This window comes from Rhizobium sp. PL01 (genome assembly GCF_033447125.1).
In the GTDB taxonomy this organism is placed as follows: domain Bacteria; phylum Pseudomonadota; class Alphaproteobacteria; order Rhizobiales; family Rhizobiaceae; genus Pararhizobium.
On record NZ_JAWQUM010000003.1, the window covers coordinates 169,092 to 393,981 of the forward strand.

General features: G+C 59.9%; 225 protein-coding genes, 2 tRNA genes, 2 pseudogenes and 1 riboswitch (2 of these 230 only partly in view). Of the genes and pseudogenes, 122 read left to right on the top strand and 107 right to left on the bottom strand.

Features of this window, described 5'->3' with window-relative positions; translation table 11 throughout:
- Together R6X40_RS08550 and R6X40_RS08555 are read left to right on the top strand one after the other, a co-directional pair.
- A protein-coding gene (locus tag R6X40_RS08550) for a response regulator (protein ID WP_318412650.1) crosses the window boundary here: on the top strand, nt 1–528 show its final stretch. It extends 1,209 nt beyond the left edge of the window; 528 of the gene's 1,737 nt are visible here — the last part of the coding sequence; the start codon falls outside the window, past its left edge; it ends in the stop codon at nt 526–528.
- Nucleotides 529–726: 198 nt separating this feature from the next.
- Nucleotides 727–2,088, top strand: a complete 1,362-nt coding sequence (locus tag R6X40_RS08555; protein ID WP_318412651.1) for a putative bifunctional diguanylate cyclase/phosphodiesterase — start codon at nt 727–729, stop codon at nt 2,086–2,088.
- A 14-nt stretch (nt 2,089–2,102) separates the two neighbouring features.
- Here R6X40_RS08555 and R6X40_RS08560 read toward each other — a convergent pair whose 3' ends face one another.
- Nucleotides 2,103–3,032 carry a LysR substrate-binding domain-containing protein gene (locus tag R6X40_RS08560; RefSeq protein WP_318412653.1) on the bottom strand — a complete coding sequence of 310 codons (930 nt, stop codon included), beginning with the start codon at nt 3,030–3,032 and terminating at the stop codon, nt 2,103–2,105.
- A gap of 90 nt (nt 3,033–3,122) precedes the next feature.
- On the opposite strand from R6X40_RS08560, the gene R6X40_RS08565 reads away from it, so the two are divergent.
- On the top strand, nt 3,123–4,676 hold the full coding sequence (locus tag R6X40_RS08565) for a trimethylamine methyltransferase family protein (RefSeq protein WP_318412655.1): 1,554 nt from the start codon (nt 3,123–3,125) through the stop codon (nt 4,674–4,676).
- A gap of 31 nt (nt 4,677–4,707) precedes the next feature.
- Nucleotides 4,708–6,756 (top strand): NADH:flavin oxidoreductase, encoded by a 2,049-nt coding sequence (locus R6X40_RS08570; protein WP_318412656.1) that lies wholly within the window; start codon nt 4,708–4,710, stop codon nt 6,754–6,756.
- A 52-nt stretch (nt 6,757–6,808) separates the two neighbouring features.
- On the opposite strand, the gene R6X40_RS08575 is transcribed toward R6X40_RS08570, so the two are convergent.
- The 5 genes from R6X40_RS08575 to R6X40_RS08595 all read right to left on the bottom strand — a co-directional run bounded on the left by R6X40_RS08575 (nt 6,809) and on the right by R6X40_RS08595 (nt 10,988).
- A complete protein-coding gene (locus R6X40_RS08575) occupies nt 6,809–7,432 on the bottom strand; it encodes a PRC-barrel domain-containing protein (RefSeq protein ID WP_318412658.1) in 624 nt (207 codons plus the stop codon).
- A gap of 316 nt (nt 7,433–7,748) precedes the next feature.
- Nucleotides 7,749–8,639, bottom strand: coding sequence for an SMP-30/gluconolactonase/LRE family protein (locus tag R6X40_RS08580; protein WP_412178349.1), 891 nt, complete (start codon nt 8,637–8,639; stop codon nt 7,749–7,751).
- The gene (locus tag R6X40_RS08585; protein WP_318412660.1) at nt 8,636–9,268 is read right to left on the bottom strand and encodes a 2-dehydro-3-deoxy-6-phosphogalactonate aldolase; all 633 of its coding nucleotides are present in this window, start codon (nt 9,266–9,268) and stop codon (nt 8,636–8,638) included. The genes R6X40_RS08580 and R6X40_RS08585 overlap by 4 nt, the downstream gene beginning before the upstream one ends.
- Nucleotides 9,269–9,300: 32 nt before the next feature.
- Nucleotides 9,301–10,218, bottom strand: a complete 918-nt coding sequence (locus tag R6X40_RS08590; RefSeq protein WP_318412662.1) for a 2-dehydro-3-deoxygalactonokinase — start codon at nt 10,216–10,218, stop codon at nt 9,301–9,303.
- Nucleotides 10,218–10,988, bottom strand: a complete 771-nt coding sequence (locus R6X40_RS08595; RefSeq protein WP_318412664.1) for an SDR family oxidoreductase — start codon at nt 10,986–10,988, stop codon at nt 10,218–10,220. The genes R6X40_RS08590 and R6X40_RS08595 overlap by 1 nt, the downstream gene beginning before the upstream one ends.
- Before the next feature lie 161 nt (nt 10,989–11,149).
- On the opposite strand from R6X40_RS08595, the gene R6X40_RS08600 reads away from it, so the two are divergent.
- The 14 genes from R6X40_RS08600 (at nt 11,150) to R6X40_RS08665 (ending at nt 26,461) form a co-directional block, all read left to right on the top strand.
- Nucleotides 11,150–11,962, top strand: coding sequence for an IclR family transcriptional regulator (locus tag R6X40_RS08600; RefSeq protein WP_318413230.1), 813 nt, complete (start codon nt 11,150–11,152; stop codon nt 11,960–11,962).
- Nucleotides 11,963–12,182: 220 nt separating this feature from the next.
- A complete protein-coding gene (locus R6X40_RS08605; protein WP_318412665.1) occupies nt 12,183–12,923 on the top strand; it encodes a LuxR family transcriptional regulator in 741 nt (246 codons plus the stop codon).
- A 112-nt stretch (nt 12,924–13,035) separates the two neighbouring features.
- Complete coding sequence (locus R6X40_RS08610) at nt 13,036–13,791, top strand: LuxR family transcriptional regulator (RefSeq protein ID WP_318412667.1); 756 nt, start codon at nt 13,036–13,038, stop codon at nt 13,789–13,791.
- A 324-nt stretch (nt 13,792–14,115) separates the two neighbouring features.
- Nucleotides 14,116–16,512 carry a methyl-accepting chemotaxis protein gene (locus R6X40_RS08615; RefSeq protein ID WP_318412669.1) on the top strand — a complete coding sequence of 799 codons (2,397 nt, stop codon included), beginning with the start codon at nt 14,116–14,118 and terminating at the stop codon, nt 16,510–16,512.
- Between the two features lie 426 nt (nt 16,513–16,938).
- On the top strand, nt 16,939–18,141 hold the full coding sequence (apbC, locus tag R6X40_RS08620) for an iron-sulfur cluster carrier protein ApbC (protein ID WP_318412671.1): 1,203 nt from the start codon (nt 16,939–16,941) through the stop codon (nt 18,139–18,141).
- Nucleotides 18,142–18,560: 419 nt separating this feature from the next.
- Nucleotides 18,561–19,538: a magnesium transporter CorA family protein gene (locus R6X40_RS08625; RefSeq protein WP_318412673.1), complete on the top strand. Its 978-nt coding sequence runs from the start codon at nt 18,561–18,563 to the stop codon at nt 19,536–19,538.
- A 17-nt stretch (nt 19,539–19,555) separates the two neighbouring features.
- The gene (locus R6X40_RS08630) at nt 19,556–21,457 is read left to right on the top strand and encodes a potassium transporter Kup (protein ID WP_318412675.1); all 1,902 of its coding nucleotides are present in this window, start codon (nt 19,556–19,558) and stop codon (nt 21,455–21,457) included.
- 251 nt (nt 21,458–21,708) lie between these two features.
- Complete coding sequence (locus tag R6X40_RS08635; protein WP_412178350.1) at nt 21,709–22,887, top strand: cell wall hydrolase; 1,179 nt, start codon at nt 21,709–21,711, stop codon at nt 22,885–22,887.
- Between the two features lie 293 nt (nt 22,888–23,180).
- Entirely contained in the window at nt 23,181–23,546 is a 366-nt protein-coding gene (locus tag R6X40_RS08640; RefSeq protein ID WP_318413233.1) for an AtpZ/AtpI family protein, read from the top strand.
- A gap of 63 nt (nt 23,547–23,609) precedes the next feature.
- The gene (locus R6X40_RS08645) at nt 23,610–24,371 is read left to right on the top strand and encodes a F0F1 ATP synthase subunit A (RefSeq protein WP_318412677.1); all 762 of its coding nucleotides are present in this window, start codon (nt 23,610–23,612) and stop codon (nt 24,369–24,371) included.
- A gap of 82 nt (nt 24,372–24,453) precedes the next feature.
- The gene (locus tag R6X40_RS08650) at nt 24,454–24,681 is read left to right on the top strand and encodes a F0F1 ATP synthase subunit C (RefSeq protein WP_037106138.1); all 228 of its coding nucleotides are present in this window, start codon (nt 24,454–24,456) and stop codon (nt 24,679–24,681) included.
- A gap of 71 nt (nt 24,682–24,752) precedes the next feature.
- Nucleotides 24,753–25,361, top strand: a complete 609-nt coding sequence (locus R6X40_RS08655; RefSeq protein WP_318412681.1) for a F0F1 ATP synthase subunit B — start codon at nt 24,753–24,755, stop codon at nt 25,359–25,361.
- A 10-nt stretch (nt 25,362–25,371) separates the two neighbouring features.
- Entirely contained in the window at nt 25,372–25,863 is a 492-nt protein-coding gene (locus R6X40_RS08660) for a F0F1 ATP synthase subunit B (protein ID WP_412178351.1), read from the top strand.
- Between the two features lie 97 nt (nt 25,864–25,960).
- Nucleotides 25,961–26,461 carry an NUDIX hydrolase gene (locus R6X40_RS08665; RefSeq protein WP_318412683.1) on the top strand — a complete coding sequence of 167 codons (501 nt, stop codon included), beginning with the start codon at nt 25,961–25,963 and terminating at the stop codon, nt 26,459–26,461.
- Between the two features lie 36 nt (nt 26,462–26,497).
- Here the strand turns inward: R6X40_RS08665 and R6X40_RS08670 are convergent, their stop codons facing one another.
- The 3 genes from R6X40_RS08670 to R6X40_RS08680 form a co-directional block, all read right to left on the bottom strand.
- Nucleotides 26,498–26,809 carry a hypothetical protein gene (locus R6X40_RS08670; protein WP_318412684.1) on the bottom strand — a complete coding sequence of 104 codons (312 nt, stop codon included), beginning with the start codon at nt 26,807–26,809 and terminating at the stop codon, nt 26,498–26,500.
- Between the two features lie 204 nt (nt 26,810–27,013).
- Complete coding sequence (locus R6X40_RS08675) at nt 27,014–27,679, bottom strand: ribonuclease HII (protein WP_318412687.1); 666 nt, start codon at nt 27,677–27,679, stop codon at nt 27,014–27,016.
- Nucleotides 27,680–27,826: 147 nt separating this feature from the next.
- A complete protein-coding gene (locus tag R6X40_RS08680; protein ID WP_318412689.1) occupies nt 27,827–28,984 on the bottom strand; it encodes a PA0069 family radical SAM protein in 1,158 nt (385 codons plus the stop codon).
- A 230-nt stretch (nt 28,985–29,214) separates the two neighbouring features.
- On the opposite strand from R6X40_RS08680, the gene R6X40_RS08685 reads away from it, so the two are divergent.
- Nucleotides 29,215–29,751 (top strand): glycosyl transferase, encoded by a 537-nt coding sequence (locus R6X40_RS08685; protein ID WP_318413237.1) that lies wholly within the window; start codon nt 29,215–29,217, stop codon nt 29,749–29,751.
- A gap of 322 nt (nt 29,752–30,073) precedes the next feature.
- Here R6X40_RS08685 and moaB read toward each other — a convergent pair whose 3' ends face one another.
- From moaB to R6X40_RS08705, 4 genes are all read right to left on the bottom strand, one after another.
- On the bottom strand, nt 30,074–30,616 hold the full coding sequence (gene moaB, locus R6X40_RS08690; protein WP_318412691.1) for a molybdenum cofactor biosynthesis protein B: 543 nt from the start codon (nt 30,614–30,616) through the stop codon (nt 30,074–30,076).
- Complete coding sequence (locus R6X40_RS08695) at nt 30,603–31,535, bottom strand: 4-(cytidine 5'-diphospho)-2-C-methyl-D-erythritol kinase (protein WP_318412693.1); 933 nt, start codon at nt 31,533–31,535, stop codon at nt 30,603–30,605. Before R6X40_RS08695 ends, moaB begins: the two co-directional genes overlap by 14 nt.
- A 12-nt stretch (nt 31,536–31,547) precedes the next feature.
- Complete coding sequence (locus R6X40_RS08700) at nt 31,548–33,380, bottom strand: tetratricopeptide repeat protein (RefSeq protein ID WP_318412694.1); 1,833 nt, start codon at nt 33,378–33,380, stop codon at nt 31,548–31,550.
- A 268-nt stretch (nt 33,381–33,648) separates the two neighbouring features.
- Nucleotides 33,649–34,665 (bottom strand): polyprenyl synthetase family protein, encoded by a 1,017-nt coding sequence (locus R6X40_RS08705; RefSeq protein WP_318412696.1) that lies wholly within the window; start codon nt 34,663–34,665, stop codon nt 33,649–33,651.
- A gap of 109 nt (nt 34,666–34,774) precedes the next feature.
- Between R6X40_RS08705 and R6X40_RS08710 the strand changes: the two genes are divergently transcribed.
- From R6X40_RS08710 to R6X40_RS08745, 8 genes are all read left to right on the top strand, one after another.
- Nucleotides 34,775–34,999, top strand: a complete 225-nt coding sequence (locus R6X40_RS08710; protein WP_318412698.1) for a DUF2007 domain-containing protein — start codon at nt 34,775–34,777, stop codon at nt 34,997–34,999.
- On the top strand, nt 34,996–35,775 hold the full coding sequence (locus tag R6X40_RS08715; protein WP_318412700.1) for a tRNA1(Val) (adenine(37)-N6)-methyltransferase: 780 nt from the start codon (nt 34,996–34,998) through the stop codon (nt 35,773–35,775). The genes R6X40_RS08710 and R6X40_RS08715 overlap by 4 nt, the downstream gene beginning before the upstream one ends.
- Nucleotides 35,776–35,870: 95 nt before the next feature.
- The gene (locus tag R6X40_RS08720; RefSeq protein ID WP_318412701.1) at nt 35,871–36,737 is read left to right on the top strand and encodes a S49 family peptidase; all 867 of its coding nucleotides are present in this window, start codon (nt 35,871–35,873) and stop codon (nt 36,735–36,737) included.
- 27 nt (nt 36,738–36,764) lie between these two features.
- Complete coding sequence (locus R6X40_RS08725; RefSeq protein ID WP_318412703.1) at nt 36,765–36,953, top strand: hypothetical protein; 189 nt, start codon at nt 36,765–36,767, stop codon at nt 36,951–36,953.
- A gap of 66 nt (nt 36,954–37,019) precedes the next feature.
- Nucleotides 37,020–37,253 carry an AbrB/MazE/SpoVT family DNA-binding domain-containing protein gene (locus R6X40_RS08730; protein ID WP_318412704.1) on the top strand — a complete coding sequence of 78 codons (234 nt, stop codon included), beginning with the start codon at nt 37,020–37,022 and terminating at the stop codon, nt 37,251–37,253.
- A complete protein-coding gene (locus R6X40_RS08735) occupies nt 37,250–37,651 on the top strand; it encodes a PIN domain-containing protein (RefSeq protein ID WP_318412706.1) in 402 nt (133 codons plus the stop codon). The genes R6X40_RS08730 and R6X40_RS08735 overlap by 4 nt, the downstream gene beginning before the upstream one ends.
- Nucleotides 37,652–37,764: 113 nt before the next feature.
- Nucleotides 37,765–38,727, top strand: coding sequence for a glycine--tRNA ligase subunit alpha (locus R6X40_RS08740; RefSeq protein ID WP_318412707.1), 963 nt, complete (start codon nt 37,765–37,767; stop codon nt 38,725–38,727).
- Between the two features lie 312 nt (nt 38,728–39,039).
- Nucleotides 39,040–40,029: a sensor domain-containing diguanylate cyclase gene (locus R6X40_RS08745; protein ID WP_318412709.1), complete on the top strand. Its 990-nt coding sequence runs from the start codon at nt 39,040–39,042 to the stop codon at nt 40,027–40,029.
- 109 nt (nt 40,030–40,138) lie between these two features.
- Here R6X40_RS08745 and R6X40_RS08750 read toward each other — a convergent pair whose 3' ends face one another.
- The gene (locus tag R6X40_RS08750; RefSeq protein ID WP_318412711.1) at nt 40,139–40,336 is read right to left on the bottom strand and encodes a hypothetical protein; all 198 of its coding nucleotides are present in this window, start codon (nt 40,334–40,336) and stop codon (nt 40,139–40,141) included.
- 204 nt (nt 40,337–40,540) lie between these two features.
- On the opposite strand from R6X40_RS08750, the gene R6X40_RS08755 reads away from it, so the two are divergent.
- The 7 genes from R6X40_RS08755 (at nt 40,541) to R6X40_RS08785 (ending at nt 47,853) form a co-directional block, all read left to right on the top strand.
- Nucleotides 40,541–41,089: a LemA family protein gene (locus tag R6X40_RS08755; protein WP_318412713.1), complete on the top strand. Its 549-nt coding sequence runs from the start codon at nt 40,541–40,543 to the stop codon at nt 41,087–41,089.
- 100 nt (nt 41,090–41,189) lie between these two features.
- On the top strand, nt 41,190–42,458 hold the full coding sequence (locus R6X40_RS08760) for a 3-phosphoshikimate 1-carboxyvinyltransferase (RefSeq protein ID WP_318412715.1): 1,269 nt from the start codon (nt 41,190–41,192) through the stop codon (nt 42,456–42,458).
- Nucleotides 42,459–42,500: 42 nt separating this feature from the next.
- Nucleotides 42,501–44,444: a DUF2207 domain-containing protein gene (locus tag R6X40_RS08765; protein WP_318412718.1), complete on the top strand. Its 1,944-nt coding sequence runs from the start codon at nt 42,501–42,503 to the stop codon at nt 44,442–44,444.
- Between the two features lie 101 nt (nt 44,445–44,545).
- Entirely contained in the window at nt 44,546–44,827 is a 282-nt protein-coding gene (locus R6X40_RS08770; RefSeq protein ID WP_318412720.1) for a type II toxin-antitoxin system RelE/ParE family toxin, read from the top strand.
- Between the two features lie 16 nt (nt 44,828–44,843).
- Nucleotides 44,844–45,143 (top strand): HigA family addiction module antitoxin, encoded by a 300-nt coding sequence (locus R6X40_RS08775; protein WP_318412721.1) that lies wholly within the window; start codon nt 44,844–44,846, stop codon nt 45,141–45,143.
- A 94-nt stretch (nt 45,144–45,237) separates the two neighbouring features.
- Nucleotides 45,238–47,352, top strand: a complete 2,115-nt coding sequence (glyS, locus tag R6X40_RS08780) for a glycine--tRNA ligase subunit beta (protein WP_318412723.1) — start codon at nt 45,238–45,240, stop codon at nt 47,350–47,352.
- A 12-nt stretch (nt 47,353–47,364) separates the two neighbouring features.
- A complete protein-coding gene (locus R6X40_RS08785; RefSeq protein ID WP_318412725.1) occupies nt 47,365–47,853 on the top strand; it encodes a DUF523 domain-containing protein in 489 nt (162 codons plus the stop codon).
- Nucleotides 47,854–47,880: 27 nt separating this feature from the next.
- On the opposite strand, the gene R6X40_RS08790 is transcribed toward R6X40_RS08785, so the two are convergent.
- From R6X40_RS08790 to R6X40_RS08810, 5 genes are all read right to left on the bottom strand, one after another.
- Entirely contained in the window at nt 47,881–48,552 is a 672-nt protein-coding gene (locus tag R6X40_RS08790) for a hypothetical protein (RefSeq protein WP_318412726.1), read from the bottom strand.
- Between the two features lie 210 nt (nt 48,553–48,762).
- Nucleotides 48,763–49,290, bottom strand: coding sequence for a plant virulence effector HPE1-like domain-containing protein (locus R6X40_RS08795; protein ID WP_318412728.1), 528 nt, complete (start codon nt 49,288–49,290; stop codon nt 48,763–48,765).
- A 110-nt stretch (nt 49,291–49,400) separates the two neighbouring features.
- Nucleotides 49,401–50,672, bottom strand: coding sequence for a phosphoribosylamine--glycine ligase (purD, locus tag R6X40_RS08800; protein WP_318412730.1), 1,272 nt, complete (start codon nt 50,670–50,672; stop codon nt 49,401–49,403).
- Between the two features lie 96 nt (nt 50,673–50,768).
- Nucleotides 50,769–53,162, bottom strand: coding sequence for a bifunctional diguanylate cyclase/phosphodiesterase (locus tag R6X40_RS08805; RefSeq protein WP_318412732.1), 2,394 nt, complete (start codon nt 53,160–53,162; stop codon nt 50,769–50,771).
- A complete protein-coding gene (locus R6X40_RS08810; RefSeq protein WP_412178352.1) occupies nt 53,159–54,202 on the bottom strand; it encodes a spermidine/putrescine ABC transporter substrate-binding protein in 1,044 nt (347 codons plus the stop codon). The genes R6X40_RS08805 and R6X40_RS08810 overlap by 4 nt, the downstream gene beginning before the upstream one ends.
- A 213-nt stretch (nt 54,203–54,415) precedes the next feature.
- Between R6X40_RS08810 and R6X40_RS08815 the strand changes: the two genes are divergently transcribed.
- Nucleotides 54,416–54,844 carry a CopD family protein gene (locus R6X40_RS08815; protein ID WP_318412733.1) on the top strand — a complete coding sequence of 143 codons (429 nt, stop codon included), beginning with the start codon at nt 54,416–54,418 and terminating at the stop codon, nt 54,842–54,844.
- Between the two features lie 2 nt (nt 54,845–54,846).
- On the opposite strand, the gene R6X40_RS08820 is transcribed toward R6X40_RS08815, so the two are convergent.
- Nucleotides 54,847–56,046 (bottom strand): MFS transporter, encoded by a 1,200-nt coding sequence (locus R6X40_RS08820; protein WP_318412734.1) that lies wholly within the window; start codon nt 56,044–56,046, stop codon nt 54,847–54,849.
- A gap of 125 nt (nt 56,047–56,171) precedes the next feature.
- Between R6X40_RS08820 and R6X40_RS08825 the strand changes: the two genes are divergently transcribed.
- The 3 genes from R6X40_RS08825 (at nt 56,172) to ubiA (ending at nt 59,009) form a co-directional block, all read left to right on the top strand.
- Nucleotides 56,172–56,972, top strand: coding sequence for a helix-turn-helix transcriptional regulator (locus R6X40_RS08825; protein ID WP_318412736.1), 801 nt, complete (start codon nt 56,172–56,174; stop codon nt 56,970–56,972).
- Nucleotides 56,973–57,208: 236 nt separating this feature from the next.
- Nucleotides 57,209–57,982, top strand: coding sequence for a MipA/OmpV family protein (locus tag R6X40_RS08830; protein ID WP_412178361.1), 774 nt, complete (start codon nt 57,209–57,211; stop codon nt 57,980–57,982).
- 67 nt (nt 57,983–58,049) lie between these two features.
- Nucleotides 58,050–59,009 (top strand): 4-hydroxybenzoate octaprenyltransferase, encoded by a 960-nt coding sequence (gene ubiA, locus R6X40_RS08835; RefSeq protein WP_318412740.1) that lies wholly within the window; start codon nt 58,050–58,052, stop codon nt 59,007–59,009.
- 357 nt (nt 59,010–59,366) lie between these two features.
- On the opposite strand, the gene R6X40_RS08840 is transcribed toward ubiA, so the two are convergent.
- Entirely contained in the window at nt 59,367–59,933 is a 567-nt protein-coding gene (locus tag R6X40_RS08840) for a DUF6101 family protein (protein WP_037106261.1), read from the bottom strand.
- A 349-nt stretch (nt 59,934–60,282) separates the two neighbouring features.
- Here R6X40_RS08840 and R6X40_RS08845 point away from each other — a divergent pair, with 349 nt between their 5' ends.
- Nucleotides 60,283–62,886, top strand: a complete 2,604-nt coding sequence (locus tag R6X40_RS08845) for a DUF1217 domain-containing protein (RefSeq protein ID WP_318412741.1) — start codon at nt 60,283–60,285, stop codon at nt 62,884–62,886.
- Between the two features lie 10 nt (nt 62,887–62,896).
- Here the strand turns inward: R6X40_RS08845 and R6X40_RS08850 are convergent, their stop codons facing one another.
- On the bottom strand, nt 62,897–64,327 hold the full coding sequence (locus R6X40_RS08850) for an FAD-binding oxidoreductase (RefSeq protein ID WP_318412742.1): 1,431 nt from the start codon (nt 64,325–64,327) through the stop codon (nt 62,897–62,899).
- A 4-nt stretch (nt 64,328–64,331) separates the two neighbouring features.
- Nucleotides 64,332–65,306 (bottom strand): L-threonylcarbamoyladenylate synthase, encoded by a 975-nt coding sequence (locus R6X40_RS08855; protein ID WP_318412744.1) that lies wholly within the window; start codon nt 65,304–65,306, stop codon nt 64,332–64,334.
- A gap of 236 nt (nt 65,307–65,542) precedes the next feature.
- Between R6X40_RS08855 and R6X40_RS08860 the strand changes: the two genes are divergently transcribed.
- Entirely contained in the window at nt 65,543–66,604 is a 1,062-nt protein-coding gene (locus tag R6X40_RS08860) for a diguanylate cyclase domain-containing protein (protein WP_318412745.1), read from the top strand.
- On the opposite strand, the gene R6X40_RS08865 is transcribed toward R6X40_RS08860, so the two are convergent.
- A complete protein-coding gene (locus R6X40_RS08865; RefSeq protein ID WP_318412747.1) occupies nt 66,605–67,210 on the bottom strand; it encodes a DUF6656 family protein in 606 nt (201 codons plus the stop codon).
- A 368-nt stretch (nt 67,211–67,578) separates the two neighbouring features.
- Nucleotides 67,579–67,777: riboswitch (cobalamin riboswitch) on the top strand.
- Between the two features lie 122 nt (nt 67,778–67,899).
- On the opposite strand from R6X40_RS08865, the gene R6X40_RS08870 reads away from it, so the two are divergent.
- From R6X40_RS08870 to R6X40_RS08880, 3 genes are all read left to right on the top strand, one after another.
- Nucleotides 67,900–69,150 (top strand): aromatic ring-hydroxylating dioxygenase subunit alpha, encoded by a 1,251-nt coding sequence (locus R6X40_RS08870; protein WP_318412749.1) that lies wholly within the window; start codon nt 67,900–67,902, stop codon nt 69,148–69,150.
- Between the two features lies 1 nt (nt 69,151).
- Nucleotides 69,152–70,249 (top strand): hybrid-cluster NAD(P)-dependent oxidoreductase, encoded by a 1,098-nt coding sequence (locus R6X40_RS08875; RefSeq protein ID WP_318412751.1) that lies wholly within the window; start codon nt 69,152–69,154, stop codon nt 70,247–70,249.
- A 162-nt stretch (nt 70,250–70,411) separates the two neighbouring features.
- On the top strand, nt 70,412–70,627 hold the full coding sequence (locus R6X40_RS08880; protein ID WP_318412753.1) for a hypothetical protein: 216 nt from the start codon (nt 70,412–70,414) through the stop codon (nt 70,625–70,627).
- Between the two features lie 36 nt (nt 70,628–70,663).
- On the opposite strand, the gene R6X40_RS08885 is transcribed toward R6X40_RS08880, so the two are convergent.
- Nucleotides 70,664–72,316: a phosphoethanolamine--lipid A transferase gene (locus R6X40_RS08885; protein ID WP_318412755.1), complete on the bottom strand. Its 1,653-nt coding sequence runs from the start codon at nt 72,314–72,316 to the stop codon at nt 70,664–70,666.
- A gap of 253 nt (nt 72,317–72,569) precedes the next feature.
- Entirely contained in the window at nt 72,570–73,562 is a 993-nt protein-coding gene (locus R6X40_RS08890; RefSeq protein WP_412178353.1) for a glycoside hydrolase family 25 protein, read from the bottom strand.
- A gap of 159 nt (nt 73,563–73,721) precedes the next feature.
- Between R6X40_RS08890 and R6X40_RS08895 the strand changes: the two genes are divergently transcribed.
- Nucleotides 73,722–74,210 (top strand): BA14K family protein, encoded by a 489-nt coding sequence (locus R6X40_RS08895; protein WP_318412756.1) that lies wholly within the window; start codon nt 73,722–73,724, stop codon nt 74,208–74,210.
- 87 nt (nt 74,211–74,297) lie between these two features.
- On the opposite strand, the gene R6X40_RS08900 is transcribed toward R6X40_RS08895, so the two are convergent.
- A complete protein-coding gene (locus R6X40_RS08900; protein ID WP_318412758.1) occupies nt 74,298–75,290 on the bottom strand; it encodes a transporter in 993 nt (330 codons plus the stop codon).
- Nucleotides 75,291–75,495: 205 nt separating this feature from the next.
- On the opposite strand from R6X40_RS08900, the gene R6X40_RS08905 reads away from it, so the two are divergent.
- The 6 genes from R6X40_RS08905 (at nt 75,496) to R6X40_RS08930 (ending at nt 83,426) form a co-directional block, all read left to right on the top strand.
- On the top strand, nt 75,496–77,277 hold the full coding sequence (locus tag R6X40_RS08905) for an acyl-CoA dehydrogenase (RefSeq protein ID WP_318412760.1): 1,782 nt from the start codon (nt 75,496–75,498) through the stop codon (nt 77,275–77,277).
- Nucleotides 77,278–77,308: 31 nt separating this feature from the next.
- Nucleotides 77,309–78,061, top strand: a complete 753-nt coding sequence (locus R6X40_RS08910) for a crotonase/enoyl-CoA hydratase family protein (RefSeq protein WP_318412762.1) — start codon at nt 77,309–77,311, stop codon at nt 78,059–78,061.
- Nucleotides 78,062–78,214: 153 nt separating this feature from the next.
- Nucleotides 78,215–79,300 carry a PHB depolymerase family esterase gene (locus tag R6X40_RS08915; RefSeq protein WP_318412763.1) on the top strand — a complete coding sequence of 362 codons (1,086 nt, stop codon included), beginning with the start codon at nt 78,215–78,217 and terminating at the stop codon, nt 79,298–79,300.
- 287 nt (nt 79,301–79,587) lie between these two features.
- Nucleotides 79,588–81,672 carry a methyl-accepting chemotaxis protein gene (locus R6X40_RS08920; RefSeq protein ID WP_318413241.1) on the top strand — a complete coding sequence of 695 codons (2,085 nt, stop codon included), beginning with the start codon at nt 79,588–79,590 and terminating at the stop codon, nt 81,670–81,672.
- A gap of 144 nt (nt 81,673–81,816) precedes the next feature.
- Nucleotides 81,817–82,968 (top strand): Acg family FMN-binding oxidoreductase, encoded by a 1,152-nt coding sequence (locus tag R6X40_RS08925; RefSeq protein WP_318412765.1) that lies wholly within the window; start codon nt 81,817–81,819, stop codon nt 82,966–82,968.
- Nucleotides 82,965–83,426: a MarR family winged helix-turn-helix transcriptional regulator gene (locus tag R6X40_RS08930; RefSeq protein ID WP_318412766.1), complete on the top strand. Its 462-nt coding sequence runs from the start codon at nt 82,965–82,967 to the stop codon at nt 83,424–83,426. Before R6X40_RS08925 ends, R6X40_RS08930 begins: the two co-directional genes overlap by 4 nt.
- 25 nt (nt 83,427–83,451) lie before the next feature.
- On the opposite strand, the gene R6X40_RS08935 is transcribed toward R6X40_RS08930, so the two are convergent.
- Both R6X40_RS08935 and R6X40_RS08940 read right to left on the bottom strand, forming a co-directional pair.
- Nucleotides 83,452–84,702, bottom strand: a complete 1,251-nt coding sequence (locus R6X40_RS08935) for a class I SAM-dependent RNA methyltransferase (protein ID WP_318412768.1) — start codon at nt 84,700–84,702, stop codon at nt 83,452–83,454.
- Nucleotides 84,699–85,505 carry a TlyA family RNA methyltransferase gene (locus tag R6X40_RS08940; RefSeq protein WP_318412770.1) on the bottom strand — a complete coding sequence of 269 codons (807 nt, stop codon included), beginning with the start codon at nt 85,503–85,505 and terminating at the stop codon, nt 84,699–84,701. The genes R6X40_RS08935 and R6X40_RS08940 overlap by 4 nt, the downstream gene beginning before the upstream one ends.
- A 374-nt stretch (nt 85,506–85,879) precedes the next feature.
- Between R6X40_RS08940 and R6X40_RS08945 the strand changes: the two genes are divergently transcribed.
- From R6X40_RS08945 to R6X40_RS08955, 3 genes and pseudogenes are all read left to right on the top strand, one after another.
- Nucleotides 85,880–87,985 (top strand): HAMP domain-containing methyl-accepting chemotaxis protein, encoded by a 2,106-nt coding sequence (locus R6X40_RS08945; protein ID WP_318412772.1) that lies wholly within the window; start codon nt 85,880–85,882, stop codon nt 87,983–87,985.
- A gap of 152 nt (nt 87,986–88,137) precedes the next feature.
- Nucleotides 88,138–89,139, top strand: a complete 1,002-nt coding sequence (locus R6X40_RS08950; RefSeq protein ID WP_318412773.1) for a DUF4424 domain-containing protein — start codon at nt 88,138–88,140, stop codon at nt 89,137–89,139.
- Between the two features lie 218 nt (nt 89,140–89,357).
- Nucleotides 89,358–89,552, top strand: a pseudogene (locus R6X40_RS08955) (SDR family NAD(P)-dependent oxidoreductase); the annotation flags it as partial.
- A 13-nt stretch (nt 89,553–89,565) separates the two neighbouring features.
- On the opposite strand, the gene dxs reads toward R6X40_RS08955, so the two are convergent.
- Together dxs and R6X40_RS08965 are read right to left on the bottom strand one after the other, a co-directional pair.
- Nucleotides 89,566–91,479: a 1-deoxy-D-xylulose-5-phosphate synthase gene (gene dxs / locus R6X40_RS08960; RefSeq protein WP_318413243.1), complete on the bottom strand. Its 1,914-nt coding sequence runs from the start codon at nt 91,477–91,479 to the stop codon at nt 89,566–89,568.
- Between the two features lie 164 nt (nt 91,480–91,643).
- Nucleotides 91,644–92,567: a pirin family protein gene (locus R6X40_RS08965; protein WP_318412775.1), complete on the bottom strand. Its 924-nt coding sequence runs from the start codon at nt 92,565–92,567 to the stop codon at nt 91,644–91,646.
- A gap of 97 nt (nt 92,568–92,664) precedes the next feature.
- On the opposite strand from R6X40_RS08965, the gene R6X40_RS08970 reads away from it, so the two are divergent.
- Nucleotides 92,665–92,982 (top strand): DUF6516 family protein, encoded by a 318-nt coding sequence (locus R6X40_RS08970; RefSeq protein ID WP_318412776.1) that lies wholly within the window; start codon nt 92,665–92,667, stop codon nt 92,980–92,982.
- Nucleotides 92,979–93,329: a hypothetical protein gene (locus tag R6X40_RS08975; RefSeq protein WP_318412778.1), complete on the top strand. Its 351-nt coding sequence runs from the start codon at nt 92,979–92,981 to the stop codon at nt 93,327–93,329. Before R6X40_RS08970 ends, R6X40_RS08975 begins: the two co-directional genes overlap by 4 nt.
- A 12-nt stretch (nt 93,330–93,341) precedes the next feature.
- Here the strand turns inward: R6X40_RS08975 and R6X40_RS08980 are convergent, their stop codons facing one another.
- The 6 genes from R6X40_RS08980 to R6X40_RS09005 all read right to left on the bottom strand — a co-directional run bounded on the left by R6X40_RS08980 (nt 93,342) and on the right by R6X40_RS09005 (nt 97,539).
- Nucleotides 93,342–93,608, bottom strand: a complete 267-nt coding sequence (locus tag R6X40_RS08980) for an exodeoxyribonuclease VII small subunit (protein WP_318412780.1) — start codon at nt 93,606–93,608, stop codon at nt 93,342–93,344.
- Between the two features lie 2 nt (nt 93,609–93,610).
- Entirely contained in the window at nt 93,611–94,537 is a 927-nt protein-coding gene (locus R6X40_RS08985; protein WP_318412782.1) for a histone deacetylase family protein, read from the bottom strand.
- Nucleotides 94,538–94,600: 63 nt separating this feature from the next.
- Nucleotides 94,601–95,542, bottom strand: coding sequence for a zinc-dependent alcohol dehydrogenase family protein (locus R6X40_RS08990; RefSeq protein ID WP_318412784.1), 942 nt, complete (start codon nt 95,540–95,542; stop codon nt 94,601–94,603).
- A gap of 56 nt (nt 95,543–95,598) precedes the next feature.
- A complete protein-coding gene (locus R6X40_RS08995; protein ID WP_318412786.1) occupies nt 95,599–96,162 on the bottom strand; it encodes a biotin transporter BioY in 564 nt (187 codons plus the stop codon).
- 82 nt (nt 96,163–96,244) lie between these two features.
- Nucleotides 96,245–96,865 carry an energy-coupling factor transporter transmembrane protein EcfT gene (locus R6X40_RS09000; RefSeq protein ID WP_318412787.1) on the bottom strand — a complete coding sequence of 207 codons (621 nt, stop codon included), beginning with the start codon at nt 96,863–96,865 and terminating at the stop codon, nt 96,245–96,247.
- Nucleotides 96,859–97,539 carry an ABC transporter ATP-binding protein gene (locus R6X40_RS09005; protein ID WP_318412789.1) on the bottom strand — a complete coding sequence of 227 codons (681 nt, stop codon included), beginning with the start codon at nt 97,537–97,539 and terminating at the stop codon, nt 96,859–96,861. Before R6X40_RS09005 ends, R6X40_RS09000 begins: the two co-directional genes overlap by 7 nt.
- 113 nt (nt 97,540–97,652) lie before the next feature.
- Between R6X40_RS09005 and R6X40_RS09010 the strand changes: the two genes are divergently transcribed.
- Together R6X40_RS09010 and R6X40_RS09015 are read left to right on the top strand one after the other, a co-directional pair.
- On the top strand, nt 97,653–98,843 hold the full coding sequence (locus R6X40_RS09010; protein ID WP_318412790.1) for a winged helix-turn-helix domain-containing protein: 1,191 nt from the start codon (nt 97,653–97,655) through the stop codon (nt 98,841–98,843).
- 136 nt (nt 98,844–98,979) lie between these two features.
- Entirely contained in the window at nt 98,980–99,957 is a 978-nt protein-coding gene (locus tag R6X40_RS09015) for a hypothetical protein (protein ID WP_318412791.1), read from the top strand.
- 186 nt (nt 99,958–100,143) lie between these two features.
- Here R6X40_RS09015 and ribB read toward each other — a convergent pair whose 3' ends face one another.
- From ribB to R6X40_RS09030, 3 genes are all read right to left on the bottom strand, one after another.
- Nucleotides 100,144–101,244, bottom strand: coding sequence for a 3,4-dihydroxy-2-butanone-4-phosphate synthase (gene ribB / locus R6X40_RS09020; RefSeq protein ID WP_318412793.1), 1,101 nt, complete (start codon nt 101,242–101,244; stop codon nt 100,144–100,146).
- Nucleotides 101,245–101,262: 18 nt separating this feature from the next.
- The gene (gene aroC / locus R6X40_RS09025; protein ID WP_318412795.1) at nt 101,263–102,360 is read right to left on the bottom strand and encodes a chorismate synthase; all 1,098 of its coding nucleotides are present in this window, start codon (nt 102,358–102,360) and stop codon (nt 101,263–101,265) included.
- 157 nt (nt 102,361–102,517) lie between these two features.
- Nucleotides 102,518–105,697: an EAL domain-containing protein gene (locus R6X40_RS09030; protein WP_318412797.1), complete on the bottom strand. Its 3,180-nt coding sequence runs from the start codon at nt 105,695–105,697 to the stop codon at nt 102,518–102,520.
- 264 nt (nt 105,698–105,961) lie between these two features.
- On the opposite strand from R6X40_RS09030, the gene R6X40_RS09035 reads away from it, so the two are divergent.
- Nucleotides 105,962–106,222 carry a DUF1344 domain-containing protein gene (locus tag R6X40_RS09035; RefSeq protein ID WP_318412799.1) on the top strand — a complete coding sequence of 87 codons (261 nt, stop codon included), beginning with the start codon at nt 105,962–105,964 and terminating at the stop codon, nt 106,220–106,222.
- A 96-nt stretch (nt 106,223–106,318) separates the two neighbouring features.
- On the opposite strand, the gene R6X40_RS09040 is transcribed toward R6X40_RS09035, so the two are convergent.
- The 4 genes from R6X40_RS09040 to R6X40_RS09055 all read right to left on the bottom strand — a co-directional run bounded on the left by R6X40_RS09040 (nt 106,319) and on the right by R6X40_RS09055 (nt 109,856).
- Nucleotides 106,319–106,903, bottom strand: a complete 585-nt coding sequence (locus R6X40_RS09040; RefSeq protein WP_318412801.1) for a histidine phosphatase family protein — start codon at nt 106,901–106,903, stop codon at nt 106,319–106,321.
- Between the two features lie 89 nt (nt 106,904–106,992).
- Nucleotides 106,993–107,811, bottom strand: coding sequence for an enoyl-ACP reductase FabI (gene fabI, locus R6X40_RS09045; protein WP_318412803.1), 819 nt, complete (start codon nt 107,809–107,811; stop codon nt 106,993–106,995).
- A gap of 251 nt (nt 107,812–108,062) precedes the next feature.
- Nucleotides 108,063–109,160, bottom strand: coding sequence for a DnaJ C-terminal domain-containing protein (locus R6X40_RS09050; protein WP_318412804.1), 1,098 nt, complete (start codon nt 109,158–109,160; stop codon nt 108,063–108,065).
- 246 nt (nt 109,161–109,406) lie between these two features.
- Nucleotides 109,407–109,856: an RT0821/Lpp0805 family surface protein gene (locus tag R6X40_RS09055; protein ID WP_318412805.1), complete on the bottom strand. Its 450-nt coding sequence runs from the start codon at nt 109,854–109,856 to the stop codon at nt 109,407–109,409.
- A gap of 126 nt (nt 109,857–109,982) precedes the next feature.
- Here R6X40_RS09055 and pdxH point away from each other — a divergent pair, with 126 nt between their 5' ends.
- Entirely contained in the window at nt 109,983–110,603 is a 621-nt protein-coding gene (pdxH, locus tag R6X40_RS09060) for a pyridoxamine 5'-phosphate oxidase (RefSeq protein WP_318412806.1), read from the top strand.
- A gap of 12 nt (nt 110,604–110,615) precedes the next feature.
- Here pdxH and R6X40_RS09065 read toward each other — a convergent pair whose 3' ends face one another.
- A complete protein-coding gene (locus tag R6X40_RS09065) occupies nt 110,616–111,647 on the bottom strand; it encodes a polysaccharide deacetylase family protein (protein ID WP_318413244.1) in 1,032 nt (343 codons plus the stop codon).
- Between the two features lie 155 nt (nt 111,648–111,802).
- Nucleotides 111,803–112,696: a hypothetical protein gene (locus R6X40_RS09070; protein ID WP_318412807.1), complete on the bottom strand. Its 894-nt coding sequence runs from the start codon at nt 112,694–112,696 to the stop codon at nt 111,803–111,805.
- A 416-nt stretch (nt 112,697–113,112) separates the two neighbouring features.
- Here R6X40_RS09070 and R6X40_RS09075 point away from each other — a divergent pair, with 416 nt between their 5' ends.
- Nucleotides 113,113–114,378, top strand: coding sequence for a serine hydrolase (locus R6X40_RS09075; RefSeq protein ID WP_412178354.1), 1,266 nt, complete (start codon nt 113,113–113,115; stop codon nt 114,376–114,378).
- A gap of 59 nt (nt 114,379–114,437) precedes the next feature.
- Here R6X40_RS09075 and tldD read toward each other — a convergent pair whose 3' ends face one another.
- Nucleotides 114,438–115,853 (bottom strand): metalloprotease TldD, encoded by a 1,416-nt coding sequence (gene tldD, locus R6X40_RS09080; protein ID WP_318412809.1) that lies wholly within the window; start codon nt 115,851–115,853, stop codon nt 114,438–114,440.
- Nucleotides 115,854–115,997: 144 nt separating this feature from the next.
- Between tldD and R6X40_RS09085 the strand changes: the two genes are divergently transcribed.
- Complete coding sequence (locus tag R6X40_RS09085; RefSeq protein WP_318412811.1) at nt 115,998–116,219, top strand: antitoxin MazE family protein; 222 nt, start codon at nt 115,998–116,000, stop codon at nt 116,217–116,219.
- A complete protein-coding gene (locus tag R6X40_RS09090; protein ID WP_318412813.1) occupies nt 116,216–116,539 on the top strand; it encodes a type II toxin-antitoxin system PemK/MazF family toxin in 324 nt (107 codons plus the stop codon). Before R6X40_RS09085 ends, R6X40_RS09090 begins: the two co-directional genes overlap by 4 nt.
- A gap of 5 nt (nt 116,540–116,544) precedes the next feature.
- On the opposite strand, the gene R6X40_RS09095 is transcribed toward R6X40_RS09090, so the two are convergent.
- Nucleotides 116,545–117,084 (bottom strand): invasion associated locus B family protein, encoded by a 540-nt coding sequence (locus R6X40_RS09095; RefSeq protein WP_113243052.1) that lies wholly within the window; start codon nt 117,082–117,084, stop codon nt 116,545–116,547.
- Between the two features lie 437 nt (nt 117,085–117,521).
- Between R6X40_RS09095 and coxB the strand changes: the two genes are divergently transcribed.
- From coxB to rnhA, 14 genes are all read left to right on the top strand, one after another.
- Nucleotides 117,522–118,406: a cytochrome c oxidase subunit II gene (gene coxB, locus R6X40_RS09100; protein WP_318412816.1), complete on the top strand. Its 885-nt coding sequence runs from the start codon at nt 117,522–117,524 to the stop codon at nt 118,404–118,406.
- A 34-nt stretch (nt 118,407–118,440) separates the two neighbouring features.
- Entirely contained in the window at nt 118,441–120,135 is a 1,695-nt protein-coding gene (gene ctaD / locus R6X40_RS09105; RefSeq protein ID WP_318412818.1) for a cytochrome c oxidase subunit I, read from the top strand.
- Nucleotides 120,136–120,241: 106 nt separating this feature from the next.
- Nucleotides 120,242–121,198 (top strand): heme o synthase, encoded by a 957-nt coding sequence (locus R6X40_RS09110; RefSeq protein ID WP_318412820.1) that lies wholly within the window; start codon nt 120,242–120,244, stop codon nt 121,196–121,198.
- Entirely contained in the window at nt 121,198–121,338 is a 141-nt protein-coding gene (locus R6X40_RS09115) for a hypothetical protein (protein ID WP_060636415.1), read from the top strand. Before R6X40_RS09110 ends, R6X40_RS09115 begins: the two co-directional genes overlap by 1 nt.
- 9 nt (nt 121,339–121,347) lie before the next feature.
- The gene (locus R6X40_RS09120) at nt 121,348–121,956 is read left to right on the top strand and encodes a cytochrome c oxidase assembly protein (RefSeq protein WP_318412821.1); all 609 of its coding nucleotides are present in this window, start codon (nt 121,348–121,350) and stop codon (nt 121,954–121,956) included.
- 65 nt (nt 121,957–122,021) lie between these two features.
- Nucleotides 122,022–122,900 (top strand): cytochrome c oxidase subunit 3, encoded by an 879-nt coding sequence (locus R6X40_RS09125; RefSeq protein ID WP_318412823.1) that lies wholly within the window; start codon nt 122,022–122,024, stop codon nt 122,898–122,900.
- Nucleotides 122,901–123,006: 106 nt separating this feature from the next.
- A complete protein-coding gene (locus tag R6X40_RS09130) occupies nt 123,007–123,312 on the top strand; it encodes a type II toxin-antitoxin system RelE/ParE family toxin (RefSeq protein WP_318412825.1) in 306 nt (101 codons plus the stop codon).
- Nucleotides 123,309–123,596: an addiction module antidote protein gene (locus R6X40_RS09135; RefSeq protein ID WP_318412827.1), complete on the top strand. Its 288-nt coding sequence runs from the start codon at nt 123,309–123,311 to the stop codon at nt 123,594–123,596. Before R6X40_RS09130 ends, R6X40_RS09135 begins: the two co-directional genes overlap by 4 nt.
- A gap of 131 nt (nt 123,597–123,727) precedes the next feature.
- A complete protein-coding gene (locus R6X40_RS09140; RefSeq protein WP_318412829.1) occupies nt 123,728–124,111 on the top strand; it encodes a DUF983 domain-containing protein in 384 nt (127 codons plus the stop codon).
- The gene (locus R6X40_RS09145; protein ID WP_318413247.1) at nt 124,080–124,850 is read left to right on the top strand and encodes an SURF1 family protein; all 771 of its coding nucleotides are present in this window, start codon (nt 124,080–124,082) and stop codon (nt 124,848–124,850) included. Before R6X40_RS09140 ends, R6X40_RS09145 begins: the two co-directional genes overlap by 32 nt.
- Before the next feature lie 31 nt (nt 124,851–124,881).
- A complete protein-coding gene (locus R6X40_RS09150; protein WP_318412831.1) occupies nt 124,882–125,247 on the top strand; it encodes a DUF1304 domain-containing protein in 366 nt (121 codons plus the stop codon).
- A 3-nt stretch (nt 125,248–125,250) separates the two neighbouring features.
- On the top strand, nt 125,251–126,261 hold the full coding sequence (gene ispH, locus R6X40_RS09155; RefSeq protein WP_318412832.1) for a 4-hydroxy-3-methylbut-2-enyl diphosphate reductase: 1,011 nt from the start codon (nt 125,251–125,253) through the stop codon (nt 126,259–126,261).
- Between the two features lie 76 nt (nt 126,262–126,337).
- Nucleotides 126,338–127,318, top strand: a complete 981-nt coding sequence (locus tag R6X40_RS09160; protein WP_318412833.1) for a homoserine kinase — start codon at nt 126,338–126,340, stop codon at nt 127,316–127,318.
- Nucleotides 127,315–127,758, top strand: coding sequence for a ribonuclease HI (gene rnhA / locus R6X40_RS09165; protein WP_318412835.1), 444 nt, complete (start codon nt 127,315–127,317; stop codon nt 127,756–127,758). The genes R6X40_RS09160 and rnhA overlap by 4 nt, the downstream gene beginning before the upstream one ends.
- Before the next feature lie 192 nt (nt 127,759–127,950).
- On the opposite strand, the gene R6X40_RS09170 is transcribed toward rnhA, so the two are convergent.
- Both R6X40_RS09170 and R6X40_RS09175 read right to left on the bottom strand, forming a co-directional pair.
- On the bottom strand, nt 127,951–128,352 hold the full coding sequence (locus tag R6X40_RS09170) for a VOC family protein (protein WP_318412836.1): 402 nt from the start codon (nt 128,350–128,352) through the stop codon (nt 127,951–127,953).
- A 35-nt stretch (nt 128,353–128,387) separates the two neighbouring features.
- Entirely contained in the window at nt 128,388–128,684 is a 297-nt protein-coding gene (locus R6X40_RS09175; RefSeq protein WP_318412837.1) for a hypothetical protein, read from the bottom strand.
- A gap of 185 nt (nt 128,685–128,869) precedes the next feature.
- Here R6X40_RS09175 and R6X40_RS09180 point away from each other — a divergent pair, with 185 nt between their 5' ends.
- The gene (locus tag R6X40_RS09180; RefSeq protein ID WP_318412839.1) at nt 128,870–129,214 is read left to right on the top strand and encodes a helix-turn-helix transcriptional regulator; all 345 of its coding nucleotides are present in this window, start codon (nt 128,870–128,872) and stop codon (nt 129,212–129,214) included.
- The gene (locus R6X40_RS09185; RefSeq protein WP_318412841.1) at nt 129,211–129,690 is read left to right on the top strand and encodes an SRPBCC family protein; all 480 of its coding nucleotides are present in this window, start codon (nt 129,211–129,213) and stop codon (nt 129,688–129,690) included. Before R6X40_RS09180 ends, R6X40_RS09185 begins: the two co-directional genes overlap by 4 nt.
- Nucleotides 129,691–129,774: 84 nt before the next feature.
- Here the strand turns inward: R6X40_RS09185 and R6X40_RS09190 are convergent, their stop codons facing one another.
- Both R6X40_RS09190 and R6X40_RS09195 read right to left on the bottom strand, forming a co-directional pair.
- Entirely contained in the window at nt 129,775–130,260 is a 486-nt protein-coding gene (locus tag R6X40_RS09190; protein WP_318412843.1) for a peroxiredoxin, read from the bottom strand.
- Nucleotides 130,261–130,337: 77 nt separating this feature from the next.
- Nucleotides 130,338–131,141, bottom strand: a complete 804-nt coding sequence (locus R6X40_RS09195; RefSeq protein ID WP_318412845.1) for a protein-disulfide reductase DsbD domain-containing protein — start codon at nt 131,139–131,141, stop codon at nt 130,338–130,340.
- Between the two features lie 198 nt (nt 131,142–131,339).
- On the opposite strand from R6X40_RS09195, the gene R6X40_RS09200 reads away from it, so the two are divergent.
- The 3 genes from R6X40_RS09200 (at nt 131,340) to R6X40_RS09210 (ending at nt 133,536) form a co-directional block, all read left to right on the top strand.
- The gene (locus R6X40_RS09200) at nt 131,340–131,942 is read left to right on the top strand and encodes a YqgE/AlgH family protein (RefSeq protein ID WP_412178362.1); all 603 of its coding nucleotides are present in this window, start codon (nt 131,340–131,342) and stop codon (nt 131,940–131,942) included.
- Nucleotides 131,943–132,060: 118 nt separating this feature from the next.
- Nucleotides 132,061–132,252: a CsbD family protein gene (locus tag R6X40_RS09205; protein WP_113243031.1), complete on the top strand. Its 192-nt coding sequence runs from the start codon at nt 132,061–132,063 to the stop codon at nt 132,250–132,252.
- Nucleotides 132,253–132,459: 207 nt separating this feature from the next.
- Nucleotides 132,460–133,536: a putative zinc-binding metallopeptidase gene (locus R6X40_RS09210; RefSeq protein ID WP_318413250.1), complete on the top strand. Its 1,077-nt coding sequence runs from the start codon at nt 132,460–132,462 to the stop codon at nt 133,534–133,536.
- Between the two features lie 363 nt (nt 133,537–133,899).
- On the opposite strand, the gene R6X40_RS09215 is transcribed toward R6X40_RS09210, so the two are convergent.
- On the bottom strand, nt 133,900–134,586 hold the full coding sequence (locus R6X40_RS09215) for a glutathione S-transferase family protein (RefSeq protein ID WP_318412847.1): 687 nt from the start codon (nt 134,584–134,586) through the stop codon (nt 133,900–133,902).
- A 3-nt stretch (nt 134,587–134,589) separates the two neighbouring features.
- Nucleotides 134,590–134,976, bottom strand: coding sequence for a VOC family protein (locus R6X40_RS31580; RefSeq protein WP_412178355.1), 387 nt, complete (start codon nt 134,974–134,976; stop codon nt 134,590–134,592).
- 123 nt (nt 134,977–135,099) lie between these two features.
- Here R6X40_RS31580 and R6X40_RS09225 point away from each other — a divergent pair, with 123 nt between their 5' ends.
- Complete coding sequence (locus R6X40_RS09225; RefSeq protein WP_412178356.1) at nt 135,100–135,978, top strand: LysR family transcriptional regulator; 879 nt, start codon at nt 135,100–135,102, stop codon at nt 135,976–135,978.
- A gap of 194 nt (nt 135,979–136,172) precedes the next feature.
- Here R6X40_RS09225 and R6X40_RS09230 read toward each other — a convergent pair.
- From R6X40_RS09230 to thrC, 6 genes and pseudogenes are all read right to left on the bottom strand, one after another.
- Nucleotides 136,173–136,544: pseudogene (locus R6X40_RS09230) on the bottom strand (EAL domain-containing protein); the annotation flags it as partial.
- A 50-nt stretch (nt 136,545–136,594) separates the two neighbouring features.
- On the bottom strand, nt 136,595–137,137 hold the full coding sequence (locus R6X40_RS09235; protein ID WP_318412853.1) for a hypothetical protein: 543 nt from the start codon (nt 137,135–137,137) through the stop codon (nt 136,595–136,597).
- Between the two features lie 153 nt (nt 137,138–137,290).
- A complete protein-coding gene (locus tag R6X40_RS09240; RefSeq protein WP_318412855.1) occupies nt 137,291–140,203 on the bottom strand; it encodes an EAL domain-containing protein in 2,913 nt (970 codons plus the stop codon).
- On the bottom strand, nt 140,203–140,814 hold the full coding sequence (locus R6X40_RS09245; RefSeq protein WP_318412856.1) for a GNAT family protein: 612 nt from the start codon (nt 140,812–140,814) through the stop codon (nt 140,203–140,205). Before R6X40_RS09245 ends, R6X40_RS09240 begins: the two co-directional genes overlap by 1 nt.
- Before the next feature lie 87 nt (nt 140,815–140,901).
- Entirely contained in the window at nt 140,902–142,203 is a 1,302-nt protein-coding gene (locus R6X40_RS09250; RefSeq protein ID WP_318412857.1) for a pitrilysin family protein, read from the bottom strand.
- Between the two features lie 16 nt (nt 142,204–142,219).
- Complete coding sequence (gene thrC, locus R6X40_RS09255) at nt 142,220–143,626, bottom strand: threonine synthase (protein ID WP_318412859.1); 1,407 nt, start codon at nt 143,624–143,626, stop codon at nt 142,220–142,222.
- Nucleotides 143,627–143,959: 333 nt separating this feature from the next.
- Here thrC and R6X40_RS09260 point away from each other — a divergent pair, with 333 nt between their 5' ends.
- Complete coding sequence (locus R6X40_RS09260) at nt 143,960–144,520, top strand: hypothetical protein (protein ID WP_318412861.1); 561 nt, start codon at nt 143,960–143,962, stop codon at nt 144,518–144,520.
- A 78-nt stretch (nt 144,521–144,598) separates the two neighbouring features.
- On the opposite strand, the gene R6X40_RS09265 is transcribed toward R6X40_RS09260, so the two are convergent.
- Nucleotides 144,599–145,294, bottom strand: coding sequence for an HAD family hydrolase (locus R6X40_RS09265; RefSeq protein WP_318412863.1), 696 nt, complete (start codon nt 145,292–145,294; stop codon nt 144,599–144,601).
- 147 nt (nt 145,295–145,441) lie between these two features.
- The gene (locus R6X40_RS09270) at nt 145,442–146,353 is read right to left on the bottom strand and encodes a LysR family transcriptional regulator (RefSeq protein WP_318412864.1); all 912 of its coding nucleotides are present in this window, start codon (nt 146,351–146,353) and stop codon (nt 145,442–145,444) included.
- A 96-nt stretch (nt 146,354–146,449) separates the two neighbouring features.
- On the opposite strand from R6X40_RS09270, the gene R6X40_RS09275 reads away from it, so the two are divergent.
- Entirely contained in the window at nt 146,450–147,325 is an 876-nt protein-coding gene (locus tag R6X40_RS09275) for an aldo/keto reductase family oxidoreductase (RefSeq protein ID WP_318412866.1), read from the top strand.
- Between the two features lie 143 nt (nt 147,326–147,468).
- Nucleotides 147,469–147,900: a DUF1284 domain-containing protein gene (locus R6X40_RS09280; protein WP_318412868.1), complete on the top strand. Its 432-nt coding sequence runs from the start codon at nt 147,469–147,471 to the stop codon at nt 147,898–147,900.
- Here the strand turns inward: R6X40_RS09280 and R6X40_RS09285 are convergent.
- Entirely contained in the window at nt 147,859–148,587 is a 729-nt protein-coding gene (locus R6X40_RS09285; protein ID WP_318412869.1) for a winged helix-turn-helix domain-containing protein, read from the bottom strand. The two genes, R6X40_RS09280 and R6X40_RS09285, sit on opposite strands and share 42 nt — an antisense overlap.
- 126 nt (nt 148,588–148,713) lie before the next feature.
- Between R6X40_RS09285 and R6X40_RS09290 the strand changes: the two genes are divergently transcribed.
- The 3 genes from R6X40_RS09290 (at nt 148,714) to R6X40_RS09300 (ending at nt 150,706) form a co-directional block, all read left to right on the top strand.
- Entirely contained in the window at nt 148,714–149,043 is a 330-nt protein-coding gene (locus R6X40_RS09290) for an NIPSNAP family protein (RefSeq protein ID WP_318412871.1), read from the top strand.
- Complete coding sequence (locus tag R6X40_RS09295; protein ID WP_318412873.1) at nt 149,040–149,402, top strand: antibiotic biosynthesis monooxygenase; 363 nt, start codon at nt 149,040–149,042, stop codon at nt 149,400–149,402. The genes R6X40_RS09290 and R6X40_RS09295 overlap by 4 nt, the downstream gene beginning before the upstream one ends.
- Before the next feature lie 173 nt (nt 149,403–149,575).
- Nucleotides 149,576–150,706 (top strand): site-specific DNA-methyltransferase, encoded by a 1,131-nt coding sequence (locus R6X40_RS09300; protein WP_318412875.1) that lies wholly within the window; start codon nt 149,576–149,578, stop codon nt 150,704–150,706.
- 97 nt (nt 150,707–150,803) lie between these two features.
- Here R6X40_RS09300 and R6X40_RS09305 read toward each other — a convergent pair whose 3' ends face one another.
- The 4 genes from R6X40_RS09305 to mutY all read right to left on the bottom strand — a co-directional run bounded on the left by R6X40_RS09305 (nt 150,804) and on the right by mutY (nt 153,768).
- Nucleotides 150,804–151,004 carry a hypothetical protein gene (locus R6X40_RS09305; RefSeq protein ID WP_318412877.1) on the bottom strand — a complete coding sequence of 67 codons (201 nt, stop codon included), beginning with the start codon at nt 151,002–151,004 and terminating at the stop codon, nt 150,804–150,806.
- Nucleotides 151,005–151,665: 661 nt separating this feature from the next.
- Entirely contained in the window at nt 151,666–152,022 is a 357-nt protein-coding gene (locus R6X40_RS09310) for a nuclear transport factor 2 family protein (protein ID WP_318413252.1), read from the bottom strand.
- An 11-nt stretch (nt 152,023–152,033) separates the two neighbouring features.
- Nucleotides 152,034–152,651 carry an HAD family phosphatase gene (locus R6X40_RS09315; RefSeq protein WP_318412879.1) on the bottom strand — a complete coding sequence of 206 codons (618 nt, stop codon included), beginning with the start codon at nt 152,649–152,651 and terminating at the stop codon, nt 152,034–152,036.
- 10 nt (nt 152,652–152,661) lie between these two features.
- On the bottom strand, nt 152,662–153,768 hold the full coding sequence (mutY, locus tag R6X40_RS09320; RefSeq protein ID WP_412178357.1) for an A/G-specific adenine glycosylase: 1,107 nt from the start codon (nt 153,766–153,768) through the stop codon (nt 152,662–152,664).
- An 82-nt stretch (nt 153,769–153,850) separates the two neighbouring features.
- Between mutY and R6X40_RS09325 the strand changes: the two genes are divergently transcribed.
- From R6X40_RS09325 to R6X40_RS09335, 3 genes are all read left to right on the top strand, one after another.
- A complete protein-coding gene (locus tag R6X40_RS09325; RefSeq protein ID WP_318412881.1) occupies nt 153,851–154,357 on the top strand; it encodes a DUF721 domain-containing protein in 507 nt (168 codons plus the stop codon).
- Nucleotides 154,358–154,480: 123 nt separating this feature from the next.
- Nucleotides 154,481–155,443 (top strand): DsbA family protein, encoded by a 963-nt coding sequence (locus R6X40_RS09330; protein WP_412178358.1) that lies wholly within the window; start codon nt 154,481–154,483, stop codon nt 155,441–155,443.
- 181 nt (nt 155,444–155,624) lie between these two features.
- Nucleotides 155,625–159,089, top strand: coding sequence for a chromosome segregation SMC family protein (locus tag R6X40_RS09335; RefSeq protein WP_318412883.1), 3,465 nt, complete (start codon nt 155,625–155,627; stop codon nt 159,087–159,089).
- 3 nt (nt 159,090–159,092) lie between these two features.
- Here R6X40_RS09335 and R6X40_RS09340 read toward each other — a convergent pair whose 3' ends face one another.
- Nucleotides 159,093–160,904 carry a caspase family protein gene (locus tag R6X40_RS09340; protein ID WP_318412884.1) on the bottom strand — a complete coding sequence of 604 codons (1,812 nt, stop codon included), beginning with the start codon at nt 160,902–160,904 and terminating at the stop codon, nt 159,093–159,095.
- Between the two features lie 270 nt (nt 160,905–161,174).
- Here R6X40_RS09340 and R6X40_RS09345 point away from each other — a divergent pair, with 270 nt between their 5' ends.
- Nucleotides 161,175–162,797 (top strand): diguanylate cyclase domain-containing protein, encoded by a 1,623-nt coding sequence (locus R6X40_RS09345; RefSeq protein ID WP_318412885.1) that lies wholly within the window; start codon nt 161,175–161,177, stop codon nt 162,795–162,797.
- A 135-nt stretch (nt 162,798–162,932) separates the two neighbouring features.
- Nucleotides 162,933–165,599 (top strand): pyruvate, phosphate dikinase, encoded by a 2,667-nt coding sequence (gene ppdK / locus R6X40_RS09350; protein WP_318412886.1) that lies wholly within the window; start codon nt 162,933–162,935, stop codon nt 165,597–165,599.
- A gap of 47 nt (nt 165,600–165,646) precedes the next feature.
- On the opposite strand, the gene R6X40_RS09355 is transcribed toward ppdK, so the two are convergent.
- From R6X40_RS09355 to R6X40_RS09365, 3 genes are all read right to left on the bottom strand, one after another.
- On the bottom strand, nt 165,647–166,489 hold the full coding sequence (locus R6X40_RS09355; protein ID WP_318412887.1) for an alpha/beta hydrolase: 843 nt from the start codon (nt 166,487–166,489) through the stop codon (nt 165,647–165,649).
- Between the two features lie 119 nt (nt 166,490–166,608).
- Nucleotides 166,609–166,860 carry a hypothetical protein gene (locus R6X40_RS09360; RefSeq protein ID WP_318412889.1) on the bottom strand — a complete coding sequence of 84 codons (252 nt, stop codon included), beginning with the start codon at nt 166,858–166,860 and terminating at the stop codon, nt 166,609–166,611.
- A gap of 39 nt (nt 166,861–166,899) precedes the next feature.
- Complete coding sequence (locus R6X40_RS09365) at nt 166,900–167,289, bottom strand: hypothetical protein (protein ID WP_318412891.1); 390 nt, start codon at nt 167,287–167,289, stop codon at nt 166,900–166,902.
- 303 nt (nt 167,290–167,592) lie between these two features.
- Between R6X40_RS09365 and R6X40_RS09370 the strand changes: the two genes are divergently transcribed.
- Nucleotides 167,593–168,501, top strand: coding sequence for a DUF1499 domain-containing protein (locus tag R6X40_RS09370; protein WP_318412893.1), 909 nt, complete (start codon nt 167,593–167,595; stop codon nt 168,499–168,501).
- 9 nt (nt 168,502–168,510) lie between these two features.
- On the opposite strand, the gene R6X40_RS09375 is transcribed toward R6X40_RS09370, so the two are convergent.
- From R6X40_RS09375 to R6X40_RS09395, 5 genes are all read right to left on the bottom strand, one after another.
- Nucleotides 168,511–169,410: a LysR substrate-binding domain-containing protein gene (locus R6X40_RS09375; protein ID WP_318412895.1), complete on the bottom strand. Its 900-nt coding sequence runs from the start codon at nt 169,408–169,410 to the stop codon at nt 168,511–168,513.
- Between the two features lie 206 nt (nt 169,411–169,616).
- Nucleotides 169,617–171,311, bottom strand: a complete 1,695-nt coding sequence (locus tag R6X40_RS09380) for a DUF4166 domain-containing protein (RefSeq protein WP_318412896.1) — start codon at nt 171,309–171,311, stop codon at nt 169,617–169,619.
- Nucleotides 171,308–171,763 (bottom strand): thiol-disulfide oxidoreductase DCC family protein, encoded by a 456-nt coding sequence (locus R6X40_RS09385; protein WP_318412897.1) that lies wholly within the window; start codon nt 171,761–171,763, stop codon nt 171,308–171,310. The genes R6X40_RS09380 and R6X40_RS09385 overlap by 4 nt, the downstream gene beginning before the upstream one ends.
- Nucleotides 171,763–172,695 (bottom strand): MBL fold metallo-hydrolase, encoded by a 933-nt coding sequence (locus R6X40_RS09390; RefSeq protein WP_318412899.1) that lies wholly within the window; start codon nt 172,693–172,695, stop codon nt 171,763–171,765. The genes R6X40_RS09385 and R6X40_RS09390 overlap by 1 nt, the downstream gene beginning before the upstream one ends.
- 11 nt (nt 172,696–172,706) lie before the next feature.
- On the bottom strand, nt 172,707–173,003 hold the full coding sequence (locus tag R6X40_RS09395; RefSeq protein ID WP_318412901.1) for a cupin domain-containing protein: 297 nt from the start codon (nt 173,001–173,003) through the stop codon (nt 172,707–172,709).
- A gap of 408 nt (nt 173,004–173,411) precedes the next feature.
- On the opposite strand from R6X40_RS09395, the gene R6X40_RS09400 reads away from it, so the two are divergent.
- Both R6X40_RS09400 and R6X40_RS09405 read left to right on the top strand, forming a co-directional pair.
- Nucleotides 173,412–173,485, top strand: a tRNA-Gln gene (locus R6X40_RS09400).
- Between the two features lie 167 nt (nt 173,486–173,652).
- Nucleotides 173,653–174,147, top strand: coding sequence for a hypothetical protein (locus R6X40_RS09405; RefSeq protein WP_318412903.1), 495 nt, complete (start codon nt 173,653–173,655; stop codon nt 174,145–174,147).
- A 31-nt stretch (nt 174,148–174,178) separates the two neighbouring features.
- On the opposite strand, the gene R6X40_RS31585 is transcribed toward R6X40_RS09405, so the two are convergent.
- The 5 genes from R6X40_RS31585 to R6X40_RS09425 form a co-directional block, all read right to left on the bottom strand.
- Complete coding sequence (locus R6X40_RS31585) at nt 174,179–174,271, bottom strand: hypothetical protein (RefSeq protein ID WP_412178359.1); 93 nt, start codon at nt 174,269–174,271, stop codon at nt 174,179–174,181.
- Nucleotides 174,272–174,288: 17 nt separating this feature from the next.
- Nucleotides 174,289–174,483, bottom strand: coding sequence for a hypothetical protein (locus R6X40_RS09410; RefSeq protein WP_318412904.1), 195 nt, complete (start codon nt 174,481–174,483; stop codon nt 174,289–174,291).
- A complete protein-coding gene (locus tag R6X40_RS09415; protein ID WP_318412906.1) occupies nt 174,480–174,761 on the bottom strand; it encodes a phage portal protein in 282 nt (93 codons plus the stop codon). The genes R6X40_RS09410 and R6X40_RS09415 overlap by 4 nt, the downstream gene beginning before the upstream one ends.
- Nucleotides 174,762–174,938: 177 nt before the next feature.
- Nucleotides 174,939–175,349: a hypothetical protein gene (locus R6X40_RS09420; protein ID WP_318412908.1), complete on the bottom strand. Its 411-nt coding sequence runs from the start codon at nt 175,347–175,349 to the stop codon at nt 174,939–174,941.
- Nucleotides 175,350–175,353: 4 nt separating this feature from the next.
- On the bottom strand, nt 175,354–175,737 hold the full coding sequence (locus R6X40_RS09425) for a hypothetical protein (protein WP_318412910.1): 384 nt from the start codon (nt 175,735–175,737) through the stop codon (nt 175,354–175,356).
- Between R6X40_RS09425 and R6X40_RS09430 the strand changes: the two genes are divergently transcribed.
- The 3 genes from R6X40_RS09430 to R6X40_RS09440 all read left to right on the top strand — a co-directional run bounded on the left by R6X40_RS09430 (nt 175,737) and on the right by R6X40_RS09440 (nt 176,853).
- A tRNA-Pro gene (locus R6X40_RS09430) sits at nt 175,737–175,813 on the top strand. The genes R6X40_RS09425 and R6X40_RS09430 overlap by 1 nt on opposite strands.
- Nucleotides 175,814–176,061: 248 nt before the next feature.
- Nucleotides 176,062–176,541 carry a DUF2938 domain-containing protein gene (locus R6X40_RS09435; protein ID WP_318412911.1) on the top strand — a complete coding sequence of 160 codons (480 nt, stop codon included), beginning with the start codon at nt 176,062–176,064 and terminating at the stop codon, nt 176,539–176,541.
- Nucleotides 176,542–176,610: 69 nt separating this feature from the next.
- Nucleotides 176,611–176,853: a hypothetical protein gene (locus R6X40_RS09440; protein WP_318412913.1), complete on the top strand. Its 243-nt coding sequence runs from the start codon at nt 176,611–176,613 to the stop codon at nt 176,851–176,853.
- 129 nt (nt 176,854–176,982) lie between these two features.
- On the opposite strand, the gene cysN is transcribed toward R6X40_RS09440, so the two are convergent.
- The 4 genes from cysN to R6X40_RS09460 all read right to left on the bottom strand — a co-directional run bounded on the left by cysN (nt 176,983) and on the right by R6X40_RS09460 (nt 181,804).
- On the bottom strand, nt 176,983–178,455 hold the full coding sequence (gene cysN / locus R6X40_RS09445; RefSeq protein ID WP_318413257.1) for a sulfate adenylyltransferase subunit CysN: 1,473 nt from the start codon (nt 178,453–178,455) through the stop codon (nt 176,983–176,985).
- 38 nt (nt 178,456–178,493) lie between these two features.
- Nucleotides 178,494–179,447, bottom strand: a complete 954-nt coding sequence (gene cysD / locus R6X40_RS09450) for a sulfate adenylyltransferase subunit CysD (protein ID WP_318412915.1) — start codon at nt 179,445–179,447, stop codon at nt 178,494–178,496.
- 41 nt (nt 179,448–179,488) lie between these two features.
- The gene (locus R6X40_RS09455; protein WP_318412917.1) at nt 179,489–180,271 is read right to left on the bottom strand and encodes a phosphoadenylyl-sulfate reductase; all 783 of its coding nucleotides are present in this window, start codon (nt 180,269–180,271) and stop codon (nt 179,489–179,491) included.
- Nucleotides 180,272–180,436: 165 nt separating this feature from the next.
- Entirely contained in the window at nt 180,437–181,804 is a 1,368-nt protein-coding gene (locus R6X40_RS09460; RefSeq protein WP_318412919.1) for a chloride channel protein, read from the bottom strand.
- Nucleotides 181,805–182,076: 272 nt separating this feature from the next.
- Between R6X40_RS09460 and R6X40_RS09465 the strand changes: the two genes are divergently transcribed.
- On the top strand, nt 182,077–182,844 hold the full coding sequence (locus R6X40_RS09465; protein ID WP_318412921.1) for a transglutaminase family protein: 768 nt from the start codon (nt 182,077–182,079) through the stop codon (nt 182,842–182,844).
- 23 nt (nt 182,845–182,867) lie between these two features.
- Here the strand turns inward: R6X40_RS09465 and R6X40_RS09470 are convergent, their stop codons facing one another.
- From R6X40_RS09470 to betI, 7 genes are all read right to left on the bottom strand, one after another.
- A complete protein-coding gene (locus tag R6X40_RS09470; protein WP_318412923.1) occupies nt 182,868–183,644 on the bottom strand; it encodes a DNA alkylation repair protein in 777 nt (258 codons plus the stop codon).
- Complete coding sequence (locus R6X40_RS09475; RefSeq protein ID WP_318412925.1) at nt 183,641–184,174, bottom strand: MarR family transcriptional regulator; 534 nt, start codon at nt 184,172–184,174, stop codon at nt 183,641–183,643. Before R6X40_RS09475 ends, R6X40_RS09470 begins: the two co-directional genes overlap by 4 nt.
- A gap of 384 nt (nt 184,175–184,558) precedes the next feature.
- Entirely contained in the window at nt 184,559–186,424 is a 1,866-nt protein-coding gene (locus tag R6X40_RS09480) for a methyl-accepting chemotaxis protein (RefSeq protein WP_318412926.1), read from the bottom strand.
- 391 nt (nt 186,425–186,815) lie between these two features.
- On the bottom strand, nt 186,816–188,468 hold the full coding sequence (betA, locus tag R6X40_RS09485) for a choline dehydrogenase (RefSeq protein WP_318412927.1): 1,653 nt from the start codon (nt 188,466–188,468) through the stop codon (nt 186,816–186,818).
- Nucleotides 188,469–188,649: 181 nt separating this feature from the next.
- The gene (gene betB, locus R6X40_RS09490; protein WP_318412929.1) at nt 188,650–190,113 is read right to left on the bottom strand and encodes a betaine-aldehyde dehydrogenase; all 1,464 of its coding nucleotides are present in this window, start codon (nt 190,111–190,113) and stop codon (nt 188,650–188,652) included.
- Nucleotide 190,114: 1 nt separating this feature from the next.
- Nucleotides 190,115–191,644, bottom strand: a complete 1,530-nt coding sequence (gene betC, locus R6X40_RS09495) for a choline-sulfatase (protein ID WP_318412930.1) — start codon at nt 191,642–191,644, stop codon at nt 190,115–190,117.
- Nucleotides 191,641–192,243 carry a transcriptional regulator BetI gene (gene betI, locus R6X40_RS09500; RefSeq protein WP_318412932.1) on the bottom strand — a complete coding sequence of 201 codons (603 nt, stop codon included), beginning with the start codon at nt 192,241–192,243 and terminating at the stop codon, nt 191,641–191,643. The genes betC and betI overlap by 4 nt, the downstream gene beginning before the upstream one ends.
- A gap of 154 nt (nt 192,244–192,397) precedes the next feature.
- Between betI and R6X40_RS09505 the strand changes: the two genes are divergently transcribed.
- Both R6X40_RS09505 and R6X40_RS09510 read left to right on the top strand, forming a co-directional pair.
- On the top strand, nt 192,398–192,835 hold the full coding sequence (locus R6X40_RS09505) for an EamA family transporter (protein WP_318412933.1): 438 nt from the start codon (nt 192,398–192,400) through the stop codon (nt 192,833–192,835).
- Between the two features lie 101 nt (nt 192,836–192,936).
- On the top strand, nt 192,937–193,485 hold the full coding sequence (locus R6X40_RS09510) for an HdeD family acid-resistance protein (RefSeq protein WP_318412935.1): 549 nt from the start codon (nt 192,937–192,939) through the stop codon (nt 193,483–193,485).
- 37 nt (nt 193,486–193,522) lie between these two features.
- Here R6X40_RS09510 and R6X40_RS09515 read toward each other — a convergent pair whose 3' ends face one another.
- Nucleotides 193,523–194,089, bottom strand: coding sequence for a TetR/AcrR family transcriptional regulator (locus R6X40_RS09515; protein WP_318412936.1), 567 nt, complete (start codon nt 194,087–194,089; stop codon nt 193,523–193,525).
- A gap of 77 nt (nt 194,090–194,166) precedes the next feature.
- Here R6X40_RS09515 and R6X40_RS09520 point away from each other — a divergent pair, with 77 nt between their 5' ends.
- Together R6X40_RS09520 and R6X40_RS09525 are read left to right on the top strand one after the other, a co-directional pair.
- Nucleotides 194,167–194,589 (top strand): hypothetical protein, encoded by a 423-nt coding sequence (locus tag R6X40_RS09520; RefSeq protein WP_318412938.1) that lies wholly within the window; start codon nt 194,167–194,169, stop codon nt 194,587–194,589.
- 291 nt (nt 194,590–194,880) lie between these two features.
- Nucleotides 194,881–196,680 carry a GGDEF domain-containing protein gene (locus tag R6X40_RS09525; protein WP_318412939.1) on the top strand — a complete coding sequence of 600 codons (1,800 nt, stop codon included), beginning with the start codon at nt 194,881–194,883 and terminating at the stop codon, nt 196,678–196,680.
- Between the two features lie 121 nt (nt 196,681–196,801).
- Here R6X40_RS09525 and R6X40_RS09530 read toward each other — a convergent pair whose 3' ends face one another.
- Nucleotides 196,802–197,059 carry a DUF1344 domain-containing protein gene (locus R6X40_RS09530; RefSeq protein WP_318412940.1) on the bottom strand — a complete coding sequence of 86 codons (258 nt, stop codon included), beginning with the start codon at nt 197,057–197,059 and terminating at the stop codon, nt 196,802–196,804.
- A 272-nt stretch (nt 197,060–197,331) separates the two neighbouring features.
- Here R6X40_RS09530 and R6X40_RS09535 point away from each other — a divergent pair, with 272 nt between their 5' ends.
- Together R6X40_RS09535 and R6X40_RS09540 are read left to right on the top strand one after the other, a co-directional pair.
- Nucleotides 197,332–197,571, top strand: a complete 240-nt coding sequence (locus R6X40_RS09535; protein WP_318412942.1) for a hypothetical protein — start codon at nt 197,332–197,334, stop codon at nt 197,569–197,571.
- 90 nt (nt 197,572–197,661) lie between these two features.
- Complete coding sequence (locus tag R6X40_RS09540; RefSeq protein ID WP_318412943.1) at nt 197,662–198,660, top strand: NAD(P)H-quinone oxidoreductase; 999 nt, start codon at nt 197,662–197,664, stop codon at nt 198,658–198,660.
- Between the two features lie 286 nt (nt 198,661–198,946).
- Here the strand turns inward: R6X40_RS09540 and R6X40_RS09545 are convergent, their stop codons facing one another.
- Nucleotides 198,947–200,560: a hypothetical protein gene (locus R6X40_RS09545; RefSeq protein WP_318412945.1), complete on the bottom strand. Its 1,614-nt coding sequence runs from the start codon at nt 200,558–200,560 to the stop codon at nt 198,947–198,949.
- A 131-nt stretch (nt 200,561–200,691) separates the two neighbouring features.
- A complete protein-coding gene (locus R6X40_RS09550) occupies nt 200,692–201,429 on the bottom strand; it encodes a DUF3750 domain-containing protein (RefSeq protein WP_318412947.1) in 738 nt (245 codons plus the stop codon).
- A 75-nt stretch (nt 201,430–201,504) separates the two neighbouring features.
- Here R6X40_RS09550 and R6X40_RS09555 point away from each other — a divergent pair, with 75 nt between their 5' ends.
- Genes R6X40_RS09555 through R6X40_RS09565 form a run of 3 tightly spaced genes read left to right on the top strand, consistent with a single transcriptional unit; the run spans nt 201,505 to nt 203,125 of the window.
- Nucleotides 201,505–202,509 (top strand): asparaginase, encoded by a 1,005-nt coding sequence (locus R6X40_RS09555; protein WP_318412949.1) that lies wholly within the window; start codon nt 201,505–201,507, stop codon nt 202,507–202,509.
- A 42-nt stretch (nt 202,510–202,551) separates the two neighbouring features.
- On the top strand, nt 202,552–202,833 hold the full coding sequence (locus R6X40_RS09560; RefSeq protein ID WP_318412951.1) for a type II toxin-antitoxin system RelE/ParE family toxin: 282 nt from the start codon (nt 202,552–202,554) through the stop codon (nt 202,831–202,833).
- Complete coding sequence (locus tag R6X40_RS09565; protein ID WP_318412953.1) at nt 202,808–203,125, top strand: HigA family addiction module antitoxin; 318 nt, start codon at nt 202,808–202,810, stop codon at nt 203,123–203,125. The genes R6X40_RS09560 and R6X40_RS09565 overlap by 26 nt, the downstream gene beginning before the upstream one ends.
- 3 nt (nt 203,126–203,128) lie before the next feature.
- Here the strand turns inward: R6X40_RS09565 and R6X40_RS09570 are convergent, their stop codons facing one another.
- Complete coding sequence (locus R6X40_RS09570) at nt 203,129–203,881, bottom strand: DeoR/GlpR family DNA-binding transcription regulator (RefSeq protein WP_318412955.1); 753 nt, start codon at nt 203,879–203,881, stop codon at nt 203,129–203,131.
- Between the two features lie 101 nt (nt 203,882–203,982).
- Here R6X40_RS09570 and R6X40_RS09575 point away from each other — a divergent pair, with 101 nt between their 5' ends.
- Together R6X40_RS09575 and R6X40_RS09580 are read left to right on the top strand one after the other, a co-directional pair.
- Nucleotides 203,983–204,339 carry a DUF4406 domain-containing protein gene (locus R6X40_RS09575; RefSeq protein ID WP_318412957.1) on the top strand — a complete coding sequence of 119 codons (357 nt, stop codon included), beginning with the start codon at nt 203,983–203,985 and terminating at the stop codon, nt 204,337–204,339.
- A 107-nt stretch (nt 204,340–204,446) separates the two neighbouring features.
- Entirely contained in the window at nt 204,447–205,067 is a 621-nt protein-coding gene (locus R6X40_RS09580; protein ID WP_318412958.1) for a glutathione S-transferase family protein, read from the top strand.
- Between the two features lie 148 nt (nt 205,068–205,215).
- Here R6X40_RS09580 and R6X40_RS09585 read toward each other — a convergent pair whose 3' ends face one another.
- Nucleotides 205,216–205,413: a hypothetical protein gene (locus R6X40_RS09585; RefSeq protein ID WP_318412960.1), complete on the bottom strand. Its 198-nt coding sequence runs from the start codon at nt 205,411–205,413 to the stop codon at nt 205,216–205,218.
- Between the two features lie 92 nt (nt 205,414–205,505).
- Here R6X40_RS09585 and R6X40_RS09590 point away from each other — a divergent pair, with 92 nt between their 5' ends.
- Nucleotides 205,506–206,408, top strand: coding sequence for a LysR substrate-binding domain-containing protein (locus tag R6X40_RS09590; protein ID WP_318412962.1), 903 nt, complete (start codon nt 205,506–205,508; stop codon nt 206,406–206,408).
- 3 nt (nt 206,409–206,411) lie between these two features.
- On the opposite strand, the gene R6X40_RS09595 is transcribed toward R6X40_RS09590, so the two are convergent.
- Entirely contained in the window at nt 206,412–207,077 is a 666-nt protein-coding gene (locus R6X40_RS09595) for a glutathione S-transferase family protein (RefSeq protein ID WP_318412964.1), read from the bottom strand.
- A 105-nt stretch (nt 207,078–207,182) separates the two neighbouring features.
- The gene (locus R6X40_RS09600; protein WP_318412966.1) at nt 207,183–208,556 is read right to left on the bottom strand and encodes a TIGR03808 family TAT-translocated repetitive protein; all 1,374 of its coding nucleotides are present in this window, start codon (nt 208,554–208,556) and stop codon (nt 207,183–207,185) included.
- Nucleotides 208,557–208,788: 232 nt separating this feature from the next.
- On the opposite strand from R6X40_RS09600, the gene R6X40_RS09605 reads away from it, so the two are divergent.
- Entirely contained in the window at nt 208,789–211,095 is a 2,307-nt protein-coding gene (locus R6X40_RS09605; RefSeq protein ID WP_412178360.1) for an EAL domain-containing protein, read from the top strand.
- Nucleotides 211,096–211,297: 202 nt separating this feature from the next.
- The gene (locus R6X40_RS09610; protein WP_318412968.1) at nt 211,298–212,086 is read left to right on the top strand and encodes a L,D-transpeptidase family protein; all 789 of its coding nucleotides are present in this window, start codon (nt 211,298–211,300) and stop codon (nt 212,084–212,086) included.
- A gap of 90 nt (nt 212,087–212,176) precedes the next feature.
- Here R6X40_RS09610 and R6X40_RS09615 read toward each other — a convergent pair whose 3' ends face one another.
- The gene (locus R6X40_RS09615) at nt 212,177–212,656 is read right to left on the bottom strand and encodes a MarR family transcriptional regulator (RefSeq protein WP_318412970.1); all 480 of its coding nucleotides are present in this window, start codon (nt 212,654–212,656) and stop codon (nt 212,177–212,179) included.
- A gap of 135 nt (nt 212,657–212,791) precedes the next feature.
- Here R6X40_RS09615 and R6X40_RS09620 point away from each other — a divergent pair, with 135 nt between their 5' ends.
- Complete coding sequence (locus tag R6X40_RS09620; RefSeq protein ID WP_037161043.1) at nt 212,792–213,214, top strand: organic hydroperoxide resistance protein; 423 nt, start codon at nt 212,792–212,794, stop codon at nt 213,212–213,214.
- 78 nt (nt 213,215–213,292) lie between these two features.
- Here R6X40_RS09620 and R6X40_RS09625 read toward each other — a convergent pair whose 3' ends face one another.
- Nucleotides 213,293–214,852: a DUF853 domain-containing protein gene (locus R6X40_RS09625; protein ID WP_318412971.1), complete on the bottom strand. Its 1,560-nt coding sequence runs from the start codon at nt 214,850–214,852 to the stop codon at nt 213,293–213,295.
- Nucleotides 214,853–215,135: 283 nt separating this feature from the next.
- Between R6X40_RS09625 and R6X40_RS09630 the strand changes: the two genes are divergently transcribed.
- A complete protein-coding gene (locus R6X40_RS09630) occupies nt 215,136–215,534 on the top strand; it encodes a hypothetical protein (protein WP_318412972.1) in 399 nt (132 codons plus the stop codon).
- A 145-nt stretch (nt 215,535–215,679) separates the two neighbouring features.
- Nucleotides 215,680–216,279 (top strand): hypothetical protein, encoded by a 600-nt coding sequence (locus tag R6X40_RS09635; RefSeq protein WP_318412974.1) that lies wholly within the window; start codon nt 215,680–215,682, stop codon nt 216,277–216,279.
- 11 nt (nt 216,280–216,290) lie between these two features.
- On the opposite strand, the gene R6X40_RS09640 is transcribed toward R6X40_RS09635, so the two are convergent.
- Nucleotides 216,291–217,460 carry an MFS transporter gene (locus R6X40_RS09640; protein WP_318412975.1) on the bottom strand — a complete coding sequence of 390 codons (1,170 nt, stop codon included), beginning with the start codon at nt 217,458–217,460 and terminating at the stop codon, nt 216,291–216,293.
- Between the two features lie 275 nt (nt 217,461–217,735).
- Here R6X40_RS09640 and R6X40_RS09645 point away from each other — a divergent pair, with 275 nt between their 5' ends.
- Nucleotides 217,736–218,323 carry a hypothetical protein gene (locus R6X40_RS09645; protein ID WP_318413261.1) on the top strand — a complete coding sequence of 196 codons (588 nt, stop codon included), beginning with the start codon at nt 217,736–217,738 and terminating at the stop codon, nt 218,321–218,323.
- A 116-nt stretch (nt 218,324–218,439) separates the two neighbouring features.
- Here R6X40_RS09645 and R6X40_RS09650 read toward each other — a convergent pair whose 3' ends face one another.
- Both R6X40_RS09650 and R6X40_RS09655 read right to left on the bottom strand, forming a co-directional pair.
- Nucleotides 218,440–219,273 (bottom strand): aldo/keto reductase, encoded by an 834-nt coding sequence (locus tag R6X40_RS09650; RefSeq protein ID WP_318412976.1) that lies wholly within the window; start codon nt 219,271–219,273, stop codon nt 218,440–218,442.
- A gap of 96 nt (nt 219,274–219,369) precedes the next feature.
- On the bottom strand, nt 219,370–220,551 hold the full coding sequence (locus R6X40_RS09655) for an MFS transporter (protein WP_318412978.1): 1,182 nt from the start codon (nt 220,549–220,551) through the stop codon (nt 219,370–219,372).
- A 166-nt stretch (nt 220,552–220,717) separates the two neighbouring features.
- Here R6X40_RS09655 and R6X40_RS09660 point away from each other — a divergent pair, with 166 nt between their 5' ends.
- From R6X40_RS09660 to R6X40_RS09675, 4 genes are all read left to right on the top strand, one after another.
- Nucleotides 220,718–221,617 (top strand): LysR family transcriptional regulator, encoded by a 900-nt coding sequence (locus R6X40_RS09660; protein ID WP_318412979.1) that lies wholly within the window; start codon nt 220,718–220,720, stop codon nt 221,615–221,617.
- Nucleotides 221,618–221,705: 88 nt separating this feature from the next.
- Nucleotides 221,706–222,338: a dihydrofolate reductase family protein gene (locus tag R6X40_RS09665; protein ID WP_318412980.1), complete on the top strand. Its 633-nt coding sequence runs from the start codon at nt 221,706–221,708 to the stop codon at nt 222,336–222,338.
- Nucleotides 222,339–222,543: 205 nt separating this feature from the next.
- Entirely contained in the window at nt 222,544–223,254 is a 711-nt protein-coding gene (locus R6X40_RS09670) for a gamma-glutamylcyclotransferase (protein ID WP_318412982.1), read from the top strand.
- Nucleotides 223,255–223,287: 33 nt separating this feature from the next.
- A complete protein-coding gene (locus R6X40_RS09675; RefSeq protein ID WP_318412984.1) occupies nt 223,288–223,497 on the top strand; it encodes a molybdopterin-binding protein in 210 nt (69 codons plus the stop codon).
- Between the two features lies 1 nt (nt 223,498).
- Here the strand turns inward: R6X40_RS09675 and tsaA are convergent, their stop codons facing one another.
- Together tsaA and R6X40_RS09685 are read right to left on the bottom strand one after the other, a co-directional pair.
- Nucleotides 223,499–224,023: a tRNA (N6-threonylcarbamoyladenosine(37)-N6)-methyltransferase TrmO gene (tsaA, locus tag R6X40_RS09680; RefSeq protein WP_318412985.1), complete on the bottom strand. Its 525-nt coding sequence runs from the start codon at nt 224,021–224,023 to the stop codon at nt 223,499–223,501.
- A gap of 75 nt (nt 224,024–224,098) precedes the next feature.
- A protein-coding gene (locus R6X40_RS09685) for an elongation factor G (protein ID WP_318412987.1) crosses the window boundary here: on the bottom strand, nt 224,099–224,890 show its end. 1,170 nt of this gene lie beyond the right edge of the window; the window shows 792 of its 1,962 coding nt (coding positions 1,171–1,962); its start codon lies beyond the right edge, outside the window; it ends in the stop codon at nt 224,099–224,101.

Here is a 224,890-nt window from a genome sequence, read left to right on the forward strand (position 1 = left end):
GCCGTCGAATTGCGCGCCAGCATTCTGGCTCTTTGCGAAAACGGCATCGGCGCCTTGCCTTCAGTGGAGGCTGAGGGTCCTGCCGATTGGGATATCATTGTGCCCGAAACCTGCCTGACCGGCCGGCCCATGCCGGAAGTCGAAGTCGTGGTCGCCGAAGACAATGAAATCAATCAATTCGTCTTTGCCCAGATTCTCGAAGGGCTCGGCATATCCTATCGCATCGCCGCCAATGGCGAGGAAGCCGTGAAGCTGTGGCAGCAACATCGGCCGAACCTCGTGCTGATGGATGTTTCGATGCCGGTGATGAACGGATTTGATGCGACGCGCGCCATCCGCGCTCTCGAGAAAAGTGCAGCCTTCCAGACGCCCATCATCGCCGTCACGGCGCAGGCGCTCGATATCGATATTGAGCACAGCAAGCTCGCAGGCATGGACGATTACATCACCAAGCCGATCAGTCCGGACATGATCGAGGCCGTCTACCGCAAGTTTGTCAACACGAAAGCCGAACGCATGGCCGGCTAATGGTTCGATGTGTTCGAATAAGCTAAAATATCGCGGGAAAGGCAAGCAAAAGCACGGGTTTAAACCATATCGATGTCAACTCCCTAGAATTAGGGAGACGGATGCGGAAAGAGCGGAAGAGGCGCTTTCGAAATCTTAACTCTCCTTGCCCATCGTCTGTTCCTGACACTGCTTGAATCCAATCCTGGGAATGCGTTTATGAATTCTGCTGAAACACCGTCTCAGCACATCAGCCGGAATGATTTGCATGCCATGGCCTATACCGATCCGCTGACCGGGCTGGGCAACTCCTACCGATTGCGTGACAAGGTGCGTGAAATCGCCGCCGAACGCGCCAGCGATCCCGCGCCGTTCACGATCGGCCTTGCCAATCTCGACGGGTTCAAGCCGATCAACGATCTCTTCGGCCCCAACGCCGGCGATGAAATCCTCTGCCAGGTAGCACGCCGCCTGCTGGCCTGCGTGCCGGATGGCGCGACTGTCATCCGGGCTGGTGGCGACGAGTTCGCCTTCGTTTTGCCGCTGGTGTTCGAACGCAAGGCCGCTGAAAAGATCGGCCAAATGCTGAAAGAGGTGCTCTCGGCTCCCTTCGATCTCGGCGAGCGCAATGTTCGCTTGTCCGCATCCTTCGGGTTTGCCGTTTATCCCTTCGCCGGCGAGGAATTCGAGGAGCTTCTAAAGAGCGCGGACACCGCACTCTATCGCTCCAAGCGCCGGGGGCGTGGCCAGATCACCGTCTATTCCCAGGAAATTGCCCAGGAAATGAAACGCGCAACGCAGCTTGAGCAGGCGCTGCGCAACGCCATCATTGCCGACGAAGTGGACGTCCATTTTCAGCCGATCGTCGATCTGAAGACGGAAATGGTGGTTGGGTTCGAAGCGCTCGCTCGCTGGTGCGATCCGGATCTCGGCTATGTCTCGCCTGCCGTTTTCGTGCCGCTCGCCGAAGAACGCGGCTTTATCGATAGTCTCTCCGAGACGCTGCTGCGCAAGGCGGCCGAGACTGCTTTGCTCTGGCCGAAGGAACTGTTTTTATCCTTCAATCTGTCATCGGCGCAGCTGATGGACCCGATGACGTCAACCAATGTTCTGTCGATCATCCAGCGTGCCGGGCTCGATCCGCGCCGGCTGGAACTCGAAATTACCGAGACCGCAGTCATGACCGACGCGGATGTGGCCCAGCGGATCGTCACCGAGCTTCGGGCGGCGGGCGTGCGCATTTCGCTCGACGATTTCGGGACTGGACAATCGAGCCTTGGCCGTCTGCGGGATTTTTCCTTCGACAAGGTCAAGGTCGATCGTGCCTTCGTCTCGCGCATTTCTGCCGACCGGGCATCCGAGCATATCGTCAAGGCGATCATCGCCATGTGCGATGGGCTCAATCTTGAGGTCGTTGCCGAAGGGATCGAGGATTTTTCCGAGGCAATGAAGCTGAAAGGCCTCGGCTGCGGCATGGGGCAGGGCTATTTCTACGGAAAACCGGCCGATTCCGTCACAACGCTACGCTATCTTGCTGAAAAATATCAGGAACAGACGCCGACATTGTCGCTCGCAGTCTAACACTGCCCGCCATTCTACTGTTCGTTTTCGCGCATCCGGCGCCCTTCCTCCAGCAGCCAATCGCGCACCCGGCGTGCCTGCTGGTTGAGTTCACGTGACCGCGGCCAGACGACGTAGAAGGCCAGATCCGTCTTCAGCACATGATTGCCAACCGGAACGAGCGCGCCCGAGCGCACCTGCCGCTCAATCAGATGGTTCCATCCGAGCGCAATCCCTTCGCCGGCAAGCACTGCCTGGATGACTAGGACATAATCATTCAATGTCAGCCTCCGCGCCTTGGCGGGATAGGAAACGCTGGCGCTGGCAAACCATTCCTGCCAGCTATAGGCCTGCCTGACCGGCTCCTCCAGATGGATCAACGGATGCTTGAGCAGGTCGGCGGGCCGTTGCGGCATGCCGTTGGCCTCGACGAAGGCTGGCGATGCAACGGCGCAGATCACCTCCGGGGCTAAAAGTGCCGTATGATAGCGCGGCCAGTTGACCGGATCGCCACCACCGCGAATGGCAAGCGGGATCGGCTCTTCCTCCAGGTCGAGATCACGCACGCTGGTCTGGATGCGCAGGTCGATTTCGGGCAGGTCCTCGCGCAGTTTCGTCAGGCGCGGCAGCATCCACATAGAGGCAAAGGCGGTCGAGGCCGCGAGCGTCACATTGGTCTCGCGCCGTTTGGCCCGGATTTCCTCAGCCGATTTCTGGATGCGCGACAGGCCGAGCGAGACGTCGGCATGGAATTTTTCGCCCGCTTCCGTCAATTGCACGGCGCGGTGGACCCGGTGAAACAGCGGTACGCCGAGCTGCTCCTCAAGGCCACGGATGGCATAGGAAACGGCGGCCTGCGTCATCGCCAGCTCATTGGCGGCGCGGGTGAAATTCTGATGCCGCCCGGCCGCTTCGAAGACGATCAGGCTGGATGCGGAGGGGAGCAGACGGCGCAGAGTTTCCATAAATACAGCTTATATCATGTCTCCATTTTTTCCAGCGTTACAGGGCGCTTTTTCGCGATTAGCCTCGACTGAGATAAGGGGAGGAAAGATATGGAAACGCTCGTGGCTACTGACGCAGAACCGGCAAGACGCTCGCGGTCAGCCCGCCCGGCACGGCGCGACAACGCAGCCCGGATTACCGGCGTTCCCTACATTGCCCGCAATATCCCGACCTACGATATTCTGAGCGAGGAAAACCTTCAGAAGATCGAGCGCGTCGCCGACCGCATCCTGTCCGAAGTCGGCATCGAATTTCGCGACGATCCGGCATCCATCGACCATTGGAAGCGGGCAGGGGCCAAGGTTGATGGTCTGCTCGTGCGGTTCGAGCCGGGCATGCTCAACGAGATCGTCTCAACCGCTCCCGCCCAGTTTACCCAGCATGCCCGCAATCCCGCCCACAACGTCGAGATTGGCGGCAAGAACGTCGTCTTCTCGCCGGCCTATGGTTCGCCGTTCGTCATGGACCTCGACAAGGGCCGCCGCTACGGCACGCTGGAGGATTTCCGCAACTTCATCAAGCTGGCCCAGTCGAGCCCGTGGCTGCACCATTCCGGCGGCACGATCTGCGAGCCGGTGGATGTGCCGGTCAACAAGCGCCATCTCGACATGGTCTACAGCCATATCAAATACTCCGACCGGGCTTTCATGGGCTCGATCACCGCCGAAGACCGGGCAGAAGATTCGATCGATATGGCGCGGATCGTCTTCGGCCGGGATTTCGTCGACCGGAATTGCGTCATTCTCGGCAATGTCAATGTCAACTCGCCGCTGGTGTGGGACGGCACCATGACGAAATCGCTACGCGCCTATGCCCGCGCCAACCAGGCCGCGGTCATCGTGCCGTTCATCCTTGGCGGCGCCATGGGGCCGGTCACCAATGCCGGGGCGATTGCCCAGTCCTACGCCGAGACGCTGGCCGGCTGTGCGCTGACGCAGCTGGAGCGCAAGGGGGCTCCAGTGATTTTCGGCAATTTCCTCTCCTCCATGTCGCTGCGTTCGGGTTCGCCAACCTTCGGCACGCCGGAACCGGCCATCGGCTCGATGGTCATCGGCCAGCTCGCCCGGCGGCTGAAGCTGCCGCTGCGCTGTGCCGGCAATTTCTCCAATTCGAAGCTGCCGGATGGGCAGGCGATGCAGGAAGGTGTGATGTCGATGCTGTCGGCCGTGCATTGTGGCGCCAATTTCATCCTGCACTCCGCCGGATTCCTCGATGGACTGCTGGCGATGTCCTACGAGAAATTCGTGATGGACACCGATTTCTGCGGCGCGCTGCATTCCTATCTTGCCGGTGTGGTTGTCGATGACAATACGCTGGCCATGGATGCCTTCCTCCAGGTCGGACCTGGCAGTCATTTTCTCGGCTGCGACCATACGATGCGCAACTACCAGACGGCATTCTGGGACTCAGGCCTTTCCGACAACGAACCGTTTGAGAAGTGGAGCGAGGAGGGCGGCTCGACCGACATGGCAGCACGCGCCAACAAACGCTGGAAAAAGACGCTGGCCGAATACGAAGCGCCGCCCTTGGACGTGGCAATCGACGAGGCACTGGCGGACTATATGACGCGACGCAAGAACAGTATGGCCGACGCCTGGTATTGATATCCGGCACCGCTCCTCCCAGGGAAACAGAATGATATCGACGAAAGATCCGCTGCTTCAGCCCTATCAGCTGAAACATCTGACGCTAAAAAACCGGATCATGTCGACATCGCATGAGCCGGCCTATTCCGAAGACGGCATGCCGAAGGATCGCTACCGGCTGTATCATCTCGAAAAGGCCAAGGGTGGCATTGCTCTGACCATGACGGCCGGTTCTGCGATCGTCTCGGAGGACTCACCACCTGCTTTCGGTAATCTTTATGCCTATTCTGACGAGATCGTACCGTGGCTGAAGAAGATCGCCGACGACTGTCATGAGCACGGCGCTGCCGTGATGATCCAGCTCACTCATCTCGGCCGCCGCACCGGCTGGAACAAGGGTGACTGGCTGCCGGTGCTGTCGCCTTCGCCAGTGCGCGAGGCCGCCCACCGTGCCTTTCCCAAGGAGATAGAGGACTGGGACATCGAGCGCATCGTCGGTGATTATGCGAGCGCTGCGCAACGGATGCAGGCGGCGGGACTGGATGGCATCGAGTTCGAAGCCTATGGCCATCTGATGGACGGTTTCTGGTCACCGGCAACCAACCATCGCGATGACGAATATGGTGGTTCACTGGATAACCGCATGCGGTTTTCCGACATGGTGCTCGATGCCGTGCGAAAGGTCGTTGGGCCTGATTTCATCGTCGGCATCCGCATGGTGGCCGATGAACAGTGGGATATCGGCCTGTCCAGAGATGAAGGTGTTGCCATCGCCAAGCGGCTGGCCGGTTCCGGCAAGGTCGATTTCCTCAATATCATCCGCGGTCACATCGATCATGACGCCCATCTGACCAATGTCATCCCAATCCAGGGCATGGCCGCATCGCCGCATCTGGATTTCGCCGGCGATGTCCGCGCCGCCACCAAATTCCCGGTCTTCCACGCCGCCCGTATCGCCGACGTCGCCACCGCCCGCCATGCGATCGCCGAGGGCAAGCTCGACATGGTCGGCATGACCCGCGCCCATATCGCCGATCCGCATATCGTCAAGAAGATCATTGAAGGCCGCGAAAACCAGATCCGCCCCTGTGTCGGCGCCACCTACTGTCTCGATCGTATCTATGAAGGCGGCGGTGCGCTCTGTATTCACAACGCGGCAACCGGCCGCGAGGCAACCATTCCGCATGTGATCTCAAAGACAACCGGACCGCTGCGAAAGGCGGTTGTCGTCGGTGCCGGGCCGGCGGGGCTGGAAGCTGCCCGGGTGTTGGCCGAGCGCGGTCACTCCGTCGAGGTGCTGGAGGCGACTGGCGCGGCAGGCGGTCAGATCCTGTTGGCAGCCCGCAATCCGCGCCGCAAGGAAATGATCGGTATCGTCGAATGGCGCCTCTCGGAACTGGAGCGGCTGGGCGTCCCCATCCACTACAATGTCTTTGCCGAAGCAGGCGATATTCTGGAGCGCAAGCCTGATCTGGTCGTTATCGCCACTGGCGGCATCGCGCAGAACCCTGTGCTTGAAGCAGGTGACGAACTGGTTGTGTCCAGCTGGGATATCATCGCCGGTGCCATCAAGCCGGAAGGTCCCGTCCTGCTCTACGACGACAATGGCGCCCATACCGGCATGACAGCGGCGGAAATCATCGCGGCAACCGGCACGGAACTGGAGATTGTCTCGCCGGAACGTATGTTTGCGCCGGAAATCGGCGGCATGAACCATGTGCCCTATGCCAAGGCTTTTGCTGAAAAGAATGTTCGCGTCACCATCAACACGAGGCTGAAATCTGTACGCCGCGAGGGCAACCAGCTGGTGGCGGTGCTCGGTTCGGACTATTCGGAAAAAGCCTCGGTCGAACGCCGTGTTGCACAGGTGGTGGTCGAGCATGGAACCCTGCCGATGGCGGACCTCTACCTGGAACTCAAACCCCTGTCGCGCAATCTCGGCGCCGTGGATTACAAGGCACTGATCCGCCAGGAAAACCCGATCCGGATGCGTAATCCGCAAGGCGAGTTCGACCTGTTCCGCATCGGCGATGCCGTCGCCAGCCGCAATATTCACGCGGGGATCTATGATGCCCTGCGATACGGGGTGCTGTTTTAACCAAAAACGGCGGTGCTCACGCACCGCCGTTCTGGTCTAGCCGTCGAAACGGTTATGGATTGGTCGCAGGCTGTTCAACCGGCTTCATTGCGGGATCCGCAGCCGGGGCGGTGGACGACGTGGTTGTCGTATCGACAGGGGCATTGGCGTTCTGTTCGGCAACCTGCTGCGACTTGGTCTTGAATTCCGGGGCAGCCTTCAGCGTATCGGCGGTTTCCGCCGTGGTCAGCTTCAGGTCATCCGAATTCGGCACATCGGCAACGGTGATCGTATCAAGCGGAACGGCGACGTTCTTTTCACCGATCCCGAGGAAACCGCCGACGCCGATCACGGCTGCTTCAACCGAGCCGTCCTTGGTGAAGATCACGTCGTTGATCTCGCCGATGCTCTCATCGGAAGAATTGTAAACGGACTGGCCAATATAGGTGCTGGCAGCAATCTGATCAGCGCCCTGTTCCGTCAGATAACCGGAGCCAGATGTCGGAGCAGCAGTCGCTGCCTGATCCATCGGCTTCTTCATAGCGTCAGCCGGCTGCTCGCCGGTCATCGGCGTTTCCATCGTCTGCGGCTGTGCAGCAGGCTGGGTGGCCTCCTGCGCAAAGCTCAACGGTGCGAATACGGTTACGCCTGCAAAAAGTGCACCTGCGGCGACGGAAGCTACGAGTTTCTTGGTCATGATAAACCTACCTTTTTCGTTCTTTTTGTCGATCAAGTGCGGGGTTCAAATCCTTGCCGCCGCACCGGTGATGCAGACACAACGTCGAAGTTTGGGAGTGGTTCCGTAAAAAAATATGCAATTGGAGAGGGAACTTTTCGTTTTATAAGCAAGAGACGGAAGCTGGCCGCAGGCAAAAACAGACGGGGAATGGTAACGGTGTCGATGCCGCACCAACTTGCCAGAGCTGATCAAACAAGAATGGAGAAGCCGGGCTTGACCCGGCTTCTCCATTTGCCAATTCTGATCAGACGCTTTCGCGCAGGCTCGCGAACCTTCAGAGCTTATAAGCTGGCTCGAAACGGCCCTTGACGGTAAGACCAAGTTCAAATGTCTTGCCTGCATTCGGATCGGCCTTGCGAGCCGTGTCATCCATGTCCTGCCAGGCAGATGTCACCAGCAGCCGGTCAGCCTTGGCGCCGATGAAGGCAGGGCAGCTCGACTGGGTCGCGGGCACGGCATGGCGGGCGACCCGCTTGCCATCCGGGGTGTAGACATCGACAGCTCCCTGGCCCCAGCGTGCGTTCCAGATCAGGCCATCGGCGTCGCAGATCGAACCATCGACATCGCCGGGAGTGCCGCTCTGGTCGCTGAACACGGTTGCTTCGCCAATCGGCAAGCCGGTGGCCGGATCGAGATCGACCCGCATGATGTGATTGATGGCGGAATCGACGAAATAACCGATGCTGCCATCGGGGGAAAAGCAGATGCTGTTGGGAATGCTGATGTCACCATAGAGCCGTGTCACCACACCCTTGGCCACATGATAGATCGCACCGGCTTGCTTTTCGGCCTTGCGGCCCATGGTGCTGACCCACAGGCTGCCGGACGGATGCACGCGGCCGTCGTTGGAGCGGTTGCCCGGGTTGCTTTCAAGCGCCGCATAGGCTGTGAGTTCGCCGTCCTTGGTGTTGCGGATGAACAGGCCGCGGTCCGACGCGATCAGCTGCCGCAGTGGATCGATCGCCGCCAAAACGCTGCCCATGAAGGGCAGGACATGCAAGGTTTTCCGGCCGCTTTCCAGATGCAGTTCATGCAGCTCTCTGCCCTTGATATTGAACCACCAGGCGGTGCCGGTGGCCGGATCGAACGTCGGGCCTTCGCCGAGTTCGAGGGGCAGGTCGTTGAGAATTTTGCCGGAAAAGGGAGTTGTTTCGTTCACGCTCATGCCCCGTACACCGCGTCATAAGCTTTGATCGTCACCTTCGCCCGCTCGGTGACCTCGGCAGCGCCCATGCCGGCCTTGTACAGGCTGGAGCCGAGGCCGAAGCTCTTGATGCCGATCTTGGCGTAGTCGCCGAAATTGGTGTCGGACACGCCGCCAACGGCCGCGATTTCCAGTTCCGGTGGCAGGATCGTCCGGATGGCTGCGATGCCCGCCGGGCCAAGCACGCTGGCGGGAAAGAATTTGAGACCCGTTGCGCCGGCATGGGCGGCGGCCAGTGCTTCGGTCGGGGTGAGCACGCCCGGCATGGTCACCATACCCCGGGCGGCCGCAAGCGCGATCACGTCGGTTTCGACATTCGGGCTCACCATCAGCTTGCCGCCGACGCCATCGAGCTTTTCCACCTGCTCGGTGGTCAAGACCGTACCGGCGCCGATCAAGCAACCGGCAGGTGCCATCTTCACGGCAATCTCGATCGAGCGGAAGGGATCAGGCGAGTTGAGCGGAATCTCGATCGCGGTAAAACCGTTTTCGATCAACGCGCCGACCACGCCTTGTGTCTCCTCCGGTTTCAGACCGCGCAGGATGGCGATCAGCGGATATTTCATCGGCGGGAAAGGGATGCGGGTCATGACGGTTCTTTCTTCGAAGCGGCGGGATGGTTTCAGGCTGGCCAGATGGCGTTGGCGGCGGCGGCAAGGCCATGGCGAACGGCATCATCAGCATCAATTGTAACGGGGGTGAGATCGAGTGCCGACAGGGCGGATTGATAGAGCGCTGCAAGCCCGCCGGATGCCACCAGGCAGACACCGCTGCCGGGTTTGGCGGTGGCGAGCGCACCAGCGATTTCCAGGCCGATAAGTGTGCCGGACAGCCGGGCCTTGGCATCTTGGGCGGAGAGCCCATGCAACAGCTGGCCGCTGCGCACCGTAAAGACCAGATTGGTGGCGAGTGCGGGGGTTTTGACGGCTTTGACAACCGCGCTGAGAAAGGCCGGATTATCATTGGCAAAAGAACCAGCATCGGCAACGGCATGGCTGAGGATCGAATGTTTGGCGATGACGTCGAACAGTTCGCCGGTCATGAAGGTCGAGAAGCCGTCGACGATGCCGCCGGTGACGCGCACCCATTTGCTGTGCGTGCCGGGCATGCAGACAAGATGGCTGCCGTTGCCGAGCTGGGATATCGCACCAAACAGCTGGGTTTCCTCGCCGCGGATCACATCCGGCGCCTCTTCGCTGCGCTGGGCAAGGCCTGGCAGGATGCGGATATCCCGGTTGGCGTCGGGCACGGTCACGGCCGCTTTGATGATGGCGCTGAGGGGGGCAGGCGTATCGAGATAACCTGCCTCGATCCAGCCCTGACGCGCGCCCGCCATGCCGCAGATGATCACCGGCAGATGCGGTGGTGCTGCAACGGCGGCAAGATGGGCTTCCAGAATGCTGGAAAAGCCGGTCTTGGCGGCTGTCGTCATGCCTTCGCCGCTGCGGCGTTCGGCCAGAACCGCGCCACTCTCACTGATGATCCACAGCCGGAAACTCGAGGTTCCCCAGTCCACCGCCGCATAGGATGCCGCCGTCATTAAAATACTCCTCCGTCGATAATCATGGCCTGTGCCGTCATCCGCGCCGAACAGTCGGAGGCGAGATAGAGGCAGGGGCCAACCATGTCGTCTGCGACGAGCATGTGCTTCAGGCATTGTTTTTCGATCATGCCGGCAATCGCGGCGTCGCTGATCCAGAGCTTCTTCTGCCGCTCGGTCACGACCATGCCCGGCAACACCGCATTGACGCGGATATTGTCCGGTCCCAGCTTTCCGGCGAGTGACTTGGTCATGCCGATAATGCCGGCCTTGGCGGTCGCGTAGGCTGGAATTTCGCCCATGTTGAGCATGAAGGCAATCGACGAGAAATTGATGATCGAGCCGCCGCCCGCCTGGCGCAGATGCGGGGCGGCTGCCTGGCAGGCAAAGAACACATGCCGAAGATTGACGGCCTGGCTTTCGTCCCAGCTCGCTTCGGTCACATCCTCAAGCTGCTGCCGGTCGTCGCGCGCGGCGTTGTTGATGAGGATGCTGAGAGAACCCACTACATCTGCGGCCTGATCGACGGCGGACTTTACAGCCGCGATGTCGCGCAGATCGGCCCGAATGAACACCGGGGCATGATCGACGAGGGGTGCAAGCCGTTCGACCAGTGCCTGGCTGTCGGCTTCGGCTATGTCCAAAAAGGCAACATGCGCGCCCTGCCGGGCAAAGCCCTCGACCAGAGCAGCTCCAATTCCTGATCCGCCGCCGGTGATCAGGACGCCACGCCCCTTGAGGTCGTGAAATTGCGCGGCTGGTAAAGCCATGATGGTGTGCTCTCCCGGATGCAAGCCATCCGAAGGCAGCTTGCTTTTTTATCGTATCTGTTCCATTATTTGGAACGAACTCTTATTATTTGGAATTATCGCGCTGGAGGCATTGGCTTGTCAAGGTCGAAGCCGGAGCGTGCGGCAATTGGACAGGCATGATGGAACGGGATCACCTGGGCACTTCTTCATCCGCTTCTGCGCACAATAGCGGGACGGGCACGCTGGGCAAGGTTCTTTCTGTGCTGGAGACGGTTGTGACATCCGACCGGCCGCTCCGGTTCAGTGATATTCTGGCCTTGTCCGGCCAGCCGCGCGGCACCCTGCACAGGCAACTTTCCCATCTCGTCGAGGAAGGGCTGCTCACTCAGGGCCGCGACCTCTGCTACGAGCCTGGCCTGCGTCTGTTGAAATTTGCCTACCGCTCCTGGTCGAAGAATCAGTTCCGCGCTGTTGCGGCGCCCCATCTGCGCCGCCTGCACGAAGAAACCGGCGAGACGGTTCATCTGGGCGTGTTGCGCGGCACGGAGATCATTTATGTCGACAAGGTCGAAAGCCGTCAGACCGTGCGGATGGAATCGCAGATCGGCAATGCCTCTCCCGTTTACTGTACAGGTCTTGGAAAGGCGGCGCTGTCAGTCTTGCCGCCAGTTCGGCTCGCCGATACGCTCAGCAAGCTGATATTCCATCGTTTTACCGCCAATACACATCTTTCCGTGGCCTCTTTGACGCGCGATCTGGACGAGGCCCGCTTGCAGGGCTATGCCTTTGATCGCGAGGAACATGAAACGGAAATCCGCTGTGTTGCCGCTCCGATCCACGATAACGGATTTGATCTCGTCGCCGGTATTTCCGTGACGGGGCCGGCATATCGGGTGACGATGGAGCAATTGAAAAAATGGGCGCGCCCGGTTCGTCAAGTGGCGATGGCGATCAGCGAAGACATCGAGATCCGTCTCGGTCCGGGCCGTTAGACTTTCGTGATGCCTCACGGTTAATTAGGTGAACCGACTGGACGCGGAGAAATCGGAGCTGTAGCTTTAATATATCAGATTCTGCCCTTGCCGACGGTCGAACGTACGCCTTGAAGACGAGGTGTGCCGGGATAGAACCGGTGAGAAAGCCTGGGGTGGTGGTGGAGCAGGTTTTCGTGATGCCGAATCCATCGGGTGCGAGCCTGGAATGAGGTAGACAATGGCGGACTTCAGCGGACATCTATCACCGATAACGGTTGCCGCCGAGCAGCGGGAAACTGAAGAGATGACGCGGGAAGCCGATATCCGCCAGGCTTTGGAGAAAGTCTCGCACCTCTATGGCTTTCACGGTTTCCTGGTGATGGTCGTGCCGGGGAAAACCTGCTGCAGCCTTTCGGATACAGTCGTCATGACGAACTGGCCCACGGATTTCCTGATCAACTACGATGCAGCCAACATGATGGCGGGCAGCCCGATCATCGCGCGTTTGCGGCGAAGCACCATTCCCTTCACCTATGATACCACTCTTGATTCGTCCCGGCGCTCTGATGGCAAGGCAAACCAGGTTCTCAGTCTGTTCGAACGGGTCAATCTGCGGCGCGGTGTCTACATTCCAGTTCATGACGTGCATGGCACGTGCGGTGCTATCGCTTTCGGCGGCAATCGCGATGTGGTCAACGCTGCTGAACTGAAGGAGTTGACCTACAAGGCAGGATACCTGTTTGGCCGGCTGAGTGAAATCAGGGAGATCCGCTCGCCCATGCCTGCGGTGTTGTCGCGGCGTGAAGTCGAATGCCTGCATTGGGCCGCCGCTGGCAAGACGACCACGGAAATGGCGAAAATCCTCGCTCTGTCGGAATACACCGTCAACCATTACCTCAGCCGCGCCACCCGCAAGCTGGATTCTGTCAATCGCGTGCAGACCGTGGCAAAAGCGATACGTGCCGGATTGATCAATTGAAAAATGTTTATGAATGCAAGCAGGAAACCGGCATGATGAGTAGGGTGAAATATCGGCGAAGCCTCGGAGCGCTTGGCCGGCAACGCACTCAAGTGTGCGGTGGAGTTTGTGAATGCGCGATACGTTGATGGCAGACCCGATCGAAAAAGAGCAGTCGCGCGGCGGAGATTTCGCGACGGAAATCGCAGCACTGGAAACCCAGTTCGATGCAATCCGTTACATGAAGAAGATCACCCTGGCCTTCGGCTTCAAGGCCTTTCTTGTCTGCATGGTCCCATCCTTCGATACAGAAAAGCTGTCCAGTGCGTCCATCCTGTCCAACATGCCGGCTGATCTGGTCAATACCTATGACAGCATCTCGCTCTTGAAACATTCGACCGGCATTCGCCGTCTGAGAGAAACCACCACACCGTTCCAATTGACGCTTGACGATTGGGAAAAAGAGAGCGGCCGTCTGCCGCAGACAAACACCTATATCGCCATGTTGCGTGAGCACGGGATTTTTCAGGCCAATTACTTTCCGGTTCACGACGCCGACGGTAGCCGGGCGACTGTTATCTGGATGGGACGGCGCGCCGATCTGCCAATGTCTGCGATGATGGAACTGCAGATGATCGCCATCCATGTCTACAATCGCCTGACCGAAATCGGCTCGTTCTGGAAGGGCGCCCCTGTTGCGCTGTCGGAGCGTGAAATCCAATGTCTCAATTGGACCGCCGCAGGCAAGACGAGTTCGGAGATTGCCGGCATCCTCGGCCTGTCCGAGCACACGGTCAATCATTACCTCAATCATGTCAGCAAGAAACTGGATGCGGTCAATCGCACGCAGGCCGTCGTCAAGGCAATGAAGAAGGGTTATATTAGCTAAGTGCAGTTCTTCGCCTGCCGGTGAAGAATGAAGCAGCCTTTGCGATTATTGCTGGCATTTTAGATGAACATTAAGATTTGCGGCGCACCTTTACTCCCGGTGAAATGATTTCACTGGGAGGGTGCGTAAACACTCCTGTCTTCGATCATTATCGGGGAGGGATCGTGAGACGCTTTTTACATTGCCGGCATCGTTCGTCTGGAAAGACGTATTGCACTGCCGCATGAATGCTATCCTCCGCACCTTTTTCCAAAAATGATAGTCATGTGACGCAGCAACACTTGGGGCATTCGCCCGTTGCCGTCGCGCTTGCGAGGATACGAGATGCTGTTCAAGACTGCGACTTCCCGTAATATATTCTCCGTAGTGGCGACCGGGCTCTTTGCCACGGTGGTGACCGCGGGCACACTGTTCTGGATCTCCTATTCCGAAGTCAAACGCCGCAGCGTCGATGAAATGAACGCTGCCGCTGCACTGACCGCCGCCGATCTGAAGGCGCAGATGTCGCAAGGTCTGCAGCTTGTCAGCACCTTCCAGAGCGTTTTTTCAGCACTCGAAACATCCGGCGCTGCAAACCGGACCTCCGCCGATGCGATGATGAAGAAGGCGCTGGAGGATAGCCCCTTTGCCCTCGGCGTCTGGAGCGGCTGGGAAGCGAACGCCTTTGATGGCAAGGATGCCGAATACGTCAATAAGCCCGGGCATGATGCGACAGGCCGTTTCGTGCCATATTGGGTACGCTCCGGCGGCAAGATCGATGTGACACCGCTGGTTGACTACGACAAGCCAGGTCCGGGCGACTATTACCAGCTGCCGTTCAAGGCGCAGAAGATGGTGGTCATCGAGCCCTATAAATATGTGGTCGATGGCAAGGATGTGATGATGACCACGCTGGTTGGTCCGGTCACTGTCGATGGCAAGCCGCTCGGCGTCACCGGCATCGATATTGCGCTCGACAGCCTGACTTCGAAACTGGCCGAAATGAAACCGCTCGGCGACGGCAATGTCGCGCTCGTATCCCAGGGCGGCAATTTCCTTAGTCATGTCGATGCCGCCAATCTCGGCAAGAGCTTCAAGGACAGCAGTGTCGAAGCGAGCGCCTGGCAGCAGATGATCGACAATCCCGGCAAGCCTGTCGAAACGGCCGGCGTGGACGGAACGGACTTCCTGTCGGTTGCCGTTCCGGTTCAGCTTCTTCCCGACACGTCTTGGTACGCGATCGTGTCCGTACCGAAGTCGACTGTTTTTGCCTATCTGACACATATGGCCTGGATTTCCGTCATCATCATCGGCGTAGCCTCCGTTTTGCTCGTGTTGCTGGGCGTGATGATCTCCAACCGTTTCCGCCGCCGCCTTGAGGCCATCGTCAATGCGACGGGTGAAATCGCCCGGGGCAATACCGGCGTCACTATTGCTGATGCCGAGCGTAAGGACGAGATCGGCGACATGGCCCGCTCACTCGCCATTCTGCGTGATGCGACGATCGCCAAACAGCGTCTTGAGACCGAAGCCGCAGAAACCCGCACGCTTGGCGAAGAAGAGCGTCAGCGCCGTGCCGCGGAGACCCAGGAAAACGAACGTCAGATGCGCTTTGCCGTCACCGAGCTCGGTACAGGCCTGCAACGGTTGGCCGACGGCGATGTCACCTTCCGTCTGATGACACCGTTCATCGGCTCGCTCGATGCGCTGCGCGAAGACTTCAACAGCTCGATGAGCACCCTGCAGCAGACCCTGCAATCGGTCGGCAACAACGCACTCGGCATTCAGGCCGGTTCTGCAGAAATTCGCTCCTCGGCCGACGACCTGGCCAAGCGCACTGAACAGCAGGCAGCCTCCGTCGAGGAAACAGCCGCAGCGCTCGACGAGATCACCGCATCGGTGCGGGACTCGACGGTGCGTGCCGAAGAGGCAGGTCAGCTGGTCGCCAGGGCAAAATCCGGTGCGCAGACATCAAGCGCCGTCGTCAAGAGCGCCATCGATGCCGTCGGCCAGATCGAAACGTCGTCGCAGGAGATCTCAAGCATCATCGGCGTCATCGATGAAATTGCCTTCCAGACCAACCTGCTTGCGCTCAATGCCGGTGTTGAAGCCGCGCGTGCCGGCGATGCGGGCAAGGGCTTTGCGGTCGTTGCCCAGGAAGTGCGTGAACTCGCCCAGCGCTCGGCCAATGCAGCGAAAGAAATCAAGGCGTTGATTTCGAAATCCGGCCAGCAGGTCAAGACCGGTGTCGAACTGGTCGGTCAGGCCGGCAAGGCGCTGGAAGTGATCGTCCACGAAGTCGATGAAATCAATCTTCGCGTTTCCTCGATCGTCGAGGCGGCCCGCGAACAGTCGATCGGCCTTAATGACATCAACCGTGCCGTCAATGTCATGGATCAGGGGACGCAGCAGAATGCGGCGATGGTCGAGGAATCAACCGCTGCCAGCCACACGCTCGCCGCCGAAGCCTCGGCGCTGACGACGCTGCTGTCGAATTTCCAGCTCGGGGACGTCTCGCAGGCGAGCATGCACCGTGTTTCGGCTGATGCCGGGCACCACCGGGCACCCGCCGCTCCCGTCCGCAGTTCGTCTTTGTCTAAGCCGGGCATCCGGCCGGCCTCGGTCACAACACCCGCCGTGCAGTCTCCCGCCCGGTCGCTCGGCCAGAAGCTTGCCGGGGCGTTTCAGGGGCATGGCGGTGCCGCTGCTGCCCCAGCCAATGACGGCTGGGACGAATTCTGAGTGAGAACAAGGGCGCCGCTTGCCGGCGCCCTGTCGCAAAATCCGGCAATGTCAAAACCCGGACAACGCAAGTGCACAATAAATAACCGCAACTGATGGTGCGCCGCACTTGCGCAGATCGTCAAATGCCGATTTTCAACGGCTTTCCCAAACTGGCACGGTTCCTGCTTTGTAAAAGGCATGTCCAGAGGGGACTGTAATAAAAACTGCGCCCAAGAAGGTCGCGACAGACAAGGCCGCTTTCAGCCAAAGGTGATCCCGGATGTACGGACACCATCAGGCAGAGGGCGGTCTTTTCTTTTGTGCCGGTTTTTCTGGCCCGCCGCATTGGCGAAACACATCGGCTCAATTATCTAATACCCAGCGAATTACGCGTAGACGAGACAGCAGGGCAAACCAGCCGCGCTGGCGGCAGGAGTGAATGACATGACCGACGTGACCAAAGAACAGGTTCTCGATAAGCTCAGGGGTGTTCGCGGACCAGATATGGACGGCAATATCGTCGATATGGGTCTGGTTTCGGATGTCTTCATCTCCGATTCCAAGGTTTATTTCTCCATCACCGTTCCGGCCGAACGCGCCCGCGAACTCGATCCCCTGCGGGCTGCGGCAGAGCGAGTGGTCAAGGATATCCCGGGCGTCAAGGGCGCCATGGTCGCCCTGACGGCTGACAAGAAGGGCGCGTCATCCTCCGCGCCGGTTCAACGTCCGGCCGCTGCACCATCCCAAGCGGGTCATTCGCATGCCGGCCACTCCCACGCAGGCCACAGCCACGCACCGGCCGCCGCAGCACCGCGGACACCGACGGCCGCCGCAAAAGCTGGGATCCCGGGCGTCGGTTCGATCATTGCCGTTGCCTCCGGCAAGGGCGGTGTCGGCAAATCGACCACATCGGTCAATCTCGCCCTGGCGCTGAAGGCCAACGGCCTGCGCGTCGGCATTCTCGATGCCGATATCTACGGCCCGTCGATGCCGCGTCTGTTGAAGATTTCCGGGCGCCCGCAGCAGATCGAGGGCCGGATGATCCGGCCGATGGAAAATTATGGCCTGAAGGTCATGTCGATGGGTTTCCTCGTCGATGAGGAGGTCGCGATGATCTGGCGTGGCCCGATGATCCAGTCGGCGCTTCTGCAGATGTTGCGCGAAGTCGCCTGGGGTGATCTCGACGTGCTTGTCGTCGATATGCCACCGGGTACGGGTGACGCACAGTTGACCATGGCGCAGCAGGTGCCGCTTGCCGGGGCCGTCATCGTCTCGACGCCGCAGGACCTGGCGTTGATCGATGCCCGCAAGGGATTGGCGATGTTCCGCAAGGTCGAGGTGCCGGTGCTCGGTATCGTTGAGAACATGAGCTATTTCATCGCGCCTGATACCGGCAATCGCTACGATATTTTTGGCCATGGCGGCGCCCGCAAGGAGGCCGAGCGTATCGGCGTGCCGTTCCTCGGTGAAGTGCCTTTGACCATGGGCATCCGCGAGACATCCGATGCGGGCACCCCCGTCGTCGCGTCGGAACCCGACAGCGAGATCGCCCGCGTCTATCGCGAGATCGCAACGAAGGTCTGGGAACAGGTCGGTGCCCATCAGGGAGACAAGGCCCGGACGATGCCGAACATCGTGTTCGAGTAAGACGCCAAAGAGGCCAAACGCCCTCTGATGTCTGCTGCGCCGGCTGTAGAAAACAGGACCGGCAAACCCCGGCTGTTGACATTCCGGCGGCGAGCGTCGTTAAGTCTTTAGGCGAGATTGTGGCGCTTCGCCACTTTCCTCATTGATTTTAAGTGTGCCTTGTTCCATATGCCTCCCCGCATTCGCAAGGATGCACCAGCGGCGCTGCCCTCCGTCGGGCTCCGCATGACCGTGATGACCGTTTGAGGGTTTGTCGTAAACGACGAGAGTTTCCATATGGATCTGCCGCGCGCAGCTTTGATGTTATACGGCCGGTTGATTCCGGTTCGCCATAGTCAGGCTTCTGTTGCCGCCCATCGCCACTGCGATGCGGTGATGGTTCGCGTTTGCGCCGGTGGTGACTGTACAAGGTCCGCAGCATGATCACTGCCTATCGTGACAATGGCGAAGCCGTGGTGATCAGCGCGGCGCAGCCGCCCGAATCGCTGCCATCCGATGTGGTCTGGATCGACATGCTGCGTCCGGACAAGGCAGAAGACCATCTGGTCGAAGGTTTCCTCGGAATTGACGTGCCGACGCGCGACGACTTGAAGGACATCGAACCATCAAGCCGTCTCTACACCGCCAAGGATGCCGTGTTCATGACGGCATCGCTGGTCTGCAAGGCTGAAGGTGGACACCCGGAACTGGCCGATGTCGCCTTCGTTCTGACCAAGGGCCTGTTGATTACCATCCGTTACGACGAGCCTAAGGCTTTCGATCTGTTCACGGCCGCGATGCACCGCATCCCTGGCGGTTGTGCGACGGGAACGGTCCTGGCGACGCGGCTTTTTGAAACCATCGTTGATCGCACCGCGGAAATTCTCGAGATTGCCGTTGCCCGGATCGACGGTCTGTCGCTGCAGGTTTTCGGCGATCGGCCCGTCGGCAAGCGCCGGCCGCCGCATTATCTCGAAGCCAAGCTGATGGATGTGGCGTCGCATCACCGGCTGGTGGCTAAGGCCCGTGACAGCCTTGCCTCGCTCTCCCGCGTCCTGACGTTTCTCTATACCGTCCCGTCGGTGCAGGAAAACAGGGAGACCAAGGAGCTCTGCAGGACGATTTCGCGCGATATCCAGTCGCTGTCGGAGCATGCCTCGTTCATTTCAGGAAACATCACGTTCCTTTTGGATGCCTCGCTTGGGCTGATCAATGTCGAGCAGAATGCCATCATCAAGATCTTTTCGATCGCGGCCGTCGTCTTTCTCCCGCCGACACTGGTCGCCTCGCTCTACGGCATGAACTTCGAGATCATGCCTGAATTGAAATGGACGTTTGGTTATCCCATGGCCGTGATCGGCATGGTGATTTCGGCCATCGTCCCCTACTACTTCTTTCGCTGGAAAGGCTGGCTCTGAGAGCCCGAAATATTCAGATGTCCCATTCTGCAGCTAAACCCGAAACGCGCGACAAGGAAATAAAGAAGCTTTTAGCTCTTTCCCTTGGTTCGATCGGCGTTGTCTATGGCGATATCGGTACCAGCCCGCTTTATGCCTTTCGCGAAGCCCTGCGCCCGGTTGCGGCCGACGGGGTGACGCGCCTGGAGATCATCGGGTTGATCTCGCTGATGATCTGGACGCTGACGATCATCGTCACGCTGAAATACGTTCTGTTCCTGCTGCGGGCCGACAACAATGGCGAAGGCGGCACCCTGTCGCTTCTGGCGCTGCTGATGAAATATTCCGGCAAGCGCGCAAACCGGCTGTTCTTCCTCGGCATTGCCGGCGCAGCGCTGTTCATCGGCGATGCGATCATCGCGCCTGCACTGTCGGTTCTCTCCGCGGTCGAGGGCCTGAAGCTCGTTACCCCGACGCTGTCGCCCTATGTGGTGCCGATCTCGGTGGTCATCCTGCTCCTGCTTTTTGCCGTGCAATCACGCGGCACGGAAGCCGTGTCGAAGTTCTTCGGCCCGATCATGGCTGTGTGGTTCATCGTCCTGGCCGTTGCCGGCGTCAGCCACATCACCGATGACTACGGCATTCTGGCCGCGTTCAACCCCTATTATGCGGTGCATTTCCTGTTTCATGCCGGTTATGTCGGCATCGTCGTGCTCGGTGCGGTGTTTCTGACAGTTACCGGCGCCGAAGCGCTTTACGCCGACCTTGGTCATTTCGGCCGCAAGCCCATCCAGTGGGCGTGGATCGGTCTCGTGTTTCCGGCACTGGCGTTGAATTATCTGGGGCAGGGCGCGCTCGTCCTCAAGAACCCGGAGGCGATGTCTGATCCGTTCTACCTGATGTTCCCGGAATGGGCGTTGCTGCCGGTGGTTATCCTCGCCACCTGCGCCACGATCATCGCTGCCCAGGCTGTCATCACCGGCGCGTTCTCCCTGACGCGCCAGGCGATCCATCTCGGCTTCCTGCCGCGTATGGCGATCTTCCATACGTCCGAAACCCAGACCGGCCAGATCTATCTTCCCAACGTCAACATGCTGCTGATGTTCGGCGTCATGCTGCTGGTGTTCGTCTTCGGCTCGTCCGAATCGCTGGCAACCGCCTACGGCATCTCCGTCACCGGCGCGATGGTCGTCGATACCTTCCTTGCCTACGAGTTCGTGCGGGTGCGCTGGAAGTGGCCGCTTTATCTGGCGATCGGCACGCTCTTGCCACTTCTCATGCTCGAAATGATCTTCTTCGGCGCCAACATGCTGAAGATCCACGACGGTGGTTATGTGCCGGTGCTGATTGCCGCGGCAATCATCGTCATCATGTGGACATGGCGGCGCGGTACCAAGATTCTGCACGACAAGACACGGCATACCGACATTCCGCTCGCCTCCTTCGTGAAATCGATCGAACGCAAGAGCGAACATGCGCCGGTCTCGGTGCCCGGAACGGCGATTTTCCTCACCAGCGATCCGGAATCGACGCCTGCAGCGCTATTGCACAACATCAAGCACAACCACGTGCTTCACGCGCAGAACTTCATCCTGACGATCCGCACAATGAACACGCCGGTGGTGCCCAAGGATCAGCGGGTCACGGCGAGCAGCCTGTCGGAACGCTTCAGCCTGCTCGAAATGCGCTTCGGCTATATGGAAACCCAGAACGTGTCGCAGGCACTCGGCCTGTTCCGCAAAACCGGATTGAAGTTCGATATCATGTCGACCTCGTTCTATCTGGGGCGGCGCAAGCTGGTGCCGGATGCGCAGTCGGGCATGCCGCACTGGCAGGACAGGCTGTTCATCGGTCTTGCCAATGCCGCCATCGACCCGTCCGACTATTTCCGCCTGCCGACCAACCGCGTCGTGGAACTCGGCTCCCACGTCATCATCTGACCGTAGGCTGAAACCTCAAACGCCTCCTGTGCCTGACGGCCGGGAGGCGTTTTGCGTTGCAGGCCCGGCATTCCAGGCGGTGTCATTAACCAACCATCAAGGTTAATGCTTCATTGTCATGACAGTTGAAGCGGTAAACGCGCGATTGAGCGCGACGTCACCGCTTGTCCGATTCACTTCCGCGGGGAACGACGGTCCGGGTGTTTTTGCCGGATGGATACCCGCGTCTGTCAGTGCGTGGAGTACGGTTGGTGCGGAAGAGTAAAGTGTTGCGTTTCCCGTCCGGTTTGCCATCCGCGCGCTGGACTGCCCCCTTGATGCTCGGCATCGGTCTCTTCGTCGGGTTTCCCTCGGTATCTGCCCATTCCGATCTCGCAACCTTCCTCTCCGGTATCAACCGCAGCGGCGAACGCTGGCGCATGCATATGACCCGCTCGCCGGCAGGCTCGCTGCACGAGGTGGAGATGGTCTTCAATGATCCGGTCATCACTGGCGCGATCGGCGATGGGGCAGGGGTCGACATGCCCGGTGGCGGCAAGGTCTCCCTGACCGCCGAGCAGAAGCAGCCCGATCCGCGCACCGACGAAGACCGCGTCAACCGCAAGGACAAGAAGGGCCGCATCATTGCCGTGGCGCCGGTAACGCCGCCGAAGGACTTTACCGCTGGCTCGATCCTGCAGCGCACGAGTTCGCTGGCAGAACCGGTCTTCGACACGGAAGAACGGATGGTTTTTTCCAAGTCCGACATCAAGGGCAAGGAAATCAAGATCGCCACGGCCTTCTATAAGAAGAAGGCACCGAAGATCGATCCCGGCATGTCGCCGATGCTGGCGAGCCTGGTGACCAACCCGTCGGCGGATGTTCTTGCAACGGCCTATGCGCCGGCCGAGCCGGACTACGCCCGCCAATCGCCGTTTGATTCGATCTTGCGGGAAAACAAGACCGCCGGCCGCTTCATTCCCGATATCGCGCCGGAAGATCATGCCTGGGCCGCCAATCCGCTGCCTGCGGGCGTCTTTTCCGAAGCTGAGCAGAAATGCCTGACATCGGGCATCTATTTCGAATCGCGCGGCGAAACGCTGAAAGGCCAGGCGGCCGTTGCCCAGGTCATTCTCAACCGCGTCCGCAATCCCGCTTACCCATCAACAGTCTGCGGTGTCGTTTATCAGAACAAGGATTGGTACAATCGCTGCCAGTTCTCGTTCGCCTGCGACCGCATTCCCGACATCGTCTGGTCGCGCTCCGCCTGGCTGACGGCCAAGGAAATTGCCCTTGCCGTCACCGCCGGCAAAATCTGGTTCCCGGAAGTCGGTTCCGCGACGCATTATCATGCGACCTATGTGAAGCCCGATTGGGGTCCGACGATGAAGCGGGTCTCCAAGATCGGCAAGCACATCTTCTACCGGACCTATGGTGGCGGCTGGAGCTGAAAGCCTGCCAATTGGCAGCGGCCGGGCCGGACTCACTTCTGGGGTGGTCCGGCAAAGCCCTGAGTGATTCCCCGCGAATCCGGCTAAGCCTTTGCTTCCGTCCCGTAAGGCAATGTTTTTATTAAATAATATTGTGCCCTAACAAGGGCTTTAGGTGCCTTGACTATGCAGGCCCCTAAAACTATGTTGCGGCCGACTTCAGAACGGGCCGAGCGGGTGGCTTCAAATCCGGCCTTTGTGTGACCAAGCTCATGGTTTATCACCGTGACAGGCAGCAAAAGGGACGACGCCACATGACGGATAACCGGAAAGAGGGTCTGGAAGATCGGCTGAAACGCCTCGGGTCCGAGCTGTCTGAAAAGCGCAAGGACGATCCGAAATACGCTGCGGATGAAGCGCGCGCTGCGCAGAACCGCAAGGGCTATCAGGTCGCGATTAAGCTTTCGAGCGAATTTGTGGCGGCGATCATCGTCGGTACACTTCTGGGCTATCTTTTGGACCATTTTGCGGGTACAGGGCCGTGGGGGATGATCATACTTCTCCTGCTCGGTTTTTGTGCCGGTGTGCTGAACGTCTTGCGTTCGGCGGGCATGGTGGCAGCGCCTCATCCCGCGGATCAGCTGGGCAAGGGCATCAAGAACAAGAGTGACGACGCGTAATCGCGCTGTTGTCGCAGGTTGAAATATCCGCCCCATGGCGGTGAGTAACGAGAGAGAGCAGCTGTGGCAGGCGATAAGGTAGATCCGGTACACCAGTTTGTGGTCAACAAGATCATTCCGATCGAAATTGGCGGTATTGACTTCTCTTTCACCAATGCATCGCTGTTCATGGTTGCGACCTTGGCCGTTGCCACTGCATTCCTCTACTTCACGACGTCGACGCGCAGCCTGGTTCCCGGCCGCATGCAGTCCGTCTCCGAGATTTCTTACGAATTCATCGCCTCGATGCTGCGCGAAGGCGCCGGCTCACACGGCATGAAATTCTTCCCGATGGTGTTTTCGCTGTTCATGTTCATCCTGACAGCAAACATGCTCGGCATGGTTCCCTACTTTTTCACCGTCACCAGCCAGATCGTCGTGACCTTTGCGCTTGCGCTCTTCGTCATCGGCACTGTGTTGGTCTACGGTTTCTATAAGCACGGCCTTGGCTTCCTCAATGTGTTCGTGCCCTCTGGCGTACCCGGTATCCTTCTGCCTTTGGTTATTGCAATCGAAGTGATCTCCTTCCTGTCCCGTCCGATCAGCCTTTCCGTTCGTCTCTTTGCGAACATGCTGGCCGGTCATATCACGCTGAAAGTGTTCGCAGGCTTCGTCGCCTCGCTTGGAACCATGGGCGCGTTGGGCATTGGTGGTGCGATCCTTCCGCTCATCATGACCGTGGCCCTCACGGGTCTCGAATTCCTCGTATCCTTCCTCCAGGCCTATGTCTTTGCGGTGCTGACTTGCATGTACCTCAACGATGCAGTGCATCCGGGCGGACACTAAGGAATAAAGTCGTGGGCCTAGCCGGTTTCGACCGGCCAAGGCACCAAAGTTAGCCGCAACAACCCTTTCGAAGGAGAAAATCATGGACGCAGAAGCAGCAAAGTACATCGGCGCAGGTCTCGCTTGCCTCGGTATGGCCGGCACGGCTCTTGGCCTCGGCAACATTTTCGGTAGCTACCTGTCGGGCGCCCTGCGCAACCCGTCGGCAGCAGACAGCCAGTTCGGCCGTCTCGTATTCGGCTTCGCCGTTACGGAAGCTCTGGGCATCTTCTCGCTGCTCGTAGCTCTTCTGCTCCTTTTCGCCGTCTAATACCGGCTTGAAGGCGGGGCCGCAGCTTTGGTTGCGGCCCGCATCTTTTCTGAATGCACCTGGAGGTGAGCATGTTTGTGACCGCGGCATACGCCCAGTCAACCACCACCGAAGGCGCAGTGACCCACGACGCCGCTGCCGGCGAGGTCCACACCGAAACCGGTGTAGCCCAAGAAGGCGGACATGGCTCGGGAGTGTTCCCGCCCTTCGATACTTCGACATTTGCATCGCAGCTTCTCTGGCTGGCGATTACCTTCGGTCTTTTCTACCTTCTGATGTCGAAGGTCGTCATGCCGCGCATCGGTGGCATTCTCGAAACGCGTAACGACACGATCGCACGCGATCTCGATGATGCATCCCGCTCAAAGGCAGAGGCGGATGCTGCCATTGCTGCTTACGAGCAGGAACTGGCCGCTGCCAAGGCCAAGGGCAACGCGATCGCATCGACTGCGCGCGAAGCTGCAAAAACAAAGGCAACTGCCGATCGCACCGCGATCGAAGTGAGCCTGAACAACAAGATTTCCGCTGCCGAAGCCCGTATCGCCGATATCAAGATGAAGGCCATGGCCGACGTTGGTGCGATCGCTGAGGACACTGCGACCGCTGTTGTCGAGCAGTTGATCGGCGGCAAGGTATCGAAGGCCGAGATCGCATCCGCGGTCAAAGCATCGGCGAAGTAAGGAGAGCATCATGGATTTGACCTCACTGGCCACATTCTGGGCCACAGTCGGCTTGGTGCTTTTCCTCGCTCTCATCGTGTACCTCAAGGTTCCCGGCATGCTCGCCAAGTCGCTCGACGAGCGCGCCGGCCGCATCACCAACGAACTGGCCGAAGCCAAGCGCCTGCGCGCTGAAGCACAGGCTCTGCTGGTCGAATACCAGCGCAAGCGCAAGGAAGCCGAATCCGAAGCCGCCAACATCGTTGCTGCTGCTGAACGCGAAGCTGAAATGCTGACTGCCGAAGCCAAGCAGAAGACCGACGAATTCGTCGCTCGTCGCACGGCTCTGTCGGAACAGAAGATCAAGCAGGCCGAAACCGACGCCATCAATTCGGTTCGCGCCACCGCCGTCGACATCGCCATCGCTGCCGCCGAAAGCGTCATCACGGCAAAGTCGGATGCGGCAACGCAGGCAGCCCTGTTCGCCAACGCGATCAGCGACGTGAAGACCCGCCTGAACTGATCGGCTGGACCATCAAGATTTGAAAAGGCTGGCTCGCGCCGGCCTTTTTTGTTGTCTAAAGGGTGCTACGCAATTCCGAAAGGAAGGACGGTTACCGATGAACGAAGCCACGCGAACCATGATCGTGATGGATGCAGGCGCGTCACGCTTTCAGTTCCGGGCTGGTGCCCTGATCCGGACCGAAGGTCACATTCTCATTCACCGCGCTGTTGGCGACCGCGGCTGGTGTCTGCCGGGTGGGCGCGTCGAAATGCGTGAAACGAGTGCCGAAACGCTGGCGCGGGAGATCGAAGAGGAGATCGGTTCCGCTGCGACGATCGGCGAGTTGCGCTTCGTGATCGAGAATTTTTTCGAGCTGGGCGGGAGAGCCACCCATGAGATCGGATTCTATTTCGATGCGACGCTATTAAAGCCACTACCGTTCAAGGAAGACGGGATCGTTCATCGGGTGAGGGATGGAGACGTGGAACTGGAGTTTTGCTGGGTGCTTCCAACCATCAGCAGGTTGGACGAATTCCAGTTGGTGCCGAGGCCGCTGCGCCGCCTGCTCGGTGACGGACAGACGGGGTTCGCCCATCTTGTGCATCGGGATAGCTGAACCCGTATCAGCGACGCCGGATAGCGAAATCACATGTCAGTTATCCGTGCTCGCAGTCGGTGCCATTGTCAGGCAAGCCTGCTCGAATTCTTGCATGGTCTCACGGCTGTTGTCCGCAGGCAGAACGGCGTCAGTTGCCATATTCGCCGCATCGTCCGACGTTTCGTCGTCATAGATGAACGACTGGATGTAATAGGCAAGCCCACCCTTCCAGACCTTACGACCGTCGATATCCTTGCAGCTAAAGGCAGTCTGCAAATCCGATTGCAGTGCGTCCGCGGTCGGCTCTGGCGCAGCGGGAATGCTGGTCGCTGCCGTTGCAGCGAGGAAAATCAGACCAAAAAACACGGTTCGAGCCTTTCACGGGAATCGCGGGTGCATGTTGTTCTTGATTCTATAACCCGTCCGTCTCGTTGTTTGTTGCCCGGGACACGCCGCACACAAGAAAAACCGCAGCTGTGTCTTTGACGTCGACGATTTCAATCTTCAACGCAGGGCACCCGCCATTGTTCCAAAACAGTGCGGGCCGGTTTCGAGATTGGCAATTCCCCCTCAGGCGCCTTCAGCGTCGTCTTGCCGCAGTGGCCGGAAGCTCATCCGGTGCAGCGGGCAGGGGCCGTGGTCGATGATGGCGTTGCGGTGGCGCTGGGTGGCATAGCCGGCATGGGTCGCAAAACCATAGGCCGGGAAAACCAAGCCGGCCCGGGTCATCATCCGGTCGCGCGCCACCTTGGCGATGATCGAGGCTGCAGCGATCGATAGCGAGCGGGCGTCCCCCTTAACGACGGCCTTGCCCATGCAGATAAGGCCTGGCGGCACGTCGCGGCCGTCGGCCAGCACCAGAGCGGGAGCGAGCGAAAGACCGAAGACAGCGCGGCGCATCGCGTCGAGGCTTGCTTTGCGGATATCTGTGTCATCGATCCTGCCGGCCGCAGACGACGCGATGGAGACGATGGAAGAAGACAGGATGAGATCAAACAGCACCTCGCGCCGCGCGATAGACAGTTGTTTGCTGTCGTTCAGGCCGTCTGGAATATTGTCGGGATCGAGAATGACGGCCGCCGCAACGACAGGACCGGCCAAGGGGCCACGTCCGGCCTCGTCGGTGCCTGCGACAGGCCAGAGCCCATCGCGGCGTCCGGCCAGCTCGAAGCTGAAATCGGGGCCTTCTATCGTATCGAAAAGAAAGGGGGAATCGGGCGGTGTGCGTCGTGACATGCGGCGAAACTCGCACACAAGCCCGATTCCCTGCAAGTCCTTCGGCAATGAGGCGGTTGCCGGAGGATGACCGAAACTGCACCGGGGCAGGAAGCAGCATCGGTATCTCGATTTCCGGGATCGCTCCCGGAAAACTTTGAATGCTTTTCAGAGCAACGACAGTTGGACGCCGGTCCCGAGCGGCGGGACGAAGAGGTCGCAGTTCAGCGGCCGGCGGGCGACATTCAGCTCCAGCCGCTTGGCCGCCAGCTCGAAACGGCGGCCGATCTGCCAGGCATAGGGACCGGCCCCCTTCATGCGTTTGCCGAACTCGGCATCGTAATCCTTGCCACCGCGCATCGAGCGGACCAGCGACATGACATGGCGATAGCGATCCGGATAATGGCGCAGCAGCCAGTCGCGAAACAGCGGGCTGACTTCGATCGGCAGGCGCAACAGCACATAGCTTGCATACGCAGCCCCCGCCGTTTTTCCGGCATCCAGCACCCGTTCAATTTCATGATCGTTAAGGGCCGGAATGATCGGAGCCACCATCACCGTTGAGGGAATGCCAGCTTCGGACAAAGCCTTGATGGCTTCCAGCCGCTTGGATGGCGTCGACGCACGCGGTTCCATCAGCCGGGCGAGCTTGCGGTCGAGGGTGGTCACCGAAAGGCCGACTTTGGCGAGGCCTTTCTCGGCCATTGGCGCCAGAATATCGATATCGCGCATGACCATCGCGGATTTGGTGACGATCATCACTGGATGATCGGCCGCTTTGAGCACTTCGAGGATCTGGCGCATGATCCGCCATTCCTTCTCGATCGGTTGATAAGGATCGGTGTTGGTGCCGATCGCGATGGGGCGAACCTTGTAGCCGGGCTTGGCCAGTTCCCGCTCCAGAAGCTTTGCGGCATCCGGTTTGGCAAACAGCTTGGCCTCGAAATCGAGCCCCGGAGACAGGCCCATATAGGCATGGGTTGGGCGGGCGAAACAGTAGATGCAGCCATGCTCACATCCCCGATAAGGGTTGACGGAGCGGTCGAATGGAATGTCGGGCGAATCGTTACGGCTGATGATCGAGCGGGGTTTTTCGATCTGGACCTCGGTCTTGAAGACCGGCAGATCCTCCAGCGAGTTCCAGCCGTCATCTTCGAGTTGCCGCGAGACCGGTTCGAACCGGCCGGACGCATTGATGGCAGCACCCCGGCCACGCCGCCGGTCGATCTCGATGCGCAGCCCGGAGCTGGCAATCATCGCCTCGGCCATATCTGCCGTGTTGGCAGGCGCCAAAGCACCCTGCCTGATCTGAGACAGCTCGTTCATGGGTTTCTCCGGGGGACTGTCCTTGCGGACTTTCCAATATCCTCTGATTATTTTCCTATCGCGAATATGAGAACAATGCAAGAACAAAAATGTAGATCAGGATTTTGATCTCGTCCTGCGAAGGGTCAGTTGGTGCTTCAATCGCTCGCGCATTCATCATGAATGAAAAGTTAATCCTCTGGAAACGAAGGGCTTATGGAAATTCTGTGTGCAATGCGGTATGGACGGCGATGCTGACGATCATCACCGAGACCCGCGACAATGAGGCTGAACTGGCGCAGACGCTGTCGGTGCTGGTGGCGGGTGCCGTGGAGGGGCTTGTGAGCGATGTCATCGTTCTCGACCATGGCTCGCAGGATGGCTCGAGCCGCGTGGCAGACGCCGCCGGAGCCCGCTTCTGCACAAGCTGGGATATGACCGACATTGTCCGGTCTGCGCGCGGCGATTGGCTGCTGTTGCTCGAAGCGGGCGCCAGACCAACGGGGCGCTGGATTGATGATGTTGCGGAATATATGTCGCTGAACAAGATGCCGGCGCGCTTCTCGCCCTCCAGGCAATATCGCCTGCCGTTCCTCAAGCGCTTCGTCACACGTCCAACAGCGTTGGAACTCGGCCTGTTGCTGTCGAAGCAGCAGGCGTCAGCAATCGCCAAATCCTCCATGTTGCTACCCGATTTTGCCAATGGCCGGGCAGCGCGCAAGCTTGGAAGCGAACTGGTGCCTGCGTGGGTGGCCATCGCCAATCGTCCGGATGCGGAAAACCGCTAGCGGCGTCTCACCGCAAAAAGAGCAGGCCCTTTCGAACCTGCCCTGTCTTCATTGAAAAAGAGACCGTTAAAATGGTTTGCCGCGCAATCTCAGCCAACGCGTCGTATCGCTTTGTTGAGCGGTTTTCAGAACATGAAATCCGCATGCGTTCATGCTGTCTGTCGTGATCTGGATGGAGAACCCTGACGTGTCGCCGCTGGGTGAGCGTGTCATTTCGTTCCCCTCATTCCCTCTCCCGATAAGGACAGTCTTACAACGCTGACACAGGCAGCGCTGTTACCAATGGAACAGGAATTATCGAGGATGGGCAAAAAAGAGGAGGTCAGCCGCGCTTCAGGTGCTCGTCGAGCCTTGGCATGATCTCGACGAAATTGCAGGGCATGTGCCGGTAGTCGAGCTGCTGCTTCAGGATACCGTCCCAGGCATCCTTGCAGGCGCCGGGCGATCCCGGCAGCACAAAGATGAAGGTGGCGTTGGCGACACCACCGGTGGCGCGCGACTGGATCGTTGATGTGCCGATCTTGTCATAGGATATCCGGTGGAAGACTTCCGAAAATCCGTCCATGCGCTTTTCGAACAGCGGTTCCAGCGCCTCGGGCGTCACATCTCGCCCGGTAAAGCCTGTACCACCGGTGGTGATCACCACGTCGATCGTTTCCGTCAGCGTCCAGGCTTTTACCTGTGCCGCAATTCTCTGCTTGTCATCCGGTACGATGGCGCGCGCCTCAAGCCTGTGGCCCGCATCGGCAATTCGGGCAACGAGCGTATCGCCGGAACGGTCGTCGGCGAGTGTGCGGGTATCGGAAACAGTCAGAACCGCGATACCAACCGGAACGAAGGGTCTTGCCGCCTTAGCCTCGGTCATCGTGATGGTCCTCTCCATGGATACTGTTGCAAGCCAGAACGTACCAGTTGGGGTTCTGTCTGGAAAGAACGTCGGCTGCCCGGTCACGGGCTTCGCTGCTTGCATAGAGGCCAAAACAGGAGGCGCCCGATCCGGACATCCTTACGAATGATGCACCGGTCAGGCCAAGCGCGTCGGAGACCGCTGCGATATCCGGTTCCAGATCACGGGCAGGCGGCTCCAGATCGTTGCGCAGGCCTTTCAGGACGTCGATCCAGCCGTCGCGCGATGGCTTATCCTGCGGCATCAGAAGCGGCGGCTTTGTCTTGTCCTTCAGCAGTTTGAAAATCACCGGTGTCGAGACTGCTTTCAGCGGATTGACGATCAACATGGGAAAGGATGGGAAGCCCGCCATCGTCTGGATGTCTTCGCCGATGCCGCGCGCAATCAGCGGGCGTCCATGAAGACACATCGGCACATCAGCGCCGAGTTTCAGCGCGATCCCCTGCAGGGTGTCGTGATCGATAGAAGCCTTCCACAGGTCCAGCAGCCCAAGAACGGTCGCCGCCGCATCCGCCGAGCCGCCGCCGATGCCGGAGGCGACGGGCAGGTTCTTTTCGAGGTGGAGATGGACCGGTCCGGTCTTGGTGCCTTTGTCACTCAGATGAGTGCGCAACAGGTCACGCGCCTTCAGCACCAGATTGCCCGCCACGGCTTCACCCGTAAGCGGCAGATCGACTGAAAAGCGCCCGGAAACGGTGAAGTGGTCTTCATCAGAAAGGGAAAAGCCGATGCGGTCTCCCGCATCGGCAAAGGTCACGAGGCTTTCAAGCAGATGGTAGCCGTCGGCCCGTTGACCGACGACATGCAGGGCCAGATTGATCTTCGCCGGCGCGATCCGCGTCAGCGAAAATCCAGAAATGCCATCCTTGCGTGCCATTGAAAGGCAGGATCAGGATTTCTTGCCGGCAGTCACGTCCGGGGTCACCTTCTTCGGCTGGGTGTCCCCCGCCTCCGCGGCAGCCGGAACCTTGGCTTCGACAGGCGGCAGGCCGTTTTCGATCTTCAGCTTGATCTTGGGGATTTCCGTCTCTTCAGGCTTCAGTGCCAGCGCCTGGTTCCACTGGAAGACCGCTTCCAGCTTGCGTCCGACACGCCAGTAGGCATCGCCCAGATGATCGTTGATGGTCGAGTCGCCAGCCATCAGCTCGACGGCACGCTCCAGTTCGACAGCCGCATCATCGAAGCGGCCCATCCGGAAATAGGCCCAGCCGAGCGAATCGACGATATAGCCGTCATCCGGCTTCAGATCGACCGCCTTGCGGATCATGCCGAGGCCTTCTTCCAGATTGATGTTCATATCGACCCAGGAATAACCGAGATAGTTCAGAACCTGTGGCTGGTCGGGGTTGAGGTCCAGTGCCTTCTTGAAGCTCGGCTCGGCCTTGTCCCACATCTTCTGGCGTTCATAGGCAATGCCACGCTGGAAGAAGATCGTCCAGTCACTGCGCTGCGGAACGGGGCCGATCGCTGCGACGGCGCGGTCGTAGACCAGACCCATTTCCTTGTAGTCCTTGGCATCCGACAGCACGCTGCCATAGGCGAGGTAGCTGCGCACATCCTTCGGGTCGAGATCGATCAGTTCCTTCAGATGCTGCTTGGCTTCATCGACCTTACCGATCGAGGCAAGGCTGAGACCCAGCTGCATTTCCGATAGCCGCCGCATCGGTGAATTTTCCGGCACGCTCTTGTAGAGCGCGATGGCCCGCTCGGGCTTCTTCAGGTTTTCCGCGATACCGCCGAGCATCACCAGAATGTCGGCGCTTTCCGGGTCCAGCGCCCGGGCAGTCTGCAGATAAAGCGAAACGATGTCTTCCGCGCCGTCGCGGTTGAGCGCCGCGCCGATCGAAAACAGCACGGAGGCAGCACCCTGCGTGGCGCTACGGACCTGCTGCTCCTGCGGCTTTCCCTCTTCGATGCTGGTGCGCAGCGCCTTCAGCGGCGCATAATTGCTGATGAAGCCTTCGCCGACGGAGACAGCGTCGAGCGCCTTCTGCTTGTTGCCATCGCGTGCTTCAAGCTTGGCAAGGGCTACGACGGCACGCATGAAGGTGTCAGGGGCAGCGCTGCCGCCTTCGCGGTCGAGAACGGCGTCGTTCAGCTTCGAGCGGGCCGTGGACTTGTCGCCGGCCGCCAGTGCAATCGCGCCCTGATTGTAGGACTTGAAGATGCGGAACCATTCCGGCCCTTCCATCGCTTCGATCTCGGCGATCGCGTCCTTCGGCTTGCCTTCGCCGGCCTTTGCCCAACCAAGCAGCAGGCCGTTCATCAGCCGGTCGAGATCGTTCGGGCCTTCGTAATTCAGGATTTTCTGCGCGTGGCGATATTCCCGCTTGCGGATGGCCTCGACGGCGCGGGTGATCGTGGTGATGCGCTCGACGGAACTGTCGGTCTTCAGCTCTTCGGCGATCTTGGCGCCAGCTTCAAAGTCGCCGTTCATCAGCGAGGTGATCATCAGGCGCTGCTTGACGTCGACATTGTCGGGCTCGAATTCGAGCGCTGTACGGTAGAGCTTGGTTGCCGTGTCGAGATCGTGGTCGACATCGGCTGTGCGGGCAGCGAGAAACGCGCCCGAGAAGCTGTTGACCGAATTCAGATCGAAAGGCTTGCTTTCTTCCACCGCAGGCTTTGCTTCCTCGGCAAAGCTCGGGGTCACGCCGGACAAGGACGCCACGGCCAGGAAGGCAGCGCCGCTAAGCAGGCGAAGAAGATGTTTTTGCCGCATGACAAGCCTTTCGTTACGGGCGGCACCCCTTGGCGCCGTCGCGGGATTCGCGTGGAATCAGTCCCAAATCAATAACGCATAACCCGGCAAACCGGAATCCGGTTTGAGTGCAAGGCGAAACGCAATTCGACATCCTGCCGTCAAATTCCGCACACACTATCGTGAGTGCCGCTCGACGGCAGCCGGAGCATGAACAGATAGAATGGCTTTTTTGGCGCAGTGCGGCAAGAAATTCCTCATGCCTACACCTGTGCCTTGCAACGGCAGGTCAGCTGACCCGCTCGATGCAGAAATCGATGACCTCGAGAAGCGCGTCTTTCCAGGGTGATTCCGGCAGCGGCGCAAGCGCATCGCGGGCAATCGTGCCGTAATGCTGGGCCCGCGCGATGGTATCCGTCAGGCCGCCGTAACGGGTGATCAGGCCCAATGCCTTTTCCAGGTTCTGGTCGTCACTCTTGCCGCCCTCGATTGCCTCGCGCCAGAAGCTGCGCTCCTCGGCCGTGCCGCGACGATAGGAGAGAATGACCGGTAGTGTGATCTTGCCTTCGCGGAAGTCGTCGCCTGTGTTCTTGCCGAGATCGGCGGCCTTGCCACCATAGTCGAGCACGTCATCGACCAGCTGGAAGGCGAGGCCGAGGTTCATGCCGTAGGATTTCAGTGCGTTGCGGCTGGCCTTGTCGGTCTTGGCGACGATCGGACCGACTTCGGACGCGGCTGCAAACAGGGCTGCCGTCTTGGCGCGGATGACAGAAAGATAGTCGTCTTCCGTCGTCTCCATGTTCTTGGCGACGGACAGCTGCAGCACTTCGCCTTCGGCAATCACCGATGCCGCCGTTGACAGTACATCGAGCGCATCGAGCGAGCCGACATCGACCATCATGCGGAAAGCCTGGCCGAGCAGGAAATCGCCGACAAGGACGCTGGCCTGGTTGCCCCAGATCATCCGTGCCGTGGATTTGCCGCGGCGAAGATCGCTCTCGTCGACCACGTCGTCATGCAAAAGGGTGGCCGTGTGCATGAACTCGACCGCGGTCGCAAGCTTGATATGCGCATCGCCGGTAAAGCCGAACATCGCAGCGGAGGCGAGCGTCAGCATCGGGCGCAGGCGTTTGCCGCCAGACGAGATCAGGTGATTGGCCACCTCCGGAATCATCTGGACGTCGGATCCCGCCTTCGACAGGATCAGCTGGTTGACGCGCTCCATGTCCGCCTTCGTCAGGTCGACGAGCGGCTTGACCGATGCCTGTTTGTTTTTGCTGTCTTCCAGCGGTATCACTACGCCCAACACAAGGGACTCCTGTTCAAATTCCAGTTCGGACAATAGAAAGGGGGGCTTGTGGCGGCAAGAGGCGAATTGTCCCGCTTGCTCAAATAAGGCAGGAAAACGACCCGGAATGAAGGAATTGATCCGTACCAACGACGCCGTCGTGCTCTCGTTCGCCGAAAGTCTGATGAAGGATGCCGGCATCGGCTGCTTCATCGCCGATCAGGGCATGAGCATCCTGGAAGGTTCGCTGGGCCTGTTGCCCCGCCGTTTCCTGGTCGATGAGGATGATGCTGACGAGGCAAGGCAAGTTCTGATCGATGCCGGGCTTGAGGCGGAATTGCGCGACGTATGACGACGACGGCCACCGAAACCATCGACAGCTTCCACCGTGGCCGGTTCCAGGTGATCCAGCCGCTGGGGCAGGGGCACCGGTCCGGCATGGATGCGATGCTGCTTGCATCGCTGGTTGTCGCGGAAAAACCCTGCCGTATCGCTGATCTCGGCGCTGGTGCCGGTGCGGCCGGCATGGCCGTTGCCTCTCGGCTGGATAATGCCGGCGTGCTGCTGGTCGAGCGGTCACCGATGATGGCGGATTTTGCCAGACGAAGTCTGGCGCTTGCTGAAAATGCCCGATTCGGCGGCCGGATATCAGTTCTCGAAGCCGACGTCTCGCTGACGGGAAGGGCTAGAGTTGCAGCTGGCCTCGCGGACGACAGTTTTGATCATGTCATCATGAACCCGCCCTTCAACGATGCTTCCGATCGAAAGACGCCGGATGCCCTGAAGGCCGAGGCGCATGCCATGACCGAAGGCCTGTTCGATATCTGGATCCGGACGGCTGGCGCCATCGCAAGGCCTGGCGGACAACTGTCGCTGATCGCCCGGCCGGAATCGATCGCCGAGATCATTTCCGCCTGCGGCCGCCGCTTCGGCGGTATCGAGATCACGCCCTTGCACTCCCGCACCGGTGAAAATGCCGTTCGGATCCTCGTGACGGCGATCAAGCAGAGCCGCGCGCGGCTGACACTGCGGGCGCCGCTGATCGTGCATGAGGCGGAGACACACAAGTTCGCAGCCGTTGTCGACGATATGAGCAACGGCCGCACCGCCTACCATCGCAATCGATGATTTTCATCGTGCTGCCATTGCGTTTGTCGCGCCAATGCATACATGCCAACACGCATAATGATTGCCGATACCTATAATGAATGCAGGGAGTTCAGATGGCCGGACTGTTGAGGAAGCTGTTGCCGAAGCGTTTTCGCAAGGAAGGCGTGACGATCCCGGTTGTCCGGCTGCATGGTGCGATCATGGCAGGCGGCAGCCAGTTTCGACCGGCGCTCAATCTGGCGACGATTGCGCCAGTGCTTGAAAAAGCTTTCTCGATGAAGGATGCGCCAGCCGTCGCCATTTCGATCAACTCTCCCGGCGGCTCTCCTGTCCAGTCACGGATGATCTATCAGCGCATCCGCGATCTGGCGGAGGAAAAAAAGAAGCGCGTCATCATCTTCGTCGAGGATGTCGCTGCCTCCGGCGGCTATATGATCGCGCTCGCCGGCGATGAGATCATTGCCGACCCGACCTCTATCGTTGGTTCCATCGGCGTCGTGTCCGGCGGCTTCGGGTTTCCGGAGCTGTTGAAGAAGATCGGCGTCGAGCGGCGTGTCTATACGGCCGGATCCAACAAGGTGATGCTCGATCCTTTCCAACCGGAAAAGGAGCGGGATATCGAGTTCCTCAAGGGTCTGCAGCTCGAAATCCACGACATCTTCATCGGCATGGTCAAGGCACGGCGCGGCCATCTGCTGGCCGATACGCCGGATATCTTCTCCGGCCTGTTCTGGACCGGCAAGCGCGGTCAGGAACTGGGGCTGGTCGATAGCCTCGGCGATATGCGTGGCGAAATGAAGAAGCGGTTTGGCGCAAAGACCCAGCTGCAATTGGTCTCCGCCTCGCGCGGCCTGTTCGGTCGCCGCCAGCCCGGTGCTGCGCTGGCAGGTGCAATCGCCGAGCGCTTTGCGGTCTCCGCCGTTTCCGGCCTTGCCGAGGTGGCGGAGGAAAAGGCATTATGGGGTCGCTTCGGGCTTTGATAGCCTGACGAAAACGGGGGAGGGCGCATGCCGCAATTGATTTTACTGTTGATATTCGCAGCGGTCGCCTGGATCGGCTACCGCAAATTCGTGGCCGACGCGGAAAAACTGAGCCGCCGCCAACAGGAAGCGCGCCATCAGCAGGAAACCGGAACACAGGGCACGCTGGTCAAGGATCCGGTGACGGGGGAATACCGGCTGAAAAAGCCGGAGTGAGGTGCCAATTTATTGATGGTCCGTTTTGCTCATGATATACATGGAATGCTGTAGATCATGGAGTAAATGATGCAGGTCTCGAAATGGGGTAATAGTCTGGCAATTCGTATTCCGTCCTCGGTCGTGGAGGTTTTGCAGTTGAAGGAAGGCGATGAGGTTGCTGTACGCATCGCTGATGAACGAACCTTCGAACTGGAACGCGATACCTCACGGGAGAAGGCACTTGCCCGCATCAAGGCGTCTGCGCGGCCTTTGCCTGCTGATTGGAAATTCGACCGCGACGAGGCGAATGCGCGGTGACTGCGCCGCTGCTTGATACCAATATTCTCGTTTATGCTTTCACCAATGATTACCGTGCTGCCCAGGCACAGGAACTTCTTTCCGAGCCCTTCATCTTGAGCGTTCAAGCACTGAATGAATTTGCCAATGTCGCGGCACGCAAACTCGGTATGAGTTGGGCTGAGGTCCGAAGCGCCATAGAGGATATAAGTGCACTTGCTGTTGCCGTTCAACCCGTTGATCGCGAATGCAATTTACAGGCACTCGATTTGGTCGATCGGTTCAATTTTTCTTTCTACGATGCTTTAATGATTGCTGTAGCCCTTCAAGCCGATTCAAAGCACGGCTTCTCTGAAGACATGCAGCACGGGCTGGTCATTGACGGACGGATGACGGTTCTCAACCCTTTTAGGGGATGAGCGGATAATCTCTGCAATGGCACTCCTCAAGGCCACCGCCGTCTTCCGCCCCTTGACCCCTCCCGTCCATCATGGCACCAGACAGCCAGATACATTCAACCTGGACTGATGCCATGACCACCGCCGCTCTCCCGGACCATATGAACCCCAAGCGCTCCTTTCAGGCGCTGATCCTGACGCTGCACGCCTACTGGGCGGACAAGGGATGTGCGGTTCTGCAGCCCTATGACATGGAAGTCGGCGCCGGCACATTTCATCCGGCGACGACATTGCGCGCTCTTGGCCCAAAGCCCTGGCGGGCAGCCTATGTGCAGCCTTCGCGCCGCCCGTCGGATGGCCGTTATGGTGAAAACCCCAACCGGTTGCAGCACTATTACCAGTACCAGGTCATCCTGAAGCCCAACCCGCCGAACCTGCAGGAGCTTTATCTCGGTTCGCTGGCGGCTATCGGCCTTGATCCCCTGCTGCACGATATCCGTTTCGTCGAGGATGACTGGGCAAGTCCGACGCTGGGTGCCTGGGGTCTCGGCTGGGAATGCTGGTGCGACGGCATGGAAGTCTCGCAGTTCACCTATTTCCAACAGGTTTGCGGCATCGAATGCTCGCCTGTCTCGGGCGAACTGACCTACGGTCTGGAGCGTCTGGCCATGTATGTACAGGGCGTCGACAATGTCTATGACCTGAACTTCAACGGCCGTGAGGGCGACGAGAAGATCAGCTATGGTGACGTCTTCCTGCAGGCAGAGCAGGAATATTCACGTCACAATTTCGAATATGCCAACACGGCGATGCTTCAGCAGCATTTCGTCGACGCCGAGAAGGAATGCATGGCGCTTCTGGCGGCAGGCGCACCCGATAGCGGTGCCAATGCGGTCCTGCACAAATGCGTCTTCCCGGCCTATGACCAGTGCATCAAGGCCAGCCACCTCTTCAACTTGCTGGATGCTCGTGGTGTTATCTCCGTGACGGAAAGGGCGAGCTATATTCAGCGTGTTCGCACACTGGCGACGGCCTGCGGTGAGGCTTTTCTGCTGACGGATGCCGGTGGCATCAATCTGGCAAAAGACGCTGCCTGAACCGGATAACAAGCCGGTCCGATCCACCGCGTAAAACCGGTCGAGATCGGACGCGGCCGGTTCGCCGGGCTTCGGCGTCAGCGATCGGACCGTCCAGTAAATGATATCGTGATCAGAGGCCTGTGCAGCCGGTTATACGACCGGCATTTAGCTTATGTCTGTGAATCTGTCGCAAAATTGCACCCATTGAGAGAATTTCGCTATAATTCTCCTTGAGGGCGCAGAAACAATTACTTGAGCCCACTTCGTTGTTCAGCAAGCGTTTAAGGTGTTTGCTCTAAGCTTTGTCCAAGTGATAAGGTTTCAGGACTCATGATGGACGACGAGGATAATCTCCCCCCGGAAGTTTTGGCTTCGATGTTGATGCGAATGTTCGAGTTCGCACCAATAGCGATGGCCATTACCACCAGCGATACGAAGACGTCGAGCTATGCCAAGGTCAACGATGCCTATCTGAAGCTGACAGGCCTGAAATGGGAAAATATCCGTGGCAAGAAACTGACGTCGGACGGTGCCGCGATCGATAACCCGGCCCGTGATCGACGCCACCGCCTGCTTGCGGAAGTGGGGTCCTATGCGTTGGAAGAAGTCGACCTCGTTTATGCCGACGGCACGATCATTCCGACGCTGATTTCGGCACAACGGACCGTTGTCAATGGTGTCTCTTTCGATATCGAAGTCATTGTCGACGTGTCGGCGCGTGTGCGGCAGCAGCGCGAAATCGAGAACGCCTTGCGGGCATCGGCGCGGACCGACGCCCTGTCTGGCCTGCCAAACCGGGCCTGTTTCGACGAGATTGTCATCGAGGCCGTCGCGCGCAGCATGTTGAATGACCGCAAGCTGGCGCTGGCGTTCATCGACCTCAACGGTTTCAAGACGGTGAACGACAAGATGGGGCATGCCGCCGGCGATGAGGTGCTGAGAACCATCGCCAGCCGCTTGCGCGAAAGCTTTCGCGCCACCGATTTCATTGCCAGAATTGGTGGCGACGAATTCGTCGTTCTGCTCGATGTCGATTTGAAGCTGGCGGCAGACGTGCAGCAAAACGTCCAGGATGCGATGGAGCGCGTTTTCAAGCCAATCGCGATCGAGGGAAAGGTGACCTATACCGGCGCGGCCGTCGGCGTCACGTTCCTGCACGCGGACGATACCGTCGCCTCCTTCATCCGCAGGGCCGATGAATACATGTATATTGCCAAGGCGAGCGAACAGCGCGTCGCGGTCGTCTGTTTCGGGCAAATCCTGGAGACAGTTCCTTCGCCGGAAGACGCGGTGGAATGGGGCAGATTCGGCCGGTCTTGAAAGGCAGCCTTTGAGACGCAGCGGCGCCGATGAAGCACATCCTCTTTTTTGTAAAAGTTGAACGGTGTGCTTGTGATCCCGGCATCGCGCTCGGATTGCTGCCGCCAATTTAAACCAGGTCGCTCTCCTCGCCCCCAGCCTGCCAGACAGGCTTCAGCGTCGGAAATGCGCCGGTTGGTACCTGGCCGGCATAGGTCTGCAATGCCCGGCGAACGCCTGCGGGTTTTTCAACAGTGGCGACGCTCGCATAGGCAAAAAACAAGGCCGAAAAGGCGATGACGTTGATAAGGGCGGCGAGCGTTTTCATGGCTGTGGTGCTTTGCAGGTTCGGCGTTGATCTGATGCCCCACTATCGATCAGGCGCCGCCGTCGCGCGGTTCCCGGTGGAACAGGTTGATGCGGCTGAAACGGGAAAAGCGGCGGGGTGAAGCGAGCGGTTGAAATTTGTCTTTCAACGGCGGCGAACGATGCCTAAGCTGCGGAAAACATATGTTTCGCGAAGGAAGCCCACATGATTGGTCTCGCTATTGCCGCAGCCGTGATCCTCTACCTGATTTTTCTCTATAACGGCCTGGTCAAGGCACGGCAGGTGAAAGAGGAAGCATGGTCCGGCATCGACGTGCAACTGAAGCGCCGCGCCGATCTCATTCCCAACCTGATCGAGACCGTCAAAGGTTATGCCGCCCATGAAAAGGGCACGCTGGAAGAGGTCGTCGCTCTTCGCAACAAGGCGCAGGCGCTGCCAGCCGGCGATGTCGCTGGGCGGGCTGCGGCGGAAGGCATGCTCAGCCAGGCACTCGGTAAGCTGTTTGCTCTGGCGGAAGCCTATCCCGACCTCAAGGCCAACCAGAATTTCTCCGAGCTGCAGCAGTCGCTGGAAAGCATTGAAAGCGAAGTGCAGATGGCTCGCCGCTACTATAACGGCGCTGCCCGCGACCTGAACGTTAAGGTCGAAAGCTTCCCGTCGAATTTTATTGCCGGCCCGTTTGGATTTACCAAGGCGGCGTTCTTCGAGATCACCAACGAGGCCGACCGCACTGTCCCGGTGGTAAAGTTTTGATCTAGCCCGAAACGGCATTCCGTCGTAGACGGCTATCCACAATCGAGAGAGCACGCACGGCCCCGGACAGGCGGTGCTGAAGGCATGAAGAGACAAGAGCATGAACGCCGCAGACCAGAAATTGACCATCCTGCCGCCCGGCCATCCGCTTGAAGGTCGCGTCAATCCGCCCGGTTCGAAATCGATCACCAACCGGGCGCTGCTTCTGGCCGGTCTCGCCAAGGGCACCAGCAAGCTGACCGGCGCTTTGAAGAGCGACGACACCCGCTATATGGCCGATGCCCTGCGCGCCATGGGCGTGGACATTTCCGAGCCGGACGACACGACATTCATTGTCACCGGCTCCGGCAAACTTTCGCCGCCCGAAAAGCCACTCTTTCTTGGCAACGCGGGTACCGCAACGCGCTTCCTGACGGCCGCTGCCGCCCTTGTCGATGGCACCGTGGTCGTCGATGGCGACCAGCATATGCGCAAGCGGCCGATTGCGCCTTTGGTCACCGCGCTGCGTTCGCTCGGCGTCACAGTGGAAGCCGAAACCGGATGCCCGCCAGTAACAGTCGTAGGCACCGGCGATTTCGCCAGGGACCATGTCACCATCGATGCCGGCCTTTCCAGCCAGTACGTATCCGCCCTGCTGATGGCCGCTGCCGGCGCTTCCCGTCCGATCAATATCGAGCTTGCTGGCGAAGAGATCGGTGCACGCGGCTATATCGATCTCACGGTCGCCGCGATGCGTGCCTTCGGTGCCGAGGTAACCGAGGTCAGCCCATCGATCTGGCAGGTAGCCCCGACCGGTTACCACGCGACGGATTATCTGATCGAGCCCGATGCCTCCGCTGCAACCTATCTCTGGGCGGCGGAAGTGCTGACCGGCGGCCGGATCGACCTTGGCGTCGCAGCAGGCTCGTTCTCGCAGCCGGATGCGAAAGCCTATGACGTCATCGCCAGCTTCCCGCATATGCCCGCCGTCATCGACGGCTCTCAGATGCAGGACGCCATTCCAACGCTTGCCGTGCTTGCTGCCTTCAACGAGACGCCGGTGCGTTTCGTCGGGATCGAGAACCTGCGTGTCAAGGAATGCGACCGTATTCGCGCCCTTTCGACCGGCCTTTCCAATATTCGCACCGGTCTTGGCATGGAGGAAGGCGACGACCTGCTGGTCGCCTCCGATCCGGCGCTTGCCGGCCAGACGCTACCGGCCGAGATCGATACATTCGCCGATCACCGCATTGCCATGAGCTTCGCGCTGGCGGGGTTGAAGATCAACGGTATCACCATTCTCGACCCCGGCTGCGTCGCCAAGACCTATCCGCGCTATTTTGACGAACTTGCTTCGCTCGGCGTTGGGCTTGAGGGCGACCGGCCTTAACAGGACGAAGATACGGCGGCAGGGCCGGGAGGGATCGATCGCATGAAACGTGTTCTCACGGGGCTGGGATGGCTCTCCCTTTTCGTCACCATCCTGATCGCCGCGAGCGGACTTGCGCGGGCAGAGGAAGTGTTCACCTCCTACCGCTCCGCCATCGACGTCGCCAAGAGCGGCGTGCTGAGCGTCACCGAAACGATTACGGCCAATGTCGAGGGAGACCGCATCAAGCGCGGCATCTACCGCGATTTTCCATTGACCGTAACCGACGCAGACGGCCGTGTCGGCAAGGTGGATTTCAAGCTGATCTCCGTCGAGCGGGACGGTGCCGAGGAACCGTATCGCACCGAAAGCATCAGCGGTGGCATCCGGATCTATACCGGCGACAAGGATGTGTTCCTGCCGGATGGTGAACACACCTTCCAATTCACCTATGAGACGGCCCGCCAGATCCGCTTCTTTGCCGATCATGATGAACTCTACTGGAACGTGACAGGGAACCAATGGGCGTTTCCGATCGACGAAGCGTCTGCCACGGTTGCCTTGCCGGCGGGCGTCAAGGCAGAGGCGCTGGATGTCTTTACCGGCACCCAAGGCGCGACCGGCAAGAATGCCCGTGCGCTCGAAGACGGCGACCGGCTGGTCTTCACCACGACACAGCCCCTTGAAGCGAACGAGGGGCTGACCATTGCCGTCAAAATGCCGAAGGGCAGCATCGATCCGCCCTCGGTATCGCAGGAAAGAGCTTGGTGGTTCCACGACCACCTGCCGCCGATCCTGGCCATCACCGGCTTCATCATCGCCGGGCTCTATTATTCCCGCATGTGGCTGAAGGTCGGCCGCGATCCGGCCCGCGGCGTCATCGTACCGCGCTGGGACGCGCCGGACGGGATCTCCCCGGCATTGGTCAACTATATCGATAACAAGGGCTTTTCCGGTCAGGGCTGGACGGCCCTTTCCGCTGCCGCTCTTAATCTCGCCGTCGGCGGGTATGTCGTCCTGAAGGACTTCAAGAATTCGCTGGTGATTACCCGCACCAACAAGGCAAAGCCGCCCTCGCTGCCGACCGGTGAGGCGACCGTCCTGGCGGCGGTGCGGCGCAACGGTGGCGAACTGACGATCGACAGGGCCAACGGTCCGGCGGTGCAGAAGGCTGGAGCGGATTTCCGCAACGCCATGGAAAAGGAACATCGCAACAAGTACTACCATGCCAACACCGCCTATGTGGTTGGCGGCATTGCGATCTCTGTGCTATTTCTGCTGGCCATTTTCATGTTCGGCCTGCTTGATGGCGCGACCGTTGCACTGGTGATTTTGCCAGTGGTTGCTTCGGTGTTCATCTCGTTGTTTGCGGTCGCCATCGGCCGGCTGTTCAACAGGCGGGGTAGCCTGTTTGCGCGCATCGGCTCATTGATTGTCGCCGCCTTTCTGACCTTCTTTATCGTCGCAGCAGGGCTCAGCGTTCTGGCTGTGGTCATCAGCATGGCGCTGACCGAGCATCAGGTTCCGCTGCTGATCGGCGTCGGCGGCATTGTGCTCGTCAACATGCTGTTCTTCCATCTGATGGGTGCCCCAACACCGATCGGTTCGAAGATGATGGATGGCATCGATGGTCTCAGGCAATATCTGACCCTGGCGGAAAAAGAACGGATGAACATGGCCGGAGCACCGGACATGTCGCCGCAGCATTTCGAAAAGCTGTTGCCCTATGCCGTGGCGCTCGGCGTCGAAAAGCCCTGGTCGGAAACCTTTGATCGCTGGTTTCTGGCCGCCGCCGCCGGTGCCGCCGTTTACCAGCCGGTCTGGTACAACGGCAACGCTTTTGCAGCAGGCTCCTTCGGGGATCGCATGGGCGGCTTTGCCGGTTCGATGGCCAGCACCATGAGCGCATCGCTGCCCCCGCCACCCAGCTCCTCATCCTCCGGCTTCTCCACTGGCGGCGGCTTCTCCGGTGGCGGTGGCGGCGGAGGTGGTGGAGGCGGGTGGTAATTCTTCCACCTCCTCCGCGGCTCGGTAAATTGTATCATTTCATGATACTTGACGGAGTGATCCTGATGTATCATTATATGATACGGTTCTGGAGATGAGTGGTGATCCGTTCTTTCAAGGGCAAGCTGTCTCCGTCCGTGGCCGACGGTAGCGTGAAAAAGGGATTTCCGGTCGATCTCGTTCGCCGTACGCAGCAACTGTTGGTCCTGTTGAATGCGGCGTCCGATGTGAAGGATTTGCGCTCGCCGCCGGGCAATCGGCTGGAGAAGTTGTTGGGAGATCGGGAAGGCCAGTACTCGATCCGTATCAACCAGCAATGGCGCATCTGCTTTGCGTGGTCGAACGGCGGTGCCGATGATGTGGAAATCGTCGATTATCATTGAGAGTAGGGATTGTCAGATGAATGATATCGGTCTGCCTGCCATCCATCCGGGCGAAATCCTGAAGGATCTTTATCTTGATCCGCTGGATATGAGTGCAGGAACACTTGCCAAGAAGCTGAACGTCCCAAGGACCCGCATCGAACGCATCGTCACCGGCAAGACCGGCGTGACCTCCGATACCGCGCTGCGTCTCGCGAGATTCTTCGATACCACGCCGGAACTCTGGATGAATTTGCAGGTGAGTTACGACTTGAAGCTCGAAGCGGAGCGTAAACGCGCCGAGATTGAACGCATTCCAGTCCGTGATGCCGCGTAAGCGCCGACTTTTCCGCCATTGAATGGATGACTTTTGCCGCCGGGCTTGCTAAATCCCCCGCAGTCAATCGATCCCTTAGAAAAGCATCCATTCCATGCCCGATCTTCTGCTTGAACTCCGCTCCGAGGAAATCCCGGCCCGTATGCAGCGCAAGGCTGCCGGTGATCTGAAGAAGCTTCTGACCGATGCGCTGGTCGAGGCGGGGCTGACCTATGAGGGCGCGCGGGAATACTGGACGCCGCGCCGGCTGACGCTCGACATTCGTGGCTTGAAGACCCGCTCCGCCGATGTGCGCGAAGACCGCAAAGGCCCACGCACCGATGCCAATGAAAAGGCGATCGAAGGCTTTTTGCGCGGTGCAGGTCTCACCTCGATCGATCAGGCGCATGTGCATAGCGATCCGAAGAAGGGCGATTTCTATGTCGCCCATATCGTCAAGCCCGGCCGTCCGGCAGAAGAAATCATCGCCGAGGTGATGCCCGGCATCATTCGCAATTTCCCCTGGGGCAATCCGATGCGCTCGGGCGCAGCCTCCGCCAAGCCGGGCGCGCTGCGCTGGGTGCGGCCGCTGCAGTCGATCGTCTGCCTGTTCGGCCCGGAGCATGAGGAAACCCAAGTCGTGCCGTTTACGGTCGGTGACATCACCGCGTCGAACGTCACCTATGGCCACCGCTTCCATGCGCCGGAAGCCATCACCGTGCGCCGCTTTGCCGATTACATCGAGAAGCTGGAAAAGGCCAAGGTCATCCTCGATGCCGAGCGTCGTAAGCAGATCATCGCTGCCGACGCCGCCAACATCGCTTTTGCCAGCGGCCTTGAATTGGTCGAGGACGAAGGCCTGCTGGAAGAGGTTTGCGGCCTTGTCGAATGGCCGCAGGTGCTGATGGGCTCGTTCGAGGAAGAGTATCTGGCCATCCCGTCGGAAATCATCCGCCTGACCATCAAGACCAACCAGAAGTGTTTCGTCACCCGCCGTCCGGGCGAGGAAACCCTGTCGAACAAGTTCATCCTCGTTGCCAATATCGAGGCAAAGGACGGCGGCAAGGAAATCATCCACGGCAACGGCAAGGTTGTTCGCGCGCGTCTCTCTGACGCCAAGCACTTCTGGACCCGCGATCAGGGAAATCTACCAGACCTCGAAACACTGGAAGCCTCGGCCAAAAAGTTTGATCTTGATCTGAAAAAACCGCTCGACCAGCGCATGGCCAAGCTCGACGCCCTGAACGTCACCTTCCATGCCAAGCTCGGCAGCCAAGGCGAGCGCGTCCAGCGCATCCGCACGCTGGCCGCGGAACTGGCCAAGGTGACCGGTGCGGACCTGAAACTGGTCGACCGTGCCGTCGTTCTTGCGAAGGCCGACCTGCGGACCGAAGCCGTCGGTGAATTCCCGGAACTGCAGGGCATCATGGGCCGCAAATATGCGGTTCTGCAGGGTGAGGATGCCTCGGTCGCGGCTGCGGTCGAAGATCACTGGAAGCCGCAAGGCCCATCTGACCGCCTGCCTGCCGATGCTGTCGGCCTGACGGTTGCTCTTGCCGACAAGCTGGACACATTGATCGGCTTCTGGGCCATCGACGAGAAGCCGACGGGATCAAAGGACCCCTATGCGCTAAGGCGCGCGGCACTGGGTGTCGTGCGGATTCTGCTGGAGCGAAAGGTCCGCCTGCCTCTGTCAGCAGTTGTGAAGGATAGCGACCTCGTCGCCTTCTTCCAGGACCGCCTCAAAGTCTACCTGCGCGATCTCGGCGCCCGCCATGACCTGATCGACGCCGTTTTGACGCCGGATGCCGACGATCTGTTGATGGTTGCCCGCCGCGTCGAAGCGCTGACGGCCTTTGTCACCTCGGAAGAGGGCCTCAACCTGCTCGCCGGCACCAAGCGCGCCACGCAGTTGCTGGCCGCCGAGGAGAAGAAGGGCACACAGGTCGCAGCAACCGTCGATCCGGCGCTGCTGACGCTCGATGCCGAAAAGGCGCTCTATGCCGCTGTGACGCAGGCTTCCACCGAGGCCAGTGCTGCGATCACAGGTGAAGACTTCCGCTCGGCCATGGAAGCCTTGTCGATGCTGCGCGGCCCGGTCGACCAGTTCTTCGTCGACGTTCTGGTCAACGACGAAGACCCAGCCATCCGCGCCAACCGTCTGGCCCTGCTCGGTCTGATCCGCGCAGCAACGGGAACGGTTGCGGATTTCTCGAAGATTTCGGGCTAAGAGGAGGAGCCGATGAGGGCCAAAATCCTCGTCAGCGCCTGTCTCATGGGCCATGCCGTCCGGTATGACGGGCAGGCGAAGCCGCTTGTGCATCCGGCGCTCGATCGCTGGCGGCAGGAGGGGCGGCTGGTGACGATCTGTCCGGAAATGTCGGCCGGCATGCCGGTGCCGCGTCTTCCGGCGGAGATCGAGCCGGGAAAATCGGCAACGGACATTCTCTTAGGCGTCGGCCACGTGCGCGAAAGTAGCGGCGGCGATGTTACGGATGCGTTCGTGCAGGCGGCGCGCAATGCGCTGGCATTGGCGCTCGAGACCGGATGTGCCTATGCCTTGCTGATCGATGGCAGCCCATCCTGCGGCTCCGGTTTCGTCTATGACGGTAGCTTTTCGGGGCGCCGTCAATCGGGGGAGGGCGTGACGGCAGCCCTTCTGAAGGCCAATGGCATCCAGGTGTTTTCCGACCGCCAGATTGAAGAATTGATGGTAGCCGCCGGCAGTTGAAAGCCACACAAAAAGCCGTCGGCTTGCTCAGTCCTTGAATGTCAGGGCGAGATTGGTGAAGGTTAAGAATGCGGTCCAGGCGACGGCAAAGGCCATGACCGTTATCCCCGCCGACGCCCAGTTTGATTTCCCGACCTGCCCTTTGAAAAAGAAGAAATTCGACGCGAGCAGCCAGATCTGAGCCGCGATGAACGCCAGCAGATAAGCAATGTTTCCGGTGTGCGGGTAGAGAATGAAGGTCATCGATGTGACCAGCGTGAACGGCGCGCAGACATAACATTGCTGGTTGAACGGTATTCTCAGGCTGCTGCGGGTCACCGATCCCGGGGTGATCAGATCGTAGATCAGGGCGAAGGTGATCGGGAAGATCGAAAAGATCACCATTCGGAAGAACAGCAGATTGATCCAGGATTCGGTAACATATTGTCCGGTCTGGCTGCCTTTCAGCGTTGCGAGATCAGCCGGCGCAAGCGGTGCGAAGAAGGCGGCGATTGCGATCGAAAGGAACAGGAAGATCGACGGTTTCATGCCGCTGTCGAAGGAGATATCCTCATCCTTCAAGGTCTCCTGCCGTGCATAGTCGAGCATGTATCCCGGCTGGAAGATGACGCGGAACAGGGTGTAGGGATAAAAGATCAGCCACATCAGAAGCTCGAAGATCAACTTCTCGATGGATTTGGCGATGTTGAAGACGTCCATGATATCCCCGCTGGCGCATGTTTCCGGACGCGTCCCACCTTGCCAGCAGACTGGATTACGCCTGCTGATGTCAAGGGCGGCAGATTGGGGGATGCCCCACAAAAAATTGCGCCCCTGCTTCTCTCAGGGGCGCAATCTTTCGCCTGGAGGGCGAATGCCCGGTCAGCCTTTTATGTGTGGCTGGTTAGGGCAGGGACAGGAAGTTCAGTGTTAATTTAGCCGAAGTTGGAAATTTTCGAGATCAACTTCTTGTGACTGGCTGTCTTGCGGCGTTACCGAAGCGATATCGGCCATCGATGCCGTGGTGACGGCGGCCGTTTTTGCAGAATTATCGATGATGTTCACGGTCGCGGTCGCCTGAGCTTCGACCGGAAACGCATCGCCTGTCGTCGCTGTTGCCAGATGCACGGGCGCCGGTATGGTTGCCTGCGCGGCCTTGATGTCCGCGTCGGAAGCCTTGTTGACGAAGACGACCGGAGAGCCGCCGAGCCAGGCTTCGGTGCGCACCAGCTTCATCTCGCCGTTGATTTCCTTCAGTTCCACCCGTTCAGTGCCGGGTGCAATGTCAGGGACGATGTAGCTGGATTTTTTCTTGACGACCAAGGGCGGGCACTGGCCACAGGACAGTTGCGAGATACTGCTGTTGACCTTCTCGCCGGAAATGATGTTTTCGAGCGAAGACGCGCCGGCTGTGCTGGCCGCAACCAGGCTTGTGAGTGTAAACAAAAGGGCGCGCATCGGCTTTCTCCTCTGAAATCGTCAGAGGAAAATATCCGTTCTCCGTTACGTTCCCGTCAGGAGATTTGGTAAAAATTGAATGAGTTTTCCGATTGGCCGGCGATGGCCCGTCAGGCCTTTTCGCGCTCGACCGCCTGCCAGCCAATATCGCGGCGGCAAAAGCCATTGTCCCATTCCACCCGGTCAACTGCCGCATAGGCGCTGTCCTTGGCCGCGCTCACGGTGCTGCCCATCGCGGTGACGTTGAGCACCCGGCCGCCGGTGGCAACCAGTTGGCCGTCCTTGACCGCTGTTCCGGCATGAAACACCTTGGCTTCAGGACCGGCCTCTGGAAGGCTGGCGATCGGGGTGTTCTTTTCATACGCGCCCGGATAGCCCTTGGACGCCATCACCACCGTGAGTGCTGCATCGTCGCGCCACTCGGCGCTGACAGAGGCAAGCGTGCCGGTGGCGGCCGCGTAAAGCAGCGGCAGCAGATCGCTCTTCAGCCGCATCATCAGAACCTGGCATTCCGGATCGCCGAAGCGGACATTGTACTCGATCAATTCCGGACCTTTGGCGGTGATCATCAGGCCGGCGAAGAGGACGCCGGTAAAAGGATGACCGCTATCGGCCATGCCGGCAATCGTCGGCTCGATGATCTCGCGCATGGTGCGCTCGACCATGTCTGGCGTCATCACCGGGGCAGGAGAATAGGCACCCATGCCGCCGGTGTTCGGGCCTGTGTCGCCGTCACCGACGCGCTTGTGATCCTGCGCCGAGGCCAGCGCCAGAGCGGTTTTGCCGTCGCAAAGGCAGAAGAAACTCGCTTCCTCGCCGTCGAGATAGGCCTCGACCACCACTTCGGCTCCAGCCGCACCAAAGATGCCGGAAAAGCAGCTGTCGACGGCGTCAAGCGCTTCGTCGAGTGTCATGGCAACGGTCACGCCCTTGCCTGCTGCAAGCCCATCGGCCTTGATGACGATCGGCGCGCCCTGTTGACGAACATACGCCTTGGCCGGCTCGGCGGAGGTGAAGCGCTGATAAGCGCCGGTCGGAATATTGTATTTGGCGCAGATGTCCTTGGTAAAACCCTTGGAGCCTTCAAGCTGGGCGGCAGCGGCTGACGGTCCGAAAACAGTGATGCCGTCGTCGCGCAACGTGTCGGCCAGACCAGCGACCAGTGGCGCTTCCGGGCCGACAACGACGAAATCGATCGCTTTCTTGCGGCAGAAGGCAAGAACGGCAGCGTTGTCGGCCGTATCGACATCCACAATGGTCGCCTCTTCGGCGATACCTGGATTGCCGGGGGCGGCATAAAGGGCCGTCAGGCGTGGCGATTGCGCCAGTTTCCATGCCAGCGCATGTTCGCGCCCGCCCGAACCGATCAACAGAACTTTCATCGCCTACTCCCGCAATCCGCAGTGTTGAGGTGCGGTTAAGGCGAGGGCGGCCCAAGGTCAAGGCGAAATCGGCACAACACCGGCGATACCGGCGTTTCAGGAGGCGCTTGATGCTCCGGAATGGCGGCTGTGATCGTTGAAAGACAGATAGTCGTCTGCAGGGTTGGCAATTTTCACCGTCTGCCTCAATGCCCAGATGGTCAGTTCAGGCAGTACTAGCGGCTTGCTGATGAGGTAGCCCTGGAAATGGTCGCAACCGGCCGCGGTCAGCATCGCGAGTTTCTCGTCAGTATCGACCCCTTCGCCAACAACTGTCATGTCCTGCGCGTGGCAGAGAGCGACCATCGCCTTCAGAGCTGGCAAGGATCCCTCTTTGGCAAGGTTTTGCACCAATGCGCGGTCGAGCTTGATGGTGTCTGCGGTGTATTCGATGATCTGCTGCACGGAGGTATAACCGGCGCCGAAATCGTCGATGGAGATACGGAAGCCCCGCTCGCGCAGGGTCTCGATGTTCCGGTGCACCTGATCGCCAAGCTTGACGGCGTAGGTTTCCGTCAGTTCGATTTCGATGGTCCACGGATCGATCCCGTGCAGCTTCGCGCAATCGGAGAAATAATCGCTGATCGATTTGGAGTGCAGTTCCGCCGACGAGATGTTGATCGCAAGCACGGTGTCCTCTCCGAACAGCTGCTTCAGCCGGTGGTGTTCCGACATTGCCCGGTTGATCACCCACCAGTCGATTTTGGTGAACAGGCCGGTGCTTTCGGCGATCGGCACGAATTCGTCGGGCGTGACGTTGCCCAGCGTTGGTGAGAACCAGCGCAACAGCGCCTCGCAACCGGTCACCTTACCGCCGGGATCGACGATTGGCATGTAGACGAGGTGAAACTGCTCGTCGGGATCGACCAGCCGCAGTTCCTCCTGAATGTGGCGGATGCGGTTGCGCTTGTCCTGCAATTCCCGCGAGAAACGCGAAGAGCGGTTCTTGCCGTTGGTCTTTGCCTGGTACATCGCCGCATCAGCATTGGAGATCAGCTCGGCAAGATTGGTCGCATCCGTCGGGCAGATGGCGACGCCGATGCTGGCCGTTACGGGATAATACTTGCCGCGCACCTCGAAACCGTTGGAAAACAAGGCAAGGATCGCGGCGCACATTTCCCGGATCGTGCCGTCACGCGGTGTCGATTGTGCGAGAACTGCAAACTCGTCACCGGACAGGCGGGCAAAGACAGCCGGCGCCATCTGCCGTCGCGCAACGATCACGCTGATGGCGGCCTCGATCCGTAGCGCCAGCGTTTTCAACAGGTCGTCGCCGACCTCATGGCCATATTTGTCGTTGACGAACTTGAAGTGGTCGATGTCGATGAACAGAAGGCTGCAATGGTCACCCTCCGTCTTGACCTTGTCGATGACCTCAGCGGCAAGCAGGTTGAAATGGGCGCGATTGCTGATGCCGGTCAGCGTATCGGTCCAGGATGCCTGCTGAACCAGGTTCAACGCGCGCTGCGATTGATCATGCAATTGCTTGATATTGCCGGTCAACCGGCCGATCTCGCCTTCCGCACCGGTTTGCCTGATGTCGTCGTTTTCACCACTCATCACCGCCGTCACCTGCCGGTCGAGAGCCGAGATCGGGTTGGTGATGAACCGGCGGATCAGCGCGATCATCAGGCCGACGGAGATAAAGCTCATCACCAGTGCGCCAAAAATCAGCAGTAATTTCAGCTGTCCCATATTGCCGGATCCGTGGGACGGCGGGACCGTCAGCGTTGCAAACAAGGAAGGCGCCATTCGAACGGATGCGGAAAGGCTGTCGGGCTGCTGCGGTTGCGGCGCGGTCTCGAAACTGACGGCTGTTTCATATTCCTGCTGCAGGGTACGCTGCATGCTCAAGAATTGTGTCGGCTCGATCGCCACCTGTACCAGCAGCGCATCCGCCTTGGCGCTCGGCAGCGGGCGGCTGAAGGTGACGGGGTCGATGAATTCCGAGTAGACGATCAGCTGGCGTGTTTCGGCATCGTGCAGAAAACTCCAGTCCCGCAACTGGCTGCCGCCTGCAAGCCGGCTTGCCAGCGCAAATTGCGGTGCACCGATCTCGGCGAACGGATCATCGCTGTTCTCAAAGTAATACCCCGGTGTCAGGTCGGGATTGAAGATGGCGAAGGAGATGAATTTCTTCGGATCGTCAGACAGCGAGCGGACGCTCTGCTGCAACCGCAGGCCAAGCGCGTTGTTGCGATAGGCCTCATCCGGTTCCGACACGAACAGGCGGACAGCGTTGCCTTCCAGGATCGAGTAGAGAAAGCTCCGGCTCTGGCTGACCTCATTGCGAAACAACGCGGCCATATGGTCGAGCTGTTGCGAAAGCCGGGTCCGCTCCAGAGCGAGAACCGAATGTCCCTGCACAAAATACACCGAGAGCGCGGCCAGCAGGTAGCCTGCCAGGACGACCGGAAAGATCAGGAAAAACGCGCGTTTGCCAAGTGTCACTGGAAGTTTGCCATCGAGCTGATGATGCGCCGGCGCGTCTGTATCGACTGGATCGTCAATTCCTTCTGATACTGGCTCTTGGCCAGGATGTCGGCGGGCGGATATATTTCCTGATTGGACTGCATCTCTGCAGGGATCAGCTCGAGTGCCCTTTCACTCGCGGTCGGCATCATCAAGGCCTCGGCGTTATCAGCCGCACTTTGCGGTGAGCCGATGAAGTCAACCAGTTGCAATGCGAGCGCCTTGCGCGGGGATGCGGTGGTAACTGCCATGCAATCGAGCCAGGAAAGGGTGCCTTCCTTCGGAACTGCGTAGTGCCAGACGCCGGGCGTGCCGGCCTTGTCGTTGAGCACGTGTTGATCGCCGCTATAGGCCAGTGCCATATAGATATTCTTGCCGTGTTCGGGGTTCTGGATCGAGGTGATCACATAATCGTAGGTGAGAACGAACGGTGCCTGCTTCTTCATGACCTCAAAGGCGGCTTTCAGCGTCTCGTTATCATTGGCATTGATGGATTTTCCCAGCATGGCCAGCGGCGCAACGAAGGCCTCGTTATGATCGTCATACATGGCGATATGTTTTTTCAGCTCGGCCGCTGGCGACATCAGGTCGTTCCAGGAGGTGGGCGTGGTCTTCACCATGTCGGACCGGAAGACGATGCCCATGGTGCCCCAGAGATAGGGCATGCCGTAGCCGGCGCAACGGGACGTCCACTCGGGCTTGTAGTCTTTCATCGATCCGACGTTCTTGTCCGACAGCAGCTCCAGCACACCGCGCTTGCCAAACAGATCGGCTCCGTTTTCGCCGATAACGGCAATGTCGATATTGCTGCCGGGATCCGAAAGCACCTCGTCGCGTGCATCGCCGCTGTCATAATAGACTTGGTGCACGCCAACGCCGGTCTTTTCGGTCCAGCGGTCGAGGATTTTCTGGTCGATATAGGACTCCCAGATCAACAGGTTCAGCGTTTCCGCATGCACAGGCGCTGACGCGATCGATACGCCGAGCGCAGTGGAAGCGGCAATTAACATGTTGCGCATCAATTCACCCCGATAGTCCCCGGGGCAAACCTTAGCGTTCAATGCTTGATGAATACTTACAATAGAATGCACTGGGTTGTATTTTGGTTGAAATATTTCAGCGCATCGCGCGATGCTTGTGTGGTGCTTTGCTGCGACACCACAGCTGCCTGCCGCATCTCGAAATGCCGAGCATTTGATGCCATTCATGGATCCGGTTGAGGAGGAATATCCATGAGTTATCTGCTGTTCAAATCTCTACATATCGCTGCCGTCATCATCTGGATGGGGGGCATGGTCCTGTCGTCGGCCGCGATGTTATGGCTCGCGTCCGCCAAGCGGCCGCGCATCGAGCGTGAAACGGAGGTCGTCGCAGCGCTCAAGCGTTGGGACAGCCGTGTGACTTCGCCGGCGATGGGGCTTGCCTGGGTGTTTGGGATTGTCGTTGCGGTGGAGGGGGACTGGTTCAGCCAGCCCTGGCTGCACGCCAAGCTGGCTCTGGTCATCATCCTGTCGGCACTGCATGGAAACCTGTCGGCGAGTTTTCGACGTTTGCAGGCCGATCCAGACCGCGAGCCGGCCGGTTACTTGAAGTATTCCGGACTTTTCACGCTCGCGGCCATATTCGGGATCGTCTTTTTGGTCGTTCTCAAGCCGTTCTGATCCTAGCGGTGGCTCGGAAGCTTCGGCAGGAAGATCGTCAAAAGGCCGAGCAATGGCATGTAAGAGCAAAGCGTATAGACGAACTCGATACCGTTGCGATCGGCAAAGATACCGAGGACCGCAGCGCCGATGCCGCCGAAACCGAAGGCGAAGCCGAAGAACATGCCGGCGATCAGGCCGACGCGGCCCGGCACCAGTTCCTGGGCAAAGACCACGATGGCCGAGAACGCCGAGGAGAAGATGAAGCCGATGATAATCACCAGTGCCGCCGTCCAGAACAGGTTGGCATAGGGCAGCAGCAGCGCGAAGGGAATGACGCCGAGGATCGAGAACCAGATGACGAAGCGTGCGCCAAACCGGTCACCAATCGGCCCGCCGAAGATCACACCGGCAGCCGATGCGCCGAGGAACAGGAACAGCAGCATCTGCGCTTCCTGAACGCCGACGCCGAATTTCTCGATGGTGAAGAAGGTGAAATAGCTCGACAGGCTGGAGAGATAGGCGTTTTTCGTCGCTGTCAGGATGACGAGAACGATCAGCGTCCAGATGACCTGGTTGCGCGGCAGCGGCAATGTGCGGCTGACCGGCTTGCGGCCGGCCGTGCTGCGGCGATGGCGGGTGTACCAGACACTGACCCAGGACAGAACCATGAAGCCGGTCAGCGCTATGACCGAGAACCAGCTCAAGCTGCCCTGTCCCTGCGGAATGACGATGAAGGCCGCCAGCAATGGGCCGATTGCCGTGCCGGTATTGCCGCCGACCTGGAAAAATGACTGGGCAAGCCCATGGCGTCCACCGGAAGCAAGCCGCGCGACGCGGGATGCTTCGGGATGGAAGATCGCCGAACCGATGCCGATCAGGCATGCGCCGATGACGAGCACATAGAAATGGTGGGCATTGGCCAGAGTGATCAGGCCAGCGCAGGTCGACAGCATCGCCGCTGGCAGCGAAAACGGCATCGGCCAACGGTCGGTGACGACGCCGACTGCGGGCTGCAGCAGTGACGCCGTGACCTGAAATGCGAAGGTCAGAAGGCCAATCTGCACGAAATCAAGCGCATAGTTCTCCTTCAGCAGCGGATAGAGCGATGTCAGCAGCGACTGCATGATATCGTTCAGCATATGGCAGAAGCTGACGGCCACGATGACGGAGACCGCAGTCTTCTCCGGGCTGATGCCTGTGGGTGATGTGATGCTCGCCATGCTGTCTTCCTCGCCGGACGTATAGTGTAAAATGAATATTCGCTGTCTCTACATCGCTTGAGTATGGCCTGCTTTCGTGCTCTGGTCGCATTCTTTCGCGAGTGGGCCAAATGCAGAAAAACGACATGAAATCGGGAGACCCTGGAAGCGATGATACCCATCGTGAGAACCTGCTGTGGATCGATTCGAACGAAGATCCCATTACCGCCCTCGGGCGGCATTATCCGGCCGGCTCCCGCGGACTGCCGCACAGCCATACCAAGACGCAGCTTTGGTGTGCCCGCCGGGGTGTGGTGCTGGTCAATACCGCAGGCGGACGCTGGATGATCCCGCCCGGTCACGGGTTGCTTATTCCTGCCGGTCTCGAGCATTTCAGCGAGATGATCAGCGATGTCGAAATGCACTCCATCTACGCGGATCTCTCGGTCATTTCCGCCGATCAGCCGCGTGTGCTGGAAGTGACGCCGCTCGCAAGCAGCCTGATGGAAGAACTGGTCATGTCGGACGAGAAGCCGCTGAGCCCGCGCCGTAAACGGCTGATCATCGAGCTTTTGCTGGACGAAATCAGCCAGCTGCCAGAGCGGCCGCTTGGGCTGCCGTTTCCGGTTGACGCGCGGCTTGGCCGTCTCTGCCGGCATTTCCTGAAATCACCGGACGCCAATGCCGGCATTGACGAATGGGCAAGCGGTCTGGGCATGAGCCGCCGCTCCTTTACCCGGTTGTTTCGCGCTGAAACCGGCGTCAGTTTCGTCACCTGGCGCCAGCAGGCCTGCATATTCGCCTCGTTGCCGCGTCTGGCCGAAGGCGAACCGGTGACCAATGTCGCGCTCGATGCCGGCTATGAAAACATCGCAGCGTTTACCACTATGTTTCGGCGGATGCTCGGGAGTTCGCCCAGCACCTATCTGAAATCGCGGATGTCCTGATCGCTGACGGGTTTGATGCCGGTGGTTCCCGGCGAATTTGACTCCGGTTTTATCTAAATAGTTGTAATTTATAATAATTCACACTGAAGCAGCAGTCCCGCATGGAAAATAAAGGCTGAAATCTACTGGTTAACGAGATGGTAGTGAGGCGAAGCCTATAAGGCCCGGAACGAACCGTTTTTTGTGTCTGGAGTTCCGACGTGTTCAGCCGATCCTTGTCTGCCCTTTCCCTCGGGCTGTTTTTCGCCGCTTCCGTTTCTGCCCAAGCGCAGGAGCGCCAGCATTTCTGGTCCGGAGACTGGTACCTGAAGGTCGGCGCCACCGGTTTTATAGGGCCGAAATATGACGGCTCGTCTGACCGCCTTTTCTCTGCCGCGCCGCTGATTTCGCTCGGCCGGGCTGGCAGCACAGTGCGATTTTCGTCACGCAACGACAATCCCGCCTTCGCCTTCGTCGACAAGGGTGCCTTTCGCGCTGGTGTCGTTGGCAAGCTGATTTTTGAACGCGATGACGATACCTCGTTCGATCTCAAGGGCCTTGATCCCGTGCGCTTCGGCGGCGAACTCGGCGGCTTTGCCGAGGTCTATCCGACCGACTGGCTGCGCATCCGCGCCGAGTTGCGCCAGGGTATCCGCAGTCATCACGGCCTTGTCGCTGATGTCGCGGCAGATGGGTTCGTCGATGTCAGCGATAATGTCCGCGTCTCCGCCGGTCCGCGCCTGTCGGCCGCCACCAGCGATTATTTCGATGCCTATTACGGTGTCAGTTCATCGGAATCTGCAAAGTCCGGCTATTCGAAATATACGCCGTCCGGCGGCCTGAACTCCATCGGAGCAGGCGCTGCGATCACCTGGCAGGCAACCGAAAAACTCGAAACCAGCGCTTTTGCCGAATACAAGCGGCTGATGGGTCCGGCGGCGGATTCGAGTATCGTCAACGAAGGCGGCAGCCGCAACCAGTTCCTGGTTGGCCTCTCCGCCACCTACCGTTTCGATTTCACGCTGGAATAGGCACCGGCGTTGCAGTGCGGCGGTCTGTCGGCTTGACCCGGGATCATCCGCGCTGCAAACAAACGGCATGAATACACGTCCAGCCGATTCCGGGCGCGTCCACGATGCGCCGTCCAACAACTGGGTTTACCGCGTGCTGCCAAGGCCGCTCTGGCCCTATGCGCAGCTTGCCCGCTGGGATCGTCCGATCGGCTGGCAATTGCTGATGTGGCCGTGCTTCTGGTCGGTGGCGCTGGCGGCCAATGCGGCGGCCTCGCTTGGTACCTTTTCGTCCGGCCGCTTCGTCTTTCATCTTCTGCTGTTCTTCATCGGTGCCGTCGCCATGCGCGGTGCCGGTTGCACCTATAATGATATTGTCGACCACGATATCGACATGGAAGTGGCGCGCACGCGCTCACGGCCATTGCCGTCTGGCCGTGTCACGCGGCGGCAGGCCAAGGTCTTCATGGTGCTGCAGGCGCTCGCCGGTCTGATCGTGCTGTTGCAGTTCAACGGCTTTTCCATTTTCCTCGGCGTTTTCTCGCTGATTTTCGTGGCTGTCTATCCGTTTGCCAAGCGGTTTACCGACTGGCCGCAATTCTTCCTTGGCCTTGCCTTTTCCTGGGGCGCGATCATGGGCTGGTCGGCGGAGTTTGGAACGATCGGCTTGGCATCTGTCTTCCTTTATGCCGCTGCCATCGCCTGGACGGTCGGCTACGACACGATCTATGCCTATCAGGATAAAGAGGATGACGAGTTGATCGGCGTGCGCTCGACCGCGCGGCGGTTTGGCGATCGTCCGCGCCCGTGGCTATTCGGCCTCTACGGTCTGGCGATCCTGCTGCTGCTTGTCTCGTTTGCGCTCGCGGGGGCGGGGCTGTTGGCCTATGTCGGCCTGTTGGTTGCAGCGGTTCTACTGTTTTATCAAATCCTGGTTTTGGATATCCACGATGCCGCTCAGTGTCTGGCTTTGTTCAAGTTCAACAACGTTGTCGGACTGATCCTTTTCGTTGGACTTTGTGCCGCGCTGCTGGTCCGGATTGCATAAAAAAGCCCTCCGGATGGCCGGAGGGCAGGGTCCACCGCAGTAAAACCGTTACCGCGCAGCACTTTTGAGCGCAAAGGCGCCGGGCGTCAACAACTCAAGCCCAGCTCAATTCCTCGTCGGGGTTCTTCTTCGTTCTGGCAAAGCGGGCGGAAAAGGCGGCGATGGCCGCAAGAATGAATGTGCGCATGATCTGTCTCCTTCTCGTGCCGGCAATGTGCTATCTGCCTGTGGCATCAAAAAGGCGCTACCAAGGTTTTCCAAAGGCTCAGTTAAGAGGCTGAAAATACAAACAAAAAACCGGCCGCAGGGACAGCCGGTCTTTTGCACTGGAGGAAGGCTCGGAAAATGTGTCGAAAGTCAGTTGCGGGCGATGATTTCGCGGCCGTCGATCTTCATGTTGACACCCAGACTGCCGGTTGCGCGGCGCATCAGGAAGCGCGGGCGGCGATCGTTGAACAGTGAATGGCGGCGGCGCGGCTTGATATCGCGGGTGCGGACTTCGCCGAGATGATCTTCCAACGGGCGGGCGACGCCGTCGGCTTCGACCATCAGCATCGGGATTCGGTAGGCCTCCGACCAGGTGCGCCAATCGGCGGCAATATCGGCAAGGTCATGGGCGACCAGAAGCGGGATGCAGAGATCCGGGTCATCATGATGCAGTTCAAGCGTCACGGTCACTTCTCCGTCTCCATGGTCTATGGCGCGGGCGGCGACGCCCTTGAAGGCACGTGCCGGCAGCGCGATCGACAGTGGCAAGCCGCTGGAAGGCAAAACCTTGCGCAGTACCGCTCCACGTTCGTCCAGGCTTATGGTGACATTGCTGGACTGTCCGTGCAAGGTGTAGCTTGCCTGCTGGGGAAAGCGTTTCGGATCCATTCGCAGTGTGGTTTCAACCCAAGCCGGTTGTGAAAGTGTTTTCAGCATTTCAATCGCCCTTGTTTTCCTTGAGAGCCGGTTCCCGGTCTTCTCGTCGGGACTTTTCGTCCTCTGTGAGCCAAGGATAGGCGGAGCGCGTTTGAGACCACTTAAAAATCGCAGTTAAAAAACTTTGCATTTCCTGATGGTTAGCAAAGGCCAACGCAGCAGGGTTTCTCAAATCTGAAGAAAATCGGCTGCATTTTTCCGACCCCTTGGTCCCGCACCGCCGGGTTGAGGAAAAGCCACGCACAAGCAAGACCAGCGATTGTGATGCCGATTATGGCCGCACTGCGCGGCATTGCGTCCATCCGGACGCCTTAGCGTCGTGCAATTTCAGACGATCGGCAGAGCGGCAATGGTTTCAACATACATCGACTACAACCTCCTCACGCGCGACATGAAGACGAGCCTTCAGCGCACGTCGCAGCAGACACTGATCGCCCGCGAAACGCAGTATTACAAAGACAATATCGGTAACGTTACGTCGATTGACGAGTTCCTCGGTGACTACCGGCTCTATGCCTATGCCATGAAGGCGCATGGCCTGGAAGACATGACTTATGCTAAGGCCTTCATGCGTAAGGTCCTGGAGAGTGACCTCAGCGACGACGACAGCTACGCCAATAGACTGACGGATGATCGCTACCAAAATTTCGCGAGGGCGTTCAGTTTCTCCGTGTCGACCGAGGTGGTCCAAAGTGATGCACAGGAAGACGCGCTGATCGGTCTGTATAATCGGACAGTCTCCAACATCGATTCAAAGATGGCCGAGGAGACGAGCTACTACGATACAATGATGGGCAAGATCACCAACGTCGATCAGTTCCTGCAGAATGACAGGTTACGATCCTATGCGTTCCAGGTGTTCGGTGTTGACGAGAAAACCTTCAATTATGCCCAGGTACGCGGCGCGCTGGTCAGCGATCTCAAGGACCCGAACAGCTATTTTAATATAAATTTCGCGCCGGCTCTGGCCGACGCCGTGGCGACCAAGGCTTCATCCACTCAAGCCCTATCCGCCCTGACGAGCCGTATACAGTCTCAGACGCGCATCCCCAAGATCGACGCCTTGCTGGCACTGCCCGAGACATCGGATGAAGACAGGGTGAAGTTGCAGGCCGAAAAAACCACCCTGCAGAATAACATTGCCACGATCAATGCCGCTTTCCCGGAAATGACCAGCAATATCGACGCCTATGCCGGCGTCGAGGCCGAAATCGCCGGGCTCAAGACACAGATGGCCCAGCCCGGTCTCACCGAGGCGGAGCGGGCTGGGTTTCAGGCGCAGATCGAGCAGCGTCAAACCGCGCTCAAGACCATGAAGGGCGTGAACTTCTACGGTGCCGATTTGGAGGCCAAGCAGACGGAGAGCACTGCTACGGTTGCGCGGCTCGGTGTCTTTCAGGACCTGGCCTTGATGTACGATTTCGCAGCGGATGGGTCGGTACCCGCCGGCGGAACGGCGCAGGCCGCAGACAGCCTCAAGGCAACCAAGGAAGTCTATGCCTACAAGGCGCCGCGCGCGACGATATCGGTCGCCTTGCTGCACAAGTCCTATTATGAGGATACGATCGGGACCATCACCACGGTTGGACAAATCAAGGGTGACAGCCGACTCTATTCCTACATTCTGACAGCTTTCGGTCTGCCGTCCAGCACCACGGTCGCGACGCTCGAAAGCATTCTGAAAAGTGATCCGAACGACCCGACCAGCTTCGTGAACACCAAGGGTGGAGAATACAACGCCGCCTACAAGGAGTTGAGGGCGGCGTTCAATTTCAAGGCCGATGGCACGCTGGCGGCCGGTGATAAACCGCAGACGGCGGCGCAGACCAAGTCGACCTCAGACAACTACATGGTGCGCTACAATGACGCCGATGAAGCTGCCGATCAAACCTTGATCAACTCCTTCAAAAGCCTGATGAAAATCGTCTCGAATGTCGACGATCTGCTCTCAGACAACAAGATCATGAAATTGGCGCTCACCGCCGTCGGTCTCGAAAACGAGGGCGACACGGCGCGCAAGATCAAGAAGGTGCTGACCAGCGATCTCACTGATCCGAAGAGCTATGTCTATACACTGAAGGACGACCGCTATCTTCAGTTGGCAAAGGCGTTCAATTTCAATGCGGATGGGTCGGCCGGTGTGCCGATGCTGGCGCAGGCGGAATCCGAAATCCTCAACACCGCCAAGTCCTATGTCATCGAAAAGAGCCGTTTCGCTACGGACGATGAAAAGACCAAGGCGACTGCGGAGGCGAAATATTACAGCGCCGAGGTCGAAAAGATCAAATCGCTCGACGATCTCCTGTCCAACCGCCGCCTGGTCGATTTTGTGCTTGTCGCCGCCAAGCTTGATCCGAAAACGGTGACGACCGATTATCTCCGCAAGATGTTCGAATCCGACTTCAACGATCCGAACAGCTTCATCAATAAGGAGCCGAACACGACGGTCTACAAGGAACTCGTCGCCTCCTACAATTTTGACAGCAGCGGCAATCTGGCCCGCCCGGACCTCGGCATACAGACCAAGCGCGGGCTTCTGGAAACCGAGGACCTCTACCTCAATCAGAGCCTTGAGCAACAAAAGGGCGAGGACAATGCCGGTGTGCGGCTCGCACTCTATTTCCGGCGTCAGGCGACGGGCGTTAACACCGCCTACGATCTCCTGGCCGACGGTGCGCTGATGCAGGTCGTCCGGACGGCGTTCAGCATCCCGGAGGCGATGTCGAGCGCCAATGTCGATGTACAATATGCCTATATCAACCGCGTGCTCGACGTGAAGGATCTGCAGGATCCGGAAAAGCTGGAAAAGCTGCTACTGCGCTTTACCGCCCTTTACGATGTCGAAAACAATGTCGATGTCTCCGGCGCCCAACTGATCCTGTCGGGCGGTGGCGGTGGCATCAGCGCCGATACCTTGTTCAGCCTGTCACAGCTGCGTCTCGGCGGCTTCTAATCCTGGCTTTTCAGGCCTTCAGCACTTTGTCAGGGTTCATGATCCCGGCGGGGTCGAAGGCATGCTTGATACGCTGCATCAGATCGATCTCGATCGGCGAGCGCACCTCTGCCAGTTCGTCGCGCTTCAACTGACCGATGCCGTGCTCGGCCGAGATTGAGCCATTGTATTTCAGGACGATGCCATGGACGATGGCGTTCATCTCGCGCCAGCGGCCGATGAACTGATCCTTGTCGGCCCCAATCGGCTGCGAAATATTATAATGAATGTTGCCGTCGCCCATGTGCCCGAACGAGCAGATGCGGGCCCCCGGAATGGCCTTCATCACCGCAATATCTGCCTCCGCCATGAACGCCGGAATGCTGGAAACTGGCACCGAGACATCATGCTTGATCGACCCACCCTCCGGCTTCTGCACCGGCGACATGCTTTCGCGCATGTGCCAGAGGCTCTTGCGCTGTGCTTCGCTTGTGGCAACAACGGCGTTCTCGACGAGGCCACTGGAAATTTCAGTTTCGAGCAGCGCCTGCATCATCCGCTCGGCGCTTTCGGCGGAATCCGAGGTCGAGATGTCGATCAGCGCGTACCAGGCATGAACCGTCTCCATCGGATCGCGCACGCCCGGAATGTGCTTGGCGGTGAACTCGACACCCAGTCGCGGCATCAGCTCGAATCCGGTCAGAGCCGGGCCGCAGAGGCTTGAGGCCTTGTCGAACAGGGCCAGCGCGTCTTCAACGCTTTTCAGGCCGGCAAAGGCAACCTGATGGCCGCGCGGCTGCGGAAACAGCTTGAGCACCGCACCGGTGATGATGCCGAGGGTGCCTTCGGCGCCGATGAACAGGTCGCGCAGGTCGTAACCGGTATTGTCCTTCTTCAGCCGCCGCAATCCGTCCCAGATTTCGCCGGTCGGGAGCACAACTTCGAGGCCAAGGCAGAGTTGCCGCATATTGCCATAGGCAAGCACGGCGGTGCCGCCGGCATTGGTGGACAGATTACCGCCGATCCGGCAGGAGCCTTCCGAACCGAGCGACAGCGGAAACAGCCGGCCATGCGCTTCCGCCGCTTTCTGAATATCCGCAAGAATGCAGCCGGCATCGGCGACGATGACATTGCCGACCGGGTCGACATCGCGAATACGATTAAGCCGCTCCAATGACAGGACGATATCATCAGCCCCGGTGCGCGGGATTTGCCCTGCCACATGGCCGGTATTGCCACCCTGCGGCACGATCGCGACGCCGGTGTCGCTGGCAAGCTTGAGGATCTGAGACACTTCCGCGACGCTGCCGGGTTTGAGCACCAGCGGTGCGTTGCCTTGGTAGAGGCCGCGGGATTCGATGAGATAAGGCGCAATGTCGGCCTGATCTGTCAGCGCATTCGTTTCGCCGACGATGGCAGCGAAGCGGGCGATCAGATCGGCGGAGGGCAGGGCGTTGGTCATAGGGTCATTCCCGTGGCGCAGCAGCGCGTTCGATCCGGTCGAGGATCGCCTCGCCAAGTCCCTCGTTCGGGATCATGCCGAAGGCGATGGTCCGGGCTCCGGAGGCATCGGCCTGTTTCATAAAGGCAAACAGATTGGCGGCAGCCTCGCGCAGATTGGCAGATGGGCTGAGGTCGAGGATTTCAGCGGCGTTCTCTTCGCCAGGCAACGGCGTGCCGCCGAAACGGATCAGCGCCTCACCGGGTTTCACATCTGTTGCGTTCAACCGCACGGCAGCTCCCGGCGCATAATGCGACGCCAGCATACCCGGCGCTTCGATTGCAGCGCCTGCCGTGTCCGGCCGCAAAACCGTCTTCCCGGTCAGTGCCTCGATATCGGCGACATCCAGGCCGCCCGGACGTAGAAGCCGAATTTCATCGCCCTCGACTTTGATGATGGTCGATTCCAGCCCGATTTCTGCTGAACCGGCATCGAGGATCAGTCTCAGCTTGCCGCCAAGATCGGCCTCGACATGGGCGGCGCTGGTCGGGCTGATCTTGCCCGATGTATTGGCGCTGGGCGCTGCCAGTGGCCTGCCGAAACGCTTGATGACTTGCTGTGAAAATCCCTCCGGCATGCGGATGCCCAGCGTGTCGAGACCGGCTGATGCGAGCGGATGCACGCTGCTGTCCGGCTTGATCGGCAGGATCAGCGTCAACGGACCCGGCCAAAAGGCTTCGGCCAACCGTCGCGACAGCGGATCGAAGGTGACATGTGCCTCGGCCATGGCAAAATCGGCGACATGGCAGATCAACGGATTGAAGCGCGGGCGGCCCTTCATTTCATAGATGCGGCTGATGGCGTCGGGGTTGGTGGCGTCGGCCGCAAGTCCGTAGACCGTTTCCGTCGGGATCGCGACTGGTAGGCCTTCGCCGAGCGTCTCGCAGGCGATCGCCAGGGCTCGGTCCGGCTCGGTCCGTGTGTCTATGATCAGGGCCATCAAGCTTCCAAACGTCAATGCGCCCTCTTGAAAAGACCGGCAGGCGCTCCGGCGTTTCCTTTACAGGGCTAAGCCGGACGTTGCCAAGGGCATTCGCAGCCGCGTTGAAGGCCGGCGTCAATTGTACCGCTTCGCGACAGCCGAAATTAAGCTTTCTTAAAATGCGACAGTTCCGATTAGCCGCGGGGAAAGCCGCACATGCTAGCCGTCCTCTTCTGCACTCAGCCGGAGCCCTTATGGCCAACAAGAAATCCATGCCGAACGATCTTGCCCTGCGCATCGCCACTGCCATGCATCAGATGGGCATCGATGCCATCCCCAGGAATTACGAGCTCGTCTATGAGGCCTATGCTGGTGCCAATCCGGATCTGGTTCGCGATTTCATCGCCCTTGGCAAATACAAGTCGCAATCGGCGCTTGACGAGCTTGGCCGCAAATACCTACCGCATCACCATGAAGCCAGCGTGCTGGCGCGATCGACGACGATCGTGCGCGACGAGATGAGCAATTTCATGAACCTGTTGGCGCGTGAGAAAGACTCGCTCGACGACTATGGACGGCTGATCAGCGAGGCGACCAAAGCTTTGGTGGTTTCCGACGACGCGAGCCAGGCCGCACTGCAGAATTCCATCCAGGCGCTGAAGCGGGCCACCGAGCGGCAGGTGTCGCATAATGCCGAGCTGGAGCAGAGCGTTACTGCCCAGTCCACCGTCATCGCTGGCGTGCAGAAAGACCTTGCCGACTTCGAAGCACGCAAGTTTTCGGATGCGGTCACCGGGCTTGCCAATCGCCGCGCCTTCAACAAGGCCTTGGCCAAGGTCTATGCCGATCCCGATCTGCCGCGTGCCTGCGGCATCGCCATTGCCGAACCCGATACCAGCCGGCGCCTGTCGGGAGAACAGGCCGCCGCCTTGGCCGAGCCGTTGGCACGGCACATCGGCGGCATTATCCAGCAGTCCTTTCCGTCAAGCGAGCTGGTCGCCCGTTTCGACGGCACCCGTTTTGGCTTCTTGATCAACGCGGGCGAGGAGCGGGAAGTGGTGCGGCTCTTGGCACTTTTGCGCTCGGCTTTGCGCGGCACGCATTTCAAGCACCCAAAGACCGGGCGCGATCTTGGCTGCGTGACGCTTTCGGTGGGCATATGCATGTCGGATGACGCCAGCAACGCCTTCGATCTCGTCGGCACGGCGGAAAAGGCACTCGCCAGGGCGCAGGGCAAGGGCGGAGACCAGACGGTCGTCCACGGCGCCGAAAGCGAGCAGCCGCCCGGGCGCGACTGGCTGATCTACAAGCAGTGATCAGAGGCTGCCGATGATCTTGCGAAGCTCTGAGTTGCGGGCGCCGAGCAGAAGCACGTTTTTCAGCGCTTCCTTGGGATCGCGGGTGCGAAACAACAGGCCGTTGTCGTGCACCGCACGATTGACGGTCAGTTTTCCGGCCTCGGCGTCCATCTCCGTGGCGACAGCGAAATACATCCGCGCGTAACCGATCTTGATCTTCTCGAAAAAATGCTGGTCGTCGCCGATATCAGAGAAGAAATTGGCAATGTAGAACGACCAGCGGACATCCTCGAATTTGGCGAATTTCGTCCGCGCTGCCGTCACATGGCAATAGCCGAGATGCGGGCTATCGGCGAGCGTGCGGTGAAAAAGCAGTTTGGGAAAACGGATCGAACGGTGGAAACTGTTGATCCGGTCATGCGTCACGCTCCCGGCGACTTCGAGCTTCTTGCCGGTGCGGGTGGCAACTTCCTGATGGGTCAGATAGCGTTTTTCAACGGCGCTCCATTCCTGCTGGTGCCGGTTGATCCGTCCTGTCCGCAGGAATTCGGTATAGATCGCCGCCTTCGGCAAGGGAGCCGGTTTCTTGACCACGGCAGAATCGAAATATCTCAAGTTTGACATCGGCCTGTACCAGAATGCGACGGAATGCGGACAAGGCATTGCCGGGGCGTAAACGCTTGATCGGAAGAGGCTACATTGTCAGGGTTAACGCAGTCTTTCGTCACGCTACCCGCGTGCCATGGTACGGGGCTTGCGCGCGACGTCGGCAGGGGCGCCGCTGGCGGCGTTGAATGTCGCAATGAGGGGCCGTTTGTGCCAATTGAAACGGCGTTTGGCCGAAAAGGCGCCATTTGCCGAATATTCGGCGGATGACATTGTTTCTGCTTATAAAATAGCCAGACCCCAGCGTTGTTTCACGCAATATTTTCCGTGTCGTCTTTCTGGAATCGGATGTCGTTAATTGGCGGCTATATTACCGGAAGTGAGGATTAGATGAAGACACTCAAGGTGCCGCCTTTATAGGGAGGGTGGAGAATTGGGAAGCCGGTCGAAATCCGGCGCTGCCCCCGCAACGGTGGTGGAGCGAAACCTCGGCAAAAGGCCACTGGAGAAATCCGGGAAGGCGCCGGGATCGTCCGCAAGGACAGCTCCAGAGCCCGGAAACCAGCCTTGTAGCGAAATTGATATCTGGGTTGCGGCGGGCAGCCGGAAGGAGAACCACGATAATCACGCGCTCTCCCGGCGCGGCGGTGGTTCCTTTCCTGCCTGCAGCACCCTTCAAAAAGGTTGGCGAGCACAAGGAAATGACCATGGATCTCCGCAGTGAAGTCCTTCGCAAATTGAAAAACCGGCGCGATACGCACAGCCTGGAGCAGGCTTTCTATACCGATCCCGATCTCTACAAGCTCGATATGACTGAGATCTGGTACAAGGACTGGCTGTTCATCGGCCATGACTGCGAAATCCCGAAGTCCGGCAATTATTTCACCGTACAGGTTGGCGAATATCCGGTCGTGGTCGTCCGCGATCGCACCGGCACTGTCCGCGCCTTGCACAATTCCTGCCGCCATCGTGGCTCGCGTGTCTGTGCTGGCGCCAAGGGTTCGTCCGCCAAGCTTGTCTGTCCCTATCACCAGTGGACCTATGAGCTCGACGGCAAGCTGCTGTTTGCCCGCCAGATGGGCGAGGATTTCGACAAGAACCAGCATGGCCTGAAACCGATCCATTGCGAAACCATCGGCGGTTACATCTTTATCTGCCTCGCCGAAGAGGCGATGGATTTCCAGCCGGTGCGCGACATGGTCTCGTCCTATGTCACGCCGCACAATCTCAAGGACACCAAGGTCGCGTTTGAAAGCACGATCATCGAGAAAGGCAACTGGAAGCTCGTCTGGGAAAACAACCGCGAGTGCTATCACTGCGCCGCAAATCACCCGGAACTCTGCCGCACCTACCCGGAAGCGCCGACGGCAACCGGCGTGCAGGGCGCCAAGGACGATCCGGTCATCGCCGCTCACTGGGAACATTGCGAATCGTCCGGCCTGCCGAGCGAGTTCAAGATGGATCCATCCGGCCAGTTCCGTGTTGCCCGCATGCCGTTGATCGAGGGTGCCGAAAGCTACACGATGTCGGGAAAGCGCGCCGTCAAGCGCCAACTCTCCAACGATGTCAGCCAGAGCCATATCGGCACGCTGTTGCTGTTCCATTATCCGAGTACCTGGAACCACGTGCTGGCCGATCACGCCATCACCTTCCGCGTCCTGCCGCTCGGCCCGGAACTCACCCAGGTCACCACCAAATGGCTGGTGCACAAGGACGCGGTCGAAGGCGTCGATTATAACCTCGAGGAACTGACCCACGTCTGGACCGAGACCAACGATCAGGACCGCCAGATCGTCGAGGAAAATGCCTTTGGCATCCGCTCGCCTGCCTACCAGCCCGGCCCCTATTCGCCGGAACACGAGGGTGGCGTGATGCAGTTCGTCGAATGGTACACAAACTTCCTGGCGGATCGCCTGAAGGGCAGCTCGATCTCCACTCCTCTGGTTCGGGTCGCCTGACATGACGATTGCCTCATCCTTCCGGCACTTCGACGAGTTGCAGCCGTTCAATGACCGGCAGCAATTGCTGGAGTGCATTTCCGTCACCGCCGAAGGGCCGGATGTGATGACATTCGGCTTCAAGGCCGACAAGGACAGCTGGTTCCGATATCTGCCGGGCCAGTTCGTCACACTCGAGCTACCGGTGACGCCAGACGATCCGGTGATGCGCACCTACACATTGTCCTCGACGCCGTCGCGGCCGTTTTCCGTGGCCGTCACCGTTAAGGCCCAGGCGTCGAGCATCGGCACGCGCTGGATGTTTGATAACCTGAAACCGGGCATGAAACTCAAAGCCTTCGGTCCGCTCGGCGACTTCTCGTTCGTGCGCCATCCCGGTGCAAAATACCTCTTCATCTCCGCCGGGTCCGGCATCACGCCGATGATGTCGATGACCCGCTGGATGGCCGATTGCGCCCCGCAGACTGACGTCTCCTTCCTCTCCTGCGCCCGCCAGCCGGACGATCTGCTGTTCCGCGACGAACTGGAAAACATCTCGCGCAACATGCCGAACCTCAATCTCGGCTTCATCGTCGAGACCCATGCACCGCGCCATAGCTGGCACGGGCTGCGTGGCCGCATCGAGACGTCCAAGCTGGCGCTGCTGGCGCCGGATTTCCGCGAACGCACCGTGTTCTGCTGCGGCCCGGAACCGTTCATGCGCGGCGTCAAATCCATGCTCGAGAGTGTCGGTTTCGACATGAACCGCTATCATGAAGAGAGTTTTCAGCCGGCCAACGCGCCGGATCCGGCAGAGCTTGCCATTCGCGCCGGAGCGGGGGAGGTGGACGCAGCAGCAGTCTCCACCATCACCTTCACCATGGCCGGCAAGGACGCCAAGTGTCAGCCCGGCCAGACCATCCTGCAGACGGCACGCTCGGCCGGCGTCCGCATCGGCGCTGCCTGCGAGGGCGGGTTATGCGGCACCTGCCGGGTGATGAAGATTTCAGGAGAGGTCGAGATGAACCACAATGGTGGCATCCTCGACGACGAAATCGATGAGGGCTATATCCTCGCCTGCTGTTCGCGCCCGATCGGGGATGTGCAAATCGAGGCGTGACGTGCTGGAACTGCCGAGCGGCTGATAAGCCGCCCGGCATGGCCGCCCACCGCCCAGCAGCCGGGCCAAGACTGATCACCATCAAGGGGTGTTTGAAGCTGGAAAGCCTCGCGTAAGTTGCATTGGTTAATTTCAGAGGGCAATCGATACGGGACGTGACATATGCGAACCAAAGATCTGACCTATGAACTTCTCCAGGCCTCGAAGATGAGCGCCGAACGTAGCGACAAAAGGATGCTTGTGTTCCTCATCGAGATGGCACTTCTGGAAGCTGAATTGTCCATGCCCTCGACCCTGGATATCAAGCGCCCTCATCCGGCGCATATTCCTCAGATACCCCGGCCGGCAAGCAGCGCCGCCGATCTGCAGAGCAGATGAGCCATAGCGTCCTATCCGCGTGACCGAACCTCTGCTCTACGATTCCGGCGCGATCGGGGCTGCTATCGCTGTCGAGCGGCAGGCTGCAAACACATCAAGGGTCGGGTTGTAGACCTTCGTGATGACATTCATCATCCCAAGCACGGTGTGGAACAGGTTGTCGTGCGAGGTCGGGGCGTCGGCGTAGGTCTGAAGACAGCTCCGGTCCAGGCCCGTCAATTGGGCATACTGATCGGAGAACCAGGCGATAAAGGGGACGTGGGTCTGCTCCGTGGGAGCGAACATATAGGGCGCGCCATGCAGGAACAATCCGTTCTCGCCGAGCGACTCGCCATGATCAGACATGTAGATCATCGCGCCATCGACACTGTCCTGATGCTTTTTCAGAAGCTTGATCACCTCCGCCAGATTGTGATCGGTATAGAGGATCGAGTTGTCATAGGCGTTGACGATCTCTTCGCGTGAGCAATCGGAAAGCTGCGGGGTACGGCAATCGGGCTGGAAGCGGCGGAATTCTTCCGGGTACCGCAGAAAATAAGCCGGACCGTGACTGCCTAGTTGGTGCAGCACGATGACGGTGTTCTTGGTGATGCCGGTAAGCTTCTCATCGAGTTTGCTGAGGAAGATATCATCGAGGCATTCGCCGTCCTTGCAGAGCGGGCTGTTTTTCTGCTTGGTCAGGCTGGCAAAGTTGACGAGGTCGGCAATGCCCTTGCTGCCGGTATTGTTGTCCCACCAATAGCCGTCAATGCCAGCGCGGCGCAAAACGTCCATCAATGTGTCGGTGGACCGCGCCTTGCGGTCGGAATAATCCTGCCTGCCATAGACCGAAAACATGCAGGGCAACGAAACGGCCGTTGCTGTTCCGCAGCTGGTTGTCTTGGTGAAGTTCGTCACGCCAAGCGTTTTCAGTTCGGGATTGGTCTCCCTGTTGTAGCCATTCAGGGAAAAGTTCATGGCACGGGCGGTTTCGCCGGCGACGATAACAGTGACGACGGGTTTTTTTGCCTGCGCATAGAGCGGGCCGAGTTTGGCGTCCGTGCCGAGTGGAGCACGGACGATGCCGATCTCGCGATAGGTGCTGACGCCCAAGCCGATGGCCGAGGTGATGGCCGCAAACGGCGTGAGCTTGGCCATCATGTCGCGGTGTTCCCGGATGTTGGACGATATCCCTGAATAGTTCGAGACAATCAGCCCGATGCACAACGACAGGCAAAGCGAAATGACCGCAAGGTTCACAAAGAATTTGCTGATGAAGGGACGATGCCTGATCCGAACCATGCAGACCAGCATCGATGGCACGACACCGTAAATAAGGATGTGAAGGACAAACGCAGCGGTGATCAGGGGACCGGCTTCCTGTGGCGTTGTCACCACGGCGTTGCGGATCATTTCCTTGTCGATCACCACACCGAAGAAGTCCGTGTAATAGGAAGACATCGCCCCGGCGATCAGGAGGAGCACCAGAAACGGCTTGATCAGGTATTTGACCGAGAACATCACCATGCCCGCAAAGACAAGCAGGGTCATCGCGGCGGCAAACGTGTAGAAGCCCAGGTGGAAGCCACCGAACACATAGAAGGCCTCGTTCCAGAACGTCAGATTCTGGAGGCACAGGATGAAGAGGGCCACCAGCAGGCTGAGCGGTATGCTGCCTATGGTGGGCCGCTTGATAGAGCGAAAATTCAAAACAGGCTCCGGTAATCAACGCAGGGATGTGACCTCCCCGTCTCATGCGCTCGCCTGCTGACAGGAGGCTGAACGTTTGCAGCTTTGGTATTTTGGCCGGAAACGCCTGCAGACGCGAAGACGAAAGCCGAAACCGGACAGCTCTGAGGCGGGACGTGAGCACGAGAGGCGCTGTTCAGCGCCACCCAGATCATGCCGTTGCTGTGCCGGTGCCGGAACGGCAGTCGCGGCTGTAATACCGTTATGGCGATGTTTATCGAAGACCCAGCGGAATTGACATTTTGGTGATCGATCCGGTGACCGTCATATCAACGCCTATGCCGGAACCAGAGAAAGATTCCGCTTTGCCAGAGGCGATCATGAGCGGTCTGTCGAGCGGTTTTTCCGGCAGGAGTTCGCCTCTCGCCCAGACCGCCTTCAGCGCCGTCGTGTTGATTGCCGCGATATTGACATCGATATCCGGGAGCGTTCCGGCGACGCGGTAGGGGCAGCGCTGCTTGCCGCAGTTGGGAGCCGCGGAGAACTGCCAGAGCGCGTAGGCATCCCAGTTGCCCATCGGAAAGACGTTGCGGATGCCCGGCTTGTAGCGGGCATACCAGAGCGGCAGGCGCGACAGGATCGGGTAACGGTCGCGGTTGGCCGCGATATATTCGGCGGTCGTGTGATTGGTATAGAGCATCGGGTAACGGCCGGTGCGGGTCTTGATATGGCCTACGAAAATGGCCGCATCCTCCAGCGACATATATTTTTCAGGATCGATCCCCTCGATGTCGATCACCATCAACTCGTCGTCGCGTGGGGTGGCATAGTCGAGAAAATGATTGGCCTGGTCCACCGGGTTTCCGGGGCGGGCGAGATGATAGGCACCCCAGAGAAGTCCGCTCGCCCGGGCGATCAGGCGGCGTGTCTGGTAGAGTTCGCGGCTGACGGCGTATTTGCGCCACATCGTCTTGCAGTGGGCGACCGTATCGCCGGCGTGATCACCGATGCAGTCAAAGCTCTCCGGAAGGCCGTCGGATGCCTTGGAGATGAAACCGGCAATGCGCTTGTCCTTCAGCATTGCATCCCAGTCGATGATGTTGAGTTCATAGGCATCGATGACCAGCGCGTGGTCGGTTGATTTCCACGGCGTCAGATCGCGGGCCGATGTTTCTGGAAGCAGGCCGCCGCCGGAAAACAGCGCGACGCCGAGGCACGCGGCGAAGCGGAAAAACTTGCCCAATCCTCTGCTTTGGCGCTTTCCCATCGCATGAGGGTGCTGAAAGATGGTTAACCGAGCCTTAACACGTCTGGCGCGAACTCTGCGGACGTGTTTAGTTGTATTGGCGATGGAACAAAAATTGCGGCAAATCGTTCTATCGCCAAGACAATATTGTCCGAAAGCACATGAAAGGGAGAACCCCGAATGGGTGTATTCAAGATGAGGATGGCATCGCTTGCATTGTCAGCGATGATGCTGGCGACGTCATTCGCACCATCGCACGCCTTCACCCAAGTCCCGGTGCCGGTCCAGGCTGACCGTACCGATGTGGAAAACGTTCAGTATAACGGCAATCGCAACCGGCATTACAACAACAGGCCGCGCTACAACAATCGTCATGGCAATTACGGCGGCAGGAATGGTTATTATCGCCGGGGTAACAACTATTACTACAACGGACACCGCGGCTATAACTATTATCGCCCCGGCTACCGGGAGTATAATGGCTTCTGGTTCCCGCTCGGTGCCTTTGCTGCCGGTGCCGTCATCGGTGGTGCGATCGCCCAGCCTCCCGTCCGCTACGGCGGCAGCCATGTCGAATGGTGCGCCAATCGCTATCGCAGCTACCGTGCTTACGACAATACCTATCAGCCAAACAACGGCCCGCGCAGGCAGTGCAATTCGCCCTACTGATGCGCAGGCAGTGCAATTCGCCCTACTGATGTGACCAGCTGATCAGCACAGACTTTAGGCCGGGGACTTTGTCTCCGGCTTTTTTCGTCAGAGAATCCCGATCCGCTTCAGGATCGTCCAGGCCACGCCCATCGACATCATGATCAGGAAACCTGCCAGCAGGGTGCCGTGAATACCTTCGGCAAAAGGCAGGCCACTGGTGTTCATGCCGAAGAACCCGGTGACCAGTGTCGGTGGCAAGAGAAATGCGGTCATCAGCGAGAGAATGTAGAGATGGCGATTGGTCTCCGATGAGAGCTTGCTGTCGATCTCCTCATGCAACAGGCGGGCGCGTTCCTGCAGCGCAAAGACGTCGCGATCGACGGCTTCCAGCCTGTCCGACAAGCGTTCGGCGGCGTCGATAAAACCTTCCGGCACTTCGTCTTCTTCCGACGTGCCTGCGCGCCTTAGCAGGGCCAGCAATGTGCGCAGGTGCCGGTGCAGGCGAACGGCGGTCCGCCGGAGCGGTGCCAAGCGTGGCTGGTGGTTGTGTCCTGCCTCGCCATAGACATCGTCCTCGATGATGTTGAGGTCTTCGGTCAGTTCCAGCACCAGGCTGATCAACGTGCGCTGGAATTCGACGACCATCATTTCAAACAGATCGATCGGCCGGGCGCAGCGGGCGTTCTTTTCGACGGCGGCTTTCACCCGGTCGATGCTGCGCAGCGGGTGCAGCCGTGTGGTGATGATGATCTTTTCGGTGACGGCAAAATGCAGCCAGCCGATGGTTTTCGTCTCGGCATCGAAGGTGCGCTCGAAATCGACCAAGGTGCCATAGACGATATCGTCGGAAATGGTCACCGCCGCCTGCGTGTCATGACTGGTGAGCGTTGACAGCGCGCTCTGCGGTAATGTCGTGATTCGTTCGATCAGGGCAGGGGTGCGCGCATCGCTCAGTGCCAAGTGCAACCAGACCCAGCCTTCACCCTCCATCAGTGCATCGATGGATGAATCGGCCGCAATCCGCACGCAGCGGCTTTCGCCGGGCAGGAAGCGATAGGCCCAGACGAGCCCCGGTATTTCAGACGAGATCAGATTCATGCGGCATTGTCCCGGGAGGCGGCCAGACTTCGCTGTATGCGGGTTTCGTGACAGTTTTGTTACAGGCCCGGTCGCGAGCAGGGATAACGATGCCAGATCGAATATTGACGTTTACGTAAAAATCAATAATTTCGGCGTCTACAAACAAGCCATTGCTGGACGGACGCACGGCAATGTTGTCAGGTGACTGCAGGAGGAGACGACGATGTACAAGGCACCGGTTGAGGAAATTCTGTTCACGCTGAAGCACGTGGCCGGGCTCAGTGAGGATCTGGCTGCCGGTATTTTCGGCGACCTCGATGAGGATCTGGTCGATGCGATCGTCGGTGAAGCCGGCCGCTTTGCCACTGAAGAGGTGGCACCGCTGGCCGATATCGGCGACCGGCAGGGCTCCAGGCTTGTTGATGGCAAGGTGCAGATTCCGGATGGATGGGCCGACCTTTATCGCAACTGGGCTGCCGGTGGCTGGAACAGCCTGACGGCGCCAGAGGAATTCGGTGGCCAGGCGCTGCCGCACATGCTGCATATCGCTGCCATGGAATTCTGGAATGCCGGCTCGATGGCCTTTGCACTGGCGCCGATGCTGACCATGGGCGCTGTCGATGCGTTGGAAAAACATGGATCCGCAGCGCTGAAATCGACCTTCCTTGCCAAGATGATTTCCGGTGAATGGACCGGGACGATGAACCTGACGGAACCGCATGCCGGCTCCGATCTGGGCGTCCTGAAGACCCGAGCCGAGCGCCGCGACGACAACACCTATCGGATTTTCGGCCAGAAAATCTTCATCACCTGGGGCGACCACGAGGTCACCGGCAATATCGTTCATCTGGTGCTGGCGCGGATCGCCGGTGCGCCGGAGGGAACGCGCGGCATCTCGCTGTTCCTGGTGCCGAAATTCCTTGTCAACGAAGACGGTTCGCTTGGCGCCCGCAACGATCTGTTCTGCCATTCGCTCGAACACAAGCTGGGCATCCATGCCTCGCCGACCTGCACCATGGTCTATGGTGATGGCCGGTTCGGCGGTGAGAAGGGTGCTGTTGGTTACCTCATCGGCGAAGAGAACAAGGGCCTCAATTGCATGTTCACGATGATGAACAATGCCCGGCTCGCCGTCGGCATCCAGGGCGTGGCGATGGCCGATGCTGCAACCCAGCATGCGCTCAGCTATGCCCGCGAACGGACGCAGGGCAAGGCGCCGGGCTGGAGGGGCACGGGCATGAGCCCGATCATCGAACACCCGGATATTGCCCGGACACTTTTGACGATGAAAGCGCTGACACAGGGTGCCCGTGCTATTGCGCTGACCTGCGCCCGTGCCGTCGACCGGGCCCACGTGTCTGAAGGCGACGAGGCCCGCCACTGGCAGGAGCGTTCCAGTCTCCTGACCCCGATTGCCAAATCGTTCGGCACCGACGTTGGTGTCGATGCCGCCTCGATGGGTATCCAGGTGCATGGCGGCATGGGCTTCATCGAGGAAACCGGTGCCGCGCGCTATCTGCGCGATGCCCGGATCGCGCCGATCTATGAAGGCACCAATGGCATCCAGGCGATCGATCTTGTCACCCGCAAGCTGCCTCTCTCGGACGGCGGCCATGTGCGCGGCTTCATCGCCGAATTGAAGACGGTGGCGGAAGAGGTGGGCTCATCCAATCTCGCCGATTTCGGCGAAACCGGCAGCCGTCTCGACGATGCGATCGCCGATCTGGAACAGACGACCGAGTGGCTGCTTGCGCGCCTCGCCGAAGGCAAGTCTGCGGAGGCGCTTTCCGGTGCCACCGCTTATCAGCGTCTGTTTGGCCTGACCCTGACCGGCGTCTATCTCGCCAAGGGCGGGCTGGCGGAGGTTGGTGATGGTGGCCGTGATATCCGCATCGCGCTGTGCCGTTTTGCCGCCGAAAACCTTTTGTCCGAAACGGCAGCGCTGAAAAACAGCATCATCACCGGTGCTGCAAGCCTTGCCAGCGCCCGTATCGCACTTGCTTGATTGACGATTTGCCTGATCGAAGGAGATGACCATGACCGATGATGTTCTGATCGAGCGGCCCGAAGCCTATCCCGGCGTTCAGGTCATCCGTTTCAACCGGCCGGCCAAGAAGAATGCCATCACCCGGGCGATGTACGCCAAGATGGCCAACGCCCTCACAGTCGCCGGTACCGACGATGCCATTCGCGTCACCGCTTTTCTCGGCACCGAAGGCTGCTTTTCGGCCGGCAACGACATGGCCGATTTCATGGCCTTTGCCATGGGCGGGTCGATGGGGCAGGAGGTCATCGATTTCCTGAAGGCACTCGCCAGCGCCGCCAAGCCAATCGTCTCCGGCGTCGATGGTCTGGCAATCGGTATCGGCACGACCATCCACCTGCACTGCGATCTGACGATTGCCTCGGCGCGTTCGACCTTCAAGACGCCCTTCGTCGATCTGGCTTTGGTGCCAGAAGCAGCCTCCAGCCTGATCGTGCCACGTATTGCCGGTCATCAGCGCGCCTTTGCGCTTCTGGCCGCCGGCGAGCCTTTTACGGCCGCAGAGGCGCAAGAAGCCGGGCTGATCTGGAAGATCGCCGGTGCCGATGCCATCGAGGAAGAGGTGCTGGCACTTGCCGCAAGCCTCGCCAAGAAGCCGCCGGAAGCGTTGCGCATCGCCCGTGATCTTATCCGCGGCGACCGTTCCGACGTTTTGGCGCGTATCGACGAGGAGGCAAAGCATTTTGCCGCGCAGCTGAAAAGTGCTGAAGCGCGTGCGGCTTTCGAGGCTTTCATGCGGCGTTGATCGGGCTTCACAAAACGCGTTTAGAGCTTGCCGCAGAAGCCGATCGCAGCAATACACCCGCCACCTTGCCGGATGGCAACAGAGTCCCATATAATCTCATGTGCGTGGAGGACTGCCGGTCTGGGGAGAGGCTGGAAACAAAAGGACCTGTCCATGCGATCGCCTTTCAAGTTCTCCCTTTCCAGCATGCTCAAGCAGCACCGGCGCTGGGAAAAGACCTTAACCAAGGCCGTGAAGGCAACGCGCAAGGCGCTTGTTTCCGCATCATCCACCAAGCCGCCGGCTCCAAAGCCAACCGCAAAGCCGCGTTCGGCCACACGGCTGGAAGAGATTAAGGCATTCGGCAGCAACCCCGGTCATCTGCGCATGTTTCGTTACGTGCCGCCCGACCTGCCGAAGAAGTCGCCGCTCGTTGTTGTCCTGCATGGCTGCCACCAAAGTGCCGAAGCCTATGACAAGGGCAGCGGCTGGTCGACCTTAGCGCGGGAGCGCGGTTTTGCCGTCGTCTATGCCGAGCAGAAGCGCTCCAACAATCCCAATCTCTGTTTCAACTGGTTCCGCCCCAGCAACGTCACGCGTGACCGCGGCGAGGTGATGTCGATCCGTCAGATGGTCGCCAAGATGGCAACGGGTCATGCGATCGACCGCAAGCGCGTCTTCGTCACCGGCCTGTCGGCTGGCGGCGCGATGGCCTCCGCGATGCTGGCCGCGTATCCCGATGTGTTTCGTGGCGGCGGTATCATCGCCGGCTTGCCTTATGGCGCAGCGCGCGACGTCCACCGGGCGCTGGCCGCCATGAAGTCCGCGCCGGAGCGGGCAGGACAGGAATGGGGTGATCTCGTGCGGGCCGCATCGCCAGTGAAGCGCGATTTTCCCACGGTATCGATCTGGCATGGGACGAAAGACCATACGGTTTCGGTGAACAACGCCGACGCACTGCTGCTGCAATGGCTGGATGTGCACGGTCTTGAAAGCGATGCCTATGCGCAAAGCGAAGTCGATGGCCATCTCCATCGCGTCTGGAAGGATGCCGGTGGCCGGATCGCCGTCGAACTCTATCTGATCGACGGAATGGGCCACGGCACGCCGCTGAAGCCGAGGCCGGTTTCCCGGGCCAAGGCTGACACACCCGGCCCTTACATGCTTGATGCCGGCATTTCTTCGTCCATGCACCTGGCAACGGCCTGGGGCTTGAAGAAACCGGCGCTTCTTTCTGCGCTGAAACAGGCGGCCGGATAGGCGGACTGTCCTTAAAATCATCACTTTTCCTGTAATGGAAACTTAACCCTGCTTTAAGTGGCCGCCCGTATGGTCCGGACAATCACAGGTCCGGCCTACCGGCCCTTGTCGGGCGCATGAAGCGCATCGTCTGCGCCCCCGTGGCATGTCATCCCCATACCCGCATTCTGGAACGGTTTTGCGCGCGAGCGCCGGCCACCGATTCCGTGCGCGGATACGTTCGAGCCTCCGTCCGGCGCTACCGCCGGTCTGCATTAGGGAAGTCTGCCTTGAAAAGATCCAATCTCATGACGCGCATTCTCGTTGCCGCGTCCCTTGTCGTCGTTGCCGCCTTTGGCGGTTTTTCCGTTTATATTGACAGTCTCCAGCATGACACGACGACCCGCGCCGTCGAGGAAAACATTTCTTCCTCTGGCAAGCAGGCCGCCCAGAGCGTTGCCAACTGGCTGAACGGCCGCGTCACGCTGACGGCCATGGTTGCCGATGCCGCAGGCAATGCAGCCAATCAGGCCGGGCTCGAAGCCACGCTCAACAACGATGTGCTCGTCAAGGAATTCATCAGCACCTATGTCGGCGACGAAGCCGGAAAATTCACCACCTGGCCGATCAATTCGATGCCGGAAGGCTACGATCCGCGCAAGCGTCCCTGGTATCAGGACGCGGTCAAGGCCGGCGGCAGCGTATTGACCGACCCCTATATCGATGCGTCGAGCGGTGACCTGATAATCAGCGCTGCAGCGCCGGTCATGAAGGACGGCAAGCTGGCCGGCGTTGCCGGCAGCGACTTTTCGCTCAAGACACTGGTGTCGATGGTCAAGGATATCGATGTCGGCGGCGAGGGCTTTGCCTTCCTCGTCAACAAGTCGGGTCAGATCCTCGTGCATCCGGATGCCAAGCTGGTGACCAAGACGCTCGCCGATGCTTTCCCGGCCGAAACGCCGTCGATCGGTTCAACGATCATGCAGACCGAACTGGACGGCAAGCCGATGCTGGTCAGCTTCGTGCCGGTCGCAGGCCTGCCGACGGTTGAATGGTATGTCGGCTTCGCTGTCGATGCCGATGTCGCCTATTCCGCAATCGGCAAGTTCCGGATTGCCGCCACCATCGCCACGCTTCTGGCGGTCGGCGTGATGATCGCCTTCCTCGCAACCTTGCTCAGCCGTCTCGTCATCCGTCCAGTCACCGATATGACTGGTGCGATGGAGCGTCTCGCCGCTGGTGACCTCAAGGCCGAAATCCCCGGCCAGGATCGCAGCGACCAGATCGGCGCGATGGCCGCAACCGTTGCCGTGTTCCGCACCAATGCCATCGAGCGCGCACGTCTTGAAGGCGAAGCCGAGACTGGCCGTTCGCTGTCCGAACAGGAGCGTCGCGATCGCGAAGCGCAGAAGGCCAAGGAAACTGCCGATATCCAGCAGGCTGTCGAGGCCCTGGCGACCGGGCTTGGCCGTCTTGCCGACGGCGATCTCGGCTACCGCATCTCGGTTCCGTTCGTGATGCATCTGGACCGCCTGCGCGCCGACTTCAACAATTCGGTGACCAAGCTGCATCAGACGCTTCAGGCCGTTGGCGCCAATGCCCGCGCCATCGATGCCGGTGCGACCGAAATCCGCACCGCCGCCGACGATCTTGCCCGCCGCACCGAGCAGCAGGCAGCCTCGGTGGAAGAAACCGCCGCAGCTCTCGAGCAGATCACCACGACGGTCAAGGACAGCGCACGCCGCGCCGAAGAAGTCGGCCAGCTGGTTGCCCGCACCCGCGCCGGTGCCGAAAAGTCCGGCGAAGTGGTCCGCAATGCTGTCAACGCTATGCAGGGCATCGAAAAATCCTCCGGCGAGATTTCCAACATCATCGGCGTCATCGATGACATCGCCTTCCAGACCAATCTTTTGGCGCTGAATGCTGGCGTCGAGGCGGCCCGCGCTGGCGATGCCGGCAAGGGCTTTGCAGTGGTTGCCCAGGAAGTGCGCGAACTTGCCCAGCGCTCGGCCAATGCCGCCAAGGAAATCAAGGCACTGATCACCACGTCGGGCGATCAGGTTCGCGCCGGTGTGACACTGGTTGGTGAAACCGGCCAGTCGCTGCAGGCGATCGTCGCCGAGGTTCAGGAGATCAACACGCATATCAGCGCCATCGTCACCTCCACCCGCGAACAGTCGACCGGGTTGCAGGAGATCAACACGGCCGTCAACACCATGGACCAGGGCACCCAGCAGAACGCCGCCATGGTCGAGGAACAGACCGCCGCCAGCCATGGCCTCGCCTCGGAAGCAGCATCGCTCAACGACCTGCTCGCCCAGTTCAACATCGGCGACACACAGTCGTCGGCGCCGGCCGCCAGGCACACCAACTACGCCCGCCGCGCCGCGTGATAAACTGAGCGTTCGCATTTAAAGACACCCGCGCCGGACCTCCGGCGCGGGTGTCTTCGTTTGGTCGCCATTTCCTCGTGACGCCATTGTATATAGTTTAATATCGAACTATATGGTTCTACGTTAAACCAAATGGAGGATGGCATGGCAGCGACGAGGCGGGTGTTTTTGAGTATCGTGGGAGGTGGTATCGTGCTGGCTGCGGCCAGTGGTGGTCTTTGGGCTTCGACGCGTGATCCGGTGTCGGCAAGGCGCCCTTGGCAGGACGCGGGCAGCAGCGAGAGCGACCTTCGGCGCCGGATACTCTCCTTCGCGATCCTGGCACCCAACCCGCATAACCGGCAGCCCTGGCTTGCCGACCTGTCCAAAGAAAACGAGATCGTGCTCTATTGCCAGAGCGATCGCCGCCTGCCGTACACCGATCCTTATGACCGGCAGATCACCATCGGCCTCGGCTGCTTTCTTGAACTTCTGGCGCAGGCCGCAGCCGAGGAGGGGTATCAGGCGGATGTAACGCTGTTTCCGGAAGGCGAGCCGCAACCACGATTGGATGCCCGCCCAGTGGCACATATCCGGCTCGTGCAAGATGCCATGATGACCCGCGATCCGCTGTTTGCGTATGTCCCGTCGCGCCGCTCGAACAAGGAGGCCTACGATCTCACCCGGCCGATCGCCTCGGACAAGCTTGCCGAAATCGCCGCCGTTGTCCGCCAATCGGTCATTGCTCGTACCAACGATCCGGCGCGCGTCGAGGCTTTGCGCGCGCTCGCTTGGCAAGCTTATTTCACCGAAATCACTACGCCGCAGACATTGAAGGAAAGCATCGACCTCATTCGCATCGGTCGCACAGAGATCGAGGCCAATCCGGACGGTATCGATCTGTCCGGTCCTTTGATCGAAGGGTTGTCGATGACCGGCCTGTTGTCACGCGCAGACATGCTCGACCAGACGTCTGCGGCCTTCCAGCAGCAAATCCCGATCCTGAAGGAACCGGTCGATACGGCGATGGCCTTCCTCTGGCTGAAGACTGCCGGAAACAGCCGCGCCGATCAGATTGTTGCCGGGCGTGATTACGTCCGCCTCAATCTGGCAGCGACGGCAGCGGGCGTCTCGATGCACCCGTTCAGCCAGGCGCTGCAGGAGTTTGCCGAAATGCGCCCGTACTTTCTCGCCATGCGCCAGGCGCTTGCGGTTGAAGACAATGAAACGCTTCAAATGTTCGTTCGTCTCGGCTACGGTCCGTCCATTGAGGGCGCACCCCGCTGGCCCGTGGATACCCGGATCAGGAGCGCATGACGGCCAACGAGAGCGATCTGCAAACGCTGTTCCGGTTCCTCAATGAAATCGGTATCGTCGCACAATTGTCAGCCCATGCGTTCGAGAAGGTCATGCCTGCGGGCATGACCTTGCCGCAATTCGTGGTGCTCAATCATCTGGTCCGGCTGGGGGATGGGCGCACGCCTTTGTCGATCGCTCAGGCGATGCAGGTGACCAAGGGCGCCATGACCAATACGCTCGGTCATCTCGAAGGAAAAGGCTTCATCGCCGTCGTGCCGGATGCGCGTGATGGCCGCTCGAAGCGGGTTTCACTGACGCAGGAGGGCAGGGCAGCGCGCGATGCGGCAATCGAGGCGCTTGGCCCGGAGCTGCGTGGTATCGCCGGCGAAATCGCCATGCCGGGGATCATCGAAGCGCTGCCGGCGATCGAAAGCCTGCGCAAGGTATTGGACGTCAGGCGCAATCCGAAGGCCTGAAGCCCCCGGATCGCCAGATGCACAGTCATTTTTCCAGCGTTGCCACGACTTCCACATGCGATGACCACAGGAACTGGTCGATCGGCGTGACGGAGGTGATCCGGTAGCCGGCGTCAACGAGGATGCGCAGGTCGCGCACCAATGTGACCGGATTGCAGGAGATGGCGACGATCTTCTTGGCGCCGGAACGGGCTATTTCCTTCGTCTGGACTTCGGCGCCTGCCCGCGGCGGGTCAAACACGATGGCGTCATAGATCTTCAGCTCCGAAGCCATCATCGGCCGGCGGAAGAGATCGCGTTTCTCGACGGTCACGGGCTTTAGGCCCTGCGTATTGCGCGCGGCAAAATCCAGTGCCTTCAGCGGTTTGTCTTCGCTCTCGACGGCGTGCACCCGCGCCTTGCGGGCGATGCGCAGCGAGAAGGTGCCGGAACCCGCAAAGAGGTCGATAACACGCTTGGCTTTGCCGATATGTGCCATGACCAGTTCGGCCATCGCTTCTTCGCCCGGCTTTGTTGCCTGCGTGAAGCTGCCGGGCGGTGGCGAAACGGAGACGCCACCGAAATCGATCATTGGTTTGATCGGCTCGACGAGGATTTCGCCGTTGAGGCTCAGACGCGCAACGCTTTTCTGGCCGAGAACGGTTTCGACCGCCATCCGCCGCTGCCGGTCGTCCATCGCCTTGATGCCCTCGAACGAGAGATCGAGACCGGACAGTGTTTCCAGCACGGTGATGCGGAACGGTTCGGCATTCACTGCCATCGCGTTGGCGACGATCCGGATGGTTGCAAGCCGCGACACGATGCCGGGGCTTGCGATGGGACATTCCGATATCGAGACGATATGATGGGTTTCGGGCTGGTTATAGCCGAGCAGCAGCTCTTTTTCGGTGCGCCGTGCCGTAAACACCGTGCGCCGGCGCTCGCCGGGATGGGCAAGCACCAAGGGGCCTACCTCAGCCTGCAGCGCCTTCGATTTCAACGCATCAAGAACCAGCTGCCGCTTGAAGCTCTGGTAGAGGCTGTCGCTGGCATGCTGCAGGCTGCAGCCGCCGCAGGTGCCGTTCTCGCCGTCCGGTCCGAAATGGCGGCATTTCGGCTCGACCCGCTCGGGCGAGACATCGGTCATTGACATGACCGTGCCCTTGTCCTTGTTGACGGCCAATGCCACGGTTTCGCCGGGCAGGGTGAAGGGCACATAGACCGGGCCGAACGGACCACGGGTAATGCCGTCGCCGGATTGGCCGATTTTCTCGATGGTCAGCGTTTCGGTGCTCATGCGTCTTCGTCCAGCGAGGCTTCGTCATCCGAGGCGTCGTCGTCGTCCAGCGGCTTGTGGCCGGCCAGCAGATATTCCTCGTTGCCGTCACCGCCCGAGATCGGCGAGGGGATGAGCCCAAGGCTCGTCCAGCCCATGTCCTCGGTAAGCCAGCGTTCCAGTTCGGCTGCGACCGCTGGGGCGCTTGATGGGTCCTTGAGCAGGCCCGCCTTGCTGATCGCCTCGCGGCCGGCTTCGAACTGCGGCTTGACGAGCAGGATGCAATGGGCGCCGGGCTCGGCGAGATCGAGCGCCGGTGGCAGCGCCAGTTTCAGCGAGATGAACGAGACATCGGAGACGATGAAGGAAATCTCGCGGCCGTCGAGATTGTCCTCGTCCAGCACGCGGGCGTTCAGGCCCTCGATATTGGTGACGCGCGGATCGGCCTCAAGGCGCGGATGAAACTGACCGTGGCCGACATCAACCGAAATGACGTGGGCGGCACCCGCGTGCAACAGGACTTCGGTAAAGCCGCCGGTGGAAGCGCCAATGTCCAGACAGTCCAGTCCTTCGGGTGACAGCTTGAAATGCTCAAGACCTGCCTTCAGCTTCAGTGCCGCGCGCGACACATAGGGCTGGACTGGATCGTCGATGGCAATCGTCACATCCTCGGGAAAGGTGGAGCTCGCCTTGGTGACGACTTTGTCGTTGACGGTGACGGTGCCGCGCTGGATCGCATCGCGTGCGCGCGAACGGCTGGCGACAAGCCCCAGGTTCAAAAGCAGCTGGTCGAGGCGGACGGAGGTTTTTGGTTCGTTTGACATGGGTTCTCATGGCGTGTCGAGGCCGGTATGGCAAGGGCCATGCGGGCAGGCATGCTCAAATTGTGCCGAAAGCGGGTGCTTCGCCGCGCTGTAAAGCGTTCCAGACGGCGCTGTCAGTCTGATGCCCGATATTTACTAGTAAAATTTCAGGGGCTTTTTACCTATATTTAATGCGAAAGCCATATCCCGACGTGACTTACATCGCACGTTTTCGGACGTGTGATACCGGGCATGTACGACCGGTGAATTTGCTCGAAGAGTTCGCTTCGGCGGCATGTTCCGAGTGCCACCCCGCACACCGGGATCAGGCGTATTTCCCCACTTTTCACGCTGTTTGCACATCGGCCGCCCTGGCCGAACAATATGGAGTCTCCATGCGCCTTAGACTGTCCCACAAGATTGGTCTGCTCGTCCCGATCGCCGTTGCCGGCATCCTGTCGATCGTCGCCATTTTCATCGTTGAAAAAGCGATCGAACGGACCTTCAGGGAAAAGGAGCGCGTCATCGAGGCATCGGACAAGGCGCTTCTGGTGCTCGAGAACAAGATGGTGGAAGAACGGGGGGCTGAAAAGGATTTTCTGTTGGTGAAGAGCGACGAAGCTGTCCGGCACCACGAGGAGTTTTCCGTCGAAACACGCGAGCAGCTCGATGTGCTGAAGCAGACGGTTGCAGATCCCTCAGTTCAGCAGAAGCTGCAGGCAATTTCCGTTGGGCTCAACATCTACCTCACGGAATTCAACGCGCTGGTTGAGGCCAATAACGAGCTGGGTCTCGATGCCTCCAAAGGCCGCCAAGGTGAGATGCGCGCGGCGGTGCATTCCATCGAAAATTTGCTCAACGATACCCAGGACTACGAGCTGAAGGCCAGCCTGCTGACGATGCGGCGGCATGAGAAGGATTTCATCATGCGCGGCGACGCCAAATATGTGGCGAGCCATTTGGCGGAAGCCAAGATCTTCGCGGCCTTCGCACCATCGCGGTTCGGCTCGGAAGACGCTTATGACTCCATCATGAAGGCGCTGGAAGTTTACCAGGCGACGTTCGATGCCTACGCTGTAACAGCCACGGTCGAGAGCGATGCACGGCAGAGTGTTTCCAAGGCCTTTTCGGATATCGAACCGATCCTGGCGGGCTTGACGCAGGATTTTGCCAGCCTGCGCAAATCTGCCGAAGCGGACAACGCTCTTATGATTGCGCGGGCGGAAAACCTGGCGATTGCTGCGGTCATTGCGGCCGTCCTGATGCTTGCACTCACTGTTTATTTCGTCGGACGCAGCATTTCCAAGCCGATCGTCGCCACCACACGCGCCATGACCGGCCTCGCGGGCGGCGATACCGCTACCGCCATTCCCTTCGTTGGCCGCAAAGATGAAATCGGCGAGATGGCCGGTGCCGTCGAGGTGTTCCGTCAGGCTGCGATGGCAAACCACCGTCTGCAGCAGGACGCTGATGCCGCAAGGGCGCAGACGGAAGCTGACCGCATCCGTCTGACGGAGGAAGCAGAAGCTGCAGCGCAAGAGCGGCTGCAGCAGGCAACATCGGGTCTTGCCGCTGGCCTGCGCCGGCTTGCCGCTGGCGATCTGTCCTTCCAGCTCAACGACGCCTTCGCCCCGGATTTCGAGGCTCTGCGTCACGATCTGAACGCTGCGGTCAAGCAGCTGGGCAATACGCTGACAGCCGTTACCCAGTCCGCGGGTGCAATCGATGACGGCACGCGCGAAATCAGCCAGAGCTCGGACGATCTGTCCCGCCGGACCGAACAGCAGGCAGCCTCGCTGGAGCAGACCGCCGCAGCGCTCGACGAGATCACCGTCAACGTCTCCAACTCCTCCAAGCGTGCCGACGAAGCCCGCACCGTCGCGGTGCAGGCCAATGCCAGTGCCGCCCAATCGGGCGCCGTTGTTGCCAATGCAGTCGAGGCCATGCGCAGGATCGAGGAATCGGCAGGGCAGATTTCCAACATCATCGGTGTCATCGACGAAATCGCCTTCCAGACCAATCTGCTGGCGTTGAATGCCGGCGTGGAAGCGGCGCGTGCCGGTGATGCCGGCAAGGGCTTTGCCGTCGTTGCGCAGGAAGTGCGTGAACTGGCACAGCGCTCTGCACGGGCTGCCAAGGAGATCAAGGAATTGATCCGCAATTCGAGCGTCGAAGTCGAGGGCGGCGTCAAGCTGGTTCGCGAAACCGGCGATGCCCTGAAGACCATCGAGAGCTATGTTGTGACCATCAACCAGCATATGGACGCGATCGCCACCTCGGCCCGCGAGCAATCGGTCGGCCTTGCCGAAGTCAACACGGCGGTCAACCAGATGGACCAGGTCACCCAGCAGAATGCCGCGATGGTCGAGGAAACCAACGCGGCGAGCGCGACACTCGCGAACGAAGCAAGCCGCCTGCGCGACCTGATTGCGCAGTTCCAGCTCGACAGCGGCCGGGGATCATTCGCGACGGCATCGTACGGAATGCGCCGCGCCGCCTAAGGCCGCCCTGTATCCGGTATAGGGGAAAACCCGGCGATCAATCGATCGCCGGGTTTTTTAATGCCGTGTCCATTTTCGGCCTGATCACAGGTTCGGGCTTGGCTGTGCCCTGCCTGCCATGCCAGCATGCACATCCTATAGGGAGAAAATCGATGTTTCTGCGGTCATGCCTTTTTGCAGCACTCGCGCTGCCGGGTTCTGCTCTTGCCAATGATACGATGGCTGAACTCAAGACAGGCGGCTTGAGTTATGTGCAGACCCTTGATGTCGAGATGGTCAAGGAAGACCTGTTCATCTCGCGCGAGGAAGTCCGGGTCGATTATATTTTCCGCAACACCACCGACAAGCCGGTCTCCGGTATCGTCGCCTTTCCGATGCCGGATATCACCGGCAGCCCGGAGGGCAATATCGCCATGAACGACATGCAGGCCGACAATTTCCTCGGATTTTCGGCGACGCAGGACGGTGTTCCGGTCAAGATCGAGTTGCAACAGCGGGCGATCGCAAACGCTCTCGATGTCACCGATGATCTGGTGAAACAGGGTGTTCCGCTCTTGCCGTTTGCCGACGCGACGGCCGATGCGTTGGCCAGGCTGGATGCAGAGACTGCCGAGGATTTCAAGGAGCGGGGCCTGCTGTTCAACAACAGTTATGACGACGGCAGCGGCATGAAGGATCACCGCACGCCGCTTTGGACCCTGCGATCAGCCTATTGGTGGAAGGCGACCTTTGCGCCCGGACGCGATATCCATGTCTCGCATCGCTACAAGCCGAGTGTCGGCGGAACCGTGGCGGTGACGATGCTGGAGGACGGCAAGCCGAAGGGCGAGAGATTTCAGGACTACAAGGCGCGCTATTGCATCGATGACAGCTTCGTCAAGGCAGCGCAGAAACTGCCACCATCCGGCGACGACGGCAGCACGCTCTATACCGAGGCTTGGATTTCCTACATCCTGACAACTGGCAACAATTGGGGCGGCCCGATCAAATCCTTCACATTGACGGTCGACAAGGGCGATGCGCGCAATCTGGTCAGCTTTTGCGGCACGGGCGTGACGAAAACCGGACCGACGACCTTCCAGATGAAGGCTGAGGATTTTTACCCCGAGAAGGATCTGGAGATCCTGATCCTGCAGCGAACGCCGGACCAATGAGCGCTGCGCGGTGATTACGCTGCAGTGATGGATCGCTAAAATTCGTCGGTGACTTCCGGTGGGACGGCAACGCTTCAGCCTAGGAAGGGTTACGGCGCCTACCGCTTCTGCTCTCGCCAATTGCCGCCCCGACGCCTGGCTGCACCCAGTGCGGCCATGGATGAGGACCTTGCGCCGCTATCTCGTGCAATCTGCTGCGTCTCTGGCTGCAGAGCGCTGGCCATCAAGGCCGACACTCTCTATTCGGCAGCAATCTCGGCGAGCAGGTACCGTTCCCCGGTCTCTATTCGCCCAGCAAGTTCGTACTGATTGGGCTGACCAAGGCGCTGGCCCGCGATCTGGGTCCTCGGGAGATCACAGTCAATATCGTTCAGCCCGGTTCGACCGGCAACGACGGGAACTCTGCTGATGGTTTATACCTGCAGCTCAGCCTGCGACGCTTGAGCCGATCTGCTGCTTCTGGCCGAGTGTCTTGAACACGGTCGAAACGATGCCGGCGCGGTCGAGGCCCGACTTGGCATACATGGCTTCGGGTTTTGCCTGTTCCATCCAGATATCCGGCAGAACCAGCGGCCGGATCTTTAGGCCGTTGTCGAGCAGGCCTTCATGGGCGAGGAACTGCAGCACATGGCTGCCGAAACCGCCGACGGCGCCTTCCTCGATGGTGATCAGCACTTCGTGGTGCTTGGCCAGCTGGCGGATCAGGTCGTGATCGAGCGGTTTGGCAAAGCGGGCATCGACGACGGTGGTCGAAAGCCCCGCAGCATCGAGGTCTTCTGCAGCAAGCAGGCAATCGGCGAGACGTGTGCCGAATGACAGCAGTGCCACCTTCGAGCCCTGTTTCATCACCCGGCCCTTGCCGATCTCAAGAATCTGGCCGCGCTCCGGCATATCGACGCCGACGCCTTCGCCCCGCGGATAGCGGAACGAGATCGGACCCTGATCATAGGCCGCGGCGGTGCGCACCATATGCTTGAGTTCAGCCTCATCAGCAGCCGCCATGACGACAAAGCCGGGCAGGGTGGCAAGGTAAGTCGTATCGAACGAACCCGCATGGGTCGGACCATCGGCACCGACGAAACCTGCGCGGTCGATCGGGAAGCGCACAGGCAGGCCCTGGATCGCCACGTCGTGCACCACCTGGTCGTAACCGCGCTGCAGAAAGGTCGAATAGAGGGCGCAGAACGGCTTGTAGCCTTCAGACGCCAGACCGGCCGCAAAGGTCACCGCATGCTGTTCGGCAATGCCGACATCGAAGCAGCGCGACGGGTGAGCCAGCGCAAACTTGTCGAGGCCAGTGCCCGACGGCATGGCGGCTGTAACGGCAACGATCTTGTCGTCATAACCCGCTTCCTGCGTCAGCGCCTCGGCAAAGACGGACGTGTAAGCTGGTGCATTCGGCTTGGCTTTCGCCTGCGCACCGGTGATGACGTCGAAGGTGTTGACGCCGTGATATTTGTCGGCGGCGGCCTCCGCCGGCGGATAGCCTTTGCCCTTCTGCGTGACGACATGGATCAACACCGGACCCTTGGAATTGTCGCGAACATTGCGCAGGACCGGCAACAGATGCTCAAAGGAGTGACCATCGATCGGGCCGATATGGTAAAAACCCATCTCCTCGAACAACGTGCCGCCAGTCACGTAGCCGCGCGCATGTTCGACAGCGCGGGTAATCGCCCGGTCGATCTTCTTGCCGAGATAGGCTGTCAGTTTCTTGCCGAGGTCACGGAAGCCCATATAGGTGCGGCCGGAAGCCAAGCGGGCCAGATAGGCGCTCATGGCGCCGGTCGGCGGGGCGATCGACATGTCGTTGTCGTTGAGAATGACGATCAGCCGCGCATCGAGCGCGCCGGCATTGTTCAACGCCTCATAGGCCATGCCGGCCGACATCGCGCCATCGCCGATGATCGAAATGACATTGCGATGTTCGCCGGAGAGATCGGCCGCGACCGCCATGCCGAGACCGGCGGAAATCGACGTGGAGGAATGGGCGGCACCAAAGGGGTCGTATTCGCTCTCCGCGCGGCGGGTAAAGCCGGACAGGCCATCTTCCTGGCGCAGCGTGCGGATACGGTCGCGGCGGCCGGTCAGGATCTTGTGCGGATAACATTGATGGCCGACATCGAAGATCAGCCGGTCATGCGGGGTATTGAAGACCTTGTGGATGGCAATGGTCAGCTCGACGACGCCGAGACCGGCACCGAGATGCCCGCCGGTCCGCGACACTGCATCGATCATTTCGGCGCGCAGTTCGGTTGCCAGTTGCGGCAGATCCTTGTCGTCAATCTTCTTCAGATCCTCAGGATAAGTCACCTGATCAAGAAGAGGGGTCGCCGGCATAGGGTTGACTGGCAGTTGTGTCACGCTGAAGGCCTTCGTTCTCGCGTCTCGGGAAAGCCGCGATTTCAAGTGTGGGTGTCCGCTGGAACCGGGTCTTTAAACAGTTTCGTTATGGATTGCAAAAACCGGTTTTCTTGCGGCGTAAACAAGGAGTTTAACGAAGATTACCGCTCCGGCAAAGGGATAAACTCGTCTTCGTCCCCCGGTACGATGTCGAAACGGCCCGTGCGCCACTCCTCCTTGGCCTGATCGATCCGTTCTTTTGATGACGACACGAAATTCCACCAGATATGCCGGGCAGAGCCGAGCGCAGCTCCGCCGAACAGCATGATATGACAGCCTGCCGGGCCGGCCGTGACCGTGATCGAATCGCCGGCACGGAAAACCAGCAGTTGATTGTTGGCAAAATGATCGCCGGCAATGATCGCCTCGCCCTCAAGGATATAGAGCGCCCGTTCTTCCCACTCGGCTGCGAACGGCGCGCTCTTGCCCGGCTCGATCCTGAGATCGACATAGATCGTGTCAGAGAAGACCGAGACCGGCGATCGCATACCTTCGAATTGGCCGATGACGACACGGCCTTGCAGCCCGTCCACGTTGAAGGAGGGCAGATCGCGCTTTTCGGTATGGGCGAAGATTGGATCGATTTCCTCATACTGGTCGGGCAGCGCCAGCCAGGTCTGCAGGCCGGAGATCGACTGCGGCTTGCCGCGGAGGTTTTCCGGTGACCTCTCCGAATGCACGATGCCGCGTCCGGCCGTCATCAGGTTGAGGTCGCCCGGCGAGATGACCATTTCGGTGCCGAGGCTGTCGCGATGTTTGATCTCGCCGTCGAAAAGGTAGGTGACGGTGGACAGCCCGATATGCGGATGCGGCCGCACGTCCAGAGCCTGTCCGGCCTTGAGAAGCGCAGGTCCCATCCGGTCGAAGAAGATGAACGGCCCGACCAGCCGGCGCTTGACCGAAGGCAGCGCCCGGCGCACCTGCAGGTTGCCGATATCGCTGGTGCGCGGAATGATCAGATGCTCGATCGCATCGCACGCCGGCGCATCACCGGCCTCGGGGTCGTTTCCGGGAAAGAAGGACATGGGGTGATCCTCGTCGGTTCAAGTTGGCACTAAGGTAGGCCCGGCGAAGCAAAACTACCAGTGGTCTTGGCCTATGATCTATGGCGCTTGACGCCATATGGCGGTGCATGACATATTTTCAGCAATGAAAGCGACTTTGATCATTCGTGATCGTCTGATTTTTCAGGATGGTGCGATCCTTGAGGTGAAGGTCTGGCGCGTGCCGGTATCCGTTCCGCCAGCGTCCCACTTTCTCAAATATTCTCTGTTTTACGGCCGCCCAGGCGAGAGAATTGTTGGATATGACAATGAACGCGGCAAGGGCGATCATCGCCATTATCGCGACCGCGAAGAAAACTATGTGTTTGTCTCCATTGAAAAGCTGTTGGCCGATTTTCGGCAGGACGTCGAAAAAGTAAGAGGAGAGCGGATATGAGCAAGGATGTAGAGCTTCATATTGGCGGTTCTTTTGGCGATCTGGAAAAGAGGGTCACCAATGCGTGGCATCGCGCGGACAAGGGCGAGGACGTTTCCGAAGATCATCTGACGTTCGTGAATTGGGATGCGCTGTCGCAGACGATGACGACAAAGCGGCTAGAGTTGCTGCGGCATCTGCGCCGCCACCCGCAGGCCAGCATTGCCGCCCTAGCACGCAGCTTGGGCAGGGACTACCGGCGTGTTCACGAGGACGTGGAGGTTTTATCCAAGGCCGGCTTGATCGAACACGATGCCACCGGCCTGCATGCGGGATACGATGAAATCAGAACGACCATAGCTCTATAGATTGTGAGCCGCTCACTCCCCGTCGAGCGGTTCGACGCCCTGCGGCTTTCCGGCGCGGTCCAGCCTGATCTTCTCGATGCGGTTTTCAGCAGCACCCAGCAGCGCTTCGCAGTGTTTTTTCAGCGCTTCGCCGCGCTCGTAGATCTCGATCGACTTGTCGAGCGCCACGTCACCGCGCTCCAGCGCCGAAACGATGGCTTCGAGTTCCTCAACGGCTTTTTCGAAGGAGAGGGCTGATAAGTCGAGCTGCGGGGTGCCCGCTTGCGGGTTGGTGGTCATGGTCATCCTCTCATCAGGCGGTAGATGTGGGTTCCGGCCGATTCGGCCAGCCCTTCAAGATCGTAGCCGCCTTCGAGCAGGCTGACGATACGGTTGTTTGCGGTCTTGCCGGCGACATCGAGCAGCCGCCCGGTCGCCCAGTCGAAATCCTCGGCGACCAGATTGATCTGCGCTAAGGGATCGCGGTGATGGGCGTCGAAACCGGCGGAGATCAGGATGAAGTCCGGGCGGAAGTTATCGAGCGCCGTCAGTATGCGCGACTTGAAGGCTTCGCGAAAATGCTCGCTGCCGGTGTCGGGCGAGAGCGGCGCGTTGACGATATTGCAGGCACCCGTCTCTGTCTTGGCGCCGGTGCCGGGGTAAAGCGGCATCTGGTGCGTCGAACAGAACAGCACGGACGGATCGTCCCAGAAGATGTCTTGCGTGCCGTTGCCGTGATGCACGTCCCAGTCGACGATGGCGACACGTTCGGCGCCATATTTCTGCTGGGCGTGGCGGGCGGCAATGGCGATATTGTTGAAGAAGCAGAAGCCCATCGCCTTGTTCTTTTCGGCGTGATGGCCGGGCGGTCGAGAGGCGACGAAGACGTTGTCCGCCTTGCCGGAAAACACCGCATCGACGGCCGCAACCGCGCCGCCGATACCGGTCAGGGCGGCCTGCAGGCTGGCCGGGCTGGCATAGGTGTCGGCCTCCAGCGAATTGATGCCTTCTTCGGGAATGGCGGACATGACGGTGCGCAAATGCTGCTCCGGATGGGCAAGCAACACCAGATCCTCGTTGCCCTGCGGCGCCTGCTGCCGGGACAGGGGCGAAAACCGCTCGTGCTCCAGCGCAAGGTTCAGCGCCTTCAGCCGGTCGGGCCGTTCCGGATGGCCTTCGGGAACCTTGTGCTCCAGAAAGATAGGGTTTTCGAACAGGATCGTGGTCATGGCGGGAACCTATGGCTTCGGGGGTTCGAGGTCCATGCTTTAGGTAGGGCGTTTGCTGTGTTTTCAACAGCGCGGGTCGATCAGCACCTTGCCGCGGCGATCCGGGCTGTCCTGATGGGCGAGCGCCTCGGTGATATGGGACAGTGGATAGGTGCCGGCGATGTCGCTGAGAAATGCGCCGTCGCGAAGGCCGTCAAAGCACTGTGCAAGTGCGCGTGTAAGCACTTCTCTACCGGCGGAATGGACGAAGGAGCGCAGCCAGAGAAAGGAAAAGCGGACATCAGGCCGTGCGGAAATGGCCTCTTGCGCAATCGGTATGCCGCTGAGTGCGCCGTATTGCAGCAAAACACCACCGGGAGAGAGGTTGTGCCGGAGCAGGTCGCCACCGGTGTCGCCACCAACAGCATCGACCACCGCGTCGAAAGCAAGGTCCTTGCCGATGGGCTGATGCCCGGTCACATGCGTTTGAAGACCCGGCGATGTCGGTAGCCGGGCAGCCGTTGCTTCACTGCGCACCATGGCCGTTACCTCTGCACCCTCTGCCGACAACCTCATCAGCAGCATCCGGCCGATGGCAGAACCGGCTGCCGTGACGCCAATCCTGCGGCCGACTATTCCGCAGGAGCCGCCAAAATGCTCCTTCAACGCCGCAATCAGCCGCAAGGTCGTCATCGGATTCACATAGGCTGTCGAAGCCTGTTCGGTCGAAACATCGGCCGGGACGGCGAAGCACCATTCTGCCGGGCGCTGGAGATATGTCTGCCACAGGCCGCTTGCACCCAGCGGGAGCACGCGGTCGCCCGGTTTCAGGTGCGTGACATCAGCACCAACGCGGCTGACGGTGCCGACGCCCTCGAAACCGGGAACGAAAGGCAGAACTGTGCGATTGCTGTAAGCGCCCGTCACCGGGATCAGGTCCGACGGATTGATCGCCGCCCGTTCGACGGCAATCTCGACCATGCCCGGGTCAAGCGCCGGGCGTGGCAGGCTAGCAAGCCGGATCACATCTTCCGGCCTGCCATATTCTGCCACAAGGGCTGCGAGATGCTCCCCCACAGGGCTCAGGCGCGTGCGTGCAGCAGCGGATAGCCGGCGAGAACGGCGCGGGCCGCCAGCGTTGCGATCACGGCCTTGAGGATATCGCCCGGAATGAAGGCGAGCGAGCCCGTTGCGACAGCCGACAACGGCGTGCCGGTGACTGCGCTTACCCATGGCATGCCGATAGCGTAGAGCACCCCGATACCGCCGACGATGGACGCGATGAAAAAGCCGGCAAACTGTTTGATCTCGCTCTGACCTTCCTTGACCAGCCGCTCGGCAATCAAACCGGTGACAAAGGTGGCAACGATCCAGCCGAGCACAAAGCCGCCGGTCGGGCCCTGGATGATCGCTAGTCCTCCACGTCCGCCGGAGAGAACCGGAAGCCCGATGGCGACCAAAAGCACCAGCAGCACATAGGCAAGCGCACCGCGCTTGGCGCCGATGATGCAGCCCGCCAGCATCACACCCATCGACTGCGCCGTAATCGGCACCGGAATGAAGCCGAGCGTTACCGGCGGGATGAGGCCGAGAACCACGATGATCGCGGTGAAGAGGGCAATGAGAACGAGATCTCTGGTGGTCATGGCAGGTCCTTTGTCGATCGGTATTTGTGCGTTGATCCGGCCCCGGCCGGAACGGGACAGAGACTGGAAAATGTCTGTACCATCAGGAAAGCTTTTCGCGTGGCCGTCTGAAGCCGCGTGCGTCGATGGCCATGGCGATCGTGTCGGCGTCCTTCAGCGTCAGGATGATCAATGGCGCAAGGATCGTCAACGGCCGGACCTTTAGCCCGCGCGCCCGGTGCGCTTCGCGGATCGATTGGTAGTGGTTGAAGATATCCGGCACGAAGCGCAGCACCAGCCCGAAGGCGAGCCCGACATCGGCAGCCCGCACCAGACCGAGCCGGTCAAGCGGTTGCAGCAGCCGGGTGATCTCGTCGATGAACGCGCCGGTCGCCGTCGTCGCCGTCACCGCACCGGCAAACAGCACGATCGTCATCAGCCGAAAGAAACTCTCGGCGGCTTCGTGGAAAGAGGTGAGATAGGCGGTGGCGATCAGAAGGATCAGGATGGTGAACAGGAGGGGTTTCAGGCGGGACACGGCCTCGCGAAACGCAAGGCCCGTGGTGAAATAGATGATGGCGGCGATGATGAAGGCCGGGATCAGAATATAGAGGGAAGAAACGGCATAGAGCGCCAGCCCGCAGACCAGCAGAATGGCGAGCTTTGCCCGCACGGACATGCGGTGCAGTGGCGTCGTACCCTCGACATTCAGCCCGTTCAACATCCAGCCACCTCGTGATAGGTGCGGATGCTCTCTTCTGCCGGGCCATCAGCGACAAGCCTGCCTTCGTGGAACACAAGCACGCGGTCGAACCGTTCGATCAGCGGCAGATCGTGGCTGATGACGATGGTGTGCTCATCGAGCCCGGCAATGGTGCGTTCCACCAACAGGCGGTTTTTCAGGTCCAGCTGGTTGGTCGGTTCGTCGAGAATGAGGATGCCGGGGCCGGTCACCAGCACGCTGGCAATGGCGACCAGCTGCGTCTCGCCGCCCGATAGCTCATGCACGCGTCTCTTGGCCAGATGGGCGATACCGAACCGCTCCAGCACAGCCGCCGTTCTGCGCTCGATCTCGTCGGCCTTCAGTCCGCGGTTCTTCAAGCCGAAGGCGATATCCTCGTGCACGATCGGCATGATGATCTGGTGCTGCGGGTTCTGGAAGATGAAACCGGCTGCCGCCAGCGTCGCGCTGGCATCCTTAACTGTATCGAGACCGTTGACCGTCACCTGGCCGGTGGCCGGCTTGACCAGCCCGTTGATCAGCCGCGCGAACGTGGTCTTGCCGGAACCGTTCAGCCCGATAATGCCGATACGCCGTTCGGTCAGCGAAAGTGTCAGCGGCTGAAGAACCGTGCGGCCGCCAAAACTGACGGACACGCTGGAAAAGCGTATGTCCAATCCGCGTCCCCCGCGTTCGAATGTCGAGGCTCTATAGGACGATTTATTCGCGGATGGAAAGAGGGTGACGGTTTAGACTTGAACAAAGTGTGAACATTTGCCTAGATTGTTGTATGGCGATTCTCGTTTCAAACAGCGATGCCCGGCGCATCTTCCTGAACAAGCAAGGCCTGGCTGCCTCCCCCAACCGGGCGCTTGGCAAACAGGGCTTGCTCGATCTCATCCATGAGATCGGCTTCGTCCAGGTGGACAGCATCTCGACCGTCGAGCGTGCCCATCATCAAATCCTGTTTTCGCGCAACCAGACTTACAAGCGCGAGCACCTGACCGAGCTTCTGGAAAAGGACGGCGCGCTGTTCGAGCACTGGACGCACGACGCCTCTATCCTGCCGTCGGAGTTTTTCCGTTACTGGAAGCACCGGTTTGCCCGGCGCGAGCCGGTTCTGAGGGAACGTTGGCTGAAATGGCAGGGCGAAGGCTTCGACAAAACCTTTGAAGAAACCTTCCAGCGCATTGCCCAGGGTGGCGCCGCACTGTCGCGCGACCTCAAGGTCTCTGATCACAAATCGGGCGGCTGGTGGAACTGGCATCCCAACAAGACGGCGCTCGAATATTACTGGCATACCGGTAAGCTCGCTATCGCTGGCCGCCAGAATTTCCAGAAGATCTACGATCTCGCCGAACGCGTCATTCCCGGTCATCACTACGAACCGGAGGTCAGCCGTGAAGCCTTCCTCGACTGGGCCTGCCGTGCAGCACTGGAGCGGCTCGGGTTTGCCACGCACGGAGAGATTGCCGCATTCTTCGACCTAATCTCGCCGGAAGAGGCCAAGGCCTGGGTTGCAACCAATCGTGACGAACTGACCGAGGTGATGATCGAGCCGGCGGACGGCGAAAAACCGCGCCTGTCCTATGCCTTCACCGGCTTTCCCGGCAATCTCGGTGATCTCGCAGAAGCGCCCGCCCGCATCCGCGTGCTCAGCCCCTTCGATCCGCTGATCCGCAACCGCAATCGCACCGAGCGGCTGTTCGGCTTCTATTACCGCATCGAGGTTTTCGTTCCCGAGCCAAAACGCGAATATGGCTACTACGTCTTCCCACTGCTCGAAGGCGACAAGATTGTCGGCCGCATCGATATGAAGGCCGACCGCAAGGCTGGCACGCTCGACGTCAAACGGCTCTGGTGGGAAAAGGGCGTTCGCCCATCATCCGGCCGGATGGAACGGCTGGAAGCCGAGTTGGCAAGACTGGCGAAATTCACCGGTGTCGAGCGTGTGGTGTTTCTGGATGGCTGGGACGGTTAGGCGATGCTTGCTGACGATCAGCGGTTGCACCGGAAGGCTTTTCATCTCTCTTGAAATATTTCAGAATGTTGTGCTGCTGCCGCGTGAATAGGCGGCTTCGGTTCTAGCTGGCTGCAAGCAATTTTGAAGGAAAGAAATGACCACCGAGAGATCAGATGTCATCACTCAATCCGCGGCGATAGTTCGGTTCTGGGGTTGGCTGCGCCAGATATGGATTGATCTATGTTGGCTGTTTGGTCTTTTGCCGGGCATAGTGAAATTCGGCTCAGTGCTGCTGCTAAAATCCCTTGCCGTCTCATTTTTGTTGGCGCTACTTTCCACCCCAGCAACAGCTATATATGCGACGAGAATGGGAATTCGTGTTCCGATTGAGGGCGTCCCATACGTTAATTTTACTATCGCGCTATGGTCCTTCATAGGTTTTGCGCTCTCCATCGTCACGGTGTCGCTTACCGTTGCCATTCTGATATATGTTCGCAACGGGATAAGCATCGTGTTCGGGCTGGGGTTTGAGATCGAGGTAAAAGTTGGATCGAACGGAAAAATCGACGTCGGAGGCGTCGAAATTGAGGTGACCGGCTTCGACAAGTTTGTTCTATCTGCTTCCGTATTTTTGTTTGCGATTTCGATGTTCGCTTTTGTTTTCCATTCTCTTGGATTGTCAGGCCGATTCGGAATTCGCCCTGATATTGTCTTCAATTGGGTATTAGGCGGGCTCGCTGCCTCAGTGGCAAGTTTTGCGATTTGGTATGCCAAGAAAGCGCTGCCGTTGTGGATGCTACAAGGATATCTGACATTACCTTTATTGATCGTAATGGCCGTTTCTCTGTTTGCATCTGACACCTATGGATCTCTGCTGAGAATAATTCGCTACGGGGGTGGGATCGCCACTTCCATTCAGCTCAACGATCTCCAGAATCGAGAAGTAAGCCAGATCGACGGATACTTGCTTCTGCGCTCCGATACATCTTTGTTTATGTTTTCAAAGACAGGAAAGTCTGTTGTGGAGATCCCTGCATCGCAGGTCTCCCTGATCACAACGAACTTCGACGCGGATTGGATGGTTCCGAATTTCGGCGTTCTCAATCAGACCAGATATATTCGAATTGATTAGCCTCCGGACGCGTCAACTAGAGCTCAAAACGCCAGTTCCGCCATAAGCTCGATCTGTCATTGCTGGCACGGTGACTGCTGACGCGTGAAAAGTCGTGTGTGATCTGAGGTTTGAGTTAGAAAATGCAAAAGGCCACCGGTTCATTCGAACCGGTGGCCTTTGAATATTCACGAAGGCGTCCGGCCCTCAAATAATCTCGGTCGCAGCGATCTCGATGCCAAAACCTTCAAGGCCGACATAGTGACGTTCGCGGGAGGAGAGCAGGCGGATCGAGGTGATGCCGAGGTCTTTCAGGATCTGGGCGCCGAGGCCGATTTCCAGCCATTCGCTTTCGCGGGCCTGCGCCTCGCTGTGATCTTCCCGCTCATGCTTGCCCGTCCGCGCTGTCGTGGAGACCCCAACGCCGACCGAGCCTTCTCTGAGATAGACGATAACGCCGCGGCCCTGTTCGGACATGCGCTTCATGATCGGGTCGAGTTGGCACGCCTTGCCGAAGACGTCGGCGGCGACGTTCTCCAAGTGCAGGCGCACCGGGATATCGACGCCGTCTCTGATATCGCCGAAGACGACGGCGAGATGCTGCATCGGATCCCAGGGCAGGGAATAGGCATGTGCCTTGGCCTTGCCATAGGCGGTTTCGACGTCGAAGGTCGCAGCCAGATTGATCAGCGTTTCCTTGCGCTGCCGGTAGGCGATGAGATCGGCAACCGAGACCTGCTTCAGGCCATGCTTTTCGGCAAATTCCGTGACCTGCGGCCCGCGGGTGACCGTGCCGTCATCATTGACCAGTTCGCAGATGACGCCGATCGGCGGCAGGCTGGCGAGGCGGCAGAGATCGACGGCAGCTTCCGTATGGCCCGACCGCATCAGCACGCCGCCTTCGCGGGACACCAGCGGGAAGATATGGCCGGGACGGGTGAAGTCGGCGGCGCCGACATTCGGGTTGGCAAGGTTGCGAACCGTCAACGTCCGGTCTTCGGCGGAAATGCCTGTTGTCGTGCCGTGCTTGAAATCGACGGTAACTGTAAAGGCCGTCGTGTGGGCCGAATCGTTTTCCGCCACCATGGCGTTGAGGTTGAGGCGCTTGGCCTCTTCCTTCGGCATTGGTGTGCAGACGATGCCGGAGGTATGGCGAACGATGAAAGCCATCTTTTCCGGTGTGCAATGCACGGCTGCGACGATCAGGTCGCCTTCGTTCTCGCGGCCGTCATCATCGGTAACGACAACGATCTCGCCGGCCTCGAAGGCCCGGATGGCATCGGCAACGCGCTTCTGGTCAAAGGGCATGGGGTTCTTCCTTGGATGTTACTTCAACCGGCCGGTCTGGCCACGGTCGCGCAGATAGTGATCGGCAATGGTGCAGGCAAGCATGGCCTCGCCGATCGGCACGGCGCGGATGCCGACGCAGGGGTCATGGCGGCCCTTGGTGCGAACGTCGACATTGTTGCCGTCGCTGTCGATGGATTGACGCTCGGTGAGGATCGAGGAGGTCGGCTTGATGGCGAAGCGGGCGATCACCGGCTGACCGGTCGAGATGCCGCCGAGAATGCCGCCGGCATGGTTCGACAGGAAGATCGGGTTACCGTCATTGCCCATGCGCATCTCGTCGGCATTTTCCTCGCCGGTGATTTCGGCAGCGCCAAAACCATTGCCGATCTCGACGCCCTTGACGGCGTTGATCGACATCAGGTTGGAGGCAATGTCCTGGTCGAGCTTGGCATAGATCGGCGCACCGATGCCGGCCGGAACACCTTCGGCAATGACTTCGACGACAGCGCCGACCGAGGAGCCGGACTTGCGGATACCGTCGAGATACTCTTCCCAGACCGGCACGATGGCTGGATCGGGCGCAAAGAACGGGTTGTTGCCGACCTCGTTCCAGTCCCAGTTGTCGCGATTGATCTTGTGCTTGCCGATCTGCACCAGCGCGCCGCGGACCAGCAGCCCCGGCACGACCTTGCGGGCAAGTCCGCCGGCGGCAACACGGGCTGCCGTCTCGCGGGCCGACGAGCGTCCGCCGCCGCGATAGTCGCGAATGCCGTATTTGACGTCATAGGTATAATCGGCGTGACCCGGCCGGTAGCTCTTGGCGATCTCGGAATAATCCTTGGAGCGCTGGTCGGTGTTTTCGATCATCATCGATACCGGCGTTCCGGTGGTGATCATCGTCTCGCCGTCAGCGTCCAGCATGACGCCGGAAAGGATCTTGACCAGATCGTCTTCACGGCGCTGGGTGACGAAGCGCGACTGGCCGGGCTTGCGTTTGTCGAGCCAGGCTTGCAGTTCGGGCAGGGTGAAACGGATGCCGGGAGGGCAGCCGTCGATGACGCAGCCGAGCGCCGGTCCGTGGCTTTCGCCCCAGGTGGTAACGCGGAAAAGATGACCGAAAGTATTATGCGACATGGATCAGGCAACCGGATATGAGGCCAAGCGCATCCGGGCGAGCCGCTGCGCCATTCAGTAGGCGCAGACTCATAGTGGAAAACGCCGGAAAGGGAAAACCTTTCTGGCGAAATATGACGATTGCAGCGTGAACAGTCTGTCTCGCCGAAAAGGTCAATCAGGACGCCAGCTGCAGCGCTTCCTTGCTGGCGAATGTCACGAATTTGTCGAAGCTCAAAGGTTTTGCGAAGGCATAGCCCTGCAGCAGGTCACAGCCGAGAAGCCCGAGCATTTCCGCATGCGCCATGGTTTCCACGCCTTCTGCCACCGTCTCGATACCAAGCGACCGGCCGATTTCGATGATCGAGCGGATCAGCGCCTGTTCGTTGCGGGAGTTGAGAATGGGGGCGACCAGCTGCCGGTCGATCTTCAGCCGCTTCGGTTTGATCTTCAACAGGCTGACGATCGAGGTATGGCCGGTGCCGAAATCGTCGATCTCGATATCGATGCCAAGCTTTTTGATGCCCTCGATATTGGCGGTGACGATATCGTCGCTCTCGTCGAGGAAGATCGATTCCACCAGTTCGAAGGACAGCTGGCCGGGTTTGAATGACAGGCCTTTCAGCGAGTTGAGCAGCAGGTCGTCGCTAAGCCGCTTGGCCGAGACGTTGACGGAAATCTTCGGCACATCGATGCCCATCGCTGCCCAGCGCATCGCATCGATCAGCGACCGGTCGAGCACGATACGGTCGATCGTTGCCACCACGTCCAGTTCCTCGGCGATGTGCAGGAACTTGTCAGGCGTCAAAATGCCTTCGCGCGGATGGTTCCAGCGGACCAGTGCCTCGACACCGGATAGGCGCAGCGTGCTGGCGTCGAATTGCGGCTGGTACCAGGCAACGAACTGGTTCTGTTCGATGCCTTCGAGAATTTCATCGGCAATGCGCTTCGTCGTGATGATCTCGGCTTGCAGCGCGTCGGTGAAGAATTCGTGGCGGTTGCGGCCGCTTTCCTTGGCCCGGTAAAGCGCGATATCGGCATTGACCAGCAGCTGGCGTTCATCGATCGCCATATCACCCGCACAGGCAATACCGATGCTGACCCCGAACCGGCAGGGAAAGCCGTTGTAATCGACGGGTTGGCGCATCTGGGCGATGATGCGCTCAGAGAGGCCGGAGAGGAAGACCTTGCTCGGCGGGTTGGCGACCAGCACGACAAACTCGTCGCCGCCGATACGTGCCACCATATCGCCGGCGCGCACGTTGGAGCGCAGGATCTTCGATGCATGGACCAGCATCGCATCGCCAGCTGCATGGCCGAGCGTGTCGTTGATCTGCTTGAAGCGGTCGAGATCGATGTGGAGGATGGCGATGTTCTGCAGGCCGTCCTTGCGGGCATTCGAGAGCGTTTCAAGCTCCTTGTCGAGCATCCGACGATTGCCAAGGCCGGTCAGAGGATCGTGCAGGGCATTGTGTTCGATACGGTCCTTGGCGTCGGCCAGTTCGTCGTTCTTGGCCTCTGCCATCGCCTTTGCGGTGCGTAGCTGTTCCGTCAAAAGCACGTCATCACTGATATCGAAGGCAATGCCGACCAGTTTTCGGTTGCCACCCGGCGTCTCGTGGACCTTGCCGACGGAGCGGACATGGCGGATCGTGCCGTCCGGAAGCACGATCCGGGACGCCTGAACGTAAGGAGAGCCGTCTGAAATGGTGCGGCCAACATTCGAAAGCGTCTCTTCGCGATCATCCGGATGGATCGTATTGATCCAGGTTTTGTACGTCGTTATGCCATCGATATAGGTCAGCCCATAGAGCTGATGCATGCGTTCGTCCCAATAGGTGACGCCGGCAACAAGGTCGGCCTCCCACATGCCGCATTTGTAGGAATCAAGCGCCAGATCGAGGCGTCTGGTGATCGCCTCCAGCTGCTGCTCCCGTTCCGAAAGCCCGGTGAGGGCGTCTTCAAGCTCGGCGTTCTTCTGGTCGGCAACGGCTTTTGCCGTTCGCAATTGCTCCGTCATCATCACGTCGTCGGTGACGTCCCAGCTGATGCCGGTGATCTTGGTCTTGCCATCAGCACCTACATGGGTGGATCCGGCATTGCGGACGTGGCGGATACTGTCGTCGGGCATGACGACACGATACAGCGAGCGGTATTCCAGATCCTCGTCCAGCGCCCTGAACAGTGTCAACGACGCCGCACCGACATCGTCGTGATGCACCGTACCGCGCCATTCCGCGTAGCTCGGAACTCCACCGCCTTGCGGCAAGCCGTGCAGATGATACATGCGCTCGTCCCAGGAGCGTTCCTGCGTATCGAGGTCGATTTCCCAGATGCTGATCTTGGAGGATTCAAGTGCGAGGTTGAGCCGGTGCGAGACGGTCAAGAGTTCCCGCTCGCGCGAACGAAGCTTGGCGATGTTGCGCTGGCGTTCGTTGACGAACCCGCCTGTGAGGAAGATTGGAATGATGATGATCGTTGCGGCAACGAGAATCGCGGTGTCGAGCCATCTGCTGTTGGCGGGCTCTTGTGCCCAGCCGTCCGCCGGGATTGCGGCCAGTTCCCAGGTTCCGCCCGGCAGTTGCAACTGGCGGATAACGGGCGATTTTTCGAACAGATCGGTATCACCGAAGAAGGCATCCTGAATGCTGCTTTTGATCGAGACATCGCGGATTGCCAGCTGGATATCGATATGCCGGTGGCCGCCTTCGGCTTCGTCGTTGTTCTTGCCTGCATCGACGAGACCCGCGTTGGCGTAAATGTCCCGCTCGTCGATGACGGCTTCCATGAAGCCCCAAAAGACCAGATTGCTCTCAACTCTAGTGAAGACAGGCGAAAACAGATTGAAGCCGGTTCGGCCACTCGGCAACCTGACCGGGCCAGCCAGTATGGGTTTGGCCTTGGATTCGGCGCGGTCTATGGCGATCCTTGAGGAGCGGAATTTCTTGAAATCGGTGCCGATCATCCGCTCGTTCCCCTTGAGCGGGAATGTCATGCGAATGACGGCATTGGGTGCTGCGCTGACCCGCACCATCTGTGGATTCTGTATCAACAGCTTGGTGGCCAGTTGGTCGAAAAGCGATTGGTCTATATTCGGATCGACGGAGAACTGGTTGGCAAAGCCGCGCAGTGCGGTGATGTTGTTGTTGATCTCGCTCTGCAGGCGGAGGGAGACAAGATTGAGCTCGTTTTGAACGTTGCTCTTCAGCTCGTTGCGGAAATTTTCGCGGTTCTGCCGCTCGAAGAAATAGCCACCGGTGAAGACGACGGCAAGGGCGATGAAGGCGGGAAAAAGCGACGGTTTCGCCAGCCTGGCAAGCGTCCAGGCGCGATGACGGATTGTAACACTTTTAGCCAACGGCCCTGCACCCCATATTCCCCGTCACCCACGGTAGAGGCGGAGTCTTAAGATTGGCTTTAGAGGCTGTTCCTGTTAAGAAAACCGCGTTTCGGCAGGGGAGTGCTATACGTCGATCAAGATTTGGTTAACCATGGTGTTTCCAGGCATGTATCAAATCGGATAAAATTTTAATCGACACATCAGCGGGCGATTTTTGCCACAATCAGAGGTCAAACAGTGGGCACAACAAAATTGAATGAATCACTGAAGAGGGCAAGACAGATGCGTTTCATCGTTGCTGCATTGATGGCCGCAGCCGGTTTCTTTTCGCCGCTTGCAGCGTTCGCCGAAAGTGCCGATGTCGAAGCCGTGATCACCGGCGTCGATACAGACAAGCTGAGCCTGTCGCTGGACGACGGCAAGAACTACCAGGCTCCTGAAGAATTCAATTTCGATGGCCTGAAAGAGGGCGTCAAGGTTCTGGTTTTCTACACCGAGGTCGATGGCAAGCGCGTCATCAATGACCTTGAGATCGTGCAGTAAGACTGCGCTCGCGGCACTGGCTAAGTGCCGCGTCATGCTGGCGGCGGAACTGTTGGAAGTATCGGCCGCTTTCCAGGCTTTCGGAACAACGCGGGCTTAGAGCCAGCCGATTGTACCATTCTCGATTTTCAGAATACGATCCTGTGGAATTGCCCCGAGTGCTGCTTCCTCGGCGTCCATCGCGCCGCAGATCTTGAAGAGCGTGCGAATGACGCCGCCATGGCTGACACAGACCGTTGGCCCGGAAACGCTTGAAAGCCATGCACCAATGCGCCAGGAGAGAATTTCGTAGCTCTCCGCATTCGCGCCCGGCGGAATGAAATCCCATTTTGACTGTTCACGCTCTGCCACGCGTTCGGGCATTTCCCGCTCGAGCTCGGCCATCGTGTAACCTTCCCAATCGCCGAAGGAAACCTCCTTGAGCCTGTCGTCCATCCGGTAGCCGTTGGGGGCGAGCCCCATCGCTTCGCGAATGAGCTCCATCGTCTCGCGGGTTCGGTGAAGCGGACTTGCGACGAAATCGAATTTTTCCGCATCGTGTCCGAGAAGATCAAGAAGTGCGCGGCCATTGCCGCTCGCCTGCCGCCGTCCGGTATCGTTGAGCGGAATGTCCTTCTGGCCCTGCATGCGGATTTGCGCATTCCAGTCGGTCTGGCCGTGGCGGATCATGTAGATGGTCACGGAGAAACTCCGGGGCAGGGGGCTTGAAGCCCAAGGCAGGAGCCGGGGCGTCCGTTATACGAAAGCCCCGGAGTACGTTCGTCTTCGTGTCAGTCCTTGACGACGGCGATATCCGGCGCATCGACGGCCTTCATGCCGACGACATGGTAGCCGCTGTCGGCATGGTGGATTTCGCCGGTCACCGAGCGCGACAGGTCCGACAACATGTAGAGGCCGACATCGCCGACTTCCTCAATGGTGACGGTGCGGCGCAGCGGCGCGTTGTACTCGTTCCACTTGAGGATATAGCGGAAGTCGCCGATACCGGAGGCTGCGAGTGTCTTGATCGGGCCGGCCGAGATCGCGTTGACGCGGATGTTCTTCGGGCCGAGATCGACGGCGAGATACTTGACGCTGGCCTCGAGTGCAGCCTTAGCAACGCCCATGACGTTGTAGTTCGGCATCACCTTCTCGGCACCGTAATAGGTCATGGTCAGCATCGAGCCGCCATCGGTCATCAGCTTTTCCGCGCGCCGTGCGACGGCGGTGAAGGAATAGACCGAGATGTTCATTGTCAGGGCGAAGTTTGCTGCCGACGTATCGACGTAGCGGCCGGTCAGTTCGTCCTTGTCGGAAAAGCCGATGGCATGCACGAGGAAGTCGATCTTGCCCCAGGTCTTCTCCAGATGTTCGAAGACCGCGTCGATGGTGGATTCATCGCTGACGTCGCAATGGCCGGCCATGACCGCACCGAGTTCTTCGGCCAGCGGTTCGACCCGCTTCTTCAAGGCGTCGCCCTGATAGGTGAATGCCAGTTCGCCGCCCTGCGCGTGAATTGCCTTGGCAATGCCCCATGCGATCGACCGGTTGTTTGCGACGCCCATGATGAGGCCGCGTTTGCCCTTCATCAGACCGGATGTTTGCGACATGATGTTATGCCCCCAATAAAGCCTATGCTTTCATCAGTCAGGCATGTGCCGACTGGAATTCGCATATGTTGAACCTGCCGGAGCCTTCGCGCCCCTTGCGGTCGCGTCGGCTCTGAATTTTTCGAGCATTGGCTATGACATAGCCATCCCGGTGGTTCAAGCGCGGGGGAGATCAGGAACTGTTAGTCCCCGTAATAATGGGTCAGCAGCCAAAGCGTTTGCAGCCATCCACGGTGTTTGTCGCAAAATCTTTACAGAAACAGGCCGTTGCGCAGGCTGCGCATCAGATCGGTGACCTTTTCATCCGGCTTTTCCCAGAGCATCAGCCGCAGCTCCACCAGAAGATCGCCGCGTTTGCCCTCGGCGGTCTGCAGGCCGTGGCCTTCAAGCCGGATAACGTGGTCGGAGCCGGACCAGGCTGGAACGATCACGCTGACCGGGCCGGTCAGTGTTTCCACGGTCATTTCACATCCCAGGATCGCGTCCTGGATATTGACGGGCAGGGTGGTGCGCAGGTCTGTTCCATCGGTCCGGAAGCGGCCGTCCTGAAGGACGCGCACGGCAACGACGACATCGCCGCGTTGCATGCCGTTCAACCGGTAACCCATCTCCTTAAGACGCACGATACTGCCGTCGGTGGTGCCGGCGGGCAACGAGACCTTCAATGTCTGACCGTCGGGCAGCGTTGCCGTTGCCTTTTCACGCCGGAAGATATCCTCGATCGACACTGTGACGTCGCAGAAAATGTCCGGCACCTTTTCAGGCGCTGGTTTGCTGGCGGCACCGCGAATCCGTCGCACGATGGCGGAGACCAGATCTGCCGCTGGTGCGGCGGCCCGCGGAAAGCCACCGAACATCGGCGTCTTGTCCGCCGGCTCGGGCTTCTGTTCCGGAGTGACTTCAGGCTCGGCTACAGTCTCGGCCTTTGATTCCGGCCTGGGTTCCGGTTTCGGTTCCGTTTTGGCCTGTGGTGCCGCTGCCGCCGGTTTTTTCTCTTGCGCGCGGGTATTCTGTGCTTTCGCCCGGTCGCCGGCAGCGAAGATGCGCGAGATCATGTCCTCGGCCGTTTCCGGATCGATGGTTTCTTCTTCCTGCCCTCGCGCCTTGCGCTTCATTTCTTCCATGCGGCGCAGTTCAGCCTCGCGGCGGGCATAGTCGTAGCGGTTGCGCAGCTTCGGATCCTTCAGCACCTCGTAGGCGCGGCCGGCCTCGGCAAAGCGCTGGGTGGCCAGAGGGTCATCCTGGTTCTGGTCGGGATGCACGGCTTTTGCCACGGACCGCCAGGCGGCCTTGATCTCGTCCGGTCCGGCATTGCGTCTGACGCCGAGCACTGAATAGGGATCACGCATGCCTGTCACCGCCCTTGAAGACTGATACGCCGCATTCAGCGGTTCTTTCAGCCTGTTGAAACAATCGGGAAGCCGCTTTCTGGCGGTCTCCTCCCCTTGCCGGTGATGATGAGAAGAGGCTGCTTAAATTCCGGTTAGCCGCGGGCGTATGCTGGTTGTGTAAATGGCTCCGCACCGCGTCTTTGTTGCAGCGTGGTTAATGCGCGGTAGCAAAGGCTGCCAATCCCGACGCTGCGGGGGGCGATGTCAGCTGCGTGGGCCAAAACTGGTCAGATACCATACGCCATTGCCGAGCAGGCAGGTATTGCCATCGAACTTGGCGATGCCCTGATAGGAATGGCGGGTGGTGGTGAACCGGCGGCAGGTGGTGCCGTTGACCTGTTCTTCGGAAATGCTGCTGATGACACCGGCACTGCCGGAGCTTGAATTTGCCCAGGGAATGGGGTTTCCGGCAATTCTGGTCACGTCGGCGGATGATACCGCGTTTCCAACGGTCATGGCGTCGGAATTGTCTTCGTCACTGCGGGCGGAGGGAACGGAACTGGTCGCGACGGTCCTGTCGACGTCTGGTGTTCCGGAGAAATCAAGACCGCCGAGGCATCCGGAAAGGGTTGTGGTGGTCAGGCACACTGCGGCAATCCCGCTCAATCGGGATAAAACCTTGGTGTCCTCAATCCACTTTGCTATGTCTTGCAACGGCATACCTGTCAGACTGGAAAGAGCGGCTTCAAGGTCCGGAGACGCGACATGCAAGCTCTGACATTTATTCATCGGCGGGCGGGAACTGCGTCCGCGCCACGCATTACGGCATTGGATGGCAATATGAGTGAGACTGGGTTAACAACTGGTGACTTCACGCAAGAGAATGAGCCCTTTTCCCTTTTTGGCACGTGGCTGAAAGAGGCACAGGCCGCAGAGATCAACGATCCCAATGCCTTGGCACTGGCGACGGTGGATGCCGATGGCCTGCCGGATGTGCGCATGGTGTTGTTGAAGGACTTCGATGAGCGTGGTTTCGTCTTCTACACCAATTTCGAGAGCCAGAAGGGACAGGAAATCCTGGGCAGCATGAAGGCCGCCATGTGCTTTCACTGGAAAACGCTGCGCCGCCAGGTTCGTGTTCGCGGTCCGGTGGAGATCGTCAGCAATGAAGAGGCTGACGAATATTACAAGACCCGGGCTCGCGGCAGCCGTATCGGCGCTTGGGCGTCAAAGCAGTCGCGCCCGCTCGAAAGCCGGTTTGCACTGGAAAAGGCCGTTGCCGAATACACGCTGAAATATGCCATCGGCGAAATCCCGCGCCCCAATCACTGGTCGGGTTTCCGGATCCGGCCAACCTCGATCGAATTCTGGAAGGATGGCGCTTTCCGCCTGCACGACCGGATCGAATTCCGCCGCGATCAGGCGGAAGGCGACTGGTCGAAGGTGCGGATGTATCCCTGACCGGCGAGCGGCTCAGCGCGCGCCCATCAGCTTGAAGGCAATGCCCGAGGCAAGCGCGCTGACATACCCGGCCTTTTGAAAGTGACCATTCAGCGAGATGCGGGGCAGGGCCGCCGTGTTGACCGCATCGGACAGCGTTCCCGGCTGCGTGGTCACGGCGGTGCTGAAGCCGAGATCATTGGCCAGCCGATGATCTCGGGCGGAGACGGCAGTCGCGAAGCCATAGGGATAGGCAAGAGATTTTGGCCGGTAACCGGTGATCTGCTCCACCCTGCGGGCCGAAAGATCCATTTCAGCTTGCGCCGTTTCGTCGCTGAGCCGCGTGACTGAACGATGGCTGATCGTATGCGCACCGAGGCTGGCGAGCGGATTTTCCACCAGCGTTTTGAGGCCCGTCTCGTCCAGCGTCAATGCGGCAGTGATCCCGATGGCATCGACGCCCGATGCTTGCGCTGTCTGGTTCATCCGGTCGATCGCTGTTGCTTCGTCGATCGAATGAAGCAGGGTTGCAAACCGATCGAAAACGGCCTGTTTCTGCTGGAGGCTGTCGAGCGTCACGGGTTCATCGCCTGCGCCGAAGTCGAAGGTCAGACTTGATCGCTGTTCCAGAAGATCCGCGAGTGTTTCCCACCAAAGCGTATGGGTCCGGTCGATAAAACCGCCCGCAACAAACACGGTAAAGGGCACGCCATGGCTGGAAAACACTGGGGCGGCATAGTCGAGATTGTTGCGATAACCGTCATCCAGCGTGAAAACGGCAACCGGCTGCGGATCGTCCGAGGCCAGATGGGCGGGCAAGGCATCCAGGGCGATGAACCGGTAGCCATCGCGTTTCAACGTGGTGATCGCAATATCCAGAAATTGCGGAGTGATCTCCAGATGTGCGTTGGGATCAAAGGCGCGGGGTTGTTTCGGGCGCACATGATGGAGGGTGAAGATCGCCCCACGCCCGCGCGCCGCGCGCATCAATCCACCTGCATGCAACAGCCCGGCGGCCCTGAGGCCAGCGGCAATAGCAGAGCGTTTGACGGCCTGTCGCAGCATGTTTTTCAAGAGTGTTCCCCGGCGCAATATCGAACGCGACATTAGCTGCGGCGGCGTTAACACCGGCTGAAGAGGACAATGGCCCGGTATAGTGGAAAATGAAAAAGGCGGACCGTTTTCACGATCCGCCTTCGTCTATTCTGGTACGTGCTTTGTTATGCAGGCAGCACGCCATCAACCTCATCACGCTGGCGGCCACCGAGCGCTGCGCCGACAGCAGCGACAAAGCCGCCGATCAGCAGCGACAGGGCGCCAAACAGGGCGACGGAGGCGCTGGTCTTGCGTGCGGTCTCAGCCGCTTGTGTTGCTGCGACCTTGGCATCATCGACGCTTTTCAGAACGCCATCGACACGGGCCTTGGCATCGGCTTCCGAAAGGCCGGTTCGCGATGCAATGAGCTGATCGAGATGGGTGCGGTCTTCAGCCGACATCTCGCCCTTCGTCGCACTATTGAGCAGGATACGCGACACCTGGCCTGCCGTGTCATCGGCTGCTGTACCTGAAGGGGCAGCAGAAGGTGTCGCTGGTCGCAGCAGGTTGTCGACAAAGTAGGACGTCGCATTGCTGCCTGCATCGGAAGACGCTGCCGCAGCACCGGCCGTTGTTGCGCCGGCAGCCACCGTCGCCGTTGCCTGCACGCCGGCTCCTACCGTCGCTGATACGGCCGAGCCGAGTGCGCCGACGACGATCAGGGTCGCCAGAGCCCAGGCGAGAACACCGTGCGCCGTGTCGCGAAAGAACACTTCGTCCCGGTTGACGCCGGTCCATTTCGTCCGCAGCCGGCCGGCAATATACCCGCCGAAAGCGGCAGACGCCCATTGTACGACAATCAGCCAGATCGCCGTCGTAATGGCAAAGGTGGTTAGGGATGCGCCCTGCGCGGAAAACGGAGAGGCCATGCTCAGGCCGATACCGGATCCGAGCAGGGAGAGAACGACGGTGATTGCAGAGGCAGCCACGGCCCCAGCGATGATCGCGCCCCAGCTAACGGCGGAATCCGATGATTCGATGGTGGTGCCGGCTGGTACCGTTGAAATCGGGATTGCCATTCGCGCCACCTATCGGAAGAAGAGGGCGAGAAGGATGATAATGGGGATCGGAACCCCCAGCAGCCAAAGCAGAATTCCGCGACCCATGATGTAACTCCCTTGCATTGAACGATCCGCATTTTCAAACAGTTATGCGGGCTGTCCGATAAACGCGGACAAGGGAGTTTGGTTCCGTGACGTGTGAGCGTCGCGGTTAGGTGCAATATCGGAAGAGAATTGCTGTCCGGCGCCCGGTGCTCTTCGTCCGGCTGCTTTCAGCCTTGCCGATCGCGCCAATGTTAAAACTTCGTTTACCACCCCGGTAAAAGTCACTGCGGATAAGTTCAATCCGCCGCAAAGTTGCAGCAAAGACACGGTTCTGTCGCAAAACGACGCACGTTCGCGCCCTGCCGGGTGCCATCGAATGGGGGACCGACATGCCGACCTTCCGCTTTCTGCTTTTGGCAATGCTCACTTTCGCTCTCGGGCCGGCCGTCGCCTGGGCAGGCAGTGCTGCGATCATTATCGACGCCCGCACTGGGAAGGTGCTGTCGTCGGAAAATCCCGACACGCTCAACCATCCGGCCTCGCTGACCAAGATGATGTCGCTCTACCTCACCTTCGAGGCCCTTCGCCGCGGCACGATCAGTTGGGACAGCACGATCAAAGTGTCGAAGACCGCGGCGGCCAAGCCGCCAATGCGGCTGGGGCTCAAGGCCGGCACCACGCTGACCGTGCGCGAGGCGGTGCTGGGCATGATCGTGCGTTCGGGCAACGATGCGGCTGCCGCCATGGCGGAAAAGCTCGCTGGCTCCGAAACCAAATTCGCCGAGGCGATGACGCGAAAGGCGCGGCAGCTTGGCATGAGCCGAACTGTCTTCATCAACGCCTCCGGTCTGCCGGCCAGCGCTCAGGTGACGACAGCGCGCGATATGTCGACGCTCGCAATCGCGCTGATGCGCGACTTCCCCCGCGAGTACAAGTTGTTCGCCACCCAAAGCTTCGTCTTCCGTGGCCGCAAGGTCCGTGGCCACAACAACCTGATGTATCGTTATGACGGTATGGACGGGATCAAGACCGGTTATACCAATGCCTCGGGCTTCAACCTCGTCAGTGCTGTCCGCGACGGCAACCGGCGGGTGATTGGCGTCGTGCTCGGCGGCCGGACCGCGCGCAGCCGCGACGACAAGATGGCTGCCCTTTTGGACCGTAATCTGGGCAAGGCGTCGAGCACAGGCAATCGCGCGCTGGTGGCGGCCGCCAAGACCCGCGGTACCGTCGAAGTCGCTGCCCTTGGAGCGTCCGACGTACCGTTACCCTTTACCGCCCCCAAACGTCAGGGCCACGATCCGATTGCCGCGCTGATCGCAACTTCGTCGCACGCGACAATCCCGGCCGAGCGTCCGTCCGTCATGAGTGAACTGGAAGACACGAAGGATATTTCGCCAGCGGGCACATGGCAGATCCAGATTTCGGCTGCACCGACGGAAAAGGCCGCAAGGGCGTTGCTGCTGCAGGCGAAGTCCGTTGCAGGCAATGCGCTGCAATCTGCCTCCCCGTATACCGAGGCCGTTGGCAAGGGTGCAAAGGCTGTCTATCGCGCCAGGTTTGTTGGCTTTGACAGCCGGGACGCTGCGGCCGCTGCCTGCGATAGGCTACAGCGGCACTCCTATGACTGCATGCTGCTGCCGTCGCGTAGCTGAAGCGGGTTGATTACCTGCTGACCCCGGCGGGCACAGCCGCCGGGGTCAGCAGAAGCCCATCAGGCCTGCGTGCCGCCGACGGTCGTGTCGTTCATGCGCAGATGCGGCTGACCGACGCCGACGGGGACCCACTGGCCACCTTTGCCGCAATTGCCCATGCCGGTATCGAGCTTCATGTCGTTGCCGATCATGGTGATCCGCTGCATCGCGTCCGGACCATTGCCGATCAGCATGGCGCCCTTGACCGGCGCCCCGATCTTGCCGTTGTCGATCAGGTAGGCCTCGGTGCAGCCAAACACGAATTTCCCTGAAGTGATATCGACCTGGCCGCCACCGAAGGAGACGGCATAGATGCCCTTCTTGACCGAGGCGATGATTTCTTCCGGGCTTTTGTCGCCGCCGAGCATATAGGTGTTGGTCATGCGCGGCATCGGCACATGGGCGTAGGATTCGCGCCGTCCATTGCCGGTCGCCTTCATGCCCATCAGCCGGGCGTTCTGGCGGTCTTGCATATAGCCGACCAGCTTTCCGTCATCGATCAGGACGTTATAGGCGGATGGTGTGCCTTCGTCGTCGATGGTGAGCGAGCCGCGGCGGTTCTCGATCGTACCGTCATCGACGACGGTCACGCCCTTGGCCGCGACCTGCTGGCCAAGCAAGCCGGCAAAGGCAGAGGTCTTCTTGCGGTTGAAATCGCCTTCGAGGCCGTGGCCGACGGCTTCATGCAGCATGACGCCCGGCCAGCCGGATGACAGCACCACATCCATGGTTCCTGCCGGTGCATCGATGGCGTCAAGGTTGACCAAAGCCTGACGCAGGGCTTCGTCTGCACCGCGTTGCCAGTTATCGGTGGCGATGAAATCGCCAAAGCCGCGACGGCCGCCGACGCCGTAGGACCCGGCTTCCTGCCGGTCGCCTTCGCCGACGACGACTGAGATGTTGAGGCGGGTCATCGGCCGGATATCCTGCATGCGTTCGCCGTCGGCCCGCAGGATATCGATGACTTGCCAGCTGGCGGCAATCGAGGCGGTGACCTGCCGTACTTTCGGGTCTTTTGCACGCAAATAGGCGTCGACCTCCTGCAGCAGCGAAACCTTGGCCTCGAAGCTCGGCTCGCCGATCGGGTTCTCGTCACCGTAGAGCTTCTTGTTGGTGCGCTGCGGGGCTGCGGCATAGGTGCCGGAATAGCCGCGCGTAACGGCGCCGACCGCATCGGCAGCCCGCTTGAGGGCCGTCAGCGACAGATCGCCTGCATGCGCATAACCGACCGCTTCGCCGGCAACGGCGCGCAGGCCAAAGCCCTGGTCGGTGTTGAAGCTGCCACCCTTCAGGCGGCCATTGTCGAAGGACAGCGATTCCGACTGGCTGTGCTCGATGAACAGCTCACCGTCGTCGGCACCCGACAATGTCTGCGCCAGAACTTCGCGGATGGCGGCCTCGTCGCTGTCGAACAGTTTGATGAGATCGGTGTTCATGGGCGAGGCTCCGGACTGTTTATGTTTATTCTCATGTAGAGACGCACCACCATGGCCGCAAGTTTTGAGTTTGCGGTCAGCCGTTATTATTGACAGCTCAATTCCAGGCATTATGTTACATGTAACGGATGGGAGCTGACGCGGATGGCAAAGGCTTTGAGTGAGCGTGTTCAGCAGCGCAGGGACGCAATGCGTGCGGCCGGTCTTCGTCCGCTGCAGATTTGGGTGCCGGATTCCCGAAGGGCGGGTTTCGCCGCCGAATGCCGCCGCCAATCCTTGGTCATTGCGCAGGCCGAGGCCGCAGATGACGACCTAGCGGGCTTCATGGATGCCGCTTTTGCTGATCTCAGCGGGATCGATGAATGAAGCGGGGAGATCTTGTGACTATCGCTTTGCCGGGGGATTTCGGCAAGCCGCGTCCCGCACTGGTCATTCAATCCGACCTTTTCGATGAAGCCCCGACAGTGACCGTACTGCTCATCTCGGGAACGCTGCAGGATGCGCCGCTTTTACGCATATCCATCGAACCCGATGAGGAAAACGGCTTGCGCAAACCGTCACAGATCATGGTGGACAAGGTCATGACGATACGCCGGGACAAAGTCGGAGCGCCGTTTGGGCGACTTAACGCGGAAACGATGGTTTCCGTAAACCGCCTGCTCGCCGTCTTCCTCGGCTTTGCGTAAATGCCTTACGGCAGTGCATCGTAGCCTTCGCCAAAGCCCTTCAGGTCGACCGGAATGCCGATGCCTTCTTCCGGAGACTGGAAGACGATGAAGGTCGCCTGTGCGCCGGACCGGAAGGTTTTCAGGAGTTCGTCTTCCAGAACCACTTCGGCATAGCAGCCGTCGGAGAAGCAGCGGACGAAATAGGCGCGGCCGATATCCTTGCCATCGACATTGAGGCCAAGGCCGTTCGGCAGGAGAACACCGAGCGGGGCCAGCACGCGGAGAATCTTCGCCTTGCGGTCCGCCGTCTTCAGGACGACGACCGAGAGGCCGACTTCAGGCCGGTCTTCGGCAATGACGTTCTGCATCAGCGCGCACTGCTCGGCGGTTGCGCCGGCTGGCTGGTCGCAGACGATCGACCACGCGCCGTGGTTGGATTTCACGGTGCCGGGCGTGCCTGGCTGTTGTGCTCCGGGCTGTTGGGCTGCTGCCGTATAGGAAAGAAGTGTGGCAGCAAGACCGAACGCCGCGATCGGCAGCCGGGAAAGGAGGGACAGGCCCATGTAAACCTCAAACTTAAGAATCAGTCTGGCTATTCTTGAAGCGCGTAGCCGCAAATGAAAAGCCCCGGGCGGTACATTCCAGCCCGGTGTGGCGGAAATGGGGCTCTCGAAGGGGCTTAAAACACCAAGCCGGCCCTGAGTGGGGCTTTAAGGCGCTGCCGGTGGAGTGCCGATTGCTCTTTATATATGCTATAGAGGCCGAGAGATTGGCGTGAAGTACCCGATGCCGTCAGTGCTGCTTTTCGCCGCTGCCGGTATCCATAGGCCCGTATGGCTTTAACAGTTTGTGTGAAAAGCGTCTTTTGCGCAAAATGCCGCATGGGCTTGAATGGACAGATGTTGCGGCGTTCATCAAACTGTGGTTTGAAGCGCTTCAGTATGGCTAAGGATTCTGCGTTACGGTTTGATCCTGATCAAGCGCCCAGGGAGACACTATAGTGAAAAACAAGGCTTTTGCAGTTTTGGCATCGACTGCCTGTCTGCTCTTTGCTTCGAATGCTTTGGCTGACAAGCCGGTCGCATGGCAGACCAACTTTCAGACAGCAGCAACCGGAATCATGGAAGAAATTACATGGTTTGAGCATTACACGCTCTGGTTCATCATTCCGATCACGCTTTTTGTCCTGGCGCTGTTGTTGTGGATCGTTTACCGGTTCCGCGAGAGCAAGAACCCGGTGGCATCCAAGACCAGCCACAACACGGCAATCGAGATCGTCTGGACGCTTGGCCCGGTCGTGATCCTGCTCTTCCTGGCAATCCCGTCCTTCCAGCTTTTGACCGCGCAGCTGACGCCGCCGGAAAATCCGGACATCACGCTGAAGGCGACCGGCAACCAGTGGTACTGGTCGTATGAATATGAAGTCGGCGAAAGCCCGCTCTCTTTCGACAGCCTGATGATGAAGGAAGAGGACCGCGCGTCGCTCGGCAAGGAAGACAAGCACGAATATCCGCGTCTTCTCGCTGTTGACAACGAAGTCGTCGTTCCTGTCGGCAAGACCGTTCGCGTTCTGGTGACTGCAGCCGACGTTATTCACGCTTTCGCCATGCCGGCCTTTGGCGTGAAGATCGACGCGGTTCCTGGCCGTCTCAACGAAACCTGGTTCAAGGCTGAGCGCGAAGGTCTCTACTACGGCCAGTGTTCCGAGCTCTGCGGCAAGGACCATGCCTATATGCCGATCGCCATCCGTGTGGTCAGCGAAGACAAGTACAACACTTGGCTCGCTGCCGCCGCCACCAATGTTGGTGAGGCGAACAAGGCACTCATGGCTTCCATCGACGGCGCGGCTAAGACCGTAGACGTCGCTGAAAACGCCGCACAGTAATTCGCCCTACAGAATTCGAAGGGGAGCTCGACCCATGGCCGGAAAAGCCGCTCAACACGATCACCTTCATGACCATGCCCAGGATCACGGGCACGACCATGATCACGCCCACAAGCCGCTGACATTCTTTCAGCGCTGGTTTCTTTCGACCAACCACAAGGACATCGGCACGCTGTACCTGATCTTCGCGATTTTCGCGGGCATCATCGGCGGCACGCTGTCGGTCTTCATGCGCGCCGAGCTGCAGGAGCCGGGTATCCAGATCTTCCACGGTCTGGCTTCCATGGTTTACGGCTTCGAAGGCGATGCTGCCATCGATGGTGGCAAGCAGATGTTCAACGTCTTCACGACGGCGCATGCGCTGATCATGATCTTCTTCATGGTCATGCCGGCGCTGATCGGCGGCTTTGCCAACTGGATGGTGCCGATCATGATCGGTGCGCCTGACATGGCGTTCCCGCGCATGAACAACATCTCCTTCTGGCTGATCATCCCGGCCTTCCTGCTCGTGCTTCTGTCGATGTTCGTCGAGGGCCCGGCCGGTGGTTATGGCTCCGGAGGGGGCTGGACGATCTATCCGCCTCTATCGACGGCGGGAACGCCCGGACCGTCCATGGATCTTGTGATCCTCGGCCTGCACATTGCCGGTGCCTCGTCGATCCTCGGTGCGATCAACTTCATCACCACGATCCTCAACATGCGCGCTCCGGGCATGACGCTGCACAAGATGCCGCTGTTTGCCTGGTCCGTTCTGATCACGGCCTTCCTGCTGTTGCTCTCGCTGCCGGTTCTGGCAGGCGGCATCACCATGCTGCTCACCGACCGCAACTTCGGAACCTCCTTCTTCGCACCTGAAGGCGGCGGCGACCCGATCCTGTTCCAGCACCTGTTCTGGTTCTTCGGTCACCCGGAAGTGTACATCCTGATCCTGCCCGGTTTCGGCATCGTCAGCCACATCGTCTCGACCTTCTCGAAGAAGCCGATCTTCGGTTACCTCGGCATGGCCTATGCCATGGTTGCCATCGGCGCCGTTGGCTTCATCGTCTGGGCTCACCACATGTACACCGTCGGCATGTCGCTCGACACGCAGCGTTACTTCGTCTTCGCGACGATGGTCATCGCGGTTCCGACCGGCGTGAAGATCTTCTCCTGGATTGCGACGATGTGGGGCGGTTCGATCCGCTTCACCACGCCGATGGTCTGGGCGATCGGCTTCATCTTCCTGTTCACCGTCGGTGGCGTCACGGGCGTTCAGCTCGCCAACGCTGGTCTCGACCGCTCGCTGCATGACACCTACTACGTGGTTGCCCACTTCCACTACGTTCTGTCGCTCGGCGCCGTGTTCGCGATCTTCGCCGGCTGGTACTACTGGTTCCCGAAGATGACCGGCTACATGTACAACGAGTTCATCGGCAAGCTGCACTTCTGGGTCATGTTCATCGGCGTCAACCTGGTGTTCTTCCCGCAGCATTTCCTCGGTCTCGCCGGCATGCCGCGCCGTTACATCGACTATCCGGATGCCTATGCAGGCTGGAACGCGGTGTCGTCCTACGGTTCGTACATCTCGGCCTTCGCCGTCCTGATCTTCCTGTTCGGCGTCTTCGAAGCCTTCTCCAAGAAGCGTCTTGCCGGTAACAACCCATGGGGCGAAGGTGCAACCACGCTCGAATGGCAGCTGACATCGCCGCCGCCGTTCCACCAGTGGGAACAGCTGCCGCGCATCAAGTAAGCGCTGTACTTCAACCGAAGCCGCCGGAAACGGCGGCTTCGTTCAACGCCGGGAAGTCCCGGCACCACGGCGCAACGGACGCGCCGGACAAATCCAAGGACTGGACATGCAGGTCATCGACAATCACGAAGCAATCGGCACGGAAGGCGGCGTTCGTCTTTCTGAAGCCACTGCGCGCGATTTCTTCGAATTGCTGAAGCCGCGCGTCATGTCGCTGGTGGTGTTTACGGGCCTCGCCGGCATGGTGATGGCGCCCGGGCACATCAATCCTTTCATCGGTTTCATTGCGATCCTCTGTATCGCCGTGGGTGCTGGAGCTTCCGGCGCCCTCAACATGTGGTACGACGCGGATATCGATGCGATCATGACCCGCACGGCGAAGCGGCCGATCCCGGCAGGCAAGATCACGGCTGAGGAAGCGCTCGCCTTTGGCCTGACGCTTTCGGCTTTCTCCGTCTGCATCCTCGGCATCGTCGTCAACTGGCTGTCAGCTGGGCTGCTCGCCTTCACGATCTTCTTTTACGTCGTCATTTACACGATGTGGCTGAAGCGCTCGACGCCGCAGAACATCGTCATTGGCGGCGCCGCCGGTGCATTCCCTCCGATGATCGGCTGGGCCTGCGTCACCAACGGCATCGCCGTCGAGAGCATCGTACTTTTCCTCATCACCTTCCTCTGGACGCCGGCCCATTTCTGGGCGCTGGCTCTGTTCAAGATGCGCGACTACGGCGCCGTCGGTGTGCCGATGCTGCCGAATGTCAGCGGTGAGGCGACCACCAAGACGCAGATCGTTATCTATGCGGTCCTGACCGCGATCATCGGCGTCGTGCCGACCATGCTCGGTTTCTCGAGCATGTATTACGGCGCTTTTGCCGCAGCGCTCGGCCTGGGTTTCATCTGGTACTCTATCGGCGTGCATCGCATGCCGGAGGGTGACGAAAAGATGATCCCCGCCAAGAAGCTGTTTGCCTTCTCGATCCTCTATCTTTTCGCGATCTTCTCCGCGTTGATGGTCGATCACCTGATTGCCACGCTGTGGCTCACTGCCGGAAAGGTTGCCTGATGGAACTCGTGACACTCACGGACGCCCAGAAGAAGTCGCGCCGCGGTCGCAATATCGCGCTTGGCGCCGTTCTCTTCGGTCTCGTTGCCATTTTCTATGTCGTGACGCTGATCAAGTTCAGCAATGGCATGGTCCAGTAAGGAACGATCATGGTACCGATCAAAACGCCAGAGCAGAAGAAGGAACGGGCAAACGGCGTCATCGTCGCGTCCTGCCTCGCCTTCGTCTTCGGCATGACCGGCATGGCCTATGCAGCCGTGCCGCTCTACGACATGTTCTGCCGGGTGACCGGCTATAACGGCACGACGAAGCGCGTCGAGCAGGCGTCTGACGTCATTCTCGACAAGAAGATCAAGGTCACGTTCGATGCGAACATCGCATCCGACCTGCCATGGGTCTTCAAGCCGGTGCAGCGCGAGATCGAACTGAAGATCGGCGAAACGGTGCAGATCGAGTTCGAAGCAACCAACATGGCGAAAAAGGCGACGACCGGTCAGGCGGTCTTCAACGTGACACCCATGGCGGCCGGGGCGTATTTCAACAAGGTTGAGTGCTTCTGCTTTACCGAGACGACGCTGCAGCCGGGCGAAGACATGAAGATGCCGGTGGTATTCTTCGTTGATCCGGAAATCGTCAAGGCGGTTGAGACCAAGGGGATCAACACGTTGACGCTGTCCTACACGTTCTACGCCCGCGAACCGTCAAAGCCGGTCGCGGCGCTGACGGTCAAGCCTGCCGAAACTGACAACAAACTTTGACAGATCACAGTTTTCGGCTAAGCCGGAAATGACGACATGAGAAAGACTTATCGGGGATAGTCCACATGGCCGATGCGCACCAGAAAAACCACGACTACCACATTATCGATCCGAGCCCTTGGCCACTGATCGCCTCGATCGGCGCCTTCGTCATGGCCTTCGGCGGTGTCGGCTACATGCGATACCTGTCGGGCGGCACGCTGCACCTGTTCGGTGTCGACTGGGCGCATCCGTGGTTCTTCTTCATCGGTCTCGCCGTCGTTCTCTACACGATGTACGGCTGGTGGTCGGACACGATCAAGGAAGCGCATGAGGGCCATCACACCCGCGTTGTGGCGCTGCACCTGCGTTATGGCATGATCATGTTCATCGCTTCGGAAGTGATGTTCTTTGTTGCCTGGTTCTGGGCTTATTTCGATGCCAGCCTCTTCCCGGGCGAAGCCATCCAGGCAACCCGCTCCGCGTTCACCGGCGGTGTCTGGCCGCCGAAGGGCATCGAGGTTCTCGACCCGTGGCACCTGCCGCTCTACAACACCGTCATCCTGCTGCTGTCCGGCACGACGGTGACCTGGGCGCATCACGCGCTGCTGCACGGCGACCGCAAGGGCCTGATCAACGGCCTGACGCTGACCGTTTTGCTCGGCATGCTGTTCTCCTTCGTACAGGTCTACGAATATGTGAACGCTCCGTTCGCCTTCAAGGATTCGATCTACGGCGCGACCTTCTTCATGGCGACCGGTTTCCATGGTTTCCACGTTCTGGTCGGTACGATCTTCCTGGCCATCTGCCTGATCCGCGCGCTGAAGGGTGACTTTACCCCGAAGCAGCATTTCGGCTTCGAAGCTGCCGCCTGGTACTGGCACTTCGTCGACGTGGTTTGGCTGTTCCTGTTCTTCTCCATCTACATCTGGGGCGGCTGGGGTGCCCCGATCGCTCACATGTGATCGGTCGACAGAGTTGAAATTTCAGGCGGCCGCAGCGATGCGGCCGTTTCTGTTTCCGAAGATTGACTTTGATTGACGGAGTGTATCCTTTCGGATACAGTTTCGCATGCTCGTATTTGAGACAACCGACGTGTTCAAGGATTGGCTGTTTTCGCTGCGGGATATGAAAGCGAAAGCCCGAATTCTTGCGCGGATACGCTCCGCAGAGTTCGGCAATCTGGGAGACTGTTCACCTGTCGGCGAGGGTGTCTCAGAAATGCGGATCCATTATGGGCCTGGCTATCGCCTGTATTTCAAACGCACCGGCGACGTTGTTTATCTCCTGCTGGCCGGTGGCGACAAGTCCAGCCAGAAGCGAGACATTGCCGCCGCCTTGAAGATGGCGAAGTCTCTTCAGAAGGATCAATCATGACGACGATCTCAAAGTTCGACGCATCCGAGTTTCTCGACGATGATGACCTCGTCGCCGAATATCTGACCGCTGCGATGGAGGATGATAATCCTGATGTCTTCATTGCGGCCCTCGGAGACGTCGCCAAGGCGCGAGGAATGACAGAGATTGCCAAGGCATCGGGTCTAGGCCGTGAAAGCCTCTACAAATCTCTTCGGGGCGGATCGAAGGCCCGTTTCGAAACGCTTCACAAGATCGTCAATACGCTGGGACTGAAGATGACGATCGTTGCCGACCGGGCTTGATCCCAATATGCGGCCAGCTGTCCTGAAAAAGCCTCTATGTCGCAGGCTTTGCATTGGACGAAGGCGGTGACCCGCGTTACCACGTTTGCTGAACGCCGCGCACAAAGCCGCAAGCAGTTGGAAAAATCGCCATGCACGAAGACAGCGCACATTTCCCGCCGGTCGATCCGGTCAGGGCCGGGATCAGGGGGCATTGCCCGCGATGCGGCCAGGGCAAGCTGTTTGATGGCTTCCTGACCATGAAGCCGGCCTGCGCCAGCTGCGGGCTAGATTACGGCTTTGCCGATGCCGGCGACGGGCCGGTGGTCTTCGTCATCCTGATCGTTGGCTTCATCGTTGTGGGAGCCGCCCTCTGGATGGAGGTCAATATCAATCCGCCGCTCTGGGTGCATTTCCTGTTGTGGATCCCGCTCGCCATCGTCTTCAGTCTGGTTCTCATGCGCATGCTCAAAGGCGTTCTGATCAATGTGCAATTTCGCAACAATGCACGCCCGGGCGAGATTGATCGTGGCTGATACCGTATCGGACAAGAAGCGCGGCGGGCTGCTCGGCCGCGTCGTTGGCATCGTGCTGGTTCTGGTCGCACTGGCGATCTTGCTTGCGCTCGGCACGTGGCAGATGGAGCGGCTGGCCTGGAAAGAGGGGCTCCTGGCGTCGATTGCAGAACGGCGCGCGGCACCGCCTGCCGATCTGACGGCGATCGAGGCGTTGGATAGGGCCGGCGAGGATGTCGACTACCGCACGGTGCGTATCACCGGCAGCTATCTCAACAACAAGGAACGGCACTTCTTCGCAACGTACGGCGGCCGCATCGGCTATTACATCTATACGCCACTGCAGCTCACCGACGGCCAGATCGTTCTCGTCAATCGCGGCTTCGTTACCTTCGAGGCCAAAGAGCCGGAAATGCGCAAGCAGGGCCAGCTGACCGGCGAACAGACCGTCACCGGCCTGTCCCGCGCCAAGCTGCTGGAGAAGCCATCCTGGGCTGTGCCGGACAATGACGTGGCCAAGAACATTTTCTACTGGAAGGATCTCGATGTCATGGCATCGAGCGTCGGGCTTGATCCAGCAAAGGTCGTGCCGTTCTTCGTGGACGCCGACGCGACGTCCCATGAGGGCGGCATGCCGATCGGTGGCGTGACGCAGTTCGACTTTCCCAACAGCCATCTGCAATATGCGATGACCTGGTACGGTCTGGCCGCGGCACTGGTCGTCATCAGCGGCATTTTCATCTTCAAGCGGAAGCCATAAGGTCCAGGCGTCCACCGCTGGAGGAAAATGAATGGCTACTCTCGCAAACATCCTGATCGCCGTGACGGCGCTGATGCATGTCGGTTTTCTTGTGCTTGAGATGTTTCTCTGGACCGGGCCGCAGGGGCGAAAAGTCTTCAGGATGTCGGTCGAGCAAGCCGAGGCCACAAAGGTTCTGGCGGCCAATCAGGGGCTCTATAACGGCTTTCTCGCTGCCGGACTTTTCTGGTCACTCATCGCTTCCCCGCCGGAATTTGCCGTGCAGTTGAAGCTGTTCTTCCTTGTGTGCGTGATTGTTGCCGCTATATATGGCGCATGGTCGGTCAAGCCGCGCATCCTGCTGGTGCAGGGCGGGCCGGCAATTCTCGCCCTTGTGTTCACCCTACTGGCATTCTGATAAATGGCGACTTCCTTTCCTGCAAAGACACCGATTACCCTGCGCCTCTGCGGCCCGCGCGGCTTCTGCGCCGGTGTCGACCGGGCGATCCAGATCGTTGTTCTGGCATTGAAGGAATATGGCGCCCCGGTCTATGTCCGCCATGAGATCGTTCACAATCGCTATGTCGTCGAGGGGCTCGAGGCCAAGGGCGCGATCTTCGTTGAAGAGCTGGACGAGATCCCGCCGGAGCATCGCAAGCAGCCGGTGGTGTTCTCCGCTCATGGCGTGCCGAAGTCGGTGCCTGCCGATGCGACGGAGCGTAATCTTTTCTATCTCGACGCCACATGCCCGCTGGTCTCCAAGGTCCACAAGCAGGCCATGCGCCACCAGAAGCTTGGCCGTCATGTGGTGCTGATCGGCCATGCCGGGCATCCGGAAGTCATCGGCACGATGGGCCAGCTGCCGGAAGGTGCCGTGTCGCTGGTTGAGACGGTCGAGGACGCTGAAGTCTATATGCCACCGGATACCGAAAATCTCGGTTTCGTCACTCAGACAACACTGTCCGTCGATGATACCGCCGGCGTTATCAAGCGGCTGCATGAGCGCTTCCCGAACCTGACGGCGCCTGCGGCCGATTCGATCTGCTACGCGACGACAAACCGCCAGGAAGCGGTGAAACAGGCAGCACCCGGTTGCGACCATTTCATCATTGTTGGCGCTCCGAACTCGTCGAACTCCAAGCGTCTCGTCGAAGTCGCGCTGAGAGCCGGTGCGAAAAAATCGGTCCTTGTCCAGCGCGCGTCGGAAATCGACTGGGATGACTTTGCCGATATCTCTACGGTCGGCCTGTCGGCGGGTGCGTCGGCGCCGGAAGTCATCGTCAACGAGATCATCGAGGCTTTTCGCCAGCGTTACGAGGCGGCGCTCGAGCTTGCCGATACGGTCGAGGAAACCGAAAACTTCCTCGTCAACCGCGAGCTTCGCCACGTGCCACTGACGGCTCAGGACATGGCTTTCGTCAACGGCGACTGAGACGCGCGGCCTCCCAGTTTCCCCGCGCTCTCCTGAGTGCAGTAGAATAACAACTCCCGAAGAGAGTGAAACGACAGTGGCAGTTTACACCGACATCACGGAAGACGATCTCGCCCGTTTTCTGGCCGCCTATGACGTCGGCACGCTGACGTCCTACAAGGGCATTGCCGAAGGCGTCGAAAACACCAATTTCCTGCTGCACACCACCAAGGGCTCCTACATCCTGACGCTCTATGAAAAGCGGGTTGATCAGAACGACCTGCCATTCTTCCTCGGGTTGATGCACCATCTCGCCGATCAGGGGCTGTCCTGCCCGCTGCCCTTGCCACGCGCCGATGGCGAATTACTCGGTCACCTTTCAGGCCGTCCGGCCGCCGTGATCTCGTTCCTCGAAGGCATGTGGCTGCGTAAGCCGGATGCAAACCATTGCCGCGAAGTCGGCAAGGCTTTGGCGGCCATGCATGTGGCAGGCGAGGGGTTTGCGATCCGCCGCCCGAATGCGCTGTCGGTCGGCGGCTGGCGGCCGCTCTGGAACAATTCGCGCGACCGGGCCGACGAGGTACAGACCGGCCTGCAGAGCGAGATCGCCGCGGAGCTGGATTTTCTCGAAGCCCATTGGCCGAAGGACCTGCCAGAGGGCGTGATCCATGCCGACCTGTTTCCGGACAACGTCTTTTTTCTCGGCAATGAGCTCTCCGGCCTGATCGACTTCTATTTCGCCTGCAACGATCCGCTCGCCTATGACGTCTCCATCTGCCTGAATGCCTGGTGCTTCGAAAAGGACGGTGCATTCAACATCACCAAAGGTATGGCGCTGCTGGAAGGCTATCAGAGCGTGCGGCCGCTGACACCGGCTGAGATCGACGCCTTGCCGTTGCTCGCCCGCGGCTCTGCCCTGCGGTTCTTCCTGACGCGGCTCTATGACTGGCTGATGACCCCGGCCGGTGCCCTGGTGGTCAAAAAAGACCCGCTCGAATATCTGAAGAAGCTGCAATTCCACCGCTCCATCAAAACTGCGGCCGAATATGGCCTGACCGACGAGACAATGCCCGCATGAAACATGTCGATATTTTTACCGATGGAGCCTGCTCCGGAAATCCGGGTCCAGGCGGCTGGGGCGCAGTGCTGCGCTATGGCGAGACCGAGAAGGATCTGTGTGGCGGCGAAGCGGAAACCACCAACAACCGCATGGAGCTCCTGGCGGCGATTTCTGCGCTCACCAGCCTGAAGACGCAATGTGAGGTCGATCTCTACACCGATTCGAAATACGTCATGGACGGCATCGGCAAGTGGATCCATGGCTGGAAGAAGAACGGCTGGAAGACCGCCGACAAGAAGCCGGTGAAAAACGGCGAGCTGTGGCAGGCGCTTGATGTCGCCAACCAGAGCCACAAGGTCACCTGGCACTGGGTGAAGGGCCACGCCGGCCATCCGGAAAACGAACGCGCCGACGAATTGGCCCGCAAGGGCATGGAGCCGTTCAAGAAGAAGCGGTGATCTTCGCTAGGCGGCTGAAAAGTCATTTTCTCGGCAGTTTGCAGGTTATTTGGGAAGCTGGACGTTTGCCAAACTCTTCGTCATCCTCGCTCTTGTGGCGGTGATGACGGAGAACGGGTGCCGATCTTGCCAGATAACTGTTTTCAGGATTTGTCAGCAGCCTGGTTAGAGCCTCATTGATCATACGCGGCTCTATCGTCCGTCGGTAAACTCAACGAGATCCCACAGGTTTCGATAGAGGTCCGTGAAAACGGCGACGATGCCGTAGGGTTCTACCTTCGGTTCGCGCGTAAACCGTATTCCGGCTGCGACCATTTTAGGATGATCCCGCCAGAAATCGTCGGTCTGCAGAAACAGGAATACGCGGCCGCCGGCTTGGTTGCCGATGAACGGTTCCTGATGGTCCGCGGATGCGCGCGCCAGAAGCAGCGACGTGCCGCCGTCTCCAGGTGGCCGCACGACCACCCAGCGCTTGTCCTGTTCCGGTTGGTAGCTATCCTCGACCAGCACGAAGCCAAGCGTGTTGACATAGAAATCAATAGCGTCGTCATAGTCACGAACGACGAGGGCAATCAGGGCAATGCTCTGTTTCATGGGGCCTCATGCTGGTGGCAACGGTATCGCCGCAGTTATTTTACGGTGCAGATGCCATTGGCGCCGCCCTTGCCGGTATAGCTGACGGCCGGGGAGCCGTCGGGGTTGATGCTGAGCGAGATGGTCACGCCGCTGCCCTTGGCTTCGTAATAGTTCTGGTTGACGACCTTCAGTTTGCCTTCCTTGCCATTGATATAGATCGGCCCGCCCTCATCGGCATGAACCTCGATCTTGCCGGGGCAGGTGGCATTCACAAGCGGAATTTTGGCCGCTGCCTGTCCGGCAACAGTCAGGGTAGCGGCAATGGCGGCCAAGCGTAGAAACGTCTTCATCGTGATCTCCCGAACGCTCATTCGAATCCAGAGGAGCCGTAGCGTGACAGGATGCCGGTTCAAGTCAAGGACAAGAGCCGCGCTGCAGCTTGGTATTCCTCCACTTCGGCGAGTGGCGATCATGGCGATGCACTCCGTAAACACTTAGCCGTTGAGCTCAGTGTTTGATCGTGATACTTATCCTTATGGAACAGTATTCGCACCAATTGAACGGCATCTTTCAAGCGCTTGCCGACCCCACCCGCCGGGCGGTCCTGGCGCAGCTTGGCAAAGGTCCTGCAAGCATCAGCGATCTGGCGCAGCCCTTCGACATGGCCCTGCCATCGTTCATGAAGCACATTCATTTTCTCGAAGGCAGCGGCCTCATCCGGACGCAAAAAGCCGGCCGGGTCAGGACATGCGCCATCGAAAAGGAGCGGTTTGCCGCTATCGAGGCGTGGCTGTCGGCGCAGCGGGCACTCTGGGAAGGCCGCACCGACAGGCTCGAGCAATTCGTCATCAAGGCTCAGAAAAACGGAGGTTCACAATGACCAGCTCCATCAATCCGGAACTCGATCTGACGATTTCGCGCGTCATCAAGGCACCTCGATCGCTCATCTGGAATGCTTGGACCGATCCATCCAGCTTCGAGCAATGGTGGATTCCGGCGCCGGCCAAATGCAAGGTCATGGCGATGGACCTTCGCCCCGGCGGTGCGTTTGTCACGCAGATGAGCGAAAACGGCGGTGATTTCACGCCGCATCTTTCTGGCTGTTTTCTTGCCATTGATGATGGCGAGAGGATCGTCTTTACCAATGCCCTGAGCGGCGGCTGGCGGCCAGCCGAGCAACCGTTCATGACGGCAATCGTCACGCTGCAGGATCATCCGCAGGGCACCGATTACCGTGCCCATGTGATGCACAAGAGCAATGCCGACCGCAACATGCACGACGAGCTGGGATTCTACGACGGCTGGGGCACGGTCATCGGCCAATTGGCAAGGCTGGTTGAACAGCGGGTTCAATAATTGGCGATCGTCACAGACGCAAAAGCCCGCATACGCGTCCAGCATGCGGGCTCGCCAACTATCATCCGGTCTTGATGGCAGCGCTCAGATCTGTTCGAGCATTGCTGCGGCCGCTGAAACCGTCGCCTGGCCGGGGCTGTCCTCGACGTTGAGCGTCTTCACCACGCCGTCTTCCACCAGCATCGAATAGCGCTTCGAGCGCAGGCCGAGCGTACCGGCGGAGAGGTCGATGTCCATGCCGAGCGCCTTCGTGAAGGCAGCGTTCCAGTCGGACAGGAAGTGGATTTTGCCCATGCCGCCCGATGCGGTCGCCCAGGCGCCCATCACGTGCAGGTCGTTGACCGCAACGACGGCGATATCGTCGATGCCGCGTGCTAGGATCGCATCACGGTTTTCCAGGTAACCCGGCAGGTGGTTGAGCGAGCAGGTCGGCGTGAAGGCGCCGGGCACGGCGAAGAGAACGACCTTCTTGCCGGCAAACAGCTGCTCGGTGGTGATTTCGACCGGGCCATCGGCGGTCTTTTCCTTGAAGGTGGCGGCGGGCAGCTTGTCTCCGACGGAAATGGTCACGGTCTCACTCCTTGAGGTCTTTTGGGAAAGGCTGGAGCGCGCTGGCTCCATGGGTCGGAGGGGAATATAGATTCGGTTCAGTCAAAGGCAAGCGGGGTTTCGATACTCTGCTCTCCGGCGCGCGCAACGAGCAGAACAGAGCCGCTTTTCAGTGCGTCGCCCTTTGCTGGAACGCGCACGGCGATCTCCGCCGTGACCTTGCCGTTTTCCGCCGTGACATTTTCCGGCTTGCCAAAACTGTAGCCGGGAGGGCCGGAAAGAAACAGTTCCGCAGGCATGGCGGCAGCCGGTGTCACCAACGACAGATGCAGGCGGTTTTCAGCGGCATCGAAAGAGGCGGCCGTCACTTTGAACGTGTCGGACGGCGGCATCGGCAGCGCGGCCACGGCGTCATCGATCCGGGCCCGGTCGAGCGGGTTTTGCGCAAGTCCTTCCGGCAGGGAAAGGTGGAGATCGGCCTGAACCGGAATGCAGATATCCTTGCAGATACCCAGGAAAACCGAGGCTTTCAGGGTGAGGCTACCAGTCTTCTCGCGCCTCAGCGACAGCGGAAACGCCACAGAGCGATCGTAACCGGTATAGCTGGCAATCCCGTCGTGAAAGGCTTTTGGCGCCGGAAAGCGCAGTCCTGAAAAGGAGATGCCGTCCTTTGGGTCGACAGTGATCTGTGGCGGGATGCCGCTGGCGCCAGGCTCAACCCAATAGGTCTTCCAGCCGGGCTTCAGCCGGATGTCGAGAATGGCCGGGATCGTGCCGTCCGGTTCTGGCCTGTCGGCAACGATGCGCACCTCGCCGCCCTGCGATTGCACCCATTGGCTCTGCGCGGCATTGGCGGCAGGGGCGATAAAAAAATACGCTGAAAGGGTTGCCAGCGCAGCCAAATGAGTCGCATTCTGTAGGGAACGATGATGCTTCATGATGCTCAGGCTTACCGGTTTTGGCGCATGCTTGAAAGATGCCCGGTTTCACCTCTTGATCATTTTCTCTTGATGAAGACGGGATTTGGCCGGGCTTAAAGCAGCCTTGAAAATAATTGACGAGGGTGGGAACGCTTTTAATTGGCACAGAAGGCTGACACCATGATGGCGACGTTCCAGAAAAAACGCGAACGCGGAATATTGGACGGTCAGTTCCTGATCGCCATGCCTGGCATGTTCGACAGCAATTTTGCCCGCACGGTCATCTTCGTCTGCGCCCATTCAGATGACGGCGCCATGGGCTTCGTGCTCAACCGGCCGCAGCAACTGACCTTCCCGGACGTTCTTCTGCATCTGCGTATCATCGATCAACAGCAGGCAATCCGGCTGCCCGGTGTCACCCGCGACTTCCAGATTCAGACCGGCGGTCCGGTTGAAACCGGGCGCGGCTTCGTTCTGCACTCGGACGATTACCTCAGCGAATCCAGCATTCCCGTCAACGATGACATCTGCCTGACGGCGACGCTCGATATCGTCCGGGCGATCTCGCGCGGCGAGGGGCCTGAGAAGGCGATGATGATGCTCGGTTATGCCGGCTGGGGTGCCGGGCAGCTCGAAAATGAGATTGCCAACAATGGCTGGCTGAATTGCCCGGCAAGCGAAGAACTGATCTTCGACCGCGATCTGGGCGATAAATACGACCGGGCGCTGGCATTGATGGGGGTCGCCCCGGCGATGCTGTCGGTCGATGCCGGTCATGCCTGAGCAAATCTATTTTCTGTCTTTCTGATATTGCGCCGGAACAAATCGAGCCGCTTCCCGTTTTCCAGTCGCAAGGGCAGGACGATCCGTTCATGTCCTCAACCTCTCAAGGAGACTGATCATGGGTAGCACTTCCGACAAGATTTCCGGCGCCGCCAATCAGGCAGCGGGCAAGGTCAAGCAGGCTGCCGGCAAGGCAACCGGCAGCGAGAAATTGCAGGCTGAAGGCAAGGGCCAGGAAATCAAGGGCAAGGTCCAGACGGCCACCGGCAAGGCCAAGGATGCCGTCAAGGGCACCGTTGATCGTATGTAATCCGGTTCGCCGCCGGTCATCTCGAAGAGGTGCCGGCGGCTCCAAAGTGCGCGAATCGACTGTCCTGACGGGTTCAACTGGATGGAAGATTTCAGCGCCGATGCCCGCTGTGCCTTGTGCCGGCGGGCATTTCTCTGTGAATGAGACCAGGTCATGGCCGGCATCAGCTGCGCCAGCATCCTTTACGTCGAGATTAGCGGGCGGGCCATGAGACTTTACGAATGCGGCAATTGCGGTAATCCCGTTCACTTCGACAATCGCGTCTGCATCAATTGCGGATCGCAGCTTGGTTTTCTGCCGGAGGCCATGGCGATGCAGGCTTTGACGCCTGCCGGCGACGATCTGTGGCAGGCATCCTCGCGCCAAGTGGCGGATGTTCGCTTTTGTGCCAATGCGGCAGACGACATCTGCAATTGGCTGATCTCCACCAACGACACGCACGTCTATTGTCAAGCCTGCCGCTACAACCGCATCGTGCCGGTCACCGGCAATCCGGAGGGCCGTCTGCGCTGGCAGAAGATCGGTCAGGCACAACGCCATCTGTTCTACTCGCTGCTGCGCTGGAACCTGCCGCGTCCCGGCCGCGATGTGGATCCGGACGGCGGACTGGTGTTTGATTTCCTCGCCGACGAGGTCGATGCAAACGGCAATATCGTTGCGGCCATGACCGGTCACGAGGATGGCCTGATCAGCCTGCGGGCAGCCGAAGCCAATGACGCAACGCGCGAAAGCGTGCGGGTGTCGATGAACGAGCCCTACCGGACATTGCTCGGCCATTTCCGCCATGAGATCGGCCATTTCTACTGGGTTCAGCTTGTGCGCGACGACCAGACGCTCGCCGAGGCGCGGGCGTTGTTCGGCGACGAACGGGCTGATTATGCCGAGGCACTGGAGCGCAACTACGAACAGGGACCGCCAACCGACTGGCAGGCGCGTTTCATCAGCACCTATGCCAGCAGCCATCCGTCCGAGGATTTTGCCGAATGCTGGGCGCATTTCTTCCACATCGTCGACACGCTGGAAACCGCGCGCTCGTTCGGCCTGACGACCGAACCGCGCCGCCATGAAGAGATGGCCGCAGAAGTCGATTTCGATCCCTACCGGGCCCTGGACGCACAAACGCTTCTTGATGCCTGGGTGCCTCTCAGCGTGGCGCTGAACAGCATCCAGCGCAGCATGGGCCAACCCGACAGTTACCCCTTCGTGCTTTCACCACCGGTGGTGCAGAAACTCGATTTCATCAACCGGCTGATCCGGCGGGCAGGGGCGGTGTACGGGCAGTAGGGCGTGGTCACTGCTTCATTGAGCAGCGGCCGAAAGATTCCGATTTTACTTCGCGGATGCGGCCGGCCGCACTTAAGGTATTGCTGTCGGCTGCTTTGCGCCAATGGAGACATGAACTGCTTCGAGGTTGGAGGCTGGAATGGGGCCGTCAGCGGAATGTCTGCTTCTAGGCTGCGAACAAACAAACACTGCCGATCAATTACATATCGACTTGTTACGGTCGGCCCCATCGCCTGCATGCTGAACAACTGGAAATGAACGCTCACCCACATGCGCTTGAGCACTACGCGTGTCAGTTGCACGTCTTCAAGAAATATACTGTGGTTGCGTGACCCAGGATGTTGGGTCGTTGCAGTAACAGTTCTATCCACTTGCTGTGCCTAGCACCCGAGCGGCATGGCTTTCCTTTTGGGCGATGAACTGTACAAGTTCAGCCTCATAGGTTGGCGGTACCGCGTCTTTCACCGATTTATGGCTGCCTACAAGAGCCCACCATTCTGTGAGTTTTTGTGGAAGCGAGTCATTCAGTTTCGTTTCCGACACTCTATCGAAAACAGAAAAATACCGGAAAAGTGTTGCAAACACCGCGTCGACAAGGCCGAAAGCATCACCCGCGAAGTATTTTTGCGGCTGAAAACGGTCATCGACAATCCGCAGTCGCTCCTCAAGCTCTCGCAACGAGATTGCGAAAGCGGATTCGTCGACATCGCGGTAGATAATGCGGGCGACGATATTCAGCATGCCATCCGCATAGGCCATCCAGGCTTCATGACAAGCGCGCGGCCAAGGATCGCTGGGCATCAGACCTCCCTCTGTCACCTGATCCAGATAACGGGCAATAACACCGGATTCGAATAGCCATTCGTCGCGCCCAGCCCAAAATACCGGCACCTGACGACCCGGCGATATATCGCCGAGCCAGGCGGGTTTATTGTCGAGGTCGATATCGATCCGTTCAAAGTCAATGCCTTTTTCGATCATGACGATAACGACCCTTTGCACATAAGGGCACAATCTGTGCCCTACGATCTTGTAGGGTTCCAACGGCATGGCTCAACTGACCATGCAGTGGACATTGAGTTTGTTGCCGTCCAGATCGCGGAAATAGGCGGCGTAAAAGCCGTCGGCCCGAAATCCGGGCTTGCCTTCATCGACGCCTCCCAATTTCAAAACCTTCTCATGCACCAGGTTAACCTGTGTCTGGCCGGATGCCGCGAGCGCAATCATTACGCCGTTGCCGACCGAATGTTCTTTTCCGTTTTCAGGAACATGAATTGAAAAGGCCGCGCCGCCATTTTCGTCTGCCCAGACGATGAAATCATCCATGTGCATCACCTGTTTTGCGCCGAACTCCGCCAATAAAGCGTCATAGAAGCTTTCCGCGCGGGGCAGGTTGGCCGTGCCAAGCGAAGTGTATCCAATCATATCCATGTCCTTCATTGCCGTTGTCGGTATGAGCTGAGGATATTCTGTTGCAGAAAAGATGGATATATGCATTTTTGAGATTTCATATTGCAAATTTGAAATGAAGTTGGCCAGAATTTGGACTGGAACCTCGTCAAAGTGTTTCTCGCGGTTTGCGAAACGGGCTCTCAGGTTCGCGCCGCCAGGCTTACCGGACTGAGCCATGCGACGGTCTTCCGGCACATTGCCCTGCTTGAAGAACAGACGGGCACGCGTTTGTTCGATCGTGTCAAAGGCCGGTTTGTGTTGACGGACGCGGGCAATGAAATGCGCGAGATAGGTCTTGGTATCGCCCGCTCTTTCGAGGCGATCGACCGGCGTGTAAGCGGCAGGGACGGAAATGCCGAGGGCATTGTGCGCCTTACCGCGCCGCGCAGTTTTGCCGACACCGTGTTGCCGCGTTATCTGATGAATTTCAGCGAGGCGCATCCCAACGTTCGGGTGGAACTTCTGGTTTCGAACCAGGAAATGAACATGTCCGACCGGGGCGCGGACGTCGCCTTGCGAGTCGCCCATAATCCACCTGACCATCTTTGGGGACGGCGTGTTCTCGATATCGATTGGGCTGTCTACGCGGCCCCCTCCTACCTCGAGACCGCTGCGCGGCTGGACGGCCCATCCGACCTTTCACAACATAAATTGGCCATGCCGGTAGGACAATTGCTGCGTCATCCGGCTTTTCGTGACGTGTTGAATGAAAAGCAGCCTGTGACGGCAATCGCATGCGATGATCTCACCGCCATGGCGCGTCTGGCAGCGGAGGGCTGCGGTGTTGCGCTCTTGCCGGACGATTTGCGCCGTTCAGACCTGAAGCGGTGTTTCACCTATCACACGGCACCCGCGAACACGCTCTGGGTGCTCACCCATCCAGACCTTCGGGGCGTACACAGAATATCGCTACTGATGGGATTTCTTGCCAAAGAGTTCGTTCAAGATCCCTATTGGAGGCGGACCGCGGAAGATCTCATCGGCGAATAATAGATCTTCAAGTTCAGTGCAAAGCTGTCATTTAGTCCCGCTGCAGCGAATTTCCGCTTTCAGAGTTCAATCATGAACCTTGAACATCCGAAATGAAGGCGCAAAGCTGCCCCCGAATTCGGCAGCTTATGTCCGCTTCGGGCCGCAAGCAGACGCCCATCGAATCAGCTACAAGATATAAAAATCCGGCCCACTCACGCCCGCTTCATCAGCGGAAAGCGTTCCTTCAGAAGCCGCTGGATCGAATCCGAGCCGATCGGGGGGCCGAAGAGGAAGCTTTGGCCGAAATCGCAGCCCATCTGCGAAAGCTGGATGGCGTCTTCTTCGGACTCGATCCCTTCGGCAACCACCTGCATCTCCAGTTCGCGCGCCATGGTGATGACTGAACGCAGAAGGATCGAGCGCTTGTCGCTGGGGTCTCTAACCAGTGACTTGTCGATCTTGATCGTGTCGAACGGAAAGCGGGTGAGATAGGCGAGCGACGAATGGCCGGTGCCGAAATCGTCGAGCGCCAGCCTGAGGCCTGCGTCCTTCAGCTTTTCCAGAACCAGGCGGGCCTGTTCCGGAGGCGTCCATTGGATACAGGGTAGAAATCGTAGCTAATGTTGGACGACCGCTATTCCAGGAGATGGGGAAATTTCCAGTAGCTGCCACAGCTTCTCAAAGAAAAGGCGGCAAGCCCGGAATCGTCGAGCTCTTGGCGAGATAACTCCACCTCGAACGATACAGCCTCATCTAAGCCATAGACAGCCGCCATCACGGCCAACGATTTAAGCGGTCCGAGCGCCAAATCATAGGCGATTCCGTATATGGTGGCTTCCTTTCCAGTGAAGTCACCTTTGATCACTCTCTTAATCTCCAAGTCTACTTTCACCGTGCTTGCCGACGTTTTTTCTTCAGCTGATACAATGCCGAAATCGCCGATTGACAGTGACCTTACGCGAGCCTCAACGACAGTTTTTGCATTCGCGAAGAGCTCGCTCTCATTGTAGGGGCAAGGTTGCATTCCCACTGCCGGGCGCAGACAAGCGAAAAGCAGCATGAGAGTGGCTATTGTTTTACTTGTGAGGGCGCGGACGTCCTTTCTGAAATACCTCTGACACGCTGTGCATTTCAGACGTAGCCCCGAGTTATCAATCGTTTCCCGCAACAGACCCATGTTCGCTACTCATTCGCCTCGGTCCAAAAGTCAAATGGTATCAGTGCACGAAAATGTCAGTCCTCATAAGTTGAGGCACCGGAAATTATCCGCGATGTGCCGGTACCAGACGCCAGTCGATTGAGATACGTGATATAAAAACTTCTACTCTTCTCACGCCCGCTTCATCAGCGGAAAGCGTTCCTTCAGCAGTCGCTGGATCGAATCCGAGCCGATTGGCGGGCCGAAGAGGAAGCTTTGGCCGAAGTCGCAGCCCATCTGCGAAAGCTGGATGGCGTCTTCTTCGGATTCGATACCTTCGGCAACCACCTGCATCTCCAGTTCACGGGCCATGGTGATGACCGAACGCAACAGGATCGAGCGCTTGTCGCTGGGATCCCTGACCAGTGACTTGTCGATCTTGATCGTGTCAAAGGGAAAGCGGGTGAGGTAGGCCAATGATGAATGGCCGGTGCCGAAATCGTCGAGCGCCAGCCTGAGGCCTGCGTCCTTCAGCTTTTCTAGAACCAGGCGGGCCTGTTCCGGGTTTTCCATCACGACGGATTCGGTCAGTTCCACCTTCACCTTGCGCGGATCGCAATGGTTCTTGTTCAAAACCGCACGGATATCGTCATAGAGATCGTTGTTGAGCAGCTGCGCGCTCGACAGGTTGACGGACACGAAGATTGGCAGGTCGCCGGTCTGGATCTGCCATTCGGTCAGGTCGCTCGTCGCTCTTTCGAAGGCGAACATGCCCAATTCGTTGATCAGATCGGTGCTCTCCGCGATCGGGATGAATTCCGACGGTGAAATACTGCCGCGCTTGGGATGCTCCCAACGCATCAGGGCCTCGAAGCCGGCGATCTCTGCATCGACCAGACGCACGATCGGCTGGTAGACGAGGCTTAGCTCCTTGCGCTCGATGGCGCGGCGCAGGTCCGTTTCGAGCTGCAGGCGATCGGTGCCAGAGGCGCGGAAAGCCGGGCGGAAAGGCTCGACACGATTGCCACCGGCTTTCTTGGCGCGGAACATTGCCAGTTCGGCATCGTCGAGCAGACCTGCAGCATTCTCCTGTTGATCGACCCAGGAGACGAGGCCGATCGAGGCCGTCAGGTTGATTTCGCGATTGCCGAAATTGAGTGGCACCATGATCGCCTTGGAGACTGCATCAGCGAAATCGGCGACTTTAGCGGTATCGCGCTCCGACATCAGGATCAGGCCGAATTCGTCGCCGCCAAGACGCGCCAGCGTGTCCTGGGGTTTCACCAGCCGCCGCAGACGGCGGGTCAGGGCGATCAGGATATTGTCGCCGGCAGCAATGCCCAGCATGTCGTTGACCTGCTTGTAGCGGTCGATGTCGATGGTGATGACGGTTGGACGCACGGCACTCGAACCCGGCGCCAGCGACAGAAGCGATTGCAGCCGGTCAAGGAAGATCTGCCGGTTCGGCAATCCGGTCAGGTTGTCGTTGAGCGCATTGTGCAGCAGCCGGTCGATGGAATTCTTCTGTTCGGTAATATCGACGATGGTGCCGACGCAGCGGATGATTTCGCCATTAGCACCCAGCACCGGCCGGGCACGGATCGACAGCCAGTGGTAATGGCCGTCTTCGGCGCGCACACGGAATTCGTGGTTCAGCCGCCCCTTGCGGTGTTCCAGAAGGAAGTCCAGCGTCGCGCGAAACCGGTCTCGGTCATCAGGGTGCAGGCGCGGCAGCCAGTTGCGGGCGGCGCCATGCATGGTGCCGGGCGACAGGCCCAGCTGAGCAGAAATGTCGGGGATAGTCACGACGCGGTCGCGCGCGACGTCCCAGTCCCAGACTGTGTCGCCGGAGCCGGTTAGCGCCAGCGACTGGCGCTCCAGATCGGAAAACAGACCCTGGCTATAGGCGCCGCCGGCAAAGGCGTGCTGCATCACCGTAAAGCCGATCAAGAGCACGATCAGCACGAGGCCACCACCGAGCGCCGGCTGGACGATGTCATTGGCAAGCTGGCCGGTGACCGTCAGCCAGGCGCCGAACAGCCAGACGAGGATCAGCAGCCAGGCGGGCACGAGCAGGATGGCGCGGTCGTAGCGGTTGAAACCGAGATAGGCGATCAGCACGATACCGGCCGTGCCGGTCAGCGCAAAGGAAAGACGGGCGATACCCGACGCGATGGCCGGATCGTAGATGGCAACGCCGAACAAAAGGCCAAGACCGAGGATCCAGGCAAGCGTCGCGTAGCTCAGGTGCTGATGCCAACGGTTGAGGTTGAGATAGGTGAACAGGAAGATCACCAGGCCTGCGGCGAGAAACACCTCGCTGCCCGCGCGCCATATTCGCTCGTCCCCGGCAGTAATCGAGATCAGCTTCGACAGGAAACCGAAATCGACGCAGATGTAGGCCAGCACAGCCCAGGCAAGCGCCGCCGTCGCCGGCAGCATCGAGGTGCCCTTGACGACGAACAGGATGGTCAGGAACACCGCAAGCAGGCCGGCAATGCCAAGCACGATGCCGCGATAGAGTGTGAAAGCGTTAACCGTATCCTTGTAGGCGTCGGGTTCCCACAGATAGATCTGCGGCAGGTCGGGGCCGGCAAGTTCCGCGACGAAGGTGATGACCGAGCCGGGGTTGAGCGTGATGCGGAACACGTCCGCTTCGTCGCTGGGTTGGCGGTCGAGCGCGAAGCCTTCGCTCGGGGTGATCGACAGGATGCGCTGCGATCCAAGGTCAGGCCAGAACAGTTTTGAATTCACCAGACGGAAATGCGGAGCGACGATGACGCGCTCCAGCTGTTCTTCCGAGACGTTGGCAAGCGCAAACACAGCCCAGTCGCCCTGGTGGTTTTCGGCACTGGATCGCACCTCGATGCGCCGCACGATACCGTCGGTGCCCGGCGCCGTCGAAACCTGAAAGGCTTCGCCGCGGCCGGTGTAGATTTCCGTCGTCGCCGTCAGGTCGAGTGCCGTGTCCTCGCGCGAAATCTTGACGGGCTCGGTCGCCAGCGCCGTGCCGCTACCGATCAGGCAGAACGTGACCATCATGGCGGAGAGAAGCGCCAAGAGCCTTCGTGCTGACGGGAGAAATGGCAGGCGGGTCAAAAACATCAATCACTCGAATTCTTCTGTTGCATGCTGTCCTGCGAGAGCAGGGAGAACATCAGATGGTCCCGCCATTGCCCGTTGATTTTCAGGTATTCCCGCAAATAGCCTTCGCGCTGAAACCCGGCCTTTTCAAGGAGCCGGATGCTTCTGTGGTTCTCGGGAATACAGGCTGCTTCAATACGGTGCAACTGAAGGCTCGAAAAGATGTAGGGGATAGCCAGTTTAACCGCCTGTGCCATATGCCCCTGGCCGGCAAATCTCTCGCCCATCCAGTAGCCGATCATGCAGCATTGGGCGGCACCCCTGCGGATGTAGCCGATGGTCAGGCCGCCGATCAGCTGGTCTTCAGTCCGTGAAACGATGAACAACGGTACCGCCTGACCGGAGGCGAATTCCTGTTCGTTGCGGATGACCCGGGTGCGAAAGGCGCTTTCGGTCATCTCATCGGCCCGCCAGGTCGGCTCCCAGGGCTCGAGAAAGGCGCGGCTTTCGCTGCGTAACTGGTACCATTGGCGGTAATCGGTAGATTTCGGCAGGCGCAGCATATGCGCCGCGTTGCCAATCTCGATCGGACCCGGCTGCCGTGACAGAAACCGAAAGACCGATCGTGTCATAGAAGCCTCCGCAGCGAACGGGTTGAGACCATATGCGAGAGTGCCGGGCGCTCGACGAACGCCCGGAGATCGCTCATCAGAAAAAAGTTAGCCGTTGGCAGCCCGAGCCCGGACAGCCTTGCTGGAAAGCGCACCGAGAATATCGTCCATCGGGGCCAGTTTTTCGACTGGGCCGATTGCCGACAGGGTAGGGACGGTATCGAAGAACAGCCGGCCGGCAAGATCGGTCAGGCGTTCGACGGTAATGCCGGACAGACGCTCCATCAGTTCTTCATTGGGGATCGGGCGGCCATAAAGCATCATCTGGCGGGCAATCTGGCCAGCACGCGCTGCCGGGCTTTCCTGTCCCATCAGAAGCTGGGCCCGGATCTGGGCGCGGGCGCGGTCGATTTCCTGCTGCTCGATGTTCATCGACGACTTGCGCAGTTCATCGATGATGACGGGCATCAGTTCCGGCAGGTTTTCGCCGCCGGTTGCCGCGTGAACGCCGAAGATACCGGTATCGGAAAAGCCCCAATGGAAAGCATAGACCGAATAGCACAGGCCGCGATGCTCACGCACTTCCTGGAACAGCCGGGACGACATGCCGCCGCCGAGAATGTTGGCAAGGATCTGCGAACAGTAGAAATCGCGGGCATGGTAGGCCTTGCCCTCAAAGCCGAGCAGCACCTGCGCGTCCATCAGGTCACGGCTTTCGCGCACATCACCGCCGGTATAATGGGCGGTATCGGCGACCGGCGATGCGGCCGGTTTTTGCGGCAGGCTGGAGAACCGGTCTTCAACCTGTCGTACAAAGCTATCATGATCGACAGCACCGGCACCAACGACGAACATCCGGTCGGTGGTGTAGTTGCGGTCGAGATAGGCGCGGATCTGTTCGGGCGTGAAGGATAAAACCGTATCCGGCGTGCCGAGGATCGGGCGGCCGATCGTCTGGTTGGCAAAGGCGGTTTCGGCGAATTTGTCGAAGACGACATCGTCGGGCGTGTCGTTGGCTGCGCCGATTTCCTGCAGGATGACCTGCTTTTCGCGCTGCAGCTCGTCCTCATCGAAGGAGGATTCCGTCAGAATGTCGGCGAGGATATCGACAGCGAGCGGAACATCGTCCTGAAGAATACGGGCGTAGTAGGAGGTGGTTTCCGTTGATGTCGCGGCGTTGACTTCGCCGCCGACATTTTCGATCTGTTCGGCAATGTCGCGGGCTGTACGCCGTGCGGTGCCTTTGAACGCCATATGTTCCAGCAGATGGGCAATGCCGTGCTCGTCCGTGGTTTCATCGCGTGAACCGGATTTGATCCAGACCCCGAGTGCGACGCTTTCAAGATGCGGCATATTCTCGGTGACGACCGTCAACCCGGATTGCAGCCGGGTGCACTCAACTTTCATCATACGTCTTTCTGCGTCCTTATTTCCGGATGCGGGCCCGCTCGTTGATAAAGGTTTCAACAGCTTTTAGCTCGGCGTCGAGAACGTCGAAACGCTCCTCCCTGACCATCAGATTAGCAAGCCACGTTGGAAGCGCCGGGTCAATACCACTGGCCGATTTTACTGCAGCCGGGAATTTCGCCGGGTGCGCTGTGGCCAGCGTCACCATCGGCACGCTTACGGTTTCGTGCTTGTTGGCAATGAAGACGCCGATGGCCGTATGCGGGTCGAGAAGATAGCCGGTGGTCTCCAGCGTCTTGGCGATAGTCTTCGCCACATCCTTCTCGGTGGCGCGGCCCGCGCGGAACACCTTGCGCATGGCTTTGAGCGCGTCTTCCTCGATCTCGAAGGAGCCGGACTGCTTCAGGCCGGCCATGGCGCCGCGCACCTTGGAAGCGTCGCGGCCATAAACTTCGAACAGCAGCCGCTCGAAATTGGAAGAGATCTGGATGTCCATCGACGGAGATGTGGTCGCCTTGACGTCGCGCATCTCGTAGCGGCCGGTCTCCAGCGTGCGGGCAAGAATGTCGTTTTCATTGGTGGCAACCACCAGCTTGTCGATCGGCAGGCCCATTTGGCGCGCTACATAACCGGCGAAGATATCGCCGAAATTGCCGGTCGGAACCGTGAACGAAACCATCCGGTCCGGGCCGCCGAGCGCCAGCGCCGTGGTGAAATAGTAGACGATCTGGGCCATGATGCGGGCCCAGTTGATCGAGTTGACGCCGGACAGCGCAACGCTGTCGCGAAAGGCGACGTCGTTGAACATCTCTTTGACGAGGCTCTGGCAGTCGTCGAAATTGCCGTTGATTGCCAGCGCATAAACATTGCTGGCCTCGGATGTGGTCATCTGGCGCTGCTGCACCGGCGAAACCTTGCCATGCGGAAACAGGATGAAGATGTCGGTGCGGTCGCGTCCGGCAAAGGCATCGATCGCAGCGCCGCCGGTGTCGCCTGACGTTGCGCCGACGATGGTGGCGCGTTCGTTGCGCTCGGTCAGCACGTAATCCATCAGCCGTGCCAGCAACTGCATGGCAACGTCCTTGAACGCCAGCGTCGAGCCGTGGAAAAGCTCCATGATGAAAGCATTCGGGCCGGTCTGGACAAGCGGTGCGATGGCCGGATGGCGGAAGGTCGCGTAGGCCTCCGCGATCATTTCCCTGAACTTGTCGTCGGGGATCTCACCGTCGATGAAAGGGGAAAGGACCGTAAACGCGATCTCCTGATAGGATTTTCCGCGCATCGCCCGGATTTCCTTCTTGGTGAAACTCGGCCATTCCGCCGGCACGTAAAGACCGCCGTCGCGACCGAGACCTGCCATAAGCGCATCGCAAAAACCCAGCGAAGGGGCTTCGCCCCGCGTCGAGATATACTTCACCGTGACCATCCTTCGTCGTCTGTTTGCTGCCGCGGAGGATGCGGCGGGAATTGAACGGCACCCTAGTCGAACCGGGTGGCAACCACGGTTCTTTTTGCGTCAACCCTTGGCAAAGCCGACGGAAACATCGGATTTTCACCTTTAGCCGGCCATTCCAGCGCGTTCTGAAAAATTGGCGTTCCGGCTTCAGACTCCAATCGATTTTTCAATGCGTCGCTGCTATAGACCATCGCCAAGAGTCTTGAAAGGCTCAAGTTGCAGGGGCGGAAAACCGAAAAATACCTTATTTTACGGTCAGTCACGCCTGCGACATCAATTGTGCAAGGCAGAGGGTCAAGTCAGGTGTTTGGTAAAATCTCCAGCCGTCTTCTCGGTATTTCACTTCTCGTGGTCATCGCAGGCTGCAACAAAACGGACACGGGCGGCGCGATCGACGCAGGCGGCAGTGCGGCAGCGCCGACACCGGCCGTCATTCAGGGGTCTTGCCCGCAGGTCTACCTGCTCGATGGCACCGCCAATTACCGCACCTATGCCAAGGGCGCCAAGGATGATCCGACCAAGATCGTCTACCAGGCATCGCTGGCCGACACGACCCGTCAGTGCGTCCAGAACGAGAGCCAGCTGGTGATGACCGTGGTCGTCCAGGGCCGCGTCGTTGCAGGCCCGGCCGGTGGTGCCGGAACGGTCAACCTGCCGATCCGGGTCGCTGCGACCGACGGCTCGAACACGCTCTATTCGGAATTGACGCAGTATCCGGTCGAAGTGCCAACCGGCGCCGGTTCCGCCCAGTTCATCTTCACCAAGACCAACATCACGCTGCCCGGCGGCGCCGGCGGCTTCGCCAAGATTTATGTCGGCTTCGACGAAGGTCCGGCTGCAGGCAAGAACAAGAAGAAGAAATAAGCGGGAATTTCCTGCTGAATGAAAAAAGCCGGTGCGACGATAATCGCACCGGCTTTTTTGTTGGTACTAAATCCGTTGTTACGCCGTCAGCGTTTCCGACCATGCCGCAAGAGCCGCAATGACGCCCGGCAATGCGCTCATGCGCGAAATTACCGTCTCGGCGCCGGCTTCCGTCAGCTTGTCGGCATGCGAGGGATAGGTGTGCGATGCGCCGGTGAAGCCGACGACGCGCATGCCGGCGGCGACGGCGCCATGGATGCCATGGACGGAATCCTCGATCACCAGTACCCGGGAAGGGTCGATCCCGAACTGCTTGGCGCCGTGCAGAAAGATGTCCGGCTTCGGCTTGACCCGGTCTTCGCCAAGATCGCGGGCCGAATAGATATGCTTGCCGAAGTGATCCTTGATGCCGACTTTGGCGAGCATCATCGAAAGGCGCGCCGAGGTCGAGTTCGAGCAGATGCAATGCGGCAGCTTCAGCTGCGCCAGCATCGGCTGGACGCCTTCGATGATCAGCACATCGCTGGCGAGCCGCTTGTCGAGGATCGCTTCGTTCTTGCTGAGAAGCGCTGCGGAAAGCGGGATATCGGCTTCCTTCTCGATGGCGAGAAGCGTGTTGTGAAATGTCATGCCGGCAAAGCGCTCGGCCATTTCCTCGGTGCTGATCGGATAGCCGGCCTCGGTCAGAAGCTCGGCCTCGACCTCGCTGGCGATGATTTCCGAATCAACGAGAACGCCGTCGCAGTCGAAGATGATGAGATCAATGCTGTTCATGTCGGAAGTGTCCTTTGGGGAGATGCTGGCCGTGTACACGATGACGCCCGAAAGCTCAACCGCGGCAAGCGAAAACCTGCCATGCAGAGGAGGCTGCGGGACCAAAATCTTGCCGCAAATGACAGAGGCATCTATCGCCAACAGGCGTCAGGTCTGGTTCGCCGGCACCTTGACGAAGTCGATGAATGCCCTGAGTGGCGCTGGCACCAGCCTGCGCCCGGGATAATACAGGAACGGGCCTGAAAAGGACTGCCACCAGGGTTGAAGAACGGGCTCCAGCGCGCCACTCTCCAGATGCGGGCGAAGCCAGTCCTCAAACAGGGAAATGATCCCTGTCCCGGCAATCGCTGCATCGACGGCCAGATCGATGCAACCGCCGACACTAACGATCAGCGGCCCGGCCGGATCGATCCGCACCACGTCGCCGTCGAGCTCGAACTCCCAGGGTGCTGTCGTCTTGCCACTGGAGAAACGGCCGAGCAGGCAGGCATGGCCGAGCAATTCACGTGGATGCTGGGGCCTGCCCCGGTGGTCGAGATAGGCCGGGGAGGCTGCGGTGGCAAAACGCTGGACGCGCGGCCCGATGGGAACCGCGATCATGTCCTGCTCCAGCCGTTCGTCATAGCGGATTCCGGCGTCGCAGCCTGCGGCGAGCACATCGACAAAGCTGTCGTCGGCGACAATCTCCAGCCGGATGTCGGGATAGGCAGCCAGGAACGGCGGTATGATCGTGGGCAGCACCAGCCGTGCCGCGCTGACAGGCACATTGAGGCGCAGCGTGCCGGCGGGCCGGCCGCGAAAGCCGTTGACCACGTCGAGGGCCGCCTCCACCTCGGTCAGTGCCGGACCCAGCCGTGCCAGCAACCCCTTGCCCGCTTCGGTCGGAACCACGCTGCGCGTTGTCCGGTTCAGCAGCCTGACGCCCAGCTGGGCCTCCAGGCGGCGCACCGCTTCACTGAGAAAAGAGGCGCTGCTGCCACTGATGCGCGCGCCCTCGCGAAAGCCGCCGGCGCGGGCCACCGCCACAAACGCATTCAGATCACCCAGATCGGTCTTCACTGTTCGCCACCCCGCACAACGTGTGCGGATTATGCCCCATTTTCACGCGCATCGACAACGCCTATCTTGGTATCGGTTCTTGAAAGGAATGAGATCATGTCAACTATCGATCAGTCCGGTACGTTCGCCCTTGGCGGTCACACAGTCAAAAGGCTCGGCTACGGTGCCATGCAACTTGCAGGTCCCGGCGTTTTCGGCCCGCCGAAGGATCATGATGCGGCGCTTGCCGTGTTGCGAGAGGCCGTTGCCAGCGGCGTAGATCATATCGATACCAGCGATTTCTACGGTCCGCACGTCACCAACCAACTGATCCGCGAAGCGCTGCACCCGTATCGCGACGATCTCCTCATCGTCACCAAGGTCGGTGCCCGGCGCGGCGATGACAAGTCGTGGATCCCGGCCTTTTCCCGCGAGGAGCTGACCAAGGCCATTCACGACAATCTGCGCAATCTGGGCCTGGATGTCATCGATCTCGTCAATCTTCGCCTGATGTTTGCCGTGCACGGCCCCGCCGAGGGATCGTTGGAGGCGCCTTTGACCGTCCTTGCCGATCTCCAAAGGCAAGGCTTGATCCGTCACATCGGGCTGAGCAACGCCACCGCGACGCAGATTGCCGAGGGGCGTGGTATCGCCAAAATCGTCTGCGTCCAGAACCAGTATAATCTGGCCCATCGGGACGACGATGCCCTGATCGACGATCTTGCCCGCGACGGCGTCGCCTATGTGCCGTTCTTCCCGCTCGGCGGCTTCAGCCCGCTGCAGTCATCGACGCTGTCGGACGTCGCTGCACGGCTGAACGCAACCCCCATGCAGGTCGCTCTCGCCTGGCTGCTGCGCCGTGCGCCAAACATCCTGCTGATCCCCGGTACCTCGTCCGTCGGCCATCTGCGCGAGAACCTTGCCGCAGCGGAGCTGGTGCTGCCTGATGATGCGCTCAGGGACCTGGACGAGATCGGCCGCCGCGCCGCTTAAACACCGCAGTTCATTCTATACGCCATGCTTTTTCCAGAGGATTAAAGAACGGCGGAGTTGAGGGCTGGTGGCCTGCTTGGGCCATCGGTTGCCGTTGGAGCCATTGCCGGGTAAGACCGGTTTTTGACCCCGGCAAGGCCCACATGACCGTCCGCTTGCGCCCTCATCATCTGCTCTGCATGCTCACCTTCGTCGGCAAGGGATATACGGCTGCTTTCACCGAGAACTACATCCGAATCGCCGCGCGTCTTTCTGCGGGCGAGGATATTCTGGTGGTCGAGGGGCCGGACGATATCTGTGCGCCGATGATTGCCGAGCCGGACATGCACTGTCTGAACGAGAGTGTGACCGATCGCGATCTCAAGGCGAGCGAAGCGGTCGAAACTTTGCTCGGGTCGTCAGCCGGTCCGGGTGCTTCTATTCGCCCCGATGCGGATTTCCTGCGGCGGATGCGGGAGGCGTTTGGCAAAGACAGCATCCGCGAGGCCTGCCAACGCTGCGAATGGTCGCCACTCTGTACGGGCATCGCTGCGTCAGGCTTCGACGGTGTGCTCTTGACGGCGCTCGACGGGTGACGGCGCGGGCAGGGGGAAGAGTTTTGCGAATTCCGTCTCGCCGGTGCCGGTGAAGCGCACAGCGCGGCTGTCGGTCTCGCGTTTGGCCCAACCCTTGTCCATGAAAAGGGTCAGCAGCGCCTGTCCGAGCGACCCCGAAAGATGCGAGCGGCGTTCGCTCCAGTCAAGGCAGGCGCGGCAGACCGGCCGCCGCAACCGTGTCAGTGCCGGTAGATCAATACCAAGCGCCGTCATCTTTCCTTCGCCGGTTTTCGTCAGCTGCAGCCTGTCGCCGATGCCGGTGATGACTTCTTCCGCCACGAGACTATCGAGCATGCGCACGCCATAATCGCCCGCAAGGTGATTGTAGCAGACCCTGGCCTTGCGCAGCGCCGGGTCCTTGGGGCCAGTGCGATGGCGGGTAAAACCGCGATAGGCGGCAAAGCCCATCAGGCCCTCGATCATCAGGCCGACATCGTCGTCCGCGAGCGTGAAATAGCGGTGCCGGCCCTGTTTGCGCTGGCTGATCAGGCCGCCGGCCTCAAGCTTCGAGAGATGCGAACTCGCGGTCTGCAGGGTGACCCCGGCCGTTCCGGCAAGCTCCGTCGCCGTCAACGCCTTGCCGCTTGTCAGCGCTGTCAGCATGTTGGCGCGGGCGGGATCGCCGATCAGCGAGCCGATGAGAGCAATGTCTGGACCTTCTTTCATGCGGGGATGGTACCCGCGGCGGCGGGTCTCGGCAAGGCTCTATAGTTCGATCGTCATCGAAGCATCCGATCGCTGCAAACTGGCACAAAGGGTCATCCGCAACACCATCCAACGAAGGAAAGACCCATGATCACCTGCTTCATCCGCTACGAAATCGATCCGTTCAAGCGCGAGGAATTTGCCGCCTATGCCCGGACCTGGGGGCAGGCCATCCCGCGCAATGGCGCCGATCTGATCGGCTATTTCGGTCCGCACGAAGGCTCGGCCACTACCGCCTACGGTGTCCACAATATCGGGAGCCTGGCGGCCTACGAGGCCTACCGCGCAAGGCTTGCGGCCGATCCGCTCGGCATGGAAAACTATCAGTTCTCCAAAAAAGAAAGGTTCATCCTCAAGGAGGACCGGATTTTCCTCAAGAACATTTCGGCGCCGCATAACAAGGTCGTTTCGTTTTGATCGCCGTGATCTTCGAGGTCATGCCGGCCGACGACCGGCGCAGCACCTATCTCGATCTTGCCTCGCAATTGCACATGCGCCTTAACGAGATCGATGGGTTTCTGTCGATCGAGCGGTTCGAAAGCCTGAAGGTTCCGGGCAAGATCCTCTCCCTGTCGTTCTGGCGCGACGAGGCGGCGATCGCCACCTGGCGCAACGGACCGGACCATCGGGCCGCCCAACATGCCGGGCGCAACGGTACCTTCGCCGATTACCGCCTGCGCATCGCCAGCGTCATCCGCGACTACGGCATGTACGAGCGCGACGAGGCGCCTGCAGACAGCCGTGCCTTTCACGCGGCAAGGGAACAGGTGCAATAGGCGGCCTTAAAAAAGTGCTCCCGTTAATCATGGCGGGAGTGCCGCATATTGCCGATTTTACAGCATCCTCCTGTATCATTTCGCAAATTTCGCCACCGCCTTCAGCATTTGGTAACCAAGTTCGGTAACCATAAGGACCAATCAGTTCCGAGTAAGCGTAGGTGCGAGTGTCCATGTCATCAGTTGTTTCGTTGGCCGAAATCTCCCGTGGCGTCAGCCCTGCCGGCTGGCTCAATTCCATCATCAAAGGCGATTGCGTCGCCGCTCTTGAGGCACTTCCCGACAACTCCGTCGATGTCGTCTTTGCGGACCCGCCGTACAACCTCCAGCTCGGCGGCTCGCTGCACCGTCCCGATCAGTCGCTGGTCGACGCCGTCGATGACGAGTGGGACCAGTTTGTCTCCTTCGAGGCCTACGATGCCTTTACCCGTGCCTGGCTGCTTGCCTGCCGCCGCGTCCTGAAGCCGACCGGAACGCTCTGGGTCATCGGTTCCTACCACAATATTTTCCGCGTCGGCGCGACCTTGCAGGACCTGAACTTCTGGATCCTCAACGACATCATCTGGCGCAAGACCAATCCGATGCCGAACTTCAAGGGCCGCCGGTTCCAGAACGCCCATGAGACGCTGATCTGGGCAAGCCCCAGTGCCAAGGGCAAGGGCTACACGTTCAACTACGACGCCCTGAAGGCGTCGAACGATGACGTGCAGATGCGCTCCGACTGGCTGTTTCCGATCTGCTCTGGCGGCGAGCGCCTGAAGGGCGACGACGGCAAGAAGGCGCATCCGACCCAGAAGCCGGAAGCCTTGCTTGCCCGTATCCTGATGGCGTCGACCAAGCCGGGCGATATCGTGCTCGATCCGTTCTTCGGTTCCGGCACCACCGGTGCCGTTGCCAAGCGTCTCGGCCGCAATTTCGTCGGCATCGAACGCGAGCAGGCCTATATCGATGCTGCATCCGAGCGGATTGCTGCCGTCGAGCCACTCGGAAAGGCGACCCTGACGGTGATGACCGGCAAGAAAGCCGAACCGCGCGTCGCCTTCAACACGCTGATCGAAAGCGGCATGATCAAGCCAGGCACGGTGCTGACCGATGCCAAGCGCCGTTACAGCGCCATCGTGCGTGCCGACGGCACCGTCGCAAGTGGTGGCGACGCCGGCTCGATCCATCGCCTCGGCGCCAAGGTCCAGAACCTCGACGCCTGCAACGGCTGGACCTTCTGGCACTATGATGACGGCACGTCGCTCAAGCCGATCGACGAACTGCGCGCCGTCATCCGGAGCGGCATGGCCAAGATCAACTGATTGGCTGCCACCGATAAATGCAAAACACCGCGCTCCCGATGGGTATGCGCGGTGTTTGCATGTGTTCAATGATGGATATGGGCGCTGAAGCCGCCGCCTAGGATTTGCCCGCAGGCTCCATCAGGACGTCGAAACAGTGGGCGCAATAGCCGAATTGATAGCCGGTGGTCTGCCACGGCTCGACGGGCTCTTCGCAGCAGATGCAGTGAATGACCCAGCGGGCGGGGCCTTCGGAATTATTCTCCGGGCTGTGTTGCGCGTCTGCGGGTTTTTTCGAAATTTCGGTATTCTCGTTCATATGGTCTGCCTTTCCCGTCTGTGGGCGGGAACGAGTTCCTGAAAAGACAAGTTTCGGAATGTGAAGATTTTTTTCGGGCATCGGCGCAGATCGGACAACGGTTGGTCGGTCGAGAATCATCGCGTGCAGGACGTTGAATCATTATGTGCCCCGCTTGTTTGCGGGAAGCAAGAACGGCGCGTTGCGGGCACAAAGATAATCTCCATGGATGATCCTTGTCCTTCCGTTTCCGGCCCGCACAGGTGGTGGTGGAGCGTGTTTTTCCAGCGCAATTTAGTCTTTGAAATCAGGCCGTGGGTGCGCGGCTTTTAGAACAATTTAACCATCTCGCCCGTAGTCTGCACCTCAAGCAGGACGACCGTGTGATCAACCATGCGAGGCGCGCGGGTTAGCCCGTAAAATGCTTGACGGCGCGGCGAAAGCCGCCTGGTCCAGAAATAGTTTTCGTCCGGTTTAGTACCTTCAGTCCCGGACGAAGACTGAAACGCCCAGGATCAGCGATGATCCTGGGCGTTTGTGTTTTGTCCTGTTGGCCGAACCTCGACCGGCTAAAAGAAGACATCGCCGGCGTTCATCCAGGTGCCGTCATGTCATTGGGCGGGCAGATCATTTTCACCTTGGAAACGCTGCTTTCCGGAACATCAAAAAAGGGCTTTTATTGTCAGAAGTCAGTGACATCGACACTGACGATTTTGCCCTGATCGTTGAAAGTGACGGTTTCTTCGCCGCGGCGAATGAGCGGCTCGCCAGTTGAGGAACTTGTGGCTCTGAGGCTCCAGACGGCGCGAGCCGAGAGCGGCGACAGGGTTTCGATCAGGCTGTTTTCGGCCACCTGGTCGGGGTACTCAACAAAATAGCGCCGGAACGCCGCCATGATATCGGGGCGTCCTTTGAGTCCACCGACCTTGCCGGAGGCATAGGTCGCGTCATCGGCAAAAAAATCTTCGATGACGGCAAAATCAAGCTGATCGATTGCGGCATGAAAACGTTCGGTGGCGGCAGCGGGGTCGAAGGAAATAGTGCTCATGTTCATACCGTCAGTCCATAGGCGAGAAGGTCAGACTGGAGCGTCTGCGGATCGGTAAAGTGAACGGCATGCCATCCGGCCGCGCGCGCGCCCTCGACATTGGGCATGCTGTCGTCGATGAACAGCGTTTCCGCCGGGGTGAGCCCGAAGGATTTGGCATGCGTTTCATAGATCGCCACATCCGGCTTGATCAGCTTGATTTCGCCCGAAACGGTGACACCGCGCGGCAGCGTCAGGAAAGGAAACAGCTTTTGCGCTTCCTTGAACGTGTCGGAGGCAAAATTGGTCAGCATGGTCACGTCATAGCCCTTGGCAATCAGGCTTTCCATGATCGAGACGCATTCGACATAGGCGTGCGGCACCATCTCGTGCCAGTATTTGCGGAAGGCACGGATGCTGTCTGCATGATCAGGATACTCAGTGATCAAAAGCTCTTCGGCCTCCCGCCAGTCGCGGCCGCGGTCCTGCTCGATATTCCAGTCATGGGTGCAGACATTGGCGAAGAACCATTTGCGCTCGGCATCATCGGGAATGATTCGCGAGTAGGGGATATGTGGATCGTAGTGAATCAGCACCCTGCCGATGTCGAAGACGATGTGGCGGATTTCGACGCTGCTCATCAGGTATTCCTCAGTTTTTCCGGCTGTCCAGGCCGCTTTTGAAAGCGTGCGGTATAGCCTGGGCGATTGCTTTTTTCATGACGGTTGGCAGGGCCTGGGCCTCGAGAGTCACCAGCGGCTCCCACCAGCCGTTTCCTGTTTTGTTCTCATTGCCGACCTTGGCCCGATAGATCGACAAGTGCAACTCAAAATGCGTAAAAATATGTGTGATCGTGCCGCAGGGTTCCCAAGGGGCTGCAAAGGGCTGGGCTGAAATCGTGTTGTCGCCATCGACGCGCGATGTCCATGCCGTGCCCGGCACTTCCGTCATGCCGCCGAGCAGGCCGGTTTCGCCGCGCTTCTGCAGATAGACAGCGCCATCGATGCCGCTGGCGACAAAGGCGGCACCCACTCGCAGCGGCTTGTCTTTTTTGGGCGCCTTGCGCGGAAAGGTTTCCGCGTCGGCCCTTTTCAAGGCGAGACAGCCGCCGTTCAGGGGACAGAGCGCACAGGCCGGCCGTTTCGGCGTGCAGATCGTCGCGCCGAGATCCATCATCCCCTGCGCGAAATCGCCCGGCCGGTCCGCTGGCGTCATCTCGGCCACCAGTGCCCGCATTTGCGGCTTGGCGGCTGGCAACGGCGTTTCGATCGCGTGCAGCCGCGAGATCACCCGCTCGACATTGCCGTCCAACACAGCGCTCTGGCGGTTGAAGGCAATGGCGGAAACGGCGGCGGCGGTATAGTCGCCGATCCCCGGCAACGCCTTCAGCCCGTCCTCGGTGTCCGGAAACATCCCCTTGTGGTCGCGTGCGATAGCCTCGGCGCATTTCTTCAGGTTACGGGCGCGGGCATAATAGCCGAGACCGGCCCAGGCCTTCATCACCTCTTCGGTGTCGGCCGAGGCAAGGTCGGTGACCTTTGGCCAAAGCGCCAGGAACTTGTGGAAATAGGGTTTGACTGCCTGCACGGTGGTCTGCTGCAGCATCACTTCCGACAGCCAGACGTGGTAGGGATCTGCGACCACGCCGTCGCGTGCCATCGGCGGCGAGATGCGCCAGGGCAGGTCGCGATGATGCCGGTCGTACCAGGAAAGAAGCTGTGTGGCCGCATCGGCCGAATTCATTGTCTGCTGCATCATTTGCCGGAAAGTTGGTTGAGGCCTATACTTGGCGAAGTGTTCGCCATCCTTCAAGGCGGATTCGGAAACCGAAAGATATCTGTTGAAACAACCTTATACCCGCAAGAGCGGCCGTCAGATCAGCGAGATCGCCAATGGCATGCTCGATCCCGTGCTTGCCAAACGGGCCGGTATCAACACGCTGCTGCTCGGTTCCTGGGACGAAATCGCCGGCGAGGACTTTGCCGATTGCACCCGGCCGGAAAAGATCGCCTGGCCGCGCCGCGCCTCGGAAATGACGGGTGAAGGGGGCTATCAGCCGGGTGTGCTGACCATTGCCTGTGAGGGCGCCCGTGCCCTGTTCCTTACCCATGCGCAGGGCGAATTGATTCAGCGGATCAATGGCTTTTTCGGTTTTCCGGCGATCAACCAGATGCGCATCGTCCAGAAACCAGTTGCGGCGCCACCGAAACCCTATAGCAAACCCAGACCCTTGACGGGCGAACGCGCCCGGCATCTGGAAACGCTGATCGACGGTATCGAGAACGATGCGCTGAAGGCGGCGCTGACGCGGCTTGGCACTGCGGTGCTTGCGCCGAGAAAAAAGTGAGCGGGACCATCAGCCGGTCACAATTGTTTGAACGTTGGTGAGCGACAGCCCCTTGTCGCCTTCAACAAGGCAAGTTATCGAATTTTCGACCGATTTCGTTTATCCCCTTACACAGGTGAAACCATGTCCCTTTCTGAACTGAGCCCTTTCAAGCGCCTTCTGAGCGGCGTCGCCGTGGCTGCCATCGCTGTGACGCTCGCCGCCTGCAGCGACGAGAAGAAGGACGCGGCCGCAAAAACGCCTGCGACGGAAACCACCGATACGGCCGCCAAGACCGAGGTCAAGCCCGCTGACGGCGGCTCGATGATGTCGTCCGCCACGGCGGCGAAGCCTGCTGAGGGTGGTTCGATGATGGCCGCCAACACAACCATGAAGCCTGCCGACAATTCCATGATGGCGGCAGCAAAGCCGGTGGATGGCACGACGACGTCCTCCACCACGTCTTCGGCGGCAACGCCGGCAACGGCTGCGGCTGGCCAGACACAGATGGCCCAGGCCGCAGCGCCCGCAGCCAAGGTTGAGGTTCCGCAGTCGGAAGGCGAAGTCGATGTTGCCAAGCTGATGGCTCCAGGCCCGCTGCCGGAAATGTCGGTCGGCAAGGCCGACGCCAAGGTGACGATCGTCGAATACATGTCGATGACCTGCCCGCATTGCGCCCGCTTCCACAACGAAACCTACGACGCCATCAAGACCAAGTATGTCGATAGCGGCCAGGTTCGTTTCGTGCTGCGCGAGTTCCCGTTCGATCCGCGTGCGGCTGCCGCCTTCATGCTGGCGCGCTGCGCCCCTGAAGGTCAGTATTTCCCGATGATCTCGATGCTGTTCAAGCAGCAGGAACAGTGGGCTGCCGCACCAAACGGCCGCGATGCGCTGCTGCAGATGTCGAAACTCGCTGGTTTTACACAGGAGAGCTTCGAGGCCTGCTTGACGAACCAGAAACTTCTGGATGATGTGCAGGCAACGATGCAGAAGGGTGACAAGGATTTTGGCGTCAAGGCCACCCCAACCTTCTTCGTCAATGGCAAGAAGTATTCCGGAGAAATGTCGGTTGACACCATGTCGGCCCTTATCGACTCAATGCTCTGATCTCCAGCGTTTTAACAAAACGACCGGCGGGCGCCTCAGTGCGCCCGTTTTTTATTGGCATATTTCCCTTGTCGTATGGGGTGATCATGCCTCACGCTGATATTCCAACACATGCACGCCAGAATGCCCGCCGCATGCGCAAGGCGATGACGGACGCAGCCTCGAATGCGGGGCAAGCGGCATGAGGTTCACCAAACTCCGTCTTCTCGGCTTCAAGTCCTTCGTCGAACCATCCGAATTTGTCATCGAGCGCGGGCTGACCGGTGTTGTCGGGCCGAACGGGTGCGGCAAGTCCAATCTGGTCGAAGCGCTGCGCTGGGTGATGGGGGAGAATTCCTACAAGAACATGCGTGCGTCCGGCATGGACGACGTGATCTTTTCCGGTTCCGGCAACCGTCCCGCCCGCAACACCGCCGAAGTCGGCCTCTATCTCGACAATTCGGACCGCACCGCGCCTGCTGCCTTCAACGACAGCGATGAGATCCAGGTCACCCGCCGGATCGAGCGCGAAAACGGTTCAGTCTACCGGATCAACGGCAAGGAAGCCCGCGCCAAGGACGTGCAGCTGCTGTTTGCCGATGCCTCCACCGGTGCCCGCTCACCGTCGATGGTCGGGCAGGGGCGGATCGGCGAGCTGATCTCTGCCAAACCGCAGGCCCGGCGCCAGTTGCTGGAAGAGGCCGCCGGCATTTCAGGTCTGCATTCGCGCCGCCACGAGGCGGAGCTGCGGCTGAGGGGCGCCGAGACCAATCTCGAGCGGCTGGAGGATGTGACTTCGCAGCTCGAAAGCCAGATCGAAAGCCTGAAGCGCCAGTCGCGCCAGGCCAATCGCTTCAAGATGCTGTCGGCCGATATCCGCCGCCACGAGGCGATGCTTTTGCATATCCGCTGGGTACAGGCCAAGGAAGCCGAGGGCGAGGCCGATAGCCAGTTGAACCAGGCGACGTCCTTGGTTGCCGAAAAGGCGCAAGCCCAGATGGAAGCGGCAAAAGCCCAGGCGATCGCCAGCCTGAAGCTGCCGGAGTTGCGTGAAGCCGAAGCCCGGGCGGCGGCGGCCCTGCAGCGCCTGCAGATTGCCAAGTCGCAGCTGGAAGAAGACGCTGGCCGCATCCTTCGCCGCCGCGACGAACTGCAGCGCCGCCTGTCGCAACTGCGCGAGGACATCGTTCGTGAAGAGCGCTTGATCGCCGACAATGCCGGTATCCTTGCCCGCCTGGATGAGGAAGAGAGCGAACTCGCCGATATGCTGGCCGAAGCGGGCGAGCGTGCCGAGGAGGCTCGCGAGCGGCTTGCCGATTCGAATGAGAAACTGGCTGACAGCGAACGGCAGCTCGGCTTGCTGACTGCAGAGCGCGCCGAGGCGCATGCGTCGCGCAATCAGCTTGAAAAGACCATTCGCGATCTCACGGAGCGGCAGGCGCGTCTCGCCAAACAACTGTCCGACCAGACCCGCGATCTCGACGAACTTGACCGGCAGATCAAAACGCTGCCGGATCCTGCAGAAAAGCAGGAAGACGTCGAAGCGGCCGAATCTGCGCTTGAGCAGGCGGAAAACGCCGTTGCTGACATCGAAGAGGCGTTGGCCGCCGCTCGTCAGGCCGAAGTCGCTGCCCGTCCGCCCGTCGATGCGGCGCGTTCGCAGGTCAATGGTATAGAGACCGAGGCTCGTACAATCCGGCGTATGCTGGACGCATCGGCCGTGCAGGGCGCTGCCCCGCCCGTCGTCGATGATATGAAGGTTGATCGTGGTTTCGAGACGGCGCTGGGCGCCGCACTCGGTGAAGATCTGGAATCACCGCTCGATCCAGATGCGCCCGCCCATTGGCGCGCGCCGGGCGACGGGTCCAACGATCCGCAATTGCCGGCAGGCGCAACACCGCTGACGCAGCATGTGCGCGCTCCCGAAACCCTTGACCGTGGTCTGCGCCAGATCGGCATCGTTGATAGCGACGCGGCGGCGGAGCGGTTGCTGCCGCTGCTGAAAACGGGCCAGAGACTGGTGACCCGAGACGGTGCCGTCTGGCGCTGGGATGGACACGTCACGGGTGCCGACGCACCAAGCGCCGCTGCCCTTCGGCTGGCGCAGAAAAACCGCCTTGCCGAACTCGAAAGCGAGCTTACTGATGCCCGCGATCTTCTGGCCGCGCGAGAAGCCGAGCTTTCCGCTGCTGCTGCCCGCATCCGCGCCGAGGACGAGCGTCTGCGCCTGTCTCGCGAGACGCAGCGCATGGTGGTGCGCAAGCTCGCCGAAGCCCGCGATGCGCTGGCCGCTGCCGAGCGTGCCTCCGGTGATCTTGTTCGCCGCCGGGCCGTGCTTGCCGAAACCAGCAGCCAGCTTTCTCTTCAGGTCGAGGAGATCGGCGAACAGATGGAGGGCGCCCGCGAGGCGCTGGAGGATGCCCCCGACGTTGCCGGGCTGGAGCAGAAACTGAACAGCCAGATGACCACGGTCGCGACAGACCGTGCGCTGGTCGCCGAGGCCCGCGCCATCAATGATGGCCTCGCCCGTGAGAACGAAGCCCGCGAACGCCGCATCCGCGCCATCGCGGCCGAGCGGCAGACCTGGAACACCAGGGCGGCGAGCGCACAAGAGCATATCGAGACCCTGCGCGAGCGCGAAAGCGAAGCGCGCGAGGAAGCTGAAGAGCTGCTCGAAGCCCCGGATGAATTCGACGAGAAGCGCCGGGCGCTGATGAGCGAACTGTCGAAGGCCGAAGAGGCGCGCCGCCAAGCGGCGGACGTGCTGGCCATCGCCGAAACCCGCCAGCGCGATGCCGACCGCATCGCCGTCACCGCACTGTCGGAACTGGCCGAGACCCGCGAAAAGCGTGGCCGCGCCGAGGAACGGCTGGTGTCCGCCCGCGAAAAGCGGCTCGAAGGTGAAGCCCGTATCCGCGAAGTTCTGAGCTGTGCACCGCATGAAGTCATGCGGTTGACCGGCCTTGCCGTCGATGCAGAATTGCCGGATGTCCGCCAGATCGAGCGTGAACTTGACCGGCTGAAGATCGAGCGCGAGCGGCTGGGTGCCGTCAACCTGCGCGCCGAGGAAGAGCAGAAGGAACTGACCGACAAGCTCGACGCGATGCTGAAGGAGCGCGAGGACGTCATCGATGCGATCCGCAAACTGCGTTCGGCGATCCAGAACCTCAACCGCGAAGGCCGCGAACGCCTGCTTGCTGCATTCGACATCGTCAACGTCCAGTTCCAGCGGCTGTTCACCCACCTGTTCGGTGGCGGCACGGCTGAGCTGCAGCTGATCGAGAGTGATGATCCGCTCGACGCCGGTCTCGAAATTCTCGCTCGCCCGCCGGGCAAGAAGCCGCAGACGATGACGCTGCTATCGGGTGGCGAGCAGGCCCTGACGGCAATGGCGCTGATCTTTGCGGTGTTCCTCACCAACCCGGCGCCGATCTGCGTGCTCGACGAAGTCGATGCACCGCTCGACGATCACAATGTAGAGCGCTATTGCAACCTGATGGACGAAATGGCGGCCTCCACCGAGACCCGTTTCGTCATCATCACCCACAACCCGATCACCATGGCCCGCATGAACCGCCTGTTCGGCGTCACCATGGCCGAACAGGGCGTCTCGCAGCTCGTCTCGGTAGACCTGCAGACGGCGGAACAGCTGCGCGAAGCGGTGTAGGCCTCACTCCAATTCCATGACAAAGGAATAGGTGCCGTCGCTCTGCCCCATGTCGTCCCAGGTATCGACATATTGCGTTTCAGTGTCTGCCTTTCCCTGTTTGTGGGCGTAATACATGCCGTAGTCATCACCGCGCTTGTTTTCGTTCGGCATGTCCCTGAACCATTTCGAATAGGTCATCGGCTCGCCATTTTCCCACTTCCAGCCGCCGCGGGGTTCCTTGCCCGCCGGATCCTGGATAAGGCCGATCCATGCGCCCATCTTGTAGGAAACGCCGCCCAATGCGTCGTATCCCATCAAAAATAGGCGAGGGTCCTTGTTGAGAAGCGACGCAACGAAACTGTTTTCAGCCTCCGAGGTGATGGTTGCGAGATAGCCACCGCACCGTTTTGAAATCGCCGCCGCCGATTGCCGGTTGATGATGCCGGCGCGCATGAGGACGTAGAGATGTCCGTTGAAGGAACCGTAGGTCCTTTCGAAATAGGGATTGCAGGCAACGGCCTTCAGCACGCGCGGATCGGTTTCAATCCCCTCGAAATCCTTGGGATTGTAGACCCGTGCCTGCGGCGAGGAGTACAGGCCGTTCCAGTAGGGCTGGACGGTCATTCCAAGGCTTTTGGCCGTCTCCTCGTCAAAATAGCCGGATTTGGGAATGCCAATGGATGCCTGATAGTCCGCGAGCGCCCGCCGCGTTTGCTGGCCGAAAGCGCCGTCCGGTTCGCCAATGGCAAAGCCCCGCCCGATCAGCGCCACCTGGATATCGTGCCGTTGAGGCTTGCTTAATCCTAGCCCGGCTTCACGCGTTTCAGCGTTGGTGCCGCTGCGTTTCGCCGGGGCCGGCTGCAGCTGATTCAGCATTTGCCGCGCAAGGATTGCCTGTTCGCCCGTCTGGTGTTTTTTCAGGAAAAGTCCCCAGAAGCGCGGTGTATTGACCCGCAAGGCCTTGCGAAAATCGGCCTCGATCTCCATCGTTTTCAGATCGATCGCCGATGTGGCGGAAGGCGCCCGTTCCTGAATCTGTTCCTCCTTCGGCAAAGACGGGTCGAAATAGAATTCCAATGCCAGCGACGACAGGATCTGCGGCGATTGCTTGCCATCCGTCGCTTTTCGAACGTCCCGGATGACCCGTTTGAACGCGGTGCCTATTTCGAGGCCGGGGCTTGCGAGATGGCCGATCAGGGCCGTTGTAAAGGGAGAGTTCTTGCCGCTTCCGTCAGACGCAACTTGTCCCGGTGCAGCAGCGAATGCGACCATGGTGCCGGCACTCTCTGTTTCGACCGGCGCCAGTCCTCGTGTCGCGATGCTTCTGGTCGCCCCTTCGACTTCCTGGTTGAGACGGTTGGCGAGCGGATTGTTGCGGCATGCATCGAGAAAGAACAGCGCGATCTTCGCCTTTTTCTCAACGGCTGCGATGACATCCGTCAGCGCCAGCGTTTCGGCGGCGACATCGAATTCGCTCGCCAGCCGTGCATCGGTTCCTACAAGATAGTTCTCGCCGCGAAGCTGCATGCCATGACCGGCGAAGTAGAAAAGCGCCACATCGTTCGTGTTGATCTTGCCGACAAAGCGAGACATTGCCTCGGCCAGGTGGCGGCGGTCCGCATCGATCACGACATCCGCGTCAAACCCGCGGGCTGACAGAAACGCTCCGAATTGACGCGCATCGTTGACCGCATTGGGCAGCGTGCCGGCGGCTTCGTATTGTCCGTTTCCGATGACGAGTGCGATCCGTTTACCCGTTTCCTCCGCGGCAACGTCAGGCGCTACGGCGAGCATGACAGCCAGCCAAAACAGGCAGAGCAGGTACATTCGCATCGTGATCACTCCCCAGGCTATCACTCTTGGAACGCTTGCTGATGTGAAAAAATTCGCCAGCCTCTGCAGGGCTTGCCTCAGTGTCGTTATGTCCCCGTCCGGCCATTCATATTAGCACCGACTAAAGATGGTGCAAGGACGGCAGAGGAGGCTGGCCAGGCTTCAAGGACGGCATGGTGGGTTGGTAAGAGAATCTTTCATATCTGGGCGCACACTTTCCGCCGGCGGCCTTTCGAAAAGGCGGCGTCGGGCCGCCGGAGGGTATGAAACTTGACGGATTTCACGGGCGCAGATGCATTGATGCTGCTGGGGGCTGTGCCCGTCGCGTCCCTGTGCGTGAATGCAGGCGGCATCATCGTTTTCGCCAATGACGCGGTGACGGCGATATCCGGCGCGGGCTCTGCTCTTGCCCGAACGCCGGTGTCGCGCCTTCTGCCGGAATGGCATGCGGTCTCCAACGGTTCCGCAAAATCCTTCCGCCGCGAAACGCTGCTTTTGCGCAGCGATGGCAGCGTCATACCCGTCGAGCTTTCGGTCGTGCGGTTCAGTGATGCTTTGACGGGTGTCGTGATCCGCGATCTGATCGATGAACGGGCGATGGAATCGATGCGGCTCGAGCTTGAGCGGCAGAATGATGAGGCCCTGTTGGAGGCCAGAGCAGCCCACCGGCGCCTCGGCTTCTTCATCGACATGCTGCCGCAGGCAGCTTGCGTGTTCGATGCCCAGGATCGTTACATTCTCTGGAACGAGAAATATGCGGCGCTCTATCCGGAAATCGCCGATCACCTGCGGCCCGGAATGCCGTTTCGCGAGATCCTCGAGATCAGCCTGGCCAGTGGCGATATGCCCGAAATGGTCACCGATCCGGAAAGCTGGATCGAGGAGCGGATGAAGCGGCACAGGCTTCCGGTCTCTCAGGAAGAGCAGATGCTACGGGACGGCCGCTGGCTGCGCCATGACGATCGCCGCACGCCGGATGGCGGCGCCATCGGCATGCGCATCGATATCACCGATCTCAAGCGCCGGGAGGAATCGTTCCGGCTGCTGTTCGATGCCAATCCGATGCCGATGATGGTCTGCGATGCCGTGACGCTCGATATCCTCGCAGTCAACAGTGCGGCGGTTCGGCTCTACGGCTTCCCGGCCGAGGCGATGCGGCAGAAGTGCGTGACCGATTTTCATGGCGGCGGCGAAGGCGGGCGGCTTGGCACCATGCTGCGCGGGCTGGAAGGCGATTGCGAAGCGCGCACCGTCTGGCACCAGAAGGCGGCTGATGGCACGGAACATCATGTGCTGATCTACGTGCGCATCATCAACGAGGGGCCATCACGGCGGCTGCTCTTGACGATCGCCGATGTCAGCGACCGCATCCGCGCCGAGGCGCATGCCACCCATCTTGCCCATCACGATCCGCTGACCGGCCTGCCCAACCGCATGCAGTTTCGCCAGAAGCTCGAATCCGCACTGGAGACGGCGGCGCGGGACGGGCAGGAGCTGGCGGTGCACTATCTTGACCTTGATGGCTTCAAGCCGGTCAACGACACCTTTGGTCATGCGGCCGGGGACATGCTGCTGAAACAGGTTGCCGAGCGGCTGAAATCGGTGCTGCTGAACGGCGATCTGGTTGCGAGACTTGGTGGCGACGAGTTCGCAATTCTGCAGCACGCCTCCGCCGCCAAGGTGGCCGATATCGCCGACCGTTGTATCCTGGTGCTGGGAAAACCTTTTGGTATCGCAGACCGCCAGATCGGCATCAGCGTCAGCATCGGCATCGCGGTTGCGCCCGAGAATGGCTTTGATCCTGACGAATTGATGAGTGCCGCCGACACGGCGCTTTATCAGGCAAAGGCGTCCGGCAAGAGCACGTGGCGCCGCAGCCGCACCGTTGCTTGAACCTTCCGTTCCATCTTTTGTGACAGGTTTTGTCGCGATTTTGCTGCAATGCAGCAAAAATCCGCTGCCGGTGCATTTTAAAGCCGAAAAGGATACTGTAACCTTCGGTGGGAGCCGTATGGGTGGAGAAATGGCATGACAAAGTGGGTTTATACCTTCGGCGGGGGAGAAGCCGAGGGCAATGCGGGCGATCGTGATCTGCTGGGGGGCAAGGGGGCCAATCTCGCGGAGATGTGCAATCTCGGCCTGCCGGTGCCGCCCGGCCTGACAATCATCACCGAGGCCTGTGGCAAGTATTATGCCGGTGGCCGCAGCATTCCGGATGAGTTGAAGGCGCAGGTTTCGGCCGGCATCGAGAAGATGCAGGCGATCACTGGCCGCGTGTTCGGTGATACCGAGCGTCCTCTGCTGCTGTCGGTCCGCTCCGGCGCTCGTGCTTCCATGCCGGGCATGATGGATACCGTGCTTAATCTCGGTCTCAACGACGCCACCGTGCAGGCGCTTGGCCACGATGCTGGCGACGCCCGGTTTGCCTGGGACAGCTATCGCCGCTTCATCCAGATGTATGCCGACGTGGTCATGGGGCTCGATCACGAGGTGTTCGAGGAAATCCTGGAAGACGAAAAGGGCCGTCTCGGCCACGAGCAGGATACCGAGCTTTCCGCCGTCGAATGGCAGCATATCATCTCGCTGTACAAGCGGGTGATCGAGGAGGAACTTGGCGAAGCCTTTCCGCAGGATCCGGAAGTCCAGCTCTGGGGGGCGATCGGCGCTGTCTTTTCCAGCTGGATGAACCCGCGCGCCATCACTTATCGCCATCTGCACAATATCCCTGCTGCCTGGGGCACAGCCGTCAACGTGCAGGCCATGGTCTTCGGTAATCTCGGCAATACGTCCGCCACCGGCGTCGCCTTCACCCGCAATCCCTCGACCGGCGAGAATGAGCTTTACGGCGAATTCCTCGTCAACGCGCAGGGCGAGGATGTCGTTGCCGGTATCCGCACACCGCAGAACATCACCGAGGCCGCCCGCATCGCCTCCGGTTCCGACAAGCCCTCGCTGGAAAAGCTGATGCCGGAAGCCTTCGAGGAGTTCCAGGCGATCTGCAATCGGTTGGAAACCCATTACCGCGACATGCAGGACCTCGAATTCACCATCGAGCGCGGAAAGCTTTGGATGCTGCAGACACGATCCGGCAAGCGCACCGCCAAGGCCGCACTGCGGATCGCCGTCGATATGGCCGAAGCCCGCACGATCACGAAAGATCAGGCCGTTACCCGCATCGATCCGTCCTCGCTGGATCAACTGCTGCACCCGACCATCGACCCGCGCGCCCGCCGCGACATTATCGGCTCCGGCCTGCCGGCCTCACCGGGCGCTGCGACCGGCGAAATCGTCTTCACGTCCGAAGAGGCGGTGCTGGCCGAAAAGGAAGGCCGCAAGGTCATTCTGGTTCGTGTCGAAACCAGCCCCGAGGATATTCACGGCATGCACGCGGCCGAAGGCATTCTCACCTGCCGTGGCGGTATGACCAGCCATGCGGCGGTGGTCGCCCGCGGCATGGGCATCCCCTGCGTGTCCGGCGCCGGCAATCTGCGCGTCGATGCCCGCAACGAACTGCTGATCGCCGCCGGCATGACGCTGACCAAGGGCGACGTGATCACCATTGATGGTTCATCCGGCCAGGTGCTGAAGGGCGAAATCCCGATGCTGCAGCCGGAATTGTCGGGCGACTTCGGCAAGATCATGGCCTGGGCCGATGCCAGCCGCCGCATGACGGTGCGCACCAATGCCGAGACGCCTGCCGATGCCCGCGCTGCCCGCTCCTTTGGCGCCGAAGGTATCGGCCTCTGCCGCACTGAGCACATGTTCTTCGAAGGCGAGCGTATCAATGTCATGCGCGAGATGATCCTGGCTGCCGACGAGGCCGGGCGGCGGGTTTCACTCGCCAAGCTTTTGCCGATGCAGCGCTCCGATTTCACCGAATTGTTTTCGATCATGCACGGCCTGCCGGTGACCATCCGCCTGCTCGATCCACCGCTGCATGAATTCCTGCCGAAGACCGATGAGGAAATCGAGGATGTTGCGGCCGTCCTCGGCATGAACCCGGCGGACCTGCGCCAGCGCGTCGATGCGCTGCACGAGTTCAACCCGATGCTCGGGCATCGCGGCTGCCGGCTGGCGATTTCCTATCCGGAAATCTGCGAGATGCAGGCCCGTGCCATTTTCGAGGCGGCCGTCGAGGCCGCCCGCGAGACCGGCGCGCCGGTCGTGCCGGAAATCATGGTGCCGCTGGTCGGCCTGAAATCGGAACTGGACTACGTCAAGGCCTGCATCGATGCTGTCGCCAAGGAAGTGATCGGTGAATCCGGTATCGAGATCGAATATCTTGTCGGCACGATGATCGAATTGCCGCGTGCTGCGCTTCGTGCCCATGTGATCGCCGAAAGCGCCGATTTCTTCTCGTTCGGCACCAACGACCTGACGCAGACCACCTTCGGCATTTCGCGTGACGACGCCGCGCAGTTTTTGAACACCTATATCCAGAAGGGCATCGTCGAAAAGGACCCGTTCGTTTCGCTTGATTTCGATGGTGTCGGTGAACTGATCCAGATCGCCGCCGAACGTGGCCGCCGCACCAAGAACGGCCTGAAGCTCGGCATCTGCGGCGAACATGGTGGCGATCCGGCCTCGATCCGCTTCTGCGAGGAAACCGGCCTCGATTATGTCTCCTGCTCGCCCTTCCGCGTGCCGATCGCGCGGCTGGCCGCCGCACAAGCGGCCATCAACGGCAAGGCTTAAGAGCTGATTTCAGTCTCCGGCGCCGCCAGGCGCCGGAGAACCGGTCGTCACTTATCAATGAAATCCCGCACCGCCTTGTTGTACCCTTCCGGGTCCTGCAGCATGGCGAAATGGCTGGCATTTTCGAGGATGACCAGCTTTGCGCCGGGGATCGTCTTTGCCAGGTAGTCCGTGTGCTCACGCGTGATCGCCTCGTCGTGATCGCCGAGTGCGATTGCTGTCGGGGTGGTGATCTTTTTCAGGTCGGCATCGCTCCAGTTGGGCTGGCTTGCCCACATGCCGCTGATCTGGGTGACGAACGCGTCATATTCGGTCGGGGTGGGGGAGATCTTCTTGTAAACCTCGCCAGCCTTTTCGATGTAGGTGGCGAAGGTCTTGTTGTCCATCACGGTCGGGATCACGCCATCGACCTTGGAGTTGGCGGCCTGGGCGAAGAGTTTCGTCAGCCGCTCGGGATGATGGATGGCGATGTCGAGGCCGATGATGCCACCGTCGCTCCAGCCGACGATCGCCGTCTTGTCGATCTTCAGGTAATCGAGCAACGCCAGATAATCCGACGACATCAAATCGTAGCTGAAGGGCTCGGCGTTGCGGGTCGAGCGGCCGTGTCCGCGGCTGTCGGCGACGATGACCGTATGATCCTTGGCAAGATCGGCCACCTGGGCACCCCAGACGTCGCTATAGCCAAGGCCACCATGGATGAGCAGCACAGGCGGTCCGGAACCGTAGACGGCGTAGTACATGTCGATGCCGTTGACCGGGGCCGTGCCGGTCTTATCCGCTTTCGGCAAAGGTTGGGGGGCGGGCAGGTCCTGCCAGCGTTCAGCGGCGAGCGCCGGGCCTACGGAAAGAAGAAGGAAGGCGCAGAGGATTTGCAGCAAGGCTTTCATGAAAAATCTCCCGTTCAACATCGCCGTCATCATAGGCGGCAATTTCCTTTGCCAAAGCAAAAGGCAGCGCTTTTTTGCGCCGAACGGGAAAATTCTTGCTGGAGCAAAGCGGTCAGCCGCTACCGGACGATGTACGGCCGGTTCCAGCCCCAGAGCATGGGATCGTTGTCATATCTCAGAGCGCGCGACTCGGCGCGGCGGTCGAGATCGATGCGTTGCAGGCAGGTGGCGAGCGCATCGGTACCACGGCGAAAACCGTAGGACAGGCAGGTCTTCTCATCAGCGGCACGGCGCTCTTGCGGCGTTAACGTGGTGCAACCGCCCAGGATTGCGCCAAGGGCGACAAGCGGCAGGATCTTCCAGATAGACATGCTGAGACCTTGAAACGATTGCAGATTTCAATCGGTCTATCAGATACGTTGCAAGACATCCACAAAGGCTTCGGCAAAATTCTTCAGGTCCGCCGTCGTCTCATCCGGCATTTCGATGCGGATCGTGTTGCCACCGGTTCCGAGGCAGGCAAAGATTGTTGCCATCACCGCGCTGCCCTCCGTGGGAATTCGCAGCACTGCAATGCGGTCGCAATCGGGCACGAGGCCGGAGGCGGGCAGTTCGAACAGCAGGGCGCCATCGACTGCGGCTGCTGCTGCACGGACATGGGCGGCAAAGCCGTCCGGGCCGGTCGTGAAGCCATCCAGCGACAATTCCAGCTCGAGCAGTTCCATGGTCAGGCTGGTTTCGGACGCCGGCATCAATGTTTGTGTGGCCGATGCTGGCATGTTCATTTCGGATGATAGCATGCTCACTCTCCTTTCAAGCCGCAGGAAGAGAGGTCTTCCTTCGCACCTGGAAATTCTGATGTGTGTGCAAACCGGTCCAACGCCGCATGAACCGGGAAAACACGGCTGATCCCCATTTTTAAGACATGATCACGGAGAATGGCGAAATTGCGGCATGTTAGCAACCGCAAATGTTCACCGTTCTGTCCGGCCGTATCCGCGCTTCGATTATGATCCCCGTGAAAACCGCTTCACAGCTTTCGTCATCATGCTCTAAACAGGAGTGATGGTTGCCGTGTCAGGCCAAGGGATTGATTCTGCCAGATGATGATCAAGTATGAGCGCCCACCATCTGTTGCCGCCCGCTGGGCGCGCCGGATCGCCCGCTTTGCCTTCGGTCTCTTTATCGGGGCCTTGCTGGCGCATCGGTTCGGCCCGCTGATCACGCCGCATTTCGTGGCGCTGATTGTGCTGTCGGCCGGTTTGGCGGTTCTGGCGGTCATACTTGCCATTATCGGTTTCGTCCGGTTCTGGCAGGTCGCTGCCGTCGGCGGCGTTGCCTCGTTCGTGGCTCTGGTCTACGCGGCCGTTCCGATCGCCGCCGCTGGCTATGCGCTCAGCGAATATTTCTCCAAGCCGGCGATCTACGATGTCAGCACCGACACGGTCACGCCGCCGCCCTGGATCAAACTACCCAATGCGCAGCAAGGTTGGCTCAAACGATCGGCCGAGGTGACGCTGGCGGACCGGGAAGCGCAGGTTCTTGCCTATCCGGGGCTGACCGGACGCCGTTATGACGGTGCGCTCGACCGCGTTTTCCAAGGCGTAAAGACCGTCGCGGAGCAGACCGGCATCACCATCGTTGCGCAGGAAGGCGTGGAAAATGCCGAGGCCGATCTTGAGGATATGGCCGTCAAGCCAGCGGACGCCGCTCCGGCCGATAGCGATCCCGATGATGTGCCGATCCCGCTGTCGCGTCCCGAGGTCGTTACCGGCGAGATGCCGCCGGGCCGGCGCTCTTCGGATATCCTGCTTCAGGGCGAATGGCGCACCCTGATCATCGGTCTGCGTTTCGATGTGCTGATCAGGCTGCGCGAAGAGGCGGAAACCACTTTCGTCGACATGCGTGTCGCCTCGCGTTACGGCGGCCATGATCTGGGCCTGGGCGCCGCCTTCGCCGATCAGTTCCTGCATGCGCTCGATGCCGAACTGCTGGGCATCGCGGGAGACTGATCCATTTCATCAGTCCGGTGGCCCGGCGAAGCAGGCGGTGATCCATGCGGCCAAAGCCGAGGCTTCTGGCGACAGCTGATTGAAATCGCGCGCCACCAGAAAATAGGCGCCATGGGGAATAGACAGGTCGAACGGTTGGACGATGCGTCCGGCGGTGAGGTCATCCCGGGTCAGTACCGTATCGACAAGCGCCACCCCGTGGCCGCGCAATGCCGCTTGCAGCGTCAGCGATCCATCGGCAAAAATCGGTCCACGCATCACCTCGGCCCCCGGCGCCAGCCCGGCAGCCGCAAACCAGCGCACCCAGACATCGCGGGTTTCCTCATGCAGGAGTGTGTAGGACAGAAGATCTGCCGGCGTTTTGAAAGCCGTTCCGTCACCGGCGATCTCGGGCGACACCGCCGGCACCATGGTGATGTCGCAGAGGTGGCGGGCCTGCGCGCGGGGCCAGGTACTGACTGTCGTGCTATAGCGGACGGCGAGCTCCGCCGTATCGCTGCGAAACTCGACCAGCCTCGATTCCGATTCGACCGAGATGTCGATCTGAGGATGCAAAGCGCGAAAATCGGCCAGATGCGGCACCAGCCAGCACCCTGCGAAACAGGGCTCGGCGTTGATCGCCAGCAGCGTGACGGGCTTGGTGGCGCGCAGTTCGTCAAGCCTGGTATCGATGGCGTCGAAGGCGACAGCCAGCGTTTCAAGCAGCCGTGTCCCTTCGGCACTGAGCCGCACCTGCCGATGATGCCGCGTGAACAGCGCCGTACCGAGTAGCGCCTCCAGCTCGCGCACCTGGCGGCTGATGGCGGCCTGCGAGACGAACAGCTCTTCCGCTGCCAGCGTAAAACTCTCCAGCCTTCCGGCCGCCTCGAAGCTGCGCAGGGCGGTCAGGGGCAAACGTCCGCGCTTCATTGGCATAACCTCAAGTCATCCGAAGGCGACAATAAGCTCGTTTGTCAGCCATGGGCAAGCGGGATCACACTCAGCCATCAACGAATTTGAAAAGGACGATGCGATGCGTGCGATCCTGAAACTCTGGATGGACGTTATCCTGCTCTTGACCTTGCAATATGACGTTGGCCGCAAGCCGTACCTTGTCGACGGCAGCGCCGAACGGTTCAATTGGCCGCGGGACGAAGCCAGCCGCTATAACGAACGATCAGGCCGGTCAGCGGACTGGTGATTTCGACATGAAAGCGGAAGACGCCGTCTTGCTCCGTCTCGAATGTCTCGCCACTGGGCGCCAGAAACAATGGCAGCGGCAGGCCCAGAAAACGCCAGCCGCGGATCACCAGCCGCAGGCGGCCGTGGTCGGGTACGAGCGCGATCAGCACCCGGAACGGCCCGAAATCCTCGGTCAGCAACCCGGCATTCCGGCCGGTTCCAGCCGATTGCACGCTGCGGAAGGATTTTGTCCCGAACGTACGGGTCCATGTCTCGCGGCCTCCCTTGCACTCGAAACGGACGCGGACAGGAATATCAGGATTTTCAGGGGGAAAGCCGATGATGGCGGCCGTCAATCGGGCCAGAAGGCCGGTGCCGCGCTCGACCTTGGCCCGGCCTTCGACCGTGCGGGAAACGGCGCTGTCGTGCAGGGCAGCGACGCTGGGCGGCAGGCTTTCCCATGCACTGCCCAGCATATGCCGGTAGAGCGGCGTGCTTTCCTCACGTGGCCCGTCGTCGCGAATACCGGTGCGGATGGCAAAACGCGAAAACGCCGGCTCGAAATCCGCGAGCGTCACTTCACCAGCCGCTGTGCGCGCTCCCGGCTTCGGTTTGCGTCCCGAGAGCCAGCTGCGAATGATCACTTCTGCTGCCATCGCCGGGATGAACGGGCCATCATCGCCTTCGGCCACCAGATGCCACGATTTCGCAAGCGGCCTGCCATCTTCGGCCCGGCCGGTGAGGGCAACGAACATGCCGCCGCGATGTTCGCCGAACGCCAGATGATGCGATGCCCGGTGAAACAGTGAGGCGAACGGCGAAAGGGAGGCCAGCAGCCGTAGCCGAACCAGCCAGGCACCAAGACCCAGCAGGCGTTGCAATATCTGCGGCTCGGTGCCTGCACCGGTAAAACTGGATTGCAGGCCGGGCAGGGCGACCGGCAACAAAGCAAGGTCCGGCGCATCGGCCAGAACGAACCGGCGGCTGTTCATCGGAATACTACCCGGCGGTGCGATCGTGCAGCGGATGCCGTCCATCAATCCGTAGCCTGTCGTCTTCCGGCCGTTGCGGATGAGCGCCACCGGCTTGCCGGCATAGCTCAAGACGGCCTTGATGACATTGAGGCCGATGCGGACTTTGGGCGAGGGAGCGATGCCGCAGCTCACCGTGGCGATATCGGCAAATCCCGGTTTCAATACGCTAAGCGCCGCAAACGACAGGGCGGGAAAGCTGCTGCAGCCGGAGAGGGCAAAGACGCCATTGTCCGTTGCCATGCCGTCGAGGCTGGAGATGCCAGCGACGAAAGCTGTCGCGTCGGCAAGGTCGAGATAGCAGATGCCGTGTGCGATGCAGGTCTTGACCAGATAGTAGGGATCGGGACCGGCGTCCTGAAACGGCCCGGAGGCATCGACGAGGAGATCGGGTTTCCACGCGGAAAGCACGGCATCCGCATCTCCGTTGCGATCCATCGCAACAGGCTCAAGCACGGCTTTGGCAGCCACGCTTCCGGCAAAGGCCTGCGCCTTGTCGAGCGAGCGCCCGGCGATCAGCAGCGTCAGTCGCGGCTCGTCGGCCAAAAGCCGCACCAGCCTGCCGCCGAATGTGCCGTAGCCACCGAGGATCAGGACGCGCAGCCGTTCTGCGCTCATGCAAGGAACCGGGCGCGATGTTCCGGCGTCGGCACGAAACAGGTATTTCGGCGCCCGGCAATCCGGTAGCGATTGCGCGCCACCAGTTCGTAGAGTGGATCGCGGATGCTTCTGGGAAGGACGCGGAAGACGCCGGCAAGCTTCCATGGAAAGCCGAGACCGGCCGCCATGCGCAAAGACCCCTCCGATTTCAGATAGGCAATGCCGTCTTCGAGCAGGATATTGGTCTCGTAATTGCGGCTGTCGAGGCCATAGTGGCGGTAGAGCGCCTCGCCGAGCGGCGATTGTGCCGTAATGAAGCGGTAGCGGCCTTGCCGGTCATGGCGCAAGACGAAATTCACCCAGCCCGAGCAGAAGATACACTCGCCGTCGAAGACGATAACCGGGTGATCGTCGGCAAAGGCCGGAACTGCCGGATCGCTGCGGTAGCTGTAGGCAGTGCGGGCTTGCATCAGCTGGCGCCGCCGGGCGCCAGGCGGTAAGCGCCGGTCAGCGATGGTGGGCCGTCGGTCTCGACCTGGCCACGCTCGATGAGATCTTCGATATGCGCAAGAACCGAGAGCGCCGCCGCGCCATGCAGCCGCGGATCGGTGGTCGCGTAGATCACCTTCACCATATCCGGAATATAGATGTCGCCAGCCCGTACCCGTTCCAGCACGGCGCGCTCGCGCATCCGGCGGTGGGCGCGAAGGCCGCGCAGGAATGCGGCAGGCGCTTTCACCGGGCCGCCATGGCCGGGCAGATAGAGCTTGTCGTCGCGGCCCAGCAGCTTTTCCAGCGAGGCCATGTAATCGGTCATCGATCCATCCGGCGGCGCGACGATCGAGGTCGCCCAGGCCATGACGTGATCGGCAGAAAAGACGATGCCGGTATCGGCGGGGTTTCCGAGCGCGAAAGCCGCGTGATTGGCAGTGTGGCCGGGCGTCAGCAGCGTTGTCAGCGACCAGCCGTCGCCCTCTACCCGGTCGCCATCGGCAAGCGCGATATCGGGCGTAAAATCCATGTCCGAACTTTCCGCGAACGGATTGACCTCGCCAGCATGCAGCGGCCGTGCCGCCCGGTGTGGTCCTTCCGCGACGATGAGCGCGCCGGTCTCGGCTTTCAATCGCCTTGCCAGCGGCGAGTGGTCGCGGTGCGTATGGCTCACCGCAATATGGGTGACCTCGCGACCCTTCAACGCCGCCATCAGCGCCTGAAAATGTGCCTCGTCCTCCGGCCCCGGATCGATCACCACAACGGATTGATTTCCGGCGATATAGCTGTTGGTGCCGTGAAACGTGAAGGGGCCGGGATTGTTGACGGTGATGCGCTGAACACCGTCGGCAACCGTCACTGCCTCGCCATGGGCGGGCTTGAAATCCAGGTCGAAATCCGGGCCGTCCATGCGCCGTCTCTTCACTTGTACTCGACTTCGATGAACGACATGAAGTCCTTGCCCGCATTGACGACATTGTGCTCGACGCCAGCCTCGCGCCGGTAGGCCTGCCCCTTGGCAATATCCACCCGCCGCTCGCCACCGGGCTCCTCCAGCAGAAACCGGCAATCGGTCATCGGAATGACCACATAGCCCATGCCATGCACATGATGCCCGGTATCCGCCCCCGGCTCGAAATCCCATCGGGTGATCCGCACCACATCGTCATCGAGAAGTACAGTTGGCTTGGCAGGCGGGCGGGCACGGAAAATGCTCATAAGGGTCTCCGGGTTCGAGGGCTTGACCCTAACCGATAACAACATCGACCGAAACGACTTTCCTGTTTTGATCGCATGTGGCTTCAAAGTGTTGCTGGGTGAGGGCAGAGACATGGCCACTATCTGCGGCTTCCGTCCGGGCGATTGCCCCTCACCCTAACCCTCTCCCCGCAAACGGGGAGAGGGGGACGACAGAACGCGCGGCATATTCCTTCGCCCCGCTTGCGGGGAGAAGGTGCCCGGCAGGGCGGATGAGGGGCGGCACCCATACTGCGCCCGCCCACGCAGCCTTCTCAACGTCATCACTTGAAAAATCCGCGCAAAACCCAAACTTAGACATTGTCGCATGCGTTCGGCTTTGCTAAACCGGCTCTCGATTTGGCAGGGCAATTTGTTCGCGCCAAACGTTGGGGCGTAGCCAAGTGGTAAGGCACTGGTTTTTGGTACCGGCACCCCTGGTTCGAATCCAGGCGCCCCAGCCACACATGTTTTATTGTTATTTTTTAATAACTTAGCTAACATTAGAAAAACCTAAGTGTTGCAGCTTTGTGGATGCTGCACATGGGTATTCACCTTGTATGTCCCTCATCCCTCATTTCCAGAGCAGGGACATCATCGGTTGATGTCTGATTGTTAAAAGAAAGCGCTCATGTATCCGTTATTAGATCACGACGATTTTGCAAAAACCCGCAAGGCGCTCGTAGCGACGGCGGCGTTTCTGCTTCTGATCAATCATTTGCAGATTGTTGGGGAGAGCATAACTATTTTAGGGTTGAATTTAAAAATTAACAAATCAACTATAAATGGATTTGGAAGCTTGTTTTTACTTTATTTCATTTACGTTTTTATAGTTCGTGCGATCGAAAAAAATTTATCTAGTAAACTTGATGTTATACATCAGGACATTGACTTGTTTATGAAGGAATTTAGAGGCAGACCCAGCGAGGGGCCTGTTTCAGAAAATAAAATATATTTCGAAACAAGAGTAGCAGAGTTGATATCTGATTTAAAGGATACCGGTAAGACGCTGTCTAGATTCGTTGTATTGGGTGTTGAGGTTATCCCTCCGTTGCTGCTGGCGCTTTATGCCGCCTACGTCGTGGGCGCTCCGGCCGCCTTGTCGTCATTTCTTAAAAACGTGTAAGGCCGCCGAGATGATCGGCGGGCTTCCTGCTTCAGGCCGGGCACCACCGCCACGATGCTATTATTGCATCAATCTTAGGTTGCACTCTATGGCGCGCTTTTTTCCGGCGGACGCCCACTAACATAAGCTGGTCGTAGTCGGTTAGGTGCCTACCTCAAGGTCGGCAGCTTCTTCCGCGTTTTCGGGATCAAGCATTTCGATCCGACCAATTACTTCATCGAACTGCGCGACGATCTTTGCAGCGGTTGCCCGGACTCCTTCTTCAAATGCCGGGTCATGTTCAATCAGACGGGCGAGAGTAAAGACCTCCCCCATTGCCTTCTTAAGTTCGGTCATGCGGTCTCCTGCGGCGCTTCCAGTTGTTCCGGGCGGGTGTTCGGTGTCGTGGTAATGTGAGGATTTGACAGGCTTTCGCCGTCTGCGTGCGGGGCGAGGTTCAAGCCGGAACGGACTTCGTTCGCGGTCATGACGCCCATGCTGCGATACTGGCCATAAGCGGTTGCGCGGGCTGCGGTGTCGGTCGTGAGAAGATCGTCGGTGACGAACTCGATATAGAACCGGTCGCGTTCTTCAGGCGTGAGTAGCACGCGGGCATAGGCCCACTTGCTCAACATTGAGTCTGATCAAAGGCATCATAGTGTCGAGGCGTGCAACGGCTTCGACCGTAGAGATACTGCCCCGTTTTTTCTTCTTTGCCATGCATCGATGCTAGAAGATTCGCAGAGTTAGAAAAAACCCGCCGATCTTCACCGGCGGGTCCATTCACATCAGCACTTTCAGCGCCAGAAACCTTACTTCGCCTGGTCGCCTGCCAGGAATTCGTCGCACCAGCTTGGGCCGGACGATTTCTTGACGTCGCCGAGCACCTGGATCGAGCGGATGACGTAGTCGGAGGAGACGTTGAGCTGGACGGAGCAGGAGAGGAACTCTGTGCGGGCAGAGGCGGTCTTCTTGCCCTTCTTGCCGTTTTCGCCTTCGGCATATTGTGCCGGGATCGTCCGCTTCTTGTAGCCGCCCTTCCAGGAATAGACCGTCATGTCACCGGTTGAAACGTCCGACTGCGGCGGGCCGAAGGCGGCGAAGAACACGCCGGCGGGCTGGCCCTTCCAGCGGGCTTCGACGGCATTGCGGGCTGGGCCCACGGTGGTGCAGCCGGCAAGCGCCAGCGCAAGGCCGGCCACGGTCATCAAGCGGAAATTCATCTGGTCACGTCCCTTTGGCTTTCGTTCTGAAATATCGCTCGCCCGGCCGCGCAAAACGCTGGTGGCCAAGGCTTGTCAACCCAGCCTCTAGCGCTAAACCGATTGAAAGAAAATCGGCGGAACGACTTATATGCACCGTCTTGCGCATAAATTCACAAGCGTTGCCGAAAGGTCCCAGAGAAGACCGGTCTGGTGGCCCGGAACCCGCTGTTTCACAAGGGGAGACGGCGCCATGCTCCCCCGGAGCGGACGGCGCAAAACGGGCGCAGTTGGTGCGTCCCGGCAGCATCTCGTCCCGTATCCCGTTGTTTTCAGTCAGCTTGGCGATTTTTCCAATTTGATGCTTGTCGAAAGGAAAATGCTGTTCTATAGAGGCGCCGCTGGTCACGGAGTGTAGCGCAGCCTGGTAGCGCACGTCGTTCGGGACGACGGGGTCGGAGGTTCGAATCCTCTCACTCCGACCAGCTTAAAATCTTGATTTTGCCGAGAGCGATCAAGATGCAAAAATCCCGAGATTTTGTTTTCCCTTTTGATGCCACATCCGTTTTGCCGCCGTGCCGATCAGCCTGTATCGCGCCGCTGTCTTCCTTGACCGAAAAACAAAAGATGAATTACAACGGCTGGCATCTGCCGTTTCGCAGATTCCCGTCATTTCCCGCGCCCGCTCTGTTTTCTGGCGGTTCCGCCGGCCCACCGAGCAGGACGTCTTCTCATGGTCGATATTCTCTGGCGCAGCGTGGCGATCGGCGTGGGCGGCACCGTGCTGATGGATCTCTGGGCTGTTCTGTTGTGGCTGCTGGCGGGGCAGGGCAAGCCGAACTGGGCGCCGGTCGGCCGCTGGTTCTGGCACCTGCGCACCGGCAAAGTCTTTCATGACGATATCGGCAAGGCCGCCCCTTACGCGCACGAGCAGGCACTCGGCTGGGTCAGCCATTATGCCGTCGGCATCGCCTATGGCGTCCTGCTGGTTGCCATCACCGGGCCAGCATGGCTCGCTGCACCGACATTCCTGCCCGCCTGGATCGTCGGCATCGTCACGGTCGGCGCCGGCTGGTTCCTGTTGCAGCCGGGCCTGGGTATCGGTTGGGCCGCTTCCAAGCTTCCGAACCCCAACAAGGTGCGGTTTCTCAACCTCGCCGCCCACACCGTCTTTGCACTCGGCATGTACGGCACGGCGCTGCTGCTGGCCTAGCAAGATCTTTCTTGCCTAAGCCAATGGCGTGCTATGGCTTTCGCGCATAACGCCGTTCGAGGACATGACTTGAAGAAAATTGACGACCTGATCGCTTCCGTGACCAGCATCCACGACCGCTACAAGGCTGGCCGCATGGAGCGCGAAACCGTGCGCGAATGGGTGCTGGGCCTCGGCGGCTATCCGGCGCCCTATGCTGAGCCGTTGAGCGAGGCCGCCGTGTGGTTTCGCCCCTTGCGCGACATGGAACTGGATGCGCTAAAGACGGCCGATCTGGAGAAGCTGAAGGCCATTGTCGGGGCTGGGTCCTGATCGCAGCCGATCCGGAGCGGTGCAACCGCCTCAGAGGCAAAAAGGCCGTCGAGACTTCACACATGTCGAGAGAAAATGCCGCAAGCGCCGCTGGCTTTCCGTCGGCAGCGCTTGCGAGGCAAACTCATTTCAGATGTCGACGGAGGCATCCTTGAAGATTTGCGAAGCCTCGCCGGCGGTCATGCGGCGGAGGTCGGTTTCGTCGCGGCGGTGGGAGAACAGCTCGGTGGCCATCAGCTGGTCAGCAAGATCAGCAGGCAGCGAGAGGACGACGCGGGCTTCGTCGGAGCGAAGGCCTGTGAGCGACGAGCGCTTGGCCGTGATCATGCCGCCGGCCACCGTATTGTTGGTGTCCGGGTCGATCAGGATGAAGGCGCCGGTGTTGCGGTTCTGCTCATAGGCGTCAAAAACCGCATTCTCATCGAAGGACAAATGGACTTTGCCAATGCCGTTCATCGGCAGCAGACCCGTCCGCTGGTTCCAGCTGCCGGTCTTCAGGTCGAGCTGGCTGAACGGGTTTGCGGTGACGCGCTGGCGCCGCGAGCCGCTTTTCAGCCAGTAACGCCGGCCCGGCTGGATGCCTTCCGACTGCAGGGCAACGAGCTGGGCGTCGAAATCGAGGCCAACCTGCGGCTGGCTGTCGATCGAGACGATCATGTCGCCGCGGGAAACATCGACTTGGCGGTCGAGCACCAGCGTGATGGCATCACCGGCAACGGCGGCATTGCGCACGAGATCGAAGGTGATGATCTTGGTGACGTTGGCAACCATGCCGGAGGGCAGGATAACGACGCTGTCGCCGGGCTTGACCGAGCCACCCGCAACCGTGCCCTGATAGCCGCGAAAACTCTCGCCGGGGCGCGAGACGCGCTGCACCGGCAGGCGGAAGCCGACCGTCTGGGCCGAGCGGACCGTTGCCAGCTCCAGCACCTCGACCAGTGTCTGGCCGTCATACCAGGGCATCGAGGCCTTGCCGTCATAGACGACGTTTTCGCCCTTGAGTGCCGACATCGGAATGGCGGTGATCTGGCGAACGCCGAGCGACAGAGCAAGCTCGCGGAATTCGTGGGTGATCTGGTCGAAACGCGCCCGGTCATAACCGACGAGGTCGAACTTGTTGACGGCCAGAACGAACTGCTTGATGCCCATCAGCGAGGCGATGGTGGCATGGCGGCGGGTCTGTTCGAGCAGGCCGGTGCGGGCGTCCACCAGCAGGATGGCGAGATCGGCCGTGGAGGCGCCGGTTGCCATGTTGCGGGTATACTGCTCATGGCCGGGGGTGTCAGCGACGATGAAGGAGCGCTTGTCGGTGGCGAAATAGCGATAGGCGACATCGATGGTGATGCCCTGTTCGCGTTCGGCCTGAAGACCGTCGAGCAGAAGCGCAAAATCGGGCAGGCCGAGATCGTTCTGCTTGCCACTGTCACGGCGCAGCGTCGCCGCCTGGTCTTCCTTGACGGCTTTGGTATCCCAGAGCAGACGGCCGATCAGCGTCGACTTTCCGTCATCAACGCTGCCGCAGGTGATGAGGCGAAGCGGACGAACGTCGCGCGCCACGCGCGCGGTGTCGACTGCCGGGAAGGTGGTGATGCTGCCGGTCATTGTGTCAGTTGCTGCCTGTGCGATTGCGGAGCCGGTCATCAAAAATATCCTTCACGCTTCTTCTTTTCCATCGAGCCCGACTGATCGCGATCGATGGCACGGCCCTGCCGTTCGGAAACCGTGGCGATTTCCAGTTCGGCAATGACCTCTTCAAGGTTTGTGGCCTGCGAGGGAATGGCACCCGTCAGCGGAAAGTCGCCAAGGGTGCGGAAACGGATCGAGCCGTGCTGGATGGTTTCGCCGGGCAACAGCTCCAGCCGCGGATCTTCGGCGAGGATCATCATGCCGTCGCGCTCAACGTAGGGGCGTTCCTTGGCGTAATAGAGCGGCACGAGCGGGATATCTTCCACCTGGATGTAGCGCCAGATATCAACCTCGGTCCAGTTCGACAGCGGGAAGGCGCGCACGCTTTCGCCCTTGCGGATCATGCCGTTATAGATATTCCAGAGTTCCGGACGCTGCGCACGCGGATCCCAGCGATGCTCAGGCGTGCGGAACGAGTAGATGCGTTCCTTGGCGCGGCTGGCTTCCTCGTCGCGGCGGGCACCGCCGAATGCGGCATCAAAACCGCCGGCGTCCAGCGCCTGGCGCAGGCCCTCGGTCTTCATGATGTCGGTAAACAGTGCCGAGCCATGGGTGAACGGCGTGACGTTTTCAGCCTTGCCGCGCGGATTGATGTGCTCGATGAAATCGAGGTCATATTTCTTGACGATATCGTTGCGGAACGCGATCATCTCGGCGAATTTCCAGCCGGTGTTTACGTGCAAAAGCGGGAAGGGGACGCGGCCCGGATAGAAAGCCTTGCGCGCCAAATGCAAGAGGACAGACGAGTCCTTGCCGACCGAATAGAGCATGACCGGCTTGTCGAACTCGGCAGCCACCTCGCGAAAGATGTGGATCGCTTCGTTCTCGAGCGCCTTCAGATGCGGATCGAGCGGTGTCTTGGTGGTCTGCGGATTGTGCAGTTCCGTTTCCGGAAGAGTACTGGGCATTTCAAGTCTCCGGGAGTGTCTGTGGAGCGAGCTTGCGCGGATTATCGCGCAATGCTGCTGGAAAGGGGGCTGCTTGAAAGGGATGTTTGCGGGATCGCCGAGGTTGCGGCTTCTGCGACGTGCAGACCACATTCGCGCGTCTCGTCGTTTTCCCACCACCAGCGGCCGGCCCGCTCGGGCTCGCCCGGCTTGATGGCGCGGGTGCAGGGCTCGCAGCCGATCGATGGATAACCACGGGCATGCAGCGGATTGACCGGGATCGCTTCCGCCGTGACATGGGCGCGGATCTTTTCGATGTCCCAGTCGGCGAGTACGTTGATCTTGATCAGGCCACGGTCGAGGTCGGCCTCGGCAAACGGCGTTTCGGCACGGTTGCCGGACTGGCCGCGACGCAGGCCGGTGATCCAGAAGGATGCCCCTTCGAGTGCACGCGCAAGAGGCTTCACCTTGCGCGTGCCACAACAGGCATGCCTGGCTTCGACACTGTCGTAAAAGCCGTTCATGCCGTATTTGGCGGCGTAGGCGTCGATGTCGTCCTGCTCGGGGTAAAACCGCTTGATCAGGATGCCATAGGTTTCTTCGGTCTCGTCGATCAGCGCCACGGTTTCATTGAAAAGACGGCCGGTTTCCAGCGTCGAAACGTCGATGCCGTGCCTGCCGGTGCCGATTGCAGCCGTAATCACCTGATCCTCGATGCCGAGGCTGGTGGTGAAGACCGATTTGCCCTCGAGCGACGCGATCAGCGCCAGCCGGCCGGAAAGATCGAGGCTTTCCAGTTGGCTGTTTAGCGCTGTGGCGCGGTTTTCAAGCGATGCGGATGTCATGGGAGGATATCCTGTTGTGTTGGTCAGGAATATCGCAGCCGTGTAGGACAAATGACAGAAAAACGGATTTCTAATGTTGGCGGATCAGAGCAAATATCTCTCCGATCAGCAAAAAACGCAGAATAGTGCCAAAATCATCGATTTCAAGCATAAAATCTATGATTTTTATAGCTTATTGCTATCGCTCTCATCGGTCGCCGTTTTGGCCTGGGTTCGGCGCATCAGGCGTCCCTGGGCAATGAAGGTGCGGGCAAGCCCGTGGTAGAGCGGTTCGCGCGACACCAGCCGTGAGGTCATATAGCCGATCATCGCCGTTGCCATCAGTGCAATCACGCCGTCATGATTGCCGGTCATTTCCATGATGATGACAAAGGCGGTCATCGGCGCCTGGACGATGCCGGCAAAATAGCCGGCCATGCCAAGGATGGCGGCAAGACCGGCGCTGGTGCCGAGCAGGATGCCGACACTGGAGCCGAAGCCTGCACCGATTGATAGCGAGGGGGCGAAAATGCCGCCGGGAATGCCTGATATCATTGACAGGAAACTGGCAAGCAGTTTTTCCAGAAAGAAGAACAGCGGCAGCGGCTGGCCTTCGATAGCATGGCGCGCCTGTTCATAGCCGGTGCCGAACGTGGCGCCGCCCGAGAGGATCCCGAGCACCGCAACGCCGCAGCCACAACCGGCCGCCAGCAACAACATGCGTTTCAGCGGAGCAGGCTGCGCCCAGTGGCGGATACGCCGCGACAGCCGCAGCGCGCAGGCGCTGAATCCGGCCCCGAGCAGGCCGCCGCCGATGCCGCAGATCGGCACCAGCATCCATTCGCGCAGCGATCCGGCCACGATCGTAGTGGTGCCGAAATAGGTGTAGTTGCCGGCAAGGGCCAACGCTGCGAGGCCCGAGAGGATCACCGCCGTCAGCACAAGCCCGTTCGCCCGCGCCTCATAGGTCCGGCTCATCTCCTCGATGGCAAAGACGATGCCGGCAAGCGGCGTGTTGAAGGCAGCGGCAATTCCTGCTGCGGAACCGGCGAGGATCAGTCCGCGCGCCTGCGCCATGCCGCCCCAGCGAGCCGCCTGCATCATGATCGATGCGCCGACCTGCACTGTCGGTCCCTCGCGGCCAATCGAGGCACCGCTGAAAAGACCAAGCACGGTCAAGAGGATCTTGCCGCCAGCAAGTTTCAGGGACAACAGCCGGGAGCGATCCTCTTCGTCATGCATATGCCGGGCGGCAATCGCCTGCGGAATGCCGCTGCCTTGCGCATTGGGAAAGAAGCGGATGGCGAGCCAGGCGGAGAGCACGAAGATCGAGGGCGTCAGCACCAGCGGCAGCAGATAGCCCCATCGCCCGCTGCCGGTCATGCTGCGGAAGGCAAGCTGTGCCAGATCGGCGAGTTCGGCAAAGGCAACACTGATCAGCCCTATGGCAATCGCACCTGCCCAGAACACCAGCCTTGGCCGCCAGCTGACATAGGATCCCCACAAAACACGGGAACGGCGGAAAAGCTTGGATTTCTTGTAGGCTGGACGCATCAGTTCATCTTTTTTCGGAGCCGTCTCACCGGTCCGTTGCGGATGTTGTGCGCCCAAAGGGCAGCACACTCGATTTTCGTGCCTACTATCGGTGTTTTGACGCGGCGTGTCCAGAACAAGCACGGATAAGGCAGCACCCAAGGTCGGCTTTCCGGGGATTTTCGACCTGAACGCTTTGTTTCGGATGACGCAGTCGCCTCTCATAAAGAAGCGCTTGACCCTCTAGTGACTAGAGGAATTACAAGTCAACTCTTGGGAGAGGGAACAAAACCATGCGTGAAAAACACCTTCAGCAGACGCCACTTCTCGACTTTGCCTCTGATCCCATCCGCCGTTTGATAGAGGCGGAAGGATGGTTTCAGCTACCGGCGTTTGAGAGAATTGGTGAGGCCTATACCTTCGTCCGCGACCGGATCGCGTTCGGATACAATCGTGATGACAACGTCCCGGCATCCGCCGTTCTTGCCGATGGTTATGGCCAGTGCAACACCAAGGGCACTCTGCTGATGGCCCTGCTTCGCGCACTCGGGGTTTCATGCCGTCTCCACGGTTTTACGATCCACAAGGCGCTACAGCGCGGGGTCGTGCCGGAGCTGGTCTACGGTCTCGTGCCCGACAGCGTGCTTCACAGCTGGGTTGAAATTTATCACGATGGCCGCTGGACGAATCTTGAAGGGTTCATTCTGGATCGTCCCTTTCTGAGTGCCCTTCAGGCGAAATTTTCCGGAAAGGGCGGCGATTTCTGCGGTTTTGGCGTCGGAACCGATTGTCTGTCCGCGCCCCCGATCTATTGGATTGGAGCGGATACGTATATCCAGCGAACGGGGATCAATGCCGACCTTGGGCTGTTCGACAGCCCAGACGATTTCTATGCGAAACATCGGCAAGGGCTGGGATGGTTTCGGCGGTTGCTCTACCGGAACGTCATCCGCCACTGGATGAACGCACGTGTGCGACGGGTCAGACGCGGAGAAATCCCCGACATTCCGGCGATCGTATCCCATACGCATGATGTGCCGGGCAGCCGACGGGCGGCGTGATCCTGAGCCAGCCATCAGTGTTGTCAGCTCTTGCAATCGATCGACCGCAGGGCGCGTTTGCAGATCCGCGCTGTCGCAGGATCGGGGTTTTCAGCTATCCAACGGGCGCAGAGAGCCCGCACCCAGCCGGGCTGGTCCTTGGCCGCGTCGTTCAGCCAGTTGCCAACGGAATCCTGCACATAGGGGACGGCATCGGCCCGCAGCGGCTCCAGGACCGGCAGCGCCTTTTCCGGGTGCTGTTTGAGCGCGCCGATATGGGTGCACCACACGCCGCGCGGCCGGATGGCTTCACAGGCGAAACGCCGGAGCCGTTCGGAGGGGGCTTTCGTCCATTTGCTGAGGTGCACGATGGCCTGGTCCAGATCGGCGGCAAGATGCGGCCGGACCGCCATCCACGACCATTCCCGCACGCCAAAACGATGATCGTCCGCCAGCGGCCGGATGGCCTCAAGACGGGCCGCCAGCGGCATGTCCTGCGCTGCACCGATCACGAAGCAGGCCCATCCACGCACGGTATCGGAAGGATGCACCTGCAGCCGCTCAATGGCGCCTTTGCCGAGGGGGTCGCAAACCAGTGCCGCCGCCAATACCATGCGTTTGGAAATGCCGGTTCCCTGTGCGCTCTCCATGATGACTGCAGCGTCTTCGCCGATGCCGGGCAGGGTGGCACGCATCAGGGCCGCGAAGTCGACGGCAAGGCATTCGGTCAATGTTGTCGCCTCAGCCGCGCCGCTGTTGAGCAAGGCGAGGCGAGCCGGAGCGATATCCTCGACACGATTTCCTGTTCGTTTGCCGCTCATATGCGTGCACCGGTATCGCCGCTGGCATTGTTTTCCTTAGCCCCGGCGCCGGTTTTCTGCCAGACCCGCCGCAGCAGACCGCTCAGAAGGTTCTGCTCGTCTGCGCTGAGGTCCCCAAGAAGGGAGCTGATCCATTCGGCATGTTCCTGAAACAGGGAACGCCCGGCTGTCTCGCCTTTGGCGGACAGGCGTACCGTGAGTTTGCGGCGGTCCGTGAGGTCGGCGTGTCGGGCCAGAAAACCATCGCGCTCCAGACCGTCGAGCAGACCGGTGATCGTTGCCCGCGTCACACCCGCACGCTCGGCCAGTTCATGCGGGGAAAGCCCGTCGGGACGACCCTGGAGCAGGAACAGCAGCAGGAATTTGCCTTCGGAGAGCCGATGCGGCGCCAGGCGTGCGGCGCAATCGCGATCAATCGCAGAGGCGAGCGCCAAAAGCTCGAAACACAGCCGTATGTTCCCGGTACCGGTCTGCCCCCGGCGCTGTGTTTCATCGAGCAAGGCGAGGTGTTTTTGTTCAAGAAATGTCATGTGGCGACATATAGTATGGCGCCTAATTATATGTCAATCGCGCGTCAATTTTTGGTGGACAGGCGTATGCGACATAGTCTGAATGTCCGCGGAGCAAGATGTTGCGACCGGCATCGTCGTCGAAAATATTGCTGGGGCGGTCTCCGGTCAGGACATACGTCATGATTCAGTATTGCAGGATTGAGCCGCAAGACTCCATTTTCGCTTGGGAATTTCGTCATCGGGAACCGGAATTGCCTCATCTTCGATTTGAGGACTTGCGCCATGTCACGCTCCGGGCGGTCGATTGAACGGGTGGAATTGATGCGGTGCTTTCGCGCGCCTGAAACGAGAAGGAGCCGGGCGCAGACCCGGCTCCTGTGTTGGATTTAACCGTTCAGGGTTTCAGGACGCCGCACCCTGCATCCGTATCCCGCTGATATGACTGCGGGCCACCGTGCCGGCGCGTCCAAACTGATTGCCACCATGAGCGGCATGCCCACCCCCGGTCTTGAAGCGGGTCAAAAGTTGCGTCAGAGCGCCAGCTTCGCTGGCAAGGCTGTGGCTTGCCGCCGTCGATTGCTCGACCATGGCGGCGTTCTGCTGCGTGCCCTGGTCGATCGTGTTGACGGCGGTATTGATCTGCTTGATGCCAGAGGATTGTTCGCGCGCACTTTCGACGATCGCGGTCACATGGGTACTGATTTCCTGGACCTCGGCAATAATGCCTTCCAGCGCCGTGCCGGTTTCGCGCACCAGCGAGACGCCGGAGCGCACCTGGCTGCTGGAGGTGGCAATCAGTGTCTTGATCTCCCTTGCCGCCTGCGCCGAGCGTTGTGCGAGTTCACGCACCTCCTGGGCAACGACGGCAAAGCCCTTACCGGCATCGCCAGCGCGGGCAGCCTCGACACCGGCATTCAGCGCCAGGAGATTGGTCTGGAAGGCGATATCGTCGATGACGCCGATAATGTTGGAGATTTCCCGCGACGAGGCTTCGATACCGCTCATCGCATCGATGGCGTTGCCGACGATCTCGCCGGATCTTTCAGCGGCAGTGCGGGTGCGCACCACCAGCGAGCCTGCTTCCTCCGCCCGCTTGCTGGCATCGGAGACGGTCACCGAGATCTGGTCGAGGGCGGCGGCGGTTTCCTCGACCGAGGCTGCCTGCTGTTCGGTGCGCTTGGAAAGATCGGCGGCAGCCGAGCGGATTTCGCTGGCACCGGCGCTGATACCGCGGGCGGTTTCGCCGACCGAGCGCAGTGCATCCTCGAGATTGCCGACCGAACTGTTGAAATTGCTGCGCAGCGCATCGAGATGCGCGGCAAGGGCTGTGTCGATCCGGTAGGTGAGGTCGCCTTCCGCCAGCTTGTCGAGGCCAAAGGCAAGCGCCGAGACCGCCGACTGCACCTCTGCCGCTTCTGCCCCCTTCTGGGCTTCACGCTCCTGCCGGTCGCGCTCGGAGAGTGAACGGTTGATCTCCGCTTCCTGCTCGAGGCGCTGGCGATCGAGGGCATTGTCCCGGAAAACGCCGATGGCGCCGGCCATTTGGCCGATCTCGTCGCGGCGGCCTTCGCCGAAGATCGCGACACCGAGATTGCCGCCCGCCAAAAGGTGCATCGCTTCGCGCAATCGTGTCAGAGGCTTGAAGACACCGGCAATGACGAACCAGACGGTTGCCGCTAACGCCACCATCGCGAAGGCCGCAATCACCCCCTTCGACAGGACGAGACGGTCCTTCTCGGCCTTGGCGGCCACCAGTTCGCGGTCGGCCTCCGACAGCTGAAGCTCAATCAGTTCGCCGATCCTCAGGCTGAGCGGGTCGATGACGGCATAGAGTTCCTTGTCGATGAAGTGTTCGAAGGCCGGGCGGTCACGCCGCTGCATGATATCAAGCAGGTCCTGTATCGCTGCAGCGCTTGCCGCCCGTGCCGTGTCAAACGCATCGGCCAGCATCTTTTCCGCTTCCGTCAGCTTGGTCGCTTCATAGGCAATCCATTTGGCCTCGATGGTCAGGAGGGCATCGGCAACGGCCTTGGCGCCAGCGGTCCAGTCGAGAGCGCCGCTGCGTACCTTGTGGGCGGTATCGACAATGTTGACCGCATACATGTCGGCAACGGTCTTCAACTGCGCCACCGGCACCAGCCGGTCTGCGACGATGGACTCTGTGCGTTTTGAAATGGAGGTCATCGCGTTGAAAGCCGTCGCGATCAAGACGACCATGGAAAGAGCGATGAGAAACAGGCAGGTGAGCAAGCGTGATTTGATTGTCATGGTCTACTTCTCGGTTGCCGGCAAGGCACGCGTCCGCATGCGATGACAGCGCACATGAAAGCGCCGACAGTCGACAAGGATGGGCCTTGGCAAGGGGTTATGACGATCGGGCGGGACACCGGAAACAGAGGGCGATGTCCCATCATGGGCCGCCGCCAAATGTCCGCTCTGTCATCAAAATTATCAATTGAAGATTAAAAATTATTAAATTATAAGTTGTATTTTAGGTTTAGTGCACGTTTACTAGGCAGAAAATCGCAATTTGCGCAAAACCGGTCAGTGGCGCGGGAAAAGCGCGGGTATCAGGGCCGCCCTGCCTCAGCGCATCTACCGGTTGGAAAGCCAACACGGGTTTGCGGTCGCCGGGCAGCAATCTTCCCGGCGCCAGACTTTACCGGTCGCTGGTCTCCCAGCGCGGGTTGATCCACGGTTCCTGGTTCGAGCGGGGCAGGGGCTGCTTTCCGAGAATATGATCTGCGGCCTTCTCGCCGGTCATGATCGAGGGGCCGTTGAGGTTGCCATAGGTCACATGCGGGAAGATCGAACTGTCGGCCACGCGCAACCCATCGACGCCGATCACCCGGGTTTCCGGGTCGACCACCGCCATCGGGTCGCGGGCATCGCCCATCCGGCAGGTGCCGCAGGGGTGGTAGGCGCTTTCCAGATGCTCGCGCAGGAAGGCATCGATCTGGTCATCGGTCGTGACAGTCTCGCCCGGCTGGATTTCCGGGCCGCGATACTGGTCGAACGCCTGCTGGCCGAAGATTTCGCGGGTGAGGCGGACGCAGTGCCGAAACTTCTCCCAGTCTTCCGGGTGGCTCATATAGTTGAACTGGATGACCGGATCGGCCTTCACGTCTGGCGAACGCAGGGTGACCGAACCGCGCGACTTCGAATGGTTGTAGCCGACATGCACCTGGAAGCCATGGCTCTTGGCCGCCGCCTTGCCGTCATAGGAAATGGCGACCGGCAGGAAATGATACTGGATATCCGGCTGCTTGACGCCGGGAGCCGAGCGCAGAAAGGCGCAGGCCTCGAACTGGTTGGACGTGCCAAGGCCCGATTTGGTGAACATCCATTGCGCGCCCGCTACCCCTTGCCAGAACCAGGGCAGCCAGGAATAGAGCGACACCGGCTTGGTCGAAACCTGCTGGAAATAGAACTCCATATGGTCCTGAAGGTTGGCGCCGACGCCCGGCCGGTCGGCCTTCACCTCGATGCCCATCTCCTTCAGATGCGCGCCTGGCCCAATGCCGGAGAGCATCAGCAATTTGGGCGAGTTGAACGAGGAGGCCGAGACGATCACTTCGCGGTTGGCCTTCACCACTTCGATCTTTCCGCCACGCTCGATCTCGACACCGACAGCCCGGCCATTCTCGATGACGATCTTGCGGGCGTAACAGCGGATGAGCTCGACATTCGGCCGCTTCAGCGCAGGTTTGAGGTAGGCGGATGCCGCAGACCAGCGCTTGCCGTTGTGGACCGTCTGCTCCATCAGGCCAAAGCCTTCCTGCTTGGAGCCGTTATAGTCGTCCGTCAGTTCGAAGCCGGCCTGTTTTCCGGCCTCGACGAAGGCATGGAACAACGGGTTCGTGTTCGGTCCGCGCCGGACATGCAGCGGCCCGTCAGTGCCGCGCCAGCCCTCTTCGCCGCCATGCGAATGTTCCATCCGCTTGAAATAGGGCAGCACGTCCGCGTAGCCCCAGCCGCGGGCGCCAAGCTCTTCCCACTCGTTATAGTCCTCCATCGAGCCGCGCACATAGACCATGCCGTTGATCGACGACGACCCGCCAATCACCTTGCCGCGCGGTGCTGTGATGCGCCGGTTGTTGAGATGCGGCTCAGGCTCGGACAGATAACCCCAATTGTAGCGGCTCATACTCATCGGCCATGCGAGTGCCGCCGGCATCTGGATAAACGGCCCGAAATCGCTGCCGCCGAATTCCAGCACCAGTACGGTATTCTTGCCGTCCTCGGACAGGCGATAGGCGAGTGCGGAGCCTGCGGAGCCCGAACCGATGATGACGAAATCTGCGCTTTGCATGGTGCCCTCTTGAATGTGCTGGTGCGTTCGGCGTGTCGGTGATCTCCCCCCTTGAGGGGGAGATGTCGGCGTCGCCGACAGAGGGGGGTAGGCCAGCCCGGAATGTGAGGAGAATTACCCCCTCTGTCCCTCCGGGACATCTCCCCCTCAAGGGGGGAGATCGGCCGCTAACTCGCGCTTCTCAATACGGTGACTGCACCGGCGACATCGCTACATAGACGCTCTTCAGCTCTGTGTAGTGATTGAGCGCGGCCAGCGAATTTTCCCGCCCGAAACCGGACTGTTTCGATCCGCCGAACGGCACTTCCACAGGCGCCAGATTATAGGTGTTGATCCACAGGGTTCCGGCCTCAAGCCGGTCCACCACGCGGTGGGCGCGGGTAAGGTCGGAGGTGAAGACGCCGGCCGAGAGGCCGAATTCCGTGCCATTGGCGCGGGCGATCACATCGTCTTCGCTGTCGAAATCAAGCACGCACATGACCGGGCCGAAGATTTCCTCGCGGGCGATGGTCATCTCGTCGGTGACATCGGCAAACACGGTCGGCTGGATATAGGTGCCTTCAGTCGATACGTCGTTCGGGATGCCGCCGCCGGTCAAAAGCGTCGCCCCCTCGGCTTTGCCCTTCTCGATATAGGCAAACACCTTGTCGAGCTGGGCGCGCGAGACCATCGGGCCGAGCTGGGTTTCTTCAACCATCGGATCGCCGATGATGATCTTTTCGGTGCGCTCCTTGAGGCGCGACAGGAACTTGTCCTTGATGCCCTTCTGCACGAAGACGCGGGTGCCGTTCGAGCAGACCTGTCCCGTCGAATAGAAATTGCCGAGCATGGCGCCGCCGATGGCGCTTTCGAGATCGGCATCGTCGAAGACGATCAGCGGCGACTTGCCGCCGAGTTCCATCGTTACGTGCTTGAGGCTGGATGCTGCAGCACCCGCCACCTTGCGGCCGGTCTCGACCGAACCGGTCAGCGACACCTTGGCGACGTCCTTGTGGTTGACCAAGAGCGGCCCGGTCGTCCGGTCGCCCTGGATAACATTGTATAGCCCCTTTGGCAGGCCGGCTTCGAAGAGGATCTCGGCGATCTTCAGCGCGCCGAGCGGGGTGTTTTCGGATGGCTTGAACACCATGGCATTGCCAGCGATCAGGGCCGGCGCACCCTTCCAGCAGGCGATCTGTTGCGGATAGTTCCAGGCACCGATGCCGACGCAGACGCCGAGCGGTACGCGCTTTGTAAAGGCAAAGTCGCCGCCGAGCGGAATGTAGTCGCCGTTGAGAGCCGCCGCTGCGACGCCGCCGAAGAACTCGAACGCGTCTGCACCGGAGGTCGGATCGGCGACGATGGTTTCCTGGATCGGCTTGCCGGTGTCGAGCGTTTCAAGCTCCGACAGTTCGCGGTTACGCTCGCGCATGATGTCGGCGGCGCGCTTGAGGATACGGCCGCGTGCGGTCGGGCTCATTGCTGCCCATTGCCCTTGAGCGCGCTTGGCGGATGCGATCGCCTTGTCGACGATGGCGGGCGTGGCGGCATGCAGCCGGGCGATGACTTCGCCGGTCGCCGGATAGATGCTGTCGAAGGCAGCGCCTGCGATATCCTCGACATATTCGCCGTCGATGAAGTGGGAGGCTGGCGGTTGGGCTTTCATGTCATTCCCCTCGCGGAAAGCGTTTGGATTCTTCGAGATTGTCGAGATTCATGTGGTTGCGCATGTAGCGCTCGGAAGCCTTTTGCAGCGGCTGGTGATCCCAGGGATAATAGGCGCCGTTCCTCAGCGCCTCGTAGACGACCCAGCGCCGTGCCTGGCTTTCGCGCACGGCGGAATCGAAGGCTTCCATGTCCCAGCGGCTGTCGCGCATCGCCTGGAACGCGCGCAATGTCGGCGCATGGGCGGCAACCCCGGCAAGGTTGGTCAGTTCCAGCGGGTCGGCATCAAGATCGTAGAGTTGGTCCGGATCAAGCGGGCAATGGATATATTTCCACTTGCCTTCGCGGATGCCGACCAGCGGCGCATAGGAACCTTCAGCGGCATATTCCATCAGCACCGGGGCGATGCGCTCCTCACCGTTGATGACCGGAACCAGGCTTTCGCCGTCGGTCCAGGGCATGATGTCGTCCATCGAGATCCCGGCGAGATCGCAGAGCGTCGGCGTCAGGTCGAGATTGGAGGTCGGCGCCAGATGCAGGCCGGGCGTGATGCCTGGACCGGCGACCATCAACGGCACGCGGGCCGAGCCCTCGAAGAAGTTCATCTTGAACCAGAGGCCGCGCTCGCCGAGCATGTCGCCATGATCCGAGCAGAACAGAATCAGCGTGTCGTCGAGCATCCGGGTGCGGGTCAGGGTATCGACGAGTTCGCCGACCTTCTCGTCGAGATAGGAAATATTGGCGAAATAGGCCTGCCGCGACCGGCGGACATTGTCTTCGGTAATCGCGAATTTCTGGTAGTCGCAGGCGTGCATCAGCCGCTGCGAATGCGGATCCTGTTCTGCAAGCGCGATCTCGCCAATCTCGGGCAGAAGCTGGTCGCAATCATTGTAGAGATCCCAGAATTTCCGCCGCGCCACATAGGGGTCGTGCGGATGCGTAAACGAGACCGTCAGCGCCCACGGCCGGCGCGCGGCATCACCATGCTCGCGAGACAAGTGATAAAGTTTCTGGTTGGCGAGGAAGGCGACTTCGTCGTCATATTCCATCTGATTGGTGATCTCGGCCGTACCGGCACCGGTGACGGAGCCGAGATTGTGATACCACCAGTCGATCCGCTCGCCGGGCTTGCGGTAATCCGGCGTCCAGCCGAAATCGGCGGGATAGATATCCGTCGTCAGCCGTTCCTCAAAGCCATGCAGCTGGTCAGGCCCGACGAAATGCATCTTGCCCGATAGCGCGGTGTAATAGCCGGCGCGGCGCAGGTGGTGCGCATAGGTCGGGATCGACGAGGCATATTCGGCGGCATTGTCGTAGACCTGCGTGCGGCTCGGCAATTGTCCGGCCATCAGCGAGGCGCGGGCAGGGGCACAAAGCGGCGAGGACGTATAGTTGTTGCGGAAGCGCGCCGAGCGCTTGGCCAAGGCCCTCATGTGCGGCGCGTGCAGGAATTCCGCCGGGCCGTCCGGAAAGAACTTTCCGTTCAGCTGGTCGACCATGATGATGAGAATGTTCGGCCGTCCCGTGGTCATGCGGCATCTTCCTGTAGTTGGCAGGCATGGAGATTAAGCGTGATATAGTCGTCGGTCAGCGCGATCGATGCTTCTGCCGTCACCGGCGAGGAGCCGAGCGCCCGGCGAATATAAAGCCCGTCGATCATCGCTGCCGTGCCCTCTGCGATGCGCTGCGCATCATCTGCGACACAGAGCGCTTTCAGATTTGCGACAAGATTGGAATGCAGACGGCGCGCATAGATGACCAGAAACCGCCGCGTCTCTTCGGATCGCTGCGCCTCGGAGTAGAAGGCCAGCCACGCCGCGATGGTTTCTGGCGCGAACTGGTCGGCCTGGAAACTGACCCGCACAATCGCTGACAGCCGTTCACGGGGCGTCGCGGCGCTCTTAAGCGCCGTCACGGTATCGTTGCGCAGCTGCCTTAGAAGGGAACGCACCGTCTCGACCAGCAACTGTTCCTTGCTGCCGAAATAGTGGTGGGCCAATGCCGCCGAGACGCCCGCCTGACGGGCAATGTCGGACATGGTGACCGACAGCGTGCCCTGATCGCCGATCACATGCAGCGCGGCATCCACAAGCGCCTTGCGGCGCACCGGTTCCATTCCGACTTTCGGCATCGTTTGTCCTTTGGTTGCTGCCAGTGTATTTTTGATTGATCCATCAATCAATAAAAAATCGACGCTCTGACCAAGGATTTTCTTGCCATTGAAACGGCTCCCGGTTTCAACTGCTGGCGGCTGCGCCGAGCGGCAATGCAAGAGGATCATGTCTATGAAATATCTGTTCTCCTCATGGCAGGCATGGGCGCTGTTGTCCGCAGCGTTTGCAGCACTCACCGCCATCTTCGCCAAGATCGGCATCGAGAACGTCAATTCCGATTTCGCCACCTTCATCCGCACGATCGTCATTCTGCTTGCCATCGGCCTGATGCTGCTTCTGACGGGAAACTGGCAGCCGCCGGCGTCGGTATCGGGCAAAAGCTGGTTGTTTCTGGTTCTGTCGGGCCTTGCCACCGGCGCGTCCTGGCTCTGCTATTTCCGGGCGTTGAAAATGGGGAATGCGGCACAGGTTGCGCCGGTCGACAAGCTGAGCGTCGTACTCGTCGCCATGTCCGCCGTGTTCTTTCTGGGGGAAAAATTGTCGCCGGCACATTGGCTGGGCGTCTGCATGGTCGGCGGCGGTGCGGTGCTTCTGGCGCTGAAGATCTAGAGCAGTTTCTGAGTAATACGTGTTTGAGTGGCGCGTGTTAAAGCGTTATTATTCTATCTGGGATTACATCATTTTCATTCTTTTGAATTGAAGGTTGTATTATGGCTCAGAATTCCGAAATCGCACTCAGGCCTTCCCTCCGCGAAAAATGGGGATGGTTCGTCGCCCTTGGCGTGGCGCTGATCATGGGCGGCGGCATCGCCTTCGGCAATGTCATGGCCGCAACGGTGGCGTCGGTCTATTATGTCGGCATGCTCATGCTGATCAGCGGCATACTGCATCTGGCGCAGGCCTTTCGTGTCAAGAAATGGGAAAGCGTGTTCTACTGGATTCTCAGTGGCGCCTGCTACACCGTTGCGGGCGTTTTCGCCTTTCTCAATCCGATGCTCGCCTCGGCCGCACTGACGTTTTTGATGGCGATCGCATTGCTCGTCGCCGGCGCGCTTCGGATCTGGACCGGGTTCAAGCTGCGTCCGCTCGACGGGTGGGGATGGATCGCCGTTGGCGGTGTGGTCACGCTGCTTGCAGGCCTCATCATCGCCGCCGGATGGCCGGTCAACAGCCTGTGGATCCTCGGCCTGTTCCTGGCGATCGATCTGGTCATGCAGGGCCTCGCCCTCATCGCCTTCGGGGTTCTTGCCAAGGGATAGGGCCCGCCCGAGACATGGGAACGGATCGCCTGTTGCTTCAACTGTCGGCCAGGAGATCGGTCAGAAGATTGAGCATATCCCCCCTCAGGTCGGCAAGGCCCTCGGCCGCCAGGGTTTCAAGCCCGATGAGCGCGCCATAGAGCAGGCGCGCTTTCGCTGCGCCCTGATCCGCCGTGAAACCACCCGTTCCGAATAGTTCCGCGACATAAGCAAGCCTGTGTGTATCGACGGTTTTAAGCGCACCGGCTGCTGCCGCATCGTGGCGGCCCCATTCGCGGATGGCGCTTTCAGCGAGCATGCCGCCATAGGGCAGGCTACGGTCTCCGGTGGCTTCTTCAACCAGCAATCTCAACCGGTCGCGGGGTGAACCACCCGCCGCCTCGATGTCGGCGATAATCGCGCCGGTGGCAGCGCGTGACCAATGCTCCAGCATCTGCGCCTTCAGATCAGGTACATCCTTGAAATGCCAGTAGAACGATCCCTTGCTGACCTTAAGGTCACGCGCGATCGCTTCGGCCTTGATCGCCTGAACACCGCCAGCACTCAGTGTGCGAAACGCGGCCTTGATCCAGTCATCAGCAGAAAGGGTGGTTTTTGTTTGCATGGAGTTTCCATACGTCAGCGTATTGACTCGATCAAGTCCCGCCGATACATACGCTGCCGTATGGTAACGGAGCCTCAATGATGAACAAATGGATTTTTGCGGCGGGCGTGCTGTCGTCCGTAACCTTTGGAATACACGTGTTTGCGGGTGGGTCGGATGTTCACGAACCGCTGCTTGCTACCGGCCTGTCCGCCCTGTTGAAGACTTATATTTCCATGCTCTGGCATGGTGTCACTGCCGTGCTGTTGATCAACAGCGCAGCCCTGCTCGTGGCTGCGTTCCATCGTCACCTCGAGCGGCCCATCGTCTGGGCTGTCGTCCTGCAATACATCGCCTATGGGGGCCTGTTCTTCGGCTACGGGCTGGCCTATCTCGGCACCGCCTGGACGACGCCGCAATGGTTGGGTTTTCTGGCAATTTCGATACTGGCCATGGCTGGCTTGCGGGCCGGCAAACACCCGTCGCGCAGGGCTAAGAAGTACGAACTCCTGCAAGGCTGATTCAATGCATTGGAAAAGGCCGCTAGCACCTTGAAACGAATCCGGTTTCTCTGAGCGTCCCTCGATACGGATACCCCCGCCGCCCCGCCGGGCGTCGGGTTGCGAAGCTAAACATGAATTCCTAATGAAACCATTGATTTCACAGATTGATTTCGAATTGTTCCGGGTACCCTCCCAGGTTGATCCGCCGTCATCAATCTTTCATAAAAGCTTCATCTTGGGGCAAGACTTCGTTGAGACTTGATGGGGATTCTGGCGCGGCTGTTCCCACTCGTATTCCAGGAGCCCGGCATGTCCGCCGTCCCCGTCGAAATGCTGTCCCTGCGCCGCTTTGGTGATGATCAGATCGTCACACTGGCCAAGCTCGCGATCGAAAATGCTTTCCAGCCGATCGCCGAGATCGCGACCGGTGCTGTGTTCGGCTATGAAACGCTGATGCGCGGTTTCGAGCGGCTTGGCTTCAAGTCGCCGATCGAACTGCTCGACAAGGCGGAGGAGGCAGGTCAACTTCTGGCGCTGGAGCATATGATCAACACCCGCGCCTTTGCCGGGTTTGCCGGCCTGGCGGATTTTTCCTCACGCACTTTGTTCGTCAATTTCGATAGCCGGTTGATCGGCCAGGAAGGCGATCTCGTCGAGCGGCTCGGCAACCACCTGAAGCGCGCCAATATTCCGCCGTCGTCGATTTGCTTCGAACTGTCCGAGCGTTTCGATAGCGGCAAGCTGCCGGACTTTTCCGGCCTGGTGAAAAAACTTCGGCTGGCCGGTTTCAAGCTGGCGATCGATGATTTCGGCGTTGGCTTCAACGGCTTGAAACTGCTCTGTGACCAGCCGGTGGACTATCTGAAGATCGACCGGCATTTTATCTCCGGCATCGAATCCAGCCCGCGAAAGCGCCATATGGTGCGCCACACGGTCAACACCGCCCATGTGCTCGGAACACGGGTGATCGCCGAAGGTGTCGAGACCGAAGCGGAATTCGCCACCTGCCGGGATCTCGGCTGCGATCTCGTCCAGGGTTATTTCGTTGCCCGCCCGACCGTGCATCTCGCCGACCTGCAGCCGGCCTATCCGCATCTGGAACAGACCGCCGGTGCCCGCCGTCAATCGACCTCGCTCGACAGCATCCTCATCCGCAAGCAGGTCGAGCAGGTACCGGCGCTGCGCGAGAATGACGATCTGGATTCGGTGTTCGAACTGTTCCGCCGTTCGCCGCAGCGCAGCTTCTTTCCGGTGCTGAACGCCAATGGCGAGCCACGCGGCGTGCTGCACGAGTATCACGTCAAGGAGATGATCTATCATCCGTTCGGCCGCGACTTGCTGAAAAACCATCTTTATCAGCGCCATATCTCGCATTTCGTCAGTCCCGCACCGATTGCCGATGTGGAGACACCGGCCGACGAGATGCTGAAAATCTTTGCCGGCATGGACGGCAGCGACTGTGTCATCCTCACCGAAAACATGCGTTATGCCGGTATTCTGTCAGCCGCCTCGCTCCTGAAGATCATCAGCGAAAAACAGCTGAAGACCGCGCAGGAACAGAACCCGCTCACCGGCCTGCCGGGCAACCGAGCCATTCGCGATTACGTGCAGGGCGCGGTGCTTGATGCCGATGAAGCGCGGTATTTCTGCTATTGCGATTTCGACAGCTTCAAGCCGTTCAACGATCACTACGGCTTTCAGAAGGGCGATCTGGCAATCTCCCTGTTTGCCGCCCTGATGCGCCGGCATTTTATCGGCGAGGAAAAGTTTCTGGGCCATGTCGGCGGAGACGATTTCTTCATCGGCGTCAGTGGCTGGACGCATGCGGAGGTGACGACTGTTCTCTCCCGCGTTCTCTCCGAATTCCGCAGCGACGTGCGCCAGCTCTATTCGGCTGAACACCGCGAGGCAGGCTACATGACAGGCCATGGACGCAGCGGCGAAACCACTGTTTTTCCGCTGATGCGCTGCTCGATTGCGGTGCTGATCCTGCCGGAAGGCTTTGTCTTTTCTGACGCCCAGGCCGTCAGCGCCCGCATCGCCGAGATCAAGACCCTGGCCAAGGACAGCGATGACGGCCTGGTCTTCGAGACGTTTGGCAACGCATAGGGTTGATCCCGCCGAATAATCTGAAACGAAAACGGGCTGAAACCCATCATGGGTTCCAGCCCGCTTCTGCATGATCCCGAAGCGTCTAACCGCGATCGGGTACGCTCATGCAACAGTATCGCTACATCGCGGGCGTCACCGCCGTTGCCTGATGCTTCTTGCCCATCGTCTCATAGGCGATCGTGACTTTCTCGCCGACCTTGAGACCCGGATTCTTGAATGTCGCCGGCAGCATGTATTTGGTGCCGTTTTTCAAGGTTACGGTCATCGCTTTCATGTCATAGGCACGGATGGTTCCGGTCGTGGTACTCGCCGCAAAGGCAGCGGAGGACAGGGAAATGGCGGAAAGGATCGTCAATGAGGTCAGAAGAGCACGCATGGTGTCGTCCTTGTTTGGTCCTGCGCCGGGGTCTGCCCCTCGCATCGGAACCTGCCGTCTGAAAACCGTCTGAAAACCGTCCGAAGCCCGTCGCGTCGCGGCTGGGGAACCGCCGGCGGTTCCCGGTTTCGATTGTGACGCTAGGCCGGGTTTTTGGCGGTTTCAAATTAAAGAAACTTAATGTTTGCACGATTGTAGACGGCGCAATTTTGCCACTATGCAGCGCAGCGTTCGCTGCCCGGTATTCCGAGTCGAGCCAACGCGGGTGGCCGATGAAATACAACGGCTGTGCCGTTCAGGCTGGAGAAGAAGTTATTTTCTCGTCATTTGGGACGTCGCTTTGGAAATTTGCGATTGTCAAATCTTCCGTCATTCCTGTGCCCGTCACAGGAATCCAGCCAGCTCAAGTCCTTGAGCTGAAAGAGCCTTTTGACCCGACAAACGTCGGGTCGCTGGATCCCCGCCACAAGGGCAGGGATGACGGAGAGTGGGGTGCCGATCTCGCCAGATAATCGTTTTAGAGTTTGTCAGCGGTCTAAACGGCTTTGCCGTTTTCACCCGGCACGCTAGATAACCGGTCAGCATCCATCAAGGAGAACACCGTGACCCTGCCGAGCGAAATGACCTATGTCGATCTTCCGTCCCCCGGCGGCCCGGAAAAGATGGTTTTGGCACGCGGGCCTCTGCCTGTGTTGAAGCCCGGTGATGTCCTGATCCGTGTCGAGGCGGCCGGCGTCAACCGCCCGGACGTGCTGCAGCGGCTCGGCATGTATCCGCCACCGCCGGGCGCAAGCCCGGTCCTCGGGCTGGAAGTGGCTGGTGAAGTGGTTGCGATGGGCGAGGGGGCCGAAGGCTTCATCGTCGGCGACAAGGTCTGCGGCCTTGCCAATGGCGGCGGTTACGCCGAATTCTGCGCCCTGCCGGCAACGCAGGCGATGCCCTGGCCGAAGGGCTATGACGCGGCCCGTGCGGCAGCGCTTCCGGAAACCTTTTTTACCGTCTGGGCCAATGTCTTCCAGATGGCGGATCTGGTCGAAGGCGAAAAGATCCTCATTCATGGCGGCTCCAGCGGCATCGGCACCACCGCCATCCAGCTTGCCCGCGCCTTCGGTGCCGAAGTGTTCGTTACGGCCGGCAGCAAGGGTAAATGCGATGCCTGCGTTTCGCTCGGCGCAAAACGGGCGATCAATTATCGCGAGGAAGATTTTAAGGCCGTGATCCTGGAAGAAACCGGCGGCCGCGGCGTCGATGTCATTCTGGACATGGTTGGCGCGCCCTATTTCGATCGCAATATAGCAAGCCTCGCCAAGGATGGCCGCCTGTCGATCATTGCGTTTCTCGGCGGCGCCGTGGTCGAAAACGCCAATATCGCTGCCATTCTCGGCAAGCGCCTGCACATCATGGGTTCCGCCATGCGGCCGCGCACGGCGGTCGAGAAGGAATCGATCCGCGACGATCTGGAGGACAATGTCTGGCCGCTGCTGGAAAGTGGCGACGTCGCCCCGGTGATGCATGCCATCGTGCCGTTTTCCGAGGTTGCAGAGGCGCACCGGTTGATGGAAGCTGGCGATCATATCGGCAAGATCGTCATGACGTTCTAAAGTCTAAAACGCAGTGCTCTTGCAATCGGCAAGAATCGGATTACCTTTATCTCATCATCAATTGAACGAAAGGAAGGTGATCCAGTGTCTAATGAGATTTCGAACCTCGTAACGGGCATGGGAGTTGTAGTGGTAGGAACGAGGCAGCCCTCGATCTGAACCACCCTTCCTAACGGGTCGTGTCACCAGATGATACGGTCCGGGCCTCTTACCTGGCCAAAACTCATGGAGGGCCGCCCAGTGCGGCCCTTTTTGCTGAGCGCTTTTGGGAGGCACAAAGGCGGCGTCAGAATTCTCCGGCAAGACCGACGCGTACGCCGGGTGATGTCCCCGGTGACACCGAGACCGCGCCATTGAGCGTGACGGGGATCGTCAGGTCCAGCGTGTGGGCCAGCGAAAAACTTCCGGCCACTTCCCCATGATAGGTTGCCATATTGGCGGCCCAGGCCGTCTTTCCCGGTCCGGACGGCGTCACCGCTGCAGCCATTGCCATGGCAGCTGCGATCCCGCGCCGGCTTTCTCTTTGAAGATCGGATGTCTGCCGCTTCAACGAAGACACATCATTGGTAAGCCCCCCGAGATCGATATCCGAAGTGGCGAGATTGCCGGATGCGTCGCTGGTCACGATCCGTGTCGGCCCTTGTTGTGCCGCCCGGCTTGCGTTGGAATCGATCCCCGGCATCGTATACGTGCTTGAAGCGGTACCGATCGCCACCTGATTGTCGCGAGTGGCGGTCGCGCCCGCGCCGACCGCCGTGGCATTGTTGCCCGAAGCCACCGAATGAGCGCCAAGTGCCGTCGATCGGTCTCCGGATGCCGTCGCATCGGCGCCATAGGCCGCGCTATCCCCACCCGATGCCGTCGATCCGAAGCCCGCGGACAGCGCATTTGCACCCGTTGCAAGCGCATCTGCCGCACCGGCTGCGTTGTTGCCTGAGATGACGCCGGATTGCGTCACCACGCTGTTGGTTGCCTCAAGCCCTGCCAGCGCCGAGCCGACATCGGTATAGACAGTACCGCGCAGCGTGTAGCGCGGTCCTGTGAAAATACCAGTCGTGCTATCGAAGGAGGCGCCGCCGCCGAATGCCGCGGCCAGGCTATCGTCGGCCGCGCGCAGTTTCACTTCTGTCGTGGCCAGCTTGTCATCAACTGCGCGCAACTGGCGGACATTGACGGCATCGGTATCCGCCGTGCCACCGGCGACATTGGTGATCTGGCGTTCGCCACCGGCAGAGCCGATGGACAGCGCGCCTCTTGTGGAGGCGACGGCCACATTGCTGAAAGCCTCGAGACTGCCATTCATTCCGGCCCGATTGGCGACCGAATCCGAGCCGAGCGCTATCCCGCCCGCGGTGGAAACATTCGCGTCCCGGCCGAGCGCAACGCCGTCCGTCGCGGTGACGCTGCCGCGCAAACCAATCGCCAGCGCGTTCTCGGCGCCGACCCCGGTCACGGCTCCAGTTCCCATTGCAATGGCATTGGCATCATTGGCAACCGGGGCTGTGCCACCAACCGCGCCAAGCCCGTCGATTTTTCCGGCACCAATCGAAATACCCTTGGTGCTGTCGATCTCGACACTCTTGGCACTCAACCCACAGTCGCCAGGTGCCGTGACCAGATTGCCGTTCTTGTCGCGCACCGTGGCGCCGATATTCTTGCCGCCGAGCGCATCGACAACGTTTACATTGACATTGCCAACGATGGCGTTGAGCACCGGATCAAGCAGGCCTCCCAAGAGGCCGTTTGCTGTATTTGCTACTTGATTCAGCACGGGAACATCGACACTCAGGCCAGAGCAGACATCAATCAGCGATTCAGCCCTGACCTCTCCGGGTTGAAAATAGACGGACAGTGCCATCAGGCAGGATGTTCCGAGCAGGCGTGTCGATCGCGTTTTCATGGTCTGTCTCGCAATGTGCTGATATACAACTATTGCGACAACATGATTAACAACCTATTATTGCGCAACCAATAAAATACAATCTGATATCATGGCTGTAAGGCGTCTCTCCTGGCGAAAGGGTGAGATGCTCAGACGCCGAACCGCCCGAGCGCCGGGATCTTGATCGCCGGGTGCATCACGTCAAAACCCGCCACCAGCCCCATGAAATGCACCTCGAAACCGCTGCGCAGGCCTGCCGAGACGCCGAGCAGGCCATAGAGCGTCGCGTGCATGTCCATTCCGTCGGCATCGATCGAAAACAGCTTGCCCTCCGGCAGGTAATCGCGGCCAACCGCATCCGGTGGCAGCACCGCGCCAAGCTCCGGCACCGAGCGCAGCACGTGGGCGACGAAGGTGTTGGAGTTCGGTCCCGGCCAGATCCGGTAACCGCCGGGCGTCGAATAGGGATAGGACTGGATGGCCTGTTCGACCTTCGGGATCAGCCGGCTTGCCTCATCGCCTTTGACGCTGGTGACGAGGTACGGCGTGTTTGAGTACCAGCGCGCATCGGCCGGATAGCCGTTGCGACGGATTGGCGAACCCCAGCCGACCTTGTCGTAGCGGTTATAGGTCGTGTCGCCCTGTCCTTTGGTGACGATCCAGGAATGGCTGGCGACGGCCCCTTTCATGCCGCCGGTTGTGGCGGAGAAAATGTAGATCGCCGCGTCCTCATCGTCCTGCGGTTCCGGCAGGATATGGGCCGACGTCCAGTCGGCTTCGCGCCAGTTTCCCGGCCTTTCTTTGACATACCACCATCCGGCCGAGGCGAGTGCCGGCAGCAGATAGACGAATAGGATTGCAAGAAACAGCCTGCGGAGAAATTTCATGGATGGGTCCGGGTTTTGTGTTTCTGTGTCTTGGTCTAAAGACAGGGGAGATGTTGGATTTTTGAGGGCACAACCATGTCGAACCCGGTTCTTGTTGAAGTCACGCGCGGTAATCTGGTTGAAAGCCGCCATCGCGGCATGGTGATCGTTGTCGATGGCGATGGAAAGACCGTGTTTTCGCTTGGCGAGACAGATGCCGGTGTCTTTCCGCGTTCGGCCTGCAAGGCCATGCAGGCGCTGCCATTGATGGAGACCGGCGCTGCCGATGCCTACGGGTTCGACAAGCGGGCCTTGGCGCTGTCCTGCTCGTCGCACAATGGCGAGCCGGAACATGTGGCGCTGGCCGCCGAGATGCTGGCAGCGGCCGGCCGCGACGTCTCGACGCTCGAATGCGGCGCCCACTGGTCGGGCAATCAGGATACGATCATCAGCCAGGCACGCGCGCTGGAGCATCCCTCGGCGCTGCACAACAATTGTTCCGGCAAACATGCCGGCTTCATCTGCGCCTGCTGCCACAGTGGCGAGGAGCCCACCGGCTACGTCACCTACGATCATCCGTTGCAGCGTGAAATCCGCGGCGTCATGGAAAGCCTGACCGGTGCCGTGCTCGCCCATGACAATTGCGGCACCGATGGCTGCTCGATCCCGACATACGCCGTACCGCTGAAGGGCCTCGCTCACGGTTTTGCCAAAATGGCGACCGGCAGCGGCCTGGAACCCCTGCGTGCCAAAGCCTCGAAACGCTTGATCGAAGCCTGCATGGCCGAACCCTTTTTTGTGGCCGGTAGCAAGCGCGCCTGCACACGGCTGATGCAGACGGCACCCGGCCGCATTTTCGCCAAGACCGGTGCCGAAGGTGTGTTCTGCGCTGCCATTCCGGAAAAGGGCATTGCGATTGCGCTGAAATGCGAGGACGGCGCCACCCGTGCCGCCGAAGCCATGATCGCCGCCACGCTCGCCCGTTTCTTCACCGACGAACCGGAGCTGCACCAGAGCCTGATGGCGCAGGCCAACCATTCGATGAAAAACTGGAACGGCATCCATGTCGGCGACGTCAGGGTCACCGGCGCTTTTGCGTGAGCACATTCTTGAAAGCTATAACGCGATGCGTTATGGTTGGGCATGATCAAGAGTTTTGCTGACCGTGAAACTGAAAGTATCTGGAGCGGTCGGCGCAGTCGCAGGCTGCCTATCGAAATTCAGGCGATTGCGCTGCGAAAGTTACGCTTGATCAACGCCGCTAACAACCTGAATGATTTGCGCATTTCTCCGGGAAACCGGCTTGAGATGTTGAAGGGCAATCGCTCGGGGCAGCATTCCATCCGGATCAACGATCAATGGCGCATTTGTTTTATATGGCAGGAAGGTGAGGTGCATAATGTCGAAATCGCCGACTATCATTGATGACGATCTGCTGCCCAATCCGCATCCTGGCGAAATTCTGCTGCACGATTTTCTGGTGCCCATGGCGTTGAGTCAGAATGGTTTGGCCCGCGCAATTCACGTGCCGCCACGCCGCATCAACGAAATTGTCCTCGGAAAGCGCATCGTGACCGCTGATACCGACCTGCGGCTCGCCCGCTATTTTGGGCTTTCCGAAGGGTTCTTCCTGCGGCTGCAGACGGATCATGACATCATGGAGACGCGCCGGGAGTTGGGCGGTGAGCTGGCGCGCATCACGCCAAGAGCCGCATGATGCCTACGCCTCGATAATCCGCACGGCCTTCTGCCGGTAGGGCGCACTGGTCTCCGGTGCAATATCGGCGGGCATGATCAGAGCCGTGATCTCCTCGATACCTGCAATGCGATGCGGCGAGACGGCGCCGAATTTTTCCTCGGTCATCAGGACGATGGTTTCGGCCGATTGCGCTGTAATGGCGCGCTTGATGGCCGCTTCCTCATAATCTCCGGTCGAGAGCCCGTGCGATGGATGAATGGCGGTGGCGCCGAGGAAGAAGATATCGGGGCGGAGCGTGGCGATCGCCGCAAGAGCTGCAGCGCCGGTCGCAACCATCGAATGCTTGTAAAGCCTGCCGCCGATCAGGATCACCTCAGCCCGGTGTTTGTCCAGCAGCGCTGCGATTGCCGGACTGTGGGTGGCGATGGTCAGTGCCATGTCGCGGGGCAGGGCGCGGACCAGTTCGGCATTGGTCGTGCCGCCGTCGATGAAGATCAATTGTCCCCGGCGTACCAGTTCTGCGGCCTTGCGTCCCAGCCGCCTCTTGACGTCGGTGGACATCGTCTGGCGGGTTTCCAGATCCGGCAGCGGCGGCGTGACCGGCAGCGCGCCGCCATGCACCCGCTTCAAAAGACCGGCTGTTGCCATATCGCGCAGATCGCGCCGAATCGTGTCTTCCGACAGGCCGAGTTCCTGCGCCAGTTCGCCAGCCACGATCTGGCCATCGCTGGCCAGTCGTGCCGAAATCAATGCCCGCCGTTGCGAAGTCAGCATTCCAGTCTCCAAATCATTCTTGACTCCGCACGATATTGCATGATGTATCACGGGATATCCAGAATTATCTGGACATTTCGTGCAGAAAGCGGAGAGAACCCATGTTGATTTTGATTGCCGGGCCATATCGCTCCGGCACAGGTGATGACCCTGTGAAGATGGCGGAAAACCTCAAGCGCCTTGAGGAGCCCTCGCATGCGCTGTTTCAGGCCGGGCATGTGCCGATGATTGGCGAATGGGTTGCGTTGCCGATCTGGCATGCGGCGGGTGGCCGCGAGGTTGGTGATGATCTCTATGAGCAGATTTTCCACCCTGTTGCCGGACGGCTTTTGCAGCTGTGCGAAGCGGTTCTGCGTTTGCCGGGTGAGAGCAAGGGGGCCGACAACGATGTGCGGATCGCCCGCGAGCGCGGTATTCCGGTCTATTTTCGATTGGAGGATGTGCCTGCTCCGCTCTGACCACAATGGCGTGATCAGCCCCGAAACCGGCTGGTGAACGCCCGGCGCGATTGTTATCAGTTGCGCCGGAAAAACCGGCCTGTTGCCGGTCAAGGAAGGAGAAAGACATGTTGAAGCTGTATTTCACGCCGGGGACCTGTTCGCAGGCAGCGCATATCGCCCTTGAAGAAGCGGGTGCGGTATACGAGGCTGAAAGCATCGATTTTTCCAGGCAGCAGCAGCGGTCTCCGGAGTTCCTGCGCGTCAATCCCAAGGGGCGTGTGCCGGCGCTCGTGACGGACAAGGGTATCCTGACGGAATCGTCTGCCATCCTTGCCTATATCGGCCAGAGTTTTCCGGATTCAGCGATCGGCGTGCCGGCTGATCCGTTCGAGTTCGCCCGGATACAGGCTTTCAATTCCTATCTTTCCTCGACCGTGCATGTCGCCCATGCCCACGGCCGCCGCGCCAGCCGCTGGGCCGATGACGCCGCGGCGATCGCAGCGATGTCTGCAAAGGTTGCCGCCAACATGAGCGAATGTTTCGATCTCATCGAAAACAGCATGTTCGCTGGTCCCTGGGTGATGGGGGAGGTCTATTCGATTGCCGATCCTTACCTGTTCACGCTGGCCGGCTGGCTGGAAGGTGATGGCGTCGATCCCAAAAAGTTCCCGAAGGTTCTGGATCACAGCCGGCGGATGGCAGAGCGTCCGGCCGTCAAGCGGGTTCTGGCCTCAGCCGGGCACTGAGACTAGCGCAGGCCGGTCGCTGCGAAACTGGCGGCAAGGCGCTTCTGCACCTTGCCGCCCCGGCAAGCCGTTCGAAATCTGAGTTCGGCGTGCCGAGACAGGCCAGTGCCGGACGATACGGCCTCCGGTTCAAACCATCCGGCACGGCTCACGCCTGGCATGCCTCACGCGGTAACTTGGGTGACAGGCGCACGGTGTTGCCCGGAAACGGCAGGTCACCCAGTTCGCGGCTATCCATCCGGGCAATGTCGGGGTGGCGGAGCAGGTCGCGGCTCCAGTCTGCCGGTGTGTCATCGTCTGCGGCAGCGGGAAGCAGCTGGTCCAGTATCGAGAAAATCTTCACCATGGCATCACCATCCTTCTTCGATAGCCACATGATCCTCCCTGTTGGCAATAATTTCAATTGAGATTGCCGCGCATCGAATATAGAAAATCTATATGAAAGATCTGAACAGCATTCACCTGAATGGACTGCGGGCAGTCGAGGCCGCCGGCCGTCTCGGTTCGCTGCAGGCGGCGGCCGGCGAGCTTGGCGTCACCATCGGTGCCGTCAGCCAGCAGATCATCAAGACAGAGAAACAGCTTGGCCGCATCCTCTTTGAGCGCAGCCCGCGCGGTCTGGCTGCCACCGCGTTTGGCGAGAGCTTTTTGCCCCGGCTGACCGGCGGTTTCGAAACATTGGATCAGGCTGTCGCCTCGGCAAAGAGGCGGGATGAAACGATCCTGACAATCTCCGTCGCCCCGGTATTCGCGGCGCGGTGGCTGGTACACCGGCTGGATCGCTTTACCGAAAAACATCCCGATATTCGCCTGCGCATCGATGCGACGACGGCGCTGGTCAATCTGGAAAGCACCGGCGTCGATATTGGCATCCGCGTCGGCGCTGGCAATTGGCCGGGCGTCAAGGCCGAACTTCTCATCGGCCAGGAGGTCTTTCCCGTCTGTTCACCGGCCATTGCAGAAAAACTGAAAGAGCCGGCCGACATTCTAAAAATCCCGGCTGTCATCGACGGTCATTCCAATCTCAGCTGGGAGATGTGGCTGCGTGAAGTCGGCCTGCCGGGCAAAGAAATGGTGACGCGGCATGTGTTCAACGATGCCTCGCTCTGCCTTGATGCGGCCATTGCCGGTCAGGGCGTAATGCTCGCCTGGCAGACGCTCGCAGCCTATTCCCTGATCGAGAAGCGGCTGGTCATGCCTTTCCCGGTCCGGGCGACGACGGGGTTTGCGCATTATTTCGTCACGCCCCCGTCGCGCCGCGAAAGCAAGACGGTTTTGGCTTTCAAGCAATGGGTGCGTGACGAAATTGCCGAGAGCGTACGGCGCCTCGGTTTCGCATAGGTCTCACGCGGCCTGCACTTCCTTGCGCCGTCCGGCCATCATCGCTTCAAAGCCCGGCCGGGCATGGCAGCGGTCGAGCCAGGCTTTGACGCATGGGTGCCTGTCGAAGAGATCCGTCTCGCTCATGGCGTAACGCAGCACTTCCGCGAGGTTGAGATCGGCGACGGTGAAGCGGTTGCCGACCACGTAATCCTGTGACTGCAGGTGCTGTTCAAGCCGCGCCATCGGCCGTTCCAGCCCTTTGACGCAAGCTTCGATCAAGGCCTTGCCGTCGGGAGTATTCTCCTGCGCATTGTCATAGGTCAGCACGAGCTTCACCGAGTAGGGCTCGACCTCGGTCGCAGCCCAGAGCGTCCAGGCCGTTAGCTCGCCTTCTTCGCGCACGTTGGCACCGGCCAGCAGCCCGCCATGCTTGCGGGCAAGATAGAGATTGTTGGCGAGCGATTCCGCCAGCACCAGCCCATCATCCTCGATTGCCGGGATCAGCCCCATCGGGTTGACAGCGAGGAACGCCGGCGACTTGGTGTTGATCTGCGCTCCGGGCGCAAGCGGATCGGCGAGCCGCCGCGCCTGAATGACCGGCACGGACTTAAAAAGAATGCCGAGTTCCTCGGCCATCCAGTAGTTGCGCGAGGCGCGCGAGCAGTAAACTCCGTAGATCGTCAGCATATGTGTCCCCTCGGTGGAATTTTCGCCGTAAACTAGGCCAATCGCGCCGGGGCATGAAGCGTATGGCAGTGATACCAGACATGAAATCTTTTGATGTGACCGTTCTCAGGCGATCCGGTTGCCAGTGAGGGTCAGATGCGCGAACGCCTGGCTTCCGCCTGTCAGCAAATCGTCTGTCGCTTTGTCGTTCCAGCGATAACCGAGGATGGCGCCGTCCTTGACGTCCTGAAACAGGTTGTTGGCGATGAGCGCCGTGCCCGCACCCTCGACCACAGTGACGGCGCAGCCGCCGCCAGCGCCACGCACCAGATTGCCGGTCGCCACGATGCCGCGCATATAGGGTCCCCAGCCCAGCATCAGCCCCCATTTTGGCGCGTTCTCGATGGTGTTGCCGGAGATCACCGTGTCCGCTTCGGCAGCGATGCCGAAACCGAAACCGGCACCGTCATGCACATAGGGGCCGTCGAGATGCAGGTTGCGGACGATGTTGCCGCTAACGGTCGCCAGCCTGCCGCCCGCGTCGAAATTGAGGACCAGGATGCCGTTGGCGGCGCCATCGACCAGATTGCCGGCGACGATTGCGCCCTGAAAGCCGAATTCGGAATAGATCGCCGTTTCGCCGGACCGCAGGCACTGGTTGTTGGAGATCTGCACATTCGTGGCGGCGTTGGCGCGGATGGCGGAAAAGGCGCAGTCTGAAACGTGATTGTCGCTCACCATGACATTCCAGGCGCGGAAAATGTTGATGCCGTTGCCGTTCTCGCCGGTGCCGCCGTCGTTTCCGGCGATCTTGAACACCCGGTTGCCGCTGACCATCGTATTGTCTTCGCCCGCCTCCCAGCGATGCACCAGAATGCCGCCATTGCCGCAGTCGGATACTGTGTTGGCCGTGATCGCCAGCCGTTCGCTTTCCACCGCATAAATGCCGGAAAAGGCCGCCTGCGAAATGCTGTTGCCGGTGATCCGGCCGCCGCAACGCTCGGCATGGATGCCATGCTTCGATGCGCCCGTGATCGTGCAGTTCTCGATGGTGAGATCGGCTAAGCCGCGCAGATGCAGAAGTCCACCAGCGTCCCCGCCTAGCGATAGACCGCCGCCGTCGAAAACAAGATCCGACAGGGTCAGCTTGCCGGGCCCTTCGCCGGTGAGGAAGGGGCCGCCGCCGGTGTGGATCAGCCGCGTGCGGCCGGGAACGCCGCTGACCCAGAGCGTATCGGGCAGGGTGATGGCGGAAACGCGGTAGTCGCCGGCCGGCAGGAAAACCGGCATGCCCTTTTCCGCCGCCTCCTTGAAAAGCCGGTTGATAGCTTTGCTTTGATCACTGGTGCGATCGGGAGCGACGCCATAGCCGGAAATATCGATCGTGCCGCGCAGGCCGTCCTGTGCCGGTTTCATCGCCGCTGCCCCGGAAACGCGGGTGGCCGCCGCGTAAAACCCCATCGAGGCGATTGATGACAGAAGCAGGCGGCGGTTCAGCATGGCAAATCCTTTGGCTTGGTGAAGCACAGATCGTGCCACGGCGAGATGTACCAAAGCGATACGATTGGGAATGATGGCGGCAATTATAGGTTGATTTTTGTTTCGCTATTGTACGGAATGCGTTTATTCTGCCGTTGTATCTTTAGGGAAGAATAACTTATGGCTGCTAGAAGTTGGACTGGGGAACAAGGAAGAGACGGCTAGACCGGTATATCCGTCTTTGGAGGCCAGCTTGACGAAGAATTTGAGCCGCTATCGAAGGGATAGTGGAGCCAGGATTGCCAGCAACGACGACACGCAGCGATTGATCGCGGCAAGCCAGCGGCTTGCGGCCGAGGTCTCGCGCATGTTCGGCCCCGAACCCGACATCGCCGATCGCCATTACTGGCTCGAGACGATGATGAACCATATTCCCGACTATATCTACGCCAAGGATCTGGACGGCCGCTTTCTGATCGCCAATCAGGCGACGGTGACGGAAAACGGTTTTCGCGAAGCCCATGAGATCGTCGGAAAGACCGACTACGATATCCATACGCTCGACAATGCCCGCCATTTCGAACAGGCCGAGCACCGGGTGATCGAAACCGGCGAACCGATCTTCGGTATCGAGGAATTGAATGCGGTCAGCAAGGATGAGCGCTGGCTGATGACATCGAAGGTACCGCTGCGCGACAAGCAGGGGAACACCATCGGCATTGTCGGCATCTCGCGCGATATCACCGATCGCAAGCGGTCGGAGCGGCTTCTCCTCGGTCAGGCTCGCCTTTTGGAACTGATTGCCACCAGCACGCCGCTCTCCGATTTCTTCAAAGAACTGATCCTGATGATCGAGGCGCATCTGCCGGGTATCATCGGTTCGATCCTGCTTTTGTCACCGGACCAGAGACATCTTTTAACGGGGGCAGCACCGGGGCTCGACGAAGGTTATTGCGCTGCGATCCACGGTGTCGCCATCGGCCCCAAGGTTGGCTCCTGCGGCACGGCGGCTTTTCGTGGCGAACCGGTGTTTGTCAGCGATATCCAGTTCGATCCGCTTTGGGAGGACTATGCCGACATGGTCCGGCCGCTCGGATACCGGTCCTGCTGGTCTATGCCGATCCTCTCCTATCAGGGGCGAGTGCTCGGCACGTTCGCCCTTTATTCGCATCAACCCGGAACACCGTCGGTCGAGCAGACCGATCTCATTTCGATGGCGGCCCATCTTGCCGGCATCGCCATCGAGCGGCGCCAGTCGGAAGAACGTATCCAGTTCATGGCGCATCACGACGCCCTGACGGGTCTGCCGAACCGGGCCATGTTTGATGAGCGCGTCGCCAGCGCCCTGGAGCAGGCCCGTCTGAGCGGCCAGTGGGTGGCACTGGCCTTCCTCGATCTCGACAATTTCAAGCTGATCAATGACACGCTTGGACATCATGCCGGCGATGAGCTTCTGCGTGTCGTTGCTGCGCGGATGCTCGCCTGCGTCCGCAAGTCTGACATGATCGTGCGGGTCGGGGGCGATGAATTCATCATTCTCCTCAACAACCTGCCACCCGAGAGCGGCATCATGCTGTCCCGGCTGGAGACGATCCGTGCGGCGATTGGTGCGCCGGTGGTGCTGGCCGGCCGCAGCCTGCAGGTCAGCTGTTCGATGGGCGTCGTCTGTTATCCCGAGCACGGCGAAACTGCGACCGAACTTCTCGCCAATGCCGATTCCGCCATGTACCGGGCCAAGGAAGTTGGCCGCAACAATCTGCAGGTGTTCGATGCCCAGATGGCGGCCAAGGCGCATGAACAGTTGCGGCGCCATGAGGAACTGCGTGATGCGGTGACCCGCGGCGAATTCGTGTTGCATTATCAGCCACAGATGAACCTGAAGACGGGCAGGATTTTTGCCGCGGAATCGCTGCTGCGCTGGCAACACCCCGAGCGCGGCCTGATTTCGCCGGGCGAGTTCATTCCGCTAGCCGAGGAAACCGGCCTGATCGTGCCGATCGGCGATTGGGTGCTGAACGAGGCCTGCCGCCAGAACAAGGCCTGGCAGGATGCCGGCCTGCCGCCAATTGTCGTCAGCGTCAATGTGTCCGCGCGTCAGTTCAAGGAGCGCAACTGGGTCTCGAAGGTCGCCGCGGCGCTGGAGGACAGCGGGCTGGAAGCGCGTTATCTCGAGCTGGAATTGACCGAAAGCCTGATCATGCAGGATGTCGCTTCGGCGGTTGCCACCATGCACGAACTGGAAGCGCTTGGCGTCCATCTCGCCATCGATGATTTCGGCACTGGTTATTCCAGCCTCAGCGCGCTGAAGCGCTTTCCGGTGCGCCGCCTGAAGATCGACCGTTCCTTCGTCCAGGATATTCCGGGCGACGCCGACGACCGGGCCATTACCGGTGCGATCATTTCGCTGGCCCAGAAGCTGCAGATGCAGGTCATTGCCGAGGGGGTCGAAACACAGGAGCAGGTTGATTTCCTGGCGGCCAGCGGCTGTGACGACATTCAGGGCTATTTCTTCAGCCGGCCGGTCGCTGCGGCGGCCTTTGTTCCCCTGCTGGCGAAATAGGCCTGGCTGGGTTTCCTGTGACGTTTTTGCATCGCAGGCGCCTGCTCGCGCAGTCGTGATGGCATGGAAGGGCCGCAAGCCCCGATCCAGCCGCAATTGCCATACTTGTGGCAAGAGATCGGTATTTGTTGCCGGGATAGAATGCCTGCGCGGACATTGGCCGCGTCTTCGCCATATGCGTCAACGGAATATACAGAGTTCAATGACCTTCTCAAAAGCTCTCTCCCGCCGGCAGTTCCTCAATATGTCCGGGCTTGCGGTCGCCTCCGCTGGCCTTGCAGGCTGTACGTCGTCGATGAACACCGACCGCTTCCGCGCCGAAACAGCGCCGTATTTTCGCGATCCGTCCCAGGAGGGCCGTTTTGCCGATCCGCGCTATGGTGCAGCGCTCGAAGGTCCGGTCGGTGACGGCATGACCCCGACGGGCCTGCCGTTGCAATCCTCCTATTATGCCGAGATGTACGGCCCCAAGATCGACGGCGGGTTCAACATACCGGCGGTGCCATACGAACAGATCGACGCCCGCTTCTATCGCCAGCAGGTCGATAACACGTTCGGCGAGAAGCCGGGCACCATCATCGTCGATACCGGCGAGCGCTTTCTCTATCTCATCCTCTCCAACGGCTCGGCGATGCGTTATGGCGTCGGCATCGGCCGTGAGGGATTTGCCTGGTCGGGCAGGGGGGTGCTGCAGTGGAAGCAGAAATGGCCACGCTGGAAGCCACCGAACGAGATGGTCGCCCGCCAGCCGCATCTGGAAAAATACTCGATCGCCAATGGCGGCATGGAGCCAGGTCTCGACAACCCACTCGGCGCGCGGGCGATGTACATCTTCCAGAACGGCGAAGACACGCTCTATCGCCTGCATGGGTCGCCGGAATGGCAGTCGATCGGCAAGGCCGTCTCGTCTGGCTGCGTCCGTCTGATCAATCAGGATGTCATCGATCTCTATGACCGCGTGCGCGACAAGGCACCAATCCTGGTCATCTGAAAACACCGCGATCTGATAGCGGCTGGGCATACAGCGTACGGCGGTCGTGTCGCGGATATCGACATGTCAGCCACCGTGTGGACCATAGTCTCAGGATTTCTGGTCTTCACCAAGATGCGTGTTGAGATCATGCAGTGCCGAGCGCAGGGCAGCGGCTTCTGCCATACTGCATCCCGTCGCCTTGCCGATTTCCGTCAGAATGCCGAAGGCATCGGTCTTGAGCGCCGCCCCCTTCGGGGTCAGTGTGACGATCACCTGCCGCTCGTCGCTTTTATCGCGGATACGGCTGACGAAGCCGGCGGTTTCCAGCCGCTTGAGCAGCGGCGACAGCGTGCCTGAATCCAGCCCCAGTTCCTCGCCTATTCCCTTCACCGTCATCCTGTCCTGCTGCCAGAGCGCCAGAAGCACCAGATATTGCGGATAGGTGAGGCCGAATTTTTCAAGCAGGGGCTTGTAGGTCCGGTTGAAGGCATGGGCCACCGAATAGACGGCAAAACAGAGCTGCTGGCCAAGCGCCAGCGCATCGCCCTCTTTCAGATCGTCCTTACGCATGTCTTTATCATTGCTCATACTGCGTATTCTCGCAGTTTCGGGACAATTTTGCAATTTGCAAAATTATATTGCGTACAATTAAATAATGCGCTATTGAAAACTCAGGCAACGAATTGCCCCGCCATCAACCACTGAGAAACCCAGGAGACAGACATGCCCATTCTCTACACGACCAAGGCATCCGCAACCGGTGGCCGCGCCGGCCACGCCGTCAGTGAAAACGGTGTTCTCGATGTGACGCTGACTGTTCCGAAGGAACTCGGCGGCGATGGTGCGACCGGCACCAATCCTGAGCAACTGTTTGCCGCTGGCTATTCCGCCTGCTTCCTCGGCGCGCTGAAATTCGTCGCCGGCAAGGAAAAAGTCAAAATCCCGGAAGACGCAACGGTGACCACGACGGTCGGTATCGGCCCGCGCGACGATGGGACCGGCTTCTATATCAGCCCGTCGATCTCCGTCAGCCTGCCGGGCGTTGACCGCGAAGTCGGCGAAAAGCTCGTCGCCGCCGCCCATATCGTCTGCCCCTACAGCCACGCGCTGCGCACCTCGACCGAAATCTCGGCCAAGCTCGCCTGATTGAAGGCTAAACTCGATAAACGAAAAACGGCGGCTCCATACTGGGCCGCCGTTTTCTGTTTCAGGTCTGTGCGGCGGTTACCGCTTCAGGCTTCCGAGAATGCCGCGCACCAGGGCCCGGCCGAGTGAGGAGGCGACCGTGCGGGCAACGGATTTCATCGCAGCCTCGGCCACGCTCTCGCGCTGGTAGCCCGCGCGTGGCTTCGGCTTTGGCTGGTCCGGTGCTTGCGCGTCGTCATCGCCGAAGCCGGGCAGGGTCCAGCGGCTGCCGCCGGGAGCTGCTGGCGGCGGGGCTTCCGAAGTCTCGCGGCTGTCTTCTGCCTGCTGTGTGGATTTGGCTGCGCGTTGAGCCAGGATCTCGTAGGCGGATTCCCGGTCGACATCCTTGTCATACTGGCCTGCCACCGGACTGATACTCATGACGTTGGCGCGCTCGGCCTCGGTCAGTGGACCGGCGCGGCTGGACGGCGGACGGATCAGGGTGCGCTCGACCATCGATGGCGAGCCCTTGCCTTCGAGCGTCGAGACCAGTGCTTCGCCGGTGCCGAGATTGGTGATCACGGTGGCGCAGTCGAAATCCGGATTGGGACGGAAGGTGTCGGCCGCGGTCTTCACCGCCTTCTGCTCGCGTGGCGTATAGGCACGCAGCGCATGCTGGATGCGGTTACCGAGCTGCGCCAGCACGGTTTCCGGCACATCGAGCGGGTTCTGCGTGACGAAATAGACGCCGACGCCCTTGGAGCGGATCAGGCGGACGACCTGCTCGATGCGTTCCAGAAGCACCTTTGGCGCATCGTTGAACAGCAGATGCGCTTCATCGAAGAAGAACACCAGTTTCGGTTTATCCGGGTCGCCGACTTCGGGCAGTTCTTCGAACAGTTCCGACATCAGCCAGAGCAGGAAAGTGCCGTACAGGCGCGGGTTCATCATCAGCTTGTCGGCAGCCAGCACCGAGATCGCGCCACGGCCGTCGCGGGTCGTGCGCATGATGTCGGAGACCTTGAGCGCCGGTTCGCCGAAAAAGTTCTTGGCGCCCTGCTGCTCGAGGATCAGAAGTTCACGCTGGATGGACCCGACCGAGGCCTTGGAGATCAGGCCGTATTTGCTCGAAAGTGCCGATGCGTTCTCGCCCATGTAGTTGAGCATCGCCTGGAAATCCTTGAGATCCAGCAGCGGTAGCCCACCTTCGTCGGCGATCTTGAAGGCGATGTTGATGACGCCTTCCTGGGCGTCGGTGGCGCTCATCAGCCGCGAGAGCAGCAATGGCCCCATCTCTGACATGGTGGTCCGCACCCTATGGCCTTTTTCCCCGTAGAGATCCCAGAAGATCACCGGAAATTCCTGGAAGGCGAAATCGGTGAAACCGATCTCTTCGGCCCGCTTGGTCACCCAGTCCTTCGGCTCGCCGATGGCGCCGATGCCGGAAAGATCGCCCTTCACGTCGGCGCAGAACACCGGCACGCCGGCATTGGAGAAGCTTTCCGCGAGGATTTGCAGCGTCACGGTCTTGCCGGTACCGGTGGCGCCCGTCACAAGGCCGTGACGGTTGCCGAATTTGAAATCCAGATATTCGCCCTTGTTGATCGTGTCGTCCGGTTTCCGGCTGGTGCCGATGTAGAGCTTCCCGTCCTCAAGCATGTGGGCCTTGTCTCCGTTTCGCCGATGAAAGCCAGCGGTCCGCCAGCCTTCATCACATTGTTTTCCCATGACTGTTATAGGAGGAGTGCCTTTCAGCGGCAACAGAAGGATTGTCATGCAAAAGGCGGCTTTTGCGCGCTGGATGGCCGCATTGTTATTGCCACCAAGACATGAAACGATCATTGAGTTCTCGCGCTGCGGATACCCGTTCCGAACGGCGCTTGAGTTTCAATTCGAGATAATTTACCTTCACGTCAACGTCAAATAAACGAGGAGAATCACCATGAACGAACTGGTCACGCGCGTTTCCGAAAATGTCGGTATTGACCCGGCGACGGCTGAAAAGGCCATCGGCATGATGCTCGGCTTCCTGCAACGCGAAGCCGCTGATGGCCCGGTTGCCAAGATGATCGAAGCCATTCCGGGCGCCGAGGCGCTGGTCGCGCAGTACAACGGCGAAGGTGCCAGTGGCGGTGGCGGCCTGCTCGGCGGTCTGTTGAATGCAGTCGGCGCCGGTGGCGGCGTCATGGCGCTCGGCCAGCAGCTGATGTCGCAGGGGCTTGGCATGGGCGAAATCACCGCGCTCGCCAAGGAAACCATCGGCTACGCCAAGGAAAAGGTCGGCGCTGACGTGGTCGACGAAGTCGTCGCCTCGGTTCCGGGCCTCAGCCAGTTCGTCTAACGGGTTCCCGTCATTGCTCTTTCGCAAAAGGCCGTCCGGTTATATCCGGGCGGCCTTTTGCTTGGGGCGCAACCGGAAATAGGGCCGTTTCACAAATGCGCCATGATCGGGCTGAACAGTCAGCCGTTCACTGGAGATACTGCACATGCCCGCATATGGCCTTCTGATCGCATGCACATTGTTGGCAAGCCTTGCTTGCGCAGGGAGCACATTTGCGCAGGGCAAGGGGCAAACTCTGGCTGGAGAATGGACGAGTGACTGCCTGCCGATCGGCAAGAACGGTCGTCATGGTTCTATTACGCGGGTCCGGATCAACGATCGCGAAATCGTGGCAACATCGCAAATCTACGCGAAGAGCTCCTGCCAGACGCCCACAGTTCAGGTGAATTATCGCGGTACGCTCTCGGACGTGTCGGCCAACGAGCGGTACATCGACTTCACACATGCGGTCCGGGCCATAACGTTCACACCGAACATCGATGACGTTGTACGGCACTACAACAAGGCCTCGGATGGTGTGGGGTGTGGTCTGAAAGATTGGAAGACCAATATTCCAGCCTCCGTTGCTGGACGAACCTGTACGCCGCTTTCTTTCGCCGGCGAGGGCGTCACGCTCTACGACCGCGCTTGGCTGGAGGACGGCGATCTGCGTTTCGGAAATTTCCCATTCCTATGGTCGGCTGTGTCTGCGGCAGACCGGCCGTCAAAGCCCGGCGATCTGATCTTGCATCGAACGGGAAACTGAACCGACAATGCTCAGGCGGCTTTCGCTTCTTTGGCGAACGACAGGAACACCGTAAATACCACCAGGATCAGGCCGACGCTGATGGGGGCTGCGTGCGCACCGAACATATCCATGATCGATCCCGTCGCGCCCGAGCCCATGCCGCTGCCGACCGCATAGGCCAGCGCAAACGCAGCGCTGCCTGCCACCAGCATGCTGCCGCGATACTGTTCGCCGAGCATGGTCAGCGCGCAGGTATAGAGCGAGAAGCTCGCAGCACCGATCAGCGCAAAATCGGCCAGAATCGCAACCGGTGACGTCAAAAACGGAATGATCAGGAAGGCGAAGGCGCCGATGCAGCCCATGGCGATCGCCACACGCTGGCGGGGCAGGCGGTCGAGCAGCATGCCGATAAAGGGCTGGGCCAGGGCGGTCGGCAAGGCCAGAACCGTGACGCTCAAGGCAGCAAACGCCTGCGAATGGCCGGTCTTGACGAAATAGACCGGCATCACCGAAATCGCTGCGATATCCGAAAAGCCGAAGGCCAGCACCATGGCGATCAGCACCGGCGCATTGCGGAAGAAGACGAAGACGTCGCGGGTGGAGGACGCCTCCGGTGTGGTGCGGGTCGAGAGTGTCAAAAGGGCGGTGGCAAAGGCAACGAGCGCCACATAGACGGCGGTCAGCGCAAAGCCAAAGCCGCTCTGCGTCCCCATCAGCGGAATGACCAGCGGACCGGCGGCAAAACCACCACAGATACCGGCGCCATAGAGACCGGAGACGCGGCCGCGCAGCCGGTCGGGGCAGGCGGAGTTCATCCAGGCCTCGCTCAGCATGAAGATCAGGCTGGCGAAGAAACCGAGGAGAAAGCGGGCGAGAAACCAGACCGGCAGCGAGGTGGTCGCCGCAAACGTCGCAAGGCATATCGAGCAGCCGGCAAGGCTGATGATGATCAGCTTGTCGGTGCGCAGCCGTGCCGTCAACTGGCCGATCATCAGCGTCGAGGTGGCGAGGCCAAGCGCAAAACCGACCGCATTGAAGCCGATGATTGCCGGCGTCACGCCGCGACTTTCGAGCGTCAGCGAAATCAGCGGATAGGTGATGCCCTGCGCCACCGAAAAAGCCGACGCGCCGAGAATGACGGCAACGATCGCCGCCCAGTCGGGCATGAAGTCGGTGGCAGCCGTCTGGTGGCCTGGCATGATGATCCCCTCCGCCGCCTGCTCGGTGCAGGGCGCATGCCTCTCTATCCGATCCGCAGGCGTTTTGAAATCCTGGCAAAGCGGGCTTTTGCAACGGGTTTGGCGGTTGGCGACGCCCGATGAACAGCCGATGTCGCGATCGTGATCAGGCATGTTCTGGGATCGCCACGGGGCGGCACTACATCGTTGCAGATAGCAGGTGCCTCCCGGTCCTGCGTCGCATTCTCAAGAACGGAGATCATCCGATGAAACGCAGCTTCCTATCATGTGTTGCGATGGCCGGTGTGCTGGCAGCATCTGTCATCAACATTCAGCCTGCAAACGCGGCCGACAGCATCCGTGTGCGCGGAACCATCGCCAGCGTCAGCGATACGACCCTCGTCGTCAAGACACGGGAAGGAGCCGATCAGAGCATCATGCTCAAACCGGACTGGAAGGTTTCGGGCGTCACCAAGGCATCGATCGACGACATCAACACCGGCGATTACGTCGGCATTGCCTCACTACCGAAGGCGCAGGGCGGCGATGGCGCGTTGGAAGTGCTGATCTTTCCTGCCGCAATGAAGGGCGCGGGCGAGGGCAGCCATGCCTGGGATCTGAAACCCAACAGCTCGATGACCAACGCCACCGTTGCCGATGCGGTCAAATCCGTCGAGGGACGCACGGTGACGGTGAAATTCCAGGGCCAGGAAAAGAAGATCGACATTCCGGCCGCAACCCCGATCGTCACGTTTGCCGAAGCCACGAAAGCCGACCTGAAACCGGGCGCGACGGTCTTTGTCCCATCGGAGAAAGCTGCCGACGGCACGATCTCGACCGCCCGCATCGTGGTCGGCACCAACGGCGTCGTTCCGCCGATGTGATCGGGCATCAATGATCGTTTTAGGAGGCTAATATCCTCCGTCATCCCCGCCACAAGGGCGAGGATGACGGAGGACAGCAAATCCTGCCGCGCTGACGCGACAGGAGAGCGTAAAAATCAGTCCGCCCGGTCCCAGTCCGGTGCGAGGCCACCGGGGCTGACGATACGGCCGTTCGGGCGGGCGAGCTTGTGGATCGCGGCCATCTCTTCGCTGGAGAGATCGAAATCGAAGATGTCGAAATTCTCCGGTAGGCGGCTTTCGGTCGCGGTCTTCGAGAGTGTGATCACATCCTTCTGCTGGATGAGCCAGCGCAACACCACCTGGGCGGCGGTCTTGCCATGCTTGGAGCCGATATCCTTGAGCAGCGGCTCGTTCGGAACCTTGCCATCGGCCATGGCATAATAGGCGGTGACCGACATGCCGGCCGCACGCGCTGCCTCCAGGACCTTCGTCTGGTCGAGATAGGGGTGGTATTCGATCTGGTTGGTCGCAAGCGGGGCTTCGCTGATTTCAACCGATTGCGCCATCAGCGCCGTGTTGAAATTGCTGACGCCGATATTCTTGACCTTGCCCGCCTTCTTCACCGCGTTGAGCGCGCCGATCTGCTCGGCCAGCGGCACGCCGCTGCTGGGCCAATGCAGAAGCAGCAGATCGACATAGTCGGTGCGCAACTTCTCCAGGCTTTCATCGACCGAGGCGAGGAAAGCGTCGTGCTTGTAATTGTCGACCCAGACCTTGGTGGTGAGGAAGATATCGCCGCGGGCAACGCCGGATGCCTCAATGGCTTCACCGACCTCGGCTTCGTTGCGATAGATCTGCGCCGTATCGATATGGCGGAAACCGAGCTTGATGGCTTGCGGCACGATACGCAGAACGTCTGGGCCGGGCATGCGGAAGGTGCCGAAGCCGAGAACGGGGATATTGGCGCCGTTGGCGCTGACTGTCTGCATGGAAATGTCCTTTCAGGGAGGAGACCCGGCGAACGGCCGGGTCTGGAATGATGATCTATAGATGTGGCGCGCATGGCGCCGGTCAAGCGTTGTGCATCAGGCCGCCTGGGCAATCGGCTCCGGCTTGCGGTCGAGCATGCCGCTGATGACGGTGAGCACCAGGGCACCTGCGACCAGAATGGCGCCGACCCATGGTGTGGCCTGCAGGCCAAGCGGCGAGGCAACCACGAGACCGCCGATCCAGGCACCGGCAGCGATGCCGAGGTTGAAGGCGGCGATGTTAAGGGCCGAGGCGACATCGACAGCGCCGGGGCGGTGTTGCTTGGCCAGCTGCACGACATAGAGCTGCAAGCCGGGCACGGTGGCGAAGGACAGGAAGCCAAGTGCCGCAAGTGTGATCAGGGCAGGGATGGCCGAGACCGAGGTGAAGGTGAAGATCACCAGAACGGCGGCCTGGATGGCAAACAGCCAACTCAGCGCCTTCACCGGATTGCGGTCGGCGACACGGCCGCCGATGATGTTGCCGGCGGCAATCGCCAGGCCATAGAGCACCAGCACGAGACTGACGGAGGAGGCAGCAAAGCCGGTGACTTCCTGCAGCATCGGGGCGAGGAACGTGAAGGTGACGAACGTGCCGCCATAACCAAGCGCCGTCATGCCGAACACGAGCAGCAGGCGGCCCGAACCGAGCACGCGGACCTGATCGAGAATGCTGGCCGGCGCTGCCTTCGACAGGGTGGAGGGCAAGAGCACGGCGATTGCGGTCAGCGCGATGACGCCAAGAGCAGAGACAGCCCAGAAGGTGGCGCGCCAGCCGAATGTCTGGCCGATAAACGTGCCGAGCGGCACACCGGTAACGATGGCGACGGTCAGGCCCATGAACATCAGGGCGATGGCAGAGGCACGGCGGTTTTCCGGCACGAGATCAGCGGCAATGGTGGCGCCGACGGAGAAGAACACGCCATGCGCAAAGGCGGAGAGCACGCGGGCGATCAGCAGCGTCTCATAGGATGGGCTGAGTGCTGCCATCGCATTGCCGGCGATGAACAGGGCCATCAGGCCGAGAAGCAACGGCTTGCGCTCGATCCGGCCGGTGAGAGCCGTCAGGATTGGCGCGCCAAACGTGACGCCGAGTGCATAGATCGACACGATCAGTCCGGCCAGCGGCAGGGTGATGCCAAGATCGGTGGCGACCGTCGGTAACAGGCCAACAATGACGAATTCCGTGGTTCCGATCGCATAGGCCGCGATCGTGAGGGCAAAGAGGGCAAGAGGCATGGGAGCACCTTTATCGCCGGTGGGAGGCCGGACGTGTTGGTGGCGGCTGGCCGGAGATCCGGGCCGTCATGGGTTTCGTTGAGCGGAATATGGGCCAAAGCCACTTGCGCGATAATCCATAGCAATGGATAAATGGCTGTGAATTGAATTCACAATGGATGGTTTGATGGACAACCGGGCGGGCGAAATGGAAGTGTTCGTCACTGCGGCGGAGCTGAAGAGCTTTTCGGCGGCCGGGCGGCGGCTGAAACTATCGCCGTCTGCAGTCAGCAAACTCGTCACCCGTATCGAGGATCGGCTCGGCACACGCCTTCTGGTGCGCACGACACGCTCGCTGCTTCTGACGCCGGAAGGCGAAATCTATCTGACCCGTGCCCAGCGGATTTTGGCCGAAATTGCCGAAACGGAACAGATTGTCGCTGGTGGCGGTCTGGCAACGCCACGCGGACTGTTGCGGGTGAATGCCACCGTCGGCTTCGGCGAGCGCTACATCATACCGCTCGCCGGCGAATTCCTGGCGCTCTATCCGGAGGTACGGCTTGATCTGTCGCTGACGGATGGCGTGATCGACCTGATCGAGGAGCGCACCGACATTGCCATCCGGGTCGGGCCGATGCGGGATTCAAGCCTGAAGGCGCGAAAGCTTCTCGACAGCCACCGCATCACCGTGGCTACACCGGATTATCTGGCACGGCGAGGCACGCCGCAACGGCCGGATGATCTGGCCGCGCATAATTGCATCACCTTCACCTTCGGCCGAACTCCGGGCGAGTGGCTGTTTCGCGATCCGGTATCCAACGCGCGCTATACGCGGCCCGCACCCGGCAATGTGCAGGCCTCCAGCGGCTCGATTGCCCGCAACCTTTGCCTGACGGGGCTTGGCATTGCCCGCATCGGCAAATTCGATGTCGACCCGGATATCGACAGCGGCAGGCTGGTCGAAGTGCTGAGCGAATACAATCCGCATGAGCCTGAGCAGGTCCACGCGGTTTTCGCCGGTCACGAACATCTTGCCGCCCGCATTCGCGCGTTCATCGATTTTCTCGCCGAAAAGCTGGATGAATAGCAGTGGCGCACATAAATCACGCTGAAACGGCTGCCAGAATCGATTGATCTATCCTGTCCCTGGACAGGACCAGCGCAAGGAAAACGCGATGAGAGAGTTGATCCTGAAAATGTCCATGTCGCTCGATGGCTTTGTCAGCGGCCCAGAGGGCGACGTTGCGTGGATGTTCAGCGGCGACCAGGTGGCTATAGCGTGGAGCGTGGAGACTGTGGGGAACGCCAGCCTGCACATCATGGGCAGCCGGACCTTCAAGGACATGGCTTCTTTTTGGCCGACCTCGACCATCGCGTTCGCACCACCGATGAACCAGATTGCCAAGGCCGTCTTCTCAAAACAGGGACCTGCGGTGCTGAAGGCCGCCGCAACGGCGAACAGTCCCAAAGACGCCTCGGCAGGCGCGGATAGCACGCAATCCGGGCAGTTCCAGCCCGGCGCGGAAAGTTGGAGTGAGGCCTATGTGGCCAGCGGTGATCTGGCAGACGAAATCGCCAAGCTGAAGGCTGAGGAGGGTAAACCGATCATCGCCCACGGTGGCGCTGCCTTCGCGCGCAGCCTCATTGCCCGGGAATTGGTCGATCAATATGTCCTGCTGGTGCATCCGGTGGTGCTTGGCAAGGGCGTGCCGATCTTCTCTGATATCGCACAGCCAAGGCGCCTCAAACTGATCAGCGCGACAGTCTTTCCGGGAGGCGCGGTGGCGCAGATTTACCGGCCGATGTGACCACGTCTGCGACTGCAGTATCCGGCCGGTGCCAGACTGGATGAGTTAGCTGAGCTTCTTCCCCGTGCACAGGAACGGTGCAATCGGAAAAATGCAGGTATCGGGTGGCGATTGTATTGCTTGACTGGTCAATTCGCTCTGGCAGTTTGGGCAAGCAGGGCCCACATGCTTTCTTTCTGACACTGTCCTGCCGAGACGAGACCCCATGCCCCAACCGCGAAAAATGTCCCTGACACCGGATCTGGTTGCACTCTGCCATCGCGATATCACCGATCCCGGCCCGGACGGACGATGGACCGCAATCAGCGACGAACAATACCGGGAGCTTGCGGAAGCGCTTGAACGGGAGAGCCACGGCGAGCCGCTCTGGGTGTTTGCCTATGGTTCACTGATCTGGAAGCCGGAATTCGAGGCGATCGACAAACAGCGGGCGACGGCCTTTGGCTGGCACCGATCATTCTGCCTGCATATCAACCGCTGGCGCGGATCGCACGATCAACCCGGCCTGATGATGGCGCTGGAGCGCGGCGGCCGCTGCGACGGTGTCATCTACCGTCTGCCGGACAACGACCGCGCCGCACAGATCGAGCGCATGCTGCGGCGTGAAGTCAGCGCCGTTGAGAATATCGATGCCGTCAGATGGTTGCCGGTCAAATCCGAGAGTGGCCCCTGCCGGGCTCTGGGCTTCTGGGTGGGGGCGACAGGCGAGCGTATCCGGTCCCGCCAACCCTTGGATCAGGTCGCAGGCATCCTGGCGCGGGCCTGTGGACATTTCGGATCGGGTGCGGAATATCTCTACAACACCGTGTCGCATCTGGAAGATTTCGGCATTCATGACCGTAATCTCTGGCGCCTGCAGCAACTGGTCGCCGATGAGATCGCAGCGTTACACGGTATGGAACTGCGGCCTGTGTGATAGGGTCGCTGCACAAACACAAGGAGGAAACACATGAAGATCAGCGCGCGCAACCGCCTCAAGGGCCAGATCGTCGAGATCACCAAGGGCGCAACCACCGCCCATGTCCGCATCGACATCGGCAATGGTGCCATCGTTACCGCATCGATCACCAATCAGGCGGTCGATGAACTCGAGTTGACGGTAGGCGGATCCGCCTATGCGGTCGTCAAGGCGTCCGACGTCATGGTCGCGGTCGACTGACCTACAGCTTCTCGCAATGGCGGGCCTCACCGGCATCGCCCGTCTCGAAATCGCCCCGCTGTGGTGGGGCGATCGGCTTGAACAATGTGCGGTCCGGCTTGAGATCGATCAGCGGCGTTCCATCGAGGCAGTCGAGACCGCGGACAAGCAGGATATTGCCCTCGATCGCCTCTAGCCTGACGATCGACGTTCCGATCGGATTGGGCCGTACGGGGGAGCGGAGCGAAAACGTGCCATGCACCTTGCCGTTGCTGGCGGGGCTTTGCAGCACAAGGTCGCGGCGCGAGCGGTCGAGCCAGTAGAGAATTTCCAGCCGCTCATAAGCCTCGACACCCTGAAGTGCCTGAACCCAGGGTTCAAAGATTTCGATCCGGCAGACAGGTCCGTCATGGCGGCCCTGCCGCGGGCATTCAAGCCGCGATGTCCATGGTGTCGAGATACGGCCGATGAAGACGAGCGACGCATCGGCATGGTCAGGCAATGGGGCGACAACCTCGTTCTCGCGTATTTCGTTTTCCCGAACCATCGATTGTCCCACCTGTGCCGTTGCTCGCTCCATGTCTAGAAAAGCGCGGGGTCGATGTCCATTGGCTTGGCGGTATCAGTGCTCGGCGCGCTGGCTCCCATGTGCCCGCACGATCGCATCCGCCTCCTTGCCGTACAGTTCCTCGAAATGGTCGAAGGTCTTGGAGAAATAGCCGATCCCTTGCGTGGCCGAGCGGAGCGCTCGCGCCAACTCGTCAAGCGAACCACCGGGAACAAGGGCTCGAAAGACGTCCCAACCCTTTGCGGCCTCGTCCCGGTCGAACCCGAGAACCTGTCCTTTGAGGGACGAGACGATCTGCACGAGATTACCGGAATAGATCGAGGGTATGTGGATCTCGCTGCGGAATACCGGCTGCATCAATACGGCCGCTCCTTCCGACAGCGCCTGCCGCACGCCCATTTTCGATGCCGAGCGGAATGCATGTTCGGAACTGTCGACAGCATGGTGCTGGCCGTCGGTCAGCGTTACCCCGACATCGATGACCGCAAACCCCAGCGGGCCTTTCTCCATGGCCTCGCGCGCACCGGCCTCCACGGCGGGGATGTAGTTGCGCGGAACGACGCCGCCCTTGACGGTTTCGCCAAAGGAAAAACCCTGGCCGCGCCCGTTGGGATGGATGGTCAGCTTCACATCGGCAAACTGCCCCGCGCCGCCGGTCTGCTTGCGGTGGCGGTAGTGGACCTCGGCGGGTTTCGAGACGGTCTCGCGGTAAACCGGGGTCGGCGCGCGCTCAGTCGCCGTCACATGAAAAACGTCGGACAGCGTGCGCAGAAGATCGCGCAGATGCACCGGCCCCTGGGCGCAGACCATCTGCGCGCCGGTTCCTTCCTCCTGCAGGATGATCAG

Excerpts from the sequence above, each read along its gene's own strand:
- R6X40_RS08815 (WP_318412733.1), top strand. The coding sequence starts at position 54,416 with ATGAGTTATCTGCTGTTCAAATCTCTACATATCGCTGCCGTCATCATC.
- R6X40_RS08920 (WP_318413241.1), top strand. The coding sequence starts at position 79,588 with ATGACGCGCATTCTCGTTGCCGCGTCCCTTGTCGTCGTTGCCGCCTTT.
- R6X40_RS08905 (WP_318412760.1), top strand. The coding sequence starts at position 75,496 with ATGTACAAGGCACCGGTTGAGGAAATTCTGTTCACGCTGAAGCACGTG.
- R6X40_RS09620 (WP_037161043.1), top strand. The coding sequence starts at position 212,792 with ATGCCCATTCTCTACACGACCAAGGCATCCGCAACCGGTGGCCGCGCC.
- R6X40_RS09070 (WP_318412807.1), bottom strand. The coding sequence starts at position 112,696 with ATGGCAATCCCGATTTCAACGGTACCAGCCGGCACCACCATCGAATCA.
- R6X40_RS08785 (WP_318412725.1), top strand. The coding sequence starts at position 47,365 with ATGAGGGCCAAAATCCTCGTCAGCGCCTGTCTCATGGGCCATGCCGTC.
- R6X40_RS09300 (WP_318412875.1), top strand. The coding sequence starts at position 149,576 with ATGTCATCAGTTGTTTCGTTGGCCGAAATCTCCCGTGGCGTCAGCCCT.
- betC (WP_318412930.1), bottom strand. The coding sequence starts at position 191,644 with ATGACCACGGGACGGCCGAACATTCTCATCATCATGGTCGACCAGCTG.
- R6X40_RS09595 (WP_318412964.1), bottom strand. The coding sequence starts at position 207,077 with ATGCTGACGATCTACGGAGTTTACTGCTCGCGCGCCTCGCGCAACTAC.
- R6X40_RS09035 (WP_318412799.1), top strand. The coding sequence starts at position 105,962 with ATGCGTTTCATCGTTGCTGCATTGATGGCCGCAGCCGGTTTCTTTTCG.
- mutY (WP_412178357.1), bottom strand. The coding sequence starts at position 153,768 with ATGATGCAGCAGACAATGAATTCGGCCGATGCGGCCACACAGCTTCTT.
- R6X40_RS09075 (WP_412178354.1), top strand. The coding sequence starts at position 113,113 with ATGCCGACCTTCCGCTTTCTGCTTTTGGCAATGCTCACTTTCGCTCTC.
- R6X40_RS09340 (WP_318412884.1), bottom strand. The coding sequence starts at position 160,904 with ATGCGAATGTACCTGCTCTGCCTGTTTTGGCTGGCTGTCATGCTCGCC.
- R6X40_RS09635 (WP_318412974.1), top strand. The coding sequence starts at position 215,680 with ATGCCCGCATATGGCCTTCTGATCGCATGCACATTGTTGGCAAGCCTT.
- R6X40_RS08715 (WP_318412700.1), top strand. The coding sequence starts at position 34,996 with ATGACGACGACGGCCACCGAAACCATCGACAGCTTCCACCGTGGCCGG.
- R6X40_RS09235 (WP_318412853.1), bottom strand. The coding sequence starts at position 137,137 with ATGGGTCTGTTGCGGGAAACGATTGATAACTCGGGGCTACGTCTGAAA.
- R6X40_RS09140 (WP_318412829.1), top strand. The coding sequence starts at position 123,728 with ATGCACGAAGACAGCGCACATTTCCCGCCGGTCGATCCGGTCAGGGCC.
- R6X40_RS09670 (WP_318412982.1), top strand. The coding sequence starts at position 222,544 with ATGCCCCAACCGCGAAAAATGTCCCTGACACCGGATCTGGTTGCACTC.
- R6X40_RS09305 (WP_318412877.1), bottom strand. The coding sequence starts at position 151,004 with ATGAACGAGAATACCGAAATTTCGAAAAAACCCGCAGACGCGCAACAC.
- R6X40_RS08995 (WP_318412786.1), bottom strand. The coding sequence starts at position 96,162 with ATGACCACCAGAGATCTCGTTCTCATTGCCCTCTTCACCGCGATCATC.
- R6X40_RS08590 (WP_318412662.1), bottom strand. The coding sequence starts at position 10,218 with ATGACGGCGGCATCCTATGCGGCGGTGGACTGGGGAACCTCGAGTTTC.
- R6X40_RS09470 (WP_318412923.1), bottom strand. The coding sequence starts at position 183,644 with ATGAGCGGCAAACGAACAGGAAATCGTGTCGAGGATATCGCTCCGGCT.
- R6X40_RS09170 (WP_318412836.1), bottom strand. The coding sequence starts at position 128,352 with ATGAAACAGAGCATTGCCCTGATTGCCCTCGTCGTTCGTGACTATGAC.
- R6X40_RS08585 (WP_318412660.1), bottom strand. The coding sequence starts at position 9,268 with ATGACCCGCATCCCTTTCCCGCCGATGAAATATCCGCTGATCGCCATC.
- purD (WP_318412730.1), bottom strand. The coding sequence starts at position 50,672 with ATGAAAGTTCTGTTGATCGGTTCGGGCGGGCGCGAACATGCGCTGGCA.
- R6X40_RS09405 (WP_318412903.1), top strand. The coding sequence starts at position 173,653 with ATGTATCCGTTATTAGATCACGACGATTTTGCAAAAACCCGCAAGGCG.
- R6X40_RS08625 (WP_318412673.1), top strand. The coding sequence starts at position 18,561 with ATGATCACTGCCTATCGTGACAATGGCGAAGCCGTGGTGATCAGCGCG.
- R6X40_RS09455 (WP_318412917.1), bottom strand. The coding sequence starts at position 180,271 with ATGACATCCGCATCGCTTGAAAACCGCGCCACAGCGCTAAACAGCCAA.
- R6X40_RS09545 (WP_318412945.1), bottom strand. The coding sequence starts at position 200,560 with ATGAAAACGCGATCGACACGCCTGCTCGGAACATCCTGCCTGATGGCA.
- tsaA (WP_318412985.1), bottom strand. The coding sequence starts at position 224,023 with ATGGTTCGGGAAAACGAAATACGCGAGAACGAGGTTGTCGCCCCATTG.
- R6X40_RS08895 (WP_318412756.1), top strand. The coding sequence starts at position 73,722 with ATGGGTGTATTCAAGATGAGGATGGCATCGCTTGCATTGTCAGCGATG.
- R6X40_RS08965 (WP_318412775.1), bottom strand. The coding sequence starts at position 92,567 with ATGTCCTTCTTTCCCGGAAACGACCCCGAGGCCGGTGATGCGCCGGCG.
- R6X40_RS08675 (WP_318412687.1), bottom strand. The coding sequence starts at position 27,679 with ATGTCACGACGCACACCGCCCGATTCCCCCTTTCTTTTCGATACGATA.
- R6X40_RS09010 (WP_318412790.1), top strand. The coding sequence starts at position 97,653 with ATGGCGATTCTCGTTTCAAACAGCGATGCCCGGCGCATCTTCCTGAAC.
- R6X40_RS09315 (WP_318412879.1), bottom strand. The coding sequence starts at position 152,651 with ATGAGCAGCGTCGAAATCCGCCACATCGTCTTCGACATCGGCAGGGTG.
- R6X40_RS09290 (WP_318412871.1), top strand. The coding sequence starts at position 148,714 with ATGATCACCTGCTTCATCCGCTACGAAATCGATCCGTTCAAGCGCGAG.
- R6X40_RS09590 (WP_318412962.1), top strand. The coding sequence starts at position 205,506 with ATGAAAGATCTGAACAGCATTCACCTGAATGGACTGCGGGCAGTCGAG.
- R6X40_RS09145 (WP_318413247.1), top strand. The coding sequence starts at position 124,080 with ATGCACGCCCGGGCGAGATTGATCGTGGCTGATACCGTATCGGACAAG.
- R6X40_RS08900 (WP_318412758.1), bottom strand. The coding sequence starts at position 75,290 with ATGAATCTGATCTCGTCTGAAATACCGGGGCTCGTCTGGGCCTATCGC.
- R6X40_RS09250 (WP_318412857.1), bottom strand. The coding sequence starts at position 142,203 with ATGATGAAAGTTGAGTGCACCCGGCTGCAATCCGGGTTGACGGTCGTC.
- aroC (WP_318412795.1), bottom strand. The coding sequence starts at position 102,360 with ATGTCGCATAATACTTTCGGTCATCTTTTCCGCGTTACCACCTGGGGC.
- R6X40_RS09210 (WP_318413250.1), top strand. The coding sequence starts at position 132,460 with ATGAGACTTTACGAATGCGGCAATTGCGGTAATCCCGTTCACTTCGAC.
- R6X40_RS08650 (WP_037106138.1), top strand. The coding sequence starts at position 24,454 with ATGGACGCAGAAGCAGCAAAGTACATCGGCGCAGGTCTCGCTTGCCTC.
- R6X40_RS08890 (WP_412178353.1), bottom strand. The coding sequence starts at position 73,562 with ATGGGAAAGCGCCAAAGCAGAGGATTGGGCAAGTTTTTCCGCTTCGCC.
- R6X40_RS09585 (WP_318412960.1), bottom strand. The coding sequence starts at position 205,413 with ATGGTGAAGATTTTCTCGATACTGGACCAGCTGCTTCCCGCTGCCGCA.
- R6X40_RS08940 (WP_318412770.1), bottom strand. The coding sequence starts at position 85,505 with ATGTCAAACGAACCAAAAACCTCCGTCCGCCTCGACCAGCTGCTTTTG.
- R6X40_RS08605 (WP_318412665.1), top strand. The coding sequence starts at position 12,183 with ATGGCGGACTTCAGCGGACATCTATCACCGATAACGGTTGCCGCCGAG.
- R6X40_RS08685 (WP_318413237.1), top strand. The coding sequence starts at position 29,215 with ATGCTGACGATCATCACCGAGACCCGCGACAATGAGGCTGAACTGGCG.
- R6X40_RS08760 (WP_318412715.1), top strand. The coding sequence starts at position 41,190 with ATGAACGCCGCAGACCAGAAATTGACCATCCTGCCGCCCGGCCATCCG.
- R6X40_RS09520 (WP_318412938.1), top strand. The coding sequence starts at position 194,167 with ATGATGAACAAATGGATTTTTGCGGCGGGCGTGCTGTCGTCCGTAACC.
- R6X40_RS09200 (WP_412178362.1), top strand. The coding sequence starts at position 131,340 with ATGATGGCGACGTTCCAGAAAAAACGCGAACGCGGAATATTGGACGGT.
- R6X40_RS09560 (WP_318412951.1), top strand. The coding sequence starts at position 202,552 with ATGATCAAGAGTTTTGCTGACCGTGAAACTGAAAGTATCTGGAGCGGT.
- R6X40_RS08640 (WP_318413233.1), top strand. The coding sequence starts at position 23,181 with ATGACGGATAACCGGAAAGAGGGTCTGGAAGATCGGCTGAAACGCCTC.
- R6X40_RS08840 (WP_037106261.1), bottom strand. The coding sequence starts at position 59,933 with ATGCTGAAAACACTTTCACAACCGGCTTGGGTTGAAACCACACTGCGA.
- R6X40_RS09580 (WP_318412958.1), top strand. The coding sequence starts at position 204,447 with ATGTTGAAGCTGTATTTCACGCCGGGGACCTGTTCGCAGGCAGCGCAT.
- cysN (WP_318413257.1), bottom strand. The coding sequence starts at position 178,455 with ATGACCGGCAGCATCACCACCTTCCCGGCAGTCGACACCGCGCGCGTG.
- R6X40_RS09240 (WP_318412855.1), bottom strand. The coding sequence starts at position 140,203 with ATGTTTTTGACCCGCCTGCCATTTCTCCCGTCAGCACGAAGGCTCTTG.
- R6X40_RS09460 (WP_318412919.1), bottom strand. The coding sequence starts at position 181,804 with ATGCGTCCAGCCTACAAGAAATCCAAGCTTTTCCGCCGTTCCCGTGTT.
- dxs (WP_318413243.1), bottom strand. The coding sequence starts at position 91,479 with ATGCCGGCGACCCCTCTTCTTGATCAGGTGACTTATCCTGAGGATCTG.
- R6X40_RS08595 (WP_318412664.1), bottom strand. The coding sequence starts at position 10,988 with ATGGCTTTACCAGCCGCGCAATTTCACGACCTCAAGGGGCGTGGCGTC.
- R6X40_RS08565 (WP_318412655.1), top strand. The coding sequence starts at position 3,123 with ATGGAAACGCTCGTGGCTACTGACGCAGAACCGGCAAGACGCTCGCGG.
- R6X40_RS08870 (WP_318412749.1), top strand. The coding sequence starts at position 67,900 with ATGGATCTCCGCAGTGAAGTCCTTCGCAAATTGAAAAACCGGCGCGAT.
- R6X40_RS08795 (WP_318412728.1), bottom strand. The coding sequence starts at position 49,290 with ATGCGCGCCCTTTTGTTTACACTCACAAGCCTGGTTGCGGCCAGCACA.
- R6X40_RS09385 (WP_318412897.1), bottom strand. The coding sequence starts at position 171,763 with ATGCAAGCCCGCACTGCCTACAGCTACCGCAGCGATCCGGCAGTTCCG.
- R6X40_RS09420 (WP_318412908.1), bottom strand. The coding sequence starts at position 175,349 with ATGAATTTCCGCTTGATGACCGTGGCCGGCCTTGCGCTGGCGCTTGCC.
- R6X40_RS08610 (WP_318412667.1), top strand. The coding sequence starts at position 13,036 with ATGCGCGATACGTTGATGGCAGACCCGATCGAAAAAGAGCAGTCGCGC.
- R6X40_RS09410 (WP_318412904.1), bottom strand. The coding sequence starts at position 174,483 with ATGACCGAACTTAAGAAGGCAATGGGGGAGGTCTTTACTCTCGCCCGT.
- R6X40_RS09645 (WP_318413261.1), top strand. The coding sequence starts at position 217,736 with ATGGCCGGTGTGCTGGCAGCATCTGTCATCAACATTCAGCCTGCAAAC.
- R6X40_RS09335 (WP_318412883.1), top strand. The coding sequence starts at position 155,625 with ATGAGGTTCACCAAACTCCGTCTTCTCGGCTTCAAGTCCTTCGTCGAA.
- ispH (WP_318412832.1), top strand. The coding sequence starts at position 125,251 with ATGGCGACTTCCTTTCCTGCAAAGACACCGATTACCCTGCGCCTCTGC.
- R6X40_RS08740 (WP_318412707.1), top strand. The coding sequence starts at position 37,765 with ATGACCACCGCCGCTCTCCCGGACCATATGAACCCCAAGCGCTCCTTT.
- R6X40_RS08655 (WP_318412681.1), top strand. The coding sequence starts at position 24,753 with ATGTTTGTGACCGCGGCATACGCCCAGTCAACCACCACCGAAGGCGCA.
- tldD (WP_318412809.1), bottom strand. The coding sequence starts at position 115,853 with ATGAACACCGATCTCATCAAACTGTTCGACAGCGACGAGGCCGCCATC.
- R6X40_RS08745 (WP_318412709.1), top strand. The coding sequence starts at position 39,040 with ATGATGGACGACGAGGATAATCTCCCCCCGGAAGTTTTGGCTTCGATG.
- R6X40_RS08730 (WP_318412704.1), top strand. The coding sequence starts at position 37,020 with ATGATGCAGGTCTCGAAATGGGGTAATAGTCTGGCAATTCGTATTCCG.
- R6X40_RS08725 (WP_318412703.1), top strand. The coding sequence starts at position 36,765 with ATGCCGCAATTGATTTTACTGTTGATATTCGCAGCGGTCGCCTGGATC.
- R6X40_RS09625 (WP_318412971.1), bottom strand. The coding sequence starts at position 214,852 with ATGCTTGAGGACGGGAAGCTCTACATCGGCACCAGCCGGAAACCGGAC.
- R6X40_RS09600 (WP_318412966.1), bottom strand. The coding sequence starts at position 208,556 with ATGCTGAACCGCCGCCTGCTTCTGTCATCAATCGCCTCGATGGGGTTT.
- R6X40_RS08755 (WP_318412713.1), top strand. The coding sequence starts at position 40,541 with ATGATTGGTCTCGCTATTGCCGCAGCCGTGATCCTCTACCTGATTTTT.
- pdxH (WP_318412806.1), top strand. The coding sequence starts at position 109,983 with ATGAGTGAGACTGGGTTAACAACTGGTGACTTCACGCAAGAGAATGAG.
- R6X40_RS09275 (WP_318412866.1), top strand. The coding sequence starts at position 146,450 with ATGTCAACTATCGATCAGTCCGGTACGTTCGCCCTTGGCGGTCACACA.
- R6X40_RS09000 (WP_318412787.1), bottom strand. The coding sequence starts at position 96,865 with ATGTTGAACGGGCTGAATGTCGAGGGTACGACGCCACTGCACCGCATG.
- R6X40_RS08945 (WP_318412772.1), top strand. The coding sequence starts at position 85,880 with ATGCGCCTTAGACTGTCCCACAAGATTGGTCTGCTCGTCCCGATCGCC.
- R6X40_RS08975 (WP_318412778.1), top strand. The coding sequence starts at position 92,979 with ATGAGCAAGGATGTAGAGCTTCATATTGGCGGTTCTTTTGGCGATCTG.
- R6X40_RS08570 (WP_318412656.1), top strand. The coding sequence starts at position 4,708 with ATGATATCGACGAAAGATCCGCTGCTTCAGCCCTATCAGCTGAAACAT.
- R6X40_RS09570 (WP_318412955.1), bottom strand. The coding sequence starts at position 203,881 with ATGCTGACTTCGCAACGGCGGGCATTGATTTCGGCACGACTGGCCAGC.
- R6X40_RS09265 (WP_318412863.1), bottom strand. The coding sequence starts at position 145,294 with ATGAACAGCATTGATCTCATCATCTTCGACTGCGACGGCGTTCTCGTT.
- R6X40_RS09065 (WP_318413244.1), bottom strand. The coding sequence starts at position 111,647 with ATGCTGCGACAGGCCGTCAAACGCTCTGCTATTGCCGCTGGCCTCAGG.
- R6X40_RS09205 (WP_113243031.1), top strand. The coding sequence starts at position 132,061 with ATGGGTAGCACTTCCGACAAGATTTCCGGCGCCGCCAATCAGGCAGCG.
- R6X40_RS09465 (WP_318412921.1), top strand. The coding sequence starts at position 182,077 with ATGCGTGAAAAACACCTTCAGCAGACGCCACTTCTCGACTTTGCCTCT.
- R6X40_RS08580 (WP_412178349.1), bottom strand. The coding sequence starts at position 8,639 with ATGAGCGTGAACGAAACAACTCCCTTTTCCGGCAAAATTCTCAACGAC.
- R6X40_RS09480 (WP_318412926.1), bottom strand. The coding sequence starts at position 186,424 with ATGACAATCAAATCACGCTTGCTCACCTGCCTGTTTCTCATCGCTCTT.
- R6X40_RS08630 (WP_318412675.1), top strand. The coding sequence starts at position 19,556 with ATGTCCCATTCTGCAGCTAAACCCGAAACGCGCGACAAGGAAATAAAG.
- cysD (WP_318412915.1), bottom strand. The coding sequence starts at position 179,447 with ATGCCCAGTACTCTTCCGGAAACGGAACTGCACAATCCGCAGACCACC.
- R6X40_RS09550 (WP_318412947.1), bottom strand. The coding sequence starts at position 201,429 with ATGAAATTTCTCCGCAGGCTGTTTCTTGCAATCCTATTCGTCTATCTG.
- R6X40_RS09525 (WP_318412939.1), top strand. The coding sequence starts at position 194,881 with ATGTCCGCCGTCCCCGTCGAAATGCTGTCCCTGCGCCGCTTTGGTGAT.
- R6X40_RS09125 (WP_318412823.1), top strand. The coding sequence starts at position 122,022 with ATGGCCGATGCGCACCAGAAAAACCACGACTACCACATTATCGATCCG.
- R6X40_RS08700 (WP_318412694.1), bottom strand. The coding sequence starts at position 33,380 with ATGCGGCAAAAACATCTTCTTCGCCTGCTTAGCGGCGCTGCCTTCCTG.
- R6X40_RS09660 (WP_318412979.1), top strand. The coding sequence starts at position 220,718 with ATGGACAACCGGGCGGGCGAAATGGAAGTGTTCGTCACTGCGGCGGAG.
- R6X40_RS09610 (WP_318412968.1), top strand. The coding sequence starts at position 211,298 with ATGACCTTCTCAAAAGCTCTCTCCCGCCGGCAGTTCCTCAATATGTCC.
- R6X40_RS09280 (WP_318412868.1), top strand. The coding sequence starts at position 147,469 with ATGACCGTCCGCTTGCGCCCTCATCATCTGCTCTGCATGCTCACCTTC.
- R6X40_RS09665 (WP_318412980.1), top strand. The coding sequence starts at position 221,706 with ATGAGAGAGTTGATCCTGAAAATGTCCATGTCGCTCGATGGCTTTGTC.
- R6X40_RS09415 (WP_318412906.1), bottom strand. The coding sequence starts at position 174,761 with ATGTTGAGCAAGTGGGCCTATGCCCGCGTGCTACTCACGCCTGAAGAA.
- R6X40_RS09245 (WP_318412856.1), bottom strand. The coding sequence starts at position 140,814 with ATGACACGATCGGTCTTTCGGTTTCTGTCACGGCAGCCGGGTCCGATC.
- R6X40_RS09185 (WP_318412841.1), top strand. The coding sequence starts at position 129,211 with ATGACCAGCTCCATCAATCCGGAACTCGATCTGACGATTTCGCGCGTC.
- R6X40_RS08660 (WP_412178351.1), top strand. The coding sequence starts at position 25,372 with ATGGATTTGACCTCACTGGCCACATTCTGGGCCACAGTCGGCTTGGTG.
- R6X40_RS09375 (WP_318412895.1), bottom strand. The coding sequence starts at position 169,410 with ATGAAGCGCGGACGTTTGCCCCTGACCGCCCTGCGCAGCTTCGAGGCG.
- R6X40_RS09330 (WP_412178358.1), top strand. The coding sequence starts at position 154,481 with ATGTCCCTTTCTGAACTGAGCCCTTTCAAGCGCCTTCTGAGCGGCGTC.
- R6X40_RS09365 (WP_318412891.1), bottom strand. The coding sequence starts at position 167,289 with ATGCTATCATCCGAAATGAACATGCCAGCATCGGCCACACAAACATTG.
- R6X40_RS09215 (WP_318412847.1), bottom strand. The coding sequence starts at position 134,586 with ATGCCGTTGGAACCCTACAAGATCGTAGGGCACAGATTGTGCCCTTAT.
- R6X40_RS09370 (WP_318412893.1), top strand. The coding sequence starts at position 167,593 with ATGATGATCAAGTATGAGCGCCCACCATCTGTTGCCGCCCGCTGGGCG.
- R6X40_RS08970 (WP_318412776.1), top strand. The coding sequence starts at position 92,665 with ATGGCGGTGCATGACATATTTTCAGCAATGAAAGCGACTTTGATCATT.
- R6X40_RS09130 (WP_318412825.1), top strand. The coding sequence starts at position 123,007 with ATGCTCGTATTTGAGACAACCGACGTGTTCAAGGATTGGCTGTTTTCG.
- R6X40_RS08985 (WP_318412782.1), bottom strand. The coding sequence starts at position 94,537 with ATGACCACGATCCTGTTCGAAAACCCTATCTTTCTGGAGCACAAGGTT.
- moaB (WP_318412691.1), bottom strand. The coding sequence starts at position 30,616 with ATGACCGAGGCTAAGGCGGCAAGACCCTTCGTTCCGGTTGGTATCGCG.
- R6X40_RS08925 (WP_318412765.1), top strand. The coding sequence starts at position 81,817 with ATGGCAGCGACGAGGCGGGTGTTTTTGAGTATCGTGGGAGGTGGTATC.
- R6X40_RS08845 (WP_318412741.1), top strand. The coding sequence starts at position 60,283 with ATGGTTTCAACATACATCGACTACAACCTCCTCACGCGCGACATGAAG.
- R6X40_RS09565 (WP_318412953.1), top strand. The coding sequence starts at position 202,808 with ATGTCGAAATCGCCGACTATCATTGATGACGATCTGCTGCCCAATCCG.
- R6X40_RS08875 (WP_318412751.1), top strand. The coding sequence starts at position 69,152 with ATGACGATTGCCTCATCCTTCCGGCACTTCGACGAGTTGCAGCCGTTC.
- R6X40_RS08910 (WP_318412762.1), top strand. The coding sequence starts at position 77,309 with ATGACCGATGATGTTCTGATCGAGCGGCCCGAAGCCTATCCCGGCGTT.
- R6X40_RS08615 (WP_318412669.1), top strand. The coding sequence starts at position 14,116 with ATGCTGTTCAAGACTGCGACTTCCCGTAATATATTCTCCGTAGTGGCG.
- ribB (WP_318412793.1), bottom strand. The coding sequence starts at position 101,244 with ATGCCCTTTGACCAGAAGCGCGTTGCCGATGCCATCCGGGCCTTCGAG.
- R6X40_RS08810 (WP_412178352.1), bottom strand. The coding sequence starts at position 54,202 with ATGCGCAACATGTTAATTGCCGCTTCCACTGCGCTCGGCGTATCGATC.
- R6X40_RS08820 (WP_318412734.1), bottom strand. The coding sequence starts at position 56,046 with ATGGCGAGCATCACATCACCCACAGGCATCAGCCCGGAGAAGACTGCG.
- R6X40_RS09510 (WP_318412935.1), top strand. The coding sequence starts at position 192,937 with ATGGCTCAGAATTCCGAAATCGCACTCAGGCCTTCCCTCCGCGAAAAA.
- R6X40_RS09135 (WP_318412827.1), top strand. The coding sequence starts at position 123,309 with ATGACGACGATCTCAAAGTTCGACGCATCCGAGTTTCTCGACGATGAT.
- R6X40_RS08750 (WP_318412711.1), bottom strand. The coding sequence starts at position 40,336 with ATGAAAACGCTCGCCGCCCTTATCAACGTCATCGCCTTTTCGGCCTTG.
- R6X40_RS09355 (WP_318412887.1), bottom strand. The coding sequence starts at position 166,489 with ATGAAAGCCTTGCTGCAAATCCTCTGCGCCTTCCTTCTTCTTTCCGTA.
- R6X40_RS09150 (WP_318412831.1), top strand. The coding sequence starts at position 124,882 with ATGGCTACTCTCGCAAACATCCTGATCGCCGTGACGGCGCTGATGCAT.
- R6X40_RS09395 (WP_318412901.1), bottom strand. The coding sequence starts at position 173,003 with ATGAGCATTTTCCGTGCCCGCCCGCCTGCCAAGCCAACTGTACTTCTC.
- R6X40_RS09615 (WP_318412970.1), bottom strand. The coding sequence starts at position 212,656 with ATGAGCAATGATAAAGACATGCGTAAGGACGATCTGAAAGAGGGCGAT.
- R6X40_RS09575 (WP_318412957.1), top strand. The coding sequence starts at position 203,983 with ATGTTGATTTTGATTGCCGGGCCATATCGCTCCGGCACAGGTGATGAC.
- R6X40_RS08790 (WP_318412726.1), bottom strand. The coding sequence starts at position 48,552 with ATGGACGTCTTCAACATCGCCAAATCCATCGAGAAGTTGATCTTCGAG.
- glyS (WP_318412723.1), top strand. The coding sequence starts at position 45,238 with ATGCCCGATCTTCTGCTTGAACTCCGCTCCGAGGAAATCCCGGCCCGT.
- ctaD (WP_318412818.1), top strand. The coding sequence starts at position 118,441 with ATGGCCGGAAAAGCCGCTCAACACGATCACCTTCATGACCATGCCCAG.
- R6X40_RS09380 (WP_318412896.1), bottom strand. The coding sequence starts at position 171,311 with ATGAGCGCAGAACGGCTGCGCGTCCTGATCCTCGGTGGCTACGGCACA.
- R6X40_RS08980 (WP_318412780.1), bottom strand. The coding sequence starts at position 93,608 with ATGACCACCAACCCGCAAGCGGGCACCCCGCAGCTCGACTTATCAGCC.
- fabI (WP_318412803.1), bottom strand. The coding sequence starts at position 107,811 with ATGTCGCAAACATCCGGTCTGATGAAGGGCAAACGCGGCCTCATCATG.
- R6X40_RS08695 (WP_318412693.1), bottom strand. The coding sequence starts at position 31,535 with ATGGCACGCAAGGATGGCATTTCTGGATTTTCGCTGACGCGGATCGCG.
- R6X40_RS09655 (WP_318412978.1), bottom strand. The coding sequence starts at position 220,551 with ATGCCTCTTGCCCTCTTTGCCCTCACGATCGCGGCCTATGCGATCGGA.
- R6X40_RS08710 (WP_318412698.1), top strand. The coding sequence starts at position 34,775 with ATGAAGGAATTGATCCGTACCAACGACGCCGTCGTGCTCTCGTTCGCC.
- apbC (WP_318412671.1), top strand. The coding sequence starts at position 16,939 with ATGACCGACGTGACCAAAGAACAGGTTCTCGATAAGCTCAGGGGTGTT.
- R6X40_RS08855 (WP_318412744.1), bottom strand. The coding sequence starts at position 65,306 with ATGGCCCTGATCATAGACACACGGACCGAGCCGGACCGAGCCCTGGCG.
- R6X40_RS31585 (WP_412178359.1), bottom strand. The coding sequence starts at position 174,271 with ATGTTAGTGGGCGTCCGCCGGAAAAAAGCGCGCCATAGAGTGCAACCT.
- R6X40_RS09630 (WP_318412972.1), top strand. The coding sequence starts at position 215,136 with ATGAACGAACTGGTCACGCGCGTTTCCGAAAATGTCGGTATTGACCCG.
- R6X40_RS08555 (WP_318412651.1), top strand. The coding sequence starts at position 727 with ATGAATTCTGCTGAAACACCGTCTCAGCACATCAGCCGGAATGATTTG.
- R6X40_RS08600 (WP_318413230.1), top strand. The coding sequence starts at position 11,150 with ATGGAACGGGATCACCTGGGCACTTCTTCATCCGCTTCTGCGCACAAT.
- R6X40_RS09555 (WP_318412949.1), top strand. The coding sequence starts at position 201,505 with ATGTCGAACCCGGTTCTTGTTGAAGTCACGCGCGGTAATCTGGTTGAA.
- R6X40_RS09435 (WP_318412911.1), top strand. The coding sequence starts at position 176,062 with ATGGTCGATATTCTCTGGCGCAGCGTGGCGATCGGCGTGGGCGGCACC.
- R6X40_RS09285 (WP_318412869.1), bottom strand. The coding sequence starts at position 148,587 with ATGAAAGAAGGTCCAGACATTGCTCTCATCGGCTCGCTGATCGGCGAT.
- R6X40_RS09015 (WP_318412791.1), top strand. The coding sequence starts at position 98,980 with ATGACCACCGAGAGATCAGATGTCATCACTCAATCCGCGGCGATAGTT.
- R6X40_RS08915 (WP_318412763.1), top strand. The coding sequence starts at position 78,215 with ATGCGATCGCCTTTCAAGTTCTCCCTTTCCAGCATGCTCAAGCAGCAC.
- R6X40_RS08680 (WP_318412689.1), bottom strand. The coding sequence starts at position 28,984 with ATGAACGAGCTGTCTCAGATCAGGCAGGGTGCTTTGGCGCCTGCCAAC.
- R6X40_RS09180 (WP_318412839.1), top strand. The coding sequence starts at position 128,870 with ATGGAACAGTATTCGCACCAATTGAACGGCATCTTTCAAGCGCTTGCC.
- R6X40_RS09175 (WP_318412837.1), bottom strand. The coding sequence starts at position 128,684 with ATGAAGACGTTTCTACGCTTGGCCGCCATTGCCGCTACCCTGACTGTT.
- R6X40_RS08560 (WP_318412653.1), bottom strand. The coding sequence starts at position 3,032 with ATGGAAACTCTGCGCCGTCTGCTCCCCTCCGCATCCAGCCTGATCGTC.
- R6X40_RS09640 (WP_318412975.1), bottom strand. The coding sequence starts at position 217,460 with ATGCCAGGCCACCAGACGGCTGCCACCGACTTCATGCCCGACTGGGCG.
- R6X40_RS08825 (WP_318412736.1), top strand. The coding sequence starts at position 56,172 with ATGAAATCGGGAGACCCTGGAAGCGATGATACCCATCGTGAGAACCTG.
- R6X40_RS09650 (WP_318412976.1), bottom strand. The coding sequence starts at position 219,273 with ATGCAGACAGTCAGCGCCAACGGCGCCAATATCCCCGTTCTCGGCTTC.
- R6X40_RS31580 (WP_412178355.1), bottom strand. The coding sequence starts at position 134,976 with ATGAAGGACATGGATATGATTGGATACACTTCGCTTGGCACGGCCAAC.
- R6X40_RS09360 (WP_318412889.1), bottom strand. The coding sequence starts at position 166,860 with ATGTCTATCTGGAAGATCCTGCCGCTTGTCGCCCTTGGCGCAATCCTG.
- R6X40_RS09085 (WP_318412811.1), top strand. The coding sequence starts at position 115,998 with ATGGCAAAGGCTTTGAGTGAGCGTGTTCAGCAGCGCAGGGACGCAATG.
- R6X40_RS09115 (WP_060636415.1), top strand. The coding sequence starts at position 121,198 with ATGGAACTCGTGACACTCACGGACGCCCAGAAGAAGTCGCGCCGCGGT.
- R6X40_RS09675 (WP_318412984.1), top strand. The coding sequence starts at position 223,288 with ATGAAGATCAGCGCGCGCAACCGCCTCAAGGGCCAGATCGTCGAGATC.
- R6X40_RS08765 (WP_318412718.1), top strand. The coding sequence starts at position 42,501 with ATGAAACGTGTTCTCACGGGGCTGGGATGGCTCTCCCTTTTCGTCACC.
- R6X40_RS08665 (WP_318412683.1), top strand. The coding sequence starts at position 25,961 with ATGAACGAAGCCACGCGAACCATGATCGTGATGGATGCAGGCGCGTCA.
- R6X40_RS09050 (WP_318412804.1), bottom strand. The coding sequence starts at position 109,160 with ATGCGTGATCCCTATTCAGTGCTCGGCGTCAGACGCAATGCCGGACCG.
- ppdK (WP_318412886.1), top strand. The coding sequence starts at position 162,933 with ATGACAAAGTGGGTTTATACCTTCGGCGGGGGAGAAGCCGAGGGCAAT.
- thrC (WP_318412859.1), bottom strand. The coding sequence starts at position 143,626 with ATGGTCACGGTGAAGTATATCTCGACGCGGGGCGAAGCCCCTTCGCTG.
- R6X40_RS08950 (WP_318412773.1), top strand. The coding sequence starts at position 88,138 with ATGTTTCTGCGGTCATGCCTTTTTGCAGCACTCGCGCTGCCGGGTTCT.
- R6X40_RS08935 (WP_318412768.1), bottom strand. The coding sequence starts at position 84,702 with ATGAGCACCGAAACGCTGACCATCGAGAAAATCGGCCAATCCGGCGAC.
- R6X40_RS09120 (WP_318412821.1), top strand. The coding sequence starts at position 121,348 with ATGGTACCGATCAAAACGCCAGAGCAGAAGAAGGAACGGGCAAACGGC.
- R6X40_RS09535 (WP_318412942.1), top strand. The coding sequence starts at position 197,332 with ATGAAATACAACGGCTGTGCCGTTCAGGCTGGAGAAGAAGTTATTTTC.
- R6X40_RS09110 (WP_318412820.1), top strand. The coding sequence starts at position 120,242 with ATGCAGGTCATCGACAATCACGAAGCAATCGGCACGGAAGGCGGCGTT.
- R6X40_RS09530 (WP_318412940.1), bottom strand. The coding sequence starts at position 197,059 with ATGCGTGCTCTTCTGACCTCATTGACGATCCTTTCCGCCATTTCCCTG.
- R6X40_RS09515 (WP_318412936.1), bottom strand. The coding sequence starts at position 194,089 with ATGCAAACAAAAACCACCCTTTCTGCTGATGACTGGATCAAGGCCGCG.
- R6X40_RS08865 (WP_318412747.1), bottom strand. The coding sequence starts at position 67,210 with ATGTCAAACTTGAGATATTTCGATTCTGCCGTGGTCAAGAAACCGGCT.
- R6X40_RS08575 (WP_318412658.1), bottom strand. The coding sequence starts at position 7,432 with ATGACCAAGAAACTCGTAGCTTCCGTCGCCGCAGGTGCACTTTTTGCA.
- betI (WP_318412932.1), bottom strand. The coding sequence starts at position 192,243 with ATGCCGAAAGTCGGAATGGAACCGGTGCGCCGCAAGGCGCTTGTGGAT.
- ubiA (WP_318412740.1), top strand. The coding sequence starts at position 58,050 with ATGAATACACGTCCAGCCGATTCCGGGCGCGTCCACGATGCGCCGTCC.
- R6X40_RS09090 (WP_318412813.1), top strand. The coding sequence starts at position 116,216 with ATGAAGCGGGGAGATCTTGTGACTATCGCTTTGCCGGGGGATTTCGGC.
- R6X40_RS09095 (WP_113243052.1), bottom strand. The coding sequence starts at position 117,084 with ATGGGCCTGTCCCTCCTTTCCCGGCTGCCGATCGCGGCGTTCGGTCTT.
- R6X40_RS09390 (WP_318412899.1), bottom strand. The coding sequence starts at position 172,695 with ATGGACGGCCCGGATTTCGACCTGGATTTCAAGCCCGCCCATGGCGAG.
- R6X40_RS08930 (WP_318412766.1), top strand. The coding sequence starts at position 82,965 with ATGACGGCCAACGAGAGCGATCTGCAAACGCTGTTCCGGTTCCTCAAT.
- R6X40_RS09475 (WP_318412925.1), bottom strand. The coding sequence starts at position 184,174 with ATGACATTTCTTGAACAAAAACACCTCGCCTTGCTCGATGAAACACAG.
- R6X40_RS08850 (WP_318412742.1), bottom strand. The coding sequence starts at position 64,327 with ATGACCAACGCCCTGCCCTCCGCCGATCTGATCGCCCGCTTCGCTGCC.
- R6X40_RS08860 (WP_318412745.1), top strand. The coding sequence starts at position 65,543 with ATGGCCAACAAGAAATCCATGCCGAACGATCTTGCCCTGCGCATCGCC.
- R6X40_RS09505 (WP_318412933.1), top strand. The coding sequence starts at position 192,398 with ATGAAATATCTGTTCTCCTCATGGCAGGCATGGGCGCTGTTGTCCGCA.
- R6X40_RS08720 (WP_318412701.1), top strand. The coding sequence starts at position 35,871 with ATGGCCGGACTGTTGAGGAAGCTGTTGCCGAAGCGTTTTCGCAAGGAA.
- R6X40_RS08775 (WP_318412721.1), top strand. The coding sequence starts at position 44,844 with ATGAATGATATCGGTCTGCCTGCCATCCATCCGGGCGAAATCCTGAAG.
- R6X40_RS08880 (WP_318412753.1), top strand. The coding sequence starts at position 70,412 with ATGCGAACCAAAGATCTGACCTATGAACTTCTCCAGGCCTCGAAGATG.
- betB (WP_318412929.1), bottom strand. The coding sequence starts at position 190,113 with ATGAAAGCCCAACCGCCAGCCTCCCACTTCATCGACGGCGAATATGTC.
- betA (WP_318412927.1), bottom strand. The coding sequence starts at position 188,468 with ATGCAAAGCGCAGATTTCGTCATCATCGGTTCGGGCTCCGCAGGCTCC.
- rnhA (WP_318412835.1), top strand. The coding sequence starts at position 127,315 with ATGAAACATGTCGATATTTTTACCGATGGAGCCTGCTCCGGAAATCCG.